Annotated in this window: 189 protein-coding genes, 6 tRNA genes and 1 pseudogene (1 of these 196 cut by a window edge); 116 read left to right on the top strand and 80 right to left on the bottom strand. The window is 67.4% G+C overall.

The window, feature by feature from the left end:
* Positions 1-32 precede the first annotated feature (32 nt).
* A tRNA-Met gene (locus U1703_RS08410) sits at positions 33-109 on the top strand.
* Between the two features lie 136 nt (positions 110-245).
* On the opposite strand, the pseudogene U1703_RS08405 reads toward U1703_RS08410, so the two are convergent.
* A pseudogene (locus U1703_RS08405) lies at positions 246-650 on the bottom strand (transposase); the annotation flags it as partial.
* Positions 651-725: 75 nt separating this feature from the next.
* Between U1703_RS08405 and U1703_RS18970 the strand changes: the two are divergent.
* Positions 726-872, top strand: a complete 147-nt coding sequence (locus U1703_RS18970; protein WP_443025778.1) for an entericidin A/B family lipoprotein — start codon at positions 726-728, stop codon at positions 870-872.
* Between the two features lie 74 nt (positions 873-946).
* Here the strand turns inward: U1703_RS18970 and U1703_RS08400 are convergent, their stop codons facing one another.
* Positions 947-1,264, bottom strand: coding sequence for a hypothetical protein (locus tag U1703_RS08400; RefSeq protein ID WP_332785326.1), 318 nt, complete (start codon positions 1,262-1,264; stop codon positions 947-949).
* A 124-nt stretch (positions 1,265-1,388) separates the two neighbouring features.
* On the opposite strand from U1703_RS08400, the gene U1703_RS08395 reads away from it, so the two are divergent.
* From U1703_RS08395 to U1703_RS08385, 3 genes are all read left to right on the top strand, one after another.
* Complete coding sequence (locus tag U1703_RS08395) at positions 1,389-2,060, top strand: glutathione S-transferase family protein (RefSeq protein WP_320451289.1); 672 nt, start codon at positions 1,389-1,391, stop codon at positions 2,058-2,060.
* On the top strand, positions 2,047-2,406 hold the full coding sequence (locus U1703_RS08390; RefSeq protein WP_320451290.1) for a tRNA-binding protein: 360 nt from the start codon (positions 2,047-2,049) through the stop codon (positions 2,404-2,406). Before U1703_RS08395 ends, U1703_RS08390 begins: the two co-directional genes overlap by 14 nt.
* Before the next feature lie 223 nt (positions 2,407-2,629).
* Positions 2,630-3,556 (top strand): alpha/beta hydrolase, encoded by a 927-nt coding sequence (locus U1703_RS08385; RefSeq protein WP_332785325.1) that lies wholly within the window; start codon positions 2,630-2,632, stop codon positions 3,554-3,556.
* 129 nt (positions 3,557-3,685) lie between these two features.
* Here U1703_RS08385 and pepN read toward each other — a convergent pair whose 3' ends face one another.
* On the bottom strand, positions 3,686-6,289 hold the full coding sequence (gene pepN / locus U1703_RS08380) for an aminopeptidase N (protein WP_332785324.1): 2,604 nt from the start codon (positions 6,287-6,289) through the stop codon (positions 3,686-3,688).
* A gap of 127 nt (positions 6,290-6,416) precedes the next feature.
* On the opposite strand from pepN, the gene U1703_RS08375 reads away from it, so the two are divergent.
* Complete coding sequence (locus tag U1703_RS08375; protein WP_443025776.1) at positions 6,417-8,129, top strand: M28 family metallopeptidase; 1,713 nt, start codon at positions 6,417-6,419, stop codon at positions 8,127-8,129.
* Positions 8,130-8,299: 170 nt separating this feature from the next.
* Positions 8,300-9,115: a Rossmann-fold NAD(P)-binding domain-containing protein gene (locus tag U1703_RS08370; RefSeq protein WP_443025782.1), complete on the top strand. Its 816-nt coding sequence runs from the start codon at positions 8,300-8,302 to the stop codon at positions 9,113-9,115.
* Here U1703_RS08370 and U1703_RS08365 read toward each other — a convergent pair.
* From U1703_RS08365 to U1703_RS08345, 5 genes are all read right to left on the bottom strand, one after another.
* Entirely contained in the window at positions 9,025-9,945 is a 921-nt protein-coding gene (locus tag U1703_RS08365; RefSeq protein WP_332785321.1) for a DMT family transporter, read from the bottom strand. The two genes, U1703_RS08370 and U1703_RS08365, sit on opposite strands and share 91 nt — an antisense overlap.
* Positions 9,942-10,943 (bottom strand): threonine aldolase family protein, encoded by a 1,002-nt coding sequence (locus tag U1703_RS08360; protein ID WP_332785320.1) that lies wholly within the window; start codon positions 10,941-10,943, stop codon positions 9,942-9,944. The genes U1703_RS08365 and U1703_RS08360 overlap by 4 nt, the downstream gene beginning before the upstream one ends.
* A 288-nt stretch (positions 10,944-11,231) precedes the next feature.
* Positions 11,232-13,325: a transglycosylase domain-containing protein gene (locus U1703_RS08355; protein ID WP_332785331.1), complete on the bottom strand. Its 2,094-nt coding sequence runs from the start codon at positions 13,323-13,325 to the stop codon at positions 11,232-11,234.
* 73 nt (positions 13,326-13,398) lie between these two features.
* On the bottom strand, positions 13,399-14,691 hold the full coding sequence (locus U1703_RS08350; RefSeq protein WP_332785319.1) for a dicarboxylate/amino acid:cation symporter: 1,293 nt from the start codon (positions 14,689-14,691) through the stop codon (positions 13,399-13,401).
* A gap of 129 nt (positions 14,692-14,820) precedes the next feature.
* Positions 14,821-14,895: transfer RNA gene (locus U1703_RS08345), tRNA-Thr, on the bottom strand.
* Positions 14,896-14,979: 84 nt separating this feature from the next.
* Here U1703_RS08345 and U1703_RS08340 point away from each other — a divergent pair.
* Positions 14,980-15,114, top strand: coding sequence for a hypothetical protein (locus U1703_RS08340; RefSeq protein WP_332785318.1), 135 nt, complete (start codon positions 14,980-14,982; stop codon positions 15,112-15,114).
* 6 nt (positions 15,115-15,120) lie between these two features.
* Here the strand turns inward: U1703_RS08340 and U1703_RS08335 are convergent, their stop codons facing one another.
* Entirely contained in the window at positions 15,121-15,576 is a 456-nt protein-coding gene (locus U1703_RS08335; RefSeq protein ID WP_332785317.1) for a DUF3429 domain-containing protein, read from the bottom strand.
* A gap of 142 nt (positions 15,577-15,718) precedes the next feature.
* Here U1703_RS08335 and U1703_RS08330 point away from each other — a divergent pair, with 142 nt between their 5' ends.
* The 3 genes from U1703_RS08330 (at position 15,719) to U1703_RS08320 (ending at position 18,784) form a co-directional block, all read left to right on the top strand.
* On the top strand, positions 15,719-17,647 hold the full coding sequence (locus U1703_RS08330) for a BCCT family transporter (RefSeq protein WP_332785316.1): 1,929 nt from the start codon (positions 15,719-15,721) through the stop codon (positions 17,645-17,647).
* 91 nt (positions 17,648-17,738) lie between these two features.
* Positions 17,739-18,206, top strand: a complete 468-nt coding sequence (locus U1703_RS08325) for a nuclear transport factor 2 family protein (protein WP_332785315.1) — start codon at positions 17,739-17,741, stop codon at positions 18,204-18,206.
* 2 nt (positions 18,207-18,208) lie between these two features.
* Positions 18,209-18,784, top strand: a complete 576-nt coding sequence (locus tag U1703_RS08320; protein WP_320451302.1) for a TetR/AcrR family transcriptional regulator — start codon at positions 18,209-18,211, stop codon at positions 18,782-18,784.
* Between the two features lie 3 nt (positions 18,785-18,787).
* Here the strand turns inward: U1703_RS08320 and U1703_RS08315 are convergent, their stop codons facing one another.
* The 5 genes from U1703_RS08315 to lgt all read right to left on the bottom strand — a co-directional run bounded on the left by U1703_RS08315 (position 18,788) and on the right by lgt (position 23,488).
* Positions 18,788-20,113 (bottom strand): cystathionine gamma-synthase family protein, encoded by a 1,326-nt coding sequence (locus U1703_RS08315; protein WP_332785314.1) that lies wholly within the window; start codon positions 20,111-20,113, stop codon positions 18,788-18,790.
* Between the two features lie 112 nt (positions 20,114-20,225).
* Positions 20,226-20,993 carry a peptidoglycan editing factor PgeF gene (gene pgeF / locus U1703_RS08310; RefSeq protein WP_332785313.1) on the bottom strand — a complete coding sequence of 256 codons (768 nt, stop codon included), beginning with the start codon at positions 20,991-20,993 and terminating at the stop codon, positions 20,226-20,228.
* Entirely contained in the window at positions 20,990-21,499 is a 510-nt protein-coding gene (locus U1703_RS08305; protein ID WP_332785312.1) for a GNAT family N-acetyltransferase, read from the bottom strand. Before U1703_RS08305 ends, pgeF begins: the two co-directional genes overlap by 4 nt.
* Positions 21,496-22,578 carry a class I SAM-dependent methyltransferase gene (locus tag U1703_RS08300; RefSeq protein ID WP_332785311.1) on the bottom strand — a complete coding sequence of 361 codons (1,083 nt, stop codon included), beginning with the start codon at positions 22,576-22,578 and terminating at the stop codon, positions 21,496-21,498. Before U1703_RS08300 ends, U1703_RS08305 begins: the two co-directional genes overlap by 4 nt.
* A gap of 40 nt (positions 22,579-22,618) precedes the next feature.
* Positions 22,619-23,488: a prolipoprotein diacylglyceryl transferase gene (gene lgt / locus U1703_RS08295; RefSeq protein WP_332785310.1), complete on the bottom strand. Its 870-nt coding sequence runs from the start codon at positions 23,486-23,488 to the stop codon at positions 22,619-22,621.
* A 156-nt stretch (positions 23,489-23,644) separates the two neighbouring features.
* On the opposite strand from lgt, the gene U1703_RS08290 reads away from it, so the two are divergent.
* The 4 genes from U1703_RS08290 (at position 23,645) to phbB (ending at position 27,931) form a co-directional block, all read left to right on the top strand.
* The gene (locus U1703_RS08290; RefSeq protein WP_332785309.1) at positions 23,645-23,842 is read left to right on the top strand and encodes a hypothetical protein; all 198 of its coding nucleotides are present in this window, start codon (positions 23,645-23,647) and stop codon (positions 23,840-23,842) included.
* Positions 23,843-23,896: 54 nt separating this feature from the next.
* Complete coding sequence (locus tag U1703_RS08285; protein ID WP_332785308.1) at positions 23,897-26,110, top strand: xanthine dehydrogenase family protein molybdopterin-binding subunit; 2,214 nt, start codon at positions 23,897-23,899, stop codon at positions 26,108-26,110.
* The gene (gene hemH / locus U1703_RS08280) at positions 26,110-27,123 is read left to right on the top strand and encodes a ferrochelatase (protein WP_332785307.1); all 1,014 of its coding nucleotides are present in this window, start codon (positions 26,110-26,112) and stop codon (positions 27,121-27,123) included. Before U1703_RS08285 ends, hemH begins: the two co-directional genes overlap by 1 nt.
* A gap of 85 nt (positions 27,124-27,208) precedes the next feature.
* Entirely contained in the window at positions 27,209-27,931 is a 723-nt protein-coding gene (gene phbB / locus U1703_RS08275; protein ID WP_056432167.1) for an acetoacetyl-CoA reductase, read from the top strand.
* 149 nt (positions 27,932-28,080) lie between these two features.
* Here phbB and U1703_RS08270 read toward each other — a convergent pair whose 3' ends face one another.
* Positions 28,081-28,419, bottom strand: a complete 339-nt coding sequence (locus U1703_RS08270) for a glycine zipper 2TM domain-containing protein (RefSeq protein ID WP_320451310.1) — start codon at positions 28,417-28,419, stop codon at positions 28,081-28,083.
* A 407-nt stretch (positions 28,420-28,826) separates the two neighbouring features.
* On the opposite strand from U1703_RS08270, the gene U1703_RS08265 reads away from it, so the two are divergent.
* On the top strand, positions 28,827-29,840 hold the full coding sequence (locus tag U1703_RS08265; RefSeq protein ID WP_332785306.1) for an esterase-like activity of phytase family protein: 1,014 nt from the start codon (positions 28,827-28,829) through the stop codon (positions 29,838-29,840).
* A gap of 142 nt (positions 29,841-29,982) precedes the next feature.
* On the opposite strand, the gene rpmB is transcribed toward U1703_RS08265, so the two are convergent.
* Positions 29,983-30,291, bottom strand: a complete 309-nt coding sequence (rpmB, locus tag U1703_RS08260) for a 50S ribosomal protein L28 (protein ID WP_320451312.1) — start codon at positions 30,289-30,291, stop codon at positions 29,983-29,985.
* 151 nt (positions 30,292-30,442) lie between these two features.
* Here rpmB and U1703_RS08255 point away from each other — a divergent pair, with 151 nt between their 5' ends.
* From U1703_RS08255 to U1703_RS08245, 3 genes are all read left to right on the top strand, one after another.
* Positions 30,443-30,655, top strand: coding sequence for a hypothetical protein (locus U1703_RS08255; RefSeq protein WP_332785305.1), 213 nt, complete (start codon positions 30,443-30,445; stop codon positions 30,653-30,655).
* A gap of 75 nt (positions 30,656-30,730) precedes the next feature.
* A complete protein-coding gene (locus U1703_RS08250; protein WP_332785330.1) occupies positions 30,731-31,159 on the top strand; it encodes a nucleoside deaminase in 429 nt (142 codons plus the stop codon).
* A complete protein-coding gene (locus tag U1703_RS08245; protein WP_332785304.1) occupies positions 31,156-31,698 on the top strand; it encodes an AAA family ATPase in 543 nt (180 codons plus the stop codon). The genes U1703_RS08250 and U1703_RS08245 overlap by 4 nt, the downstream gene beginning before the upstream one ends.
* Here U1703_RS08245 and U1703_RS08240 read toward each other — a convergent pair.
* The 3 genes from U1703_RS08240 to U1703_RS08230 all read right to left on the bottom strand — a co-directional run bounded on the left by U1703_RS08240 (position 31,656) and on the right by U1703_RS08230 (position 33,304).
* The gene (locus U1703_RS08240; protein WP_332785303.1) at positions 31,656-31,889 is read right to left on the bottom strand and encodes a helix-turn-helix domain-containing protein; all 234 of its coding nucleotides are present in this window, start codon (positions 31,887-31,889) and stop codon (positions 31,656-31,658) included. The two genes, U1703_RS08245 and U1703_RS08240, sit on opposite strands and share 43 nt — an antisense overlap.
* Entirely contained in the window at positions 31,889-32,230 is a 342-nt protein-coding gene (locus U1703_RS08235) for a hypothetical protein (RefSeq protein ID WP_332785302.1), read from the bottom strand. The genes U1703_RS08240 and U1703_RS08235 overlap by 1 nt, the downstream gene beginning before the upstream one ends.
* Positions 32,231-32,626: 396 nt before the next feature.
* Complete coding sequence (locus U1703_RS08230) at positions 32,627-33,304, bottom strand: YiaD family glycine zipper/OmpA-like lipoprotein (protein ID WP_320451317.1); 678 nt, start codon at positions 33,302-33,304, stop codon at positions 32,627-32,629.
* Positions 33,305-33,448: 144 nt separating this feature from the next.
* Between U1703_RS08230 and U1703_RS08225 the strand changes: the two genes are divergently transcribed.
* Together U1703_RS08225 and U1703_RS08220 are read left to right on the top strand one after the other, a co-directional pair.
* Positions 33,449-34,750 (top strand): hemolysin family protein, encoded by a 1,302-nt coding sequence (locus tag U1703_RS08225; protein WP_320451318.1) that lies wholly within the window; start codon positions 33,449-33,451, stop codon positions 34,748-34,750.
* Positions 34,751-34,957: 207 nt separating this feature from the next.
* Positions 34,958-35,497, top strand: a complete 540-nt coding sequence (locus U1703_RS08220) for a hypothetical protein (RefSeq protein WP_320451319.1) — start codon at positions 34,958-34,960, stop codon at positions 35,495-35,497.
* On the opposite strand, the gene U1703_RS08215 is transcribed toward U1703_RS08220, so the two are convergent.
* From U1703_RS08215 to purD, 4 genes are all read right to left on the bottom strand, one after another.
* A complete protein-coding gene (locus U1703_RS08215) occupies positions 35,443-36,069 on the bottom strand; it encodes a hypothetical protein (RefSeq protein WP_332785301.1) in 627 nt (208 codons plus the stop codon). The genes U1703_RS08220 and U1703_RS08215 overlap by 55 nt on opposite strands.
* 77 nt (positions 36,070-36,146) lie before the next feature.
* On the bottom strand, positions 36,147-36,707 hold the full coding sequence (locus U1703_RS08210) for a hydrolase (protein ID WP_332785300.1): 561 nt from the start codon (positions 36,705-36,707) through the stop codon (positions 36,147-36,149).
* A 35-nt stretch (positions 36,708-36,742) separates the two neighbouring features.
* The gene (locus U1703_RS08205) at positions 36,743-37,465 is read right to left on the bottom strand and encodes a helix-hairpin-helix domain-containing protein (protein ID WP_332785299.1); all 723 of its coding nucleotides are present in this window, start codon (positions 37,463-37,465) and stop codon (positions 36,743-36,745) included.
* 51 nt (positions 37,466-37,516) lie between these two features.
* A complete protein-coding gene (gene purD, locus U1703_RS08200; protein WP_332785298.1) occupies positions 37,517-38,794 on the bottom strand; it encodes a phosphoribosylamine--glycine ligase in 1,278 nt (425 codons plus the stop codon).
* Here purD and xseA point away from each other — a divergent pair.
* The 3 genes from xseA to U1703_RS08185 are packed head-to-tail and all read left to right on the top strand — an operon-like array spanning position 38,793 to position 41,322.
* Positions 38,793-40,229 carry an exodeoxyribonuclease VII large subunit gene (gene xseA / locus U1703_RS08195; RefSeq protein ID WP_332785297.1) on the top strand — a complete coding sequence of 479 codons (1,437 nt, stop codon included), beginning with the start codon at positions 38,793-38,795 and terminating at the stop codon, positions 40,227-40,229. The two genes, purD and xseA, sit on opposite strands and share 2 nt — an antisense overlap.
* Positions 40,230-40,243: 14 nt before the next feature.
* Positions 40,244-40,444, top strand: coding sequence for a DUF2093 domain-containing protein (locus U1703_RS08190; RefSeq protein WP_320451325.1), 201 nt, complete (start codon positions 40,244-40,246; stop codon positions 40,442-40,444).
* Complete coding sequence (locus U1703_RS08185; RefSeq protein WP_443025775.1) at positions 40,441-41,322, top strand: M23 family metallopeptidase; 882 nt, start codon at positions 40,441-40,443, stop codon at positions 41,320-41,322. Before U1703_RS08190 ends, U1703_RS08185 begins: the two co-directional genes overlap by 4 nt.
* Before the next feature lie 4 nt (positions 41,323-41,326).
* Here the strand turns inward: U1703_RS08185 and U1703_RS08180 are convergent, their stop codons facing one another.
* Positions 41,327-41,818, bottom strand: a complete 492-nt coding sequence (locus U1703_RS08180; RefSeq protein WP_332785296.1) for a hypothetical protein — start codon at positions 41,816-41,818, stop codon at positions 41,327-41,329.
* 339 nt (positions 41,819-42,157) lie between these two features.
* Here U1703_RS08180 and U1703_RS08175 point away from each other — a divergent pair, with 339 nt between their 5' ends.
* Positions 42,158-45,151 carry a TonB-dependent receptor plug domain-containing protein gene (locus U1703_RS08175; protein ID WP_332785295.1) on the top strand — a complete coding sequence of 998 codons (2,994 nt, stop codon included), beginning with the start codon at positions 42,158-42,160 and terminating at the stop codon, positions 45,149-45,151.
* A gap of 466 nt (positions 45,152-45,617) precedes the next feature.
* Positions 45,618-48,689, top strand: coding sequence for a TonB-dependent receptor domain-containing protein (locus U1703_RS08170; RefSeq protein WP_332785294.1), 3,072 nt, complete (start codon positions 45,618-45,620; stop codon positions 48,687-48,689).
* A gap of 258 nt (positions 48,690-48,947) precedes the next feature.
* On the opposite strand, the gene clpB is transcribed toward U1703_RS08170, so the two are convergent.
* Complete coding sequence (gene clpB, locus U1703_RS08165; RefSeq protein WP_332785293.1) at positions 48,948-51,527, bottom strand: ATP-dependent chaperone ClpB; 2,580 nt, start codon at positions 51,525-51,527, stop codon at positions 48,948-48,950.
* 214 nt (positions 51,528-51,741) lie between these two features.
* On the opposite strand from clpB, the gene U1703_RS08160 reads away from it, so the two are divergent.
* From U1703_RS08160 to U1703_RS08145, 4 genes are all read left to right on the top strand, one after another.
* Positions 51,742-54,594, top strand: coding sequence for a M16 family metallopeptidase (locus tag U1703_RS08160; RefSeq protein WP_332785292.1), 2,853 nt, complete (start codon positions 51,742-51,744; stop codon positions 54,592-54,594).
* A gap of 12 nt (positions 54,595-54,606) precedes the next feature.
* Complete coding sequence (locus U1703_RS08155; protein WP_320451331.1) at positions 54,607-54,906, top strand: hypothetical protein; 300 nt, start codon at positions 54,607-54,609, stop codon at positions 54,904-54,906.
* 240 nt (positions 54,907-55,146) lie between these two features.
* Complete coding sequence (locus U1703_RS08150; protein ID WP_332785291.1) at positions 55,147-56,952, top strand: DUF885 domain-containing protein; 1,806 nt, start codon at positions 55,147-55,149, stop codon at positions 56,950-56,952.
* Between the two features lie 45 nt (positions 56,953-56,997).
* On the top strand, positions 56,998-57,819 hold the full coding sequence (locus U1703_RS08145; RefSeq protein ID WP_332785290.1) for a TonB family protein: 822 nt from the start codon (positions 56,998-57,000) through the stop codon (positions 57,817-57,819).
* Between the two features lie 3 nt (positions 57,820-57,822).
* Here U1703_RS08145 and U1703_RS08140 read toward each other — a convergent pair whose 3' ends face one another.
* The 5 genes from U1703_RS08140 to glmM form a co-directional block, all read right to left on the bottom strand.
* Positions 57,823-58,878: a 5-(carboxyamino)imidazole ribonucleotide synthase gene (locus tag U1703_RS08140; RefSeq protein ID WP_332785328.1), complete on the bottom strand. Its 1,056-nt coding sequence runs from the start codon at positions 58,876-58,878 to the stop codon at positions 57,823-57,825.
* 7 nt (positions 58,879-58,885) lie between these two features.
* Positions 58,886-59,344, bottom strand: a complete 459-nt coding sequence (gene purE / locus U1703_RS08135; protein WP_332785289.1) for a 5-(carboxyamino)imidazole ribonucleotide mutase — start codon at positions 59,342-59,344, stop codon at positions 58,886-58,888.
* A 293-nt stretch (positions 59,345-59,637) separates the two neighbouring features.
* On the bottom strand, positions 59,638-60,324 hold the full coding sequence (gene gpmA / locus U1703_RS08130) for a 2,3-diphosphoglycerate-dependent phosphoglycerate mutase (RefSeq protein ID WP_332785288.1): 687 nt from the start codon (positions 60,322-60,324) through the stop codon (positions 59,638-59,640).
* A gap of 57 nt (positions 60,325-60,381) precedes the next feature.
* The gene (locus U1703_RS08125) at positions 60,382-60,606 is read right to left on the bottom strand and encodes a DUF1272 domain-containing protein (protein ID WP_332785287.1); all 225 of its coding nucleotides are present in this window, start codon (positions 60,604-60,606) and stop codon (positions 60,382-60,384) included.
* Positions 60,606-61,946, bottom strand: coding sequence for a phosphoglucosamine mutase (gene glmM / locus U1703_RS08120; RefSeq protein ID WP_332785286.1), 1,341 nt, complete (start codon positions 61,944-61,946; stop codon positions 60,606-60,608). Before glmM ends, U1703_RS08125 begins: the two co-directional genes overlap by 1 nt.
* Before the next feature lie 98 nt (positions 61,947-62,044).
* Between glmM and U1703_RS08115 the strand changes: the two genes are divergently transcribed.
* Entirely contained in the window at positions 62,045-63,289 is a 1,245-nt protein-coding gene (locus U1703_RS08115; RefSeq protein ID WP_332785285.1) for a dicarboxylate/amino acid:cation symporter, read from the top strand.
* Positions 63,286-64,278, top strand: a complete 993-nt coding sequence (locus U1703_RS08110; RefSeq protein ID WP_332785284.1) for an aldo/keto reductase — start codon at positions 63,286-63,288, stop codon at positions 64,276-64,278. The genes U1703_RS08115 and U1703_RS08110 overlap by 4 nt, the downstream gene beginning before the upstream one ends.
* Positions 64,279-64,468: 190 nt before the next feature.
* Here the strand turns inward: U1703_RS08110 and U1703_RS08105 are convergent, their stop codons facing one another.
* Complete coding sequence (locus tag U1703_RS08105) at positions 64,469-66,055, bottom strand: peptide MFS transporter (RefSeq protein ID WP_332785283.1); 1,587 nt, start codon at positions 66,053-66,055, stop codon at positions 64,469-64,471.
* A gap of 129 nt (positions 66,056-66,184) precedes the next feature.
* Here U1703_RS08105 and U1703_RS08100 point away from each other — a divergent pair, with 129 nt between their 5' ends.
* Together U1703_RS08100 and U1703_RS08095 are read left to right on the top strand one after the other, a co-directional pair.
* Positions 66,185-66,775, top strand: a complete 591-nt coding sequence (locus tag U1703_RS08100) for a nitroreductase family protein (protein ID WP_332785282.1) — start codon at positions 66,185-66,187, stop codon at positions 66,773-66,775.
* Positions 66,776-66,858: 83 nt separating this feature from the next.
* A complete protein-coding gene (locus tag U1703_RS08095; protein ID WP_320451342.1) occupies positions 66,859-67,215 on the top strand; it encodes a GntR family transcriptional regulator in 357 nt (118 codons plus the stop codon).
* Here U1703_RS08095 and U1703_RS08090 read toward each other — a convergent pair.
* The 4 genes from U1703_RS08090 to cobS form a co-directional block, all read right to left on the bottom strand.
* On the bottom strand, positions 67,196-68,209 hold the full coding sequence (locus U1703_RS08090) for a PepSY-associated TM helix domain-containing protein (RefSeq protein ID WP_332785281.1): 1,014 nt from the start codon (positions 68,207-68,209) through the stop codon (positions 67,196-67,198). The genes U1703_RS08095 and U1703_RS08090 overlap by 20 nt on opposite strands.
* A 433-nt stretch (positions 68,210-68,642) precedes the next feature.
* Complete coding sequence (locus U1703_RS08085) at positions 68,643-68,888, bottom strand: ribbon-helix-helix domain-containing protein (protein ID WP_320451344.1); 246 nt, start codon at positions 68,886-68,888, stop codon at positions 68,643-68,645.
* Positions 68,885-70,708, bottom strand: a complete 1,824-nt coding sequence (gene cobT, locus U1703_RS08080) for a cobaltochelatase subunit CobT (RefSeq protein ID WP_332785280.1) — start codon at positions 70,706-70,708, stop codon at positions 68,885-68,887. The genes U1703_RS08085 and cobT overlap by 4 nt, the downstream gene beginning before the upstream one ends.
* 5 nt (positions 70,709-70,713) lie before the next feature.
* A complete protein-coding gene (cobS, locus tag U1703_RS08075) occupies positions 70,714-71,718 on the bottom strand; it encodes a cobaltochelatase subunit CobS (protein ID WP_332785279.1) in 1,005 nt (334 codons plus the stop codon).
* 194 nt (positions 71,719-71,912) lie between these two features.
* On the opposite strand from cobS, the gene U1703_RS08070 reads away from it, so the two are divergent.
* On the top strand, positions 71,913-72,677 hold the full coding sequence (locus U1703_RS08070; RefSeq protein ID WP_332785278.1) for a VOC family protein: 765 nt from the start codon (positions 71,913-71,915) through the stop codon (positions 72,675-72,677).
* Positions 72,678-72,809: 132 nt separating this feature from the next.
* Here the strand turns inward: U1703_RS08070 and U1703_RS08065 are convergent, their stop codons facing one another.
* Positions 72,810-73,424 carry a J domain-containing protein gene (locus tag U1703_RS08065; protein WP_332785277.1) on the bottom strand — a complete coding sequence of 205 codons (615 nt, stop codon included), beginning with the start codon at positions 73,422-73,424 and terminating at the stop codon, positions 72,810-72,812.
* A 40-nt stretch (positions 73,425-73,464) separates the two neighbouring features.
* On the opposite strand from U1703_RS08065, the gene U1703_RS08060 reads away from it, so the two are divergent.
* Genes U1703_RS08060 through U1703_RS08045 form a run of 4 tightly spaced genes read left to right on the top strand, consistent with a single transcriptional unit; the run spans position 73,465 to position 75,792 of the window.
* Entirely contained in the window at positions 73,465-73,761 is a 297-nt protein-coding gene (locus tag U1703_RS08060) for a BolA family protein (RefSeq protein ID WP_332785276.1), read from the top strand.
* A gap of 3 nt (positions 73,762-73,764) precedes the next feature.
* The gene (locus tag U1703_RS08055; protein WP_332785275.1) at positions 73,765-74,457 is read left to right on the top strand and encodes a glutathione S-transferase; all 693 of its coding nucleotides are present in this window, start codon (positions 73,765-73,767) and stop codon (positions 74,455-74,457) included.
* Positions 74,454-74,900, top strand: coding sequence for an NUDIX hydrolase (locus tag U1703_RS08050; protein WP_332785274.1), 447 nt, complete (start codon positions 74,454-74,456; stop codon positions 74,898-74,900). Before U1703_RS08055 ends, U1703_RS08050 begins: the two co-directional genes overlap by 4 nt.
* Positions 74,893-75,792 (top strand): pirin family protein, encoded by a 900-nt coding sequence (locus U1703_RS08045; protein ID WP_332785273.1) that lies wholly within the window; start codon positions 74,893-74,895, stop codon positions 75,790-75,792. The genes U1703_RS08050 and U1703_RS08045 overlap by 8 nt, the downstream gene beginning before the upstream one ends.
* Positions 75,793-76,042: 250 nt before the next feature.
* On the opposite strand, the gene U1703_RS08040 is transcribed toward U1703_RS08045, so the two are convergent.
* The gene (locus tag U1703_RS08040; protein ID WP_332785272.1) at positions 76,043-76,324 is read right to left on the bottom strand and encodes a DUF427 domain-containing protein; all 282 of its coding nucleotides are present in this window, start codon (positions 76,322-76,324) and stop codon (positions 76,043-76,045) included.
* A gap of 120 nt (positions 76,325-76,444) precedes the next feature.
* Between U1703_RS08040 and U1703_RS08035 the strand changes: the two genes are divergently transcribed.
* Positions 76,445-76,627 (top strand): hypothetical protein, encoded by a 183-nt coding sequence (locus U1703_RS08035; RefSeq protein ID WP_320451354.1) that lies wholly within the window; start codon positions 76,445-76,447, stop codon positions 76,625-76,627.
* A 206-nt stretch (positions 76,628-76,833) separates the two neighbouring features.
* Complete coding sequence (locus tag U1703_RS08030; RefSeq protein ID WP_332785271.1) at positions 76,834-77,175, top strand: putative quinol monooxygenase; 342 nt, start codon at positions 76,834-76,836, stop codon at positions 77,173-77,175.
* Positions 77,176-77,455: 280 nt separating this feature from the next.
* Here U1703_RS08030 and U1703_RS08025 read toward each other — a convergent pair.
* The 11 genes from U1703_RS08025 to U1703_RS07975 all read right to left on the bottom strand — a co-directional run bounded on the left by U1703_RS08025 (position 77,456) and on the right by U1703_RS07975 (position 84,585).
* Positions 77,456-77,531, bottom strand: a tRNA-Phe gene (locus tag U1703_RS08025).
* Between the two features lie 31 nt (positions 77,532-77,562).
* Positions 77,563-77,730: a DNA gyrase inhibitor YacG gene (locus U1703_RS08020; RefSeq protein WP_219018900.1), complete on the bottom strand. Its 168-nt coding sequence runs from the start codon at positions 77,728-77,730 to the stop codon at positions 77,563-77,565.
* A complete protein-coding gene (locus tag U1703_RS08015; RefSeq protein ID WP_332785270.1) occupies positions 77,727-78,677 on the bottom strand; it encodes an Rne/Rng family ribonuclease in 951 nt (316 codons plus the stop codon). Before U1703_RS08015 ends, U1703_RS08020 begins: the two co-directional genes overlap by 4 nt.
* Complete coding sequence (locus U1703_RS08010) at positions 78,670-79,239, bottom strand: Maf family protein (RefSeq protein ID WP_332785269.1); 570 nt, start codon at positions 79,237-79,239, stop codon at positions 78,670-78,672. The genes U1703_RS08015 and U1703_RS08010 overlap by 8 nt, the downstream gene beginning before the upstream one ends.
* A gap of 14 nt (positions 79,240-79,253) precedes the next feature.
* Positions 79,254-79,472, bottom strand: coding sequence for a translation initiation factor IF-1 (gene infA / locus U1703_RS08005; RefSeq protein ID WP_007403889.1), 219 nt, complete (start codon positions 79,470-79,472; stop codon positions 79,254-79,256).
* A 288-nt stretch (positions 79,473-79,760) separates the two neighbouring features.
* Positions 79,761-80,666: a thiamine-phosphate kinase gene (gene thiL / locus U1703_RS08000; RefSeq protein WP_332785268.1), complete on the bottom strand. Its 906-nt coding sequence runs from the start codon at positions 80,664-80,666 to the stop codon at positions 79,761-79,763.
* A 16-nt stretch (positions 80,667-80,682) separates the two neighbouring features.
* Entirely contained in the window at positions 80,683-81,138 is a 456-nt protein-coding gene (gene nusB, locus U1703_RS07995) for a transcription antitermination factor NusB (RefSeq protein ID WP_307102290.1), read from the bottom strand.
* Positions 81,139-81,314: 176 nt separating this feature from the next.
* Positions 81,315-81,728, bottom strand: a complete 414-nt coding sequence (gene aac(6') / locus U1703_RS07990) for an aminoglycoside 6'-N-acetyltransferase (RefSeq protein WP_443025780.1) — start codon at positions 81,726-81,728, stop codon at positions 81,315-81,317.
* Positions 81,728-83,023 carry a histidinol dehydrogenase gene (gene hisD, locus U1703_RS07985; protein WP_332785266.1) on the bottom strand — a complete coding sequence of 432 codons (1,296 nt, stop codon included), beginning with the start codon at positions 83,021-83,023 and terminating at the stop codon, positions 81,728-81,730. The genes aac(6') and hisD overlap by 1 nt, the downstream gene beginning before the upstream one ends.
* Positions 83,020-83,682 (bottom strand): ATP phosphoribosyltransferase, encoded by a 663-nt coding sequence (gene hisG, locus U1703_RS07980; protein ID WP_320451425.1) that lies wholly within the window; start codon positions 83,680-83,682, stop codon positions 83,020-83,022. The genes hisD and hisG overlap by 4 nt, the downstream gene beginning before the upstream one ends.
* Positions 83,683-83,865: 183 nt before the next feature.
* Positions 83,866-84,585, bottom strand: a complete 720-nt coding sequence (locus U1703_RS07975) for a murein L,D-transpeptidase catalytic domain family protein (RefSeq protein ID WP_320451426.1) — start codon at positions 84,583-84,585, stop codon at positions 83,866-83,868.
* A 197-nt stretch (positions 84,586-84,782) separates the two neighbouring features.
* Between U1703_RS07975 and U1703_RS07970 the strand changes: the two genes are divergently transcribed.
* A complete protein-coding gene (locus U1703_RS07970; RefSeq protein ID WP_332785265.1) occupies positions 84,783-85,385 on the top strand; it encodes a L,D-transpeptidase family protein in 603 nt (200 codons plus the stop codon).
* Between the two features lie 80 nt (positions 85,386-85,465).
* Here U1703_RS07970 and U1703_RS07965 read toward each other — a convergent pair whose 3' ends face one another.
* The gene (locus U1703_RS07965) at positions 85,466-86,125 is read right to left on the bottom strand and encodes an HAD family hydrolase (protein WP_332785264.1); all 660 of its coding nucleotides are present in this window, start codon (positions 86,123-86,125) and stop codon (positions 85,466-85,468) included.
* A 9-nt stretch (positions 86,126-86,134) separates the two neighbouring features.
* Positions 86,135-86,260 carry a type B 50S ribosomal protein L36 gene (gene ykgO, locus U1703_RS07960; protein WP_003046794.1) on the bottom strand — a complete coding sequence of 42 codons (126 nt, stop codon included), beginning with the start codon at positions 86,258-86,260 and terminating at the stop codon, positions 86,135-86,137.
* A 187-nt stretch (positions 86,261-86,447) separates the two neighbouring features.
* Between ykgO and U1703_RS07955 the strand changes: the two genes are divergently transcribed.
* Together U1703_RS07955 and U1703_RS07950 are read left to right on the top strand one after the other, a co-directional pair.
* The gene (locus U1703_RS07955) at positions 86,448-87,068 is read left to right on the top strand and encodes a DUF4136 domain-containing protein (RefSeq protein ID WP_332785263.1); all 621 of its coding nucleotides are present in this window, start codon (positions 86,448-86,450) and stop codon (positions 87,066-87,068) included.
* A gap of 4 nt (positions 87,069-87,072) precedes the next feature.
* Positions 87,073-88,179: a M14 family metallopeptidase gene (locus U1703_RS07950; protein WP_332785262.1), complete on the top strand. Its 1,107-nt coding sequence runs from the start codon at positions 87,073-87,075 to the stop codon at positions 88,177-88,179.
* Positions 88,180-88,535: 356 nt separating this feature from the next.
* Here the strand turns inward: U1703_RS07950 and pgmG are convergent, their stop codons facing one another.
* From pgmG to U1703_RS07935, 3 genes are read right to left on the bottom strand one after another with little or no spacing between them, the layout of a single operon-like run.
* Complete coding sequence (gene pgmG, locus U1703_RS07945) at positions 88,536-89,924, bottom strand: phosphoglucomutase/phosphomannomutase PgmG (RefSeq protein ID WP_332785261.1); 1,389 nt, start codon at positions 89,922-89,924, stop codon at positions 88,536-88,538.
* Positions 89,914-90,195, bottom strand: coding sequence for a J domain-containing protein (locus tag U1703_RS07940; protein ID WP_332785260.1), 282 nt, complete (start codon positions 90,193-90,195; stop codon positions 89,914-89,916). The genes pgmG and U1703_RS07940 overlap by 11 nt, the downstream gene beginning before the upstream one ends.
* On the bottom strand, positions 90,192-91,016 hold the full coding sequence (locus U1703_RS07935; RefSeq protein ID WP_320451433.1) for a division plane positioning ATPase MipZ: 825 nt from the start codon (positions 91,014-91,016) through the stop codon (positions 90,192-90,194). The genes U1703_RS07940 and U1703_RS07935 overlap by 4 nt, the downstream gene beginning before the upstream one ends.
* A 75-nt stretch (positions 91,017-91,091) precedes the next feature.
* Between U1703_RS07935 and panC the strand changes: the two genes are divergently transcribed.
* Positions 91,092-91,937, top strand: coding sequence for a pantoate--beta-alanine ligase (gene panC / locus U1703_RS07930; protein ID WP_332785259.1), 846 nt, complete (start codon positions 91,092-91,094; stop codon positions 91,935-91,937).
* A gap of 74 nt (positions 91,938-92,011) precedes the next feature.
* Positions 92,012-92,314, top strand: a complete 303-nt coding sequence (locus tag U1703_RS07925; protein ID WP_320451435.1) for a hypothetical protein — start codon at positions 92,012-92,014, stop codon at positions 92,312-92,314.
* A 48-nt stretch (positions 92,315-92,362) separates the two neighbouring features.
* On the opposite strand, the gene topA is transcribed toward U1703_RS07925, so the two are convergent.
* The 4 genes from topA to plsY form a co-directional block, all read right to left on the bottom strand.
* Positions 92,363-94,990, bottom strand: coding sequence for a type I DNA topoisomerase (gene topA, locus U1703_RS07920; protein WP_332785258.1), 2,628 nt, complete (start codon positions 94,988-94,990; stop codon positions 92,363-92,365).
* 190 nt (positions 94,991-95,180) lie between these two features.
* On the bottom strand, positions 95,181-95,684 hold the full coding sequence (locus tag U1703_RS07915; RefSeq protein ID WP_332785257.1) for a GNAT family N-acetyltransferase: 504 nt from the start codon (positions 95,682-95,684) through the stop codon (positions 95,181-95,183).
* Positions 95,681-96,760 (bottom strand): DNA-processing protein DprA, encoded by a 1,080-nt coding sequence (dprA, locus tag U1703_RS07910; protein ID WP_332785256.1) that lies wholly within the window; start codon positions 96,758-96,760, stop codon positions 95,681-95,683. Before dprA ends, U1703_RS07915 begins: the two co-directional genes overlap by 4 nt.
* Complete coding sequence (plsY, locus tag U1703_RS07905; protein ID WP_332785255.1) at positions 96,753-97,358, bottom strand: glycerol-3-phosphate 1-O-acyltransferase PlsY; 606 nt, start codon at positions 97,356-97,358, stop codon at positions 96,753-96,755. The genes dprA and plsY overlap by 8 nt, the downstream gene beginning before the upstream one ends.
* Positions 97,359-97,461: 103 nt before the next feature.
* Between plsY and murI the strand changes: the two genes are divergently transcribed.
* Positions 97,462-98,259, top strand: a complete 798-nt coding sequence (gene murI, locus U1703_RS07900; protein ID WP_332785254.1) for a glutamate racemase — start codon at positions 97,462-97,464, stop codon at positions 98,257-98,259.
* Between the two features lie 209 nt (positions 98,260-98,468).
* Positions 98,469-99,710 (top strand): 5-aminolevulinate synthase, encoded by a 1,242-nt coding sequence (hemA, locus tag U1703_RS07895; RefSeq protein WP_332785253.1) that lies wholly within the window; start codon positions 98,469-98,471, stop codon positions 99,708-99,710.
* A 155-nt stretch (positions 99,711-99,865) separates the two neighbouring features.
* Here the strand turns inward: hemA and U1703_RS07890 are convergent, their stop codons facing one another.
* Genes U1703_RS07890 through U1703_RS07880 form a run of 3 tightly spaced genes read right to left on the bottom strand, consistent with a single transcriptional unit; the run spans position 99,866 to position 100,908 of the window.
* Positions 99,866-100,240, bottom strand: a complete 375-nt coding sequence (locus tag U1703_RS07890) for a Uma2 family endonuclease (RefSeq protein WP_332785252.1) — start codon at positions 100,238-100,240, stop codon at positions 99,866-99,868.
* A 9-nt stretch (positions 100,241-100,249) separates the two neighbouring features.
* Complete coding sequence (locus U1703_RS07885) at positions 100,250-100,414, bottom strand: hypothetical protein (RefSeq protein WP_332785251.1); 165 nt, start codon at positions 100,412-100,414, stop codon at positions 100,250-100,252.
* Between the two features lie 44 nt (positions 100,415-100,458).
* Positions 100,459-100,908, bottom strand: a complete 450-nt coding sequence (locus U1703_RS07880) for a hypothetical protein (protein ID WP_332785250.1) — start codon at positions 100,906-100,908, stop codon at positions 100,459-100,461.
* 128 nt (positions 100,909-101,036) lie between these two features.
* Here U1703_RS07880 and rpiB point away from each other — a divergent pair, with 128 nt between their 5' ends.
* The 7 genes from rpiB to U1703_RS07845 all read left to right on the top strand — a co-directional run bounded on the left by rpiB (position 101,037) and on the right by U1703_RS07845 (position 104,915).
* A complete protein-coding gene (gene rpiB / locus U1703_RS07875; RefSeq protein WP_332785249.1) occupies positions 101,037-101,480 on the top strand; it encodes a ribose 5-phosphate isomerase B in 444 nt (147 codons plus the stop codon).
* A 33-nt stretch (positions 101,481-101,513) separates the two neighbouring features.
* The gene (gene glyA / locus U1703_RS07870) at positions 101,514-102,812 is read left to right on the top strand and encodes a serine hydroxymethyltransferase (RefSeq protein ID WP_332785248.1); all 1,299 of its coding nucleotides are present in this window, start codon (positions 101,514-101,516) and stop codon (positions 102,810-102,812) included.
* Positions 102,813-102,823: 11 nt separating this feature from the next.
* Positions 102,824-103,015: a hypothetical protein gene (locus U1703_RS07865; RefSeq protein WP_320451446.1), complete on the top strand. Its 192-nt coding sequence runs from the start codon at positions 102,824-102,826 to the stop codon at positions 103,013-103,015.
* Positions 103,016-103,483: a transcriptional regulator NrdR gene (nrdR, locus tag U1703_RS07860; RefSeq protein ID WP_058716666.1), complete on the top strand. Its 468-nt coding sequence runs from the start codon at positions 103,016-103,018 to the stop codon at positions 103,481-103,483. It begins immediately after the preceding gene.
* Between the two features lie 68 nt (positions 103,484-103,551).
* The gene (locus U1703_RS07855; protein WP_332785247.1) at positions 103,552-103,872 is read left to right on the top strand and encodes a GIY-YIG nuclease family protein; all 321 of its coding nucleotides are present in this window, start codon (positions 103,552-103,554) and stop codon (positions 103,870-103,872) included.
* Positions 103,873-103,874: 2 nt separating this feature from the next.
* A complete protein-coding gene (locus tag U1703_RS07850) occupies positions 103,875-104,600 on the top strand; it encodes an RNA methyltransferase (protein WP_443025774.1) in 726 nt (241 codons plus the stop codon).
* Positions 104,601-104,660: 60 nt separating this feature from the next.
* Positions 104,661-104,915, top strand: coding sequence for a hypothetical protein (locus U1703_RS07845; RefSeq protein WP_332785245.1), 255 nt, complete (start codon positions 104,661-104,663; stop codon positions 104,913-104,915).
* Positions 104,916-104,926: 11 nt separating this feature from the next.
* Here U1703_RS07845 and U1703_RS07840 read toward each other — a convergent pair whose 3' ends face one another.
* Entirely contained in the window at positions 104,927-105,235 is a 309-nt protein-coding gene (locus U1703_RS07840) for a chorismate mutase (protein ID WP_320451449.1), read from the bottom strand.
* Positions 105,236-105,351: 116 nt separating this feature from the next.
* On the opposite strand from U1703_RS07840, the gene U1703_RS07835 reads away from it, so the two are divergent.
* The 9 genes from U1703_RS07835 to aguB all read left to right on the top strand — a co-directional run bounded on the left by U1703_RS07835 (position 105,352) and on the right by aguB (position 113,023).
* A complete protein-coding gene (locus tag U1703_RS07835) occupies positions 105,352-105,564 on the top strand; it encodes a hypothetical protein (RefSeq protein WP_332785244.1) in 213 nt (70 codons plus the stop codon).
* Positions 105,565-105,725: 161 nt separating this feature from the next.
* Positions 105,726-106,340, top strand: coding sequence for a 30S ribosomal protein S4 (gene rpsD, locus U1703_RS07830; RefSeq protein ID WP_261271057.1), 615 nt, complete (start codon positions 105,726-105,728; stop codon positions 106,338-106,340).
* Positions 106,341-106,461: 121 nt separating this feature from the next.
* On the top strand, positions 106,462-106,833 hold the full coding sequence (locus U1703_RS07825) for a hypothetical protein (protein ID WP_332785243.1): 372 nt from the start codon (positions 106,462-106,464) through the stop codon (positions 106,831-106,833).
* Between the two features lie 27 nt (positions 106,834-106,860).
* Positions 106,861-107,769: a signal peptidase I gene (lepB, locus tag U1703_RS07820; RefSeq protein WP_332785242.1), complete on the top strand. Its 909-nt coding sequence runs from the start codon at positions 106,861-106,863 to the stop codon at positions 107,767-107,769.
* Positions 107,770-107,849: 80 nt separating this feature from the next.
* The gene (locus tag U1703_RS07815) at positions 107,850-109,481 is read left to right on the top strand and encodes a M28 family metallopeptidase (RefSeq protein ID WP_332785241.1); all 1,632 of its coding nucleotides are present in this window, start codon (positions 107,850-107,852) and stop codon (positions 109,479-109,481) included.
* The gene (locus U1703_RS07810) at positions 109,478-110,482 is read left to right on the top strand and encodes an agmatine deiminase family protein (RefSeq protein ID WP_332785240.1); all 1,005 of its coding nucleotides are present in this window, start codon (positions 109,478-109,480) and stop codon (positions 110,480-110,482) included. The genes U1703_RS07815 and U1703_RS07810 overlap by 4 nt, the downstream gene beginning before the upstream one ends.
* 132 nt (positions 110,483-110,614) lie before the next feature.
* Positions 110,615-111,067: a hypothetical protein gene (locus U1703_RS07805; RefSeq protein WP_332785239.1), complete on the top strand. Its 453-nt coding sequence runs from the start codon at positions 110,615-110,617 to the stop codon at positions 111,065-111,067.
* 53 nt (positions 111,068-111,120) lie between these two features.
* Positions 111,121-112,155: a hypothetical protein gene (locus tag U1703_RS07800; RefSeq protein ID WP_332785238.1), complete on the top strand. Its 1,035-nt coding sequence runs from the start codon at positions 111,121-111,123 to the stop codon at positions 112,153-112,155.
* 19 nt (positions 112,156-112,174) lie between these two features.
* Positions 112,175-113,023: an N-carbamoylputrescine amidase gene (aguB, locus tag U1703_RS07795; RefSeq protein WP_320451457.1), complete on the top strand. Its 849-nt coding sequence runs from the start codon at positions 112,175-112,177 to the stop codon at positions 113,021-113,023.
* A 122-nt stretch (positions 113,024-113,145) separates the two neighbouring features.
* Here aguB and U1703_RS07790 read toward each other — a convergent pair whose 3' ends face one another.
* A complete protein-coding gene (locus U1703_RS07790; RefSeq protein WP_332785237.1) occupies positions 113,146-113,820 on the bottom strand; it encodes a uracil-DNA glycosylase in 675 nt (224 codons plus the stop codon).
* A gap of 22 nt (positions 113,821-113,842) precedes the next feature.
* On the opposite strand from U1703_RS07790, the gene folK reads away from it, so the two are divergent.
* Together folK and U1703_RS07780 are read left to right on the top strand one after the other, a co-directional pair.
* Complete coding sequence (gene folK, locus U1703_RS07785; protein ID WP_332785236.1) at positions 113,843-114,319, top strand: 2-amino-4-hydroxy-6-hydroxymethyldihydropteridine diphosphokinase; 477 nt, start codon at positions 113,843-113,845, stop codon at positions 114,317-114,319.
* A 20-nt stretch (positions 114,320-114,339) separates the two neighbouring features.
* Positions 114,340-114,415 (top strand) — tRNA-Lys (locus U1703_RS07780).
* Between the two features lie 966 nt (positions 114,416-115,381).
* Here the strand turns inward: U1703_RS07780 and U1703_RS07775 are convergent.
* Both U1703_RS07775 and U1703_RS07770 read right to left on the bottom strand, forming a co-directional pair.
* A complete protein-coding gene (locus U1703_RS07775; RefSeq protein WP_332785235.1) occupies positions 115,382-117,226 on the bottom strand; it encodes a methyl-accepting chemotaxis protein in 1,845 nt (614 codons plus the stop codon).
* Positions 117,227-118,437: 1,211 nt separating this feature from the next.
* Positions 118,438-118,563: a hypothetical protein gene (locus tag U1703_RS07770; protein ID WP_320451482.1), complete on the bottom strand. Its 126-nt coding sequence runs from the start codon at positions 118,561-118,563 to the stop codon at positions 118,438-118,440.
* A gap of 258 nt (positions 118,564-118,821) precedes the next feature.
* Between U1703_RS07770 and U1703_RS07765 the strand changes: the two genes are divergently transcribed.
* On the top strand, positions 118,822-119,547 hold the full coding sequence (locus U1703_RS07765; protein WP_320451483.1) for a phosphatase PAP2 family protein: 726 nt from the start codon (positions 118,822-118,824) through the stop codon (positions 119,545-119,547).
* Here U1703_RS07765 and U1703_RS07760 read toward each other — a convergent pair.
* Together U1703_RS07760 and galE are read right to left on the bottom strand one after the other, a co-directional pair.
* Positions 119,524-120,363 (bottom strand): HpcH/HpaI aldolase/citrate lyase family protein, encoded by an 840-nt coding sequence (locus tag U1703_RS07760; RefSeq protein WP_332785234.1) that lies wholly within the window; start codon positions 120,361-120,363, stop codon positions 119,524-119,526. The genes U1703_RS07765 and U1703_RS07760 overlap by 24 nt on opposite strands.
* Before the next feature lie 4 nt (positions 120,364-120,367).
* Positions 120,368-121,372 (bottom strand): UDP-glucose 4-epimerase GalE, encoded by a 1,005-nt coding sequence (gene galE / locus U1703_RS07755; RefSeq protein WP_332785233.1) that lies wholly within the window; start codon positions 121,370-121,372, stop codon positions 120,368-120,370.
* Positions 121,373-121,452: 80 nt separating this feature from the next.
* Here galE and msrA point away from each other — a divergent pair, with 80 nt between their 5' ends.
* Positions 121,453-121,992 (top strand): peptide-methionine (S)-S-oxide reductase MsrA, encoded by a 540-nt coding sequence (msrA, locus tag U1703_RS07750; RefSeq protein WP_332785232.1) that lies wholly within the window; start codon positions 121,453-121,455, stop codon positions 121,990-121,992.
* A gap of 106 nt (positions 121,993-122,098) precedes the next feature.
* Here the strand turns inward: msrA and U1703_RS07745 are convergent, their stop codons facing one another.
* Positions 122,099-123,034, bottom strand: a complete 936-nt coding sequence (locus U1703_RS07745) for an L-threonylcarbamoyladenylate synthase (protein ID WP_332785231.1) — start codon at positions 123,032-123,034, stop codon at positions 122,099-122,101.
* Positions 123,035-123,139: 105 nt separating this feature from the next.
* On the opposite strand from U1703_RS07745, the gene U1703_RS07740 reads away from it, so the two are divergent.
* The gene (locus U1703_RS07740) at positions 123,140-123,958 is read left to right on the top strand and encodes an arylamine N-acetyltransferase family protein (protein ID WP_332785230.1); all 819 of its coding nucleotides are present in this window, start codon (positions 123,140-123,142) and stop codon (positions 123,956-123,958) included.
* A gap of 200 nt (positions 123,959-124,158) precedes the next feature.
* Here the strand turns inward: U1703_RS07740 and U1703_RS07735 are convergent, their stop codons facing one another.
* A complete protein-coding gene (locus tag U1703_RS07735) occupies positions 124,159-124,416 on the bottom strand; it encodes a hypothetical protein (protein WP_332785229.1) in 258 nt (85 codons plus the stop codon).
* Between U1703_RS07735 and U1703_RS07730 the strand changes: the two genes are divergently transcribed.
* The 10 genes from U1703_RS07730 to U1703_RS07685 all read left to right on the top strand — a co-directional run bounded on the left by U1703_RS07730 (position 124,403) and on the right by U1703_RS07685 (position 135,840).
* Positions 124,403-124,717, top strand: a complete 315-nt coding sequence (locus tag U1703_RS07730) for an STAS domain-containing protein (RefSeq protein WP_320451490.1) — start codon at positions 124,403-124,405, stop codon at positions 124,715-124,717. The two genes, U1703_RS07735 and U1703_RS07730, sit on opposite strands and share 14 nt — an antisense overlap.
* Positions 124,714-125,082, top strand: coding sequence for a response regulator (locus tag U1703_RS07725; RefSeq protein ID WP_320451491.1), 369 nt, complete (start codon positions 124,714-124,716; stop codon positions 125,080-125,082). The genes U1703_RS07730 and U1703_RS07725 overlap by 4 nt, the downstream gene beginning before the upstream one ends.
* Complete coding sequence (locus U1703_RS07720) at positions 125,079-127,073, top strand: chemotaxis protein CheA (RefSeq protein ID WP_332785228.1); 1,995 nt, start codon at positions 125,079-125,081, stop codon at positions 127,071-127,073. The genes U1703_RS07725 and U1703_RS07720 overlap by 4 nt, the downstream gene beginning before the upstream one ends.
* Before the next feature lie 4 nt (positions 127,074-127,077).
* The gene (locus tag U1703_RS07715; RefSeq protein ID WP_332785227.1) at positions 127,078-127,581 is read left to right on the top strand and encodes a chemotaxis protein CheW; all 504 of its coding nucleotides are present in this window, start codon (positions 127,078-127,080) and stop codon (positions 127,579-127,581) included.
* 48 nt (positions 127,582-127,629) lie between these two features.
* A complete protein-coding gene (locus U1703_RS07710; protein ID WP_332785226.1) occupies positions 127,630-129,432 on the top strand; it encodes a methyl-accepting chemotaxis protein in 1,803 nt (600 codons plus the stop codon).
* Positions 129,429-129,932, top strand: a complete 504-nt coding sequence (locus tag U1703_RS07705; protein ID WP_332785225.1) for a chemotaxis protein CheW — start codon at positions 129,429-129,431, stop codon at positions 129,930-129,932. Before U1703_RS07710 ends, U1703_RS07705 begins: the two co-directional genes overlap by 4 nt.
* A gap of 73 nt (positions 129,933-130,005) precedes the next feature.
* Positions 130,006-130,857: a CheR family methyltransferase gene (locus U1703_RS07700; protein ID WP_332785224.1), complete on the top strand. Its 852-nt coding sequence runs from the start codon at positions 130,006-130,008 to the stop codon at positions 130,855-130,857.
* A 5-nt stretch (positions 130,858-130,862) separates the two neighbouring features.
* On the top strand, positions 130,863-131,939 hold the full coding sequence (locus U1703_RS07695; protein ID WP_332785223.1) for a protein-glutamate methylesterase/protein-glutamine glutaminase: 1,077 nt from the start codon (positions 130,863-130,865) through the stop codon (positions 131,937-131,939).
* Positions 131,940-131,959: 20 nt separating this feature from the next.
* On the top strand, positions 131,960-133,687 hold the full coding sequence (locus U1703_RS07690; RefSeq protein ID WP_332785222.1) for a hypothetical protein: 1,728 nt from the start codon (positions 131,960-131,962) through the stop codon (positions 133,685-133,687).
* Between the two features lie 173 nt (positions 133,688-133,860).
* Entirely contained in the window at positions 133,861-135,840 is a 1,980-nt protein-coding gene (locus U1703_RS07685; protein ID WP_332785221.1) for a glycoside hydrolase family 127 protein, read from the top strand.
* Between the two features lie 180 nt (positions 135,841-136,020).
* Here U1703_RS07685 and U1703_RS07680 read toward each other — a convergent pair.
* Positions 136,021-136,096 (bottom strand) — tRNA-Val (locus tag U1703_RS07680).
* Between the two features lie 186 nt (positions 136,097-136,282).
* On the opposite strand from U1703_RS07680, the gene U1703_RS07675 reads away from it, so the two are divergent.
* The 19 genes from U1703_RS07675 (at position 136,283) to U1703_RS07585 (ending at position 152,100) form a co-directional block, all read left to right on the top strand.
* Positions 136,283-136,762: a hypothetical protein gene (locus tag U1703_RS07675; protein WP_332785220.1), complete on the top strand. Its 480-nt coding sequence runs from the start codon at positions 136,283-136,285 to the stop codon at positions 136,760-136,762.
* Positions 136,762-138,072, top strand: coding sequence for a DNA-packaging protein (locus tag U1703_RS07670; RefSeq protein WP_332785219.1), 1,311 nt, complete (start codon positions 136,762-136,764; stop codon positions 138,070-138,072). The genes U1703_RS07675 and U1703_RS07670 overlap by 1 nt, the downstream gene beginning before the upstream one ends.
* A gap of 152 nt (positions 138,073-138,224) precedes the next feature.
* Positions 138,225-139,328, top strand: a complete 1,104-nt coding sequence (locus tag U1703_RS07665) for a phage portal protein (protein ID WP_332785218.1) — start codon at positions 138,225-138,227, stop codon at positions 139,326-139,328.
* Positions 139,325-139,630 carry a DUF6127 family protein gene (locus U1703_RS07660; protein ID WP_332785217.1) on the top strand — a complete coding sequence of 102 codons (306 nt, stop codon included), beginning with the start codon at positions 139,325-139,327 and terminating at the stop codon, positions 139,628-139,630. Before U1703_RS07665 ends, U1703_RS07660 begins: the two co-directional genes overlap by 4 nt.
* A complete protein-coding gene (locus U1703_RS07655; RefSeq protein WP_332785216.1) occupies positions 139,627-140,007 on the top strand; it encodes an HK97 family phage prohead protease in 381 nt (126 codons plus the stop codon). Before U1703_RS07660 ends, U1703_RS07655 begins: the two co-directional genes overlap by 4 nt.
* A gap of 1 nt (position 140,008) precedes the next feature.
* A complete protein-coding gene (locus U1703_RS07650; protein WP_332785215.1) occupies positions 140,009-141,004 on the top strand; it encodes a phage major capsid protein in 996 nt (331 codons plus the stop codon).
* Between the two features lie 197 nt (positions 141,005-141,201).
* The gene (locus tag U1703_RS07645; protein WP_332785214.1) at positions 141,202-141,696 is read left to right on the top strand and encodes a head-tail connector protein; all 495 of its coding nucleotides are present in this window, start codon (positions 141,202-141,204) and stop codon (positions 141,694-141,696) included.
* A complete protein-coding gene (gene gp17, locus U1703_RS07640) occupies positions 141,693-142,082 on the top strand; it encodes a tail completion protein gp17 (RefSeq protein WP_332785213.1) in 390 nt (129 codons plus the stop codon). Before U1703_RS07645 ends, gp17 begins: the two co-directional genes overlap by 4 nt.
* Before the next feature lie 11 nt (positions 142,083-142,093).
* Positions 142,094-142,501, top strand: a complete 408-nt coding sequence (locus U1703_RS07635) for a phage major tail protein, TP901-1 family (protein ID WP_320451507.1) — start codon at positions 142,094-142,096, stop codon at positions 142,499-142,501.
* Positions 142,498-142,806: a gene transfer agent family protein gene (locus U1703_RS07630; RefSeq protein WP_332785212.1), complete on the top strand. Its 309-nt coding sequence runs from the start codon at positions 142,498-142,500 to the stop codon at positions 142,804-142,806. Before U1703_RS07635 ends, U1703_RS07630 begins: the two co-directional genes overlap by 4 nt.
* A complete protein-coding gene (locus U1703_RS07625; RefSeq protein ID WP_332785211.1) occupies positions 142,803-142,997 on the top strand; it encodes a phage tail assembly chaperone in 195 nt (64 codons plus the stop codon). Before U1703_RS07630 ends, U1703_RS07625 begins: the two co-directional genes overlap by 4 nt.
* The gene (locus tag U1703_RS07620; protein ID WP_332785210.1) at positions 142,990-143,526 is read left to right on the top strand and encodes a tail tape measure protein; all 537 of its coding nucleotides are present in this window, start codon (positions 142,990-142,992) and stop codon (positions 143,524-143,526) included. The genes U1703_RS07625 and U1703_RS07620 overlap by 8 nt, the downstream gene beginning before the upstream one ends.
* Positions 143,527-143,560: 34 nt before the next feature.
* Positions 143,561-145,834, top strand: a complete 2,274-nt coding sequence (locus tag U1703_RS07615; protein WP_332785209.1) for a DUF2460 domain-containing protein — start codon at positions 143,561-143,563, stop codon at positions 145,832-145,834.
* Positions 145,831-146,637 (top strand): phage/gene transfer agent baseplate hub protein, encoded by an 807-nt coding sequence (locus U1703_RS07610; protein WP_332785208.1) that lies wholly within the window; start codon positions 145,831-145,833, stop codon positions 146,635-146,637. Before U1703_RS07615 ends, U1703_RS07610 begins: the two co-directional genes overlap by 4 nt.
* Entirely contained in the window at positions 146,634-147,017 is a 384-nt protein-coding gene (locus U1703_RS07605; RefSeq protein WP_332785207.1) for a peptidoglycan endopeptidase, read from the top strand. The genes U1703_RS07610 and U1703_RS07605 overlap by 4 nt, the downstream gene beginning before the upstream one ends.
* Entirely contained in the window at positions 147,017-149,140 is a 2,124-nt protein-coding gene (locus U1703_RS07600) for a phage tail protein (RefSeq protein ID WP_332785206.1), read from the top strand. The genes U1703_RS07605 and U1703_RS07600 overlap by 1 nt, the downstream gene beginning before the upstream one ends.
* Positions 149,141-149,144: 4 nt before the next feature.
* On the top strand, positions 149,145-149,645 hold the full coding sequence (locus U1703_RS07595; protein ID WP_332785205.1) for a DUF2793 domain-containing protein: 501 nt from the start codon (positions 149,145-149,147) through the stop codon (positions 149,643-149,645).
* Positions 149,646-149,761: 116 nt separating this feature from the next.
* Positions 149,762-150,889 (top strand): OmpA family protein, encoded by a 1,128-nt coding sequence (locus tag U1703_RS07590; protein ID WP_320451851.1) that lies wholly within the window; start codon positions 149,762-149,764, stop codon positions 150,887-150,889.
* 749 nt (positions 150,890-151,638) lie between these two features.
* Positions 151,639-152,100, top strand: a complete 462-nt coding sequence (locus tag U1703_RS07585) for a hypothetical protein (protein ID WP_332785204.1) — start codon at positions 151,639-151,641, stop codon at positions 152,098-152,100.
* A 12-nt stretch (positions 152,101-152,112) separates the two neighbouring features.
* On the opposite strand, the gene ygfZ is transcribed toward U1703_RS07585, so the two are convergent.
* Positions 152,113-152,886 carry a CAF17-like 4Fe-4S cluster assembly/insertion protein YgfZ gene (gene ygfZ / locus U1703_RS07580; RefSeq protein WP_332785203.1) on the bottom strand — a complete coding sequence of 258 codons (774 nt, stop codon included), beginning with the start codon at positions 152,884-152,886 and terminating at the stop codon, positions 152,113-152,115.
* Between the two features lie 47 nt (positions 152,887-152,933).
* Between ygfZ and U1703_RS07575 the strand changes: the two genes are divergently transcribed.
* Both U1703_RS07575 and U1703_RS07570 read left to right on the top strand, forming a co-directional pair.
* Positions 152,934-154,253: a dihydroorotase gene (locus tag U1703_RS07575; RefSeq protein WP_332785202.1), complete on the top strand. Its 1,320-nt coding sequence runs from the start codon at positions 152,934-152,936 to the stop codon at positions 154,251-154,253.
* Entirely contained in the window at positions 154,250-154,663 is a 414-nt protein-coding gene (locus tag U1703_RS07570) for a hypothetical protein (protein ID WP_332785201.1), read from the top strand. The genes U1703_RS07575 and U1703_RS07570 overlap by 4 nt, the downstream gene beginning before the upstream one ends.
* Before the next feature lie 366 nt (positions 154,664-155,029).
* Here the strand turns inward: U1703_RS07570 and U1703_RS07565 are convergent, their stop codons facing one another.
* Complete coding sequence (locus U1703_RS07565) at positions 155,030-155,827, bottom strand: DUF1134 domain-containing protein (RefSeq protein ID WP_414712009.1); 798 nt, start codon at positions 155,825-155,827, stop codon at positions 155,030-155,032.
* Between the two features lie 195 nt (positions 155,828-156,022).
* On the opposite strand from U1703_RS07565, the gene U1703_RS07560 reads away from it, so the two are divergent.
* Positions 156,023-156,112, top strand: a tRNA-Ser gene (locus U1703_RS07560).
* A 161-nt stretch (positions 156,113-156,273) separates the two neighbouring features.
* Positions 156,274-156,933 (top strand): nicotinamidase, encoded by a 660-nt coding sequence (locus U1703_RS07555; protein ID WP_332785200.1) that lies wholly within the window; start codon positions 156,274-156,276, stop codon positions 156,931-156,933.
* 37 nt (positions 156,934-156,970) lie between these two features.
* Here U1703_RS07555 and U1703_RS07550 read toward each other — a convergent pair whose 3' ends face one another.
* Positions 156,971-158,050, bottom strand: a complete 1,080-nt coding sequence (locus U1703_RS07550) for a patatin-like phospholipase family protein (RefSeq protein ID WP_332785199.1) — start codon at positions 158,048-158,050, stop codon at positions 156,971-156,973.
* Positions 158,051-158,260: 210 nt separating this feature from the next.
* Between U1703_RS07550 and U1703_RS07545 the strand changes: the two genes are divergently transcribed.
* The gene (locus U1703_RS07545) at positions 158,261-159,682 is read left to right on the top strand and encodes a DUF2254 family protein (protein WP_332785198.1); all 1,422 of its coding nucleotides are present in this window, start codon (positions 158,261-158,263) and stop codon (positions 159,680-159,682) included.
* A 26-nt stretch (positions 159,683-159,708) separates the two neighbouring features.
* Here U1703_RS07545 and U1703_RS07540 read toward each other — a convergent pair whose 3' ends face one another.
* On the bottom strand, positions 159,709-159,954 hold the full coding sequence (locus tag U1703_RS07540) for a hypothetical protein (protein ID WP_320451523.1): 246 nt from the start codon (positions 159,952-159,954) through the stop codon (positions 159,709-159,711).
* Positions 159,955-160,265: 311 nt separating this feature from the next.
* Between U1703_RS07540 and pncB the strand changes: the two genes are divergently transcribed.
* The 4 genes from pncB to U1703_RS07520 all read left to right on the top strand — a co-directional run bounded on the left by pncB (position 160,266) and on the right by U1703_RS07520 (position 165,378).
* Positions 160,266-161,570, top strand: a complete 1,305-nt coding sequence (gene pncB / locus U1703_RS07535) for a nicotinate phosphoribosyltransferase (RefSeq protein ID WP_320451524.1) — start codon at positions 160,266-160,268, stop codon at positions 161,568-161,570.
* Positions 161,571-161,763: 193 nt separating this feature from the next.
* The gene (locus tag U1703_RS07530) at positions 161,764-162,282 is read left to right on the top strand and encodes a hypothetical protein (RefSeq protein WP_332785197.1); all 519 of its coding nucleotides are present in this window, start codon (positions 161,764-161,766) and stop codon (positions 162,280-162,282) included.
* 111 nt (positions 162,283-162,393) lie between these two features.
* The gene (locus U1703_RS07525) at positions 162,394-163,485 is read left to right on the top strand and encodes a Gfo/Idh/MocA family protein (protein WP_332785196.1); all 1,092 of its coding nucleotides are present in this window, start codon (positions 162,394-162,396) and stop codon (positions 163,483-163,485) included.
* A gap of 117 nt (positions 163,486-163,602) precedes the next feature.
* Positions 163,603-165,378 (top strand): retroviral-like aspartic protease family protein, encoded by a 1,776-nt coding sequence (locus U1703_RS07520; RefSeq protein WP_332785195.1) that lies wholly within the window; start codon positions 163,603-163,605, stop codon positions 165,376-165,378.
* Between the two features lie 121 nt (positions 165,379-165,499).
* Here the strand turns inward: U1703_RS07520 and U1703_RS07515 are convergent, their stop codons facing one another.
* On the bottom strand, positions 165,500-167,644 hold the full coding sequence (locus U1703_RS07515; RefSeq protein ID WP_332785194.1) for a TonB-dependent receptor: 2,145 nt from the start codon (positions 167,642-167,644) through the stop codon (positions 165,500-165,502).
* Positions 167,645-167,810: 166 nt separating this feature from the next.
* Here U1703_RS07515 and U1703_RS07510 point away from each other — a divergent pair, with 166 nt between their 5' ends.
* On the top strand, positions 167,811-167,990 hold the full coding sequence (locus tag U1703_RS07510) for a hypothetical protein (protein ID WP_320451529.1): 180 nt from the start codon (positions 167,811-167,813) through the stop codon (positions 167,988-167,990).
* Between the two features lie 105 nt (positions 167,991-168,095).
* Here the strand turns inward: U1703_RS07510 and U1703_RS07505 are convergent, their stop codons facing one another.
* Together U1703_RS07505 and U1703_RS07500 are read right to left on the bottom strand one after the other, a co-directional pair.
* Entirely contained in the window at positions 168,096-168,446 is a 351-nt protein-coding gene (locus U1703_RS07505) for a VOC family protein (protein WP_332785193.1), read from the bottom strand.
* Positions 168,447-168,497: 51 nt separating this feature from the next.
* Positions 168,498-170,948 carry a PAS domain S-box protein gene (locus U1703_RS07500; protein ID WP_332785192.1) on the bottom strand — a complete coding sequence of 817 codons (2,451 nt, stop codon included), beginning with the start codon at positions 170,946-170,948 and terminating at the stop codon, positions 168,498-168,500.
* 189 nt (positions 170,949-171,137) lie between these two features.
* Between U1703_RS07500 and U1703_RS07495 the strand changes: the two genes are divergently transcribed.
* The 4 genes from U1703_RS07495 (at position 171,138) to U1703_RS07480 (ending at position 176,277) form a co-directional block, all read left to right on the top strand.
* The gene (locus U1703_RS07495; protein WP_332785191.1) at positions 171,138-172,409 is read left to right on the top strand and encodes an MFS transporter; all 1,272 of its coding nucleotides are present in this window, start codon (positions 171,138-171,140) and stop codon (positions 172,407-172,409) included.
* A gap of 222 nt (positions 172,410-172,631) precedes the next feature.
* Entirely contained in the window at positions 172,632-173,921 is a 1,290-nt protein-coding gene (locus U1703_RS07490) for an MFS transporter (protein ID WP_332785190.1), read from the top strand.
* Complete coding sequence (locus U1703_RS07485) at positions 173,918-175,030, top strand: metallophosphoesterase family protein (protein WP_332785189.1); 1,113 nt, start codon at positions 173,918-173,920, stop codon at positions 175,028-175,030. The genes U1703_RS07490 and U1703_RS07485 overlap by 4 nt, the downstream gene beginning before the upstream one ends.
* Positions 175,027-176,277: an arsenic transporter gene (locus U1703_RS07480; RefSeq protein WP_332785188.1), complete on the top strand. Its 1,251-nt coding sequence runs from the start codon at positions 175,027-175,029 to the stop codon at positions 176,275-176,277. Before U1703_RS07485 ends, U1703_RS07480 begins: the two co-directional genes overlap by 4 nt.
* A gap of 140 nt (positions 176,278-176,417) precedes the next feature.
* Here U1703_RS07480 and U1703_RS07475 read toward each other — a convergent pair whose 3' ends face one another.
* The 3 genes from U1703_RS07475 to U1703_RS07465 form a co-directional block, all read right to left on the bottom strand.
* A complete protein-coding gene (locus U1703_RS07475) occupies positions 176,418-177,641 on the bottom strand; it encodes a threonine synthase (protein ID WP_332785187.1) in 1,224 nt (407 codons plus the stop codon).
* Between the two features lie 40 nt (positions 177,642-177,681).
* Positions 177,682-178,461 (bottom strand): SDR family oxidoreductase, encoded by a 780-nt coding sequence (locus U1703_RS07470; protein WP_332785186.1) that lies wholly within the window; start codon positions 178,459-178,461, stop codon positions 177,682-177,684.
* A gap of 158 nt (positions 178,462-178,619) precedes the next feature.
* Positions 178,620-179,222: a DUF2238 domain-containing protein gene (locus U1703_RS07465; protein ID WP_332785185.1), complete on the bottom strand. Its 603-nt coding sequence runs from the start codon at positions 179,220-179,222 to the stop codon at positions 178,620-178,622.
* A gap of 130 nt (positions 179,223-179,352) precedes the next feature.
* Between U1703_RS07465 and U1703_RS07460 the strand changes: the two genes are divergently transcribed.
* The 4 genes from U1703_RS07460 (at position 179,353) to U1703_RS07445 (ending at position 182,686) form a co-directional block, all read left to right on the top strand.
* Positions 179,353-180,096, top strand: a complete 744-nt coding sequence (locus U1703_RS07460) for a dienelactone hydrolase family protein (RefSeq protein WP_332785184.1) — start codon at positions 179,353-179,355, stop codon at positions 180,094-180,096.
* Positions 180,097-180,216: 120 nt separating this feature from the next.
* Positions 180,217-180,798: a TadE/TadG family type IV pilus assembly protein gene (locus tag U1703_RS07455; protein ID WP_332785183.1), complete on the top strand. Its 582-nt coding sequence runs from the start codon at positions 180,217-180,219 to the stop codon at positions 180,796-180,798.
* Positions 180,798-181,358, top strand: a complete 561-nt coding sequence (locus tag U1703_RS07450) for a TadE/TadG family type IV pilus assembly protein (RefSeq protein ID WP_332785182.1) — start codon at positions 180,798-180,800, stop codon at positions 181,356-181,358. Before U1703_RS07455 ends, U1703_RS07450 begins: the two co-directional genes overlap by 1 nt.
* A gap of 5 nt (positions 181,359-181,363) precedes the next feature.
* Positions 181,364-182,686: a TadE/TadG family type IV pilus assembly protein gene (locus U1703_RS07445; RefSeq protein WP_332785181.1), complete on the top strand. Its 1,323-nt coding sequence runs from the start codon at positions 181,364-181,366 to the stop codon at positions 182,684-182,686.
* A 19-nt stretch (positions 182,687-182,705) separates the two neighbouring features.
* Here U1703_RS07445 and U1703_RS07440 read toward each other — a convergent pair whose 3' ends face one another.
* Positions 182,706-183,288, bottom strand: partial view of an ABC-F family ATP-binding cassette domain-containing protein gene (locus tag U1703_RS07440; RefSeq protein ID WP_332785180.1) — the final stretch only. It continues 1,202 nt past the right edge of the window; only the last 583 of its 1,785 coding nucleotides appear in the window; the start codon falls outside the window, past its right edge; it ends in the stop codon at positions 182,706-182,708.

Raw genomic sequence — 183,288 nt, 5'->3', positions numbered from 1 at the left:
ATACAAAAACCCATTCACAATTTCCCCCTTCTCGCGGGGTGGAGCAGCCCGGTAGCTCGTCAGGCTCATAACCTGAAGGCCGCAGGTTCAAATCCTGCCCCCGCAACCATTACGCCAACAACCAAACCGCCTCAGGATCTCCCGAGGCGGCTTTTTTGTGTCTTTTTTTCGTGGCTTAGAGCGGTTTCCAATCAGTCTGCAACGTAGCCGGCGGTAGCCAAGTAGTTGGTGCACTCTTGTGGCGGCTAGAGGTCGAGGATGCAACTGATGGCGTCCCACAGGCCGTGGATGGTGCGCTCGGCAGCCTTGCGCAGCTGCGCCTTGAGCTTGGAGAACGCCTGCTCGATCGGGTTGAAGTCTGAGCTGTAAGGTGAAAGGAAGAGCAGCGTGGCGCAAGCCGCTTCGATGGCGTCACGCGCTGCGGGCGCCTTGTGGCTCGACAGGTTGTCCATGATGACGATGTCGTCGGGAGAGAGGTCGGGCACCAGCACCTGGCGAACATAGCCGACGAACGCGTCACGTTTGATCGGGCCGTCGAGCACCATCGGCCCCACCATACCGGTGCGGCAGCCAAGACCTCGTTCATTCTGATGCTCGCGCTGCTGATCGGTGCCGGTGCCTCCGCCTTTGGCGCAACGTCGGCCGTGCGCCGCCGCCTGCGCTGAGTACCCGCGGCGGCCTGACGTATCGGGCCCGCTGCACCCCTTTTGGAAGAGGAGATCGCCATGACCAAGAAGATCGCTCTGGGTGCCACCCTGTTCGCCGTGCTGACGCTGACGGCCTGCAACACCGTCGACGGCGCGGGCCGCGACTTGCGCTCGGCCGGGGCGGCCGTTTCGGACGCTTCGGGCCAGGAAAAGCCGAGGAAATAAGCCAGGCGTCTCCTCTGCAAGGGGAACGGCAAAGCTGACGGAGGGGGATAACCACGAGCGGGGACACCCCTCCGTCAGGGCTTCGCCCTGACACCTCCCCTTTTAGGGGAGGAATTCCTTGGGCCTTCGGGCGGCGCATCCGTCTCGACCAGTTCGACCACCTCGAACCGGTAGCCGACCCACCCCCTTTGCCGGACCGCTTCGGCCATCGCGGCATCGTTGGCCATCGCTGCCTTGCGCGACTTGGCATGGCCCCAGAACACTTCGGTCTTGCCGCTGCCCAGATCGGCGACGATCCGCCAGTAATGGGTGAAGGGCTGCGAGGTCGGGCCGATCGTCTTCACATAGCCATCGGCCATGGTTGCCGTCAGATAGCGGTTCTTGCGTGCCATGGCCGCTCCTTAGCGCAGTTTGAGGGCCTTGCGCGGACGCCTTGCGCCGCCCCGCGCGCACCAAAGGGTGAAAAGCGTGTCCGCGGGCTTGGCGGAGCGGCCCCCCGACGCTTAGATGGGCCCTATGTGGCAACTCTATCAATTCCCGCTCTGTCCCTTTTCGCGCAAGGTCCGGCTGTTGCTGGGCGAGAAGGGCGTGGGTTACGAATTGGTCCGCGAGTCGCCCTGGCAGCGGCGCGACGAATTTCTCGACATGAACCCCGCCGGGCAAACCCCGGTGATGGTCGATGAGGAGCGCGGCGTCCTGCTGGTTGACTCCATGGCGATCTGCGAGTTTTTCGAGGAAACGGTCGAGAAGTCGGCGATGATCAACGGCACCGGGGTCGGCCGCGCCGAGATCCGGCGGCTGGTGACGTGGTTCGACACGCATTTCTATCAGGACGTGACCGGCCCGCTGCTCCACGAACGCATGGTCAAGCGCGTCGCGCGCACCGGCAGCCCCGATGCCAAGGGGCTGCGCGAAGCGATGAAGGCCGCGGTCGGGCATCTCGACTATACCGACTATCTGCTCGACCATCGCAACTGGCTGGGCGGCGCGACGATGAGCCTGGCCGATCTGGCGGCGGCCGCGCAGATTTCGGTCGCCGACTATCTGGGTGGTATCGACTGGAAGGGGCATGAGCAGACCGCGCGCTGGTATCGCGGGCTGAAGAGCCGCCCCTCCTTCCGCCCGCTGCTGTCCGAGAGGATGGAGATGGTCACGCCGCCGTCGCATTACGACAATGTCGACTTCTGACTCGCCCGCCGCCCGCATCGGGATCGACGACTTCCTGGCGGTCGACATCCGTGTCGGCACCGTCATCGCCGCCGAACCCTTTCCCGAGGCGCGCAAGCCCGCGATCAAGCTGACCATCGATTTTGGCGAGGGGCTGGGGGTGAAGCGATCCTCGGCGCAGATCACCCGGCACTATACGCCGGAAACGCTGGTCGGGCGGCAGGTGGCGGCGGTCGTCAATTTCCCGCCGCGCCAGATCGGGCCGATGATGTCCGAGGTGCTGACGCTGGGCTTTCCCGATGCGGATGGAGAGGTGGTGCTGATCGCGCCCGATCTGGCGGTGCCCAATGGGGGGCGTTTGTTCTGAGGGTTTCCCTTGGCCTTCGACTTCGCTCAGGCTGAACGGAAGTGGGGGACGGGTACTGAGTACTCAACCCCGTTCAGGCTGAGCGAAGTCGAAGCCCACGCCCCACGCTAACCCCTTGGCTTTCCAAAACTGTTAGCCTTACCATTTCCGCTTGCGCCTGCCGGGGCAAAGCGTACCATCCCCCTCCGACCGCAGGACAAACCCGCGGAGGACAGGAGGGGATATGAAGACCAATCGCTGGGCCAGCCATGCGCTGGCCGCTTTGCTAGCGCTCTCGGTGGTGGCACCTGCCGTGGCGCAGGGCGACAGGATGGCACCGATCGCCATACCCGCGCAAGCAACCGCCATTCCGCTGAACACCGGGCCATTGCCCGGTGCGACCGTGAAGGAAAGCTGGCACAGCCAGTATAACAGCGTCTTTGCCCGCAACGTCACGCAAGCGACGTTGACGCCCTTCCTGCCCGATCCCGCCAAGGCAACCGGCACCGCCGTCATCGTCGCGCCGGGTGGTGGTTTCCGCACCTTGTCGATGCAGAATGAAGGGTGGGACGTGGCCAAGGCGCTGGCCGATCGTGGTATCGCCGCCTTCGTCCTGAAATATCGGCTGAACCAGACGCCCGCCGATATGGGCGAATTCGAAAAGTCGATGACCGCGATGTTCTCCAGCGTGGCACGCCCCGCATCGCGCCCCAGTCCGGAGGACGCGCTGAAGGGCCTCGCCCCCCAGATCGCCGACGCCCGCGCCGCCTTCGCGCTGGTCCGCCAGCGGGCGGGGGAGTGGAAGGTCGACCCCGACCGGATCGGCATGGTCGGCTTTTCGGCGGGCGCGATGCTGACCGTGGCGACCGTGCTCGACGGACAGGCCAGGCCTGCCTTTATCGGCGACATCTATGGTCCGCTCCAGCCGATGACGGTGCCCGCCGACGCGCCGCCGATGTTCGCCGCGATCGCCGCCGACGATCCGCTGTTTTCGGGCAAGGGCTTCGGGCTGATCGATGCCTGGATGGCGGCGAAGAAGCCGGTCGAGTTCCACCTGTACGGCCGGGGCGGCCACGGCTTCGGCATGTATCCGAAGAAGACGACCAGCACCGGCTGGTTCGACGCCTTTTATCGCTGGATGGTGATGGAGGGGTTCCAAAAGGCCAATTGATCCTCCCCTGCAAGGGGAGGGGAACCGCCGCGTAGCGGTGGTGGAGGGGGCACGCCACAGAGGGAATCGCGGGAGGAGCCCCCCCCTCCACCGCCCTGCGTGCGGTCCCCCTCCCCGTACCGGGGAGGATTATTCGATGCTCTTCGACGCCTGCTCGAACAGGTCCTTGGACAGGCCGGGCGTGCCGACGATACGGATCAGCTCGGCACACATCAGGCGCGACCGCTTGGTGTCGAATCGGCGCCAGCGGCCGAGCGGCGGCAGCAGCTTGGCCGCCGTCTGCGGGTTCAGCCGGTCGAGCGCGATCAGCTGGTCGGCCAGGAAGCGATAGCCCGCGCCGTCTGCGGCGTTGAACGCGCGCTGGTTGACCCCGAACGCCCCCAGCAGCGCGCGCGCGCGATTGGGGTTGGCGAGGGTGAAGTCGGGATGCTCGGCCAGCCGCGTGACCTGCGCACCGGTATCGTCGCGCGACGACAAAGCCTGGGTCTGGAACCATTTGTCGAGGACCAGCGGATTGTCGGCATAGCGGGCGTGGAAGCGGGCCAGCGCCTCCTCGCGCTCGGACGCATCCGAACTGACCAGCGTGGTCAGCGCCGCCTGCCGGTCGGTCATGTTGTCCGCCGCCTCGAACTGCGCGAAGGCCAGGGCGGCGGCATCCTCTGCCCCGCTGGCGGCGATATAGCCCAGCGCCACGTTGCGCAGGCGGCGACGTCCCTTGGCGTCGGGCGAATAGACATAGGGCCCTTGCGCCATTTCGGCATAGAGCCGCCGCCAGGTCGGCTCCAGCGCCTGGCCCAGCCGGGTGCGCAGCGCCTCGCGCGCGATATGGATCGCGTCGGGATCGACGGTGACGAGCTGATCGCCGATGAAATTCTCGGACGGCAGCAGCACCGCCTCGGCCAGGAAGGCGGGCTCCAGCCCCTCGGCGTTCAGGGTGCGGGCGACCGCGTCGATCACCGCCTCGGCCTCGACCGTGCCGTGGATCGTGCCCGCGACCAGCGTGTCGAGCATCAGCTGCTGCATCGCCTCGTACCGGGCGAAGGGATCGTCGTCATGCGCCGACAGAAAGGCCAGATCCGCAGGCGTCCGGTCGCTCTCGATCACGATGGGGGCGGAAAAGCCGCGATTGATCGACAGGACGGGCCGCTCGGTGATCGCCTCGAAGGTGATCGTCTCGGCCACCTGGTCGAGCAGGATCAGCTTTTCGTCGGTCAGCGGCCGACCGGTCTCCGCACCGAACAGCCGAACCTTCAGCGGGAGCAGCATCGGCTGCTTCACGCTTTGCCCCGGCGTGGCGGGAACATGCTGCGCCAGGCGAAGTTCGGCACGGCCGCCGCCGGGTTCGTGGGTAAGCCCCGCCGCGACGCGCGGCGTGCCCGCCTGGGAATACCAAAGGCGGAATTGCGACAGGTCGACGCCGCTCGCTTCCTCCATGCAGGCGACGAAATCCTCGCAGGTGGCGGCCGTACCGTCGAAGCGGGTGAAGTACAGGTCGGTGGCGGCACGGAACCTGACCGGGCCCAGCATGGTCGCCATCATCCGGATCAGCTCGGCACCCTTGTTGTAGATGGTGGCCGTGTAGAAATTGCTGATCTCGATATAGCTTTCGGGGCGCACCGGGTGCGCCAGCGGGCCGGAATCCTCCGGGAACTGGCTGGCGCGCAGGCCGCGCACATCCTCGATCCGCTTGACCGCGGCCGAACCCTGGTCGGCGGAGAAGCATTGGTCGCGATAGACGGTGAAGCCTTCCTTCAAGGAAAGCTGGAACCAGTCGCGGCAGGTGATCCTGTTGCCCGACCAGTTGTGGAAATATTCGTGGGCGACGACGGCGGCGATCGCGTCATAGTCGTAATCGGTCGCGGTGTCGGGATCGGCCAGGATGTAGCGGCTGTTGAAGATGTTCAGCCCCTTATTCTCCATCGCGCCGAAGTTGAAATCGTCGACCGCGACGATGTTGAACACGTCCAGGTCGTATTCGCGACCATAGACCCGCTCGTCCCAGGCCATGGACAGCTTCAGCGCCTCGAGCGCGTGGTCGGTCTTGGCGAGATCGGCGGCGCGGACCCAGATGCCCAGATCGACGACGCGGCCACTCATCGTGGTGAAGGTGGACGCATTGACCGCCAGGTCGCCCGCGACCAGCGCGAACAGATAGGACGGCTTGGGGAAGGGGTCGTGCCATTCGGCCCAGTGCGTGCCGTCGTCGTTCATCCCCTTGGCCACCGGATCGCCATTGGCGAGCAGCACCGGGAAACGCCGGGCATCTGCGGTCATGCGCACGCGGTAGACGCTCAGCACGTCGGGGCGGTCGGGGAACCAGGTGATGCGGCGAAATCCTTCGGCCTCGCACTGGGTGCACAGATTGCCGCCCGAGGCATAGAGGCCCATCAGCTGCGTATTGCGGTCGGGGGCGATGACGACATGGGTCTCGACGACATGGGCGTCGCCGGGCAGGTCGATGACCAGCTGTTCGCCCTCGATCCGCCAACCCTGGCAGTCCACACCGTCGACCATGACCGACAGCGGCGTCTGGCCCGCCCCGTCCAGGCGCAGTGGTTCGCCGTGGGGGCTGTGCCGCTCGACAGTCAGCGTGGCGCGGACGTGCGTCTCGGACGGGTCAAGCGTGAAGTCGAGCGACACCTGCGGCACGGCCCAGGCGGGCGGGCTGTAATCCTCGCGCCGGATGGCGGCGGGGGTCATGCTGGGCTGGGCGGCGCTGCGCTGAATGTCCATGGCCGGACTATAGCCCGTCCGGTGTTCGCAGGCCCATGAAAATCGACGTGCCATGGCGGCGGGCGGGGGTTGATCGTGCAAGGCGGCGTGTTACGCCTGTGTCATATCCTGTCCCGAAAGGTCCTGCATGTCGCGCATGACGGCTCTGCTGCCGCTTCTTCTCCTGTCCACCGCCGCCCTCGCGCACGATCACGATCATGGCTACGACCATATTCAGGCCGCCCCCGCCCCGACGGCCAGCCCCGCGCCGCAGCGCAGCGCCGCCGAACGCAATGCCATCGTCACCGCCGCGCTGCCCGAGGATCAGGCCGCGATGAAGGCGCATGTGATGTTCCTGGCATCCGACGCCATGGCAGGGCGCGAGGCGGGGACGCGCGACTATGACATCGCCGCGCAATATGTCGCGGCGCAATTCTATGCGGCGGGCCTGCGTCCCGGCGGCGACGATGGCGGCTTCCTGCAGAAGGTGCCGCTGGTCGCGTACAACGTCGCCGACAAGGGCAGCGCGATGTGGACGCCCGCCGGTGGCCAGGGCCAGGAACTGGTCTTCGCCGAGGACTTCGTGCCGTCGCCCGTGCCCGACAAGCGCGAGACGAGCGTCAGCGCGCCGGTCGTCTTCGTCGGTTACGGCATCGACGCCGCGCAATATGGCCTGAACGATTACAAGGGCGTCGATGTGCGCGGCAAGATCGTCGCCTTCGTCCCCGGCACGCCCGAAGGGCTGGACGGCGAGGCGCGCGCCTTCTTCGGCTCGGCGGGCAACAAGGCTTCGCTGGCGGCGGCCAGGGGCGCGGTCGGCGCGATCCAGATCGACATGCCGCGCGCCGGACCGCGCCAGCGGCCCTTCGCCGCGCTGGCCCGCTTCTACAATGCGCCGCGCGTGACCTGGGCGAACCCGGACGGCACCGCGCATGCCATGACCCCTTCGACCCCGGTGCTCGGCACCCTGTCGCAGGCGGGCGCGGCCAAGCTGTTCGGCAAGGACTGGGACGCGGTGATGAAGGCCGCCGTCGCGCCGAAGCCCGCCTATAAGCCGCTGGTCGCGCGCGGCACGATGACCGTCGCATCGAAGACCAGCTTCAAGCCGATGGACAGCAGCAACGTCATCGGCCTGATCCCGGGCAGCGACCCGAAACTGAAGAACGAGGTGGTCGTCCTGTCGGCGCATCTCGACCATATCGGCACCAATGAAGGCGGCAATGGCGACCGGATCAACAACGGCGCGCTCGACAACGCGATCGGCATCGCCAGCCTGATCGAGGAGGCCAAGCGGTTCAAGACCGCCGCCACCCCGCCCAAGCGCACCGTGATGTTCTTGGCGGTGACGGCGGAGGAGAAGGGCCTGGTCGGCTCCGACTATTTCGCCAACCACCCGACCGTGCCGCTGAAGTCGATCGTCGCCGACGTCAATCTCGACATGCCGATCCTGACCTACAAGTTCGAGGACATGGTGGTGTTCGGCGCCGATCGCTCGACGCTGGGCCCGATCGTGCGCAAGGCGGTGGGAGCGATGGGCCTGCCCGTCGCACCCGATCCGATGCCCGAGGAGGGGATTTTCGTACGCTCCGACCATTTCCGCTTCGTGCAGAAGGGCACCCCCTCGGTTTTCCTGTGGCCGGGTCAGGCCGGGCCGGGCAAGGCGGCGGTCGAGGACTTTATGAGCCACCGCTATCATCGTCCGGGCGATGAGGTCGACCAGGGCATCGACTGGAGTCAGGGGCCGCGCTTCGTCAGCGTGAACTACGCGATCGCCCGCGAGATCGCCGACGCGCCCGAGCGGCCGGTGTGGAACAAGGGCGATTATTTCGGCACGCTCTACAAGGGACCGATGGCGAAGTGAGGAACGGGAGCGTTTCGGCTGTTTGAAGCCAAACCTCCCTCCCGTCCGTTCAGCCTGAGCGTAGTCGAAGGCCAAAGGGATGGCCTTTGCCAAGTGGCTCGTCGGGGACGTGCACTTCGACTTCGCTCAGTACGAACGGAGGTAGGGTGAGTAAGTTGTTCGTCTTCGGCATGGGCTATGCCGCCGGTCATCTGGCGGCCTTGCTGGAAGGGCGCGGCTGGTCCGTTGCGGGAACGACGCGTGACGGTCGCGGCGGCACGCTGCGTTTCGACGACCGCGCGCGCGTGGAGGCGGAGATCGCCGCCGCCACGCATATCCTGTCTTCGGTCCCTCCCGAAGGAGAGGCGGACCCGGTGCTGGTCGCCTATGGCGCGCATCTCGTGAAATCGGATGCCTGGCTCGGCTATCTGTCCTCGACCGGCGTCTATGGCGATGCGCGCGGCGCGTGGGTGGACGAGACGGCGGCGATCGGCTCGGGGCGGCGCGTCGCGCGGGCGGTGGCGGATGCCGACTGGCAGGCCCTGGGCGCGCGGGTGTTTCGCCTGCCCGGCATCTATGGTCCCGGCCGCTCGCCGATCGACCGGGTTCGAGCCGGTCGTGCGCACCGGGTCGGGCTGACCGGACAGGTGTTCAGCCGGGTGCATATCGCCGACATCGTGTCGGGCGTGATCGCCGGGTTCGATGGCCCGGCCGGGGCGTACAACCTGGCGGACGATCACCCTTGCGACCAGGATGCGGTCGTCGCCTATGCCGCCGAGCTGGCGGGCCTGCCGCCGCCGCCGCTGGTGCCGCTGGACAGCCTGTCGGCGGCGGCGCGCGGTTTCTATGCCGAGAACCGGCGCGTGGCGAACGGCAAGGCCAAGCGGGTGCTGGGCTGGCGCCCGCGCTATCCCGATTACCGGTTGGGCCTGCGTGCCCTGAGCGCGATGACCAGCCCGATCGCGGTCACGCCCGCACCCGCGCCCGCCAGCAGCGACCAGCGATAACCTTCGAACACCGTCGACAGGCTCATGGCGATGACGGGCACGATGACGCTGGAATAGGCCGCCTTGGCCGGGCCGATCGTGCGCAGCACGCGGTAATAGAGTGGGAAGGCCAGCGCGGAGGCGAACAGGCCGAGATAGAGGATGCCCAGGATATAGCCCGCGCGCATCTCGAACGCCGGCGGGCCGTTCAGTGTATAGGCGATGACGGCGTCCAGCGCCGATCCCACCAGCATCGCGATGCTGAGGGTCGCATGCATCGGGAAACGCTTGGCGGTGTTGGTCGCCTGCATGACGTTCGCGGTCGAGGCGGACAGGATCGCGACGATGGTCAGCGCGATACCGGTCAGCGCGCGGGCGGGTCCGGCGGGATCGACCCGCGCCTCGTGCACGAACAGGAGCGCCGCGCCCGCCATGGCGATCCCCGAGCCGACCAGCAGCTGCCGCCCCATGCGCTGGCCCAGGAAGATGCGCGCGAACGCGGCATTGGGGATCAGCAGCATCGCAAAGACGACCGCGACCAGGCCGGAGGTGATGTACCCCTCCGCATGATAGACGAAGTTGAAATTGAGCACGAACTGGAACAGCCCGATCCCGGCGGCGAACAGCCAGCCGGTGGTGCCCAGGCGAAAACTCTCGCGCCGGGCCAGCGCAAAGGCCCCCATGGCGAGCCCGCCGATCAGGAAGCGATAGCTGACCGACCAGGTGGCGGGCACGACCGAGATCTGGTCGCGGATGACGAGCCAGGTCGAACCCCAGATCAGCGTGACGATCGCAAAGGGGATCAGGACCGCGGCGCGGGTCGAGCGGGGGCCGGTGTCGAACGAACTCATAAGGCGGCGATCGCGTCGGCGAGGCGGCCGACCGCGCCCGCATCGGTGTCCCAGGCGGTGACGAGGCGGATCTCGCCCTCCGCCCAGTCATAAAAGTCGAAACCTAGCGCGCGCAGTTTCGCGGCCTCGTCGGGCGTGGCGCGCAGGAAGACCTCGTTCGCCTCGACCGGGTGGATCAGTCGGTCGCCCGCCGCCGCGCCCAGCCGTTCGGCACAGGCATTGGCGAGCGCGCCGTTGGCGATCCACAGATCGTCCTCGACCATCGCCAGCACCTGCGCGGCCAGATAGCGGCCCTTGGACATCAGCAGCCCGGCGCGCTTGCGGCGGCGGCGGGTCGCGTCGATCAGGCCGGGCTTGAAGAAGACCAGCGCTTCGGCACTCATCGCCCCGTTCTTGACGAAGCCGAAGGACAGCGCGTCGACCCCGGCCTGCCAGGTCAGCGCGGCGGGGGTGCAGCCCAGCCGGGCGACCGCATTGGCAAAGCGCGCGCCGTCCATGTGAAGCGCCAGGCCGCGTTCCTGCGCGAAGTTGCCGATCGCGGCGACCTGGTCGGGGTTGTAGACGCGGCCATATTCGGTGGCGTTGGTGATCGAGATCGCGTGCGGCTGCACCCGGTGGACGTCGTTGGCGATCGCGTCGACCACGGTCCGGATCGTGTCGGGGGTCAGCTTGGCCCCCTCGCCATCGGCCAGCATCAGCTTGGCGCCGTGGGTATAGAATTCGGGCGCGCCGCCCTCGTCATTCTGGATGTGCGAGTCGCGGTGACAGACCACGCCGCCATAGGGCGGGCAGAGCGCGGCCAGCGCCAGGCAGTTGGCGGCCGTCCCGGTGGGCACCCACAGCGCCTCCACCTCGGTCCCGAACAGATCGGACAAGCGCGCGTCCAGCGCCCTGGACCAGCGGTCGCCGTCATAGGGGCTGTCCATCTGGTCGGCACCGGCGATGGCGGCCATCACCTTGGGGTGGATACGGGCGGCATTGTCCGAGAAAAAGCGCATGGCCCCAGCGTTTGGGGGAGGCGGCGGATCAGGTCAACACCGGTGCCCCATCGAGGGGGGCAGCGAGGGGGGGGGCTGTCGAGAGGGTGACACCCCTCCGTCAGGCCTTCGGCCTGCAACCTACTCCTTGCAGGGGAGGAACATGCCGCCACAAGCGCTCCCCCTCCCGCAGGCGGGAGGGGACACCGCCAGCGATGAATCCCCAAGCTCGCCAAAACCCCGCTGATCCCCTGGCCGAACGGAAGCACCGATCGACGTTCGCCGCCGTCAGCTTGGCAAGCTTCTGCCCTACTCCTCGCCACCATCGCCTTCGTCGGGCCCACGGCGGTCGTCGGGGCGGCGATCGTCGGGGCCGGGGCCGACGGTGATCGACCCGTCCTCGCCAGTGCGCAGGTCGATGCCCAGCCCCTGGATGATCTCGCCCACCGGGTCGGCTTCTACGGGCACGGCGTCTTCGTCTAGGCCGTTGGTGATCGCGTCCGGATCGACCTCTTGCTGCACCACCGGCGCGGGCACCGGCGGGATGTCGAGCGCCGACTGCATGAAGGCACGCCAGATGCGCGCGGGCACGCCGCCGCCCGACAGGCCGGGATTGGGCGTATTGTCGTCATTGCCGACCCACACGCCCACCACCAGGTCGCGCGCGAAGCCGACGAACAGCGCGTCGCGCGAATCCTGCGTCGTGCCGGTCTTGCCATAGGCATCGACGGTCAGCAGCGCCTGCCGCCCCGTCCCCGTCTTGATCGAGGAGGACAGCAGGTCGAGCATCCCGTCATGCACCGCCGAGGAGAAGCCCGTCTTGCGATTGGTCAGCGACTGATACCAGCCCTTGTCCTTGACGTCGGACAGGCCGCGCGCGGCGACCGGATAGCTTTCATTGGCGACCGCGGCATAGGCGGCGGTCAACTCCAATAGGCTGACAGTCGAGGTGCCAAGGCCGATCGTCGCCTCGTTGGGGATCGGCGTCGTGATGCCCAGATCGCGTGCCGCCTTGATGACCGACTTCACGCCGACCGCCTGGGTCAGCCGCGCGGCGGCGACGTTGGACGAGCGGGCAAAGGCCTGGCGCAGCGTGATCTTGCCCAGATAGCGGCCATCGGCGTTGCGCGGCTTCCACCCGGCGATATCGACGGGCTCGTCCTCGATCGTCGAGTCCGGCGTCATGCCCGAGCGCAGTGCGGCAAGGTAGACGAACAGCTTGAACGCCGATCCGGGCTGGCGGCGGGCCTGGGTGGCGCGGTTGAACGGGCTCTTGGAATAATCCTTGCCGCCGACCATCGCCACGACGCGGCCATCGGGGCGCATCGCGACCAGCGCGACCTGCGCCTGGTTCAGCCCGGCGCTGCGCACCGCGCGCTCGGCAACCCGCTGCAACCGGGGATTGAGCGTCGTCTGGACGGTCGCCTCGGTCTTGATCTCGCCCGCCTGGTCGCGCGCCTCGGGCAGCACCCAGTCGGCGAAATAGGTGCCGCTGGGCAGCGTCTCGGGCCGGGAGGCGAGCACGCGTTGCGGCTGGACGGCGTCGGCCTCGCGCTTGGTCAGGAAGCCCGCATCCTCCATCGCCGCCACGACGACGGCCTGGCGTGCGCGCGCGCCCTTCAAATTGGTGGTGGGGGCCAGCCGCGACGGCGCCTTGACCAGTCCCGCCAGCATCGCCGCCTGGCCGATGTTCAGCTTGTCGGGGGTGCGGCCGAAATAATGCTTCGAGGCGGCGGTGATGCCGTACACATTGTCGCCGAAATAGACGTTCGACAGATAGCGCGAGAGGATCTCGTCCTTCGTCAGCCACGCCTCCAGCCAGAAGGCGATCATCGCCTCGCGGATCTTGCGGCCCGCCGTGCGGTCGGAATCGAGAAAGGCGTTCTTCGCCAGCTGCTGCGTGATGGTCGAGCCGCCTTCGCGCACGCCGCCCGATCCGAAATTGTGCCAGGCGGCGCGCAGGATGCCGCGCGGGTCGACGCCCCAGTGCGAATAGAAGCGCCGGTCCTCGATCGCCATGAACGCCTCGCGCACATGGGCGGGCAGCTTGGCCGCGTCGACCGGTGCACCGATGATCGAACCGCGCCGCGCGATCGGCGTACCGTCATCGGCGGTCAGCGTGATCGAGGGCGGGGTCGGCGGCTGGAGCGAGCGCGACAGCGGTGCGGTGATCGCCAGCCAGATGATCGCGATCACCAGCAGGATGATCCCCGCGCCCAGCCCCCGCATGATCCACCGGCCCCAGCGGATACGACGACGCGGGCGCCCCGTCTCCGGCGGTTCGTCGTCCGAGCCGAAGGACCAGCTCTGCGTCTCGGCGTCGTAGAGCGGATAATGGGGCCCGACCGGCTCGTACGGACGGTCCAGCGGGGTGCGGTCGGGATTGAACGGATCGGGGCGCATTACAGGGTTCCGGCGGTCGGCCACTCGCGTGTATTGCTCAACCAGAACACCGCGCGCAAGCTCATGCACGCGTTTACCCTGTTTGCGGCACCTCGGGCAAGCGGTCCGCGGGGGGCGTGTCCTGGATCAGCCCGGCGCGGTGCGCGACGATGGTCGGGACCAGCGCCTGGCCCGCCACGTTGATCGCGGTCCGCCCCATGTCGAGGATCGGATCGATCGCCAAGAGCAGCCCCGCGCCCTCCAGCGGCAGGCCCAGCGTCGACAGGGTCAGCGTCAGCATCACGACCGCGCCGGTCAGCCCGGCCGTCGCCGCCGAGCCCAGCACCGACACCAGCACGATCAGCACATAATCGCCGACATGCAGCGGCAGGCCGTAATATTGCGCGACGAACAGCGCCGAAATGGCGGGATAGATGGCGGCGCACCCGTCCATCTTGGTGGTCGCGGCAAAGGGTACGGCAAAGGCCGAATAGGCGCGCGGCACGCCTAGCCGCCGCTCGACCGCATCCTCGGTGACGGGCAGGGTGGCGATCGACGAGCGCGACACGAAGCCCAGCTGGATCGCGGGCCAGGCGGCGGCGTAGAAGCGTTTCGGCGACAGCCCGTTGGCCAGAAGAAGTAGCGGATAGACGACGAACAGCACGAGGCCGAGCCCGATATAGACGGCCAGCGCGAAGCTGCCGAGCGCGGACAGCGACTGCCACCCATAGCGCACGATCGCATTGCCCAGCAGCGCGCCCGAGCCGATCGGGGTCAGCCGGATGACCCAGGACAGGATGCGCCGGAAGATGGCGAGCGCGGAGGCGTTGAACGACAAAAAGCCCTCGCCCTTGTCGCCCACCCGAACGGCGGCGACGCCGATCGCGACCGCCATGACGATGATCTGCAGGATGTTGAACGACAGCCCGGTCTTGAGCGCGCCGTTATCGCCCGCGCTGGTCGAGGCGGACAGGCCCAGGATATTGGACGGGATCAGCCCGCGCAGGAAGTCGAGCCAGGAACCGGCCGTGTCGGGCCTGACCGCGCTGCCCGGTGCGATGCCCGCATGGAGGCCGGGTTGCAGGACGGTGCCCAGGGTCAGCCCGATGCTGACCGCGATCAGCGCGGTGATGGCGAACCAGATGAAGGTGGCGGCGACCAGCCGCGCGGCATTGTTCAGGTCGCGAAGCGCCGCGATCGAGGCCACGATGGCGGTGAACACCAGCGGCACGACCAGCACCTTGAGCAGCTGGACGAAGCTTTCGCCGATGATACGCAGCGCCTCGGCAAGGCCGGCGATACCTTGCGACCGGGCGAGCAGGCCCAGCAGCAGGCCGACGGCCATGCCGACAAACACCTGCGCCCCGAAGGAAAAACGGAATTTCATCCGACCATAGCTAACAAGCCGATGAAACGATCCCAACCAAGTTTTGTGTGGGGGGAGGAAAGCTCCCCATGTCCCGATCCCCGCTATCCCGCCCCGCATGGGGCTGGCCCGATCGGGCCTGGGGGAGAATGGTGCTGCCGGTGAGGATTGAACTCACGACCTCAGCCTTACCAAGGATGCGCTCTACCACTGAGCTACGGCAGCACTCGCGTTTGACCGCGGAAGCGCGCCTAGAGACGATCGGGCGGGCATTGTCAAGCGACCTTTGTGCGGATTATGCGAAATGCCATGGCAAAGGACGAACGCGCGGAGCGGCTGGCAGCGGCGCTCCGGGAAAATCTGAAGCGGCGAAAGGCCCAGGCCCGACAGGTGGACGAGGGTGAGGATATGCCCGCGCCCCCGCCGTCGGACGAGCGCGCCTGATCGTCGTCACATCACGCCGATCAGGCCGAGCAGGATCGTAGCAGCCCCGAGCCCGGTCGACAGGGCCAGCCGCAACCGGCCCCATCCCGGCATGTCGTGCACCCATCGCCCGATGCGGGCATCGACCAGGGGCGTCACCAGGATGACCGCGCCCAGGATCAGCAGCGCGACGCGCAACGACCCGCCGCCCAGCAACGGCGGCAACAATATGATCCACCCGATCAGGCTCGGCGCCACCGCCGCCACATAGGGGGTGACGCGGGGCTCCTGCCGAATCAGCGCTTCCATCCACCACAACCCGCCCAGGAACGACAGGATCAGCGCGGCATAGAGGCCCCCGGCGATCGTCGCGGGCAAAGTCAGGCGGGGGGCGACCAGCACAAGCGCGATGCACAGGATCGGCGGCAGGACCCCGGCGCCTCCCAGGATCAGCGGCGGTCGCGGCAGGGGGCGGGGCGTCATCCTATACCTCATGGTCGGCGGTGCGGTGCAGGGGATACGCGGACGACGGGCATTGGTTCACGGACGCCGCCGGAGGCCCTCGCGCGGCCCGCAAGGGGCGCGGCCATTCGCCATCTTTTCGAACCGATGCTAACCTGTTGATATGATAAAGAGTGAAATCAACCCGCGGGTCTTCTGGGGCGCGTCCGGGATCATCGCGCTTTTGCTGGTGACGACGCTGGCCATGCCGGGCACCGCCGACGCCGCGTTCAAGGCGGCACAGGCCTGGGCGATCGACACGTTCGGCTGGTTCTATATCGCGTCGGTCGCGGTCTTCCTGGTCGTCGTGCTGGCGCTGGGCTTTGGCCCCGCGGGCAAGTTGAAGCTGGGGCCGGACGATGCCGAGCCGGACTTTCCCTATCTGTCCTGGCTGGCCATGCTGTTCGCGGCGGGCATGGGCATCGGCCTGATGTATTTCGCGGTCGCCGAGCCGATCCAGCATTATATCTCGCCCCCCGAAGCGCCGCGCGGCACGATCCTGGCCGCGCGCGAGGCGATGGCGATCACCTTCCACCATTACGGCGTCCATGCCTGGGCGATCTATGCGCTGGTCGGCATGAGCCTAGCCTATTTCACCTATCGCAAGGACCTGCCGCTGACGATGCGGTCGGGCCTGTCGCCGATCCTGGGCAAGCGGATCAACGGGCCGCTGGGCGATGCGATCGATATCTTCGCGGTGTGCGGCACGGTCTTCGGCGTTTCGACCTCGCTGGGGTTCGGCGTATCGCAGATGACGGCGGGGCTGGCCTATGAATATGGCCTGCCCGACACGCTGACCGTCAAGATCGCGGTCATCGTGCTGGTGATGGGTGCGGCGACCCTGTCGGTGCTGAGCGGCGCGGACCGGGGCATTCGCCGCCTGTCCGAGCTGAACCTCGTCCTCGCCGTCCTGTTGATGCTGTTCGTCATGGCGGTCGGCCCCACGCTGTTCCTGCTGCGTGCGCTGGTGCAGAATTTCGGCCTGTATCTCGACCATTTCGTGAAGCGCACCTTCACTCTCTACGCCTATGAACCGCGCGCCTGGATGGCGGACTGGACGCTGTTCTACTGGGCGTGGTGGATCGCCTGGTCGCCGTTCGTCGGCATGTTCATCGCGCGTATCTCGCGCGGGCGGACCATTCGCGAATTCGTGATCGGCGTGCTGTTCGTGCCGACCGCCTTCACCTTCCTGTGGATGACGGTGTTCGGCAACACCGCGATCGCGCTCGACCTGGGCGGGGCGCATGGCGGCATCGCGGCGGCGGTGCAGGCGAACCTGTCGACCGCCTTGTTCAAGTTTCTGGAATATCTGCCCGCCGCCAGCGTTACCTCGACGCTCGCGATCGTGCTGGTCGGCTTCTTCTTCGTCACCTCGGCCGATTCGGGCGCGCTGGTCATCGACACGCTGGCCTCGGGCGGGACCGAGGAGACGCCGCGCTGGCAGCGCATGTACTGGTGCGTGCTGCTGGGGACCACCGCGACGCTGTTGCTGGTGGCGGGCGGGTTGGGCGCGTTGCAGTCGGCCACGCTGCTGGCCGCGCTCCCCTTCTGCTTCATCATGCTGTTGCTGGCGGTGGGACTGGTGCGCCAGACCAATGCCGATCTGGCGGGCGTCACGCTGCCCGGCGACAGCCCTGCCATCAGCGAGCGGATCAAGCGGTTGATCGTACCGGCCCGCCGCACCGACATCGTCGCGCAGATCCGCGCGCAGGGGGAGGCTGCGCTCCAAAGCGTGCAGGAGGCGATGGAGGCGGAGGGCTGGACCGCCAGTCGGCTGGAGAGCGAGGACGACCAGGTCGCGCTGACCATCACCGCGCGCGATGGTCGCCCCTTCGTCTATCGCCTGTCGCCCCGCTCGCGCCCGCTGGCCGCCTATACCGCGCTGGAGGCACCCGAACGCCGCCGCAGCCTGGCCTGGATGCTGGCCGCGCAGACCAATGGCGAGACGGGTTTTCGCGACCTGACCGGCTTCACCACCGGACAGATCGCCAACGACGTCCTGACCCAGCTCGAACGCTGGCGCCTGGCCGAGGCCAATCGTGGGGAAGGCTGATCGCTCCGCCGCTGAGGGCATGGGGCATTGCCCGAGGCGGCCATTCATTGTACCGATCGTTACAGTCGAGAATGAAGGATCGCAACACCGGATGACCGACCGCCCGCCGCTGCCACCGTTCACCACCGAAACCGCCGTCCAGAAGGTTCGCGCCGCGGAAGACGCCTGGAACAGCCGCGATCCGACACGTGTCGCACTGGCCTATACGCCCGACTGTCCCTGGCGGAATCGCGACCGGTTCCTGGCCGGGCATGACGCCATCGTCACATTCCTCCGCGACAAATGGGCGCGGGAGCGGGACTATCGCCTGATCAAGGAATATTGGGCGCATCAGGGCAGCCGGATCGCGGTGCGCTTCGCCTATGAATGGCATGATGCGGAGGGTCGGTGGTTCCGGTCCTATGGCAACGAGAATTGGGACTTTGCCGGGGACGGCCGGATGCGGCGGCGGATCGCGTCGATCAACGACCTGGCGATCACCGGGGAGGAGCGGCTGTTCCGCTGGCCGCTCGGACCGCGCCCGGTGGATTATCCCGGCTTAAGCGACCTGGGGCTGTAACCATGGCGCGGATGATCGCCGAGCGTGCCGATGCGCTGCCGGGCCTTGCCGAGGTGTTTCGCGAATATGGCTATGCCGGGGCCAGCCTGTCGCTGATCGGCACCGCGACCGGGCTGGGGCGCGGGAGCCTCTATCACTTTTTCCCCGGCGGAAAGCAGGAGATGGCGGCCGCCGTGCTCGCCGATGTCGCCGCCTGGTTCGACGCGGCGGTGTTCGTACCGCTGGAACAGGCGGAGGACCCGCGCGCCGGGATCGACGCGATGATGGTCGAGATCGACCGCTATTTCCGCTCCGGACAGCGCGCCTGCCTGATCGGTGCCTGGGGTCTGGGGGCGACCCGCGATCCCTTTGGCGAGCCGATCGCGGCCTATTTCCGGCGCTGGATCGCCGCGCTCCAGACGCGGTTGGTGCGGGCCGGGGTGGCGGAGGATCATGCCGCCACCTTGGCGCAGGACGTGGTCAGCGGCATCCAGGGTGCGGTCGTGCTGGCGCGCGCCCTGAACGACCCTTCGCTGTTCCGCGCGACGCTGGGGCGGCTGACGGCGCGGCTCTACACCGCGCTCGCCGCCGCCGCGTGAGGGTCAGATCGCGGCCAGCGCCTGTTCGCAATCGGCGATCAGGTCGTCGGCATCCTCCACACCGATCGAGATACGCACCAGATTGTCGGTGATGCCGAGCGCCGCCTTGCGCGCGTCGGGGACCGACAGGTGCGTCATCGCGGCGGGGTGGCTGGCCAGCGTCTCGGTCCCGCCAAGGCTGACCGCCAGCTTGGCGATGCGAAGCGCGTCGAGGAAGCGGAAGGATTCCGCCTCGCCACCCTTCAGATACAGCGAGAAGGTCGAGCCGCCGCCGGTGCAGTGACGGCGATAGATATCGGCCTGTCGCTCCAGCCCAGGCGTATCGGCCAGGAAGCCGAGATAGCCGACCCGCTCGACCTTCGGATGGTCACGCAGGAAGGCGCAGACCTTGGCCGCGTTTTCCCCGGCGCGGCTCATGCGCAGCTCCAGCGTTTCCAGCGAGCGGAGCAGCATCCAGGCGGTGTTGGGATCGCAGATCGTGCCGATGGTGTTGCGCATCGACCGGATGGTGGCGATGTGCGCCTTCGACCCCAGCACGCCGCCCGCGACCAGATCGGAATGGCCGCCCGCATATTTGGTCAGCGAATAGACGACCAGATCGGCGCCGTGCTTGAGCGGGCGCTGCCAGAGCGGGCCAAGAAAGGTATTGTCGATCGCGATCGGCGGCTTTTCGGGCATGTCGGCGAAGACCGCGTCGCGCGATGCGGCCACCGCCTCGATATCGACCAGCGCGTTGGTCGGGTTGGCGGGGCTTTCGAGATAGATCAGCGGCACCCGGCCGGTCGCGGCGGCCTTGGTCAGCACCGCGTCGATCTCCTCGCGCGTCGCGCCTGCGGGAAAGTCGAGCCACTGCACCCCGAACCGGCCCAGGATGCGCCCGATCAGCGTCTCGGTCGCAGCATAGAGCGGGCCCGAATGGACGATGACGTCGCCCGGCTGGACCATCGACAGGAACAGCGTGGCGATCGCCGCCATGCCGCTGGAGAAGGTCAGCGCATCCTCCGCCTCGTCCCAGATGGCCAGGCGATCCTCCAGGATTTCCTGGTTCGGTCCGTTGAAGCGCGAATAGACCAGCCCGTCGGCACCGCCGGGACGCTTGCCGGTGACTCCCTCGAAATGCCGCTTGCCCGCCGCCGCATTGGGAAAGACGAAGGTCGAGGTCAGGAAGATCGGCGGCTTCAGCGATCCTTCCGACAGCACGGGGTCGAAGCCATAGCCCATCATCAGCGTCGAGGGCTTCAGCTTGCGGTCGCCGATGCTCGTCACATCGCTCTTGGCGGCGGCCGGGCCCTGTTGTGGAACGCCGGTCAGATCGGATTCGGTCGGCATGTCGGTCTCCTCGGGAACGGATGCCGCTCTGTCGGCGGCCATGTCTCAAGGATAACGTGGCGGGCGGCTTTGGCGAGATGCTCAATCTTCCTGCCCTGAAAGGGGAGGAACTTCAGAGCGGGATGCCGATCAGCGAAATCTGGCGGCCATAGGATGGCTCGTCGCGGTGCGTCGAACGGCGGAAGCTGAAGAAGCGGTCCTCCTGCACATAGGTGTCCTCACCCAGCGCGGCCACGCGCGTGACCCCGGCGGCGGCGAGGCGGTGGGCGACATAGGCCTCCAGGTCGAACTGGTAGTGATCGGGCCGCGTCCCATCGGCGAAGAAGCGCTCATTCTCGGGGGCCTGTTCGGCGAAGCGGCGCAGGAAGGCGGCATCCACCTCATAGCTGGCGCGGGCGATGCACGGGCCGATCGCCGCCGCGATCCGTTCGCGCCGCGCGCCCAGCGCCTCCATGGCGAGCAGCGTCGCATCGGTGATGCCGCCCAGCGCACCCTTCCACCCGGCATGGGCCGCGCCGACGACACCCGCTTCGGCATCGGCGAACAGCACGGGTGCGCAGTCGGCGGTGAGGATGCCGAGCAGCAGCCCCGGCCGGTTGGTGACCAGTGCGTCGCCATGTGGGCGGATATCATCCTCCGGCGGGCTCAACACCGTCACCGCCTCGGCCGAGTGAATCTGATAGCAGGTGATCAGCCGCGCGCCCGGCAGCACCGCGTCGCGCGCGCGGGCCCGATTCTCGGCGACCGCCTCGGCATCATCCTGCGAGCCCAGCCCGACATTCAGCCCGCCGTGAATACCCGCCGACACGCCGCCGCGCCGCCCGAGAAAGCCGTGCGGGATCGCCTCCAGCAGGGGCGTGCGGAGTGCCTCGATGGTCATAGCGACAACCTCATGATCCGGTCCTCGTCGATCGTGTCGCCGACGGGAAAGTCGTAGCGGCCGATATCGACAAAGCCGTAGCGGGCGTAAAAGGCCTTGGCGCGGTGATTGTCGACATAGACCGACAGGATCAACTCGCGCGCGCCGCGCGTCCGGGCGGTGGCGATGGTCCAGTCCATCAGGACAGGGCCGACACCCGCCCCCAAATGGCTGGACGCGACATAGAGCTGGTAGAGTTCGACCGCATCCTCCGGCCATTCGCCGGGAAAGCCGACCGGGCCGATCTTGGCGAAACCGACGATCGCATCACCGTCCACGGCCAGGCGGATGGTGAAGTCGGGATGACCGATCTGGCTGGGCAGGCCGGTGGGGCCGAACGCTTCGGACAGAAAGGCGTTCAGGTCGGCGGGGGGATAGAGATGGCCGAACGTGTCGGTAAAGGCGGCCTGCGCCATCACGGCCAGCGCCTCGCCGTCACCGGGTATTGCGTCGCGATAGGCGATCATTCGCCATATCCCGCAGGCACCGGCCAGTCGGGGCGCGCCACCGCCAGCGCGCGGAACAGCGTGCCCATGTCCTGCATCAGGCGGTTGCGGTCGGCGAGCAGCGCATCACCGCGGTCGGGATGTGCACGGGCAAGCGCGGCGGTGCGCTGGTCGATGCCCAGCGCGCCCAGCAGGTCGCGCTGCGTCACCGGGCCGAAGGCGGCAAGCCCGGTGCCTTGCGCGGCGGCGGCCAGCGTCGTGAAATCGACATGCGCGCTCAAATCCTGTTCGCCGGGCCGGTCGAAGGGGTTGGCATAGGCATGGCCGCGCACCGCCTGCAGCGTGTCGGCGATGGCCGGACCCTCATAGCCGTAATCGACGATCAGCGCGGCCCCGCCCTGCGCCGCGATCCGGGCGGACAGACTGCGCATGATCGCGACGCTGGCGGGCGAAACCTCGATCACCGAACCGGCCTCCGCCTCGCGCAGCGGTTCGGGAATGATCTCGGGCGGGACGGGTGGTCCGGCGATCGGCAGGAACAACAGGTCCTGCGCCGCGACCAGCCGCTCATGCCAGCCATCGCCCCGCCGGACGAGCTGGCGGATGGGCATTGCATCGAAGAATTCGTTGGCGACGACGATCAGCGGGCGGTCGGTGGGGAGCGTCTCGACCGTGTCGTGCCACTGCGCATCGGCGACGCGCTCGGCTTGCGCGGTGCGCAGGCTCGCGCTGGTTTCGACGAAGTGGATGGTCGGGGTGAAGCCCGCCTTGGCCATCGCCCGCCGGGCATCGGCGGCCAGCGTGCCGCGCCCCGGACCCAGTTCGACCCAATAGGTCTCGGGCCGCCCCGCGCGGTCCCACAGGTCCGCACACCACAGGCCGACCAGCTCGCCGAACATCTGGCTGATCTCGGGACTGGTAGTGAAGTCGCCGCCCGCGCCCAGCGGATCGCGCGTGCCGTAATATTGCGCGTTGGCGGCGGCCATGAACTGCGCCACCGGGATCGGCCCGGCCAGCGCGATGGCGCGGGCGAGGCGTTCGGGCAGCGCGTCCTCCGGCGCGGGCTTGTGATCGGCGGGGGGGATCAGCGGGTTGGTCATGGCCTCGCTCTGCCGATCCCATCCCTTCGCCGCAAGAGGATCAGGAAATGCTGTCGGCCCCGGCAATCGGTTCGACCCGGACGCGACGCGCCTTGGCGGTGTTCATCAGGTACAGCCCGCCCAGGATCATCGGCACGCACAGCCACTGGCCCATATGCAGCCCGGTCACCTGCGCAAACGCGCGCAATTGCTGATCGGGCTCGCGGAAGAACTCGACGATGAAGCGCGCGATGCCATAGCCGAGCAGGAACAGGCCCGACAGCTTGCCCGGATCGTAACGCACCTTGGTCCGCCAGAAGGCAAAGCTCATGACCGCGAACAGCACCAGGCCCTCCAGCCCCGCCTCGTAAAGCTGGCTGGGATGGCGCGCCGGATCGACCAGGCCGAAGGGCACGGTACGCGGGAAGACGATCGCCCAGGGCGCGTCCGACGGCTTGCCCCACAGTTCGCCGTTCACGAAATTGGCCAGGCGGCCCAGGAACAGGCCGACCGGCGCGGTGCAGACCAGATAGTCGAGGATGCGCAGCCAGCTGAGCTTGTGCTTGCGGGCGAACAGGATGACGCCGATGCCGACGCCGATCGCGCCGCCATGGAAACTCATGCCGCCGTCCCACAGCCGGATGATCCGCAACGGGTGCAGGAACATGTCGGGCGCGTAGAAGATTACATAGCCGATGCGCCCGCCCAGGATGATGCCCAGCGTCGCATAGAAGACCAGATCGTCGGCATGGGTACGCGACATCGGCGCGCCCGGCCGGTCGAGCATCTTGCCCAGATACCACCAGCCGAACAGGATACCCGCGATATAGGCCAGGCTGTACCAGCGCAGCGTGAAGAAGCCGATCGAGAAGATGTCCGGGTGCAACCCCAGATCCTCGAACCGGATATGGCCGCCCGCGGCCGCAAGCATGGAGAGGATCAAGCGCGTTTCCCTTTCTGGTCCGCCCTCATAGAGCGGCGGGACGACAACACCAAGACCATGGCTTCGGTGCCGTTGGTGGGGCGAAGTCGAAGGTCATGCCAAAACGGTCGCTCTCATTCCGGACTCACGCAAAGCCGCGAAGACATGTGGTTCGCGCAGAGGCGCGGAGGACGCAGAGATGTCGAGCCCGGCCGCACGGCCGGTCTGCGCATCGCGAGCGGCATGGTCTTCCGGTCGCAAAGGCAGGACGCCTGCGCCGCCGATCCTTCCCTGCGTCCTCCGCGCCTCTGCGCGCAAAAAAACCTCGCGGCATTGCGCGAACAATCGACCCCGTCGTTCTGAGACAGCGAAACCCCCGGCTTGTCTGCCCATGCCCGTCGGCTAAGGCTGGCCGCGATGGAGTTCAGCAGGCGCAACATTCTCGTCGGCGGGGGCGCAGGGGTCGGGTTGCTGGTCGCCTGGGGCCTGTGGCCGCGCGCCTATCCACCGAACCTGACGGTCGCGCCGGGCGAGCAGGCGTTCGGGGCCTGGTTGAAGATCGGGCGCGACGGCATCGTCACGGTCGCGGTGCCGCAGGCCGAACATGGCCAGGGCATCGCCACCACGCTGGCGCAGGTGGTCGCCGACGAGTTGGGCGCGGACTGGCGCACGGTGGCGGTCGAGCCTGCGCCGATCAGCCCGCTCTACGCCAATCCGATCGGCGTCGACGCGCTGTTCGAAGGCGGGTTCGACCGGTTGCCCGAGGTCGTGCGCACCGAATGGCTGCGTCGCGACCGGGTGATGCTGACCGCCGGGTCGAGCAGCTTACGCATGTTCGAGGGCCCCGCGCGCGCCGCCGCCGCGACCGCCCGCGCGTTGATGGCACAGGCCGCCGCCCGGCGCTGGGGCGTGGACTGGAGCCTTTGCGAGGCCAGGGACGGCTTCATGACTCACGGCACGCAGCGGCTGCGCTTCGCCGAACTGGCCGAGGCGGCGGCGGGCGAGACGGTGCCGCAACCCCTGCCGCTGGGCAGCGGCGGGGCGGGGGCACTGGCGGGCAAGGACGTCCCCCGGCTCGATTCGCCCGCCAAGGTCGATGGCTCGGCCAATTTCACCGCCGATATCCGCCTGCCCGACATGGTCCATGTCGCGGTGCGCCACGCGCCGCTGGGCCGGACACGCGCGATCCGCATCGACCGCGCGGCGGCGATGAAGGTCCCCGGCGTCGTCGAGGTGATCGACGGCGGCGACTGGGTCGCGGTGGCGGCGGGGAGCTGGTGGATCGCGCAAAAGGGGCTGGATGCACTCGCCCCGCAGGCGGTCAGCGCAGGCACGGGGCCGACCGCCGCGGCGATCGCGCAAAGCCTCGCCGCCGCTTTGAAGGAAGACGGGCATAGCGTCGCCGCGCAGGGCGATGCCGAATCCGTGCTGGCGGGCGGGGGCCTGATCGAGGCCGACTATCAGGTCGGCACCGGCGTTCACGCCGCGATCGAGCCGCGCGCGGCGGTGGCGGCATGGCGGGACGGCGGGCTCGAACTCTGGGCGCCGACCCTCGCGCCCGAGCGCGCCAGGACGGTGGCGGCCGAGGCGGCGGGCGTGGCGGCGGACCGGGTGGTCGTCCATGCCATGCCGATCGGCGGCGGCTTCGGCATCGGGCTGGAGCATGAGGCGGTGGCGCAGGCGGCGATGATCGCGGCAAAGCTGAAGCGGCCGGTCAATGTCCAGTGGTCGCGCGCCGACGACCTGCGCCGCGACGCCTGGCGCGCGCCCGCCACCGCCCGGATGACCGCGCGGGTGGAGCAGGGGCGGCTGACCGCGTGGCGGGCGCAGATCGCGACCCCCGCCACCGGACAGGCGCTCGCCCGGCGGGTGATGCCCGGCGGAATGGTCCGGCTGGGGCTGAAGGGCGAGGGGCGGGGCGATGCCTATGCGATGGGTGGTGCGGTGCCCCCCTATGCCATCCCGGCCCTGTCGGTCCGCCATCACGTCGCCGCACTGCCGATCCCGACCGGCCATGTCCGGGGCGGGGCGCATGTCGCCAACTGCTTCATCACCGAATCCTTCATCGACGAATGTGCGCGGGCGGCCGGGGCCGATCCGCTGGCCTGGCGGCTCCGCCTGTTGGCGCAGGAGCCCCGGCTGGCGCGGTGCCTGTCGACCGCGGCGTCGCTGGGCGGCTGGGAAGGCGGCGCGGCGGGCAGCGGGCAGGGGATCGCTGGCCACGGCTTTCGCGGCAGCTATGTCGCGGTGCTGGCCGAGGCGCATCGCGACGCGAATGGGCGGCCGATCGTCGACCGGCTGGTCGCGGCGGTCGATTGCGGGCGCGTGGTGAACCCCGACATCGTGCGACAGCAGATCGAAGGCGGGCTGATCTTCGGCTTGGCGGCGTTGCGCGGCGGCGCGGTGGGCTTTGCCGATGGGATGGCCCAGCCGTCGCGGCTGGGCGCGCTGAACCTGCCGCGTCTGGCCGATACGCCCGACATCACGGTCGAACTGATCCGCTCCGACGACGATCCCGGCGGGGTGGAGGAGCTGGCGGTGCCGCCGGTCGCACCCGCCATCGCCAACGCGCTTGCCACCCTGCCCGGCTTCCCACGGATACGAAGCCTGCCGATGGAGTTGTCCGTCTGATGCTGCCTCCCGATCATCCGCCCGTCCCGCGTCCGAAGATCGGCGTGCTCCTGATAAATCTGGGCACGCCCGACGCGCCCGATCCTAAGTCGGTGAAGCGCTATCTGGGCGAGTTCCTGTCCGACCGCCGGGTGATCGAGATCCCGGCGCTGCTGTGGCAGCCGATCCTGCGTGGGATCATCCTGAATACTCGGCCGAAGAAGTCGGCCCATGCCTATTCGCTGGTGTGGCGCGACGACGGTTCGCCGCTGGCCGCGATTACCAGGGCACAGGCGGTGGCGCTGAAGGATAGCTTCGGTCCCGGTGTCATGGTCGACTGGGCGATGCGCTATGGCCGCCCCGCCATCCCCGACCAGATCCAGGCGATGAAGGATGCCGGGTGCGAGCGCATCCTGCTGGCCCCGCTCTATCCGCAATATTGCGCGGCGACGACCGCGACCGCGCATGACAAGGCGTTCGCGCATCTGGCGACGATGCGCTGGCAGCCCGCGATCCGCACCCTGCCGCCTTATTATGACGACGCGCTCTATATCGATGCGCTGAAGCAGCAGGTGGAGGCCCAGCTCGCGACGCTGGATTTCGAGCCCGAGGCGATCCTGGCCAGCTTCCACGGCATGCCGCAGCGTACGTTGGAGCTGGGCGACCCCTATCACTGCCACTGCCGCAAGACCGCGCGGCTGCTGGGCGAGGCGATGAAGGACACGCTGGCAGGGCGCGAGATGCTGGTCGCGTTCCAGTCGCGATTCGGCCGCGCCAAGTGGCTGGAACCTGCGACCGACACGGTGCTGAAATCGCTGCCGGGGCGCGGTATCCGCAAGGTGGCGATCCTGGCCCCTGGTTTCTCGGCGGATTGTATCGAGACGCTGGAGGAACTGGCGATTCGTGGTCGCGAAAGTTTCGAGGGGGCGGGCGGCACCCATTTCGCCTATCTACCGTGTCTTAACGACAGTGATGTCGGGATCGCGATGCTGCGGGGATTGATCGAACGCGAGCTTCGGGGCTGGTTGCCGTAACGTAATATTACATGGCGGCCGGTCTTCACCATTGCGGATCGCGCATGCCCCTTTTAAGCCACAATCTCAAAATGGGAGAGGTTGAATGGCTCGGGTTGCGATCGTGACGGGTGGTACGCGCGGTATTGGCGAGGCGATCAGCCTGGCCCTGAAGGAGGCGGGCGTGACCGTCGCCGCCAATTATGCGGGCAATGACGAGCGCGCGCGCGAATTCTCGGAGCGCACGGGCATCAAGGCGTATAAGTGGGACGTCGCCGATTACGACGCGGTGCAGGCCGGTGTCGCGCAGGTCGCCGAGGAACTGGGCCCGGTCGACATCGTCGTCAACAATGCGGGCATCACCCGCGACGGCACGCTGCTGAAGATGACCTACCAGATGTGGAAGGAGGTCATGGACACCAACCTGGGCGGTTGCTTCAACATGGCCAAGGCGGTGTTTCCCGGCATGCGCGAGCGCAAATGGGGTCGTATCGTCAATATCGGTTCGATCAACGGCCAGGCGGGCCAATATGGCCAGGTGAACTATGCCGCCGCCAAGTCGGGCATCCACGGCTTTACCAAGGCGCTGGCGCAGGAAGGCGCGCGCGTCGGCGTGACCGTGAATGCGATCGCACCCGGTTACATCGACACCGACATGGTCGCCGCCGTCCCCGCCGACGTGCTGGAAAAGATCGTCGCCAAAATCCCGGTCGGCCGCCTGGGCCAGGCGCACGAGATCGCGCGCGGCGTCGCCTTCCTGTGTTCGGACGAGGCGGGCTTCGTCACCGGTTCGACCCTGTCGATCAACGGCGGCCAGCATATGTACTAAGGGCTTTCCTTCCCTCGCAGGGGAAGGATGTCAGTGGCAGCAAAAACGCCGACCTCCAATTAAGGAGATCGGCGTTCCGTTCTCGATACGCTACGCGAGAAATATGGGGGCGGGTGGGGCGGATACAGGCCCCGCCCGCCCGAACTGTTTTAGCGGCAATAGCCCGGACGGCCCGACCGCTCGATCGCGCGGCCCGCCAGGGCGCCGGCACCGCCGCCGATCAGCGTGCCCAGCGTGCGATCGCCCTGGGTGTCGATGGTCCGGCCCAACAGGCCGCCCGCCACCGCGCCGACGATCGTGCCGGTGGTGCCCGAACGGCGGCACTTGCTGGCCTGATACTCCGCCCGTGCGCCGTCGCTATAGCCCCGGTTGTACCGGTCGGCATGATAGGCCCGGCGATAGCGGTGCGCATCCGCGGCGGTCGCGGGCAGCACGGCGCCGCCGATCATCGCCAGGGTGGTCGCCGCCAGGGTCAGGGTCTTCATCATGGGTTCACTCCCGAAACTCGTGTCGATCGACGGTCCCTCCGTCGTCGTTGCCCTGCTTCTGGGTGATTCGCGTTGAGCCTTTCCTGAATGTCGCGGTTATCCGCCGTTCAGGTGGCGGGTTGGCTCAGGTCCCGGTGATTGCCGCACGGGTCCTCGAAGACCGCCACGATGCCACGGGGCTTGCGCTGTGGCGGAACGACGAAGCGCAAGCGGCCGTCTAGATAGCCAGTAGTCGCGTGCCGACCACACGGGCCAGCAACCGCCTCGCGGCGGCAGGATCGGGGGCGAGGACGCCTCGGCTTTTGTCGTTGTCCGGCACGGACGTCAGGGACGGGGGACGCGACATAGGGACCATCCTGCTTCGGGATTGGGGCTGTCGTGCTGCGCTGCACCGCGTATGAGGCGCCATGCGCGTCCTCCTGTCCTGCCTGTTGATGCTGGCCCTGGTGCCCGGCTGGTCCGGGCGTGATCGCTTGCCGCTGTTCGACGGGCGGGCGCAGATGGATGTGCGGCCGGTGCAACTGGACCCGAACGATTCCAACCATCGCCGGATCGGTGCGCTGACCTATCTGGGCGGGGTGACGCTCAGCAGCCGCGCACGCGCCTTTGGCGGCTATTCCTCATTGGCGGTGCAGGGTGATCGTTTCACGCTGCTCAGCGACGGCGGCAACATCGTCCAGTTCGCAATGGGGGCCGACTGGCAACCACACGGCCTGCGTTTCGGCGATCTGCCCGCCGGGCCCGGCACCGGCTGGCTCAAGTCCGATCGCGACAGCGAGTCGCTGGCCGTCGATCCGCAGACGGGGCGTTTGTGGGTCGGGTTCGAGAATTTCAACCAGATCTGGCGCTACGCCCCCGGCTTCGCCCGGGCGGAAGGCTATATCGCGCCCCAGGCGATGAAGGGCTGGCCCAGCAATGGCGGACCCGAATCGCTCGCCCGCCTGCCCGACGGCCGATTCGTTACGATTTCGGAGGAAGCGATCGTCCCGTGGAAAGCCTGGCAGGTCCCGTTGGCGATCCGGCGCAACACGCGCCAGGGGCTGATCTTTCCGGGCGATCCGCTGAAGGGGCGGGCGCGCGCCTTTGCCTATCATGTGTCGCCCGATCACGACGTCGCCGACGTCGCCGCGCTGCCCGATGGCTCGCTGGTCGTCGTCGAACGGCGTTTCCGGCTGCCCTTCCGCTTTTCGAATCGCATCATGCTCGTGCCTGCCGATCAGGTCTCCCCCAGGCGGGTGGCGCGCGGGCGACTGATCGCCGAGCTCGACTGGCCGATGATCCACGACAATTTCGAAGGGGTGGCGGTGACCCAGGAGGCGGGCCAGACCATCCTGTGGCTGGTGTCCGACGACAACCAGCTGTTCCTGGAGCGCAGCTATCTGCTGAAATTCCGTCTGGACCGCATCGCCGTGGGGCGGTGATTCGCGGTGGTTTCCGCGTGGCCTTAGCCTGAGCGAAATCGAACCGCGCCCCGCACTCACCGCAGCCACGCTAATCCACAACGACGAAAACCCGCCGCTCCAGGGAGCGGCGGGTTTCAACCCGTCAACCGACCGTCGCGAATTACGCGGCGGCGGCTTCGGTCTTGGCGGTGGCCAGCTTCTTGACGACGTCGCGCTTCAGGCGACGCACGCGCAGCGAGAGCAGATCGTCCGAGGTCTTGACCAGCCAGTTGTCCAGGCCGCCATTGTGCTCGACCGAACGCAGGCCGTGGGTCGAGACGCGCAGGCGCACGCTCTTCTCCAGCGAATCGGAAATCAGCGTCACGTTCTGCAGGTTCGGCAGGAACGTACGCTTGGTCTTGTTGTTGGCGTGGGAAACATTGTTGCCCACCTGCCGGCCCTTGCCGGTCAGCTCGCAAATGCGCGACATGATCGTTATCCTGGTTTCAGGCAATGCCCGGAAAGGCCGCGCGATTACCGCGTCCTGGCGCCGTCGTCAACCGATTCCCCAATCGAGGGTGTGCAACCGGGCTCTTGGTTGTGGCGTTGTTACGGCAACGAACCACTTGGGAGCCAGAACCATGCGTGCCTTTCTTGTCCTTATCGGCATCGTCCTTCTTCTGGCCGCAGGGGCCATGGCCATGGGTTGGATCAGCATCGACCAGACCCGTCCCGCCGTCGTCCAGGCCCCGACCTTCCGTGCCGAGGGGCCCAAGGTTTCGGTCGGCACCACCCAGAAGACGGTCGAGGTGCCGACGGTGAAGGTCGAGAAGCCCGCCGACAACGCCCGGTAAGCGGGGCGATTCGCTCCCCTTGCTCCGCCGACCGACGCGGGGCAGGGAGGGGTGATGTTTCCGCTTCCCGCCCCGATGCGCGCCGCGCTCGATGCCGCTGCCCATGCTGGGGCGGGTGGCGAGGTGCCGGTGGGGGCGGTGATCGTGCGCGACGGCGTCATCGTCGCGACGGGGGCCAATGCCCCGCGTCGCCTGCACGATCCGACCGCCCATGCCGAGATCCAGGCGATTCGCGCCGCCGCCGCCCTGCTGGGCCGCGACCGGCTGGAAGATTGCGACCTTTGGGTCACGCTCGAGCCCTGCGCGATGTGCGCGGGCGCGATCGCTCATGCCCGCATCGCACGGCTCTATTACGGGGCGAGCGACAGAAAGGGCGGGGCGGTCGAGCATGGCCCGCGCTTCTTCTCGCAGCCCACCTGCCACCACCGGCCCGAAATCTATGCCGGGATCGGGGAGGGCGAGGCGTCGACGCTGCTGCGCGATTTCTTCGCCGCCAAACGATGACGAATCGCATGTGGACGATCAACCCGGACGATCTGCTGGAGACGCCGGAGGGGCGCATCTGGACGCCCGAGCGCAATGCGGCGGCGTGGGCGCAATGCTATGCCGCGCTGGCGCAGGCGATCACGGACATGGCGGGCGACGCCCGCGTCATCCTGGTCTGCGGCATTCAGGGGGCGGGCAAGACGAGCTGGATCGCGACTCAACCGCCGGTGCCCGGTGTCCTCTATTTCGACGCAGCCCTGCCCGGTATTCGTCACCGGGCGAAAATCATCGCCATCGCCCGCGATGGCGGCGCGGCGATCGAGGCGGTGTGGATCGACACGCCGCTCGCCACGGCCCTGGCGCGCAATGCAGGCCGATCACCGGACAAGGTCGTACCCGCCGACGCGATCCGGTCGGTCGCCGCGCAGTTCGAGGGCCCGTCGCTGGCGGAGGGGTTCGACCGCATTCGGGTCTACAGCGGCGAACCCCTGGCGCTGTGGCAGGATAGCGTGGCTCAATCCGGGTCGGGATTGAGGTCGTCGTCCGAGAGTTCATAGGACAACAGGTCGCCCGGCTCGCATTCCAGATAGCGGCAGATGGCGGCCAGCGTCGCGAAGCGAACGCCCTTCACCTTGCCCGATTTCAGCAGCGACAGGTTCGATTCGGTGATGCCGATCGCCTCGGCCAGTTCCTTCGAGCGTATCTTGCGCCTGGCCAGCATGACGTCGAGTTGAACGATCACCGGCATCAGACGAACCGCTCCAGATCGCGCTGCGCCTCGAGGCCCGCCTCCAGCGCCCAGACCGTGGCATAGGCGGCAACGGTCAGCATCAGCGCGGTGCCGATGTCGAGCATGTCGACGGTGATCGCCCATTGGCGGCCCTCCGGGGTGCCCGGCGACAAAAGGCTGACTGTCAGACTGTCCGACAGCGGCCGCCCGATCGCCCAGATCATCGCCGCCAGCGATGCGCGCCGCAGCCAGGGCAGTGCTTCGGCCAGCGGTTCGCGCCGCTTGCCGCCCAGGCGTCGCAGGGCGAGCCCGATACTGAACAGCATCAACGCGAAGGGACCTTCATCCAGTGCGGTCACGCCGATCATTCCGGTGCGGACGCTGGGGCGGTGATGCTGGCGCTGCTGCTCGCCATCGCGACGCCGGGGCAGGCGGTGCCGCCGCCGCCCGCATCGGACGACATCGTGGTCACCGGACAACGGCTGAAGGACTTGCGGATCGTGACCAGGACGGATCGCAGGACGGTATCCGTCGATGCATCTTCAAGCGGCGCAGCGGCGATGCCCAACTCGACGACTATATCTGTGCGGGAATGTTGGACTGCGCGGCGAAGGTGCAAAAGGTCGAAGATGTCCGCCCCTGCATGGAGCCGGTCTTCGCGGCGGTCCTGCCCAATATGAAATGGCGCGGGTCATGAGGAAAGGGGGCCGTGCGGCATCCCGCACGGCCCCCTTTTTGCGGTCAGGCGTCAGCGATCAGCGCAGGTCGCCCTCGCGAATCGGCACGATCTTGATCTCGACGCGGCGGTTGGCGGCGCGGCCTTCCTCGGTGTCGTTCGACGCGATCGGCTGCGACTTGCCGAAGCCGCGCGTGCCGATGCGGGCGGGCTGCACCCCGCGCGAGGCGAGATAGTCGGCGACCGACGTCGCGCGCTGTTCGGACAGGCGCTGGTTATAGGCGTCGCTGCCGGTCGAATCGGTGTGGCCGTACACGTCGATATAGGTCTGCTTATACTGCGACAGGATGTCGGCGACCTGATCCAGCGTCTGGCGGAACTGCGGCTGCACCTGCGCCGAGTTATAGGCGAAGGTGATGCCCGACGGCAGGTTCAGCAACAGGTCGTCGCCCTGGCGAACCACCTGCACGTCGGTGCCCGCGGTGCGTGCGCGCAGGTCACGCTCCTGCTTGTCCATATAGGCGCCGATGCCGGCACCCGCGAGGCCGCCGATCCCTGCACCCAGGATCTTCTCGGTCCGGTCGCGACGACCGCCGACCAGATCACCCAGCAGATAGCCACCGACCGCACCGCCCAGGCCGCCGATCGCGGCCTTGGACAGGCGGCGCTCGCCCGTCTCCGGGTCGGTGGTGCAGGCCGAGGTGACGACGAGCGCGGACAGCGCGGCGGCGGTCAGAAACTTGGGCGGCAGTCGCATAAACATGATCCTTGTTATTTCTGCACGGCGTCTCGTCCCCCGGAACGCCGTGTCGCGTGGCCTTGTTCCGCAACCGAACTGAACGGAAGATGACGACAGGAGTTGTCGAAGGCCCTCCCGCCCCGCTATGAGCACCCTATAACGATGGCACCGCTGCCCCCCTTTCCGTGGATCGACGTCCTCATCATCTTCGCGCTTGTCGCGTTGAACGGGGTATTCGCAATGAGCGAGCTGGCGATTGTGTCGTCCAGGCGCGCCCGTCTGGACGCGATGGCGCGTAGCGGACGAAAAGGCGCGCAGGCCGCGCTGACCCTGGCCGCCGACCCCGGCAAGTTCCTGTCCACCGTCCAGATCGGCATCACCCTGACCGGTATCATCGCGGGCGCCTATTCGGGCTCCAGCCTGGGCACGCCGACCGCCGCACGGCTGGAGGCGCTGGGCATCGCGCCCGCGACCGCCGCGACGCTGGGCTTTGCGCTGGTCATCGGGCTGACCACCTATGCGTCGTTGATCCTGGGCGAACTCGTCCCCAAGCAGTTCGCGCTGCGCAAGCCCGAGCCGATCGCCGCCTTCGTCGCCGTCCCCATGCGCTGGCTGGCGGTGGGCACCGCGCCGATCGTGTGGATCCTCGATTCGACCAGCGGCGTGATCTTCAAGCTGCTGGGCCTGAACCGCGACAATGAAGACCAGGTGACCGCCGAGGAACTGCACCTGATCGTTGCCGAGGCGTCCAAGTCGGGCGTGATCGAGGAGCATGAACGCTCGATCATCTCGGGCGTGGTGCGGCTGGCCGACCGGCCGGTGCGCGAGGTGATGACGCCGCGTACCGAGATCGACTGGCTCGACTGCACGCTGGGCGACGAGGCGATTCGCGCCAAGCTGCTCGAAAGTCCGCGCACCCGCCTGCCGGTGGGCGAGGGGTCGATCGACGCGGTGGTCGGCGTGGTCCAGGCGCGCGACATCGCCATGGCGCTGTTCCGGGGCGATCCGCTCGACCTGAAGCAGCTGATGCGCAAGGCGCCCGTGGTGATCGACCGGATCGACGCGATGGACGTGCTGCTGGCGCTGCGCCAGGCCGAGGTGCCGATGGCGCTGATCCATGACGAATACGGCCATTTCGAAGGGATCGTGACCCCGGCCGACCTGCTCGCGGCGATCGCGGGCGAGTTCGCGTCGGATGCCGATCCGGGCGAAGCCCCCTCGGTCGTCGAGCGCGACGACGGCTCGCTGCTGGTGGCGGGTACGATGGCGGCGGATGCGCTGGCCGACCGGCTGGGCATCGACCTGCCCGACGACCGCGACTATGCGACCGTCGCGGGTCTGGCACTGGCGGTCTTCCGCCACCTGCCGGGCGAGGGCGAGAGCTTCGTCGAGCAGGGCTGGCGGTTCGAGGTCGTCGATCTCGACGGGCGGCGTATCGACAAGCTGCTGGTCAGCCAGGCTTAGGGGCCGTCTCCGACTGGACGCCTGCTATACGTGTCGCAGCCCTTCTGTTCTCAGATTCCTATACTTACGCCAAGGGCTTACTCAGCTCCTCACCCCGGCTCCGAAGGCAAGGGGCGCCTGTCCAGGGGAGAGGGAATATATGCCGATCGACTCTGTCACGTTGAAAGCGCCCTTGTGTGGCATCGATGATGGCAGCAATCTGCGGCGATGATCACGCTGCTGCTCGCCATGTTGTCGATCGCCGAAACCGGTGCCGCCGCGCGGCCCTGTATTCCGATTGCCTCGGACAATTTGGCACCCACATCGTCGGCCGTCGCCGACCATCAGGCCCTTCGCAAGGCAATGGGCGAACCGATGCCGCACGCGCGGACGATGGTCATGCTACACGGTCGCGGTGGGCATCTTTCGACCGAGGAATACAGCATCGTCCTGGCCCGCGGGGGTGATGGCACTTGGCACGGAACCGCGGTCGGGCGCAGCCAGATCTGGGTGAAGGATGCGCCCTATAGCCCCATGAAGCGGATCGAGTGGGCGCTTGACAGGAATAAGGGGCGGGAATTGGACGCAGCACTCTCACGCCGTTGTCCGTTCGATCGCTCCGCCGCAGGGGTAGACACGTCCACGCCGCCGCCCCGCGGCCTCATCTCCGAGCGGATCGATGTGATTCAGGCAGGGCGAACCCCAGTGACTTATTATGCAACGCAGGGAGACGGGAAGATCGCCGCGCTGATCCGCCCGCCCCAATGACAGGTCAGCCGCGTCTTCACCACCCGGATCGGCGTCGTGCACGTCTCGTAAGCTTCCTTGTAGGACTTGTTCCAGCATCGCGCGAAGCCATCGAGCACGTTGAGGTTCATCGGCCAGCGGATCGGGATCGGTTTTCCGTCGGGCCCGCGCGGGTCGAAGCCGGCTGGCTTGGGCAGCGCGGCGAGCGCGGCATGCGCCCTGTCGAACGCGACCCGGTCGCGCTTGAGAAACGCGATGCTGCCGTCGACATAGAGGTTCCAGCCCATGCCGTGATCCTCCTCGGCACTTTTGCGCGATCGTTCGAACAGCGCGATCGCCGCGGCGTTCTGGCCCAGGTCGGCGCGCAACTGGCCCTCATGCCAGTATAGGATCGTGGCATTACGCTGCGGCGTGTTGGCCTCCCGCCAATCGCGGATCAGGTCGGCGGCTTCGGCTTCGCAGCCTCTCATCGACAGCGCCCGCCAGCCGCCCGTCATATCCTGATCGAACGCCTGCTGGGGCAGCTTCAGGATCGCGGCCCGGTCATAGGTGCATTCGGGCGCGGCGGCGGTGAGCACCAAGGCGATCAGCATGGCATCTTATGATCCACAAGCGGCCTCGACGGCAAGCCTTTGCGGCGGGCCGATGCACCCGCCGCCTCGACCGACGCTCACGCCGCCAGCTGGATATCCCCCGACGCGACCACCCGCGAAAACAGCGGGAAGATGTGCTCTACCGCGAAGGTATGAAGTTCGCTCGACCGCGAGGCGCAGGCGTCCTCGGCGATGACGATGTCGTAGGATAGCTCCCACGCCGAACGGGCGGTCGATTCGACGCCCATATTGGTCGAGATGCCCGCGATCACCACCGTGCGCACGCCACGTCGCCGCAGTTGCAGGTCCAGGTCGGTGCCGGTGAACGCACCCCAATGATGCTTCAAGACGACGATGTCGCCGGGCTGGCGCAGGTCGGGGACGAATTCGCTGAACGCGGGCGGCGTGCCTTCGGGCGGCAGGCTGGGGCGATCGGCGTTGAGGCTGGGCAGCGTTTCGGGCGTGAAGCCGACATGGACCAGGACGACCGGCGCGCCCGCTTCGCGAAAGCGCGCGGCGAGGGTCCTGGCGGTCGCCACCACCGCCTCACCCGATCGCGGTCCGCCCGCATGGGGGACGATGCCCTGTTGCAGGTCGATCAGAATGAGCGCGGTGGTCCGGGGATCGAGTTTCGTCATGCGGTCTCAACCGGCAGGGGCGGCGGGGCGTTCCGTCAGAGACGGCCGAACACCGCCTCGAACCCCGCACGGTCGCCCGCCGCCAGCAGCCGCGCCTGTTCCAGCCAGCGGTCGCGCGCCATGCGGCCCGAAAACGCCCCGAGCTGCGCATCCAGCGACTGGGCCTGCGCTTCGCTGAGCGCGGCCATGTCGCCGACCGTGGTGATGCCGTGTTCGGCCAGCTTCTGGGTCAGCTTGGGGCCCAGGCCCTTGAGCAGGGTGATCGGCTGATCCTCGGGACGTGCCGATTCGGCCGGGGTGGGCGCGGCCTCGGCGGCCGGGCTTGCCGCCATCGGCGCGGCGGCGGCCACCGGTTCGTCGTTCAGCGGCTCGGCCGTGACGACCGGTTCTTCCGGCACCGTGGGCGACGGCATCACCGGCGTCGGAGCCGGAGGCGGGGGAGGCGGCGGCGCACTCGGAGCCGGCGTGGGGGTCGGTGTCGGGACGGGCGTCGACGCCGGAGCCTTCTGGGGCTCGGTCAGCGAGGCTTCGCTGATCGGCTTGCTGTCGGGCTGGCGCAGCGCCATTCCGGCTTCCTGCGCATTCTCCTCCACCCGGCGCGCGGCATGGCGGCGGCGGCGCTTCAGGCGCGTGCCGATCACGATCACCGCGATCGCGGCCAGCGCGACGATGGCGAGCAGGACGAAATGGATGGTCGTGATCGCGGCCACGCCATCGGGAATCAGGCTGGTCGCCGGTGCTGCTGTCGTGTCGTTCATCGCTTCACCCTATCATGTCCCAAGGCCCCGATCGCCAGCCCAATCATCGGATCAGGCCGGAGTTCCCGCTTCGCGCGCAACCTCGCGCCAGCCGATGTCTCGGCGGCAGAAGCCATCGGGGAAGCGGATCGCATCGACCGCGCGATAGGCGGCGGCCTGCGCCTCGCCCACCGTGGGCGCGCTGGCGGTGACGGCCAGCACCCGGCCGCCGCTGGCGACCAGCTGCTCGCCGTCCATCTTCGTGCCCGCCTGGAACACCACCGCGCCGGTCGCCTCGGCGGCGTCGATCGCGTCGATGCCGCCGCCCGCCCTGGGCGTGCCGGGATAGCCCGCCGCCGCCATCACGACGGTCAGTGCGGGATCGTCCGAGAAAGCAGGCGCAGGGATTTCGGCCAGCCGCCCCTCGGCCACCGCCAGCATCACCGCCAGCAGGTCGCCCTGAAAACGCAGCATCAGCACCTGACACTCCGGATCGCCGAAGCGGGCATTATATTCGATCAGCTTGGGCCCCTGCTCGGTCAGCATCAGCCCGGCGTAAAGCACGCCCGAAAACGGCGTTCCCTCGGCACGAAGCGTATCGACGGTGGGGCGCACGATCCGGTCGATCGCCTGTCGCTCCAGCTCGGGGGTCAGCACGCGCGCGGGGCTGTACGCGCCCATGCCGCCTGTGTTCGGGCCGGTATCGCCGTCGCCGACCCGCTTGTGATCCTGTGCCGAGCCGAAGGGGAGGAGCGCCTCCCCATCGGTCAGGACGAAGAGACTGGCCTCCTCGCCCTCCAGAAATTCCTCGATCACCACTTCGGCGCCGGGGACCGAGAACAGGTCGGTGATCGCCCCCTCGGCCTCGGCCTTGGTGAAGGCGACGGTCACGCCCTTGCCCGCCGCCAGGCCATCGGCCTTGATCACCACCGGCAGGCCGAAGGTCGTCGCGAGCGCGGCTTGCGCCTCGGCCAGCGTGTTCACGCGGACATAGCCCGCGGTCGGGATGTCGGCGCGGCGGCACAGGTCCTTGGTGAAGCCCTTCGACCCCTCTACTTGCGCGGCGGCCTTGCTGGGCCCGAACACCGGCACCCCCTCCGCACGCAGCGAATCGGCCAGGCCGTCGACCAGCGGCGCCTCGGGGCCGACCACGACCAGGCCGATGGCGTGATCCTTCACGAACGCCACCACGGCATCGTGATCGGTCGCGTTCAAGCCTACGCAGGTCGCATGGGCCGCGATACCGGGGTTGCCGGGCGCGGCGTAGAGCGTATCTAACCCGTTCGACTGTGCCAGCTTCCACGCCAGCGCGTGTTCGCGGCCACCCGATCCCAGCAGCAGGACGTTCATGCCCGATCCTTATCCCTATGACGAAAGTTCGAGGCTGGTAGCCGAGGAGATCGCCGGCGACAACGCGCTCGCGCTATCGGTGGGCGAACTCAGCTTGAAGCTGAAGCGGATGGTGGAGGGCGAGTTCGGCCATGTCCGCCTGCGCGGTGAGATTTCCGGGTATAAGCGCGCGACCTCGGGCCATGTCTATATGAGCCTGAAGGACGAGAATGCGGTCATCGACGCGGTGATGTGGAAGGGGGCGGCGAACACGCTGCCCTTCCAGCCGCAGGACGGAGTGGAGGTGATCGCCACCGGCCGCCTGACCACCTTCCCCGGCCGGTCGAAATACCAGATCGTCGTCGAGCGGATGGAGCTGGCCGGTGCGGGCGCGCTGATGGCGCTGCTGGAGAAGCTGAAGGCCAAGCTGGCGGGCGAGGGGCTGTTCGACCGCGATCGCAAGAAGCCGCTGCCCTTCATGCCGCCGGTGATCGGTGTCGTCACCTCGCCCACCGGCGCGGTCATTCGCGACATCCTGCACCGGCTGGAGGATCGCTGTCCGACCCATGTCATCGTCTGGCCGGTCAAGGTGCAGGGCGAAGGCTCGGCCAGGGAGATCGCCGCGGCGGTCCGGGGCTTCGATGCGATCGAACCCGGCGGTCCGGTGCCGCGTCCAGACCTGGTGATCGTCGCGCGTGGCGGCGGCTCGATCGAGGATCTCTGGTCGTTCAACGAGGAGATCGTCGTTCGCGCGGTCGCCGACTGCTCTATCCCGATCATCTCGGCGGTGGGGCATGAGACCGACACGACGCTGTGCGACTATGCCGCAGACCTGCGTGCGCCCACGCCCACGGCGGCGGCGGAGATCGCGGTGCCGGTGCTCGCCGATATCCGCCTGACCGTCGCCGCGCAGGGCCAGCGCGCCGAACGCTGCGCGCGGCGCTATGTCGAGCGCGGGCGCGAGCGGCTGGACGCGATGGCGCGGCTGCTGCCCAAGCGCGACCAGTTGCTGGGCCCGCAGCGCCAGCGCGCGGACGAGGCGGGGGCGCGGCTGGACCGGGGACTGGAGCGGCGGGTGACGCTGGCGCGCGGCGGACTGGACCGCGCGGGAGCGGCGCTGCGCCCGGCGATCCTGGAGCGGCAGGTGGAGCGCGGCCGCGATCGGCTGGCCTCGACCTGGCGGCTGGTCCAGTCGCTCAACCCCGACCGTATCCTGGAGCGCGGCTATGCCCGGATCACCGCGCGGCCGGGCGGCGAGACCCTGTCCTCGGCGGAAGCGGCGCGGGCGGCGGATACGCTGACCCTGCGCTTCCGCGACGGGACGGTCGATGTCGCGATCGACGGCGGCGGGGTTGAGCGCCCCGCTCCCAAAACCTATGACAAGCCCAAGCGGGAGCCCAAGGCCGATCAGTCCCAACCCAAAGCGGGCAAGCCGGTCCAGCCGACGCTCCTTTGATCGAAAGTAGTATCATGCTGATGTCCAACACCGATCGCCCCGCGCGGCTTCACTATCTGGCCAACGGCTTTCGGGTCCTGTCACCGGGTGATCATGTCGTCTGCGCGGTGACCGGGCGGCGCATCCCGCTGGAAGACCTGAAATATTGGAGCGCGGAACGGCAGGAAGCCTATGCCGATGCCCATGCCACCGCGCAGGTGCTGGCACCGCAATGACGCTGTGGGGCGCGGGTACGCTGCTGGGCCTGGCCGCCTGCGTCGCGTCCGCCGGGCTCGCCATGCGCCCCGCCACAGGCTCCATGTCGCAGGCCGGTTCGATGCCGGTGGCGCCGCCGTCCCCGTCCTTTCGCTGGACCGGCCAGCTCAGCCAGGGGGGATTGATCCGGGGGCAGGCACCTGCCGGCGCGGTGTCGGTGACGCTGGATGGCGAGGTTCTGCCATTGGCCCCGGACGGCACGTTCCTGGCCGGGTTCGATCGCGATGCCGGGCCATCGGCCGAACTCGTCGCGAACCTCGCCGATGGCACCCGGTTTCGCCAGACGCTGACCGTCGCGCCGCGCGCCTGGCGGATCGAGCGGCTGGACCGACTGCCCAAATATCCGGTCCCCGATCCCGAATTCCAGCGCCTGCGCCCGCCCGAGCTGGAGCAGATCCGCGCCGCGCGTGGCCAGGCCACCGACGCGACCGGCTGGCGTCAAACGCTGATATGGCCGGTCACGGGGCGTATCTCCGGCCTGTTCGGGGCGCAGCGCATCTATCGCGGCGAGCCGGGCAGCTATCATTCGGGCACCGACGTCGCGGTCCCCACCGGCACCGTCGTGCGCGCGCCCGCCGACGGTGTCGTGATCCTGGCCGCCGAACAGCCCTTCACGCTGGAGGGGCATCTGCTGATGCTGGATCACGGGCAGGGGCTGAACAGCGCCTTCCTGCACCTGTCGCGCATCGACGTGCGTGCCGGCGAGCATGTCCGCCAGGGCCAGCCGATCGGCGCGGTCGGCGCCACGGGCCGCGCGACCGGCCCGCATCTCCACTGGAGCCTGCAATGGCGCGGACGCAAGCTCGACCCGCTGCTCGTCACCGGGCCGATGCCCTGATCGATCAGCGAATCCGTTTGACCAGGATCGAGCGCCCGCCCGCGATCGAGGCACGGTAGCCGCCGAGCGGCGCCTCCTTCAGCACGATCTTGTCACCGGGATCGGGCGGGAAGGTCAGCGCGTCGACCGTCTGCCAAACCGAGCCGTTGGCCAGTTCCAGGTTCCAGCGGCCATAGACGTTGCTGGACTTGGCCACCGTGACCTTGGTGTCGAGCTGGCGAACCGCGGTCGCATCGTCGTCCTTGCCGCCGCCGAACATCTCGCTGGTCGGCACCGCCAGCCCGAAGCGCGACTGTTTGCGCGCGATCACCGTCTTGCGATCCAGCACCATCAGGTCGCCCGCCGCACGCGAGGCCAGGATGGTGCCCGTCGCGCGGTCGTAACAGGCCAGGCGGTCACGATCTTCGCCTATTGCCTTGCAACGTTGCAGCTCGTCGAACTGGCGAACCGCAGTCCCGTCCTGCGCCAGTACGGGGGCGACAGGACACACTGCCATCGCCGCCGCTATCACCATTTTGCCACACCGATCAGCCGTCGTCATCGTTGTGCACCATACGTCATGATCCGCCCCCAACCTGTTGATCCGGCGCTTATCCGATGGGAACGCGGCGGGTGCAAGACGATCGCTTTATTGCCCGGAGCATATCGGATTTGTCATGAATTGGGCTCTCGGCAGGGTCTGTTGCAGTTATGCTACATTGCAGCAAAAAGGTAATCATTGGTGCAAATGCCGATTGTATAACGTTTTACGGCGCGGTTACGCTCTCACCCATGCGGCAAGGCCAACTTGCGCAGGATTGAGGCCCGATAACGGGCCCATGAAAAGGGGTTAGATATGAAGCAGTTCTTCCGGGGCCAGTTGCTGGCGACCAGCTTGCTGGCCGGTACGGCCATGTTTGGGGCGGCACCCGCCTTTGCGCAGACCACCGATCAGTCCGGCAATGCGCCCGTGGCGGCTCCGCCCGCCGCGCAGGAGCCGGGCGTCCAGACCAGCGAGTCGACCGCACCCGCCACGCAGAGCGGCGACGTCGTCGTTACCGGCACGCTGATCCGCAACCCGAACATCGTCGCGACCAGCCCGGTCCAGGTGGTCGGCCAGGAGGAAATCCGCCTCCGTCAGGTCAACGTCGCCGAGCAGATCCTGCGCGAACTGCCGGGCGCGGTTCCCTCGATCGGTTCGCAGGTCAACAACGGCAATGGCGGCGCGTCGTTCGTCAACCTTCGTGGCTTGGGCACGAACCGCAACCTCGTCCTGCTCGATGGCGCGCGCATTGCCCCCGCCAACCTGGGTGGCGCGACCGACCTTAACAACATCCCGCTGGCGCTGCTCGAGCGCCTGGAAGTGCTGACCGGCGGTGCATCGACCACCTACGGCGCCGACGCGGTCGCGGGCGTGGTGAACTTCATCACGCGCAGTGATTTCTCGGGCGTTGATCTGGCCGTGACCGACCAGATCACCGGCAAGGGCGATGGCCACAGCTACCGCGCCGAACTGACCGTCGGCGCCAATATGGACGACGGCCGCGGCAACGCGGTGCTGAGCATCGGCTACCAAGAGCAGAACCCCGTCTATCAGGGCGCGCGCGACTACGGCATCCAGTCGATCGATTCGTACACCGGCGGCGCCGGTGGTTCGGGCACGACCATCCCAGGCCGCTTCTCGGTCGGTACGACCGGTACGCGCCAGATCAGCCAGGATGGCAGCGCGCTGGTTCCGACCTACTCGCTGTTCAACTTCAACCCGTACAACATCTACCAGACGCCGTTTAAGCGCTTCAACATTTTCGGTTCGACCAAGTATCAGGTCTCCGACCACCTGGAATTCTACAGCCAGGCGATGTTCTCGAAGAACACCGTGTCGACGATCATCGCGCCGTCGGGCACCTTCGGCAATGCGCTGACCGTTCCGATCAGCAACCCGTATCTGTCGGGCGCCGTGCGTGACAGCTTCTGCTTGAACGCGGTTGACGCCGATCCGCTGACGGCGGGCCGCCAGGCGCCGACCCAGGCGCAGTGCAACAGCTACTACGCCGCGACCAGCCCGACCGATGCGAACTACCGCACCTTCACGACGGCCGCCGCGCGCCGCTTCGTCGAGGCAGGTCCGCGTATCTCGGAATACACCACGCAGCTGTTCAACATCCGCGCGGGCGTTCGTGGCGACCTCATCGGCAACTTCAAGTACGACGTGTTCGGCACGTACGGCGAGAGCGAGAACACGCAGCGCCAGTCGGGTAACGGCCTGCTTTCGCGCCTGCAGCAGGCGACGCTGGCGACCAACACCAGCACCTGCCTTACCGCGACCAATGGCTGCGTTCCGATCAACCTGTTCGGTCCGGCTGGCAGCATCACGGCGAACCAGCTGGGCTATCTGCTCGGCGTGACCACGAGCAGCGGCGTGATGACCTCGCTGGGCACCCTGCGCGGCGTCATCAGCGGTGACTTGGGCGTCTCCAGCCCGTTCGCCGACACGCCCGTCAGCATCGCGTTCGGTGGCGAGTATCGCAAGTACACCGCGCGCACGACGTCGGACACGGCCACCCAGACCCCGGCCGAGGTGCTGGGCAATGGCGGCGCCACGCCCAACGCCACCGGTCGCTATGACGTCAAGGAAGGTTTCGTCGAAGTCAACGTGCCCCTGGCCGAGGACAAGCCCTTCTTCCGCAACCTGTATATCGAGGCCGGTGCCCGCTATTCGGATTATTCGCTTTCGGGCGGCAACTGGACTTGGAAGGCGGGTGGCGGCTGGGAGCCGGTCGCGTCGCTCAAGTTCCGTGGTCTGTACACCCGTGCGGTGCGCGCGCCCAACATCGGCGAACTGTTCTCGCCGGCGGTGACCGGTCTCGACAACCTGGCGGTCGATCCGTGCGCGGGTGCCGCGCCCGTGAACAACGCCAACCTGCGCGCCGTCTGTATCGCACAGGGCGCTCCGGCGGCCACGATCGGCAATATCAACCAGCCTTCGTCGGGTCAGATCAACACCACCGGTGGCGGCAACCTGAACCTTGGCGTCGAAACTGCCTCGACCGTGACGATTGGTGCAGTGATCCAGCCGACCTTCCTGTCGGGCTTCTCGCTGACGGTCGATTATTACAACATCAAGGTGAACAACGCGATCAGCTCGCCGACCGTGGGTGACGTGGTCAATGGCTGCTTCGCCAACCTGACCGCTGCCAGTGCGACCAGCGCGGCCTGCACCGGCATCCGCCGTAACCCGCTGACCGGTGGTCTCGACGGCAGCGCCGCAACCACGCCGGGTCTGCCGGTGCCGCTGGCCAATATCGGCCAGCTGCTGACCGACGGTATCGACCTTTCGGCCAACTACCGTCATGATCTCGGCTTCGCCAAGCTGGGGCTGAACTTCAACGGCAACTGGACCAGCCGTTCGAAGTTCAAGGCGACCCCGACCTCGATCTATCGCGAGTGCGTGGGCTATTATTCGGTCAACTGCGCGTCGATCCAGCCGGAATTCTCGTTCAACCAGCGCACCACGCTGAGCATCGACAAGGTCGACCTGTCGGTCCTGTGGCGCTTCCTGTCGCCGACCAAGTACGAACCACTGGCGCTGGCCGACGATATCGCGGCGGGTGGCGGCCCGGTCGCTGCCTATCAGCGCATCAAGGCCTATCACTATTTCGACCTGGCGGCGCAGTTCCAGGCGACCGACCGTTTCTCGCTGCTGTTCGCGGTGCGCAACGTGTTCGACCGCAAGCCGCCGTTCGTCGGTTCGTCGATCGGTTCGACCAGCTTCAACAGCGGCAACACCTATCCGTCGACCTACGATCCGCTGGGTCGTCTGTTCTCGGTCACGGCGCGCGTCACGCTCTGATCTGATCAACCCACTCCATATGAGGGGCGGTGGCTTCGGCCATCGCCCCTTTTTTTATGCCCGCGATCCCGGCCCGTGACGAACGATCCGCCATGACGCGGTGCCGTGCCCCGAGACCCAAAGTTCGCGTTTGCAACATTGCCGATTGGTTCCACCGCTTGTCGCGCTCAACCATCGGTTCATCGTGGCAATAAGGAAACATCAGTGTCTTAAAAAGTGTCGCAATTTGTATCGGCGCTGGCCTCGCTCGGCGTTCTGCAATCGTTATCTGGAGGTAAGCCAGAGGGGGTGACGCATTGTTCGCTGCGCAGCAGCCTGTCGCGACCGCCGAAAATCCCGTCTTTACAAGGGGCGGAGTTGGTATCACTCAAGCAACATTCAGTTACGGAGCAGAAATTCCGTTTCACGGACAACATGCCCCTGGCGCACCGAAAACGGACGCCAGGATGAAAAAGGGGTAATAAAGATGACCAATTCCTGGATCGGTCAGCGTCGGCTCGGCCTGATGGCGACCGTCGCACCGCTTTCGATGCTGCTCGCGGTGCCCGTGACGGCGCAGACTGCGCCTGCGGCGAACCAGAACGCCGAGGACAATGCGCAGGTCGCGCAGGGCGCCGAGCAGGCCAATGCCGGGACCAGCGGCGACATCGTCGTGACCGGCTCGATCATCCGCGGCGCCGATGTCGGCCCGTCGCCGGTGTCGACCATCACCGCCGAGAATCTCGACGCGCGCGGCATCAACACGGTTCAGGCGGGCATTCAGGCGCTGGCGTCCAATAACGGCCCTGCGCTCACCAACTCGTTCACCGCCAATGGCGCATTCGCGACCGGCGCCTCGTCGGTGTCGCTGCGCGGCTTGTCGACCAACTCGACCCTGGTGCTGTTCGATGGCCTGCGCGCCGCCTATTATCCGCTGTCGGATGACGGCACGCGTAACTTCGTCGACCTGAACACCATCCCCGACGACATCGTCGACCGCGTCGAAGTGCTGCGGGACGGCGCATCGTCCAGCTACGGCGCGGACGCGATCGCGGGCGTGGTCAACATCATCACCAAGCGTTCGGTGAAGGGCGTGATGGGCCGCGCCGAGGCGGGTATCTCGCAGCGTGGCTATAACGCGAACCAGCGCCTGTCGCTGACCGCAGGCACCGGCGACCTCGATGAGCAGGGCTACAACGCCTATATCAGCGGCTTCTATTACCGTTCGGAGGGCGTGAAGGCCCGCCAGCTGCCCGCGCCGTTCAACTCCAGCGACGAGCGTGGCATCTGCTCCAGCCGGACCGGCACGCTGGTCTGCGGCCCCAACGGCATCGCCAACGGCCTGGACCAGAACAACCAGTACACCAACGGCTTCGCGATCGGCACGCCGACCTTCTATGTGCGTCCGGCGGATGCGACGAACACCACGGCGCTCGGCCGCTACCAGTTGCTGAACCCGGCGGCGGGCTGCCTCACCGGCACGCCGTACAATCCGACCGCGGCCGAACTGGCGCTGCCCGCCAACGCCACGGCACCGGGCACCGTCTGCCAGGTCGACAACCAGCGGCTGTATGGCAACATCACGCCGGACATCGAGCGTGTCGGCGGATCGGCGCGCTTCACCGCCAAGATCGGTGACACGTCGGAAGCCTATCTGCAGCTCAACTTCCAGCAGGCGACGACCGGCTATACCGGCACCCCGACGGTGCTGCGCGCCAATGCCCCCGCCGGTATCCTGTTCCCGCAATATTCGACGTCGCAGAACGCGACGCCCGCGATCGATCCGAACTCGGCGATCCTGGCGCTGCCGGTCTATGTCTGCGCCCGCACCACCGTCGGCGCGTGTAACGCGACCAACGGCACGCTGAACCCGAACAACCCGTTCGCCGCCGCCGGTCAGGTCGCCCGTCTGGTCGGCGCGCTGCCGAACAGCTTCGAATCGACCCGCACCCGCAGCCGCGTCTACCGCGCCGCCTTCGGCATCAACGGTACGATCTTCGACGATGTCGACTATCGTTTCGATGCGACCGCGATGCACACCGACCTGCGTCTCGAGCAGAGCGGCTATGTCTACATCCAGCACCTGCTCGATGTGATCAAGGACGGCAGCTACAACTTCGTCAATCCGGGCCTGAACAGCCAGGCGACGCTGAACTATCTGACGCCGACCAACATCACCAACGACAGCTCGGACCTGCTGCAGGCGCAGTTCACCCTGGGCAAGGCGATCATGGCGCTGCCGGGCGGCGACCTGCGCGTCGCGGTCGGCGGCTCGATCTTCTACGAAGCGATCGACGCACCCAGCGCCAACTCGGACGAGAACGGCCCGACCCAGCGCTATTTCCGCCTGAACGCCTTTGGTACCAAGGGCAACCGCACCGTCTCGTCGGCCTTTTACGAGGTCAATGCGCCGGTCCTCGACCAGCTGACGCTGAACGCCTCGGGCCGTTACGACCATTATTCGAGCGGCCAGAGCGCGTTCTCGCCCAAGTTCGGCGCGATCTTCAAGCCGATCCGCCAGGTCGCGCTGCGCGGCACCTACTCGCGTGGCTTCCGCATCCCCTCGTTCGGCGAGGCGAATGCACTGCCCACCACGGGTTACGTGACCCAGTCGCTGAACAGCATCCCCGATGCCTTCCTGCGCCAGTACAGCATCAATCCGGGCGCCAGCCAGGTCTGCTCGGCCGCGACTCCGCAATTCTGCTCGGCTTATATCACCAACTATTCGATCGGGCAGACGACGCTGGCGTCGCAGAACCTGGCGCCTGAAAAGTCGCGCAGCTTCACCGCCGGCATCAAGGTCGATCCGGTGCGTGGCCTGTCGCTGACCGTCGATTACTTCAACATCCGCAAGACCGGCGCGATCACCACGCCGAACCTGGCGCCTGCGATCGCCAACTACTATGCTGGCGGCGCGGCCCTGCCCGGGTTCGAGGTCATCCCGGATGCCGTCGACGTCAACAACCCGACCGCCATCCCGAAGATCGCCTTCGTCCGCTCGCAGCTGATCAACGCCCAGACGATCAAGTCCGAGGGTATCGATTTCGGCGTGAACGGCTTCTACGACTTTGGCGCGGTCAAGTGGTCGACCAACCTGAACGCCAGCCTGATCCTGGAGCTGAGCACGACGGTCGATGGCGTTCGCCAGACCTATGTCGACACGCTGGGCAACTTCAACCTGACCGCCGGTTCGGGCACGTTCGAGTGGAAGGGCAACTGGGTCAACACCTTCGACTTCGGCAACTTCGCTCTGTCGGGTACGGTCAACTACACCTCTGGCTATGACCTGTCGGCCATGGACCAGGGCGACGCTTACAAGGATTGCGGCCAGGCCCCGGCCTATTTTGGCTGCCGCGTGAAGAGCTACATCACCGCCGATGCGAACGCGTCGTTCAAGGTCAACGACCGCTTCACATTCTACGTGAACGTGCTGAACGTCTTCAACCGCCTGCCGCCGGTCGATCCGGTCACTTACGGCGCGTATCTGTACAACGCGGTGCAGGGCGGTGACGGCATCTTCGGCCGCTCGTTCCGCGCGGGCGCCAAGTTCAACCTCTAACCCCAGGGTTTCCTACCCCGGAAACCCTCACTCCACGGGGGCGGCCTTGACGGGCCGCCCCCTTTTTCTTGGGCTGGCGCGTATACCGGCGTCCAGTATCGCCACGAAACGATCCGTGTGTCGGATGGGGCAGCTGTGTTGGGAACGACCCGCGCCGCGCTGCCTTGCCGTGACCAGATCACCGGCTGGTTGCCACGCGGGCCGGTTCCTGCCTGAGGGGGCAAAGCCGGGGCGGTTCTCCCGGCTTTCACACCATGCTTACCCCACCGACAGCGCCAGCTTGCCGTCACCCTCGTCGACCGTGACGGTCGAGCCGTCCTTCACATTCCCACGCAGGATTTCCTCGGCCAGCGGGTCCTGGAGGTGGCGCTGGACCGCGCGGCGTAAGGGGCGCGCGCCGTATACCGGGTCGTAGCCCACCCGGCCCAGCCATTCGCGCGCCGCTTCGGTCAGGTGCAGGCCGATCTTGCGATCGCTAAGCAGCTTGGCGACGCGGCCGATCTGGATGTCGACGATCGGGCCCATATGGCTTTGACCCAGCCGGTGGAACAGGATGATCTCGTCCAGCCGGTTGAGGAATTCGGGGCGGAAATGGCCGCGCACGATCTCCATCACCTGCGGCTCGACGCTCTCGACGCTCTGCCCGTCCTCGACATTGGCCAGATACTGGCTGCCCAGGTTCGAGGTCAGGATGATGAGCGTGTTGGAAAAGTCGACCGTCCGCCCCTGGCCATCGGTCAGGCGACCATCGTCCAGCACCTGGAGCAGGATGTTGAACACGTCGCCATGCGCCTTCTCCACCTCGTCGAACAGCACGACCTGATAGGGCCGCCGCCGCACCGCTTCGGTCAGCACGCCACCTTCCTCATAGCCGACATAGCCGGGAGGAGCGCCGATCAGCCGGGCGACGCTGTGCTTCTCCATGAACTCGCTCATGTCGATGCGCACCATCGCGCTGGGGTCGTCGAACAGGAATTCGGCGAGCGCCTTGGTCAGCTCGGTCTTGCCGACGCCCGTCGGCCCCAGGAACAGGAAGCTGCCCAGCGGGCGGTTCGGGTCCTGCAAGCCCGCACGTGCACGGCGCACGGCGGTGGAGACGGCGCGGACCGCATCCTCCTGGCCGATCACGCGCTTGCCGATCACCTCCTCCATGCGGAGCAGCTTCTCGCGCTCGCCCTGGAGCATCCGGTCGACCGGCACGCCGGTCCAGCGGCTGACCACGCCCGCGATATCGTCGGCGGTCACTTCCTCGCGCAGCATCGCGCCCTCGGTCGCGGACTGCGCCTCGGCAAGCTGCTTCTCCAGTTGCGGGATGCGGCCATAGGACAGCTCACCCGCCTTGGCGAGGTCGCCCGCCCGCTGCGCCTGGTCGAGTTCGATCCGCGCCTGATCCAGTTGCTCCTTGAGCCTGGCTTCGCCCGCGATCTTGTCCTTCTCGGCCTGCCAGCGCTGGGTCAGCGTGTGCGATTGCTCCTCCAAATTGGCGAGTTCGCCTTCCAGATGGCCGAGCCGGTCGATGCTGGCGGCGTCGCTCTCCCGGCGCAGCCCCTCGCGCTCGATCTTCAGGCGCAGGATGCGCCGGTCGAGCGTTTCGATCTCCTCGGGCTTGGACTCCACCTCCATGCGGATTCGGCTGGCGGCCTCGTCCATCAGGTCGATCGCCTTGTCGGGCAGGAAGCGGTCGGTGATGTAGCGGTTGGACAAGGTCGCTGCCGCCACCAGCGCGCCATCGGTGATGCGGACGCCGTGGTGAAGCTCGTACTTCTCCTTCAGGCCGCGCAGGATCGAGATGGTGTCCTCGACCGTGGGCTCACCGACGAAGACGGGCTGGAACCGCCGCTGGAGGGCGGGGTCCTTCTCGACATATTTGCGATACTCGTCGAGCGTGGTCGCGCCGACGCAGTGCAACTCGCCACGCGCCAAGGCGGGCTTGAGGAGGTTGGAGGCGTCCATCGCCCCGTCGCCCTTGCCCGCCCCGATCAGCGTGTGCATCTCGTCGATGAACAGGATGATGTCGCCCTCGGCGGCCTTCACCTCGTCGAGCACGCCCTTCAGCCGCTCCTCGAACTCGCCGCGATACTTCGCACCCGCGATCAGCGCGCCCATGTCGAGCGCCATCAGCTTGCGGTCCTTCAGCGTGTCGGGCACGTCGCCGTTCGCGATGCGCAGCGCCAGCCCTTCGGCGATCGCGGTCTTGCCGACGCCGGGTTCGCCGATCAGCGCGGGGTTGTTCTTGGTCCGGCGCGCCAGGATCTGGATGGTGCGGCGGATTTCCTCGTCGCGGCCGATCACGGGATCGAGCTTGCCGTCGCGCGCCACTTGGGTGAGGTCGCGGGCGAACTTCTTCAGCGCGTCATAGCGGTCTTCCGCGCCCGCCGTGTCGGCGGTGCGGCCCTTGCGCAGCTGTTCGATCGCGCCGTTCAGGCTTTGCGGGTTCACGCCGCCCGCCGCCAGCGCCTTGCCCGCCGCATTGGTCGACGCCAGTGCCAGCGCGAGCAGCAGCCGCTCGACGGTGACGAAGCTGTCCCCCGCCTTTTGCGCGACCTGTTCGGCCTGGTCGAGCACGCGGACCAGATCATTGTCGAGGCCGGGCGAGGATTGCGCGCCCGAGCCGGAAACGGCCGGGATACGGGCAAGCGCCGCATCGGTCTCTCGCTCGACACGCTTGGCATCGCCGCCCGCGGCCTGGATCAGGCCGGACGCCATGCCCTGATCATCCTCGATCAGCGCCTTGAGGAGATGTTCGGGGGCGATACGCTGATGGCTGTTGCGGATCGCCACGGTTTGCGCGGCTTGGAGGAAGCCTTTTGCGCGGTCGGTGAATTTTTCGAGGTTCATCTGGGGTTCCTGTCGCTTTCCAGGTCAGATGGTGTTGCATTTGTGCAACACAAGGGGTTGGCGGAATTTCCTGTCCGCAACATGGGATGGCCGTTTCGATAACGAAAGGGTCCGCCGCCGTTCCTGACGAAATCGGTTCGTCGTGGTGGGATTGCGGTCCGCCGCACGCCCGCTATGGTCGCGCCATACACTTGAGTGGGGAGACTCAAAGAATATGCGTACCAAGTCCGTGGCGCTGACCGGCGCCGCCGCCCTTGCATTTGCCATGTCCAGCCCGGCCGTGCTGGCCCAGACCGCATCAAAGCCCGCGCCCGCATCGAAGCCCGCGCCCGTGTCGACCCTCGTGAAGGCGGTCGATATTCCCTATCAGACCTTCACCCTGAAGAACGGGTTGCGCGTCGTCGTCCACACCGACCGCAAGGCACCGGTCGTCGCGGTCAGCGTCTGGTACGATGTCGGCTCGAAGCATGAGCCCAAGGGCAAGACGGGCTTTGCGCATCTGTTCGAACATCTGATGTTCAACGGCTCGGAAAACGCCCCCGGCGACTTCTTCGCGCCGCTCAAGTCGGTGGGTGCCACCGATTATAACGGCACCACCTATTTCGACCGGACCAATTATTTCGAGACGGTGCCGACCGCCGCGCTCGACCGTGCGCTGTTCCTGGAGTCGGATCGCATGGGCTATCTGCTCGGCGCGGTGACGCAGGGCGTGCTCGACGAGCAGCGCGGCGTCGTCCAGAACGAGAAGCGCCAGGGCGACAACCAGCCTTACGGCCTGACCCAGTACAAGATCCTGTCGGGCCTGTTCCCCGAGGGCCATCCGTATGCGCACAGCACCATCGGTTCGATGGCCGATCTCGACCAGGCTTCGCTGGAGACGGTGAAGGACTGGTTCCGCAGCCATTATGGCCCGAACAACGCGGTGCTGGTGCTGGCGGGTGACATCGACGTCGCGACCGCCAAGCCGCTGGTCGAGAAGTATTTCGGCGCGATCAAAGCCGGCCCAGAAAGCGTGCTGCCGACGGTGACGATCCCGACGCTGCCCGCCCCCGTCAACGAGGTGATGAAGGACCGCGTGGCGGCGGTCATGGTCAGCCGCAACTGGGCGGTGCCCGGCCTGAACGATCCCGAAAGCGCCTCGCTGGTGGTCGCGGGTTCGATCCTGGGCGGCCTGGCCTCGTCGCGGCTCGACAATATCCTGGTGAAGCAGGAAAAGCTGGCGGTGCAGGTGTCGGCGAGCGACCGTCCCTTCGCGCAGGTGGGCATGTTCAACATGACCGCGATCGTGCGCCCCGGCGTCGACCCCGCATTGGTCGACAAGCGGATGCAGGAAATCCTGGCCGACTTCCTGGCCAAGGGGCCGACCGCCGACGAGGTGCAGCGCGCCGTGACCCGTTATGTCTCGGGCCGTGTCCAGGGGCTGGAATCGGTCGGCGGCTTTGGCGGCAAGGCGGTCGCGCTGGCCGAGGGCGCGCTCTATTCGAACGATCCGGGCAAATATAAGAAGCAGCTGGAACAGATCGCGGCGCAGACGCCCGCGACCGTGAAGGCGGCGGCGGACAAGTGGCTGTCGCGTCCGGCCTATACGCTGACCGTCGTGCCGGGCGCCCGCGACGCCTATGAAGAGGCCAAGGTGCCGCCGCGCGCCGATGTGCCCGCAGCGCCCGACCAGCCCGCCAAGGGCACGCGCGGCGCCCTGCCCGAGGTGGGTCAGGTCAAGCCGCTGAGCTTCCCGACGGTCCAGCGTAGCCGCCTGGCCAATGGCATCGAGCTGATCTACGCGCAGCGCACCGCGGTGCCGGTGACGCAGATCGCCATGTCCTTCGACGCCGGGATCGCGGCCGACGTGCCCGGCAAGCTGGGCACGCAGCGCATGGTCCAGTCGATGCTGGACGAGGGCACCACGCGCCGCAACACGATCGCCATCGCCGAGGAGCAGGAGCGTCTGGGCGCGACGATCGGGTCGAGCGCGTCGAACGACCGCACCGTCGTCGGGCTGGACGTGCCGAGCGCCAACCTGGTCCCCGCGCTCGACCTCTATGCCGATATCGTCCGCAACCCGGCCTTCCCCGATCCCGAACTGGCGCGGGTGAAGACGCAGACGCTGGCGGGCATCAAGCAGGAACTGACCAGCCCGCAGGGGCTGGCGGGCCGTGTCCTGCCGCCGCTCGTCTATGGGCCGACCAGCCCCTATGCCAAGGCGCAGGGCGCGGGCGATCCGGCGGCGGTGGCGGCGATGACCCGTGACCAGCTGGTCGCGTTCCAGCAGGCCTGGCTGCGTCCCGACAAGGCCAAGGTGTTCGTGACCTCGGACCGTCCGCTCGCCGAGGTCAAGGCCGCGCTGGACCGCGTGTTCGGCGACTGGCGTGCCACCGGCGCGGGCGGCGTGAAGAACTTCACCGCGGGCCAGCCCTCCGCGCCGAAGATCGTGCTGGTCAACCGCCCGGACAGCCCGCAGTCGATGATCATGGCGGGTGCGCCGACGTCCTTGAAGGGCATCGACAATCTGCTGCTCCAGAACACGGCGAACGACGCGCTGGGCGGCAGCTTCCTCAGCCGGATCAACACCGACATCCGCGAGAACAAGCACTGGTCGTACGGCGTGCGGGGCGGGTTCCAGACATCGGAATTCGCGGCGCCCTATATCATGTCGGCACCGGTCCAGGCGGACAAGACCGGCCCGTCGATCGACGCGCTGCGGGTGGACGTGGCCGAGTTCCTGACCACCAAGCCGATGGACCGGGTCGAGTTCGACCGCGCGATCACCGGTGCGATCCGCTCGCTGTCGGGCAATTTCGAAACCTCGGGCGCGGTCCTGTCGGCGATGCAGGCCAACGACCTGTATCGTCGCCCGGACAATTACTATGCGACGATCACCCAGCGTTATCAGGCGATGACCCTGCCGGAGCTGAACAAGTCGATCCAGGCGGCGTTGAACCCCAAGAGCTTCGTCTGGGTGGTGGTCGGCGATGCCAAGACGGTCAAGCCGCAGCTTGATACGCTGGGCCTGCCCGTCGAGGTGATCGAGCCATCGGCGGTCGTCGCGTCCGCTCCGGCGGCACAATAAGGGAGAGTGGCAATGGCCGATATCGACGGAACCTGGGACTGCATCGTGAAGTCGCCGCTGGGCGATCAGGAGATGACGCTGACGGTCACGACCGAGGGTGATCGCTTCACGGGTTCGGGCGGCGGCCAGATGGGTGCGATGGACATCGAGGGCGACGTGTCGGGCAACACGATCCACTGGAAGATGTCCATTTCCTCGCCGATGCCGATGACGCTGGACTGCGAAGCGACCGCCGATGGCGACACGCTGACCGGATCGGTCGGCGCGGGCGCGTTCGGCAGCTTCCCGCTGTCGGGCACGCGTGCGGGGTGATCTTCGCCCGGTGAGACGGGGAAGGGCGGTGCGTCGGAGGACGCGCCGCCCTTTTTCGTGGGGGTGGGGCGTGGCCTTCGACTTGGCTGAGGCTGAACGGGGGTGGGGTAAGCGCGGCTCCATACCAACCGCTGTTCAGGCTGAGCGAAGTCGAAGGCCATGGGCTGAACCCACCACATAACCGGTTCAATTCCCGCCAAATCCCGTTACGCTGCCCCCAAAGACACATAGGGGACCAGCATGATCGACCGTCGCCATTTCCTGGGCGGGACCGCCGCCATGGCCGTCGCTGCGCAAAGCGAGGCCATCGTCGCCCAGGACACCCCCTCGGCCAAACTCACGGCGCTGTTCGACACGCTGGTCCAGGAACAGCTTCGCCGTGGTCCCGAGGGCGCCACCAATCTGGGGCTCGACACCGGTCCCAACGCCGATCTGCGCAGCAAGCTCTCCGACCAGTCGCCCGCCGGGATCGCGGCGGCAAAGGTCGCGACCAGGGCCGATCTGTCGCGGCTGGAGGCGATCGACCCCGCCACCCTGTCGCCCGAGGAGCGGATCGACCTGGAATCGATCCTCTATACCCGCCGCTCGGCACAGGCGGTGCAGGCCTTCGACTTCGGCGGAAGCTCTTATGGCCCCAGCCCCTATGTCGTGTCGCAGCTGTCGGGCGCATACCAGTTGGTGCCCGACTTTCTCGACACCAAGCACAAGATCGCGAGCGCGGGCGATGCCGATGCCTATGTGATGCGACTGCGCGCCTTTGCCCGCCAGATCGACGCACAGACCGACCGGATGCGCCATGATGCAGGCCAGGGGGTGGTGCCGCCCGACTTCATCCTCGATCTGGCGCTCGAGCAGATGGGCAAGACCCGCCAGCCCGCGTCGGAAGCGCTGGTGGTCCAGTCACTGGCGCGTCGCACCGCCGAAAAGGGGCTGGGCGAGCGTTACGGGCAGCAGGCCACCCAGATCTACGACGCCGAAATCCTCCCCGCGCTCGACCGCCAGATCGCCTTTGCGAAGGCGTTGCGCACCAAGGCCACGCATGATGCGGGCGTCTGGAAACTGCCCCAGGGCGCGGCCTATTATCCGGTCGCGCTGAAGGCCAATACGACAACCAGCTTCTCGCCCGACGAAGTCCACCGCTTCGGCCGCGACCAGGCGGCGATGCTGTCGGCGCGGCTCGACGCCCTGCTTCGCAAACAGGGCTTCACGAAAGGAACGGTCGGCCAGCGCATGGCCGCGCTTTACAAGAACCCGGACCAGCTTTACCCCAACACCGACGAGGGCAAGCGCGCCGCCATCGCCTATTGCAACGCACGGCTCGACGCGATCCGCACCCGCCTGCCGCAGGCGTTCGAGCGCATCCCGCCCTATGGCTTCGAGGTGCGCCGGGTACCGCCCCAGACCGAAGCGGGCGCGGCGGCGGCCTTTGCGCAGGCCCCCGCGATCGACGGCTCGCGCCCCGGCCTCGTCTATTTCAACCTGAAGGACAGCGCCGACTGGCCCAAATTCTGCCTGGCGACGACCGTCTATCACGAAGGGCTGCCGGGCCATCAGATGGAGAGCGGGCTGGCGCTGTCGAACACGCGCCTGCCGCTGATCCGCAAGATCAACGGCTTTTCGGGTTATGGCGAGGGCTGGGCGCTCTATGCCGAGCAGCTGGCGGACGAGATCGGCATGTATGACGACGATCCGCTGGGGCAGCTGGGCTATCTGAAGTTCCTGCTGTTCCGCGCCAATCGTTGCGTCGTCGACACCGGGCTGCATCACCTGCGCTGGACCCGCGGACAGGCGATCCGCCATTTCGTCGAGGCGGAGGGCGAGGCCGAGGGCTTCGCCACGCGCGAGGTCGAGCGCTACTGCGTCAATCCGGGCCAGGCGGCGAGCTACAAGCTCGGCCATTCCGTGTTCGTCGACATCCGCGATGCCGCCAAGAAGCGACAGGGCGACCGGTTCGACTTGAAGGCGTTCCACACCGCCGTGCTGCGCCATGGCCGCGTGCCGCTCGACGTACTGCGCCGCATCGGGGAGGATTGGGCGCGGACTTGACCCGAATCGGCGTCGCGATGATCCTCCCCATGGGAGAATCAGGCGATGCATGGGAGCGTTTCGGTCCGGCAGGACAGAGGGCGGCAATCGGCGGCGGCCATCGCCACGCTGATGGTGCATCTGGCGATTCTGGCCCTGCTACTATGGCTGACGCCGTTCCGATCGGAGCCCAGGCCGGATCAGCCGAGCTTGACGCTGGTGAACGTCTTCCCTCTTCCCGAACCGCCGCCGGTTCCCGTCACGCCGCCACCCCCGGCCCCCGCGCCGGTCGAGCGCGAGAGTCGGGTGATCCGTCCGACCGCCGGGGGCGGCGCGCCCCGTGAGGCGCCGGCACCCGAGGCGCAGCAGGCGGCTCCGGCGGCGGTTGCACCGGCCCATTTCGATCGTGTCGAGCTGCCCGCCCCGGCCGCCGGAGAGGTTACGACCGACCTGCCGCTGCGCACCGGCACCACGGCCTCCGACGGGCGGGGGCAGGGTCTAACCAGCGGACGCGGCACGGGTGGTGAAGGCTCGGGGACGGGCAACGGGCGCGGGAACGGCGATGGTCCGGGCGAGGGGCGGCTCCGCTTTTCCTGGGCGGAATGGATCGAAAAGCCACCTCAGGACCTGATCGACGACGCTTTTCCGAAAATGGCCCGCATGGGCGGGGTCAGCGGGGTGGCCGTGCTGCTATGCGTGGTGCCGACCCCCGGTCGCCCGAAAAGCTGCTCGATCATCGCCGAGCGCCCCGTCAAGCGCGGCTTCGGTGCGGCGGCCATGACGCTCTATCCGCGCTTTCGCATCCGGCCCGTGATGAAGGGCAACGAGGTCATCCAGGCGCAGGTGCTGGTGCCGGTGACCTTCGACGTGCGGCGGGCGATTCGCTGACCCTTACCGCGTCACCCGGGTGATATGCCCCATCTTGCGTCCCGGCCGCGCCTCGCCCTTGCCATAGAGGTGCAGGTGCGTACCCTTTTCGCTGAGCGCGCCTTCCCAAGCGTCGTCGCCGATCAGGTTTTCCATCTGCACCCAGGCCCCGGTCAGCGACGTGTCGCCCAGCGGCAGGCCGCAGATCGCGCGGATGTGGTTTTCGAACTGCGAGGTTTCGGCCCCCTCGATCGTCCAGTGACCCGAATTGTGGACGCGCGGCGCCATCTCGTTGAAGACGGGGCCGTTGTCGGTCGCGAAGAACTCGCAGGCGAGCACGCCGACATAGCCCAGCTCCTCGGCGATGCGGATGGCGAGCGCGGTCGCCTCCTCGGCCTGGGCCAGGATCTCGGCCGGGGCGGGCAGGGTCGAGGTGCGCAGGATCGCGTCGCGGTGGATATTGTGCGGCGGGTCGTAGCGGACCGCCTGTCCGTCTTCGCCGCGAGCGATCACGATCGAGAACTCGTGGCTGAAGTGGATGAACCCCTCCAGCACCGCCGGGCCGCCGATCGCCTCGAACGCAGCGGGCGCTTCGGCGATGTCGCGGATCAGGGCCTGGCCCTTGCCGTCATAACCGAATCGGGTGGTCTTCAGGATGGCGGGGCAGCCGATCCGCTCCAATGCCTCGGTCAGGTCAGTGGCGGAGTTCACCGGTGCCCAGGGGGCGGGGCGGCCGCCGACCTTCTCGACAAAGCTCTTCTCGGCGATCCGGTCCTGCGCGACACGCAGCGCGGCGGGCGAGGGATGGACGGGCAACCGCTCGGCCAGCCATTCGACCGGCGTCACATCGACATTCTCGAACTCATAGGTCACCACGTCGCAGGCGGCGGCGAAGTCGGTGAGCACGACCGTGTTGTGATAATCCGCGCGGGTCAGCGAGGACGCGGTCTGCGCCGCCACGCTGTCCTCGTCGGGGGCCAGCACCTGGGTGCGATAGCCCAGTTGCGCCGCGGCCACCGCCAGCATCCGGCCCAGCTGGCCGCCACCCAGAATCCCGATCGTCGAACCCGGCTTCAGCATGATCGTCTTACCCTTGCGGATCGTTGGCGACATTGTCGGTCTGGCGCTGACGCCAGTCCTTGAGACGTTCGGTCAGGCCCTCGTCGGACAGCGACAGGATCGAGGCGGCGAGCAGGCCGGCATTGATCGCCCCCGCCTTGCCGATGGCCAGCGTGCCGACCGGGATGCCGCCGGGCATCTGGACGATCGACAACAGGCTATCCATGCCCTTCAATGCCTTGGACTCCACCGGCACGCCCAGCACCGGCAGGTGCGTCATCGACGCGGCCATGCCCGGCAGATGCGCCGCACCCCCGGCGCCCGCGATGATGACCTTGATCCCGCGATCGGCGGCGGTGGTGGCATAGTCGTACAGGCGCTGCGGCGTGCGATGTGCGGAGACGACGCGGGTTTCATGCGCCACGCCCAGCGCCTCCAGCGTCTCGGCAGCGTGCCGCATCGTTTCCCAGTCCGAAGTGGACCCCATGATGATCCCGACCGACGTCATATCCGCTCTTCCGCCTTAGCCCCTCTGGCCCCGGTGCCGGAGAAGCGGGCTGACTAGCGGGACGCGGCGAGGGGGGCAACCTCCCGTATACGTTCGGGGGAACCGGCGCGGATTTTTGGCGGAGCGTGGGGGCGTGGGCTTCGACTTCGCTCAGCCTGAATGGAGGTTTGGTAAGCCAAAGGCCCGTTCAGCCTGAGCAAAGTCGAAGGGACGACACCTGCCCGACAGGGCAAAACCAGGGGTGGTCGCTCATCCGACCACCCCCGCGTCGATTACCGTTCCGACAGATAATAGCGGTCGGTCGGCGTCAGGTCGTCGGCCAGTTCATAGACGATCGGCTGCGCGGTCGGGATTTCCAGGCCGGTGATCTCGTCGTCCGGGATGTTCGACAGATGCTTGACCAGCGCGCGCAGCGAGTTGCCGTGCGCCGAGATCAGTACGCGGTTGCCGTCGCGCAGCGCAGGCGCGATGCGCTCGTCCCAATAGGGCAGGACGCGCGCGATCGTGTCCTTCAGGCTCTCGGTCTGGGGAACCGCGATGTCCTTGTAGCGGATGTCGCCCGACACATCGAACTCGCCGCCCGCCTCGGCCGGGGGCGGGGGGACGTCGAAGCTGCGACGCCAGATCTTGACCTGATCCTCGCCATGCTTGGCCGCCGTCTCCGCCTTGTCCAGGCCCGTCAGCCCGCCATAATGACGCTCGTTCAGCCGCCAGTGCTTCTCGGTCGGCAGCCAGAGGCGGCCCATCGTCTCCAGTGCCAGGTTCAGCGTCTTGATCGCGCGGGTCTGGAGGCTGGTGAAGGTCAGGTCGAAGTCGAGGCCCTTCTCGGCCATCATCGCGCCCGCCGCACGCGCCTCCGCCGCGCCTTGCGCGGTCACGTCGACGTCCCACCAGCCGGTAAAGCGATTCTCGAGGTTCCAGGCGGACTGGCCGTGGCGGATCAGGACGAGCTGGGGCATGGAAACTCCTTCAATGTGATGGGGACCGCATAGAGCGGTGGGTTCGCCGGGTCGAGGTCAGCCGCGGAAACGGCCCTGCGTCGCGGCGGGATTGGCCTTCAGCACGCGGCCCATGCGCGTCGGCCGGTCGAGCAGTTCGCCGCCGCAATCGGGACAGGTCTCGTCCAGTTCGTCGGCACATTCGGCGCAATAGGTCGTCTCCAGCGAGCAGATGAACGCGCCGCCCTGCGACGGGGGCAGGTCCGTGCCGCAGCGCTCGCAATCGGGTCGCATCTCGAGCATCAGGCGGCCACCTCGCGCACCACGTCGCAGATCCGGTCGACCAGCGTCTCGACCTGGCGCTTGTCCTCGCCCTCGGCCATTACGCGGATGACCGGCTCGGTGCCCGACGGGCGGATGACCAGGCGACCACGCCCGGCCAATTCGGCTTCGGCGGCGGCGATCACGCCCTGCACCTTCTCATGGTCCAGCGGCTTTCCGCCCGCGAAGCGGACATTCTTCAGAAGCTGGGGCAGAGGGTCGAAACGGTGCAGCACCTCGCTGGCGGGCGCGCCTGCGCGCTTCAACTCGGCCAGCACCTGGAGCGCGGCGACCAGCCCGTCGCCGGTGCGGGCATAGTCGGACAGGATGATATGCCCCGACTGCTCGCCGCCGACATTATAGCCGCGCGTTCGCATCGCCTCCAGCACATGGCGGTCGCCGACCTTGGTGCGGATCAGGCCCAGGCCCTGCGCCGCCAGATGCCGCTCCAGCCCCAGGTTCGACATGACGGTGGCGACCAGGCCGCCGCCCGCCAGCCGTCCCTCGCGGGCATAGCTGGTTGCGATCATCGCCATCAGCTGGTCGCCGTCCACCACCGCGCCGGTTTCGTCGACGATGATCAGGCGGTCGGCATCGCCGTCCAGCGCTATGCCGATGTCGGCGCCGCTCGCCACCACCGTCTCGGCCAGCGTCTGCGGTGCGGTCGAGCCGACGCCGTCATTGATGTTGGTGCCGTTGGGGGTCACGCCGATCGCGACCACGTCCGCGCCCAGTTCCCAAAGGGCAGCGGGCGCGACCTTGTACGCCGCGCCGTTGGCGCAATCGATCACGACGCGCAGGCCATCAAGACGAAGCGACTGCGGGAAGGTCGACTTTGCAAAGTGGATATAGCGACCCGCCGCGTCGTCGACCCGGCGTGCGCGCCCGATCTTGCCCGACGGCACCAGCGGCACATTCTGCTCGATCAGGTCCTCGATCGATTCCTCGGCCTCGTCCGACAGCTTGTAGCCATCGGGGCCGAACAGCTTGATGCCATTGTCGGCGAACGGATTGTGACTGGCCGAGATCATCACGCCGATATCGGCGCGCATCGAATGGGTCAGCATCGCGACCGCAGGGGTGGGCAGCGGTCCGAGCATCACCACGTCCATGCCGACGCTGGTGAAGCCCGCGACGAGCGCCGATTCGAGCATATAGCCCGACAGGCGGGTGTCCTTGCCGATGACGACGCGGTGGCGATGATCGCCGCGCTGGAAATAGGCCCCGGCCGCCATGCCGACCTTCATCGCCATTTCGGCGGTCATTACCGCGCCGTTGGTCGCGCCGCGAATGCCATCGGTGCCGAAATATTTTCTTGCCATACGGCCAAGTCCCTGCCGGTCTAAAAGAGGAAACAGATTGTGGTCGCGTCCCGTTTAGCGTGACCTTTCCAAAAGCTCAAAGACGTCGAAGGGCCCTCATGTCCCGTGCCTCCCTGATCCTTCTCTGTCTTGCCGCCGGTCTGTTGGCCGGGGTGGGGACCGCGACGCTCTCGCCCTGGGTCGCGGGATGGGGGATGGACGTGGCGGGGCCGCTGGGTACCTTGTGGCTCAACGGGTTACAGATGACGGTCATTCCGCTGGTCGTCACGCTGCTGATCACCGGCGTCGCCGCCACCGCGCAGGCCGCGCAGGCGGGGCGGATCGCGGGGCGGGCGATCGTGACCTTCCTCGGCCTCGTCACGCTGACTGCGACGATGGCGGCGCTGGTCACGCCGATCCTGCTGCGTCTCGTGCCGATCCCGCGCGGGGCGGCGGCGGCGCTGAAGACTGCGCTCGGCCATGCCGCGCCCGTCGGGCCGACACCCCCGATATCCGAATTCCTGACCGGCATCGTGCCCACCAACATCTTTGCCGCCGCGACCAACAACGCGCTGCTGTCGCTGATCCTGTTCACCCTCGCCTTTGCCTTTGCGATAACCCGGATCGAGGGCGAGGGGCGGGCGCAGTTGCTCGGCTTCTTCACCGCGATCCGCGATGCGATGCTGGTCCTGATCGGCTGGGTGCTGTGGCTGGCACCGGTCGGCGTCTTCGCCCTGGCCTTCGTGGTGGGGGCCAGCGCGGGGAGCGCGGCGTTCGGCGCGCTGGTCCATTATATCGGGATCATCGCCACGATCGGCGTCATCGTCATGCTGATGGCGTACGGCGTCGCGGCGATCGGAGCGCGGGTCCCGCTGCCCCGCTTCGCCCGTGCGCTGGCCCCGGCCCAGGCGGTCGCGATCTCGACGCAGAGTTCGCTGGCCAGCCTGCCCGCCATGGTCGAGGGCACGAAGACCCTGCGCATCGCGCCTGCCACCTCCAGCCTGGTGCTGCCGATGGCGGTGGCGATGTTCCGGGCGACGCAGCCCGCGATGAACGTCGCGGTCGCCCTCTATATCGCCGACTGGTTCGGCATCGTGCCCGGCCCGGCGGCGGTCGCGGCATCGGTCGTGGCGGCGATCCTCGTCTCGCTGGGTTCGGCCAGCCTGCCGTCGCAGATCACCTTCTTCGCCTCGATCGCGCCGGTCTGCGTCGCGCTGGGGGTGCCTGCCGCACCACTGGGGCTGCTGATCGCAGTCGAGACGATTCCGGACATTTTCAGGACCCTGGGCAATGTCAGCATGGACCTTGCCGCCACCGCGACCGTTTCGCGCTGGAGCGGCACGATCGATGAGGATACCCCATGAAATATCGCACTCTCGGCCCCGAATTCGAGGTTTCCGCACTGGGCCTGGGTTGCATGCCGATGGCCGGTGTCGGCCGCAACATGTATGGCGAGGCGAGCGAGGCGGAGAGCATCGCGACCATCCACCGCGCGATCGAACTGGGCGTGACCCTGTTGGACACCGCCGAAATCTATGGCCCGCTGGCCAATGAGGAACTGGTCGGCCGGGCCATTCGCGGCAAGCGCGATGCGGTCGTCATCGCGACCAAGTTCGGCTTTCGCTATGACGAGAACGGCATGACCGGCGTCGATTCCACCCCGGCCAATGTCCAGCGCGCCTGCGAAGGCTCGCTCAAGCGGCTGGGGGTCGAGACGATCGACCTGTTCTATCAGCACCGCGTCGACCCCAATGTCCCCATCGAGGAGACGGTGGGCGCGATGGGCCGCCTGGTCGAGCAGGGCAAGGTCCGCCGCCTGGGCCTGTCCGAGGCGAGCGCCGACACCATCCGCCGCGCCGCCGCCGTCCACCCGATCGCGGCGGTCCAGTCCGAATATTCGCTATGGGAGCGTGATGTCGAGGCGGACATTCTGCCGGTGGTGCGCGAACTCGGCATCGGTTTCGTGCCGTACAGCCCGCTGGGGCGCGGCTTCCTGACCGGGCAGATCTCGTCGCGCGAGGACCTGCCCGAGGGGGATTATCGGCGGAACGATCCGCGTTATTCGGACGAGAATTTCGACCGCAACCTGAAGCTGGTCGACGTGGTAAAGACCATCGCCGCCGCGCATGACGCGAGCGCCGCGCAAGTCGCGCTGGCCTGGCTGCTGGCGCAGGGCGACGATATCGTACCGATCCCGGGCTCCAAGCGCCGCGCGACGCTGGAGGATTCGATGAAGGCGGCGGAATTGACGCTGTCGGCCGAGGATCTGGCGAAGCTGGACGAAGCCGCGCCGCGCGGTGCCACGGCGGGGCCGCGTTATGGCGAGAAGGCGTTGTCGATGACGCGGCTCTGAGCCGCGTATCGGAATGATACTTCCGAACCTCCGTTCAGGCTGAGCGAAGTCGAAGCCCACGCCCCGGCCTGTCCGCAGGCGTCATCCCGTGCACTTCGACTTCGCTCAGTGCGAACGGAGGTGGGGGGGAGCGGAAGAGCAGGGAGGGGGAAAAAGGGGCGGCCGGTCATTCCGAACCGCCCCGCTGCCATCAATGCGGCTTCTGCTCCAGCCGCGTATCGACGCCCGCCGCCGCCGGTTCGGCCAGCTCCTTGGTCCCCGCCAGCGCCGCATCGGCCTTCAACAGGTCGAGGTGCATCAGCTTGGCGATGAAGGGTGACACGACCAGCACGACGATGCCGATCCCGATCGAGAACCAGCCGATCCGTGTATAGACGTCGAGCACCTTTTCGGGCCCCGCGCCCTCGCCGCCGGTCGCCTGCGCTATCAGCCCGGCGATGAAGTTGCCCGCTGCCGTCGCCAGGAACCAGGTGCCCATCATCAGCCCCGTCATGCTGGGCAGCGACAGCCGCGTCATGGCGGCCAGACCGACCGGCGAGAAGCACAGTTCCGCCATGGTGTGGATCAGATAGACCAGGATGACGAAGATCACCGGCGTCGGCATCCCCGCATAGGCCGCCGCGCCCGCGACCAGCACCATGAAGCCCGCGCCGACCCCGACCAGGCCGATGCCGAACTTGAACGGTGCGCTGGGCTCCCACCCGCGCTTGCCCAGGATCGTCCACAACGCGGCGAACATCGGCGCCAGCAGGATGATGAAGATCGAGTTGACCGACTGGAAGGCCGAGGCCGGGATGGTCCACCCCATCAGCGTCCGGTCGACCGAGCGATCGGTATAGAGGTTCAACGACGAACCCGCCTGCTCGAACAGCGCCCAGAACAGCGGGCACAGCGCGATCAGGAACAGCGCGGCGAAGATGCGGTCGCGGTCCACCTTGGGCAGCTGGAACACCGCGCGCCACAGGATGAACAGGACGGTGGCGGCCGCGAAGACGACCAGCAGCGTGCCGACCGCATCCTGATGCTGGATCAGCTGCCACACACCCAGCGTGGCGACGATCGCGCCCAGATAGATCAGCCATTCGCGCGACAGCCCGGCGACGACCGGCGCGCGCAGCGCGGGCAGCGACGGCGCTTCGCCGGCGCCGTGCAGTTCGCGCTTGAGGGCGATGAAGGCGATGAGGCCCAGCACCATGCCGACGCCCGCCGCGCCGAAGCCATAGGCCCAGCCGACCGTCTCACCCAGCACGCCGCACACGATCGGCCCCAGCGCGCCGCCCACGTTGATGCCCATGTAGAAGATCGAGAAGGCGGGATCGCGGCGCATGTCGTCGCGCGCATAAAGCTGTCCCACCAGCACCGAGATATTGGCTTTCAGAAAGCCGGTGCCGATGACGATCGAGGCAAGCGCGAGGTAGAAGCCCTCCAGATAGGCGCCCTGTGCACCCTGCGGCCCCTCCATGACCGCGATCAGCATATGGCCGAAGGCGATGAACAGTCCCCCGGCCAACACCGCGCGCCTGGCCCCCAGGTAACGGTCGGCGAGATAGCCGCCGATCACCGGCGTCACATAGACCAGCGAGGTATAGGCGGCGTAGATGCCGAAGGCCGGTTCGTCGGTGAACAGGAAATGCTTGGTCAGGTAGAAGACCAGGATGGCGCGCATTCCGTAATAGGAAAAACGCTCCCACATCTCGGTGAAGAACAACAGGAACAGGCCTCGGGGATGGCCCAAAACCGTTTTGCCGCGCGCGGCGGCCTCATACGCAGTCGCCATGCTGGCGTTCACTCCATCGGAATCGCCCCCGGTGCGACCAGGGGCGCACGCGGGGGCGTAATGCTTTGGTAACCTAACGCCAAAGCCGCGACTGTAAATATCATGCGCGACGACGTAAGGATGTAAGCCATGACGGATATGGCTTTCAACGATCGCTCGACCCCCCTCACGCTGCTAGCGACGCGCCGGTCGGGCAAGCCCCGCGACCTGGTCGCGCCGGGCCCGGACGCGGCCGAACTGGCGGACATGCTGGCCATCGCGGCGCGCACGCCCGACCATGGCAAGCTGGCCCCCTGGCGCTTCGTGATCGTGCCGACCGAGGCGCGCGGGAAGCTGGCGGAGGTCATCACCAGCGCCTATCGCGCCGAACGGCCGCAGGCGGGCGCGACCGAGATCGCCTCGCTCGAACAGTTCGCGCACCAGGCCCCGTCGCTGGTGGTCGTGCTGTCGTCCCCGCGCCCCGACAGCCATATTCCGATGTGGGAACAGGAATTGTCGGCAGGTGCGGCGTGCATGAACCTGCTCCATGCCGCCCATGCGCTGGGCTATGCGGGCGGCTGGCTGACCGGCTGGCCCGCCTTTTCGGAGGCGGTGCGCAATGCGTTCGGGACCGCGCCCGAGCGGATCGTCGGCTTCGTCTTCCTCGGCACGCCCGGCCGCCCGCTCGAGGAACGCCCGCGCCCGGACATGGCGCGGATCGTGTCGACGTGGAACGGATAAGCCGAGCAGCGGCCGCGACGGAATTGCAAACGTTCGCAGGCTTTGCCCTCGACACCGCCCCTCGCGTGCTGTATTAACTCGGCATGACAGCTCTTAGCGGCGACGACAGCCCGGTTTACATCCGCCTGCGCGGCACGATCGCGGCAGGTATCCTCAACGGCACTTATCGCACGGGGGACCAGCTTCCTTCGGTGCGCGCGCTGGCCGCCGAGCAGGGGGCGAACCCGCTGACCGTCGCCAAGGCGTATCAGAGCTTTCAGGACGACGGCTATGTCGAGGTGCGGCGCGGGGTCGGCATGTTCGTGCTGCCGGGCGCCGCCGACCGCCTGCGCGCCGCCGAGCGTCAGACGTTCCTGTCGGTGCAGTGGCCGCGCATCCGCGACCATATCGACCTGCTCGGCCTGGACGCGACCGACCTGCTCAGCGTCGAGCGCGTCTGACCTTCGGGCGGATCGCACCCGCGATCAGTCCGGTCGCCACGACCCACAGGGCCGCCAGTCCGGTCAGAACGGCCAGCGTCCGCCACACCCAGCCCCAGGTCCCGCTCATGCCACGGCCGTCATGTAGCCGCTGGACCCAGGTCAGCATGACCGGTGCCGCACGCCCGGTCGCGGCCACCGCACCGGCGCTGTCGTCGGCGACTTTCACCACGCTCATGGTGTTTCCCGCATAATAAAGTGTCCAGTCGGGCGAGCGCTCGGTCGGCCAGGCGATCATGCCAAGCGTCCCATGGGCCAGCGGCCGGGCGCTGGCGACGACGCGTTCCACGGGCAGCGCCGGGCGGGGGAGCGGCAGGACGGGCACGCGGCTGTCCACCTCACCCGAAAAGGCCAGCGCCACGCCGCTTGCCGCCATCACCAGCACCGGGACTGTCGACCATAGCCCGACGGTGCGGTGCCAGCGCGGTGCCCTGTCGGTGCGTCGCTTCGCCTTGCGCTGGGGCCGCCACAGCATCCACAGCCCGCTCAGCGTCACGACAATCAAACCGATCCCGATCACGCCGACGATCGCGCGGCCCGCGCCCGACAGGAACAGCCCGTCATGCCCGCGTCGCAACATGCCCAGCACACCGCCACCCTGCCAGGCACTGGCCAATATCCCGGCGGTGGCCGGATCGAGGAACAACAGGCGGCGCGCCCGGTCGCTGGGGCGGTCGAGCGTCACCACCACCGGCGACGATCCCTGCTCCAGCGACAGGGCGGCGATCCGTTCGCCCGGGCGCAGGCGACGATGCGCGGCGTCGGCATAGCGATCGGCGGGCAGGCGCTGCTCACCGCTGATCCGATAGCGCGCGGGCGACGCGATCCGCTCGATCAACGGCGCGCAGGCCAGGATCGTGCCCGACAGCGCCAGTGCCATGGCGAACAGGCCGACCGCCAGCCCCAGCCAGCGATGGACCCGCAATCCCGTATCGCGAAGGGTAATCCCGGCCACACAAACCCCGAAACAGACGGCGCGCCCTGCCGTAGGCGAGCGGCGGCGTCAATGCGCGGCCTTTCTCCATCCCCACCCCCCGCCCTTGCCCCAGGGACGGCGGTCATTCCTTGGCCTTCGACTTCGCTCAGGCTGAACGGTGGTTGGGATGGCGTTCGCGCAGAGGGGCAGAGAAGGTGGAGCTGGCAAGGCGCTGGCGTGGGGGGCACCCTATAGCCGTTCAGGCCGAGCGCAGTCGAAGCCCACGTTCCGCCCTCGCCCCAAGGACAACGGTCATCCTTTGGCCTTCCACTATGCTCAAGCTGGAACGGAGGGTGGGAAGCGGGAAGGGTTTTTGGTTCGCGCGGAGGACGCAGAGAAGAAGGGCTCAGGAAATGGACGCTCTGGTCCGTCACTCCCCCTCTGCGTTCTCCGCGCCTCTGCGCGAACCCCATCAGCGTCGCAGGAACAGCCAGGACCGGATCGCACTCGCCAGGTTCGGCGGGTCGTCCGCTACGATACGCAACGCGTCGATTTCCGCCACCAGCGCGGAAAGCGGCAGGCCATGGGCGACCGCCTGTTCCTCCAGCGCGGTCCAGAACACCGGCTCCAGGCTGATCGAGGTCTGGTGCCCCGCAATGGTGATCGAGCGTTTCACCGGCCCGACAAAGCCGTGTGCCGGGGCGGCGATCCGGCTCATTCGGTGTCGAAGAGGCTGGCCAGCTGCTCGATGATCGTGCCGCCCAGCTGTTCGGCGTCCATGATCGTCACGGCCCGCGCATAATAGCGGGTCACGTCATGGCCGATGCCGATCGCGATCAGCTCGACCGGGCTCTTGCCCTCGATCCAACCGATCACCTGGCGCAGGTGCCGCTCCAGATAGCTGCCCGAATTGACCGACAGGGTGGAATCATCGACCGGCGCGCCGTCGGAGATGACCATCAGGATGCGCCGCTCCTCGGGCCGCGCGATCAGGCGGCTGTGCGCCCACATCAGCGCCTCGCCGTCGATATTCTCCTTGAGCAGCCCCTCGCGCATCATCAGGCCCAGATTGTTGCGCGCGCGCCGCCACGGCTCGTCGGCCTGTTTGTAGACGATGTGGCGGATGTCGTTCAGCCGCCCGGGCTGCGGCGGACGTCCGGCCGCCAGCCACGTCTCGCGGCTCTGCCCGCCCTTCCACGCGCGGGTGGTGAAGCCGAGGATCTCGGTCTTCACCCCGCACCGCTCCAGCGTGCGGGCAAGAATATCGGCGGAGATGGCGGCGATGCCGATCGGCCGCCCGCGCATCGACCCCGAATTGTCGATCAACAGCGTGACGACGGTATCGCGGAAATCGGTGTCGCGCTCGATCTTGTAGGATAGCGACTGGCCGGGATTGACCACCACGCGGGCGAGGCGCGCCGCGTCGAGAATCCCCTCTTCCTGGTCGAAGTCCCAGGACCGCGACTGTTGCGCCATCAACCGGCGTTGCAGGCGGTTGGCGAGCTTCGACACCGCCGATTGCAGATGCGCCAGCTGCTGGTCGAGATAGCCGCGAAGCCGTGCCAGCTCGTCGGCGTCGCACAGCTCCCCGGCCGCGACCACCTCGTCATATTGGGTGGTCCAGGGCTTGTAGTCGAACTGCGACGCCAGATCGTTCATCGGGCGATTGGGGCGGGTCGGCTGGCTGCCTTCATCGCCGTCCTCGCCGGGTTCGCCGTCGAGATCGTCGAAGGATTCCTGGCTCTGGTCCTGGGACTCGCCGTCCTCGCTGTCCGAGTCGCGCTTCTCGGCGCGCGCCTCTACCTCGCCTTCGCCCTGACCCTGCTGGTCGTCATTCTCGTCGCTCTCGTCCTCGTTCTGCTGATCCTCGCCTTCCTGGTCGTCGCCGCCTTCATCGGACTGTTCGGGTTCGGCGGGGGGCTCGGCAAGTTCGAGGTCGGCAAGCATCCGGGCGGCGAGCGTCTGGAACGCCTTCTGGTCGTCCATCGCGCCCGCCAGCGCATCGAGATTGGTCGCCCCTTCCAGCCAGTCGCGGACCAGCGCCAGCGCGGGCGCGGTTTCGGCCGGGGAGGGGCGCCCCGTCATCCGCTCGCGCAGAAGTAGCCCCAGGGCCGTCGACAGCGGTACTTCGTCGCGGTTGCGCGCCCGCGTCAGCGGGTCGGAACGCAGCCGGACGTCGAGCGCATGGGCAAGATTGTCGCCGATCCCGGCATAACCGCGCGCGCCCAGCGCCTCGACCCGCGCCGTCTCGACCGCGTCATAGACCGCGCGCGCGACCGCCTCGACCGGGGCGGCACGAGCGTGGAGCGCGGTGTCGTGCAGCTTCAGCCGGAGCGCGAAGGCGTCGGCGAAGCCGCGCGCTTCCGCCACCTGTTCGGGCGGCAGCGCACGGCCGGGCATCGGCACGCGGATATGCTTGCCCGAGGAGGTCGGCGCATCGGCGGTGAAGGCAAGCTCGACCTCCGGCTCCTGCGCGAGCGCGCGTGCCGTGCCGCCGAGGACCGCCTTGAACCGGTCGAGAGGGGTTTCGTTCGCCAAGGAGATCAGGCCCGGCCGACAACGCTTTCGGGCAGGTCCTTGCCGAAGACGCGCTGATAATATTCCGCCACCAGTGCGCGTTCGTTCTCGTCGCACTTGTTCAGGAACGACAGGCGGAAGGCGAAGCCCGGATCGCCGAAGATCAGCGTGTTCTGCGCCCAGGTGATGACCGTGCGTGGGCTCATCACGGTCGAGATGTCGCCGTTGACGAAGCCCTTGCGGGTCATGTCGGCGACGCGGACCATATTCTCGACCAGCTGCTTGCCGTCGGGCTTGTCATATTCGCCCGACTTGGCGAGCACGATCTGCGCCTCGGTTGCGGCGGGCAGATAGTTGAGCGTGACCACGATGTTCCAGCGGTCCATCTGGCCCTGGTTGATCTGCTGCGTGCCATGGTACAGCCCGCTGGTGTCGCCCAGGCCGACCGTGTTGGCGGTGGCGAACAGGCGGAACCACTTGTTCGGACGGATGACGCGGTTCTGGTCGAGCAGGGTCAACTTGCCTTCCGTCTCCAGCACGCGCTGGATCACGAACATCACGTCGGGGCGGCCCGCATCATATTCGTCGAAGACGAGCGCGGTCGGCGTCTGAAGCGCCCAGGGGAGCAGGCCCTCGCGGAATTCGGTCACCTGCTGCCCGTCCTTCAGGACGATGGCGTCGCGGCCGATCAGGTCGATACGGCTGATATGCGCGTCCAGGTTGATGCGGATGCACGGCCAGTTCAGGCGCGCGGCGACCTGTTCGATATGGCTCGACTTGCCGGTGCCGTGATAGCCCTGCACCATCACGCGGCGATTGTGCGCAAAGCCCGCAATGATCGCCAGCGTCGTGTCGGGATCGAACACATAGGCGGGATCGAGATCGGGGACGCGCTCGTCCGATACCGAAAAGGCCGGAACCTCCATGTCGGTGTCGATGCCGAACAGGTCGCGCACCGACACCATCTTGTCGGGCGCATCGAGAATCGTCGTATCGCGGCTGTCGGGAAGCGTATTCGGGATATCGGTCATCAGGCCCTCTTCTCGTCGCTAAACGCCTTAGGCCAAGCGCGGCTCCCTACTCAATGGCAAGGATCGTCACGAAAGCGATCGCGACGCGATTGCGGGGTGCGGTTTTCGGGATCATCCTCACCCTCGAGTCGGTACCAGATGCGGCGGCAGACCCGTTCGTGGGTGACGATCAGGCGCGAAAAGGGGTGGGCGTCATGGCGAATTTCATCTGGTACGAACTGCTGACCGACGATGCGATCGCGGCGCAGGATTTCTATGCGCGGCTGATCGGCTGGCAGGTCGGGGACAGCGGCATATCCGGCATCGACTATCGCATCCTGGCGACGCCGGAGGGCGAGGCGATCGGCGGGGTGATGCAGCGTCCGCCGGGATCGCCGGGCGGTCCGGTCTGGCTCGGCTATCTCCCGGTCGTCGATGTCGACGAATCGGTCGAGGCGATCGTCGAGGATGGTGGTCAGCTGCTGATGCCCGCCTGGACCATGGCGGGGGTGGGGCGCATGGCGCTGGTCACCGACCTGCTGGGCGCGCCCTTCTATCTGATGGCGGCCGAGAGCGACCAGCCGTCGCGCGCCTTTGTCGAGCATGGTACCGGCGAGGCGACCGGCCATGTCGTCTGGAACGAACGGATCTCCAGCGATCCCGACCGCGCGCTCGCCTTTTTCGGGCGGCATTTCGGCTGGGTCCATCAGGGCGGCATGCCGATGGGCGAGCTGGGCGAATATCGGTTCATCGCCGATGGGCCGGTGGTGCTCGGGGCACTGATGGGCTGCCCGCCGGGCGGGACGCCGGGGTGGCGCTTCTATTTCGCGGTCGCGGATATCGATGCGGCGGCGGCGCGGGTGACCGAGCTGGGCGGGACAATCGAATATGGGCCGGTGGAGATACCGGGCGGGGACTTTTCGATGTCGGCGCTCGATCCGCAGGGCGCGCGATTCGGGCTGGTCGGGCGGCGGAAATGACAATCCTCCCCGGCACGGGGAGGGGGACCGCCGCGCAGCGGTGGTGGAGGGGGCTCGCCAGATGGGACGTCCCTTCGTGGAAGCCCCCCTCCGCCAGCGCTGCGCGCTGCCACCTCCCCGTGCCGGGGAGGATCAGGCGAACGCCGGGGCCTGGCGGAGCTGCTGATACGCCGCGATCACCTTCTGCAACCGCCCCTCATGGCTCCGGTCGCCGCCGTTGCGGTCGGGATGATAACGCCGGACGAGCTCGCTATACCGCCGCCGCAGCGCGCTGCGATCCGCATCCGCCTCCAGCCCCAGGACCTTCAGGCTCTCGCGATCCTGCCCCGACAGCGGCTTGCCGTCCGAGCGCTCGGGTGCGGCCTCACGGCGATAGCGCGCGGCGATCGCGTCGAGCGGATCGGAGAAATCGGCCCAGCGCGGTCCCGGATCGGTGCCGTTCTGTGCAAAGGCGCGCGTCTCGCGCTCCCAGCCCGAATAGGGGCGTTGCGCGCGATGGATTTCGTCCGCGCTCATGCCGTCGAAGAAGTTGTAGCGACTGTTGAACGCCCGCACATGGTCCAGGCAGAACCAGCGGAACCGGCCCGGCCCGTCGCCGCTGCGCGTGCCCTCCGCCGGCGGCGCGCGGAACTCGCCCGCTTCCTGGCAACCGGCGTGATCGCACACCCGGTCGCTATTCTCGACCCGGCCGTGAAAACGCGCACCGGGTTTTGATTTGGAGGTATCGCTGCTCGACCGACGCGTCACTGCTATCCGCTTGTCCCGAAAAACCGTCTATATAGGGGCCATGACCGATATCACCACCGCTCCGCCCGCCCTTTCGATCGCCGACCAGATCACCGCTCGCCTGACTGCGGCGCTGTCGCCCACCCGGCTTGACGTCATCAACGAAAGCGCGATGCACAGCGGCCATCTGGGCGATGACGGCACCGGCGAGAGTCATTTCCGCGTCGTTGTGGAATCACCCGCATTCGCCGGTCAGTCGCGTGTCGCCCGCCAGCGCATGGTGAACCACGCGCTCGCCGATTTGTTGGCCGAGCGTATCCATGCGCTGGCGATCAGCGCGACGGCACCCGGAGAATAATCCATGCCCTATGACCTGTGGTACTGGCCCGGCCTGCCGGGACGCGGCGAGTTCGTCCGGCTGGCGCTGGAGGCCGCAGGTCTGCCGTACCGCGACCGGGGCGTGGAGGAGGGGGCCGAGGCGCTGCTCGTCGATATGCGAAAAGGCGTACGTCCGCCTTTCGCGCCGCCCTATCTGCGGGTCGGGGGACAGGCGATCGCGCAGGTCGCCAACATCCTCCACTGGCTGACCGAGCGGCACGATCTCGCCCCGCAGCCCGAGCGCGTCTGGCTCCACCAGTTGCAACTGACGATCAGCGACATGGTGGCCGAGGTGCACAATGTGCACCATCCGGTGGCGACCGGCGCCTATTATCACGAGCAGAAGGCCGAGGCCGCCCGCGCCGCCGCACAGTTCCGGGACGAGCGTATCCCGAAATTCCTCGGCTATTTCGACGACGCGCTGGAGGACCGCGACTGGATGGCGGGCGGGCGCTGGTCGCCGGTCGACACCTCGCTGTTCCAGCTGGTGGCGGGGCTGCGCTACATGTTTCCCCGGCGCATGGCGGCGGTGGAGGGTCGGTATCCCGCGCTGATGGCCTTGCACGACCGCGTGAAAACCCTGCCCGGCATCGCCGCCTATCTGGACAGCGACCGGCGACAGGCGTTCAACGAAGACGGAATTTTCCGCCATTACCCGGAGCTTGATGCCGCATGACCCGCTTGCCCCGACCCGCCGCGCGTATCCTGCTGGTCGATGCGGCCGGGCGGACGCTGATGTTCCGCTTCACCCCGGACGACCGCCCGCCCTTCTGGTGCACGCCGGGCGGCGCGGTCGATCCGGGCGAGAGTTACGAGGACGCCGCGCGTCGCGAACTGCTGGAGGAAACCGGGCTCGACCGCGATTGCGGGCCGCAGGTGGCCCGGCGTCAGGTCGAGTTTCGCACCATCGAGGGTGTCGAGGTCGAGGCCGACGAACGCTATTTCCGCGTCGATATCGACGCGCATGAGGTATCGGGCGCGGGCCATACCGCGCTGGAGCAGCGGGTCATGCAGAGCTGGCGCTGGTTTACCCGCGACGAACTGGCGGTCCATGCCGAGCCCTATTTCCCGACCGACCTGATCGCGCTGCTCGACGCCACGGAGGCGACACATGTTTGACGATTTCCTGCTGCGTACCCTGCAACCCTCCACCCACGACCTGGGCGGGTTCAAGGTGCACCGGACGCTGCCCAACAAGGAGCGGACGATGGTCGGCCCCTTCCTGTTCTTCGACCAGATGGGCCCGGCGCAGCTGCAGCCCGGCACGGGCATCGATGTGCGACCGCATCCACATATCAACCTTGCGACCGTCACCTATTTGTTCGACGGCGCGATCGGCCACCGCGATTCGCTGGGCAGCGACCTGGTGATCGAGCCGGGGGCGGTCAACCTGATGACGGCGGGGCACGGCATCGTCCATTCCGAACGCTCGCCCGATGCCGCACGGCCGCAGGGGCCGATGCTCTCGGGTATCCAGACCTGGCTGGCGCTTCCCGAGGCGCTGGAGGAAATGGACCCGGCCTTCGAGCATGTCCCGGCGAGCGCACTGCCCGAAATTCAGGGGCAGGGCGCGACCGCGCGGATCATCATGGGCGAATTGTGGGGACAGCGCGCGCCGACCACCACCTATGCTGGCACCATCTATGCCGACATCGCGCTGGAGCCGGGCGGAAGCATTCCGATCGACGCGAGTGCCGAGGAGCGCGCCGTCTATTGCGCGCTGGGCGAGGCGAGCCTGGAGGGCATGACGCTGGAGCCGCAGCGGCTCTACATCCTGAAGCCGGGGATCGCGGCGACGTTGCGCTCCGAATCGGGCGGGCGGGTGATGCTGTGCGGCGGCGATGCGTTCACGACGCCGCGGCACGTGTGGTGGAATTTCGTCTCGTCGCGCCGCGATCGGATCGATGAGGCCAAGCGGGCCTGGAAGGCGCGCGAGTTTCCGACCGTGCCGGGCGACGCCGCCGAGCGGATCGAGATCCCGGAAATCCCGAAGACCGTCAGCTATCCGTGATGGTCGGGATGTCGCTGCCTGGATGACGGGGTGAGCGAACTGCCAAGTTCGCGCGCGCTCGGCGCGTCCACCCTTCTATTTTCCACTGGAACCAGTCGACATTCAGGCCGCACCTTATCCATTTCTCCCCTGCAAGGGGAGGAATGGAATGAATGTCGATTGGCCTAAGGTCCGGTCTCGGTGAGACGCCTTGCCCTCCCCCGGCCCCTCCCGCTTGCGGGAGGGGAGAAGAGTGGGATGGTGGCCCCGGTCAGTTGACCTGCACGCCCTTCCAGAAGGCGATACGGCCCCGGATATTCTCCGCCTTCGGCTTGGGATCGGGATAATACCAGGCGGCATCGGGATTGTCCGCGCCGTCGACGTGCAGGCCATAGTAATGCGCGGTTCCCTTCCACGGGCAGATCGACGTCGTGTCGCTGGGCCGCAGGACCGACGGATCGACCGTCTCGACCGGGAAATAATGGTTTCCCTCCACGATCACGGTGTCGTCGCTCCGGGCGATGACCGATCCGTTCCAGCGTGCCTCGACCATGATATCTCTCCTCTAAGGGCAGCACGTCGGATCGGCGCGCGTCATCTTCAAGTCGGGTGTCGAATGAGGGATCGTTTTCGCCCGGATCGTGGTAGCACCCCGTCCATGCTCAAAACCCGAATGAAGCGCCTCGCGGCGGACCAGCAGCGTTCGCTCGATCGCCTTGCCGCGATCGAAGCGGCGGTGGCCGCGCTGGGCAACGAAGACCTGCTCGACCTGGCCGATATCTTTGCCGGGGGCGAAGCATCGCCGTTGCACGAGATGGCGCAGGCCGAAATGGGCCGCCGCAATATCCGGCTATAGCGGGGCCTGTCGCGTACCGACACGAATTTTGCGTCGAACGTCATGGTCGACCGCGAGCTGATCACGAGTCAGAATCCCGCATCGGATCGCGCCCTGGCCAATGCCCTGACCGAGGCGCTCGGCCGTACCGCATGAGGACCCGGATGACGGGTGAGGCGCTTAGGATGCGTCCCACCCTCAACACCCCATCGACAAGGACCGATGCCATGACCGTTCCTGTGAAAGCTCCAGTAAAGATCGTTGCCGTCCTGACCGCTCGGGCGGGCACCGCCGATCGGCTGCGCGCCCTGCTCGACTCCATGCTCGAGCCCAGCCGCGCCGAACCGGGCAACCTGCGCTACGACCTCTGGCAGGACCAGGGCAACGCCGACCGTTTCATCCTAGACGAACTGTACGTGGATGGGGATGCCATCGCCGCCCACCGCGCAACGCCGCATTTCCAGAACTATCTTGCCCGGATCGGCGATCTTGCGGAGCGCGAGGCCTTCGTCCTCGATCCCGTCGCCATCACCGGCATCGGTGCCGAGCCCGCGCGTCTGCTCGCATAGCGCGGCGCCAAGGTCGCTATCGCGGCACGGTGTCAGGACAAGCTCGACGCGATCGTCATCCAGCCGATCGCCCGGCAGTTCTGTTTCCAGCATAGGCCGGGGCATGTGCGGCTACGGCTTCGCATGTCCCGTTCGGCGCGGCGCGTATGCGATAGTATCGATGTCATGGAGACTGGCGGAACGGTCGTCCGCATCCTGACAAAGCCGTATAGACCGGCGTCCGCACCACTGGCGAACATCTACGCCACAAGAGGTGGCGGGGTCATCGATGTCAGGAAAATGGTGCCCAAGGGCGGGATCGAACCACCGACACTGCGATTTTCAGTCGCATGCTCTACCAACTGAGCTACTTGGGCCCAAACCGCGATTGCGATTGGAGGCGTGCCTTTACGGGTGGCTTTCGCCGGTGTCCAGCCCCTCTTCGTCATTTTCTTTGACCGGAATGCGATAACCTTCGCCCAGCCATTGCAGCAGGTCGCGATCCTTGCACCCGCGTGAGCAGAAGGGGGCGTGTTCGGCGGCGGTCGGCTTGTCGCAGATCGGGCAGGTGGTCATGAGCGTTCCAGTTGCAGGGGGCGGCCGGTGCGGCGCTCCAGCGCCTCGCGCCAGTCGGGGTGCGCCATCAGGCGATCGTAAACGGGACCGGGCACGCGGTAGGTCGGCGCGGGGCCGGGCGGCTCGCGCTCCCATTGGCGGAGCAGCGCGCGGGCGCGAGCACCGATGGGGTCGATGCCGAGCCGTTCGGGAATCGAGGCGCGCGGGCGCGGGCGCACGATCTGGAGGAAGCCGAAGCCGTTGACCGCCGTCCGCTCGAAGGGGAGGGGCAGCGCGGCGTCCAGCGCCTCCGCCACCGCCTGGCGCGGGCCCTTGCCCTCCAGCGTGGGGAAGTCGATGCCGATCGAGCCGCCAATGCCGTGGCGCAGGATGCTCTCCGCCACCGCGCGCGCCGCGGCGATGGACAGGGGTTCGTGCGGGGGTGATCCGTCGACATCGAACAGCGTCATCGCCGGGGTCGGCGTCATGCGCAGCACGCCCGCGCCGAATCCGATCTCACCGGTAACGGCCTCGTCGAGCAGTTCGGACCAGCCCGCCGCTTCCAGATCGTCGGGCCGATGTGGCAGAATTTCGCGCACGGGAAGGCCCGTAGCGGCGATTCGCGCGCGCAGATCGGGGCCGGGGGTGGGCGTGGCCTCTTCGGGTGCGACCTGCGCCTTGGGCAGCTTGGACCGGCCGCGCTCGGGGATCGCTTCGCGCGTGACGATGACGGTCAGCGCGGCTCCTTGCGTCATGCCCCTGGGCACGGGCGCGAGCAGTACGTCGCCGCCTTGCGCCAGCGTCACCCGGCCCTGCCGACCGGGGAGCAATTCGACCAGCCGCCCCTCGGCCACCGTGCCGACGGTCAGTGTGCCGGTCAGCTCGATCGCCGCCTGGACGATGCGGCCATCCGCGACCAGCGCAGCGCGCGCCTCACCGATCCCGGCCTCGTAGAGCCATTCAGACAAGCGGCAGTCCGGCGGCTTTCAACAGGGCACGGGTTTCGAACAGGGGCAGGCCGATGACGCCCGAATGCGACCCTTGCAGGAAGCGCACAAAGGCCTCGGCGCGGCCCTGGATGGCATAGCCCCCGGCCTTGCCCAGTCCTTCGCCGCACGCGATGTACGCATCGATCTCGTCTTCGGAGAGCGGCTTGAACGCGACGATGGTGTCGGCCAGTCGGGTGCGTGTCTTGCCGGTGGCGTCGATCACGCACACCGCGGACAGCGCATGGTGCCGCCGCCCGGACATCAGGCGCAGCAGCTTGCGCTGGACGTCTTGCGTGTCGGCGGGGGGCAGGATCCGGCGGCCGAGCGCGATGGTGGTGTCGCCCGCGACGACCACCTCACCTTCGGCACGATCGACCGCGTGCGCCTTTTCCACCGCCAGCCGCAGCGCGTAGACGCGGGGAAGCTCGGCGGGGCGGGGGGCTTCGTCGATATCGGGCGAGGCGACGCGGTCGGGCACGATTCCCAGCCGCGCCAGCAGATCGCGGCGGCGCGGGGAGGACGATGCAAGGACGAGCGGCATGTGGGGCCGGTCGCTCACTTGAAGCGGTAGGTGATCCGGCCCTTGGTCAGGTCGTACGGCGTCAGCTCGACGAGCACCTCGTCGCCGACCAGCACGCGGATGCGGTTCTTGCGCATCTTGCCTGCCGTATGTCCCAGGATCTCGTGATCGTTCTCGAGCTGGACGCGGAACATCGCATTGGGGAGCAGTTCCACCACGCGGCCGCGCATCTCGAGCAGTTCTTCCTTGGCCAAAAAATACCTCGGTTCGTCGTGTTATAGGGTATGTCGAAGAGGCGCCGCCATAGCCGCAATGGGCTCAAAAGGAAAGGCGCGCCGAATCAACTGCGGATATGGGCGTCTTGATAGGCCGGGACAAGGCAGGGCCTCCCGATTCCCAACCTGAAAAGGGGAAGGGGACCAGCGACGCTGGGAAGGAGTGTGGCCATCGCTCTGGCGGACCCCTTTGCGCTACCGGCGCCAGGCTTTGATCAGCGGACGGTGGGGCAGGCGGAAAAGGCGGGACCGGGAGGAAACGGGGTTTCAACCCTCCGAACGGTGTTCATATCCCCATCGCCCCGGTAGCGCGACCGGCTGCCCGGCGTCGGTCAGCGTCAGGCCGTCACCGGCTGAAAAGTGGCCGACCTGTGTCGCGGCGACCGGCGGCATGGTCCCGGAGGGGAGAGCGAAGAGCAGTTCGTAATCGTCCCCGGCGGTCGCGGCGGTCAGCCGGGCGGCACGGTCCGTTCCGCCGAACGCCCGCGCATCGTCCGATAGCGGAATGGCATCGAGCGTGATCGTCACCGCCAGCCCGCTCGCCCGCGCCATCCGTCCGGCGTCGATCAGCAATCCGTCCGACACGTCCATCATCGCGTGGACGAGCGGGCCGAGCGCGCGGCCCTCGGTCAGGCGGGGAAAGGGGCGACGATAGGCATCGCGCAGCGCGACCGGGCCATGGCCCCCCTGCGCGATCGCCAGACCCAGCCCCGCATCGCCGATCGTCCCGGTGACCCACAATGCGTCGCCCGCCCTGGCACCATCGCGCGACGGGGCGGGGGCGTCACGACCAAAGGCGGTCAGCGTCAGGGTGCGGGCACCGCGCCGCGATACGGTATCGCCGCCGATCAGCCGGGCATGGAAGCGCGTGAGCACCGTGGCCAGCCCATCCAGAAAGGCGCGGTCCCAGGCGGTATCGCCCAGCGGATAGTTGAGCATCACCCCCTCGACCAGCGCGCCCTTGGCGGCAAGATCGGACAGGTTGGTCGCGACCAGTTTCCACGCGACATCGGCGGGTGGGTCGTGCGGCAGGAAATGCACCCCCTCGACCAGCGTATCGGTGGTGACGACAAGCGGCGCGGCGGTCAGCACCGCGCTGTCGTCGACCAGCCCGCGCGCACCGGGATGCAGCGGCATCCGGCGCAACGCGGCGATAAACTCCGCCTCGGTCATCGGGGCGGCGGCGGCGTCAGGCCCGCGCGACCTTGGCGATCGCGTCGAGCAGGCCGTTCACGAAGCCCGACTCGCGCTTTTCGTAGAAGGCGTGGGCGACATCGACATATTCGCTGATGACCGCGCCGACCGGCACGTCGTGCCGCGCGAGCAGTTCATAGGTGCCGGCGCGCAGGATCGCCTTCATCGGCTTGTCGAGCCGGTTCAGCGACCAGCCCTTGGCCAGCTTGTCCTCGATCGCCCGGTCGATCTCGCCCAAGCGGGCATGCACGCCCTTCACGATGTCGTCGAAGAAATCGATGTCGGCATCGGCATATTCGACATCCTCGATCGTCGCGCCGATGCGGTGATTGTGGAATTCGTGGAGCAGCGTGGCCAGCGGCGTCTGTTCCATGTCATGCTGGTAAAGCGCCTGAACGGCGGCAAGGCGCGCGGCGGCGCGCGCCTGGGTACGGGCGGTGGGACGAGTCATTGGCGGGCCTTTACCGGGCTGTCGCCAATTCGTCACGTATTTTGGGAGAGGCTGGGTGGGACGTGGTGCGGGACGGGGCCTTCGACTTCGCTCAGGCTGAACGGGGTTTGGTGTCCAGCCCCGTTTCCCACCCTCCGTTCAGCCTGAGCGAAGTCGAAGGCCAAGGGCCGAAACCCTCACAATTCCCGGCGGAAATACACCACCCGCTCGGTCTCGACGAACCCCAGCGCGCGGTGCATCGCATGCGAGTCGGTATTGGCCAGCTCGGCGTCTGACGCAAACTCGGCACAGTCCTGCGCCCGGCCCCAATCCGCCACCGCCGCGACCAGCGCCCCGGCCACCCCTTGGCGGCGATGGCCCGGATCGACATACAGCCCTTCGAGAAACAGCACCGGCGAGCCGTCGCAGCCATTGACGTAATCGCGCCGCACCGCCGCCTCGGCAAAGCCGATCACCCGGCCGTCCAGCAGCGCGACGAAATTGCCGTCGCCCTCGGGCAAATCCGCGGGATCGCCCGCCTCCTCGCCCCAGAGCGCCGCCCGCAACGCCAGCCATCCTTCCCGATGCTCCGGCGCGGCGGGCGCGACGATCACCGGTTGAGCCGCAGCCGCAGCGCCACCGACTTGGCATGCGCCGGAAGCCCTTCGGCATGGGCGAGCGCCACCGTCGCGGGGCCGAGCTCGGCCAGCGCGGTCTCGGTCAGGCCCAGGAAGCTGGTCCGCTTCATGAAGTCGAGCACCGACAGCCCGCTGGCGAAGCGCGCGCGGCGCCCCGTGGGCAGGACATGGTTCGGCCCGGCGACATAATCGCCGATCGCTTCGGGGGTATGGCGGCCCAGGAACACCGAGCCCGCATGGCGCAGCCGGTCGAACAGGGCCTGCGGATCGTCCACTGCCAGTTCGAGATGCTCGGGCGCGAGCCGGTCGACCAGCGGCATCGCGGCCTCCAGCGAATCGACCACGATGATCGCGCCATTCGCATCCCAGGCGGTGCGCGCGACGCTGGCGGTCGCCAGTTCGGGAATCTGGCGGTCGACGGCTTCGGCCACGCGGGTCGCGAAGTCGGCATCGTCGGTGAACAGGATCGACTGGGTGACGGTGTCGTGCTCGGCCTGGCTCAGCAGGTCGGCGGCGATCCAGTCGGGATCGTTCCGGCCGTCGGCGACGACGACGATCTCGGACGGGCCCGCCACCATGTCGATGCCGACCATGCCGTAGACCTGGCGCTTGGCCTCCGCGACCCAGGCATTGCCGGGGCCGGTGACGACATCGACCCGCTGGATGCGCCCGGCGCCGTAGGCCAGCGCGCCCACGGCCTGCGCACCGCCGACCCGCCAGACCTCGTCCACGCCCGCCAGATGCGCGGCGGCGAGGACCAGATGATTGATCTCGCCCTTCGGCGTCGGGGTGACCATCACCAGCCGCTCGACCCCCGCCACCTTGGCCGGAATCGCGTTCATCAGCAGCGAGGAGGGATAGGCCGCCCGCCCGCCGGGGACATAGATCCCGGCCGCATCCACCGCCGTCCAGCGCGCGCCCAGGCGCACGCCCTGCGCATCGACATAGTCGGTGTCGGTCGGCTTCTGCTTTTCGTGATAGGCGCGGATGCGCGCGGCGGCGAGGTCGAGCGCGTGGCGCAGCTCGGGCTCCAGCGCCTCATAGGCCGCACGACAGTCGGCCGGTTCGATCCGCCAGCCCGTCTCAGCCAGGTCATGGCCGTCGAATTGCCTGGTGAAGGCCGCGACCGCCGCCTCGCCATCGTCGCGGACCGCGCGCAGGATGACCTGTACGTCGCGCGCGACATCGGCATCGCTTTCGCGCCGGGCATCGACCAGCTCGTCGAACGCGGCGGCGAAGCCGGCATCGCGGGTGTCGAGGCGGATCATGCGGCTTCCTTCTCGGCGACGGCACGGCGGAACGCCTCGACCAGCGGCACGACCTGGCCCCTCGTCTTCATCGCGGCGCGGTTGACGACCAGGCGCGACGTGACCTCCTCGATCACCTCGACCTCGACCAGTCCGTTTTCCTTCAGCGTGCGGCCCGACGACACCAGGTCGACGATGCGTGGCGCCAGGCCCAGCGTCGGGGCCAACTCCATCGCGCCGTTCAGCTTGACGCACTCGGCCTGCACGCCGCGGCGTGCGAAGTGGCGGCTGGTGATATGCGGATATTTGGTCGCGACGCGGACATGGCTCCACCCGCGCGGATCGTCGCTTTCCGCCATCGCGGCGGGCTCGGCCACCGAGATGCGGCAATGGCCGATCTTCAGGTCGACGGGTGCGTACAGCTCGGAATAGCCGAACTCCGACAGCACGTCGGAGCCGACGATGCCGAGCTGCGCCGCGCCATGCGCGACGAAGGTGGCGACGTCGAAGGCGCGGACGCGGATCAGCTCGATGCCGGGGACATCGGTGGCGAAGCGCAGCGCGCGGCTGTTCTTGTCGGTGAAGGCCGGTTCGGGCCGGATGCCGGCGGCGGCGAGCAACGGCAGCGCCTCGGCCAGGATGCGTCCCTTGGGGACGGCGATGATAAGCGGCTGGACCATGAGGATCGGGGGCTTACCGGTCCCGGTATGGGATCGCAATGTCGGCGTGGCGTAATTCCTCCCCTGCAAGGGGAGGTGGCATCGCTTTGGCGATGACGGAGGGGTGTCGCCCTATCGAGAGCGGGACACCCCTCCACCAGCTTCGCTGGTCCCCCTCCCCTTGCAGGGGAGGAATTTGCAAAATCACACCTTGGCGGCGTAGATCATCCGGCCGGGGCCCAGGTTCGCGAACACCCGGTCCAGCTCGTTCTCGCCGACTGCAAAGCAGCCCTGGCTGCGGCCCAGCATCCCGTGGGTGCGGATCATGTCGCGATTGGCGTACCAGGCCGAGTGGATCACGATCGCGCGGCCCAGCGCGTTGTCGTTGGTCGGGTCCAGCCCGATCAGACGCTGCGATCGGCCATGCTTGCCGACATAATAATCGTCGGTCATGAAGGCACCCTCGCTGCTCGCATTCGAATTGAAGGCGTTCGAGAAGCGCTGGAGATAGCCGCTGTGCGACGGGTCCGAACCGCTGCCATGCGAAACCAGTAGCGAGGTGCTGCGGCCGCTGACCAGATCGACCAGGTGAAGGCGCGGTTCGGACGAGCCGACCGCGAAATCGACGATCGCCATGCGATCGCGCCGCTGGACCCGCGATCCGTGCCGCTGGAGCGAGGCCATCGCCTGACGCAGCAGCTCCGGACGCACGACGCGCGACGAGGCCAGGATGGGCTGCGCCGGGATGGGCGAGGCCATGGTCGGGCGCGTCGGCAGCGGTGGCTGTCGCACCGGGCGCAGGTCGTTTGCTGTCAGCCGCCCCCGGGCACTCGCTGCCCCCGGCACCGCCAATGCCCCGGCGAGCACCAGCGCGTTCTTCAACAGCGCGCGCCGACCCGGCGCCGCGTCCAGATTATCGTGCATTTTGGTCCTTCAACCCCAGAATTCCCGCAAACCCTATGTAGCAAAGAACAGGCCATTTTTCTGCCCATGGGGCGATCCGTTGATCGCTTCGTTCCATCGACTCGGCGTAAGTTCCGCTCGCACGGAAAAATTTTAGATTGGCACCAATAGTCGCTTGACGGGTTTAAGATTTTATGAACTCGCCAAGGATTAGGGATATGAAGGCACTTGCTTTTGCCGCCCTGTTGGGCGCGACGACCCTCGGTTATGTTGCCCCGGCGCTGGCCGAGGAGGGCCCCGGAACCGTTGCGGTCGCGCAGGCCGCCGCCGCACTGGCCCCCAACCGATTCGTCTGGTCCGATACGCAGGCCACAGCGGTCGATCCGATCGCACAGCCGGTGACGGTGGTCGTCAGCATCCCGATGCAGCGGGCCTATGTCTATCGTGGCGATTCGCTGATCGCCGCCGCCTCGGTGTCGACCGGCAAGGATGGCAAGGACACGCCCGTCGGCGTCTTCCCCATCCTGCAGAAGCGCGAGATGCATCGCAGCAACCTGTACAATTCCGCGCCCATGCCCTTCATGCAGCGGCTGACCTGGGACGGCGTGGCGCTGCATGCCGGCAACAATCCGGGTTTTCCCGATTCGCATGGGTGCATCCGTCTGCCAACGGCCTTCGCCAAGAAGCTGTTTTCGGTGACGTCGGTCGGCACCACGGTGGTCGTCACCGACCAGATGGTCGGCGATCATTTCGACCCGGCACTGATGGAAACCGAGGCCAGCCAGGCGAATCAGGCGCAACTGGCATCGTTGTCGCGGTGAGCGATCCCCATGCGCTTCGATTTCGCTCGGCGTGAACGGGGTTAGGTAGCGAGCTTCGTTCAGCCTGAGCGGACGAAGCCCTACGCCACCAGCCCCAGTGCCCGTAGTTGCGGCCGAAGCGTCGCCTCGTCGGTGAAGTGCAAGGCATGGATACCCAGTGCCGCCGCCGAATCGATATTGGCGCGGTTGTCGTCGATGAACACCGCCTGCCCCGGCTCAAGCCCGAACCGGGCGAGCGCGAGGTGGTAGATGGCGGGGTCGGGCTTCACCAGCTTTTCGTCACCCGACACCACGATGTCGCGGAAGCGATCGAACAACGCCGATTCGCGCGCCCGAAAGGGCGGCCAGAATTCGTGGCTGAAGTTCGTGATCGCAAATAGCGGCACGCCCGCCGAATCGAGTTCGGCGACCAGTTCGTGCATTCCGGCAATCGGATCGCCGATGCTCTCCCCGAAGCGCGGGCCCCAGGCGGCGATCAGTTCGCGATGCTGTGGGTACAGCGCGACAAGCTCCGCCGAGGTGTCGGCGAAGTCGCGGCCCGCATCATGCTGGAAATGCCACTCGGTGGTGACGACATCACGCAGAAATGCATCGAGCGCCCGATCGTCAGTGATCAGGCGCCGATACAGGATCCGGGGATCCCAGTCGTACAGGACGCGACCGACGTCGAAGATGACGGCGGTCGGCCGATCGGTCGCCAAGCCGGGCAGGGTGCTCGTCCCGCTCGATTCGATCGGCATCAAGGCTGATTAGCCCTGGCGTGCCTTGAAACGACGGTTGGTCTTGTTGATGACATAGGTGCGGCCGCGACGGCGGATCACGCGGTTGTCCCGGTGACGATCCTTGAGCGACTTCAGGGAATTGCGGATCTTCATGATCGATTCGCTTCTTTGAACTGGAGGGTGATCTGGAAAGCGTCGCCGCCTAGTGGCAACGCGGCTCCAAGTCAAGGTTGGGGCATGACATCCCGGTCACGTCCGCGATGCCCCCTTCCGCCGCAGGATCAACCTTCATATGTCATGCGTTGCCCATCCGTAACGTCCTTTAAGGTGTCTTCAACGCATGAAAGCCCGCTCGCTCCTGATCCTGGCGGCCGCCGCCGGAACGCTCGCCGCCTGTTCCACCACGGGCGGGGGGCGCATGCCGCCGACCGACGTCATCCGCTATCACCTGGGCGAGCCGATCGCGCGCGGCACCATCCGTGTCGAGCCGCTGTCCGCCACCGGTCCGGCGAGCATCGAGTTCAAGACCTATGCCGCCGCGGTCGAGACCGCGCTGCTGCGCAACGGCTATTCGCTGGCGCAGGGTGATGCCCAGCCCGAGTTCATCGCGACGGTCGCCTTCACCCGTGCCAACCGGCTCGGCCCGCCGCGCCCCTCGCCCTTCTCGATCGGGTTGGGCGGCGGCAGCTTCTCGGGCGGTCGTGGCGGCGGCGTCGGCCTGGGCGGGGGCCTGAGCTTCCCCGTGGGCAAGAGCCGTCCGCAGGAGATCATCGGCACCGAATTGTCGGTCCAGATCAAGCGCCGCGTCGACCAGTCGCCGATCTGGGAAGGTAGCGCGCGCAACCTGGCGCCGGTCGAAACGCTGGCCAAGCTGGATGCGCAGGCCCAGGCGGCCAAGCTGGCCGATGCGCTGTTCACCAAGTTCCCCGGCGAGTCGGGCCGCACGATCGAGGTGAAATAAGCGCATGACCCTGACCATCAATGCGTCCTTCGACGGCGGGAACATCCGCGTCGTCGGCATCGACGGCGACCGTGTCGACCTGGAGATCGTGAAGGACAAGGATTCCGATTTCTACCAGTGGTTCTACTTCCGGGTCGGCGGGGCGAAGGGGCGGACGCTTACCTTCCGCATCCTGAACGGCGAGGGTTCGGCCTTTCCGGGCGGCTGGCCGAACTATCATGTCCGCGCCTCGACCGACCGGCAGGATTGGCGGATGACGCCGACCACCTACGCCGACGGCGTGCTGGAATGGCAGTGGACGGGCGATAGCGACGTTGCCTGGTTCGCCTATTTCGAACCCTATACGATGGAGCGGCATCACGACCTAGTCGCGCGGATCGCCGCGCGCGGTGTGCATCACGAAGAGATCGGCCAGACCCTCGATGGCCAGTCGATCGATTATTTCCGCCTTGGCGACGGTCCGAAGCAGGTGTGGCTCTATGCCCGCCAGCATCCGGGCGAATCGATGGCGGAATGGTGGATGGAGGGCGCGCTGGACTGGCTGACCAGCCCGGCCGCCGAGTCGCTGCTGGCGGCGGCCACCGTCCATGTCGTGCCCAACATGAATCCCGACGGCACGCGGCGCGGCCATCTGCGCACCAACGCGGCGGGCGTGAACCTCAACCGCGAGTGGCATCAGCCGACGCCCGAGCGCAGTCCCGAAGTGCTGTGCGTGCTGAACCGGATGGACCAGACCGGCGTCGACTTCGCGATCGACGCGCATGGCGACGAGGCGATTCCCGCGAACTTCATCGCCGGGTTCGAGGGTATTCCCAGCTGGACCGAGGAACACGGCGCCAAATTCTACGCCTTCGGTCGCCGACTGGCCGCGCACACGCCCGATTTCCAGACCCAGATGGGCTATGACAAGTCGGGGCCGGGCCGGGCGAACCTGGCGATGTCGACCAACCAGCTTGCCGAGCGGTTCGGTGCGGTATCGGTGACGCTGGAGATGCCGTTCAAGGATCACGACCCCAATCCCGACGCCGTCCATGGCTGGTCGGGCGAACGCTCGGCAAAGCTGGGCGTGTCGTGCCTGGAGGTTCTTTCCGAGATGATCGGAGAGATTTGATCGGGGAGGGGGGAGCCCTTGGGAGAGGGCTTCCCCTGGCCTTCGACTTCGACGCAAAGCGTCGAAATTTATCCCGAGCGGCTGGCTTGCCAGCCAGCCGAAGGGCTCAGGCGGAACGGGGTTTTTTAGGGGTGGGGTTCGCGCAGAGGTGCAGAGGTGTTTCGCCTGCGTTGGCCTCTGACCTTCTTCCGCGGAAGTTGAGGACTACAGAAGCTCCGGGGCCAGACACCTCCGCGTCCTCTGCGCCTCCGCGCGAACTCATCTTCTTTGCGTCTTCGCGCCTTCGCGTGGATTGGAAGCCAAACCCCCGTTCAGCCTGAGCGAAGTCGAAGGCCACGCCTCGGCACCTGCCAAACTTACCGCTGGACCCCCTCGACAGCGAGATACCGGTCCAGCTCCGCCAACACTCGCTCCAGACCGGAGGCATCTCCGGCTTCCGCCCGCACCGTCAGCGCGGCTTGCGTATTGGATGCCCGCAGCAACCACCAGCCATCCGCCGTCCGCACCCGGACGCCATCGGTATCATTGACCTCCGCGCCATCGTGGGCCAGCGCCGCTGCGACCCGCTCGACAATGGCGAACTTGTCCGCCTCGGCCACCGTGATGCGGGTTTCGGGAATGTCGACCATCGCAGGCATCGCGCCGCGTAGCTCGGTCATCGAGCGGCCCGCCAGATGGGCCGCGCGGATCAGGCGGATCGCGGCATAATGCGCATCGTCGAAGCCGTACCACTCGCCCGCAAAGAACATATGGCCCGACATCTCGCCGCCCAGCGGTGCGGCGGTCTCGACCATCTTGGTCTTCATCAGGCTGTGCCCGGTTTTCCACATGACCGGCCGTCCGCCCAGGCCCTCGATATGATCGAACAGCGCCTGGCTGGCCTTCACATCCGCCACGATCGGCGCGCCGGGATGCTCGGCCAGTACGGGGCCCGCCAGCAGCATCAATATCTGGTCGCCCCAGATCACCCTGCCCTGGCCGTCGACCGCGCCGATCCGGTCGCCATCGCCGTCGAAAGCGAATCCGAAATCGAGCCGTCTCTCGGCCACGAGTCGTTTCAGCGCGTCTAGATTGCTCTCGACCGTCGGATCGGGGTGATGATGCGGGAAATGACCGTCCACATCGGTGAACAGCGTATGGTGCTCACCCGGCAGGCGCTGGACCAGCTTTTCGATGACCGGGCCCGATGCGCCCGAACCGCAGTCCCAGCCGATACGGTACGCGCCGCCCGCATAGCCCGCGATCAGCCGGTCGACATAGGCATCGAGAATGTCGACCTCCTCGACGGTCCCGGCCCCCTCGGTCCAGTCGCGCGCCGCCGCCATGCGCGCCAGATCCTGCACGTCCTCGCCAAAAAAGGGGCGATGGTGCAGCACCATCTTGAAGCCATTGTCGTCGCGGGGGTTGTGGCTGCCCGTTACCTGTACGGCGCCGTCCACTTCTAGCGTCGCTTCGGCGAAATAGACCATGGGGGTGGGGCCGATCCCTAAGCGGACGACATCGACGCCGCTGTCGGTCAGTCCTTCAACCAATGCCGCCTCGAGCGCGGGCGAGCTGAGTCGTCCGTCGCGGCCCACGGCGACGCGGGTGCCGCCCGCGCGGCGCACGCGGGTCGCAAAGCCGCGCCCCACCGCATAGGCCGCGCCATCGTCCAGCGTCTCGGGCACGGTGCCGCGAACGTCATATTCACGGCAGGCGCTGGGGTGGATCGTCGCGGTCCGCTTGGCCCCGGACTTATCCGTCACGGCGCGCCAGTAACAGGTCGCGGGCCGCGTTCACCCGCCGCGTCAGGTCGGCCGAGCCGCCGCGATCGGGATGCACCTGCCCGATCAGGCGACGATGCGCCTGGCGGATCGACTCGGCGTCCGCGCCGGGCGGCAGGTCGAGTATGGCCAGCGCGTCCATCTCGTCGCGCGGCAGGCGCGGGTCCGGTCTGGCGGTGGACCGGACCCGACCGGGGCGGGGCATATAGCGCCACACCAGCCAGATCACCGCCAGCGCGATCAGCCATTTCATGCGGCGGCGTCAGCCGGGCTCGCACCCGCCGCGCCGGCTTCGGCACCCCCCTCGGGCAGTTGCAGCGCGGCCATCATCTCACGCAGTTCCTGCCGTGCGGCGACATGGCCCAGGCCCATCGCGCCGAACTCCTTGGCGTCGATCATGGTCAGCCCGTTGGGGAACATCTCGCGATAGATCACGCGCTCGCCCAGGCCCGGTATCACGCGGAAGCCGACGCGGCGCGACAGGTCGGTCAGCGCATCCGAGACGCGGCGCATGTTGCGCGCCTCGATATGCTGGAGCCGGTTGCGCAGCACGACCCAGTCGATGGTGGTGCCGTCCGCCCGCGCCCGCTGCTTGCGCGCGTCCCAGATCAGTTCCGAATAGAAGCTGGGGCGCGTCACCTGGAACGTCTCCGGGTCGACCTGGCCGATCAGGTCGAAGTCGACGAAGCTGTCGTTCATCGGCGTGACCAGCGTGTTCGACAGCGCCGCCGCGGTTCGCGCGAAATGGTCGTCGCGGCCCGGCGTGTCGACGATCAGGAAGTCGGCATCCTGCGACAGGCCGAACCACAGTTCCTCGAACCCCTCCTCGGTCTGGCTGGTATGAGTCGCGTGGGTGGGCATGGGCAGCTTGTGCCCGGTGCGCTTGATCGTCTCGGCGCGGTTGTCGAGATAGCGACCCACCGTCCGCTGGCGATGATCCAGATCCAGACACGCCACGCGCGCCCCCTTGGCGGCCAGCGCGATCGCCACATGGACCGCCGTCGTCGATTTGCCTGTGCCACCTTTTTCATTGGCAAAAACAATCACGTGCGTTGAAGATAGCCGTTCCGGCAACTCGTCGCTTCCTTATTGATCCCCGTTGCCACCCTACATAGAAGCCCTGGGCGTGGGGAACGAGGGGTAAAATCAGTGCAAGTCATTCGGGATCGCGATGCCCTGGCAGAGGCGCTCGCCGCTTTGCGTGCCGAGGGCGCACGCGTGGCGTTGGTGCCGACCATGGGCGCGCTCCATGCCGGGCATATCGCGCTGATCGAGGCGGCCAAGCGCCCGGGCACCAAGGTGGTGGCGTCGATCTTCGTGAACCCCCGGCAGTTCGGCGCGGGCGAGGATTTGAGCCGCTATCCCCGGCGCGAGCTGGCCGATATCCGGATGCTGACCGAGGCGGGGTGCGACCTGCTGTGGTTGCCCGGCGTCGATGCCATGTATCCGGAGGGCCATGCGACGAGCATCCGCGTCGCCGGCGTTACAGAAGGGCTGGAGGGTGCGTCGCGGCCCGGCCATTTCGACGGCGTCGCGACCGTCGTGGCCAAGCTGTTCAACCAGGTCGGGCCCGATGCCGCCTATTTCGGCGAGAAGGATTTCCAGCAGCTGGCGGTGATCCGCCGCATGGTCGCCGATCTGGATTTCCCGATCGAGGTGGTCGGCGTGCCGACCCAGCGGGACGATGACGGTCTGGCCCTGTCGTCGCGCAACATCTATCTGGACGAGGAACAGCGGGCCAAGGCGGTGGCGCTGCCTCGTGCGCTGGGCGTCGCCGCGCGGGCGATCGGGCGGGGCGAGGATGTGGGAAGCGTGCTTTCCGATGCGCGCGCCACGCTGACCGCCGCCGGATTCGAGGTCGACTATGTCGAACTGGTCGATGCCGCCTCGCTGAGCCCCGATACCATGGCCGATCGTCCCCGCCGCCTGCTGGCCGCCGCACGCATGGGATCGACCAGACTGATCGATAATATCGCTTTGAACGACGGTGCGTGAGTTAACCAGTTTGTGACCGTTTCGGTCATAGACTTGCCCCTGGACAAGAGGAGTCCGAACAGAGGGGCAGGATCATGGCCAATAGCAGCAAGAGTGCGCAGTTCCTGATGGACAGTCGGCTCACCGATCGGGCGGTGACCGACGGCGCGACGATGTACGATCTGGGTGTCGCCTATTCGACCGGCTCGGCCGGCAAGCACCTGGACCTCGTCGAGGCGCACAAATGGTTCAATCTGGCGGCGGTGGCGGGTTTCCTGCCCGCGCAGATCGCCCGGTCTGAAGTCGCCAGCGACATGACCGCGCGCGAGATCGCCGAGGCGCAGCGCCAGGCCCGCGCTTTCCTGAACCATAGCGTGCTTCAGATGCGCGCGGCCTGACCTCGTCGTCGCGACCGCGCGCTGACCCCCCGGCAGGGAAGGCCGGGATTAGTCTTCGCCCGGTTCCTTCGCCGCCGGCTTCTTGGCCGCCGTCTTCTTGGGTGCCGCCTTTTTCGCAGGCGCCTTCTTTTCCGCCGCAGGTTTCTTTTCGGCCGTGGCCTTGGCTGCAGACTTGGCTGGTGCCTTCTTCGCCGCCGCCTTCTTCGCCGGTTTCTTGCGCGCCGGAGCGGCCGCCGCCCGCGCGTCGATCAACTGCGCGGCTTCTTCCAGCGTCAACTGATCCTTGTCGACCGTCTTCGGGATGGTGGCATTGGTCTCGCCATCGGTGACGTAGGGGCCGTAGCGCCCTTCCATCAGCTTGATCTCCGCCTCGGTGCGCGGATGCTTGCCCAGCACCTTCAGCGGTTCACGCGATGCCGTCGTGCGCGCGCCACGCCCGCCGCCTGCCGCCGCTTCGGCCAGCTTGACCACCGCGGCATTCATGCCGGTTTCGAAGACATCGGCGGTCGAGGTCAGCCGCGCATATTTACCGGCATGCGCCAGATAGGGGCCATAACGTCCGATCGACGCCGTGATCGGCTCGCCGGTTTCGGGATGGTTGCCGATGCTGCGCGGCAGGCTGAGCAGCTTCAACGCCCATTCCAGGTCGAGATCGACATCCTTGGGGATCGAGGCGCGCTTGGCGTCCTTGCCCTCGCCCAGCTGGATATAGGGGCCGAAGCGCCCCGACTTGCGCTCTACGGGCAGGCCGGTCTCGGGATCCTGGCCCAAAGTTTCGGGCCCGCTATCCTCGCCCGCGCCCTCGCCGCCCTGGGCGAATCGACGGGTATATTTGCACTCGGGATAGTTGGAGCAGGCGATGAACGCGCCGAATCGACCGCCGCGGAGGGCCAGCTTGCCCTCGCCGCAATTCGGGCAGAGCCGCGGGTCCGACCCGTCCGCCTTTTCAGGAAACAGATAGGGCGCAAGGAACTGGTCCAGCTCGGCGGTGATCGCGGAGGGCTGCTGCTCCATGACTTCGGACGTACGCGGCTTGAAGTCGCGCCAGAAGGCGTCGAGCACCGCCTGCCACTGGGCGCGGCCGCCGGACACGTCGTCCAGTTCCTCTTCCAGCTCGGCGGTATAGTCGTAGCCGACATATTTCTCGAAGAAGCGTTCCAGGAATGCCGTCACCAGCCGCCCGCTCTCCTCGGCGAAGAAGCGGTTCTTCTCGACGCGGACATAGGCCCGGTCCTTCAGCGTCTTGATGATCGAGGCATAGGTGGAGGGACGCCCGATGCCGAGTTCCTCCATCCGCTTGACCAGCGACGCTTCGGAGAAGCGCGGCGGCGGCTGGGTGAAGTGCTGTTCGGCCTTCACCTCCTTCTTGGCGGGGGCATCGCCCTCGCGCAGGCGGGGGAGGCGGCGTGCCTCTTCGTCCTGGCTGTCGTCCTGGCCTTCTTCGTACAGCGCCAGATAGCCGGGGAAGAGCACGACCTGGCCGGTCGCGCGCAGCATGTTGCGGCCGGTGCCGTCGGCCATGTCGATGGTCGTACGCTCCATCCGCGCCGAGGCCATCTGCGACGCCAGCGCACGCTTCCAGATCAGGTCGTACAGGCGGCCATGATCGCCCGAGCCCGCACGGTCGCGGGAGAAGTCGGTGGGGCGGATCGCCTCATGCGCTTCCTGCGCGTTCTTCGCCTTGGACTGGTACATGCGCGGCTTGTCGGGGACGTAGGACGCGTCATAGCGCTCGGCCACGGCCTTGCGTGCCGCCGAGATGGCCGATCCGTCCATCTGGACGCCGTCGGTACGCATGTAGGTGATCGCGCCGTCCTCATAGAGCTGCTGCGCGATCCGCATCGTGTGATCGGCCGAGAAGCCCAGCTTGCGCGCGGCCTCCTGTTGCAGGGTCGAGGTGGTGAAGGGCGGCGGCGGGTTGCGCGTCGCGGGCTTGGTCTCGACCGACTGGACCTGGAAACGGCCCGCCTCGACATCGGCCTTGGCGCGGGTGGCGTCGCCTTCATTGCCGATCGACAGGCGGTCGAGCTTCCGGCCCTCCCACTGGACCAGGCGCGCGACGAAGGGGGTGCCGTCCTGCTCCATGTCGGCCGTCACCGACCAATATTCCTGGGCGCGGAACGCCTCGATCTCGCGCTCGCGGCTGACGATCAGGCGCAGCGCCACCGACTGGACGCGACCCGCCGACTTGGCGCCGGGCAGCTTGCGCCACAGCACCGGCGACAGGGTGAAGCCGACCAGATAGTCGAGCGCGCGGCGTGCCCGGTACGCGTCGATCAGGTCGGTATCCAGCTCGCGCGGGTTCTGCATCGCGTGCAGCACGGCGGGCTTGGTGATCGCGTTGAACGTCACCCGCTCGACCTTGTCGGGCAGCGCCTTGCGGTTCTTCAGAACCTCCTGCACGTGCCACGAAATCGCCTCGCCCTCGCGATCAGGGTCGGTGGCCAGGATCAGGCGGTCGGCCTTCTTGGCCTCGTCGGCGATCGCCTTCAGCTGGCGCGCCTTGTCCGCGTAATTCTCCCACTCCATCGAGAAGTTCTGGTCGGGGTCGACCGAGCCGTCCTTGGGCGGCAGGTCGCGGACGTGACCATAGCTCGCCAGGACGCGGTAGTCCGAACCCAGATATTTCTCGATGGTCTTCGCCTTGGCGGGCGATTCGACGATGACAAGCTGCATGAGTGGTAAAACTACGTCCCTTACGTGTGTACGCGAGGATGGGGAGGGGGCGGGGGGCCGTCAAGCGGAGTTGGCTCGGGCTTGGTGGGGGTGGCACATGGCCTTCGACTTCGCTCAGGCCGAACGAGTGAGGGGATAAATGCTACGTCTCCCAACCGCCGTTCAGCCTGAGCGAAGTCGAAGGCCATGCCTAAACCGCTCGGACAAAGCGCAAGGCGGCACCCCGATATTCCGCTCTGTCGTGGAGGTGATAGCCCAGCCGCTCCGCCAGCCGGATCGATCCCTGATTGGCGGGCGAGATGATGCATTGGGTCGCGGGCGGTGCGTGGGTGTCCGTCATCCAGCGATGCGCCGCCGAGGCCGCCTCATACGCATAGCCCCGCCCATGCGCCGCGCGGGTGAAGACCCAGGCGGCTTCGGGCAGCGGTTCGATCCGGGGCACCACCTCGCGCCGAAAATCCATGAAGCCGGTTTCGCCGAGATAAGCCCCGCTCGCCCGGTCCAGCACCGCGAACAACCCGTATCCGAACACCGACCAGTGACCGATATAGCGCAGCAACCGCATCCAGGCTTCTTCGCCCGTCATCGGCGACCCAGCATGGCGGACCACGACCGGGTCGGCGACCATCGCGGCATAGGCATCGAAATCCGCGGCCTCATAGGGGCGCAGCGTCAGGCGGTCGGTATGAATCATGCCAGCGCCACCCGGCCCCCGGCATGGCGCTCCAGCCGTCCGGCGAGTTCCAGTTCCAGCAGGATCGTCTGGACGATGGCGGGTGGTCGCCCGCTCTGGCGGATGAGTTCGTCGACCGTCACCGCCACCGGGCCGAGCAGGTCGGTCACGCGGGCGCGGTCGGCGTCGCTCGCCTCTTGCGGTGGCGGGGGTGCGTAGCGGCTCTCCGGCGCGCGGACCATGCGTGGGTCGATGGGGCGAATCTGTTCGAGGATATCCGCCGCCGACTGGATCAGCGTCGCGCCCTCGCGGATCAGCATATTGCAGCCTTGCGCGCGTGGATCGGCCGGGTGGCCCGGCACCGCCATCACCTCGCGACCCGCCTCGCCCGCCAGCCGCGCGGTGATCAGCGAGCCGGAGCGCGGCGCGGCCTCGACCACCACCGTCCCTTGGGCGAGCCCGGCGATGATCCGGTTGCGCGAAGGGAAGTGACGCGCGAGCGGCTGCGTCCCCGGCGGCTGTTCGGCGATCAGCAGGCCGCGCGTGGCCACTTCTTCCTGAAGGCGTGCATTTTCGGGCGGGAAGGCGATGTCGATGCCGCTGGCGATGACGCCGATCGTCCCGCCATCGAGCGCGCCGATATGCGCCGCCGTGTCGATGCCGCGCGCCAGCCCGGAGGTGACGGGGACGCGGTGCGAGGCCAGGTCCTGCGCCAGCCCCCGTGCGAACCGGCACGACGCGGCCGAGGCATTGCGCGCGCCGACCAGGGCCACCCCACCCCGCTGGGCGAGCGCCATGTCGCCGCGCACGATCAGTGCGGGCGGCGCGGTATCGAGTTCGGCGAGCAGCACGGGATAATCCGCCTCGCCCAGCATCACGTGCCGCGCGCCCAGCCGTGCGACCGCCTCGATCTCGCGCGCGATCACCGCCGGATCGGCGGCTTTCGGTGCTTCGCCACCGCCCCGCCGGGCAAGATGGGGCAGCGCATCCAGCGCGGCCTGCGCCTCGCCGAAGCGCGCCATCAACTGGCGCCAGGTGACGGGGCCGATGCCATGCGTCCGCAGCAGCCGGAGCTGCGCGAACCTGGCCTCAGTCACGTTTCTTGCCGATGCGCGGCTCGGTGCCCGCCAGCAGCCGCTCGATGTTCGCGCCATGCTTCCAGATGACGATAAGGGCGAGCGCGATCAGCAGCAGGACCAGGTCGAACCGCCCCATCACCGCCGCCGCCAGCGGGGCGCTGACCGCCGCCGCCATGCCCGCGACGGCCGAGATGCGCAGCGTCGCGAGCAGACCCAGCCACACCACCGCATAGACGACGCCCAGCGGCCAGTAGAGCGCAACCACGACGCCCATCAGCGTGGCGACACCCTTGCCGCCGCGAAACTTCAGCCAGATCGGATAGCAATGGCCGACAAAGGCGGCGGCCGCCGCCAGCGGCTCTTCGCCGGGCAGCCAGTGGCGCACGATCAGGACGGCGGCGACACCCTTCAACAGGTCGAGGATCAACGTCGCGGCGGCGAGGCCCTTGCGGCCCGTGCGCAACACGTTGGTCGCGCCGATATTGCCCGACCCGATGCTCCGAAGATCGCCCGCCCCGGCGGCGCGCGTCAGGATGATTCCGAAGGGAATCGACCCCAGCAGATAGCCGATCAGCAAGGCCCAGGTGGGCGGCCCCCAGATGATTTCGGTCGGCAATAGTCTTCCCCTGTGCTCCGGGACAGACATAGAACATCGCTCCGGCGCTGTCCAATCCGGCGGGGCTCTGGTTTCGGATGCGCGCGGGGCTTATGAGGCCGTGATGAGCGATGCGCGTCCCATCCTGTTCTTCGATTCCGGCGTGGGTGGCCTGTCGATCGCGGGGCCTGCGCGACAGGCGTTGCCGCGCGCGCCGTTCGTCTATGTCGCGGATAGCGCCGGGTTTCCTTACGGCGAGAAAAGCGAGGCCGAGATTGCCGCGCGCGTCCCCGCGCTGCTCGGGCGGCTGGCGGAGCGATACCATCCGCGCCTGATCGTCATCGCGTGCAACACCGCCTCGACCATCGCGCTGCCCGCGGTGCGCGCCGCGCTCGACCTGCCGGTGGTCGGCACGGTGCCCGCGATCAAGCCGGCCGCCGCGATGAGCCGGACGCGCGCGATCGGCGTGCTCGGCACCCGCGCGACGGTGCGCCAGGCCTATGTCGACGATCTGGCGGCGCGCTTTGCGGGTGACTGCCGGGTGATCCGGCACGGCTCGGCCGAACTGGTCGAGCTGGCCGAGGCGAAGCTGCGTGGCGAGAGTCTGTCGCCCGAGGCGTTCGTGGCCGTGCTGGACGGACTGTTCGGGCAGGCGGGTGGCGAGGCCATCGATGTCATCGTCAACGCCTGCACCCATTTCCCGCTGGTCGAGGCGGAACTGGCGGCGGCGGCCCCCCATGCGGTTCGCTTCGTCGATGGCGGGCCGGGGATCGCGCGGCGAATCGCGTTCCTGACCGATGGTCAGGACTGGCCCGACTCGGCGGGCGAGGGGGTGGCGGTGTTCACCCGGCTGGGCGAACGCGAAGCGGCGTTGCGGCCGGGACTGGCGGCGCGGGGGTTCGGGCGGATCGAGGCTCTTTGATCCGTTTGCCTGTGACGCCCGTTTGAACGAACACTGGCCTTCGCTGAGCGGAAACGGCGGCAGGCCGGTTTGGCGGCGGGAAAGGCAGCTGCGAACCATCCGCATCAGGAACCGATCGGGCCTTGGGACAATATGTCCACCATGATCGATCACAGTGAGCGCAGTTCCCGACTCGATTCATGCGCAGCTTGCGCCTACATTCCCTTTCCATGAGCATCGAGGGCACGGACGCGCGCGTGGATTATTCCCGCGTCTTCACCCAGGCGATCGACCGCCTGCACGCCGAGGGACGTTACCGCGTCTTCATCGACATTTTGCGCAACAAGGGCATGTTCCCGAATGCCCGGTGTTTTGCCGGGCATAACGGGCCCAAGCCGATCACCGTCTGGTGCTCCAACGATTACCTGGCGATGGGCCAGCATCCGAAGGTCATCGCCGCGATGGAGGAAGCGCTGCACGACGTCGGCGCTGGGTCGGGCGGCACGCGCAACATCGGCGGCAACACCCATTACCATGTCGATCTGGAAGGCGAACTGGCCGACCTGCACGGCAAGGAAGCGGCGCTGCTCTTTACCAGCGGCTATGTCTCCAACGAGGCGACGCTGGCGACCCTGGCCAAGATCCTGCCGGGCTGCGTGATCTTCTCCGACGAACTCAACCACGCCTCGATGATCGCGGGTATCCGCAATTCGGGCTGCGAGAAGCAGGTCTTCCGCCACAACGACCTTGCCCATCTCGAGGAATTGCTGGCGGCGGCGGACCCGGCGGTGCCCAAGCTGATCGCGTTCGAGAGCGTCTATTCGATGGAGGGCGATGTCGCCCCGATCGCGGCGATCTGCGACCTGGCCGACAAGTATAACGCGCTGACCTATCTGGACGAGGTGCACGCGGTCGGCATGTACGGCGCGCGCGGCGGCGGCATTTCGGAGCGTGACCATGTCGCGCACCGGCTGACCGTGATCGAGGGCACGCTGGGCAAGGCGTTCGGCGTCATGGGCGGCTATATCGCGGCCGACCGGATGATCGTCGACGTGATCCGCTCCTATGCGCCGGGGTTCATCTTCACGACCTCGCTGTCGCCGGTGCTGGTCGCGGGCGTGCTGGCCAGCGTGCGCCACCTGAAGCAGAGCTCGGTCGAGCGCGAGGGCCAGCAGGCCGCCGCCGCGAAGCTGAAGGCGATGATGCGCGAGGCGGGGCTGCCCGTGATGCTGGGCGAGACGCATATCGTGCCGGTGATGGTCGGTGACCCGGTCAAGGCCAAGAAGATCAGCGACATCCTGCTCGCCGAGTACGGCGTGTACGTCCAGCCGATCAACTATCCCACCGTCCCGCGCGGCACCGAGCGACTGCGCTTCACGCCGGGTCCGGCGCATGACGAGGCGATGATGGTTGAACTGGTGGCCGCGCTGGTCGAGATCTGGGAGCGGCTGGAATTGCGGATGGCGGCGTAAGTGGCCGCTCAAACTGTTCTTCCATCCCGGCCTGCGCTGGGGCCCAGTTGCGACCAAGCGGTTGGTACGCGAAACGATGCGACCGTATCCGCCCCGACGGTAAGGCAACTGGACCCCGGCCTTCGCCGGGGTGGTCCCAATATCGAGGTTGGATTTTAATCGAGCGTAATCGCGGTGTCGCTGCCGGGCACGGCCAGGGGTTCGCCAAACCGCACCGTGTGGACGCTGCTATATTCGCCATCCACCGGATCGACATAGACATGGACGACGTGGCGCATCCCGTCGATCACCCAATAGGTCGGGATGTTCGCCTGGACATAGAGCATCCGTTTCAGGCCCATATCGCGGCTTTGCGTCGTCTGCGCGATCTCGACCATGAGGCGAACGTCGTCCGGTGTCAGGAAGCGGTTTTCCGCAATCGGCTGGCGCAGCAGTGCGGCATCGCACGCGACGACGGTGGCATCGTTCAACGTAATCCCAACCTCGCCGCGTAGCCGGTTTCTCGGCACCACCGTCGCCAGTTCGATCAAGACGTCGGCCTACGCCTGGGCATGAGCCCCCATTGGCGGATTTGTCCGCGCCAGCTCCCCGTCGACCAGTTCGACCTTCATGCCCTCGAATGCGCCGCTTTCGACCATGCGCAGGAACTCGGCGCTGGTGAAGCGCGCGCGGGTGTCGGGGGCAAGGCCAGCCAGCTGGTTCACGGTCGCGATCCTGTCATGATGGCACGAGCGAGCCTGGCCGCGCGTCACTTCTTGCAATAGCCCTCGCCGGCCTTAACCGTCAGACATTCGGCCTTGCCAGCCAGATACCTCAACCCCGTGGCATCGCCATTGGTCGGGCGCAGAACCTCGCGCACGCCGTTGCGTTCGAAGACGATGGTGTCGCCCACCGCCTCGCCCCGGAACTCGCCCTTGTGGTCGAGGTCCCACTGCATCTCCATGCGATAGCGGCCCGGCGTCGCGGCATGCTTGATGTACAGATACATGCCCTCCACCCCGATCCAGCGACCGACATAATCGGGGGCCTTTTGCTTGGGCACCCCGATAAAGGTGGAGCCGTCACCCGCGGGCCCCGCCGTGGCGGCGGCGCTGGGGGTGTTCGCAGTGGGGGCGGCGGCGTTCCTGACCGCCTCCGGCGTCTCGCGCGAACAGGCGGTCAGGGCACAGAGGGCGGTCAGGATCAGGATAGGCTTCATGACGCGCAAAACCCCCGAGGCACAGTGCACGTTCCGCGGCGCGCGCTTGCGTCAAGGGGTAGCCATATCGTGCCTGCGCGCGTAAAGGCTCACCCATTCCATCCTCACCCTATTGGAGCGCCCGTCCCATGCGCATCGCGATCGCATCCGATCATGCCGCCGTCTCGTTGAAGACCGTGCTGGCGGACTGGCTTCGCGAACAGGGGCATGAGGTGCTCGACCTGGGCACGGACGGCACGGCGAGCGTCGATTATCCCGATTTCGGCCGCGCGGTCGGCGATGCGCTGGCCGATGGTCGCGCCGAGCGTGGCGTGGCCCTGTGTGGCTCGGGCATCGGTATTTCGATCGCCGCCAACCGTAATCCCGCGTGCCGCTGCGCGCTGGTGTCGGAGCCGCTGTCGGCCGCGCTCGCCCGCCAGCATAACGACGCCAACGCCATCGCCATGGGCGCGCGTGTCATCGGCGAGGAAATGGCCAAGGCCTGCCTCGACGCCTTCCTGTCCACCCCGTTCGAGGGTGGGCGGCATCAGCGGCGCGTCGACATGCTGTCCACCGCGCCCGCCCAGAATTGAACGCACCAGAATTGCCCGCCAAGGATACCCTGCATGAGCACGCTTAACGACGTCCAGCCCGATGGTTTCTTCACCCGCACCCTGGCCGATGCCGACCCGGCGGTCTTCGCGGGCGTCGCGCACGAGCTGGAGCGCGAGCAGACCCAGATCGAGCTGATCGCCAGCGAGAACATCGTCTCCAAGGCGGTGATGGAAGCGCAAGGCTCGGTCTTCACCAACAAATATGCCGAGGGCTATCCGGGCAAGCGCTATTATCAGGGCTGCGCCCCGTCGGACGAGGTCGAGCAGCTGGCGATCGACCGCGCCAAGCAGATCTTCGGCTGCGGCTTCGTCAACGTGCAGCCGCATTCGGGCGCGCAGGCGAACGGCGCGGTCATGCTGGCGCTGGCCAAGCCCGGCGACACGATCATGGGCCTGTCGCTCGACGCCGGCGGTCACCTGACCCACGGTGCGAAGGCGGCGCTGTCGGGCAAGTGGTTCAACGCGGTCCAGTACGGCGTCGATCCCGACACGCACCTGATCGATTATGACGAGGTCGCCCGCATCGCGCGCGAGTGCCAGCCCAAGATCATCATCGCGGGCGGCTCGGCCTATCCGCGCGTCATCGACTTCGCCAAGTTCCGCGCGATCGCGGACGAGGTCGGCGCGTATTTCATGGTCGACATGGCGCATTTCGCGGGCATCGTCGCGGGCGGCCTGCACCCGACCCCGTTCGGCCATGCCCATGTCGTGACCACCACCACGCACAAGACGCTGCGCGGCCCGCGCGGCGGCATGATCATGACCGATGACGAGGCGATCGCGAAGAAGATCAACTCGGCCGTCTTCCCGGGCCTGCAGGGTGGTCCGCTGATGCACGTCATCGCCGCCAAGGCGGTCGCGTTCGGCGAGGCGCTGCAGCCGGAGTTCAAGACCTACATCGCGGCGGTGGTCGAGAATGCCCGCACGCTGGCGGCGACGCTGAAGGCGCGCGGTGCGAACCTGGTCGCGGGCGGCACCGACACGCATCTGGCGCTGGTCGACCTGACTCCGCTGGGCATCACCGGCCGCGACGCGGACGAGGCGCTGGAGCGGGCCGGGATCACCTGCAACAAGAACGGCATCCCCAACGATCCGCTGCCCCCGATGAAGACCAGCGGCATCCGCGTCGGCTCGCCCGCCGGGACCACGCGCGGTTTCGGCACCGCCGAGTTCGAGCAGATCGGCCATATGGTCGCCGACGTGCTCGACGGTCTGAAGGCCAAGGGCGAACATGGGGACCCTGAGGTCGAGGCGAACGTTCGTGCCCGTGTGCGTGAGCTTTGCGTACGCTTTCCGATCTATCAGGGATAAGGACGTTACCGATGGCCAAGTTCGACCAGAAGATTTCCGAGGTTCAGAGCGACATCAAGTCGACCCCGGGCCTTGGCAAGAGCATGGCCAAGTGGGGCGCGCTGGGCGCGGTCGTCGCGATCCCGGTGCCCTTCGTCGGCCCGATCTTCGGCGCGGCGGCGGGTGCCGGCTACGCCTATTTCAAGGCAAAGAAGAAGATCTGAATGCGCTGCCCCTTTTGCGGCCATGAAGACAGTCAGGTAAAGGACAGCCGCCCCACCGAAGATGGGGCGGCTATCCGCCGTCGGCGCCAATGCGAAGGCTGTGGCGCGCGCTTCACGACGTTCGAGCGTATCCAGCTGCGCGAGCTGTTCGTGTTGAAGAGCGAGGACCGGCGCGAGCCGTTCGACCGTGAGAAATTGCTGCGGTCGATCGCCATCGCCACGCGCAAACGGCCGATCGACCCGGTGCGGGTGGAGAAGCTGGTATCCGGGATACAACGCCAGCTGGAGACGAGTGGCGAGGGCGAGGTGTCGTCCAAGCGGATCGGCGAGATGGTGATGGAAGGGCTCAAGGGACTCGACTCGGTCGCCTATATCCGCTTCGCCAGCGTGTATCGCGAATTTGGCGAGGCCAAGGATTTCGAGGCTTTTGCGGGCACGGTGGAAGAGGTGGCGCCGAAGGGGGAGTGAGGTTTGTGGCGAAGTCGAAGCCCAAGGGATTCCCTTGCCCCAAACCCCAAAAGCGATAGGCTGAGGGAATGGCCTTCTACGCCTACATCCTCCGCTGCTCCGACGGCAGTTTCTATACCGGCCACACCGACAACCTCGAACACCGCATTGCCCAGCACCAATCCGGCGAATTTCCCTGCTACACCCAGACTCGCCGCCCGGTAACGCTGGCCTGGTCCCAGGACGTCCCCTCCCGCTACGAAGCCCTCACCGCCGAGCTGCAGATCAAAGGCTGGTCCCGCACCAAGAAGGCCGCGCTGATCGCATCGGACTGGACGACACTCAAAGAAGCCGCGATACCGCGCGCCGAACGTGCCCTTCGACTTCGCTCAGGGCGAACGAGAGAGTGACCGTGAATAAGTCCCAACCCCCCGTCATCGTCCTGGTCCGCCCGCAGCTCGGCGAGAATATCGGCAAGGCCGCGCGCGCGATGCTCAATTTTGGGCTGGTTGAGATGCGCCTCGTCACCCCGCGCGACGGCTGGCCCAATCCGCAGGCGGGTCCGGCGGCGTCGGGGGCGGACATCGTGCTGGAACAGGCCAAGGTCTATGAAAGCGTCTCCGACGCGGTCGCCGATTGCGCCCAGGTCTATGCGACCACGGTGCGCAAGCGCGGCGTGACCAAGCCGGTCGTCACCCCGGAAGAGGCGGCGCGTGAGATCCATGCCGATCCCGTGGGGCGGGCGGCCTTCCTGTTCGGGCCGGAGCGGTCCGGGCTGGAAACCGACGATGTCGCGATCGCGCGCAAGATCGTCACCGTGCCGATCAATCCGGAATTCGGCAGCCTGAACCTGGCGCAGGCGGTGATCCTGATCGCCTATGAATGGTCCAAGGGCATCGAGCTGGCCCAGCCGCCCGAAGTCGAATTGCCCGAAGTCGCGCCGCAGGGCGAACTGGACGGCATGATCGCCCAGCTGGACGAGATGCTGGAGAATGCAGGCTTCTTCTTCCCGCCCGACCGCACCCCCGCAAGCAAGCGCACGCTGCGCACCTTGCTGACCAAGCCCGGCTGGTCGAGCCAGGAAGTCCGTACCCTGCGCGGGGTGCTGTCGACGCTGGCGCGGCCTCGGCAGCGTTGATCTTGCCTGTCGGTAGCGTCGTGATAGTCTGACCCCCGGATTTATCGGGGAGTCCGAACTATGATGCTTCTACTTATCGCCCTCCAGGCCGCGACCGCCGCCGCACCCGCGCCCGCGCCTGCACCGGTCGCGCCGCAGGACAAGGTCATCTGCAAGACGTATCACGAAACCGGATCGTTTCTGAAGACGCGCAAGACCTGCCTGACCCGCCAGCAATGGCAGCGGTCGAGCGAAACCAACCAGGGCGCGGCACGCAACGTCGTCAGCGCAGGCACCGGTGTGCCTGACGGCAATCTGGGGACCGGCGGGCTGTAACAGCCCGCCCGTTACCCCCGCGTCCGGTCGAACGTCGCCAGTTCATAGGCGATCGAGCCTTCGACGAGCGTTTCCCACATATCGGCCACCACCGCCTCGGGTAGCCCCAGGCGGCGGGCCTCGGCGCGGGCCTGGTCGATCACCTGGGTCTTGCGATCCTCGTCGCGCACGCGGTCGCGGGTCGGCTTGATGCGCGCGGCGGCGTCCATATAGGCGAAGCGGCGGGCGAGCAGGGCGACCAGTTCGCGGTCGAGCTGGTCCACCCCGGCACGAACCTGCGCCATGGTCGTGCAATCGGGTCCGGCAAGTATCTCGGTCATGGGCCAAGGCTCTGCCGGGCGGTGCGCGCGCTGTCCAGTCCGGCTTGCGGATCGCGTCAGGCGCGGGATAGCATGGCCGCTCGTTCCGATTGGGAGACAGGACGATGCTCACCCCATTGCTGCTGCTGGCGCTCGCCGGACAACAGGCCGAACCGGCGCCCGCGCCCGTGAAGGAAAAGAAGATCTGCCGGGTTCAGGAAACCACCGGATCGCGCCTTTCGTCCAGGCGCATCTGCAAGACACAGGCGGAATGGGACGAAATCGCGGCCGATGCGCGCAACGATGTGGACAACGCGGCCGGGCGGTTGAATACGGCCAGCGGCCGCTGATCGACCGCCCTGCTTGACTCCGGCGCGCCTCTCGTCTAGGCGCGCCGCTTCGCAATTGCCCCCGCATCCCGGTGAAGCGGTGGGCCTGCGCTTGTCCCCATAAAGGCTTGCATGGTGCGATACCGGGACCAACGTCGTTCGTAATTGCCAAGGAATACAAGATGTCGAAGCGTCAGAGCGCGAAGTACAAGCTCGATCGCCGTATGGGCGAGAACATCTGGGGTCGCCCCAAGAGCCCGGTCAACAAGCGTGAGTACGGCCCCGGCCAGCACGGTCAGCGTCGCAAGGGCAAGATGTCGGACTTCGGTCTGCAGCTGCGCGCCAAGCAGAAGCTGAAGGGCTATTACGGCGACGTGACCGAGAAGCAGTTCAAGGCCTGCTACCAGGAAGCCGCCCGCATGAAGGGCGATACCTCGCAGAACCTGATCGGCCTGCTCGAGCAGCGTCTGGACATGATCGTGTACCGCGCGAAGTTCGCGCCGACGATCTTCGCCGCGCGCCAGCTGGTCAGCCATGGCCACATCCGCGTCAACGGCGTGAAGTGCAACATCGCGTCGCGTCGCTGCTTCGTCGGCGACGAGATCTCGCTGGGTTCGAAGGCGACCGAAATGGCGCTGGTCCTCGAGGCGCAGCAGCTCGCCGAGCGTGAAGTGCCCGATTACGTCACCGCCGACGGCAACACCAAGGTCGCCCTGACCCGCGTTCCGACGCTGGACGAGGTGCCCTATCCGGTGAAGATGGAACCGAACCTGGTCGTCGAATTCTATTCGCGCTAAGTTTTCGGGTCTTACCGAATTACGGAAAGGGCGGTCCTTCGGGGCCGCCCTTTTTGTTTGCGCCGTGCTTGCTGGATGACGCAGGGCCGCTCATACTTCGTCCGTACAAAAGGGGAGGGACATGATGCGCCTGGGATTGATCGCCATCGCCGCGCTGTTGGGCGCATCCGCTGCCACGGCGCAGACGGCCGAGCAGGGGCAATATGCCGACCAGCTTCGGGCGATGTTCACGTCGGTCGCGGGGGGCACCTGCCCGGCCGAGCTGATGGCCGACGGCCTGTTGAAGGCGTGTCGGGAACAACTGCCCCAGATGGCACCTGGCCTGAAGGCGGCCGGGCCGATCAAGACGATCACCTTCCTGAAGACCGAGCAGGCGAACGGCGAGCGGTTCGAGCAATATCAGGTGGCGTTCACCAACGGCGCACCGTCCAAGTGGACGATCGGCGGCCTGCAGGACGGCAAGTTCAAGTCGGTCTATTCGCTGGGCGATTAAGGGGCGGCGAGAGATGGAAAAGGGCTGATGCTGGAAGGTGAACGGCAAAGGACGGTGGCCGCACGTATCGGCGTGACCGCGCTCAACCTGCTGTTCCCTGGGCTCGGACTGTTTCGGATCGGTCGTTGGAAAAGCGGTATATGTTTTGCTGCCGCGCCCTTCATACTGGTCGGACTCATCACATTCGGCTTGGGCTTTTGTCTGGTCAGCTATGCGGCGGTGTTGATTGCAGCGACTCTGGCCATCTCAGCCATTGCCGCGATCTTCATCGTGGCGATGGTGCTGACATGGCGACGGGGCAAGATGCGGCGCCCGGTGTGCTGGTGGTCGCAATGGTATGTGATCGTCGCGCTGTGGCTAATCGCGGGCCTGCTGTTTAATCAGGCGGCCGATGTATCGCGCCGGATGTACAGGCTTTTCTATGCCCCATCCGGCAGCATGGCGCCGACCCTTTTGGAAGGCGACAAATTCGTCGTTGATACGGGCTGGCGCGGCCCCCTCGAACGCGGGATGCCGGTCCTGTTTCAGGGCGCGGGGTCAGCCCGCATCTATCGTATCGCGGCGGTTGCGGGTGATCGTATAGCGATTCGCAACGGGGTGCCGATCATCAACGGAGTGGCGGCGCAGTGGCAGCCTCGCGGCATCCAGGCCAAGGATGGAGCTGACGGGCGTCTCTGGGCGGAGCGTCTGCCAGGCGAGGCCAAGTCCCACTTCATTTTGAAGAGCGAGCCGACGCCCTTTGACGATCTTTCGGAAATGGTCGTTCCCAAGGGCCATTTTTTCGTTCTGGGCGACAATCGGGATCGCTCCGCCGACAGTCGCGTCCCCGTCGAAGCTCTTGGCGTCGGTATGGTCCCCGAAAGCTCCGTCATCGGAAGACCGCGTTCCATCTACTGGAGCCAGACACATGACCGGATCGGTCGCCGTCTCGACTGACGGTTTGGTCGATGTCCGGCAAGCTTGCCCCGTGCCGTAGCACCGGGCACAAGGCCCCAAAACACAAGGGGAAAATCATCATGCGCCGTCTGGTCCTATTGTCCCTTCTGCTCTCGGGCGCCGCCATCGCGCAGGAGCGGCCCGCCATCTCGGTCGACACGCTGAAGACCGTCACCCAGACCCTGTCCTCCGACGAATATGAGGGCCGCGCGCCGACTACCCCGGCGGAGGACAAGACGGTCACCTATATCGTTGATCGCTTCCAAAAGGCGGGGCTGAAGCCCGGCAACAAGGGCAGCTGGACCCAGGACGTGCCGATGGTCGAGATCACCGCCAACGACGTCCAGCCCTTCACGATCCGAGGGAAGGGTGCGCCCATTTCGCTGGCCTATCGTACCGACATGGTCGTCGGCACCTATCGCGTAAGCCCACGCATCGACGTGAAGGACAGCGAGATGGTCTTCGTCGGCTATGGCATCACCGCGCCTGAAAAGGGCTGGGACGATTATGCGGGGGTCGATGTACGCGGCAAGACGGTGGTCATCCTGATCAACGATGCCGACTGGCAGACCATGGGCCGGGAGGGACCGTTCGAGGGGCGGGCGATGACCTGGTATGGCCGCTGGCCGTACAAGTTCGAGAATGCCGCCAAGCACGGTGCCGCCGCCGCGCTGATCGTCCACCAGACCGAGCCCGCCGCCTACCCCTGGGCGGTGGTGCAGTCCTCCTGGACCGGGCCGCAGCTCGAACTGGACGAGGCGGGCGACCATATGGACCAGTCCCAGGTCATCGGCTGGCTGCAACAGCCCGTTGCCGAGCGTATCCTGAAGGCCGCCGGACGCGACCTCGCCACCCTCACCAAGGCGGCGCAGACCAAGGGGTTCCGGGCGGTGCCACTGGGCCTGACCCTGTCGGGCGGCTTTGCCAATACGATCCGGCGCCAGGCCTCGAAGAACGTGGTCGGCGTGCTGCCCGGCACGACCACGCCGGGCGACTATGTCCTTTATTCCGCGCATTGGGACCATCTGGGCCGCTGTGACGCGGTGAATGGCGACGACATCTGCAACGGTGCGCTCGACAATGCGAGCGGCGTGGCCGGGCTGGTCGCGCTGGCTGAGGCGCAGGCCAAGGCGGGGCCAGCCAAGCGTTCGATCGCGTTCCTGGCGGTGACGGCGGAGGAAAGCGGGCTGCTCGGTTCGTCCTATTATGCGCAGCATCCGGTCTTTCCGCTGGCGCGCACGGTGGGCGGGGTCAACATGGACGGGCTGAACGTCACGGGCCGTGCGAAGGATTTCGTGCTGGTCGGCCAGGGCAAGTCCGAGATCGAGGACCTGGCCAGACGGATCGTCGCCAGCCAGGGCCGCACGATCAGCGCCGAGCCCAATCCGGAACGCGGCAGCTATTATCGCTCCGACCATTTCTCGTTCGCCAAGCTGGGCGTGCCGATGCTCGATGGCGGATCGGGGCAGGACAAGGTCGTCGGCGGCATCGCGGCGGGCAAGGCGGCGGCGGAGGATTATGTCGCCAACCGCTATCACAAGCCCGCCGACCAATATGATCCCAACTGGGATTGGTCGGGTGCTGTCGAGGATTTGACGGTCTATTATCAATTGGGCAGGACGCTGGCCGACCGACCGGGCCTGTGGCCCAACTGGTACCCCACCGCCGAATTCCGCGGTATCCGCGATCAAAGCAGGAAGAATGCCCAGTGACGACGCCAGCCGTGACGACGCCTAACGCGACGACGCCTCCGCCCGCCGAATGGGCTCCCCATGACGCGGTGTGGATCGGCTTTCCCAGCCATCCCGAGCTGTGGGAGGAGGATCTGGAGCCCGCGCGCGAGGAGGTGCTGGCCTTTGCCCGCGCCGTCCACGCCGATGGCCGGGGCGAGCGGGTGATCCTGGTCGCCGCCGATGGCGAGGCGGCCGAGGCTGCGCGCCGCATGGCGGGTGAGGTCGCGGACGTGATCGTCCAGCCGTTCGGCGACATCTGGCTGCGCGATACCGGCCCGATCGTCACCGGCGACGGCAGTGCGCGCCTGTTCGAATTCAACGGCTGGGGCGGCAAATACGACCTGCCCGGCGACGACACGGTCGGCGCGCGATTGGCCGAGGAGCGCGGCATCGCGGCCAAGGCCTGTGGGTGGGTGCTGGAAGGCGGCGCGATCGACGGCGACGGCACGGGCCTGGTCGTCACCACCCGCCAGTGCCTGCTCAACCCCAATCGCAACCCCGACCTGGACGAACAGGTAATCGCCGAGCGGCTGGCGCAGGATCTGGGCCTGACGCGGATCGTATGGCTGGGCGACGGCCTGCTCAACGATCATACCGACGGCCATGTCGACAATCTGGCCCGCTTCGTCGGCCCCAACCGCATCGCCCTGCCCGAAGCGGCCGAGAACGACCCCAACTGGCAGGTCTATATGGCGGCCAGGCGTGACGCGACGGCGGCGGGGCTGGAGGTCGTGACCATCCCGTCGCCCGGCCGCGTGCTGCGCGACGAAGAGATCGTGCCCGCCAGCTATATGAACTTCTACATCGGCAATGCGGCGGTCGTCGTGCCGCTCTATGGCAGCGAGAACGACGCCGCAGGCGTCGCGGCGATCCAGGCGATCTTCCCCGACCGCGACGTCGTGGGCCTGCGCGCCGATGCGATCCTGACCGGCGGCGGCAGCTTCCACTGCATCTCGCAGCAGATTCCGGCGATCGCCTGATCACGCATGTCGGACCCGCGCTTCCGACGAGGAGGCGCGGGCTTCGCCCGTCGGCCGGGCTTGCTCTTTACGGTCCGTAAACCGCCAGCCGGTTACGCGCCGCGATCCCTCGTCCGGGATCGGAATTACGCATTGCAAGCCACGATCAATCTGCTTCGCAGCCAACATGAGGAAATCGCGGCGGCCGTCGGCGATCTCGTGGCGCTGTTCGACATGCGTTACGCCGACGCCGCGCCCATACTGGGACCGGCGCGCATGCGGATCGCCCAGATCATCACCAAGCATTTGAAGACCGAGGACGAACTGCTGCTGACGCCGCTGCGCGAACAGCGGCTGATGGCGAGCATCCCCGGATGCGAGGCGATCGTGATCGAAACGCGGGAACTTCGCCTGACCTATTCCCGGCATATCGGCACCTGGACCGCGCGCGCCATCGAGGAACGGTGGAACGAATATGTCGTGGTGACACGCCAGCTCAACGAGCGGCTGATGGCGCTGTGCGACCTGAAGATGAAGGACTTTTACCCGGTGGTCCTGCGCCGCATCCTGTACGATCCCGCCCCGGCGCCCCGTATGACGGCGTGACCGGCGGGACGCTACGGTCTAGCATGCGGCAGCCACCGATCAGGGGAGTCGCCATGACCGCCGTCCGATCCACCGCCGGGTTTGCCACCGGATTCCATCGTACGATCCTGCCCATTGTCGCGCCTGTCCTAGTCATAACCGCGGCCGCTGCGCTCCTTCGCCTGCCGATTGCGCAGAGCCACGCCCGCGCCGCGGCGCTCCTGTTCCTGTGGATCGCCTCCGACGCGATGATGTTGGGGCTGTTAGCGCGCGCGCGACGGCCGGGGTGGCGTGCGGGGATTGCGGCGATGGCCTCGGCAGGAATGGCGGTGCTTAGCCTGTCGCCGCCGCCGATCCGGGCGGCGCTGCTCGCCATGCCATGGGCGCTGGCGGTGCCGGTGATCGCGATCGCCCTGCATGGTGGCTGGGGGCTGTGGCGCGTCGTCGAGCGGGTGCGGCAATGGGACCGGCACGATCCCGAACGCTGGACCTCGCTGCTGGGCGAGGTCTTTCCCAGGCCGTTTGCCCGGCTGGCGGTAGCGGAGGCGGGACTGCTCCACCTGGCGTTGTTCCGCTGGCGGGCGAAGCCCGATGTGCCGCCGGGGACGATCGGCTTTGCCTATCACCGGCATCTCCAGCCGATGATGATCACCCTGCTGGCCCTGTCCTGTATCGAGATCGGGGTGACGCACCTGCTGATCGCGCATTGGAGCCGGACGCTGGCGCTGGTCCTGTTCGTCGTCAGTGACGTGTCGCTTCTCTACCTGATCGGCCTGATCAAATCCTTGCGCCTCGCGCCCGTGCTTCTGACCCAGGCGGGCGTACGCGTGCGGGCGGGTATCCTGGTCGACCGGACGATCCCCTACGCCGCGATCCGCCATGTTCAGCTCCATCCGGACGGCGATACGGTGCGCGCACCGGGCATTTGGAACGTCGCGCTGCTCGCCTGGCCCAATCTGCTTCTCCGCCTCGACCCGCCCCTGCCGCCACGGTCCCGGTGGCGGCGGGACCCGGTTGACGCCATCGCGCTCCGTCTCGACGAGCCCGGCCCCTTCCTCGACGAATTGCGCGTGCGACTGGTCACTCGGCACGTGACGGAGGAATGTTGAGCCATTAAAGGGCGTGGCCATGACCCAGATCACCGTCGCCGCGCTGCAACTGGCCTTCACCGCCGATATCGACCGCAACATCGCCGAGGTGTCGCGCCTCGTCCGCGAGGCGGCACGCCAAGGTGCGCAGGTGATCCTGCCGCCCGAGCTTTTCGAGGGCGAGTATTTCTGCCGGGTGGAGGACGAAGGCCTGTTCTCGAACGCCAAGCCGACCGCCGAGCACAAGGCGGTGCTGGCGATGCAGGAACTCGCCGCCGAGCTGAAGGTCCATATCCCGACCAGCTTCTTCGAGGCGGACGGGCCGCATCACTATAACTCGCTGGCGATGATCAACCCCGACGGCAAGGTCGCGGGCGTCTATCGCAAGAGCCATATCCCGGACGGTCCGGGCTATGAGGAGAAATTCTATTTCCGCCCCGGCAATACCGGGTTCAAGGTGTGGGACGGTCCGGCGACCAAGCTCGGCGTCGGCATCTGCTGGGACCAATGGTACCCCGAAACCGCGCGCGCGATGATGCTGATGGGTGCCGAAATCCTGTTCTACCCCACCGCGATCGGCAGCGAGCCGCATGACGACAGCCTGGATACCGCACGGCTATGGCGGCGCGCGATGGTCGGCCATGCGGTGTCGAACGTCGTGCCGATCGTCGCGGCGAACCGCGTCGGCAACGAGCATGGCCAGACCTTCTACGGCACCAGCTTCATCTGCGACGAGCGGGGCGACATCCTGGCCGAACTGGGTCGCGAGGAAGAAGGCGTGATCGTCGCCACGCTCGACATCGACCGGGTGAAGCGCCACCGCGCGGCGTTCGGCTTCTTCCGCGACCGGCGGCCCGAGCTGTACGGTCGGCTGGTCCAGGATATCTGACATACTATTCCTCCCCTGTAAGGGGAGGTGGCATCGCGTCAGCGATGACGGAGGGGTGTCGCGCTTTTGATAAAACCGACCCCTCCACACCGCCTCCCCAAGCAGACTTGGGGAGGAAGAGCTTACCCTCGCAACGCCACCGCGCGCGCGAACACGGCCTCGAACATTTCGGGCGTCAGGCGGCCGGTATTCTGGTTGTAGCGCGAGCAGTGATAGCTATCGAGCACCACCGGGCCGCCGCCGGGAAGCCGGTGCTCCGCCAGATGGGCGAAGCGCGCCTTGGGCAGTCGTCCGCCCAACGCCTTGATGACCGAGCGGTGCGCGATCTCGCCCAGTGCGATGATGACCGACAGCCGGGGCAGCGCGGCCAGTTCCTGTTCCAGGAAGGAGCGGCAGGTGCGGATTTCGTCGGGCGTCGGCTTATTCTCGGGCGGCAGGCATTTGACCGCGTTCAGGATCACCGCGCCCTTCAGGGTCAGGCCGTCATCGACCTTGGCGGCGAATTCCCCCTCGGCCAGGCCGAACCTGGCGAGCGTGCCATAGAGCAGCGGCCCCGCGCCATCGCCGGTGAAAGGGCGGCCGGTTCGGTGCGCGCCATGCTTGCCCGGCGCAAGGCCGACCACCGCCAGCCACGCCTCGCCATCACCGAAGGGCGGCACGGGGGCGTTCCACCAGCCGGGATACTCGGCGGCGACCGCCTGGCGGACCTCGACCAGGCGGGGACAGAGCGGACAGTCGCGCGGCGGCTGGATCGCGGCCAGGGGCGAGGGGATGACGGGAAAGGATGCGTCGGACATCGCGCTCGGGTAGTCGGGTGACATGACGACGACAAGCTATGCGATTGCGCTGGGTTCCAACCGTCCGGGGCGGCACGGGGGGCCGCACGACGAAATCCGCGCGGCACTGGCCGAGCTGCCGGGCGTCTATGCCGTGTCGCCGATCCTCGTCACCGCGCCGGTGGGGCCGTCGATCCGCGCCTTTGCCAATGCCGCCGCGCTGGTCGAAAGCCCGCTCGATCCGCCCGCCATGCTCACCCTGTTGAAGGCCATAGAGCGTGATTTCGGGCGGCGGCGCGGGCAACGCTGGGGTGCGCGGGTGATCGACCTGGACATCATTCTCTGGTCGGGAGGGGCGTGGCGCTCGCGCGGGCTGATCGTGCCGCATGTCGCCTATGCGACGCGCGACTTCGTGCTGCATCCGCTGGCCGCGATCGCACCCGACTGGCGCGACCCGCGTGACCGCCGATCGGTACGCCAGATGCGACATGGTGTTGACCGAAGGCGTCCGCGCCCCTAGGTCGCATCCACCGCGATGGAGGGTCCGTAGCTCAGTTGGTAGAGCAAGCGACTTTTAATCGAGAGGTCCCGGGTTCGAGCCCCGGCGGACCCACCATCGGGGTGTTTCAGAGCGTCGCAGCGTGTCTCACGCCCTTGCTAAACTACAGAAATTCAGGTGCGAAAGCGTCGCGGGGTGTCTCACCTCGTGCCCCTGCATGTCATGTCCCCCGGGGGCACGGTTGGGGGCACTGATTTTCAAAGTGGGGGCACCGTGCCGCTGACCGATATCCAGTGCCGTAAAGCGCAGCTGCCGGAGAAGGATTACAGCCTTGCGGATTTCACCGCGCGCTACCCTGAGATCGGCCCCGAGGTCTTGGCCCCATAGTGGGGAGGGCGCGGCGCGGATTTTCACGCCGCGCCCTCGGTCGTTCACCGGCAGACGCGGATCCGTTCCCGGCCGTGGTGGCGATACTCGGTCCAGCAGCGCTGCCGGTAGCCGTAGCCACCCCGGTATCCGTACCCGTCGCCCCGGTAGCCGTAGCCGCTGTCACGATATCCCCCGCCATAGCCGTACCCGCCGTAGCGCGGTCCGTCATACCCGCCCCAATGCGCCGGGGGCGGTCCAGGCGGAGGGGGCGGTGGTGGCCCGCCCCAATCGGGGCCAGGTCCGGGGCCGGGGGGCGGTGGCGGCGGTGGGCCCCATTCCTGGGCGCTCGCGCTCACACTCAGGCCGAGCGTCGCAATGGCAAGCCCGGCAGCAACGACACGTGTCAGCTTCATGGTCGCATCCTCATGCCCGACGATTGGGCATGAGGATGGGTTACACGGCCATTGCATGCACATGGCTGAACGCGGTTGTTCTCTGCCGTTCAGGATCGGCCAGCGGATCGAAGGGGAACACGCGGGCAATATGCGGCGGCGCGCCGCCCTGTTCCCCGATCCTTCGGCGCCATCGTCGAGGCGGCTGGCCAGTGGTCGCACTGCGGGCTTAAGGAACCGGCAGAGATGCTTGGGACGGATTGGCCCATCAGGACACCATCAAGGCGATTGCCTCAGGATACTGACAGGCCATCCTTGCTCGTCAGAAAGACGACCAGTCGTCCTCCGCAAGCGCGGCATTGCCCTGCTGCATGGGGACAGGCTTTCCACGAAGGCGGGGAGCCGCGGTCGCGACGCGGGCTTGCAGGGCGTGCACATTGGCGGCTGAGGCGGTGGTCGGTTGCCCAATTTGGAATCGAGCGATTTGACGTGCGAGGCCATCAGCTTCCGTAGCCAAGCCACGCGCCGCCGCAGTCGCTTCTTCGACCATGGCTGCGTTTTGCTGGGTGACGCCGTCCATCTCCGCGACGGCCGTGTTGACCTGCTGGAGCCCCGTGGACTGTTGCTCGGCGGCATCGGCAATCTCGCCCACCAGGGTACTGACCTCGGCAATGCGCGCGATGATGCCGGTCAGGGCCTGACCCGTTTCCCCGACCAGCCGCACGCCTTCCGAGACCTGTTCGGTCGACGCGCTGATCCGCTCCTTGACGTCCTTGGCGGCGTCAGCCGAACGCTGAGCCAGCGCGCGAACTTCCGAAGCGACGACAGCGAAGCCCTTCCCGGCATCACCGGCTCGCGCCGCTTCGACGCCGGCGTTCAACGCCAGCAAATTGGTCTGAAACGCGATACCGTCGATGACGGCGATGATGTCGGAAATCTCGTTGGATCGACGCTCGATGCCGTCCATCGCCTCGATGGCGTTCCGGACGATGCCGCCAGATTGCTCCGCCAGATCGCGTGCGGTCCGCACCGCCGCGTTGGCGCTCGACGTACGTTGCGCGGTCGCGCGCATCGTCGCGGTGATCTCCTCCATTGCGGAGGCCGTCTCCTCCAGGCTGGCCGCTTGCTGTTCGGTCCGCATCGACAGATCGTCCGAGGCCGTACGAATTTCTCCGGCACCGCCGTTGATGCCAGTGACTGCCGTCGAGACCTGGGCCAAGGCATCCTGCAACGCTTCGGCCGCAGCGTTGAAATCGCTCTTCAATTTGGCAAAGGGGCCGGTCAGTTCGGCATCGACCCGTGTCAGCAGATCGCCCTTCGCCAGATCCGATAGCCCCCGCCCAATGCTGTCGACGATGAGGGTGGTCTGCTCGGCCTTTGCCCGTTCAGCTGCCGCGAGCTGGTCGCGGAACTTGGCCATGGCGTTGGCCAGATCGCCGACTTCGTCATGGCGATCGGCATCGGGCACGCGGACATTCATGTCGCCCGCGGCCAATTTGCCCATTGCCTCGGTCATGGCGCTAAGCGGCTTTGCGATCTGACGGATCAACAGGGTCAGAAGCGCGATGGCCAACCCGATGGCGGCGACGACCATGACGATCGTGATCAGGCGTCCGGTATCCGCCGTCGATTCCGCCTCTACGCGAGCTTTGTCCATGGCGGCGGTATATGCCTCCTCCGCCCGGCCCAAGGCCGCGTTCTGTGCGTCATAATCCTTGACCTCCTGCAACGCGCTCGCCTGGGCCGCATCGGTTTCGTTGCGGTTCGACAGGGCAATGGTCTGCTGCAAATGGTCGGTAAAGCGCTGCCAGATTGGCGCAAATTCATCCATCGCCGCTTTGGCGACTGGATCCTGCTCCATCCCTTTGACCTTACCAACCGACTGGTCGATCAAATCAAGCGATGCACGCATCGCCCTGTAATGCGCCTCCATCGTCTCGGGCGATGTGCTGACGATATGGGTCATCTCCTCGGCGCGGACGTTCGACGTCTGCGTATCGATGCTATGGGTCAGTTTTTGCAGCCGGGCCAGGCGGGAGGCGATATCGGAGGTGCCGGCGCTCAAGGCGTTCTGGTTGTGAATGGAAAGCCCACCCACGATCAACAGGGCAATGAGCAGGATGGCAAAGCAAGCTATCAGTTTGGAACTGATCCGCAGGTTTTTCACGATATTCTCCCGGCGCTGGGTAATCGGTTCCGCATGTGTGAGGGACGGATCACATATGAGCGCTGGGATTACGCGACACTCATTAATAAAAACCTTTGCATCCCGGTGTTTTTCGGGGACGATGGCGTTTTCATACGGCTTGACCGAGAAGGGTCAGGAGGGCTCTTCGCTCCCATTCTGGTGATCGTGGACGTCCAGGCGCATCCGGAAGCGCGGAACGAGATGGCAACGATCGTAGGTCTGCACAGCCGCCGCATAAATGGGATATGATCTCGACGATCCCCTGGCGGCGGAAGCCAAGCCAGCATGATTGAAAATGCGGGGAAGGGTGTGGCGCCTTTGGCAGCGCCACACCGTCAGATCAGCGGCAGACGCGGATCCGCTTGTGCGCCCGGTGGCTGTATTCGACCCGGCAACGCTGCTGGCGATAGTGGTTGCGGCCTTGCCAGCGCGGGCCATCGTGCCGGTCATACCGAGCGGGGCCGCGGTGCGGAGGGCCATGTCGGTCAGGGCGTGCATGCGGGCCTCTCGGATCGTCGTGGCCCCAGCGCTGCGCATCGGCGCTGGCGCTCAAGCCGAGGGTGGCAACGGCAAGGCCGGCAGCAAGCAAACTTGCAAATTTCATGGTCATGTCCTTCTGGGAAACAGGTGTCGGGGGAATGGCCTACGCGCCCGCCATGTTCCGTTGCCTGAACGGAATTGCCTGTAATCATTCAGATTTCTACCCTTCGGGGCGGCCGATCCGTATCAAATCGATTGGTGTTTCGGGAATGTTCTCAATTCGGCGGTAAGGCTGAACTGATGGGGCCGGTAAAGGAAAAACGGCGTGTACGAAGGTCCGGCGAGCCGTGCGGACCGGGCGGGATCAGGTCGCTGATCTGGGGCTGGCGAAAGTCGTCGACCTTTATTGAGGGGGGGCATTCGGCTCACGTCAATTTGTAGAGGCCACAAGGAACCGCCAAAAAGCCCGTTCATCGCGGTAAGGCGACCGACTCACCATCGGATGGCGGCGGCAGAGTGAAGCGATGGCTCTGACGCCATCGGGGTGGCCATAGGCGAACCCCACAATCTTGGATTTTCGAAAAGGCGACAGCGCAGCGGCGCATCTGCCCAATTGCGATCGGGCACTAGCGGCCGACACCAATTCGCCAAGCGCGGCCCACATTCAAAACGGCCGACCCGCTCTCACGGGCCGACCATCGGTCGTTTGTTCAGAACAGGTGCGCGACCAGTTTCGAGGCACCGAACGCGACACCACCCACCGCAAGCCAGCTGGCGGCGGCGCCGAGCGTCAGGATCATCAGGCGATCGAGGGGCGAAATAGCGTGGTCGTCCATGGTGGTGCATTCCTCTCCGACCGGTCGAAGAGCCGGTCTGTCTCAACTATGAGACGAAAACCGTTAACAGGCAAACCCGTTTTTCGAATGAATGTGATCGGCTGGGTGAAGAATAAGTACCCGGTCTTTGATCTATGGAAAGCGTTGGCGCGGCGCCACCGCGCAGCGAAGGGTGGTTGAACAGACCGGCTATCGCGCCGTCGGCTTGTCCTTTCGATTCCATGGTCGCAAAAGCCCGATGATGAAGGCGATACCGGCATGACCCGTCCTGATGAACGGGAATCCAACCCCGAATCGGCGGCGGCGTCGACACCCAATCTGGCCGCAATGCCGATGGCGTTGCGGGGCGTGGCGGCCGGGGCCATCGCGCTGACGTTGTTGCTATTGGCAGGGCTGGCGGTCGATCATTGGCCGTTCGCCTGGGACCGGGCGATCCTGACCGGGTTGCGGGCTTGCTGCGATTCGCAGCAGCTTCGGGCGGTGGCGGTGGATTTTACCGCCCTGGGCAGTGTGCCGGTCCTTATCCTGATGGTCGCGGGCGCGGCCGTGCTGCTGCTGGCGCGTGGATTGTGGCTGACGGCAATCGCCACGGCGGCGGCGGGAATCAGTGGCGGCATGGTCGTGACGCTGGTCAAGCATGCGGTCGACCGGACCCGGCCCGAATTGGTGCCGCACTGGGTCGACGTTCACAATGCCAGCTTTCCCAGCGGCCATGCGGCGGGCAGCGCGATGGTCTACATGACGTTGGCGGCACTCGCCACCCAGGCGACCTGGCACCGAAGACTGCGGCACGCGATCGTGCTGCTGGCGGTATTCCTGGTCGGCGCGATCGGCGTCAGCCGCGTCTATCTGGGCGTGCACTGGCCGTCGGACGTGGCGGCGGGGTGGTGCTTCGGCACGCTCTGGGCGCTGGGATGGTGGTGGGCGACCGCCGCGGCGCGTGTGTCCTGGACCGGAGCGTCAGGACGCGGCGCGCGCGAGTAAGGCGCGGGCCGCCTTCAGGTGCGGCGCGTCGACCATCTTGCCCTCCATCTGCAGCGCCCCCGCGCCGGGATTGGCGGCGAACAGGTCGACGATCGCCTGCGCCCGCGCGATATCCTGCGCCGTTGGCGTAAAGGCCGCGTTGATGACCTGCACCTGGGCGGGATGGATCGCCATCATGCCGGTAAAGCCGTCGCGTTGCGCCCGCGCGGCATAGGCGGCCAGGCCATCCAGATCGCGGAAATCGGGATAGACGGTCTCGATCGCCGCCACCCCCGCAGCATGCGCACCGAACAGGGTCAGCGAGCGCGCCAGCTGATAGGGCGCGGTGTAGCTGCCATCGGCTTCGCGTGCGGTGGTCGCGCCGATCGCGGCGGGGAGATCCTCGGCCCCCCAGGTCATGCCCGCCAGCGACAAGGGCGATCCGGCATACTCGCCCAGCCGGAACAGCGCGGCGGGTGTCTCGGTCGCGATCGGCAGGACCGGCACGTCTCCGGCACCCTGGGCCGCCAGCGCGTCCAGGCTGGCCAAGCCCTCCGCCTTGGGCAGGACGATGCCGTCGGGCCGCGCGGGAAGTATCGCTGCCAGATCGTCCGACGCCAGTGGTCCGTCGATGGGGTTGATGCGCACGAACAGCCGTACGCCGTGATCGCGTGAGCCGCTCAGGAATTGCGCGACCTCCGCACGGGCGCGGGGCTTGGCATCGGGGGCGACCGCGTCCTCCAGGTCGAGGATCAGCGCGTCGGCACCCAGCCCCAGCGCCTTGGCCATCCGATCCGGCCGGTCGCCCGGCACGAACAGCAGCGAACGCAGCCGCATGGGATCAGCGCCCCATTTCGGCAAGCTTGCGCTCCCAGGCCAGCGCGTCGCGGACGATGCCGTCCAGATCGTCGCGTTCGGGCCGCCAGGGCAGGGCGGCCAGGATCGCGCTGTTGTCGGCGACCAGCTCGGCCGGGTCGCCCGCGCGGCGGCCCTCCATCCGGCGCTCGATCCTGTGGTTGGTCACCCGGTCGACCGCGTCGAGCACTTCCAGCACCGAAAAGCCCCGGCCATAGCCGCAGTTCAGCGTGTGGCTCTCACCCGGCTGCGCGACCAGCAGTTCGAGCGCGGCGACATGCGCGGCGGCAAGGTCCGAGACGTGGATATAGTCGCGCACGCCCGTCCCGTCGCGGGTGGCGAAGTCGGTGCCATAGACGCCGACCGCTTCACGCTTGCCTATCGCCGCCTCGACCGCGATCTTGATCAGATGGGTCGCGCCCACCGTCGACTGGCCCGAGCGCCCCTGCGGGTCCGCGCCCGCGACGTTGAAGTAGCGCAGCGCGCAATAGTTGATCGGATGCGCCGCGGCGACGTCCTTCAGCATGATCTCGGTCATCAGCTTGGACATGCCATAGGGGTTGATCGGCGCCTTGGGATCATTCTCGGCGACCGGGACCTTTTCGGGGGTGCCATAGGTGGCGGCGGTCGACGAGAAGATGAAGTGCGCGACGCCCTCGGCCACGGCGCTTTCGATCAGTGCGCGGCTGGCGGCGGTGTTGTTGCGATAATATTTGAGCGGATCGCTGACCGACTCCGGCACCACGACCGACCCGGCGAAATGCATGATCGCGCGGACGCGGTGTTCGCGGATCGCGGCGCGCACCGCGTCGTCGTCGGCGACGTTGGCGACGACCAGCGCGGCGCGGGGATCGACCGCCCAGTCGAAACCGGTGACCAGATTGTCGAGGACGACGACGTCAAACCCTGAGTCCAGCAACGCCAGCACGGCATGGCTGCCGATATAGCCCGCCCCGCCGGTCACCATCACCTTGCCGTCGATCGTCGCCATCGTCTTTTGCCCCCAGTCTCCGGATTGCCGTCGCCTAGCCGCTTCCTATCTAGGTGTACAAGACGACAAGGAGATTCCGAGTGACCGAATATGTAACGCTGGCAGGGGGCTGTTTCTGGTGCACCGAGGCGGTGTTCAAGGACGTGATCGGGGTCGAATCGGTCGAAAGCGGCTATATCGGCGGCACCGTCCCCAACCCGACCTACAAGCAGGTGTGCGGCGGCGACACCGGCCATGCCGAGGCGATTCGCATCGGGTTCGATCCCGAGCAGCTGGCGCTGGACGATCTGCTCGACATCTATTTCGCGACGCATGACCCGACGCAGCTGAACCGTCAGGGCAACGATGTCGGCACCCAGTATCGCTCGGCCATGTTCCCGGCCGACGAGCGCCAGAACACCGCGATGAAGGCCGCCGTCGAACGCGCCCAGGCGGGCAGCGACAAGCCGATCGTCACGACGATCGAACCGATGGCGGAGTGGTATCCGGCCGAGGATTATCACCAGGATTATTGGGAAACCTCGGGCCGGTCGAACCCCTATTGCATGGCCGTGATCCCGCCCAAGCTCCAGAAGCTGCGCAAGAGCTTTGCCGCGCGGTCGAAAGCGGTGACGGCGTAAGGGTGATTGGGGGTGGGGCGTAAGCCCGGCCCCCTTTTGTTTGCGGGCGTGAGGCCGTTGGCCTTCGACCTTCCCCGAAGAATACCGGCCACACGCCCGGCCGTGATCAGCGCGTCGCCGCGCGGCGTAGCCGGTCGTTGATCGCCTCGCCGATGCCGTCCGTCGGGATCGGCGCTACGGCCAATCCTGGGCGGTCACTCGCATCGGCGCGGTGGAGCGCGTCGAACAGGCGCGCCGCCGCCTCGATCGGGTCGCCCGTCTCGGACAGGCTGTCCTGCCCGCGCACTGCGCCGAAACCGATCAGCCATTCGTCGGCACCTGTGTCGGTGACGTTCAGGCGCAGGGGCTTGCGCGGGGCGTAGTGGCTGGCAAGCTGTCCGGGGGCGGTGACGATCGCGGGAGCCTCGGGCCCCTGCCGCACATCGCCCAGCACCCGCGCCAGCATCCCCGCCGTTATCGGACCTGGACGCAGGATGGTGCGACCCGCGACGATGGTCGACTCCAGCCCCGCCTCGGTCGCACCATCGTCGAGGATCGGCACCTGCGGCCCCAGGCTGGCACGGACATGGCGGCTGCGCGTCGGGCTGATCCCGCCGCTGGCATTGGCGGACGGCGCGGCGAGGGGGCGGCCGGTTTCGGCGAGCAGCGCCTGCATCGCGCGGTGGCGCGGCACGCGGATGGCGACCGTGTCCAGTCCTGCGGTGACCAGCGAGGCGATACCCGCCCCGGCTTTCAGCGGCCGGACCAGGGTCAGCGGACCCGGCCAGAAGGCATCGGCCAGCGCCAGCGCGTCCGCGTCGAATTCCGCCAGCGCCCGTGCCGCCGCCAGATCGGGAACATGGACGATCAGCGGATTGAAGGACGGCCGCCCCTTGGCCGCATAGATGCGCGCCACGGCCGACGCATCGCTGGCGTCGGCGGCCAGGCCGTACACCGTTTCGGTCGGCACCGCGACGATCCCGCCCGCCCGCAGGACATCGGCCGCGGCACGAATCGCGGACGTCGAATAGGGCAGGGTGGGATCGGTATCGGGAAAGGCCATCGCGCCAGCCTATACGCGTGAGGGGGCCGCCCGTTAAGGAGGGGCATGAAGGGGGCGGGGTGCCCCCCTTCGACAATCGCGGTTCGGCACCTTATCTGGCGGGGCATGTTCGACCTCGATTCCTATCTCGCCCGTATCGCCCTGCCCTCGCGGGTCACTGTCGATGCCGAAGGGCTGGCCCGGCTGCAACGGGCGCACCGCCTGGCCATTCCGTTCGAGAATCTCGACGTCCGGCTGGGCCGCCGCATTGCGATCGACAGCGCCGGCGTCTTTGCCAAGCTGGTGACCGCCAAGCGTGGCGGCTATTGTTTCGAGCATAACCGCCTGCTCCTCGACGCGCTGGCCGCGCACGGCTTTGCCGCCCGGCCGCTGCTGGGGCGTGTGTGGCTGCGCGCGACCGACGTGCCGCCGACCACGCATACGTTCAGCCTGGTCGAGATCGACGGACAGGCGTGGATCGCCGATGCCGGGTTCGGGGGCAGCTATTCCCCGCCGATGCCGCTGGTCGACGGTGCCGAGGCGACCGCGCCCGATGGTGCGCGCTTCCGCCTGATGCGCGACGCCCAGCATGGCTGGATGCTGCTGCGCGACGGGCATCCCGGCCATACCGACGGCCGCTCGGCGGGCGAGGGGTGGGAGCCGCAGTACAGCTTCACCACGGACCAGGTCTGGGATGCCGATCTGGCGATGGCCAATCACTGGACGTCGACTTTCCCCGAAAGCCGGTTCGTCCAGGCCGCGATCGTCAGCATCATCCTGCCGCACGGTTTCGCCTCGCTGACCGATCGCCATTATCGCCGTCGCGTCGGTCAGGACGAAACCGCCGCGACGATCGCCGACCCGCGCGTCTATCGGATGCGCATGAGCCTGATGTTCGGAATCGACCTGACCGCCGACGACGTCGCGACCCTGTTCGGTGACTGACCATTTTGGTGGGTGTGCGGTGCCGTTAGCGGTCCGCCGCCCACTACCCACCGGCGGCAGCGTCCGATTCGTTGTCTAAAAATTCTGGCGAATCATCGGCCGGTTTCCCGAGTCGCCCGCGCCTGATCGAACACGGTCAGAGCCCATATCCTGCAGGTTTGAGCCTAGTTTCTGGCTGAAAACCCCGATTCCCCCATAGGTCAGGCGGCGGCACTCAACGCTCGAACGACTGGGTCGTTCAGACAAATCGCCATTTTCGTCATGAACGCGTTTTCATTTAAGAGCGATTTTACCATTGGCGCGTAGACGTACCCATGAACGGGGGGAATTGGATATGCCATTGGATCGCCGACCGGGGCGTTGTCACCTGCGCCTTGCATAGGCCGTAATTTCGACGCGGGCGTGGCCCGCGCCGCCAGAATTTTTACGACGAAGGATACAACCATGTCGATCACCACGGTGATGGCAAACGAGAATTCGTGTCTCCCGAACATCGGCATCCTGGCCGAGCAACTGTCCACCGCGATCATGCCGGGCGCGACCGTCCGGCTGGACTTGTCCCAGGTCGCCGCGCCCGACCTGAGTGTCATCCAGCTCGTCCAGGCCGCGCGGGTCAGCGCGGCGAAGGCGGCGTGTGATTTCGCCCTGACGGCCCCTGCGAACCCGCCGTTGCGCGCGCTGCTCGATCGCGCGGCCTTCACCCCCACCACCAACCCCGAACACACCCAATTCTGGTTCCACGGAGACTCCCCGCAATGAGCGCTTCCATCCTTACCGTCGACGACAGTGCCAGCCTGCGCATGGCGATCCGCATCGCGCTCACTGGCGCGGGCTATACGGTAACCGAGGCCGCTGACGGCGTCGAAGGATTGGCGAAGGCGACCGCGACGCGGTTCGACCTGATCGTCACCGACCTGAACATGCCCAACATGGACGGCCTGCAGATGATCCGCGCGCTGCGCGAGCAGCCGGCGCAGGCAGGCGTGCCGATCATCTTCCTGACCACCGAGTCGGACGATGCGATGAAGGCGCAGGCCAAGGCGGCGGGCGCGACCGGCTGGCTGGTGAAGCCGTTCCAGCCCGAGCAGCTGATCCGCGTGGCGCAGAAGGTTCTCGCCCGGTGAGCGGCGAGGATCCGACAGCCGCCTTTCGGATCGAGGCGGGCGAGCTTCTGGAGCAGGTGGAACAGGGTCTGCTGGACCTGGGGCACCGCCTGGATGACATGAACCTGGTCAATGCGGTGTTCCGGGGGCTCCATACGCTCAAGGGTTCGGGCGCGATGTTCGGCTTCGACAAGCTGGCCGCCTTCACCCATCACTGCGAAACCGCGTTCGACCGGGTCCGCAAGGGCGATGTCCGTGCGACGCCCGAGCTGGTGTCGGTGATCCTGTCGGCGGGCGACCATATGCGCGCGCTGGTCGAGGGCGATGCGCCCGAGGCCGAGGGGCAGGCGATCCTGGCCCGGCTGGCGGCGGCGGTGGATGCGGCGGCGGGCGGCGGCGTCGCTGCCCCGGTCGCGGCTCCGGCCCGGCAGGGATGGAACCTGTCGTTCCGCCTGCCACCCGACGCGATGGCCAACGGCACCAACCCGCTGGCGTTGCTCGACGAGCTGCGCGATTTGGGCGAGGCGACCATTGTCGCCCGTGTCGACGAGATCCCGGCGCTCGCGGACCTGAACCCGGCGGACTGCGTCGTCGGCTGGGACTGCACGCTGATCGGCGACATCTCGCGAGAGGCGATCGAGGACGTGTTCCTGTTCGTCATGGACGATATGGAGATCACGATCACCCCGCTGGCGGTCGAGGAAGCCGTCGCGGTGGCCGTCGATGACGGTGCGGCACCGGTGGTTTCCGCAGGCGCGACCGCCGATATTCCGGTGACCGATGCACCGGTCGTGGCGAACGATGCCGGGCCACGGACGACGGCAGCGGCCCGGTCGCAGGGCGAGCATGTCCGCGTACCCGCCGAACGGCTCGACGAACTGATGGACCGCGTCGGCGAACTCGTCATCGCGCAGAGCCGGTTGTCGCAGCTGGCGGGCCATGGCCATGACCTGAGCCTGCGTTCGGTCTCCGAAGAGATCGAACGCCTGGCGGGCGAGATGCGCGACACGATGATGATCCTGCGCATGGTGCCGGTCTCGACGCTGTTCGGTCGCTTCCGCCGCCTGATCCACGACCTTGCCATCGAAACCGGCAAGACGATCGAACTGGTCACCGAGGGCGAGAGCACCGAAGTCGACAAGACGGTCATCGAGCGGCTGTTCGACCCGCTGGTCCACATCATCCGCAACTCCTGCGACCATGGCCTGGAACGGCCCGAGGATCGTCTGGCGGCGGGCAAGTCGACCAGCGGCCTCATCCGCCTGAGCGCGCATCAGGCGGGGGGCGAGGTCCTGATCACGATCACCGACGACGGGCGCGGCATCGATGTCGAGCGGGTCCGTGCCAAGGCGGAGGCCAATGGCCTGATCCAGCCGGGCCAGGTGGTGAGCGAGGACGAGCTGCTGGGCCTGATCTTCCATCCCGGTTTCTCGACGGCGGCGCAGGTCACGAACCTGTCGGGTCGTGGCGTGGGCATGGACGTGGTCAAGCGCACGATCGAAAGCCTGCGCGGCACGATCGACGTGAAGAGCGTGTCCGGCCAGGGATCGACCATCACGCTGCGCATTCCGCTGACGCTGGCGATCATCGACGGGCTGCTCGTCCGGGTGGGCGAGGGGCGTTACGTCATTCCGCTGGCAGCGGTCGAGGAATGCCTGGAGCTGTCGCTGGAGGAGGATCTGCGCTCGCGCGGGCGCAGCATCATCACGCTGCGCGAAAGGCTGGTGCCGTTCCTCCGCCTGCGCGACCTGTTCGACACCGGCACCCGGCCCGACACCTATCAGAAGATCGTGGTCGTCGGCACCGGCACCGAGCGGGTGGGCCTGGTCGTCGACCAGATCATCGGCAACCACCAGACGGTCATCAAGGCCATGTCGCCGCTCCACCGCAACGTCGCGGCCTTTGCGGGCGCGACCATCCTGGGCGACGGTTCGGTCGCCCTGATCCTCGACATCGCCCAGCTGATCGCGCTGAGCCAGCCCAGGGAGGAGCGGCGCCTCGCCGCTGGATAACGCCATGCCGTATCATAAAATTCCCAACTGGACGCCCGGGCAGGGGCTCGAAGTCCTGACCTTCGGGCTGGGCCACGAGACGTTCGCGCTGGAGGCGGGCATCGTCCGCGAAATCCTGGACATGATGCCGATCACCACCGTGCCCGGCGCCGATCCGATGGCCGGGGCCGTCATCAACTTTCGCGGTCGCATCGTGCCGCTGGCCGATCTGCGGGGGGCGTTCGGCATGGAGGCGCAGGGGCTGACCGCCGAAAGCCGGATCATCGTCATCGAACTGCCCGTGGACGGCAATCCGGTCCTGATCGGGCTGACCGCCGACCGCGTCAACGAGGTGGCGGTGCTGCAGGCGGACGATGCCGAGGAGGCGCCGGTCATCGGCATACGCTGGCCACGCGAGCATGTCCGCTGCCTGGTGCGGCGCGGGGGCGACGTGGTCGTCCTGCCCGACCTGCCCGCACTGTTCGGCCGACTGACCGCATCTGCGGGCGAGCCCGTCGTCCTGCACTGATCCATCACACCCAAATCCACACCAATCCAGCCCAGGGGGGCCTGAAACATGCGTGCTACGATCAAGATGAAGCTGGGCGCGACGTTCGCGCTCATCATTACACTTCTCCTCGTCATCGTCGGAGTCAGCGTCGCCCGCATGGGTTCGCTGAACGAGACGACCGACGCCATGATTTCGGGCCCGGTCACCCGGCTCGACCGCTCGGAGCGGTTGAACGAGCGGATCAGCTATGCGCTGCGCATGGAAAAGAACATGGCGCTGACCAGCGACGCGGACCTGACCGAGAAGTTCGACGTCGAACTGATGAAGGCGCGCGGTGAGATCGATACGCTGATCACGCAGGGGCTGGCGGGCTCGACCGAGGTGTCGCGGCCGGTCTGGCACGACATCCAGCGCAGTTATCAGGCCTATGTCCCGGTAAACGAATCGATCCGTTCGCTCACCAAGACCAACAGGAGAGCCGAGGCGGGCGCGCTGTCGATGGAGAAGTCGCGCGAAATCGCCGGCAAGATGTCGGCGGCGATCGGCCAGCTGATCGAGATGAATCAGGCCAGCATGAAGACCGCCAGCGACGAAGCTCAGACCAATTACGAGAATGCGCGCAACCTGCTGATCGTGGTGGCGGTGATCGCCGTCCTGATCGCGGCGGCGGGCGCTTTCTGGATCTCGCGCCTGGTGGCCGGGGGCCTGAACAAGGTGTCGCAGGCACTCGACGCGGTGGCGGTCGGTGACCTGAACCACGAGATCTCCGTCACGTCGAACGACGAGATCAAGGATCTGGTCGGGACGGTCAACCGCATGACCGTCAGCCTGCGCGAAAGCGCCCAGCTGGCCGATACGATCGCGGCGGGCGACCTGACCGTCGATCACCAGCCGCTGTCCGACAAGGACATGCTGGGCCATGCGCTGGTCGCGATGGTCGAGCGTCTTCGCGGCGTCGTCGGTGACGCGACCCAGGCGGCGCAGAATGTCGCGGCGGGCAGCCAGCAGCTGTCGTCTTCGTCCGAGCAGGTAAGCCAGGGCGCTACCGAACAGGCCGCCGCCGCCGAAGAGGCCTCGGCCTCGATGGAGCAGATGGCCGCCAACATCAAACAGAATGCCGACAACGCGACCCAGACCGAAAAGATCGCGCGCCAGTCGTCGCAGGACGCCGAGATCAGCGGCCAGGCCGTTACCAAGGCGGTCGTCGCGATGCGCACCATCGCCGACAAGATCGGCATCGTGCAGGAAATCGCCCGCCAGACCGACCTGCTGGCGCTGAACGCGGCGGTCGAGGCGGCCCGTGCGGGTGAGCATGGTCGCGGCTTTGCGGTCGTGGCGGCCGAGGTGCGCAAGCTGGCCGAGCGCAGCCAGTCGGCGGCGGCGGAGATCAGCGGCATGTCGTCGGATACCGTGTCCGCCGCGACCCAGGCGGGCGAGATGCTGACCAAGCTGGTCCCCGACATCCGCCGCACCGCCGAGCTGGTCGCCGAGATCAGCGCCGCGTGCCGCGAGCAGGATATCGGCGCGGTGCAGATCAACGAGGCGATCCAGCAGCTCGACAAGGTCACGCAGCAGAATGCCAGCGCGTCCGAGCAGATCTCGTCCACCTCGGAGGAACTGGCCAGCCAGGCCGAGGAGCTTCAGGAGAGCATCGCCTATTTCCGTGTCGACAAGGGCGGTCAGGGCGGCGCCGGCAAGACGGCGGTCCGCAAGCCTGCCCCGGCGCGTGCGACGGCATCGCGCCCGGGCAAGCCGGCCCCGCGCGCAGGCTCGGTCGCCGATCAGCAGGCACGGGTGCGCGGCTTCGCTCTCGACCTGACGAACGGTGGCGCCGATGACGAAGACGCCGCTTTCGGACGTGCCGCATGACCCAGGGCGCGAGCCTGGCGGGCGGCGACGTCCAGGTCGTGGTGTTCGGGTTGGGCGACGAGGAATTCGCCCTTCCCGTGACCGCGGTCCGCGAAATCCTGGATCATCGCCAGGCCTATCGGGTGCCCCACGCACCCGACTGGTTCCTGGGCCTGACCGACGTACGCGGCGCGTCGGTGCCCATGGTCGACCTGCGCGTCCGGCTGGGCATGACGCCGGTCGCGGTGACGCTCAAGACGCGGATCCTGGTCGTCGATATCGCCGGGGCGGACGGTGCGCCGTTCGCACTCGGGCTGGTGGTCGACCGGGTGCTCGACGTCGCCACCTTCGGCGCGGATGCGGTGGAGGGCTCGCCCGAACTCGGCGGGCGCTGGCGGTCGCAGCAGATCGAGGCGATCCTGCGGCGCGGGGCCGGTTTCGTCGCGCTGCTCGACCCGGTGCGCCTGTTCGGTGCCGAGGACGTCGACGCCGCGCTCGGCGATCTCGGCCTCGCGGCCTGATCGTCCTATTTCGGGGTCGGCGGCGCGAATGCCGCCGACCGCTCCTTCCCTCGTTATTACCGGAGCCGTCCCTTTGAGCAGCCAGGCCCGCGTGGCGGTATCCGCCGATGCGCTTCAACCCCGCGATTTCGACCGAATTTCGGCCTATGTCTATCAGGAGTGCGGCATCCGCCTGCCCCCGGCCAAGATCACCATGATCGAGGGGCGCCTGCGCCGCCGGGTGCGCGCGACCGGCCTGTCCACCCTCAGCGCCTATTGCAGCTGGCTGTTCGAGGGCAGCCATCTGGACGAAGAGCGCGAGCATCTGTTGAACGCGGTCACGACGAACAAGACCGACTTCTTCCGCGAGCCCAAGCATTTCGAATATCTGATGGGCACCGTGATGCCGCGCCTGCGCGACGAGGGGATGCGTCGTCTGCGGGTGTGGAGCGCCGCGTGCTCGACGGGGGCGGAGCCCTATACGCTGGCCATGCTGCTCGACTCGTTCGCCCAGGATCATGGCGGGCCCGATTTCGGCATCCTGGCGACGGACCTGGACAGCGAGGTGCTGTATACCGCCAGGCGCGGCATCTATCCTTCGTCGATGCTGGATCCGGTGCCGGTCGCCTTGCGCAACCGCTATGCGATGAAGGCCAGCGATCCGAAACGCGGCGAGATGCGCATCGTGCCCAAGCTGCGCTCTGCCATCGGCTTTGCGCAGATGAACCTGATGGATGCGCGCTATCCGGTCGGCGATCCGATGGACATCATCTTCTGTCGCAACGTCCTGATCTATTTCGACAAGCCGACCCAGGAAAAGGTGGTTCGCCGTTTGGCCGAATGTCTGCGCCCCGGCGGCCTGATATTCCTGGGCCATTCGGAATCGATCACCGGCTTCGACCTTCCCCTAAAGGCGGTGGCCAACACCGTCTTCCAGCGGATCTGAGCGTCATGCCGAAAATCCGAGTCCTCGTGATCGACGACAGCGCCAGCGTCCGCCAGGCGATGACCGCGATCCTGTCCGCCGATCCGCAGATCGAGGTGATGGCCGCGGCCGCCGATCCCTTCGCCGCGGCGCGTTACATCCAGGAGCAGGTGCCCGACGTCATCACGCTCGACGTCGAGATGCCGCGCATGGACGGCATCACCTTCCTGCGCAAATTGATGTCGCAGCATCCGATCCCCGTCGTCATGTGCTCCTCGCTGGTCGAGGAAGGGTCCGAGACGCTGCTCCAGGCGCTGGAGGCGGGGGCGGTCGACGTCATCCTGAAGCCGCGGGTCGGCGTCGCCGACCATCTGGTCGAGGCGCATGCGATGATCCGCGAGACGGTGAAGGGCGCGGCAAAGGCGCGGATCGGCGCGCGCCGTCCCGCAGGTCTAACCACCGAGCCGGCCAAGAAGCTGACCGCCGACGCCGTCCTGCCGCCGCCGACCGGCCGCGCGATGAGCCGCACGACCGAGATGGTGGTGTGCATCGGCGCGTCGACCGGCGGGACCGAGGCGCTGCGCGAGGTGCTGGAGGCGCTGCCCGCCAATTCGCCGGGTATCGTCATCGTCCAGCACATGCCCGAAAGCTTCACCCGCGCCTTTGCCAAGCGGCTCGACGGGCTGTGCCAGGTCGACGTCAAGGAGGCCGAGGACGGCGACACCGTGATGCGCGGCCGGGTGCTGATCGCGCCGGGCGGCCTGCGCCACACCATGCTGGAGCGACAGGGCGCGCGCTATGTCGTGTCGGTGCGCGAGGGGCCGCTGGTGTCGCGACATCGCCCGTCGGTCGACGTGCTGTTCCGTTCGGCGGCGCGCAACGCCGGGTCCAACGCGGTCGGCATCATCCTGACCGGCATGGGCGACGACGGCGCGCGCGGCCTGCTCGAGATGAAGCAGGCGGGTGCACGCACCTTTGCGCAGGACGAGGCGACCTCGGTCGTGTTCGGCATGCCCAAGGAAGCGATCGCGCGCGGCGCACACGACAAGATCATTCCGCTGGGCAGCGTCGCGCGCGAACTGCTCCACGCCACGGCCCGCTAAGGAAAGACGACATCATGTACATGGCCCGGATCGACACCGATACCGCCATCGCCGAAGACGGCGGCGCCACCACATTCGCGATGCTGGCCGAGCGGCTGGACAGCCGGATGGGAGGGCTGGAGGACGCCTTTCGCGACACCGGCGAAACGCTGGCCACCGCGATCGGCACGATCGACGGCATGGCCGAGGGGCTGACCGCGATCCGCGAGGCGCTGTCGCCCGACACCGCAGGCGTCGCCGTCGGCAAGTTGCGTGATGTCGCCTATCGCCTCATCAGCCTGCCCATGATCCAGCGCCGCCGCGCGATCGAGGTCGAGACGCTGACCGGACGTACCCGCGAGTTGCGCGGCCTGCTGAACGAGGTCAGCACGATCCTGAAGCTGCTCGGCATCTATGGCATGAACATCAAGATCGCCTCGTCGGGCGAGGCGGCGTTCTTCAACTTCGTCGTCGGCATGGACGAAAAACTGTCCAGCGGACGCCAGGAACTGCGCCAGATCGAACGCCAGCTCGACCAGTTCGGGCGGGTGGTCGGTGACGTGCAGCAGGCCGACCGCCTGCTCGCCGCCGAATGCGCGCGCACCGGCACGACGATCCCGACCGAGCTGACCGCCAACGCCAACGCGTTGCAGGACCATGTCCAGTCGGTGATGCGCATGACCGACGAGGTCGGCGGCATCGTGCGTACCGTGCAGGGTGAGGTCGCCCGCATCCTGGGCGCGATCCAGATCGGCGACAGCGTGCGCCAGCGCGCCGAACATGCGATCGCGATGCTGGCCCGTATCGTCGCCGACGAGGGCGGGGGCGCGGCCCTGCCGCCGGGTGCGCGGGCCCATATGGCACGGCTGATCGCGGCGCAGCTGAACGCGATGGCCGACGAGTTCGGCCGCGAACTGACGGCGATCGTCGCGGCGATCGACCGGCTGGGGCCGCTGGCGGACCATCTGCGCGAGTTGCTGGGCTCGCAGGGCGGCGACGACGGCCAGCTGCTGTTCAAGCTGGAGCACGGCATCGCGACGCTGGGCAACGTCACCGACCAGCTTTGCGATGCGGACGGGCATCTGGCGCAGCTGACCGGCTTTGTCGGGCGTACGCTGGCCGACCTGACCGAGGGGCTGGGGCGCATCCGCAACATCGCGGTCAACGTCCAAGACATCTCGACCAACACCCAGTTGCTGTGCCGTCGTCACGGGACGCTGGGGCGCGCGGTGGCGGTGATCGCCAAGGAGGTCGCCCCCTGCGCCAGCCGCCTAGACCAGTTGAGCCTGGCGGTCGGACGGCTGATCACCGTGCTGAGCGCGATCGACCTGGTCCAGGACGGCCATGACGGCGAGTCGGACACAGGCGGTGCCCTGGCCGAGGCGCTGTCGGTGGTGCGGCGCGCCTGCGAAAGCTCGTCACTGGCGATGACGCGGGGCGGCGGCGATGCCCGGCGCGTCCTGTCCTCGCTGGAGGCCAGCGCGATGGAACTGGGCGGCCAGCGCGCCTTTGCCGATACCCTGAGCGAGGTGGCCGAGACGCTGTTGAACTATGCCGACCGGGTCGCGCCCGAATGCACCAGTGAGACGGAGCTCAGCGCGGCAGACATCCGGGTGCTGCACGAACTGCTGCCTTGGGCGGCAAGCCTCTACACCATGGCGGCAGAGCGCCACATCCACGCCGCCTTCCTGCTGCCCGACATGATCGCCGCCGCCCCCGCGCCGATCGCGGTGTCGTTCGACGATGACGACGATGACGGATTGTTCTGATCCGGGGTGAAGTGATGTCGGACAGGTGTGATTTTCCTGTCTGACAAATAGAGGTCTCCGCGGAATCGCTCGGGAAGGGCGACGGGACTCCGGTCGTTGCGTTTCCGCGTTTATCGGCCGGAATGACAAAGATATTGCGTCGCCCGCCCGATCCTGTCACCCAAAAGGAAAATATGAATAGTCGGAGAAGATCGGTGTCCTCATGCTGTTCCGCCCCGTCGCGTCGCGACGTCCTGACCCAGGCCGCTTTGGGGGCCAGCATCGGTGCGCTGGCGACGGGATGGGGGGCGGTCATGCCCGCATCCGCCTGGGCGCAGGGCGCGGCCAGGCCGGTCGCGACGGCACCCGCCACGGCGGTCCAGCCCTTCGACATGGCCGATGTCGCGCTGGCGGACAGCCCCTTCCTCCATGCGCAGAAGATGACCGAGGCGTATCTGATGCGCCTCCAGCCCGACCGGATGCTCGCCAATTTCCGCACCAATGCCGGGCTGAAACCCAAGGCACCGGTCTATGGCGGCTGGGAATCGGAGCAGCAATGGGCCGAGATCAACTGCCATGGCCATACGCTGGGCCATTATCTCTCGGCCTGTGCGCTCGCCTATCGTGCGACCAAGGATAAGCGGTATCGCCAGCGCATCGACTATATTGCCGGGGAACTGGCCGCGTGCCAGCAGGCGGCGGGCAGCGGGCTGGTCTGCGCTTTCCCCAAGGGGGCCGCGGTGGTCGCGGCGCACCTGCGGGGCGAGCCGATCACCGGCGTGCCCTGGTACACGCTGCACAAGGTCTATGCGGGCCTGCGCGACGCGACGCTGCTGACCGGCAGCGAGGCTGCGCGTGCGGTGCTGATCCGGCTGGCCGACTGGGGCGTCGTCGCGACGAAGCCGCTGTCGGACGCGCAGTTCGAGACGATGCTGCAGACCGAATATGGCGGCATGAACGAGGTCTATGCGGACCTGTATTTCATGACCGGCAACCGCGATTATGCCCGCCTGGCCGAGCGTTTCTCGCAAAAGGCGATTCTGAACCCGCTCGCCAAGGGGCAGGATCACCTCGACGGGCTGCACGCCAATACGCAGGTGCCCAAGATCATCGGGTTCCAGCGGGTGTTCGAGGCGACGGGCCATGACCAGTATCGCAACGCCGCCGCCTTTTTCTGGCGGACGGTCGCCGATACCCGCTCGTACGCGACCGGCGGGCACGGCGATGGCGAATATTTCTTCGCCATGGCGGATTTCGACAAGCACGTCTTCTCGGCCAAGGGGTCGGAAACCTGCGGCCAGCATAACATGCTGAAGCTGACCCGCGCGCTGTTCCTGCATGATCCGCAGGCCGAATATGCCGATTATTACGAGCGCACGCTCTACAACGGCATCCTCGCCTCGCAGGACCCGGACTCAGGCATGGCGACCTATTTCCAGGGCGCGCGGCCGGGCTACATGAAGCTCTATCACACGCCGGAGGACAGCTTCTGGTGCTGCACCGGCACGGGGATGGAAAATCATGTGAAGTATCGCGACTCGATCTACTTCCATGACGACCGCACGCTTTATGTGAACCTGTTCATCCCCTCGACCCTGACCTGGGCGGATCAGGGGGCGGAACTGACCCAGATGACGAATTTCCCGGAGGCGGCGAACACGCAATTCCGCTGGAAACTCCGCCAGCCGACCGAACTCACCCTGAAGCTGCGCCACCCGAAATGGAGCCGCACCGCAACCCTGCTGGTCAACGGCGCGGAGGTGCCGCGCTCGGACAAGCCCGGCAGCTATGCCGAACTGACCCGGACGTGGAAGACCGGCGACACGGTCGAATGGCGCCTGGTCATGGAATCCGGATTCGAGAGCACGCCCGCCGCACCGGACATCGTCGCCTTCACCTATGGTCCGCTCGTTCTGGCAGGCGCGCTCGGGCGGCAGGATCTGGCCCCGGGGGCGGACATCATCGTCAGCGAGCGCAAATATGGCGAGTATAACGACACGCCCTTCCAGGCACCGGTCCTGTCGGGCGAACCGGAGGAACTGACGAAGAAGATCGCCGCGACGGGCAAGCCGCTGGAATTCACCGTCCCGGCCGCAGATGGCCGACCGGTACGGCTGGTCCCGTACCACCGCATCGCGCATGAGCGGTACGCGACCTACTGGAAGCTGGCCTGAGCGTCATTCCTCCCCGGCAAGGAGGTGGCAGGCCCAAGGCCTGACGGAGGGGTGTCACGGTCGGAGAGGTTGGACCATCCTCGCAGGTGGGACGTCCCTCCACCATGCCGCGCATGGTCCCCCCTCCTCCGCAGGGGAGGAATATGAGGGCGTTGCTGCCGAAGCGATAAATCGGGAAAATGGTGGGCGATGACGGGCTCGAACCGCCGACATTCTCGGTGTAAACGAGACGCTCTACCAACTGAGCTAATCGCCCCCTTTCGGGAAGACCGCCTAATGCCGATGCGCCTTGCATCTGGCAAGCCGCTTTTGCGCGACCAACCAGGCTGGTTCGTTTGTTGGATACAAATCCGGCGGCCTTCGGTACATAAAGGGAACATCGGAGGCGGGCGGGGTCGGGGGAGTGGCCCGGTCGGCCTCCGGTGCTTCGGGGGGAGCGGGAATGGCCGGAATGGGGGAGGGCGCGCGGTGGACGCTGGCGCGACGACGGCAATTCCTGGCGGCGCTGGCGATCAGCGCCGATGCGGGGGCAGCGGCACGGGCGGTGGGAGAAACGCTGCGTGGTGCGCAGGCCTTGCGGCGGCGCGACCGGGCTTTTGACGAGGCCTGGGACGCGGCGATCGGCACGGCGCACGCGCTGGTCGAGGAAGGGCTGCTGCGCCGGATGCTCGCCCTGTTGGCGGCCGGGGACGGGGAGGAGGGCGGAGAGGCCGGTGCGGGGACCACCGGCCTCTCCATCACCCCGCCGCTCAGCGCCACCGAGGTGCAATTCTATCTGAAGCTGCTCGCGCGCCGTGATGCGCTGGCCCGTGCGGGTGACGCCGGGAGCGACGCGGTGCGGGCGAGTGCGGCGGAAACCGATGCGGCGCTGGAACGTGCGCTCGACGGGCTGGCGCGGCGGCGGTTGAAGGGGATGGCGTGATGGCGGGGCACGATGCGGCGGCGCGGCTCGCCACGCTGGCGATGCTGGAGCCCCATGCGCGGGAACAGGCGCTGGCGGCCCTGACCCCGGCGCAGAAGCGCGAGCTGGTCGAGCGGTGGGAATTATGGGCGCATGACGGACAGGTGGCGCCGCCGGGCGACTGGCGGGTCTGGCTGATCCGCGCGGGCCGCGGTTTCGGCAAGACGCGCGCGGGGGCCGAGTGGGTGAGTGCGCTCGCCCGCGACAATCCGGGTGCACGGATCGCGCTGATGGGAGCGACGCTGCGCGATGTCGAACGGGTGATGGTGCGCGGCGAAAGCGGGCTGCTGGCGGTGGCGCGCAAGGGCGAGACGCCGAAATGGATCGGCAGCCTGGGGCAGGTGCATTTCGCATCCGGCGCGATCGGCTTCGCCTATTCGGCCGCCGCGCCCGAGGCGTTGCGCGGGCCGCAGCATCACGCGGCGTGGTGTGACGAGCTGGGCAAGTGGAAGGGGGAGGCCGGATGGGACAATCTGATGATGACGCTCCGGCTGGGCGAGCGCCCGCGCGTGCTGGTTACGACCACGCCGCGCGCGACGCCCTTGATGCGCAAGGTCATGGCGCTGCCCGATTGCGTGGAGACGATCGGGCGGACCAGCGACAATGCGCATCTGCCCGACAGTTTCCAGAACGCGATGCTGGCGCAATATGGCGACACGCGGCTGGGGCGGCAGGAACTGGACGGCGAGATGGTCGACGACCGCGAGGGGGCCTTGTGGACCCGCGCGCTGCTCGACCGGCAGCGGGCCAAAACGGTGCCATCGCTCGACCGGGTGGTGGTCGGCGTCGATCCGCCCGCGACGAGCAGCGGCGATGCCTGCGGGATCGTTGCGGTCGGGCTGGGCCGCGACGGGCACGGCTATGTGCTGGAGGATGCCAGCGAAGCGGGGCTGTCGCCCGAGGGCTGGGCGGCGCGGGTCGCAGGGTGCGCCAGGCGGAACCGGGCGGACCGGGTGGTGGCCGAGCGCAACCAGGGCGGCGACATGGTGGAAAGCGTACTGCGGCTCGCCGATCCGACCCTGCCGGTGCATCTGGTCTATGCCTCCATCGGAAAGACCGCGCGGGCGGAGCCGGTGTCGTTCCTCTATGCGCAGGGCCGCGTGTGGCATTCGCGAGGCTTCCCGGCGCTGGAGGACGAGCTTTGCGGGCTGGGCGTGGCGGGGGCCTATGACGGGCCCGGCCGCTCGCCGGATCGCGCCGACGCGCTGGTGTGGGCGCTGACCGAGCTGATGCTGTCGGGGCGGGGCGCGCCGGGGATACGGAATTTGTAGCGCGTAATCCTCCCCGGAACGGGGAGGGGGAACGCCGCGAAGCGGTGGTGGAGGGGGCGTGCCGCAAAGGGCGACCTGTGTGGAAGCCCCCCTCCGTCAGCGCTTGGCGCTGCCACCTCCCCGTACCGGGGAGGAGCTAAAGGAGATTCGAGATGAGGATGTTCGGTCGCAAGACCGGGCGGGGGGCCGCGCGTCCGCTGCTCGGGTTGGGTTTGGCCCGGTCGGGGGTGCCGCTGACGGGCTCGGCACCGTCCTATGAAACGCAGGTGCGCGAGGGCTATCTGCGCAATCCGGTGGCGCAGCGCGCGGTACGGATGGTCGCGGGCGGAATGGCCGATGCGCCGCTCACCGCCTCGCATCCCGAACTGGTCGCGCTGGTCGCGGCGCGCAGCGAGGGGCAGGCGCTCCTGGAGACGGTCGCGACGCATATGCTGCTGCACGGCAATGCCTATGTGCAGATCCTGCGTGATGCCGAGGGCGAGGTGGCCGAGCTGTTCGCGCTGCGCCCCGAGCGGGTGACGATGGCGCTGGACGCCAGCGGCTGGCCCGCCGCGTTCCTCTATCGCGCCGGTGGGCGGGTGACGACGTTGCCGGTCGATCCGGTGCGCGGCCATGTCGTGCATCTGAAAAGCTGCCACCCGCTCGACGATCATTACGGGCTGGGCTGCCTGGGCGCGGCGGCGGGGGCGATCGCGATCCATAATGCGGCTGCCACCTGGAACCGGGCGCTGCTCGACAATGCGGCGCGGCCATCGGGCGCGCTGGTCTATGATCCGGGTGACGGCTCGACCCTGACCCCGGACCAGTTCGAGCGGTTGCGCGCCGAGATGGAGGGGTTTGCGGGAAGCGGCAATGCCGGGCGTCCGCTGCTGCTGGAAGGTGGCCTCAAATGGCAGGCGATGAGCCTGACGCCGGCGGAACTCGACTTCAACGCCACCAAATCCTCGGCAGCGCGTGAGATCGCACTCGCCTTCGGGGTGCCGCCGATGCTGCTCGGCCTGCCCGGCGACAATACTTATGCCAATTACCGCGAGGCCAATCGCGCGCTGTGGCGGCAGGCGATCCTGCCGTTGGCGGGCGGTATACTGGGCGGCCTGGCGCAAGGGCTGGCGGGCTGGTTCGAGGGCGCGAGCCTGTCGGTCGACGTCAACCGCGTCACCGCGCTGGCCGAGGAACGCCAGATGCTTTGGGCCATGGCGGCATCGGCCGACTTTCTCGATTCGGCGGAAAAGCGCCAGATGGTCGGCCTGTCATGAGCGGTGATGTTCTGGCGCGGCTGTTGGCGCAGGCGGCGGATAGCGGCGCGGACCTCGTCACGTTGCGCGCGGTCGCGGAGGAAGCGGGCGAACTCGGCGCGACGCGGGCTCTCACCCGGCTGGGCCTCGCCGATGCCGACGCCGCGGAGGATGTCGCCGAACTGCGCGAACTGCTGTCGGCGTGGCGCGAGGCCAAGTCGTCGGTGTGGAAAAGCGCGGTCGGCTGGCTGACCCGGTTGCTCGGCGCATTGGTGCTGGCGGGAATCGCGATGCGGTTGGGGATGGAGGACTGGCTGAAATGAGCCTTTCCTTCACCGGCTATGCCGCGGTCTGGGACCGGATGGACCGGGCGGGCGACGTCATGCGGCGCGGCGCATTCGCCGATGCCGGCATGGTGCCGCTGCTCTGGCAGCATCGGGGCAGCGCGATGGGGCGGATCACCGCGCTGGCCGAGGACGATACGGGCCTGTCGGTCGCGGGGACGGTCGACGACCCGGCGCTGGCTGCGCTGGTCCGGGCAGGTGCGGTGGCGGGGCTGTCGGTCGGATACCGGCCGCGCGTCGTCCATCAGGGCGGTGCCCGCGCGATCCTGTCGGCCGAACTCATCGAGATCAGCCTGGTGACGGTGCCGATGCAACCGCTCGCCCGCGTGATTCACATTTTGACCAAGGGGGACTGATATGGACGTGATCGAACGGCCCGTGCTGGACGGCGCGCGCAAGGGCGGCGGCGCTTTCGACGGCTATGTGCGCAGCGGCACCACCGTCGAGCTGAAGGCCTTTACCGGCACCACCGGCGACAGCGGCGGGTTCGCCGTGCCGCGTGAGATCGACGCGGCGATCGCCTCGGTCCTGCGCAACGTCTCGCCGATTCGCGGTATCGCGAACGTCGTGACCGTCGGCTCGGCGGGCTATCGCAAGCTGGTGACGACCGGCGGCACGCCGTCCGGCTGGGCAAGCGAGACGGCGGCGCGGCCCGAGACGGCGACGCCCAGCTTCATCGAACTCGCCCCGCCGATGGGCGAGCTGTACGCCAACCCGTCGGCCAGCCAGGCGATGCTGGACGATGCGGCCTTCGACGTGGAGGGCTGGCTCGCGGGGGAGATCGCGACCGAATTCGCGCGTGCCGAGGGGCAGGCCTTCGTCAACGGATCGGGCGTCAACCGGCCCAAGGGCTTCCTGACCAATGCCATCTCGGCCGTCAGGGACGGGGTGCGTCCGTACGGCACGCTGCAATATCTGCCCAGCGGCGCGCCGGGTGCGTTCGGGGCCGGGGCGGAAGACCGATTGGTCGATCTGGTCCAGTTGCTGCGCGCGCCGTACCGCCAGGGGGCGTGCTTCGTGATGAATGCCGCCACCTCGGCGCGCATCCGCAAGGCGAAGACGACCGACGGCCAGTTCCTCTGGGCGCCGGGGCTTGCGGCGGGGCAGCCCGCCACGCTGCTCGGCTATCCGGTGATCGAGGCGGAGGACATGCCCGATATCGCGGAGAATGCTTGCGCCATCGCCTTCGGCAATTTCCAGGCGGGGTATCTGATCACCGAGCGTGCCGAGACCGCGATCCTGCGCGATCCGTACAGCAACAAGCCGTTCGTCACCTTCTACGCCACGCGGCGAATCGGCGGCTGCGTCAGCGACTCGGAGGCGATCAAGCTGATGAAGTTCGCGACCACCTGAACCGGTGAAAAATCGGGGCAGCCGCAAGGGGCTGCCCCGTAGTTCAGGGAGGATGCCGAACCGGCCGGGGGGCGCGGGGTCGGCATGGCCGGTGCCCAAGGGGGAGGCGGGCAGCGGCTGAACAACCCTCTGCGCCCCAACTGTGACGCCCGTGTGTCGCGCCTGTCGCAACTTGTATCGGTGAAGGAGAATTCATGATGAGCGGGACGAAGGAGGCCATGCCCCTTGCGACCGTGACGGCGGCGGCGGGCGCAATCCGTGCGCTGCTCCGCCTGGAGGAAGGGAACGAAGCCGCATTGGTCGAGCGGGTCGCGGGTGTCGCGCTGGCGCTCGCCGAATCCTTTTGCGGGCAGATGCTGGTCGAGCGGATGGTTGAGGAGCGCTTGGCGGGCGGGGTGGACTGGCAGGCATTGTCGGCGGTGCCCGTGCGGGCGATCCTGTCGGACGGGTTGGGCGAGATCGACGGTGACGGCCGGGGCTGGGCCCGGCCGAGCGAGGCGGCGCTGGTCCGCTACCGCGCCGGACTTGCCGATGGCTGGGCCGCGCTGCCGCCCGAGATCGCGCATGGCGTGGCGATCATGGGCGCGCATCTGTTCGACAATCGCGATGCCGCCGCCGTCCCGCCCGCCGCCGTCGCCGCGCTGTGGCGGCCCTGGCGGCGGATGCGACTCGACGTGCCGAGGCGGCCATGACCGCGCGCGAGGCGTTGCGCGGCGGCCTGTTGGCCAAGCTGCGGACGGTATTGCAGCCGTTTGCGGTGACGCTGTTCGATGCCGTGCCGGTGCGGGCCAGCGTGCCGCAGGCGGTGCTGGGCGAGCCGAGCGAGAGCGATTGGGGCGCGGCGGGAATCGAGGGGCGTGAACTGCGCGTGACCGTCACGCTGACCGATGAGGGCGAGCGGCCGCTCCGCCTGCGCACCGCGATGCAGGCGGTGGAGGCGATCGCGCTGCCGGACATGCTGGCGGACGGATGGCTGGTCGCGGGGTGGACCGCGATGGCGACCCGCATGGCCAAGACGGGGGCACGCTGGACCGCGAGCGTCGAATGGCGCGCCCGGCTGTGGCGTATGGGACAATAGGGGGGATCATCATGGCAATCGAAAAGGGAAGCGCCTTTCTGCTCAAGATCGGCGACGGGGCCGAGCCGCCCGCCTTCGCGACGATGGCGGGGCTGCGCACCACGCAGCTGTCGATCAATGGCGAGACGGTGGTGGTAACGAACAAGGATTCGGGCGGCTGGCGCGAATTGCTGTCGGGCGCGGGCGTGCGCCATGTCAGCGTGGGCGGCGCGGGCGTCTTCACCGGATCGGCGGCGGAAGCGCGGATGCGCGGCCATGCGCTGGCGGGCACGATCGAAACCTATCGGTTGAGCTTCGAGAGCGGCGGGTCGATGACCGGGCGCTTCCTGGTCACGCGGCTCGACTATAGCGGCGATTTCGGCGGTGAGCGGACCTACACGCTGGCGCTGGAAAGCTCTGGCCCCGTGGTGTCGGCATGAGTGCGAATCCGGTGCGCGGCGAGGCGAGCGTTCGCGTCGGCGGCGCGGAGCTGGTCGTGCGGCCGAGCTTCCAGGCTTTGGTCGCGGCGGAGGGCGAGCTGGGCCCGCTGTTCGAGTTGGTCGAGCGCGCGGGCGGGGGAAAGCTGTCGCTCGGCGAGGCGGCGGCGCTGATCTGGCACTGCCTGCGTGAGGTGCCCGAGGGGCTGAGTCGCGAGCAACTGGGCGAGGCGCTGGTCGATCTTGGGCTGGCGGCACTGGCGCCGGTGCTGCGCCAATTGCTGCGCCAGATATTGGGCGGGCGGTGACGTTCGCGGAGGCGGCGGCGCGGCTGGCGGGAATGGCGGGGGCGGTGCTGGGCTGGTCGCCCGACCGCTTCTGGCGCGTCACCCCCGCCGAGCTTCAGGGGATCGTGACGGCGATGACGGGCGGGGACGGGCGTGAGCCATCCTCGTCCGCCACGCTCGCCCGGTTGCGGGAGATGTATCCGGATGGATGAACAGGATTTTGTACCCCGCATCGACATGCGGGGCTTCGCCGCCGACATGGCGACGATGCGCACCGAGCTGTCGCGCGGGCTGGGCGACGCGGCCGAACTGGGCGCCCGCACGGTGGAGGGGGCGCTGCTGCGCGCCGCCCGGACCGGCAAGTTCGGGTTCGAGGAACTGAAGGCGACCGCGCTGTCGGTGCTCGACCAGATTGCGCGGGCGGCGCTGAAACAGGGGCTGGGCGCGGTCGGCGATGGCGACCTGTTCGGCCTGCTGGGCGGGCTGGTTTCGGGCTTGCCGGGGCGGGCGACCGGCGGACCGGTATCGCCCGACCGTCCCTATCTGGTCGGCGAGCGCGGGCCCGAGGTCTTCGTGCCGACCAGCAGCGGGCGGGTCGAGACGCTGCGCCCCGGCGGGGCCGCGCGTGACGTGCGGGTGGCGATCACGATCAACGCCGGGGCGGGGGAAGCGGGCGGCGTGCTGCAACGCTCCAGCCGCCAAGTGGCGCGTGCGGTGCGCGCGGCGCTGTCCGAGGACTGAGGGGCGGGAGCCTCGCAATCTGGGAGAAGAACCCATGCCATGGTGTCTGCATAGCGAACGCCGCGACCAGCGGAGCGACGTGTTGTCGCGCTTCGACCCGCGATACTGGACGGTGGATTTTCCACGCCCGATGATGGCGGCGGTGGTCGCGACCGCGCCCGATGCCGTGCGTGTCGATACGGTCTTCTACCGCGCCGACGATCTGGCGGGGCTGATCTGGGAATCGGCCGACCGGCACGACCATCCGCTGCTGCGCTACGACACGGTGCGCGACTATCGCGATTGCCGGTTGCGGTTCCGCTGGCGGTCGGGCGGGATCAAGCCGCTCGATGCACGGCACGGGCCGACGCTGACCATCGAGGGTCGCGACGAGAGCGGTCGGCCCCGCGCCTGGTATGTGCGGCTGTGGAATTACGCGACCGGCACGCCCGAGGATGCCGAGGTCGTCATCGACTTCGCCTCGCTGGCAGGCGGGTTCCGGTTTCCCGAGGATCGCGATCCCGTCTGGGCCGGGGATGTCGACCGCATGTTCGTCTCGCTGGTGGCACCCGATTACGACGCGGGCGCACGCTTCCTGGCCCGGCCGCAGGAGGGCTGGGCCGAGCTGACCGGCATCGCCTGTGACGGGCCGGGCGCGGTGATCGGGGTCGGGGCGGCGGTGCTGCCCGAACAGGGTTTCCACATCGCCAGCGGCTATGACGACAGCTATCACCTGACGCCGCAGCGTTTGCTGCGCAACATGCTGCACCTCGGCTATCGCGGCAGCATCGTCCATTATGTTGGCATGAGCCATTATTTCCGGCTCGAACGCAGCGGGGAGGGGCTGTACGCCAGCCTGAGCGGCGGTGCGCTGAATGTGGCGAGTGCGGCATGGCATCGCGGGTTGGCGCATGAGGTGAAGGCGCTGGGTTACGACCTGATCTGGTCGCTGTCCTATGAGCTGTTCGACGCGCATTGCTGGGGTGACTGGAAACAGCGATCCGCCGACGGCGCGCCCGCGCTGACCGGCTGGGAGCCGCCGTCGACGCTGCTCAGCCCGGCGCATTCGGGGGCGATGGCCTATCTTCAAGCTGTCGCGCAGGCGTTCCTGGCGATCGGGCAGGTCGCGGGATTGCGGCCGCAGTTCCAGGTCGGCGAGCCCTGGTGGTGGGTGCGCCCCTCGGACGGCGCACCGTGCCTGTACGATGCCGCGGCGGTGGCGGCCTTCGCGCCGGTGCCGATGGCGAGCATGGCGGGGAGCAAGACCCAGGCGCAGCGCGACACGCTCGACCGGGCGGGGGCGTGCCTGGCCGCCTCGACCGCCGCTTTGTGCGCGGCGGTGAAGGCGGCGGCACCGGGCTGCGTCACGCATCTGCTCACCTATCTGCCGACCGTGCTCGATCCGCTCGCGCCCGAGGCCAAGCGAGCCAACATGCCGGTCGGCTGGGCGAGTCCGGCCTTCGATGTGCTGCAACTTGAGGATTATGACTGGGTGACGGGGGGCGACACCGCCGCGACCCGCAAGGGCGTGGCGCTGGCCGAGGCCCGGCTCGGCTATCCCCCGGAGCGCCAGCATTATCTGTCGGGCTTCGTCCTGCGCGCGGACCAGCGCGGGCAATGGGGCTGGATCGCCGGGGCGGCGGAGGCGGCGCGTGCGCGAGGTGTGGCGGCGACCTTCCTGTGGGCGATGCCGCAGGTGATGCGCGACGGATTCGCATGCTGGGAAGGGGAGGAGGACGAGATGCAGGCTTTCGACGATGTGCTGTTCCCGCTGGCGCTGGGCCGCGAGGCGGAGGTGACGCCGGGCTTCTCGACCGCGATCCTGACCGGGGCGGGCGGGCGAGAGGCGCGCAATGCCGCCTGGGCGGAGGCGCGCACGACCTATGATGTCGGCCCCGGCCTCCGCTCGGCCGAGGATATCGCGGCGCTGCTCGGTTTTTTCCGGGCGCGGATGGGGCCGGCGCGGGGCTTTCGCCTGCGCGATCCGTTCGACAGCATCGGCACCGAGGAGGTGCTGGGCCGGGGCGACGGCAGCACGCGCCGTTTCGCGCTGGTCCGCTATTATGGCGACCAGCCGCGCCGCATCACCCGGCCGGTCGCTGGCAGCATGTCGGTCAAGGTCGCGGGCCGCGGCGTCACCGGCTTCGCCCTGGAGCCGGGCGGGTGGCTTCTGCTCGACACCGCGCCCGCCAGCGGCGCGGCGATCACGGCCAGCTTCACCTTCGACGTGCCCGTTCGCTTTGCAGAGGACCGGCTGAGCGTGACCCTGGTGGGCTTTCGGGCCGGCGCGGCGGCCTCTGTCCCGCTGGTCGAGGTGCGCGAGGCATGAGCGCGGACACGCTGACCACATGGGTGTTGTGCTGGCGGATCGAGCGTCGCGACGGGGTGACGATCGGGTTGACCGGGCATGACCACGACCTGTGGATCGATGGCCTGCGTTACCGCGCCGCACCCGGACTCACGCCCAGTGCGATCCTGCGCGGCGATGCGCTCGATCCCGATCTGATGGAGGCATCGGGCGCGCTGACCAGTGCGGCGATCGGCGAGCGCGATCTGCTCGGCGGGCGCTGGGACGGGGCGAGCGTGGCGGCGATCGCGGTCGACTGGAGCGGCGAGGGCGCGCCCGTGCCGCTGGGCCAGGGGACGATCGGTGCGGTGCAACTGGGCGAGGGTGGTTTCTCGGCCGAACTGCGCGGGGTCGGGGCGTTGCTCGACCGGCCGGTGGCGGAGGAGACCTCGCCCGATTGCCGCGCGATGCTGGGCGACCGGCGGTGTCGCGTCGCGATGGCGGGGCGGCGGCGGTTCGCGCGGGTGACGGCGTGGGACGGCGAGGTCGGCCTGACGCTCGATACCATCGAGCCGGTGGCGAACGCCTATGGCCAGGGGCGGCTGATCTGGTTCGGTGGCGACAATGCCGGGCTGGAGGGCGCGGTGGCGCGATCGGAGGGCACGCAGCTATGGCTGTCCGCCGCGCCTGCCTTCCCCGTTGCGCCGGGTGCGCTGATCGAACTGGTCGAGGGGTGCGACAAGCGCCTCGAAACCTGCCTGTCGCGCTTTGCCAATGTCATGAACTTCCGGGGCGAGCCGTTCCTGCCGGGCATCGACCTGCTGACCCGATACCCCGGCGCATGACCCCCGAGCCTGTCGACGATGTGGAGGAGGCGGCGCGGGCGCTGGTCGGCGTGCGGTTCCGGTTGCACGGTCGCGATGCGGTGCATGGGGTCGATTGCGTCGGGCTGGTCGCGCTGGCGACGGGGCGGTCGGCGCCGACCGGTTACGGCTGGCGCAGCGGGGACGCGGGGCGGGTGGCGGCGTTGCTCGATGCCGCCTTCGCGCGCGGCGGGGACGCGCCCGGTGCGGTCCTGCTGCTGCGTGCCGGGCCGGGGCAACTGCATCTGGCGATCCGGGTAAGCGACGGGATCGTCCATGCCGATGCGGGGCTTCGCCGCGTCGCCTGGCGCCCGGGTGTGCCGCCCTGGCCGGTGCTCGGATATTGGAAGGGAGAGGGGTAATGGCGACCTTGGTCTTGGGCACGGTGGGGCGTGCGCTGTTGGGGCCGGTGGGCGGTGCGATCGGGGCGTTGATCGGCAACCGGGTCGATCATGCGGTGCTGGGATCGCCCCGGCGACAGGGGCCGCGTCTGGCCGAGCTGTCGGTCCAGACCTCGACCTATGGGACGCAGATGCCCGCCATCTTCGGCGCGATGCGTGTCGCCGGGCCGCTGATCTGGGCGACCGACCTGGTCGAGGCGCGCGGGCTGACCGGCGGGGGCAAGGGGCGGGCCGCCACCGAAAGCTATAGCTATTCCGCCAACTTCGCGGTCGCCCTGTCGGGGCGGGGAATACGGCGGGTGGGGCGGATCTGGGCCGATGGCCGGTTGCTGCGCGGGAGCGCGGGCGACTTCAAGGTGGCGACCGGCTTTCGCCTCTATCCCGGCACCGAGGACCAGCCGGTCGACCCGCTGATCGCCTCGATCGAGGGTGCGCGGGCGTCCGCCTTTCGGGGGCTCGCCTATGCGGTGTTCGAGGGGCTGGCGCTGGCCGAGTTCGGCAACCGGATCCCGCAACTGACCTTCGAGGTGGAGGCGGATGCCGGTCCCGTTGCGTGCGGAACGATCGCGCAAACGCTGTCGCCGCTGGTCCATGGCGGTGATCCCGGATTGCCCGTGGCGGGCTTTGCGGCGGGGGGTGGCAGCATCGGTGCCGTGCTGGCGACGCTGGCCGAGATCGGCGGCGGCCAGTGGGTGGCGGACGGCGCAGGTCTGCGACTGGCGATGCCGGGCACGGCGCCGGCGCAAGCGGTCCGGGACGAGGGTATGGGGGCGGAGCGGCCGGGAAAGCGCGGCATGCGGACCATCGCAGCAGAGGCGGTGGTGCCCGCCAGCGTGACCGTGGCCCATTACGACCCGGCGCGAGACTATCAGATCGGCACGCAGCGCGCGCGTCGTCCCGGCGGCGTGCGGGACGAACGACTGGACCTGGCCGCCGCGCTCGACTCGTCGACCGCGCGGACGCTGGCGGAAAGCCGGTTGGCGCGACGCGCGGCCGAGCGGGTCCGGCGCACCCTGACGATCGGGCCAGACGCGCTGGCCATCACGCCGGGCACGACGATCGCCATCATGGGCGAGAATGGGCGCTGGCGGGTGGTGGAGGCGGCGTGGGAGGCGATGGCGGTCCGGCTGACCTGCGTTCCGCTCGGTCAGGCCGCCGCGCGCCTGCCCGCGTCGCCGGGCCGGATCGCACGGCCTGTCGAACGGGTGATTGGCACGACCCGGCTGGTCGCGTTCGAGGTGCCGTCGCTGGCCGACGATCCGTTGTCGAGCCCAAGACTGTCGGTCGTGGCGGCGGGCGGGCCGGGCTGGCGACAGGCGAACCTGGCCTATAGCCTGGACGACGGGGCCAGCTGGATCGCGATCGGGGGCACCGCACTGCCCGGCGTGATGGGCAAGGTGGCGGCGATCGGCCCCGGCGGCACCGCGCGGCTGGTCGATCGGCGCGGCAGCATCGACGTGCGCGTGGAGCAGGACCTTGCCGATGCCGACCCGGCGGCGCTGGCGGCGGGGGCCAATATCGCCTGGATCGGTGGCGAGCTGATCCAGTTCGCCAGCGCCCGGCCGCTGGGGGATGGGCATTGGCGGCTGAGCGGGCTGTACCGCGGCCTGCGCGGGACCGAGGCACAGATCGGGCGAGCCGGGCCGGGCACCGATTTCGTCATGCTGGAGCCGGGATGCGTCCGCACGATCGACCTGCCGATGACGATGCTGGGCAAGCGCGTCCGGTTGCTGGCGCATGGCGTCGGCGACGGTGGCGACGGCGTGGAGGCCTTTGCCGACGTCACCGGTGCCTCGATCCTGCCGCCCGCGCCGGTCGGGTGGCGATGCACGCGGGCGGCGGACGGACGCGTGACGATCGGGTGGACACGGCGCAGCCGGATCGGCTGGCGCTGGCTCGACGGGGTCGACGTGCCGCTCGGCGAGGAGGTGGAGCGCTACCGCATCGCCATTGGCGACCGGGTCGAGGAACTGTCCACCCCCGGCTGGACCGGCGAGGCGGCGGACGGTGCGCGGGTGACGATCCGGCAACTGGGAATATGGGGCGCATCGGCCCCGCTGGTCGGTTTCGTGGGGGAGGGGTGAGATGATGGACGAGACGCCGCGCTGGACATTGCCGCTGCTGGCGGCGGGACAGGCGCACAAGGAAACCACGCACAACGAGGCGCTGAGCCTGCTCGACCTGGTCGTGCAGCCCTGTGTCGAGGCGGTCGGGCTGGATACCCCGCCCGGTGACGCGCAGCCGGGGCAGGCCTGGATCGTCGGTGCCCGGCCGACCGGTGCCTGGGCGGGACATGCGCAGGCGCTTGCGGGATGGACCGATGGCGGCTGGCGGTTCCTGGTTCCGCGCGCCGGTCTTTCGGTGTGGAACCGGGCGGCGCAGTGCCGGTCCGAATGGGACGGGACGGCGTGGCACACGGGGCGTGTCCTGGCGCGCGAGCTGATTGTGGACGGAAAAAAAGTTGTCGGCACGCAACGACCCGGGATCCTTTTACCGAATGGTGGACAAGTCATTGATTCAGAAGCACGATCTGCGCTTGGGTTGATCGTTGCCGCGCTTCGCGACCATGGTTTGATCGCCTCCGGCTGACCAAAATCCTGTGCCTTTAATGCCACAGTCCGGGGCTTTTGTTTGCTTGCGTGGAAACCAACGCTCCGATAGTGGGTTTGCGCTGTCCGTAGTGACAACCAAGAAAGGGGACTATGATGCGGAAGCTTGCCATTGTTCTGGCACTCGCCTCCACCGCCCTGGCTTCGCCTGCCCTCGCCCGCGACAAGTCGTGGTACGTCGGCATCGAAGGCGGCGGTATGATCGTCGAAGACATCGATTATGATGTCACCGGCACGCGCACTGGCGTCGCCAGCGTCGACCATGACTATGGTTATGACGTTGACGCCGTGATGGGTTACGACTTCGGTGGTTTCCGACTGGAAACCGAAGCCGGTTACCGTCGTGCAACCGTCGACGGCTTCAGCTCGACCACGCTGACCAACACCGGCATCGGTGCTGGCACCGTTGCGGCTGGCAACTATCCTCTGGCCGGTGGCTCCACCTCGGCGCTCAGCTTCATGCTGAACGGCTTGCTGGACTTCGGTTCGGATGATGGCATCCAGGGCTTCGTCGGCGGCGGCGTCGGCGTCGCACGCGTCAAGGCGAACTACGCCCTGAACCGTCGTGCCGACTTCCTGAACGACTCGGACACCGTGTTCGCGTGGCAGGCTCTGGCGGGCATCCGTGCTCCGCTGACCGACCACATCGACGCGACGCTGAAGTATCGCTTCTTCAACGCCGAGAACGTCAAGCTGGTCGACGTCGCGAACAACACGTTCGACGGCCGTTTCCGTTCGCACTCGATCCTGGGTGGCGTGGCGTACAACTTCGGCGAACCGGCAGCTCCGCCGCCGCCGCCCCCGCCCCCGCCGCCCCCGCCTCCTCCTCCCCCGCCGCCCCCGCCGCCTGCTCCCGAGGCAGTGGCGTGCTCGCCGGGTCCGTTCATCGTGTTCTTCGAGTGGGACAAGTCGGACGTCACTCCGGAAGCCGCGTCGATCCTCGACAACGCGATCACGCAGTACCAGAGCTGCGGCAATGCGCGCGTGATGGTTGCGGGTTACACCGACACCTCGGGTACGCCGCGTTACAACATGGGCCTTTCGCAGCGTCGTGCCGACGCGGTGAAGGCGTACATGACCTCGCGTTCGATCCCGGACGGCACGATCACGACCGAAGCGTTCGGCGAGCAGCGCGACAAGCTGCGCGTGCAGACCGCCGACGGCGTGCGCGAAGTGCAGAACCGTCGCGTCGAGATCACCTACGGTCCGGGCGCTGGCCAGTAAGCCACGCTCAGCCTAGGCTGATTGCGATAAAGAGGGAGGTCGGCGAAAGCCGGCCTCCTTTTTTGCGTCCGGCGTCGGTGGCGGGGCGTGGTGGACGACCGGCACCGAGTTTTGTGCGGGGCCAAGTGCCTTCCCTCGCCCCATCGGCTAATGCTCGCGATGGGCTGCTGCATGTCCAGCTTAGAGTTTGATCCGGCCAAGCTGAAGCACCACCCCGGCGGAGGCCGGGGTCCAGTCGGGGGTGCGGTTGTGATGATCCAGTGCGCTTCATCGCCGAAGCCTTCGCAACTGGACCCCGGCCTTCGCCGGGGTGGTAGGGCAATAGGTCAGGGCAGGTGGATCAAACTATAGTGGCCTACGAGCATTCCGCTCCTGCGAGGGGAGGGGGGCCATGCACAGCATGGTGGAGGGGTGTCGCCGGACGGCGACGTTTGACCGACCTCTCAAGACCCGGACACCCCTCCGTCAGGCCTGCCACCTCCCCTTCCAGGAGAGGAATGAAATGAATGTCGATTCTCCCTAGGATTCGCACCGCCACGTCCTTTTGCCGGGATAGAATTTATCGCGCCGCCTGAGATGCTTGCGACGTGTCCCTGCGCCCGCCGAAGCATCGCCATGCCCGATTCATACTTTCTTCGGTGCTGTCCATTATGGACACATTCTTCGATCCAGAAGGAATGGCTATGAGATATGGCGGGGCCGGTTACAAAAATCGTGAGGCACGCCGACAAGTTCTGATCGCCTGCCGCATGAAGTCTGTGCGCGGATGGGGCGATGCCTGTATCCACAATATCTCGTCGCGCGGCATGATGATCGCCTGCGACGATCCGCTGCAGCCGGGCGAATATGTCGATATCCGACGCGGGCGGCAGGTCGTGATCGGCCGCGTGATCTGGACGCGCGACCGGTTCTCGGGAATTCGAACGCAGGATACGATCAGCCCCGACGCTCTGGTCAACGAACCGCGTCTGGAGTCGCGCCCGGGGCCCTGCGACGTCGGCGGCGATCGCCGCCACGTCCGGCAGCGTCTGGTCAGCGAGATCGATACGGCGCGACGGATCGAGCGTAGCCGCGCCATTTCCGGAACGTTGCAATTCGCGGCACTCGGGCTGTTCGGCATCGCCGCCGCAGTGACGATCGCGGTACAGGTCGGCCATGTGCTGGCACGGCCGACTCAGCATATCGCGAGCGCCCTGTCCTCCGCGAAATAGCGGCGCGCCGGTTCAGCCCGCTTGTTCCTCGGACAGCGCCGTCACCAGCCAGTCGGGGCGCAATGCATCGCCCAGTGCCTCCACGCGGCGATGCTCGACCATCAACCCCAGTTCGGGATAGGTCGCCCGCGTCCGGTCGCCTGCCTCGCCCAGCGGCGCCACCACCAGCCGTCGATTGACCTTGGAGCGGTGATGCATCCGCGCGGTATTCTCCTGGCCGACATAACAGCCCTTTGTGAAGCTGACGCCGTTCAATTCGCGCGCATTGCACTCCAGCCACAGCGTCTCGCCTGCGCCTAGTTCGCCGACGCCTTCGACCACGCCCAGCGCCAGCCGGTGCGCGGCCCACCCGCTCGCCGCCTCACCCGCCGGGGCCAGCCAGCGTCGGCCGAGCGCGGGCAGGCGCGGGTCATGGGGGCGATCATCGGCGTCCCGGCTCCAATGCACCGCCAGTTCGGCAACCGGCTCGATCGTGATCGCGCGCCGCAACCGGTACATGGCCAGCCGCCGCGCGAGCGCCTCGGCCTGCACGGCCTCCGCATCGATCAGAACGGCATCGCCGTCCGCCCACAGGATGAAGTCGAACAGCGCCTTGCCCTGCGGCGTCAGCAGCGCGCCCCAGCGCGGCGCATCCGGCGTCAGCCCCGCCACGTCCTGCGTCACCAGTCCCTGCAGGAAACCGCGCACGTCCTCGCCCGCGACTTGGATCAGGCGGCGGTCGGCCAGGGTGGTGGCACCGGTGATGGAGCGCGCCATAGGCTGCGTCGTCGGGGTGGAATCGCTCATGCGGTCAAGGTAGGAGGGCGCCATCCCATGCGAAAGGCCCGATTGCCATGACCTTCGATCTCCTCCTCTCCGGCGGCACCGTCCACACGCCCGGCGGCCCGGTCCGCGCCGATGTCGGCGTGCGCGATGGTCGGATCGTGGCGATCGGCGCGAAGGGCGATGCGGGCCGCATGATCGACTGCACCGGCCTCGACATCCTGCCCGGCGTCATCGACACCCAGGTGCATTTCCGCGAGCCCGGCCTGATGCACAAGGAAGACCTGGCGAGCGGTAGCCGTGCGGCGGTGATGGGCGGCGTCACCGCCGTCTTCGAAATGCCCAACACCAAGCCGAACACCGATTCGGCCGACGCGATCACCGACAAGCTGACGCGCGCGAAGACCATGTTCTGCGACCACGCCTTCTATGTCGGCGCGACCAACCACAATGCCCGCGACCTGGCCGAACTGGAGCGGATGCCGGGCACGGCGGGTGTGAAGATCTTCATGGGCGCCTCGACCGGCGACCTCTTGGTGTCGGAAGATGCGCGGCTGGCGGAAGTGCTCGCCTCGGGCCATCGCCGCGTGGCCATCCATGCCGAGGACGAGGACCGGATGAACGCGCGCGTGGACGAGCGGATCGAGGGCGACCCCGCCTCGCACCCGGTCTGGCGCGACGACGAGAGCGCGCTGCTCGCCACCCGCCGTATCCTGCGGCTGGCGCGGGCGGCCAATCGCCGCATCCACATCCTTCACGTCACCACGCCTGCCGAGCTGGAATATATCGCGCAGCACAAGGATATCGCGACCTGCGAGGTCACGCCGCAGCATCTGACGCTGGCGGGCGAGGAAGCCTATCCACGGCTCGGAACGCTGGCGCAGATGAACCCGCCGATCCGTTCGGGCGCGCACCGCGACGGTCTGTGGTACTGGCTGAACCAGGGCGTGCCTGACGTCATCGGCTCGGACCACGCGCCGCACACGCTGGAGGAAAAGGCCAAGCCTTATCCGGGCAGCCCCAGCGGGATGCCGGGCGTGCAGACGCTGTTGCCGCTGCTGCTCGATCATGCCGCCAATGGCCGCCTGTCGCTCCAGCGCGTCATCGAACTGACCAGCGCGGGCGCGCAGCGCATCTTCGGCATCGTCGGCAAGGGGCGGATCGCGGCGGGCTATGACGCCGACTTCACCATCGTCGACCTCAAGAAGCGCTGGACGATCGAGGATCAGTGGCTCCAGTCCAAGTGCGGCTGGTCGCCCTTCACCGGCATGGAACTGACCGGCAAGCCGATCGGCACCATCATTCGCGGCGAGATCGCGATGTGGGAGGATCAGCTGGCCGCCGCGCCGACCGGCCAGCCGCTACGCTTCGAAGCGGTCGATTTCGGTTGAGTGACGCGGTGAGCGCGGTGCGCTGGGTTCGCGATATCCGGGTCTATTGCCCGGTCGCGGCACCCACGCTCGCCGCGCTGATCGCGGGCGATCCGGACGCGGTCGAGCGGGACGCCACCGCCGCCGCGCTCCTCGCCATCCTGCGCACCCCGCCGCTGGGCGATTTCGGACGCTATCGCGAGGTGGTCGAACTGGCCATCGGCTATGAAGGCTTTCGCCCCGGCGCAGGCGCGGTGCCGACCCTGGGTGCGGTGGGGCAGGCGAGCTGGTCGCCGACCGTCATCCTGACCGCGATGTACGATGCGGATGCCGATATCGGAGCGCTGGCCGATCGTTTGCTGGCGGCGCATCCCTGGGACGTGCCGGTGATCGCGATCAGCGAGCCGTATCGACTGCTGGTGCGCGGGTAAGGGGCAATTTGTCGGGCAGGCGGCCTCCTGCGACAGCGATCCGGAGTGACGGGTGGCAGGGCTCCAACCCTGAACCCCAATTCCTAAAATTTGATCCACCAGACCAGACCTGTTGCGTTACCACCCCGGCGGAGGCCGGGGTCCAGTTGCGAAGGCTTCATATGATGGAGCGAGCCGGACCATCACAACGGCCCCCCGACTGGACTCCGGCCTCCGCCGGGGTGGCGCTTCGGATTGGATGGATCAAACTCTAACCACCGTTCAGCCTGAACGGTGGTTGGTCCTTGACCCTGCGTCAGACGATGCTTCGTCCGTTCAAGGGGGAGGGTGGAACCCGGCGTTCCGGCACTCCCCGCCGCCTTGAAATCAGAACGGCAACCACCGCGCCTTATGCGTGAAGTTCATATACCCCACATTGACGCCCGCGCGCCAACCGACGCCCAGGCGCACCGGGATCAGTACAACATTGCCGCGCCGCAAATAGGTCGCGGCGAATCCACCGACGAAATACAGCCGCCCTTCGGCCGCAGGGAAGCGGTGGAACAGTTCCTCGGTGTCGTACAGGTTGTAGACCAGCACGAAGACCTTGTTCGCGTCGCCGCCGATGTCGAAGCCCAGCGAGGGCCCGGTCCAATAGACCGGCATCTGCCCCTCGACCTTGTGGGTCATCACGCCCGAGCCGTAACGAACCCCGAGGACGAAGGCGCCCGACGCCTCGCGCCCCGCGATATAGGCGTTCGGCCGACCCTGTTCGCGCAAGATCCGTTCGATGATGCCCGCCAGCCCCTCGGCACCCTGGCCGAAGACGCCTTCGCCCGCCGCCAGCAAGTCGTCGCGCTCGAAGGTGTCGGCGGCCTGCGTGGTTTGCGTCGCGCGGGTTTCCGGCGTGGTCGCAGGCGGCGTGCCCGGCGTCTGCTGCACCGGCGGCGGCGGGGGCATGGTGTCGTCTTGCGCCGGTGTGCTGCGCTGATCCGGGACACTGCGATCCTGCACGCGCGGTGCGGGGCGCGACGGCTGGGTGGCCAGGTCGCTGTCGATACCCTGATTCGGGTCGATCGTGCGCACCTGCGCGGCGAGCGGCGCGGCGGCGATCATCGCCAACCCGCCGATCAGCGATGCCGACAGCGATAGAGGCAGTGACAGGCCCAGGCAGACAACACGCATGACATTCAACTCCCCCGGCGAACCGATAGGTCACGTTAACCAGCCCGCGCCTTGCAGTGCAATGAATGACGGGGTGGTGCCCGATCGATTTACCGGGCCACTTTTGTCGCCCTAGTCGATTTTCCGTGCAAAATCCCCCCGATCCCCGGTTGATTGCCTCCACCGGCCCCGCTATAGCCGCACCTCGCCGCAGCCGGAGACGTGGGTGAGTGGCTGAAACCAACGCTTTGCTAAAGCGTCGTACGGGAAACCGTACCGAGGGTTCGAATCCCTCCGTCTCCGCCATTTTGCCGGCATCCCCTGTAAATTCTGATGCCCGCGCTCAATCCTGGCGATCGCGGCTTGGGCGTATCCTGTCGCGGTCTGGTCTCCTTGGCCACGGCTACGTTATGACCAAGTGATAGCCGTCGACCTTGGTGATCGGCGCGATTGGAAGGGATGAAGGCATGGCGGATGCCGCGGGGAACGACATCGTTATCGGGCCCATTACCGAGGCGGATGTGCTGATCGTCATCGATCCTCAGATCGACTTCTGTCCCGGCGGGCGGCTGGCCGTGGCGGACGGCGATGCGATCATGGCGGGGATCGCCGCGCTCGCACCGCGCTTTGCCCATGTCGTCGTGACGCAGGACTGGCACCCGGCCGGGCATTCGTCCTTCGCCAGCAGCCATGCGGGGCGGCGGCCCTTCGATAGCGTGGCGATGCCCTATGGCGAACAGCTATTGTGGCCCGACCACTGCGTCCAGGCCAGTGCGGGTGCGGCATTCCATCCCGATATCGCGGCGGTCGTCGACCAGGCCGACCTGATCCTGCGCAAGGGGACCCATCCGGCAATCGACTCCTATTCCGCCTTTTTCGAGAACGACAAGACGACGCGGACCGGGCTGGCCGGATATTTGCGCGACAAGGGCGTGCGGCGGTGCGTGTTCGTCGGGCTGGCCTATGACTTCTGTGTCGGCTGGTCCGCCCTGGATGCGCGGCGCGAGGGGTTCGAGGCGGTCGTCTTGAAGGACCATAGCCGCGCGATCGCGATGCCGATCGCGGGCGGCGGCACGACGCGCGACGCGGCCGAGGCGCAGTTTCGGGCGGCGGGCGTGCGTTTCTGAGGCGGGGAGGGGGCTACCGGCCCCCTCCCCGCAATGGTCAGGCGGCAACGGCCTCGGGCAGGTCGTCCTCGGTGAGGGTCGAGCTGCGGCGGAACTGCGCGGCATTCTCGTCCAGCCAGGCCGAGGCGGTGGCGCGGCCGAGCTCGCGCAATTCCTGGATCTTCGACCAGCGCGTGTCGAGCTTGCTGGCCGAACCGCGCTCGCCCAGCGCCAGGGGGGCGGGCATCATGTGCATGTTGGTCGCGGCCAGCGCCTGCATCGCCGGGTCGATCGACCGCGCGCTGCGGGCGATCGTCTGGACATCGGTCAGCGCCTTCAGGTCGCGCAGCAGGCAGGCGTTGAAGCCGATATCGCTCATCCGCCCGACAATGCCACCCAGCGAGGTCGGCGTATCGTCGACCGCGAACGGCGTGATCTGCACGATCAGCAGGTCGGTCGCGCCGTGGTCCGCGAAGATCAGCGGCTCCAGCGCCGGATTGGCCGAAAAGCCGCCGTCCCAATAATCCTCGCCGTTGATCGTCACCGCCGCGAACAGGTCGGGCAGGCAGGCCGAGGCCATGATCGCATCGACGGTGATCTCGTCATTGCCGAACAGCCGCGCCGCGCCGTTCGATACGGCGGTCGCGGCGATATACAGCGGCAGTGCCTCGTCACGGGTCAGCGCGCCAAGGTCGATGCTGGACGATACGACCTGGCGCAGCGCACGCATGCCGCGCAGCTGCGGCGACACCTGGGCCACATAGCGGCTCATCATCTTCGACACCTCCAGCGTGCGGCGAAACCAGGGTTCGAACAGCGGCCCGCCCCATTGATGGTCGAAGGCGCGCAGCGGCGAGGTGTCGGACACCGTCTTCCACAGCCGCTCCAGCCCGGCCAGCGCCCCCGCCCGGCCACCGGCGGCGAGGCCCGCGACCAGCGCGGTGCCGTTCAGCGCACCTGCGCTCGCCCCGCTGACCGCGACGATGTCGATATCCTCGTCGAGCAGCCGTTCGAGCACACCCCAGCCATAGGCGCCGTGTGCGCCCCCGCCCTGAAGCGCCAGGGCGAGCCGCGGGCGACCCGCCTTCGAGGTTACGGGCCGGTTACGGGGCGGATGGCTCGAAAGCAGGTCGGACATGGGTGGCTCCGGTGTTGCGTGGCCGGGCCGGGCGGCACGGCGATAGGGAATGTGGTGCCTCAACGACCATCGCCGACTTTGGGTGCGGTGCAGCATAACAAGAAATACGCCTGCGCTCTGTCGGGAAAAGAAACGATATCGGATACGATCGGTTGAGCCTCCGCACCGGCCGCCACTGGATCGGCGCGTCACGATCGAGGGGGATCAGCGATGACCGGCACCGGATGGGACGGCCGCGCGCGACCCGCGCCGAAGCCGGTGCGATCGCCCCGCCGGGCGGTGCGCGCGACGATCGAGCGGCTGCACCGGTCGATGTTCGAGTTCATCGCCGCGCCTGCGCTGATCGTCTGTGGCTTCGTCGTGCTGGCGGAGGTGATCGACTGGCTGGACAATCATGCCGGGCCGCAGCGGTCGTGGAGCCCGCTTCGCACATGGCTGGCGCAATATGTCGGCGATACCCAGTCGGCGATCGGCGTCCTGACCGCTATCGCGGGCAGCCTGTTCACCGTCACCTCGATCACCTTTTCCATCCTGATCCTGGCGGTGCAGCAGGGCGCGACCGTGCTCAATTCGCAGATCGTCGACCATTATCTGCGCCGGGCGTCGAACCGGGCATGGTTCGGCTTTTTCGTCGGCATCTCGCTCTTCGCGCTCATCACGCTGGTCCAGACCACGCATACGCGCGCGCCCATCTTCGGCGTGATGATGTCGACCATCCTGGGCGCGGTCGCGCTGTTTGCGCTGATCGTCCTGATCTATGGCACGATCGACCAGATGCGCCCCGCGACGCTGATCGCGGCGATCGTCGACACCGCCGTCGCGGCGCGCAACCGGCAGTTGCCACTCCTCGCCGCCAGCGGGCCGTGCGTCGTCGAGGGCGGTCATATCGTGCACGCCGATCACAGCGGGCATGTCGCGCGGGTCGATGTACGGGCGCTGGAGGAGTTACTTGCGAAGCACGGCGATCTGCGGATCGCGATCCGACCCGCGATAGGCGACTTCGTCACGATCGGTGATCCGCTGGCCGTGATGTCGGCGGGGCACGATGCGCTGGCCGATATGGTGGCCGCTGCGGTCGTGCTGACCCAGAAGCGCGATATCGCCGACGATGCGGGTTACAGCCTTCACCATCTGCATACGATCGGCTGGACCGCGATCTCGACCGCGCGGTCCGATCCGGCGGTGGGCGCGATCGCGATCCAGGCGCTGCACGATCTGATCGTCACCTGGCGCGACGATCCGGTCAGAGCGGATGGCGGCGGCGAAGGACGCGCCCGACTGGGCTATGACGACCGCCTGCCGCGCCAGCTGATCGATACGATCGAAAGCCTGATGGTCGCCGCCAGCGAGTCGCGCCAGCACCAGACCATGGCGCTGCTGCTCGACACGGTGACGGCGGTGCTGCCGATCGTCTCGCCAAGCCAGCGCCGCGACCTGCCCGGTGCGCTGCGGACGGCGGCGCTACTGGCGGCATCGCATACCCCGACCCGCGTCATGGTCCATGCGCTGGCCCGATACTCGGCGGCCTGCCAGCGCCATGGGTTGGAGGATGTGGCGGCCGAACTTGCGGGCGCGTTGACGCCTGACCAAAGGAAAACGAATGAGGACAGCCACGGCACTATTTTGCCGTAGCGGTCGAACGAACCAAAACTCGAAGTTTAGCAGGCCGGCGCGACGCGGATCGGCAAGCGGTGGGCAAGACGTTTGATGACGTCCTGCGACAAGGTTCTCACCGCGGGCGCATGATCTATGCTGATACAGCCGGGTATGACAATGCGTACGGCCGCTCTCTGTGTATCGCTCATCTGATGAAATGCGGTAACGCAGGACAGGAGATTACCTGATACGGTGCGAATATTACGACCTGTCAGCATAGCGGTCGCTTTCCACTGTTCCTTGTCCATCGCAAATCTCCCGAAAATGCGACGATACAACCATGGGAAAGCCGGGGTGGTTCCTGCACTGGTCGGTGTCTTTAGCCGATGACTGGCGTGCGCGATGGAAACGGCCCCGCCATCGGCGTGATGGCGGGGCGCTTGTCGGATTATCCGGTCTTGGTGACCGTGCAGGGGGCGACCAGTTGGCCGTTCCAGGTGAACGAGCCCGTGCCGGTCCCGCTTGTCCGGGGGCGGGGGATCGTGCATCGATTCCGTGGGTTGCCCCGATGTGACCGGTTCTGCCCGGTCGACCCTGCCCATCCTTTCCAGGAGCGTTCATGCCCGTCACCGACATCGCCACCCGCGTCTACAACCATGGATGGCGGCTGGACCCGGTGGTGCGCAGCCTGCTCGACACCGATTTCTACAAGCTGCTGATGCTGCAGATGATCCGCCAGCTTCACCCGGATGTGAACGCGACCTTCTCGTTGATCAACCGCAGCAAGAGCATCCGTCTGGCCGAGGTGATCGACGAGGCCGAATTGCGCGAACAGCTCGACCATGCCCGCAGCTTGCGCTTCGGCAAGAAGGAGCTGATCTGGCTGGCGGGCAACAGCTTTTACGGAAAGCGGCGGATGTTCACCCCCGACTTCCTCGAATGGCTCGGCCGGTTCCAGCTGCCCGAATACGAGCTGCGCACGGTCGACGGACAGTTCGAGCTGCATTTCGACGGACCCTGGGCGCAGACCAGCATGTGGGAAATCCCCGCGCTCGCCATCGTCAACGAATTGCGTTCGCGCGCCGCGCTGAAGGGCAAGGGGCGGTTCGAGCTCGATATCCTCTATGCCCGTGCCAAGGCCAAGCTGTGGGACAAGGTGGAGCGTTTGCGCGAGCTGCCCGACCTGGTCCTTTCCGACTTCGGTACGCGGCGGCGGCACGGCTTTCTGTGGCAGCGTTGGTGCGTCGAGGCATTGAAGGAAGGGCTGGGCAGCCGCTTCATCGGGTCGTCCAATGTGTTGCTGGCGATGGACAATGATCTGGAGGCGATCGGCACCAACGCGCATGAACTGCCGATGGTGGTCGCCGCGCTCGCCTCCGACGATGCGGGCGTGGCCGCGGCACCCTACCGCGTGCTGGAGGAGTGGCAGGCACTGTATGACGGCAATCTGCTGATCGCGCTGCCCGATGCGTTCGGGACGAGCGCGTTCCTGCGCAAGGCACCCGACTGGCTGGCCGACTGGACCGGCTTTCGCCCCGACTCGATGCCGCCGATCGAGGGGGGCGAGCAGATCATTGCCTGGTGGCAGGCGCATGGCCGCGATCCGCGCACCAAGCTGCTGATCTTTTCCGACGGCATGGACGTCGACAGTATCGAGGCGACCTATCGCCATTTCCATGGCCGGGTGCGGATGAGCTTCGGCTGGGGCACCAACCTGACCAACGACTTTCGCGGCTGCGACCCGGCGGGGGAGGCCGGGCTGGAGCCGATCTCGCTCGTCGCCAAGGTCATCAGCGCCGATGGCCGCCCGGCCGTCAAGCTGTCCGACAACCCCGCAAAGGCGACCGGTGAGCCGTCGGAAATCGCGCGCTATTTGCGTATCTTCGGCGAGGACGGGCGTCGGGCCAAGGCGGTCAGCGTGTGAACTGCGTATCTCCTCCGCTATAAGCACAGGACGAGGGCCGAACGACATTCACGTCATTCCTCTCGGATGGTCCCCCTCACCTTGCAGGTGAGGAATTTGTGGCATTTTGCTGAATGTCGATCGGCTCTGGAGAAAGGCATGACGGCATCCGTGTCTTGCGATAGCTTGGCACGATAAAGCCTTGGGAGAGGTCATGCCGAAGATCGTGTTAGCGCTGGCCCTTTTGGGCGTGTCGGCCGCGGCCTATGCCGGGCGCGCGGACCATGTCAGCTGGGGCAGGCCGGGCGTGTCGCGAGCGGTGTTCGAAGGCGGCAGCCGCGACTGCATGCTGAAGGCCGCACGGCGCGACGTGGCGCAGGACGGGGCGACCCAGCGATATGTGCGTGGCGCCCGCGTGCTGGACCGCGAAGCCAATGTGTCCCCGATCGTCCCGACCGACGACATCTTCACGCAGAGCCAAAGGCAGGTCCTGCTGCGCCGGATGTATAATCCCGACAAGCAGGTCGATGCGCTGCAATCCACGCTTCAGGCCGAGGTCGACCGGTGCCTTGTCACGGCGGGCTATGTCCGCTTCGCCCTGACGCGTGAGCAGACCCGGCAACTCGCGCGGCTGGCGCCGGGGTCGGAAGGGCGGAAGGCCTATCTCTACACGCTTGGGTCCGACCCCCGGATCGTCGAGGCGCAGCGGGTCGCCACACCGCCGACCCCTTGATCCATGGCGGTGGTGATGACGATCCTGTCATGGTAACCTCCTGATCCGGCGGGCGAACTATGCCCTGCCGCATCACGGGCCGCATCACGGGCCGGATCATGGGAGAGTGACATGCGCGACGCCGACCGTCGGACGATCATCGCAGGGCTGGGTGCGGGGCTGGCCGTGGCGGCCAGCGGGGCCTGCGCCGCGCCGCGCGACCGAAAGGTCGGCTATGCCATTGTCGGGCTGGGCCGCTATGCCGAGCTGATCATGTCCAAGTTCGCCGAGTGCGACCAGTCGCGGCTGGTCGCGCTGGTCAGCGGCACCCCGGCCAAGCTCCAGCGCTTCGGCGAGAAATATGATGTTCCCGCCAGCCACCGCTATTCCTATGCCGATTTCGACCGCATCCGCGACAATCCGGATGTCGACGTCGTTTATGTGATCCTGCCCAACGCGCTGCACGCCGAATATACGGTGCGCGCGGCCAGGGCGGGCAAGCATGTGATGTGCGAGAAGCCGATGGCGATCTCGGTCGCGGAGTGCCGCACGATGATCGCGGCGTGCCGGGCGGCGGGGCGCAAGCTGATGATCGGATACCGATCGCGGTTTCAGCCGCACAACCGGCTGGCGATCGATTTGGCGAAGAAGGGTTTTGTCGGGCCGACCCGGATCATCACCGCCGACCACGGCTTCAACGCGCAACCGAACCAGTGGCGGCTCGAGCGCAAATGGTCGGGCGGCGGCTCGCTGATGGATATCGGCATCTACAGCCTGAACGCGGCCCGCTACCTGACCGGCGAGGAACCGGTCGAGGTCAGCGCGATCGAATCGACCGACCGCAGCGACCCGCGTTTCCGCACGGTCGAGGACCGGATCAACTTCCTCCTGCGCTTCCCCTCCGGCATCCAGGCGACCTGCGTGTCGAGCTACAGCTCGAACCACAATATGTACCGGGTGACGGGGACGGAGGGCCATATCGAGCTGGAGCCCGCGACATCCTATGAGGGCCAGAAGATGTGGGTCCGCCGCGACGGCCGGACCGAGGAGCAGCAGGTTCCGGCGGGCAAGGGGCAACATGCGGGGCAACTCGACCATTTCGCGGGCTGCATCCTGAACGGCACTGACCCGCTGGTGCCGGGCGAGGAGGGACTGGCCGACATGCGCGTGATCGAGGCGATCTATCGCTCGGCGCGCGAAGGGCGGCGGATCACACTGGAATAAGGGGCCGCCATTCCTCCCCTGTAATGCGAGGAACAGACGGGGCAGATTTCGGGAATGTCAGGCCGCCGTCATCTTCGCCGATTCCCGCCGCTGATATGCTGACATGCTCAGGCTGGCATGGGGATGGTGGCGCGGATGATCGGGTATCGGGGCAGGGCGGCGGGACTGGCGGCCATCGTGATCGGGATGGCATCGCCCGCCTGGGCGGAAGGGCCGTGCAAGCTCGGCCAGATGGCCGCGATCCCGGTAACGATGCAGGGTATGCGTGCGGTCGTCGATACCCGGATCAACGGACGCCCTTCGCCCTTCATCCTGGATAGCGGCGCCTTTTTCAGCAATATCTGGCCCGCCGTCGCGCGCGAGATGGACCTGCCGCGAAAGCCGTTGCCGGAGGGGATGCGGTTGGGCGGGATCGGGGGCGAGACCGATGGCACCCTCGCCACGGTCCGGCACTTCACGCTGGCCGGGCTGGATGTGCCCAATGTCGAGTTCACCGTATCGGGCAGCGACCTGGGCCAGAGCGGGCTGATCGGCCAGAACGTCCTGGGGCTGGGCGATGTCGAATATGACCTGCCCGGCGGCATGGTCCGGTTGTTCAAGCCGATGGGCTGCGGCCATGCGGCCCTGGCCTATTGGACGAACGGACAGCCCTTTTTCGAAATGCCGATCGAGACGAAGGAGGCGGCGCATCTCCACACCGTCGGCACGGTCGAGCTGGACGGGGCCAAGCTGAACGCGACGTTCGACACCGGCGCGCCGCAGACCGTGCTGAGCCTGCGCGCCGCCGCCCGCGCGGGGGTTCATCCGGGCGATCCGGGGGTCGTGGCGGCGGGATGGGAAAGCGGTATGGGCCGCCATGTCGTCCAGGGGTGGAGCGCCCGGTTCAAGCTGTTGAAGATCGGCAACGAGGAACTGCACAATGTGCGGCTGCATTTCGCCGATCTGGCGCTGAGCGATACCGACATGCTGCTGGGCGCGGACTTCTTCGTCTCGCACCGCCTGTACGTCTCCAACCTGCAGCATCGCATCTATTTCACCTATACCGGCGGGCGGCTGTTCGACGCGGCGGCGCATGCCGATGCGACCGCCGCTATGGCGGTGCAGGACAGTGCGGGCGCGGGCGTGCCGACCGATGCCGAAGGATATAGCCGTCGCGGGGCGATGTACGTCACCCAGCATGATCTGCCCCATGCCATCGACGACTTCACCAGGGCGATCGTCATGGCGCCCAAGGACCCGCGCTTTCCCAGGCAGCGTGCACTCGCCTATCTTGACCAGCGGCGGCCGGTGCTGGCGATCGACGACCTGAACACCACCCTGACGCTCGATCCCGGCGATACGCAGGCGCGGCTGATCCGCGCGGGGCTGCGGCTGCGTGCGGGCAATCCGGCGGGGACGATCACCGATCTCGACCTTCTGGACGGCCAGTTGCCGCACGAGGATGCCGCGCGGCTGCAGATGGCGCAGCTCTATTCGGGGGCGGACGCCTTCGACCAGGCGATCGGGCAGTTTGACCTGTGGATGGCGGCGCACCGCGACGATGCGCGGCGGGGAACGGCGCAGAACGGCCGGTGCTGGGCGCGGATGCTGGCGAACAAGGATCTGGACCGCGCGCTGGGCGACTGCAACGCGGCGGTGCGGGTGATGACCGGCAATCCCAGCTTCCTCGACAGCCGCGCCTTCGTCCATCTGCGGCAGAAGGACGACCAGGCGGCGCTGGCCGATTTCGACGCGGCGCTGGCGATCGACGCCAGGCGCCCCTGGGCGCTGTACGGCCGGTCGATCGCCGAGGAGCATCTGGGCCGCACCACCGAAGCGGCCCGCGACCGCGCGCTGGCGACCGCGCTCGACAAGCGGATGCCGGAGCGGATCCGGAAATACGGGATCGGTTGAATCGTCATTCCTCCCCTGCAAGGGGAGGGGGACCATGCGAAGCATGGTGGAGGGGTGTCCCCGCTGGCCGTGACACCCCTCCGGACTGCCACCTCCCCTTTCAGGGGAGGAAAAACTCTCCTCAAAACGCCTTCGATACGCCGACGAAGAATCCCCGGCGCGGCCCGAACTGCGGCGCACCCACACCCACGCCGGTGCCGTCGCGGATTTCATATTTATGGTCGAGCACGTTGATGACGTCGAACCGGATATCCAGGTTCGGCCCCGCCAGGTGGTGGCTCGCGGTCAGGTTGAACTGCGCATAGGGCGACAGCTTGGCACCGTTGGGGATGCTGTTCGCATCGTCGTCGCGGCGAAGCCCCGAGCCATAGATCATGCTGCCGCCCAGCTTGGTGCCCGGCATGACCGCATAGGAGAGGCCCGCCGACCCGGTGAACGTCTGGTCGTGATCCAGATAGATGTAGCGCCGCGCGATATAATCGAGATCGTCCTGCGCGAAGCTGAACTGGCTCGACACGATGCTGCGCCCCTTGGCCTTGGCCGCGGCGAAGTTGGCATAGGCGAGCAGCGGCCCGCGCTGATAGCTCATATTCGCCTCGATCCCGCCGATTCGTCCCTGTCGATAGTTGAACGGCGTCAGGATGATCGGCGCGCCGAACTGGCCCTCGTCGATCAGATTCTTCGAGATGCGGTAATAGGCGTCGATGCCATAGGTGAAGTAACGGCTGAGCCTGGCCTGGAACCCGACGTCGAAATAATCCTGGCGTTCGGCATAGGGCACGTCGTTGACGGTGACCGCCGGATAGGCGCTGGTGCCGATGAATTTGCCGATGCTGGTATTGCCGACCAGCTCGAACGGCGGCGGCACGAAGTAGCGCGAATAGCCCGCGTGCAGCGTATAGACGTCACCCGGCTGCCAGACCAGGTTGACGCGCGGCGACAACTGCCCCTCGCGCCGATAGCCGTTATAGATGTCGTAGCGTGCGCCATAGTTCAGGGTCAGCTTGGGGGCGAGCTTCCACTCGTCCTGCAGATATGCGCTGAAGCTGGTCGCGGTCTTGCCGCTATTGTCGGCGATCACGATCGGCTCGCCCGCCTGGGCACCGGTGGCGTCGACCGGAAAGACGCTGGTATTGGTCGCGCTGGTCGAGCGGTCGCGCGTGACGAGCAGGCCGCCGCGCAGCGTGTGCGCGGTGCCGACATGATAGACCGCATCGACCTGACCGCCGATCGCAAAGTCCTGCTTGTACGCCTGCTGCGCCTGGCCGTTGTAGAGCAGCTCGCCCAGTATGTCGGGGCGGTAGCGCAGCGACGAATAGCGCGCGAACAGCGAGGCCTGGACCGTCAGCGGCTCGGCATCGTGGAGTAGCGCGATCTGGCCGAAGCCGGTCTTTTCGAGCTGCGTCTCGTTCAGCTTCTCGCTGGGGAAGGTGTTCTGTCCGCCGACGCTCCAGGTGCCGCCCGGCTGCTGGCCGACGGGATTGGGAATCTGGAACCACTGGTTGGAATAGCCGCCGACGAAGGACAGCCGGTTCTGGTCGTCCAGGATATGGTCGACATAGGCAAAGCCCTGATACTGGTCGGTATCGTCATGCACCGGGTTGGACCGGCCATCGACGCTCTCGATCCCCAGGCCGCTGTGCCGGTAATCGCCCGAGACGAAGTAGTTGGTGCTCCCCGACGAGCCGCCATAGGTCAGGCTAGGCTGGATGGTGTTGTGGCTGCCGCCATAGATCGACGCGGTGCCGCCATTGTCGAACAGCCCGCTCTTGGTCGTGATGTCGATCACGCCCGCGGTGCGCAGGCCATATTGCGCGGGCAGCGCGCCGGTCAGGATGTTGACCTTGTCCACCAGGCGCGGCGACAGCGTCTGGCCGAACACCGCCAGCCCTTCGGGCAGGATGGTGCCGTTGATGCGATATTGCAGGCCGTTATGGTCGTCGCGGACGTGGAACTGGCCGAAACCGTCCTGCACGACACCGGGCGCCTGGAGCAGGATCTGGTTGAACTGCTGGTTCTCGCCACCGGGCAGCGCCTTGATCGTCGCGCTGGTGATCTCATAGTTCGACGCGCCCAGGCTCGGCTGGATATGCTCGCGCGCCTCGTCCAGCCGCTTGGCGGTCACGACGATGTCGCTGACCTGACCGGCGGGCGCGGCGTCGGTTTCGCCAGCGCTTTGGGGGGCGGGAACGCCCCGCGTCTGGGCCAGGGCGGGGAGGGCGATCGCGGACGACGCGACGCAGCAAAGGAGGGCAGAAAAACGCATCGACAACCCCAAATGTTATAACGTCTCCCGGTGGGGCTATCTTGCTGCACCGCGATGCGATGGCAAGACGCGGCAGTCTTCATGACGCATTTGTAAGCCAGCCATCATGCAATCCGCCGGGGGCCGCCACGATGGTCAGGGCCGCGCGACCCCGCTATAAGGGGGCATGGCCGAACGCTTTGAGAGACACCGCCAGCCCTGGCGCCAGGACGAAATCCAGAAGCTGCACACGCTCGCCAAGAAGGGCATGGCGCTGAAGGCCATCGCCAAGGCGCTGACCCGCAGCGAGGAGTCGGTCAAGCAGCGCGCCAAGGAAGACGGACTGGCGATCGCCAAGCTGCACTGAGGGCGGAACATCATCGATCGCCGCACACGCATGATCGCTGGCGTCAGGCCGGGATATTCGCAATCCGGCCAAGGTCGCCCTCATGCATAGGCGGCGATCGCCCCATCACCCCATCACTCGCCCGATCCGCACCAGCACGCCGGTCGGATCGCTGATCGCGAATTCATAAGTGCCCCAGGGTTTGGCGTGGGGGGCGCCGGGTTCGATGATGCGGTCGCGCACGCGCTCGGCGACGGCATCGACATCGTCGACATAGAGGTAGAGGCCGAAGGGATTGTCCTCCACCCTGGGCGGCCAGCCGGGCATGTGGTTCAGGTGCAGGTGCCAGCCGCGCTTATCCTCCAGGATGCGATACCCGCCGAAATCCGCCGCCACGTCGAACCCGAGCAACCGGTAGAAGTCGGTGCTGGCCTCCATGTCGGAGGCGGGCACGATGGCGACGACATGGTGGGGCATCGGGGCATATCCTTCGTACCGAAAGGGAGCGGGGAACGGTGCCCCGCAGGGTCAGGCGGCGACCTCCGCCGTGTCCGCGAACCGCGCCAGGCAGGCGGCCAGGTCGGCCTTGCGGAACGGTTTGGTCAGGCGGGCCATGGTCGGCTCGACCCCGTCCATCTCCGCATAGCCCGACACGAGCAGGACCGAGACGCCCGGCCGTCGCGCCGTGACCAGCCGGGCGAGTTCAGTCCCTGACAGGCCGGGCATCATATGGTCGGTCACCAGCAGGTCGAAGGCCGCGCCATCGTCGACGATCCGCATCGCTTCCTCGGCCGAGGCCGCCTCGATCACCGCATAGCCCAGGTCGCCCAGCATGTCGGCGGTGCTGTGACGGACCAGTTCCTCGTCATCCACCAGCAGCGCGCGGCCGCTGCGTCGTGTCGGACCGGCGCACGTCGGGCCCATCACGACCGGGTCGACCGCCGACCCGCTGACCGGCAGGAGCAGGTCGATGCGCGTGCCCTGTCCGGGATGGCTGTCGATATCGAGCGCACCGCCGAGTTGCGAAGCAAGGCCATGGACCATCGACAGGCCCAGCCCGGTGCCCTTGCCCACGCCCTTGGTCGAGAAGAACGGCTCGACCGCGCGGGCCAGCGTGGCGGCGTCCATGCCGCTGCCCGTGTCGGCGACCGACAGGCGGATATAGTCGCCCGGCGAGAGCGTCGGGGTGTGCGCGTCGGTGGCATGCTCGTGCGACACCGCGATGCGCAAGGTGCCGCCACCCGGCATTGCATCGCGCGCATTCACCGCCAGATTGAGCAGCGCCATTTCCAGCTGGTTGGGATCGGCATCGGCGGGGGGCAGGCCGGGGGCGATGTCGACCTCGATCCGGATCTGCGGCCCCGTGGTGCTGGCGATCAAACTGCCCATGCCGGTGACGAGTGTGGCGATGTCGACCGGGATCAGCTGCAACGGCTGGCGCCGGGCGAAAGCGAGCAGCCGCTGGACAAGGGTGCGGGCGCGCTCCGCCGATTGCGCCGCGCCCGCGATCAGGCGCTGTTCGCGCGTGCCGCCCAGCTGCTTGTGCTGCAACAGGTCGAGCGTGCCGACGATCGGGGTCAGCAGGTTGTTGAAATCATGCGCGACCCCGCCGGTCAGCTGGCCCATCGCCTCCATCTTCTGGGCCTGGCGCAGGGCCTCCTGCGCCTCGGCCAGCTGCGTTTCGCGGCGCACGCGCTCGGTCACGTCGCTGACGAACTGGTACACGCCGATCTGCGCGCCCGCCTCGTCGGTCAGCGGGCGGAAGAGGACTTCATAATAGCAGCGGGTATGATCGGGGTCGCCGAATTCGTCGACGAAGGTCACCTGGTGGCCCTGCATGCCGCGTTCCCAGCCACGGCGGACCTCATCGCGGAGCGCGGGGCGATCGTCGAGCAGGCGGAGCATGTTGTCGCCGGTGCACGGGCGATTGCCGAAGATCCGCTCGAACTCGTCGGCATTCGCGCGGTTCAGGCCCAGTATGTTGAAATCCATGTCGATCGCCATCACCATGACGTCGGTATGCTCGACCAGCGTGGCCAGGAAATTGCGCTCGGCGGTCCGCTCGACCACCCGCTGTTCCAGCGTGGCATTCAGGGCGTGGAGCCGGTCCTCGGCCATCTTGCGGTCGTGAATGTCCACCGACGATCCGAACCAGCGGACGATCTGCCCCGTTTCCGGATCGCGGTAAGGATGCGCCAGGTCGAGGAACCAGCGATATTCCCCGGTGGCGGAGCGGATGCGGTGCTGGCACCGGTGGACGCCGCCGCTGTCGCGCGCCGCCTGGAACGTGGCGACGACATGCGGCGCGTCTTCGGGGTGGATGAACGCACCGGCAATTTCGGCCGGGGCCATCGATCGGAACGGCGCGCCGGTGTAATCCGAGAATTGCCGATTCAGGAATTTCATCCGGCCCTCGCCATCGGCGATCCAGATGATCTGCGGCACCGTGTCGACCATCAGCCGGAACTGCGCCTCGCTGTCGCTCAGCGCCGCCTCGGCCCGGATGCGGTCGGTGGTGTCGGCCAGCACGCACATCACGCCGCCGGGCTGTCCGTCGTCGTCGAAGACCGGCGAGTAATCCAGGTTCATCCACACCTGTTCGGGTGCGCCATGGCGATGAAGCGTCAGTTCCTGGTCGCGATAGCGCAGCGTGCCGCCCGCCAGCACGACCCGCATGACATGGTCGTTGAACCCGGCGACCTCGTCCCAGCCGTCGCGCACCGGCGCACCGAGCAGCGCGGGATGCCGCTGCCCCGCAAAGACCGAATAGGCGTCGTTGTACAGCATGATGCCGTCCCGGCCCCACAACATCACCATGGGCACCGGAGAGCGCAGCAGGATCAGCGTGGCGGTGCGTAGCGACGCGCTCCAGTCCTCGATCCTGCCCAGGCCGCTGGCCGTCCAGTCGGCCTGCGCGATCAGCATTCCGCAGGCTCCACTCCCGCACAGATTGTCGCGGAAATGAGACGTCGCTGGCATGACGGGGGTCGGATCCTCGGGCTTCGCGCGCCGTCGATCGGGTCACGAACCAACCCATGGTAAACGAATTTGTCCGGCTTAGCGATGGCTTTCGCCGCAAAGCCTGTGGACAATCGCCGTCCCCGCAGCGCTCTATCGCACGGTGAGCCGCGCCAGGAACGACGCAAGGACGGCGACCGAGGAGAGAGCATGAACGAGCTGGAACAGGCGACCGTCCGCCGGATCACGTGGCGGCTGATGCCGCTGCTCGGCCTGCTCTATCTGGTCGCCTATATCGACCGGCAGAACATCTCCTATGCCAAGTTGCAGATGGTGGACGCACTGGGCCTGAGCGAGGCGGCGTTCGGGCTGGGCGCGTCGCTGTTCTTCATCGGCTATTTCCTGTTCGAGGTGCCGAGCAACGTCCTGCTCCACCGGGTCGGCGCGCATCGCTGGTTCGCGAGGATCATTGCCAGTTGGGGTGCGGTCACGGTGGCGCTGGCGTTCACGCCCAACGCGACCGTGTTCTATATCCTGCGCTTCCTGCTGGGCGCGGCGGAGGCGGGGTTCTTTCCGGGCGTTCTCTATGTCCTGACCCTGTGGTTTCCGGTCCGCTACCGCGCACGGGCGGTGGGATTGTTCATGCTGGCCAGCGCGGTCGCCAATGCGGTGGGCGGTGCGGTCGGCGGGCTGCTGCTCGACCAGGACGGAACGCTGGGGCTGGCGGGGTGGCAATGGGTGTTCCTGGCGACGGGCGTGCCCGCCATCGCGCTGGCGCCGGTCGTGCTGTTCGCCCTGCCGCGCGCGCCCGCCGGTGCCGCGTGGCTGAGCGCGGAGCAGAAGGACTGGCTGGCGCGCGAGCTGGCGGCGGGCGACGCGGAGGGCGAGGGCGCACATGGCGGCATCCTATCGGTACTGCGCGATCCCCGCGTCCTGCTGCTCTGCCTTGTCTATATCGGCTTTCCGCTGGCGGCGTACGGGCTCAGCTATTGGTTGCCGACGATCATTCGTGGGTTCGGCGTCTCCAACACGGTCAACGGGCTGCTGGGGATCATTCCCTGGACGCTGGTCGCCATTGCCCTGTGGGCAGTGCCGCGCCATGCCGCACGGTATCGCAACCCGGTATGGCATGCGGCGGGCCCCGCGCTGGCGGGGGCGGTGTTGTTGATCCTGAGCGTCGTGGTCGAGCCGGTGCCGCTGCGCTTCGCCTGCCTCAGCCTAGGCGCGGCGGCGATCTTTTCGGGGCAGCCCGCCTTCTGGACCTTGCCGCCGCGCTTCCTGTCGGGGGCGCGGGCGGCGGCGGGGTTCGCCGCGATCAACTCGGTCGGCAATCTGGGCGGCTTCATCGCCCAGGCGATCGTGCCCGCGATCCGCGACGGCACGGGCAGCGACACCGCGCCGATGCTGTTCCTGGCCGCCTGCCTGGCCCTGGCCGCGATCGGTGTGCTGCTGGTCGAACGGCGATTGCCGCGACCGGCGTGAGGGAAGCCGCCTCCTCGCCCTGGTGACGGAAAAAGGTTCCATCGTCGCCGGATGAAGTTCCTGACAGGATCACTGGGTGTCGAATGGGCGCAATTCAAGCATTCTGGCAATAATAACAATGTCTTGGCCAAGGCTTGGCCAATAACTGCAACATAAATTATATAAAAACCGGATATTTCAAAGTGTTTCCGGGTTGGGCCCCCGCACAGTGCGGAGACTATCATGGCCACGGCAGCCCTGCCCGATACACGGACGTCCCAGCCGTCGGATGGCGATCGCCGCCGCGCGACGCGCTGGTTACAATCGCTCAACTTCTTCATGGCGGACATGCAGGCGGGCATCGGCCCGTTCCTAGGCGTGTTCCTGCAACAACGCGGGTGGCAGACGGGGCCGATCGGCACCGTCATGACGCTGGGCGGCGTGGCGGGCATGGTGATGACCGTGCCGGCGGGCGCGTTCATCGACCATACCGACAAGAAGCGCTGGGTCGTCGTCGTCACCGGTATCTGCACGGTGCTGGCATCCTTCCTGATCCTCTGGTCGCAAACGGGCATCGTCGTCGGGGTCAGCCAGGTGGCGACCGCCATTGCGGGCGCGGCGATCGGTCCCGCCGTGACCGGCATGACGCTGGGCGTCGTCCGGCAGAAGGGCTTCAACGCGCAGAACGGGCGCAACCAGGCGTGGAACCATGCGGGCAACATGGTCGGCGCGGGACTTTCGGGATTCATGGGCTGGAAGTTCGGCATGCCCGCCATCTTCTTTCTTGCCGCCGCGTTCGGCGTGCTGGCGATCATCTCGGTCCTGTCGATCCCCGAGCGGGCGATCGACCACCGCGCCGCACGCGGCCTGGAGGGCAAGGAAGGCGAGGATGACCAGGACGGCGGCCAGGCGGAAGGCTTCAAGGCACTGCTGTCCAACAAGCCGATGCTGATCCTGGCGGCGGCGCTGGCGTGTTTCCATCTGGGCAACGGCGCGATGCTGCCGCTGTACGGCATGGCCGTCGTCGGCGCGGGCAAGGGCGATGCGGCGATGTTCACCGCGACGACCGTGATGGTGGCGCAGGCGGTGATGATCGTCGCCAGCCTGGTCGCGATGAAGGTCGCCGCCGGGCGGGGCTATTGGCTGGTCCTGCTGATCTCGTTCGCCGCCTTGCCACTGCGCGGGTTCCTGGCGGGCAGCTTCATCGAGCATTGGGGCGTCTGGCCGGTCCAGGCGCTCGACGGCATCGGCGCGGGGTTGCAGAGCGTCGCGGTGCCCGGCCTCGTCGCCTGCCTGCTCAGCGGCACCGGCCGGGTCAATGTCGGCCAGGGTGCGGTCATGACCATCCAGGGTGTCGGCGCATCGCTGTCGCCCGCGATCGGCGGCTGGCTGGCGCAGGAACTGGGCTATCAGACGGCCTTCTACATCCTCGGTGGCTTTGCCGTGGCGAGCCTGGGCCTGTGGATCGGCTTTGCGGGCATTCTGCGCCCCGCCTGTTCCGGTGGAGCCAAGCCCGAGGAGGCACAGGCATGAGCGGTATCGCCTGGGTCCATATCGGCGACCTGCATCTGGACGAAGCGGACGACTGGCAGGGGCTCGACCGGCTGAACACTATCGTCGCGCAGGTGAATGCGCGGATGGGCGACGCGGACTTCGTCTTCGTACCCGGCGACAACGCCAATCACGGCACGCCCGCGCAATATGCCCGGATGGTCGAGGCGCTGGCACCGCTGTCGCTGCCATGGCGGATCATCCCCGGCGACCATGATTTCGAGCCGGGCGACCTGTCCGCCTATGACGCGGCGATCCCCGAGGCGAACCGGCCCGAGACCGAGGTCATCGCGGGCCATCGCTGCCTGTTCTTCGACATCGTCTCGGCCGGGGCGGGCGGGCCCGACTTCCGGCTGACCATGCACCACCGCAACCGGTTGGCCGAGGAACTGGCGCGGGCGAAGGCGTCGGGCGAAGTGCCCTTGATCTTCATGCACGCCTATCCCGGCGATCTGGCGGCCGATGGCGACCGGATCGCGCGCCAGTTCATCGACGGCGAGGTCGCCTTCGTCGATACCGGCCACACCCATTATAACGAACTGCTGAACGATGGCCGCGTCCTTTACGGCGCGACCCGTTCCACCGCGCAGATCGAGGAGGATGGCGGGGCGCCGGGCTTCACCATCGTCTGTGTTCAGGACCGGGTGGTCAGTTGGCGCTTCCGGCGGCTGGATGCGCCCTGGCCGCATGTCCAGATCGTATCGCCGGGCGACATCCGCCTGATCACGCGCCCGACCGATCCGCATCAGGTGCCCAGGCCCGGCGCGGTCGAGCTGGTGGCGCGGGTGTTCGGCGCGACCGACGATGCGCAGCCCGTCGCACGGGTCGGCGGGATCGACCTGCCGATGGTGCGCGGCGAGGACAGCCTGTGGCGCGCGAGCGTGACCCTGGCGGAAGGGCTGAACACCGTCGAGGTCCACTGCGGCACGGGCCATGACCGGATCGACTGTCTGGTCCGCGATGCCCATTCCATCCCGAAGCGCCGCCTGCCTGTGGCACCGGGCGAGGATTGCCATGCCATCGGCGCCTGGCCTATCGCCGGGATCGACGGGGCCCAGCTCGGCCCGAACAAGAATGGATGCGGATGGTGACCTTTGCCTATGGAGCCACCTGGGCGATTGCGGGGCTGTCCACCGCGGGGGTGATTGCGCGGCCGATGCGCTGGCCCGAATGGATCTGGGCGGTGGCGGGCGCGGTCCTGCTGATCGTGCTGGGGCTGATGCCTTGGCACGAGGCCGGGCAGGCAGTGGCCAAGGGCACTGACGTCTATCTCTTCCTGATCGGCATGATGCTGCTCAGCGAAACGGCGCGCGAGCATGGCGCATTCGACTGGATCGCGGCCACCGCCGTCAACATGGCGGGTCGGTCGCGCGCTAGGCTGTTCGCGCTCGTCTATGCGACCGGCGTGGTGGTCACGACCTTCATGTCCAACGACGCGACCGCCGTGGTGCTGACCCCGGCCGTGTTCGTCGCAGCCAAGAAGGCCAAGGCCGATCCGCTGCCCCTGCTCTTTGCCTGTGCGCTGATCGCCAATGCCGCCAGCTTCGTGCTGCCCATCTCCAACCCGGCCAATCTCGTTCTGTACGGCGGGCACATGCCGCCGCTGGGCGCGTGGATGAAGGCCTTTGCGCTGCCCTCGATCGCGTCGATCGCGGTAACCTTCGCGGTACTGCGTTTCACCCAGCGGGCACGGATTGCGGGGACGTGCGAGTGCGACGTGGCGCGCGATCCGCTGTCTACGGGCGGCAAGCTGGCGATTGCGGGCATCGTGCTGACCGCGCTGCTGCTGCTCGTCGTGTCGGCGCTGGATGCCGAACTTGGCCTGCCCACCGCGATCGCCGGGATCGCGACGGCGGTGATCGTGTCGCTGCTGGCCGGGCGCTCGCCGGTGACGCTGGCGAAGTCGGTATCCTGGGGCGTGCTGCCGCTGGTCGCCGGGCTGTTCGTGCTGGTCGAGGCGCTCGACCGGACCGGCGTGATCGCATGGGTGGCGCAGGGGCTTCGCGACATGCTGACCGATCCGACACGTGCGGCGGCGGTGTCGGGCACGACGCTGGCGTTCGTCAGCAATGCGATGAACAACCTGCCCGCCGGTCTCGTCGCCAGCAGCGCGATCGCTCAGGCGCATCCGCCGCAGATCGTCACCGACGCGCTGCTGATCGGTGTCGACCTGGGGCCGAACCTGTCGGTGACGGGATCGCTGGCGACGATCCTGTGGCTTCAGGCGATCCGCCGCGAAGGCGAGGATGTGAGCTTCCTCGCCTTCCTGAAGGTCGGTGCGGTGGCGATGCCGCTGGCGTTGCTGGCGGCGCTGGGGATGCGGTTGTTGATCGGGTAGGGGCCTATGGAAGAGGTTGGCGCGTTGCCTTCGACTTCGCTCAGGCTGAACGGAGTAAGGGTTTTGCTTCCGGCTTCAATTCGGCGGGGGGAATTGATCCCAAAGTCCGTTCAGCCTGAGCGAAGTCGAAGGCCAAGGGCTTACAGCGCCCCCAGGTCGATCGGCCCGTCCTTGTCCAGCCACTGCCCCGCCTCCGGCATTGGGTATTTCAGCCCGGTGGCGCAGTTGAACAGCACGACGCGCTCGTCCTCGTCGACCAGATTGTCGCGCACCGCCTGATTGTACGCCGCCAGCGTCGCGCCACCCTCGGGGCAGAGCAACAGGCCGTCCTTCTTCGCGCAGTCCTCCACCGCCTTCAGGATCGCAGGGTCACCCACCGCCAGCGCCGCGCCGCCGGACTCCCGCACCGCACGCAGGATCAGGAAGTCGCCGATGGCCTTGGGCACGCGAATCCCCGCCGCCACGGTCGCTGCGTCCTCCCAGCGTTCGGCATGCTCCTCGCCCGCCTCATACGCGCGGACGATGGGCGCGCAGCCGCTGGCCTGTACCGCATACATGCGCGGTCGCTTCGATCCGATCCAGCCCAGCCGCTCCATCTCGTCGAACGCCTTCCACATGCCGATCAGGCCGGTGCCGCCGCCGGTCGGATAGAAGATCGCATCGGGCAGTTCCCAGCCAAGTTGCGCGGCCAGTTCCAGCCCCATCGTCTTCTTGCCCTCGATCCGGTACGGCTCCTTCAGCGTGGAGAAGTCGAACCAGCGCCCCTCCGTCGCGCCGCGCCCGACGATCGCGCCGCATTCGTCGATCTGGCCGTTGACCCGCCAGACGCGCGCGCCCTGCGCGGCGATCTCGCGGACATTCACTTCCGGCGTTTCCTCCGGGCAGAGGATCACCGTCTCGATCCCGCAGCGCGCGGCATAGGCGGCCAGCGCCGCGCCCGCATTGCCGTTGGTCGGCATCGCGATCCGCGTCACGCCAAGTTCGCGCGCCATCGCCACCGCCATCACCAGCCCGCGCGCCTTGAACGATCCGGTGGGCAGCCGCCCCTCGTCCTTGACCAGCACCGTGTCCCCGCCCGAACGCGGGATGGGGATCAGCGGCGTCTCGATCTCGCCCAGCGACACGATGCTGCCAGTCCGCCGCACGGGCAGCAGTTCGCGCCAGCGCCACAGATCGGTGTCGCGCGCGGCGATCGCGTCGCGCGACACCGCCCGGCCCAGCGCCTCCAGGTCGTAGCGCACCAGCAGCGGCCGCCCGGCGCGCGACAGGCCGTGGAGCTGGTCCGCCTCGTAACGCTCGCCGGTCAGCGAGCATTCCAGATGGGTGACGAAGGTCGGGCGGTCTTCGGTGAGGTTGCGATTCATGGGGTCAGCCTATCGGCCGAAACCGCCCAGCGCCATAGGCTTAGCCCGGTGTCGCCGCCGATCCGGCGAGCAGGCCGCCGTCGATGGTGAATTCCGAACCGGTGATGTAGGTCGCCTCGTCCGAGGCCAGCATGACGGCGATCGCCGCCACTTCGTCCGGCTCGCCGAAACGCTTGAGCGGGGTGTCGGCGACCAGCGCGGCCATCTTAGCCGCGCGGTCGGGCCCGTCGCCCAGCATCGGTTCCCAGATCGGGGTCAGGATCGCGGCGGGGTGGATGGAGTTGCAGCGGATCCTCCACCCGGCCTGTGCGCAATAGAGCGCGACCGTCTTGCTATGGTTGCGGATCGCCGCCTTGGACGAGGCATAGGCCGCGGCACTCGGAATGCCGACCAACCCCGAGCGCGACGAGATGTTGATGATCGACCCCGCACCCGCCGCCTTCATCGCGCCGATGGCATAGCGACAGCCGAGGAACGTGCCGTCCAGATTGACCCGGTGCACCGCGCGCCAGTCCGCCAGGCTGGCATGTTCCGGGTCGTGGGATACGAAACCGTCCTCGAACCCGGTGATCCCGGCATTGTTGACGACGACATCGGCGGTGGGAACGGCCTGGGCCAACCGGGTCCAGTCGGCCTCTTCGGCAACGTCCAACCGTTCGAAGCGACAACCGAGCGCGTCGGCGGCGGCCCGGCCGGAGTCGGTATCGCGATCGGTCAGGATGACGGTCGCGCCTTCGTCGTGAAAGCGGCGGGCGATGGCGTAGCCGATCCCACGCGCGGCGCCGGTGACGACGCACGTCTTGTTGTGCAAGCGTTGCATAAATCTCTCGAAATGATGGGGCAGGTGGCGGCGTTTGCCGCTTCGTAAAGCCTGTGCCGCGTCAGCGGTGCCGCTGGATCATGTCGAGAACTCCCGGTGTCAGCTCCGTCCTACCACCGATCGGTATCGGCTTCATCCTGTTTGTCCGCGTGAACGGACTATCGCTTCGCCAGCTCCGCAATCTGCCGGTCGTGCACCCGCGACAGCGTCACCACCGCCGTCATCGCACCGATCAGGCACATCAGCATGTCCCATTGCGTGTCCCAGGGATCGCCTTGCGTCCCCAGAAACTCGTCCGCGCCCTGGCCCAATGCCATCGCCGCGCCGAACTCGACCAGTTCATAGGCGGCGCTCACCGCCAGGCAGCAGGCGATCACCAGGACGGTCAGCAGCGCGCCGCGTGCCAGACCGCCCAGCCGGATCAGCGCTTCGCGAAAGACGATGGCGGGCACGAAGCCCTGCGCGAAATGGCCCAGCCGGTCATAGGGATTGCGCGCCAGATGCAGCCAGTCCCGCACCCAGTCCCCGGCGGGCACCCGCGCATAGCTGTACGCGCCGCCGAGCATCAGGATCAGGCCATGAATTCCGATCAACGCCAGCGCCAGCCCGGTCAGCGGAAAGCGGTGTCGCAAGCCCCAGAGCAGCGGCAGCGCCACCAGCACCGGTGCGACCTCCATCCACCAGGTCGCCCGGTCGAACGGCTGCGTCCCGGAGGCGATCAGCCCCACCGCCCAGACCGCGCTCAGTAGCGTCAGTCGCATCCCGCTCCCTGTCATCGGCCCACCGTCATGCCGCGACGATAGCGGCGGAAGAGGGCAGGGCAAGCGCATCCCGGTTGCCCCGGCCGGCTCGGGATGCGAAGGGCGGGCATCCCATCAGGACAGGCCCGCCATGATCATACGCAGCGACGAATTTCAGGATGTCGAGGTGCCCGGCAGCGGCGCGATGCGGATGCACCTGTTCCGCCCGGCGGTCGACGGGCGCTTCCCCGGCATCCTCCTGTTCTCCGAAATCTATCAGGTGACGGCCCCCATCCGGCGGCTGGCGGCGATGCTGGCGGGGCAGGGTTATGTCGTCGCGGTGCCCGAGGTCTATCATGAATATGAGCCCGCCGGCACGGTGCTCGCCTATGACAAGCCCGGCACGGACCGGGGCAACGACCTGAAATTCACCAAGCCCGTGTCCGCCTATGATGCCGATGCGACGGCGGCCCTGACCGCGCTGGCCGCGCACCCGGCGTGCAACGGACGGCTGGGGACCTTCGGCGTGTGCCTGGGCGGGCATCTGGCGTACCGTGCGGCCCTCGACCCGCGCGTGGGGGCGGCGGCGTGCTTCTATGCGACCGACATCCATTCGGGCACGCTGGGCGAGGGACGCCATGACGACAGCCTGGCGCGGATGGACGCGCTGAAGGCCGAGACGATGTTCGTCTGGGGACGGCAGGATCCGCACGTCCCCTATGCCGGGCGCGAGGTGATCCGGGCGCGGCTGGAAGAGGTGGGCGCGTCCTATGAATGGCATGAGGTCGCGGGACAGCATGCCTTTCTGCGCGATGAAGGGCCGCGCTATGACCCGGCGTTGTTCCTGCAGGCGATGGGCTGGACGCTGGCGCTGTACGCACGCGCGCTGCGCTGACGGACGGCGACTGACGGGGGGCGGCCGGATCGGTCGCTTTCCGTTGCGGCGGCGTATTTCTTTGCCGAAGTTTAACGACTTGTGACCATTATGGGCGGAAACAGAGATGCTTCCCGCCTTATGCTGACTCGCTTATCATCGCGCCGCCGTCCGGGCACGACGCGTTCGATCCTGTCGGATCGGCGAGGGGCGACGATCGTCGAGTTCGCGCTGGTCGCGACACCCTTTATCGCGCTGATCCTGGCGATCCTCCAGACGAGCCTCGCCTATTTCGCGCAGGAAGCGCTGGAAAGCGCGGTCGAGATATCGGCGCGCAGCGTGGTGACGGGCCAGGCGCAGTTCGCCGATATCCAGTCGAGCGGCCAGGGCATGACCCCCGCCCAGTTGGCCGAGCGGTTCCGTCAGGCGGCGTGCAAGGGGCTGCCCGGCTTCATGTCGTGCGCGCGGCTCTATGTCGATGTGCGGCGCGCGGGGGCGGGCACGGTGCCCGGCGGCGAGGGCCTGGCGCTGACCTTTGACCAAAATGGGAAGCCGGCCAATGCCTTTTCCTATGACCTGGGGGCGCAGGGGTCGCTGGTGATGATCCGCTTCATCTATCTCTGGCCGATGCGGATCGCGCCGTCCGCCGACCTGTCGGGGGCGAGCAGCGGCCAGTCGGTGCTGATGGCGACATCGGTCTCCAAGTCGGAAGCCTATAGCTGATGCGCGCGATCGCGAAGATGCGCGCCCGGGCCGGGCTTGCGATATTGCGTGACCGACGCGGCGTGGCGATGGTGGAATTCGCGCTGGTGCTGCCGGTCATGCTGCTCCTGTATCTGGGCGGGGTGCAGTTGCAGGATGCCATGTCCTGCAAGCGCAAGGTGACGATCACCACCCGCGCCGCCGCCGACCTGGTCGCGCAGAACACGACCGGCACGACCACGGCCGCCGAAATCCAGGCCAATCTGCTCGCCGCTGCGCAGGTGATGCAGCCTTATGCGCCCGCCACGGCGCAGATCAGATTGACCGAGATCACGACCGACAGCCAGGGCCGGACCTTCATCATCTGGAGCCGTGGGCAGAACACCTATCCGTATCCGCGCGGTATACGGGTGCGGGTCAACCCCGCGATGAGCGCCCCGGGCAGCAGCTTTCTGGTCGCGCAGGTCAGCTATGACTATCGCCCGGCCGCGACCTTCGGCACGTTCGGCTCCATCAGACTCGACGACATCATATGGATGGTCCCGCGCAATACGGACCAGATCGCCTGTTCGGATTGCTGACCCTCATGAACCTGTCCTTCCTTCGCGCCGCGTTCGGCGTGCTTCGGCATCGCCGGGGCGCGGTGATGATGATGTTCGCCCTGGCCCTGCCGGTGCTGGTCTTCTCGATCGGCATGGGGATCGATTACGCCCGCGCGATGAAGGCGCGGACGAAGCTGAACGCGATCGCCGATTCTGCGGCGTTGTCCGCCGTCAGCAAGACCGCATTGGGAATGAGCGACGACGCGGCGGTGGCCTATGCCCTGCGTGTCTTCAACGCCCAGGCCACCAGCCTCGTCAATGCGGGCGAGATCGCCATCACGAACGTCGCAATCACCGCGCCGACCGACAATATGGGGCGGCGCAATGCCGTGGTCACTTACACGGGCACGTCGAACAACGTCTTCGCCGCCGTCCTGGGGGTGAACACGCTCGCCATCTCGGGCCAGTCCCAGACGACTAACGCGACCGCGCCCGACATCGATTTCTACATGCTGCTCGACGTGTCGAGTTCGATGGCCTTGCCCACGACCAGCGCCGGGCTGGCCAAGGTGGCGGCGAGCAATTCGCAGAAATGCCAGTTCGCCTGTCATTCGACCAATGACCTGACCGGCCGGGATGCGAACGGCAACGTCACCGATCTTTACGGCGTCGCCAAGTCCTATGGCCTGAACCTGCGCATCGACGAGGAGGGGGCCGCGCTTTCGAAGCTGGCGGACACGGCGACCAGCACGTCCAGCAAGAACGGCGCGCAGTATCAGATCGCGATCGCGACATTCCGGGGGAAAGGCGGCTTTGCCATTCTGCAGGGCAAGACGCCCCACATGGCGGACGCGGCGAGCAAGTCGAAGGATTTGAAGCCTTCGCTATTCTACAAAAACGGATGCCCGACATCGGCATGCCAATCGACCGAAGTCGGTTTCCGGGATACCGATACCGGCACCAGCGACGCGATGGACCAGATCAACAGCCAGTTGATCACCGCGCCCGGCACCGGCATCGGCACCGCCGCGGCGCAGGGGGTCATGTTCATCGTCACCGACGGGATGCGCGACGAATATCGCGCCAGCGGGGTGCCCGAGATTCCGCTCGAAACCGCCAAATGCGACATGATCAAGGCGCGCGGCATTCGGATCGCGGTGCTCTATACCGAATATCTGTCCGACGCGCTGACCGGTGATCCCTGGTCCGAGAAGAACGTCGCGCCCTATCTCTACAAGATCGAGCCCGCGCTCCAGGCCTGTGCGTCGCCCGGCCTTTATACCAAGGTATCGACCGATCAGGATATCGCGGCGGCGATGGGTGCCCTGTTCCAGACCGCCGTGGCGACCGCGCGCATCACCCGGTGACGCGCGCGGGGCGGGCGGCTTATCCCGCCAGCGCCTCGACCTGTTCGGCCAGTTCCAGCCAGCGCATCTCGGCCTCGTCCTTGTCCGCCCGCGCCTTTTCGATCGCCTTCATCAGCCGGTCGAACTGGGCGGGGTCCTTGGCATAGAGATCGGGGTCGGCCAGCTTGGCCTCGTCGCGCGCGATACCGGCTTCCAGCTCCTCGATCCGCTTGGGCAGCAGTTCGTAATCGCGCTGGTCCTTGTAGCTGAGCTTGGTCTTCGCCTGGGCAGGCGCGGCGGGGGAGGGTGCGGCCTTGGCGGCGGCCTTCTTCGCCTCGGGCGCGGCCTTGCGCTTGGCGACCCAGTCGGCATAGCCGCCCGCCACCACATCGACATTGCCCGACCCGTCGAGCCCCAGCGTCACCGTCACCGTGCGGTCGAGAAAGTCGCGATCGTGGCTGACGATCAGGACGGTCCCCTCGTAATCGCCGATCACCTCCTGCAACAGGTCGAGCGTCTCCAGGTCCAAGTCGTTGGTCGGCTCGTCGAGCACCAGCAGGTTCGATTCCCGCGCGAATTCACGGGCGAGCAGCAGGCGCGAGCGCTCACCGCCCGACAGCGTC

Origin of the sequence: Sphingomonas flavida, assembly GCF_036663655.1 — a bacterium.
In the GTDB taxonomy this organism is placed as follows: Bacteria; Pseudomonadota; Alphaproteobacteria; order Sphingomonadales; family Sphingomonadaceae; genus Sphingomonas.
This window is presented reverse-complemented; position numbering and strand designations above follow the sequence as displayed.

What these genes read in the sequence shown, in the direction of transcription:
- U1703_RS07955 (WP_332785263.1), top strand. Translation starts at nt 86,448, where the DNA reads ATGAAAGCCCGCTCGCTCCTGATCCTGGCGGCCGCCGCCGGAACGCTC.
- U1703_RS07745 (WP_332785231.1), bottom strand. Translation starts at nt 123,034, where the DNA reads ATGGCCTTTCCCGATACCGATCCCACCCTGCCCTATTCGACGTCCGCG.
- rpsD (WP_261271057.1), top strand. Translation starts at nt 105,726, where the DNA reads ATGTCGAAGCGTCAGAGCGCGAAGTACAAGCTCGATCGCCGTATGGGC.
- U1703_RS08370 (WP_443025782.1), top strand. Translation starts at nt 8,300, where the DNA reads ATGGGCTATGCCGCCGGTCATCTGGCGGCCTTGCTGGAAGGGCGCGGC.
- U1703_RS08040 (WP_332785272.1), bottom strand. Translation starts at nt 76,324, where the DNA reads ATGGTCGAGGCACGCTGGAACGGATCGGTCATCGCCCGGAGCGACGAC.
- U1703_RS07705 (WP_332785225.1), top strand. Translation starts at nt 129,429, where the DNA reads ATGACCCAGGGCGCGAGCCTGGCGGGCGGCGACGTCCAGGTCGTGGTG.
- U1703_RS08100 (WP_332785282.1), top strand. Translation starts at nt 66,185, where the DNA reads ATGACGGATATGGCTTTCAACGATCGCTCGACCCCCCTCACGCTGCTA.
- U1703_RS08400 (WP_332785326.1), bottom strand. Translation starts at nt 1,264, where the DNA reads ATGGCACGCAAGAACCGCTATCTGACGGCAACCATGGCCGATGGCTAT.
- U1703_RS07630 (WP_332785212.1), top strand. Translation starts at nt 142,498, where the DNA reads ATGAGTGCGAATCCGGTGCGCGGCGAGGCGAGCGTTCGCGTCGGCGGC.
- U1703_RS07840 (WP_320451449.1), bottom strand. Translation starts at nt 105,235, where the DNA reads ATGACCGAGATACTTGCCGGACCCGATTGCACGACCATGGCGCAGGTT.
- U1703_RS07450 (WP_332785182.1), top strand. Translation starts at nt 180,798, where the DNA reads ATGCGCGCGATCGCGAAGATGCGCGCCCGGGCCGGGCTTGCGATATTG.
- U1703_RS07855 (WP_332785247.1), top strand. Translation starts at nt 103,552, where the DNA reads ATGGCCTTCTACGCCTACATCCTCCGCTGCTCCGACGGCAGTTTCTAT.
- folK (WP_332785236.1), top strand. Translation starts at nt 113,843, where the DNA reads ATGACGACGACAAGCTATGCGATTGCGCTGGGTTCCAACCGTCCGGGG.
- U1703_RS08375 (WP_443025776.1), top strand. Translation starts at nt 6,417, where the DNA reads ATGTCGCGCATGACGGCTCTGCTGCCGCTTCTTCTCCTGTCCACCGCC.
- gp17 (WP_332785213.1), top strand. Translation starts at nt 141,693, where the DNA reads ATGACCGCGCGCGAGGCGTTGCGCGGCGGCCTGTTGGCCAAGCTGCGG.
- U1703_RS08360 (WP_332785320.1), bottom strand. Translation starts at nt 10,943, where the DNA reads ATGCGCTTTTTCTCGGACAATGCCGCCCGTATCCACCCCAAGGTGATG.
- U1703_RS08010 (WP_332785269.1), bottom strand. Translation starts at nt 79,239, where the DNA reads ATGCCGCTCGTCCTTGCATCGTCCTCCCCGCGCCGCCGCGATCTGCTG.
- U1703_RS07485 (WP_332785189.1), top strand. Translation starts at nt 173,918, where the DNA reads ATGAGCGGTATCGCCTGGGTCCATATCGGCGACCTGCATCTGGACGAA.
- U1703_RS07695 (WP_332785223.1), top strand. Translation starts at nt 130,863, where the DNA reads ATGCCGAAAATCCGAGTCCTCGTGATCGACGACAGCGCCAGCGTCCGC.
- xseA (WP_332785297.1), top strand. Translation starts at nt 38,793, where the DNA reads ATGCCCGATCCTTATCCCTATGACGAAAGTTCGAGGCTGGTAGCCGAG.
- U1703_RS07635 (WP_320451507.1), top strand. Translation starts at nt 142,094, where the DNA reads ATGGCAATCGAAAAGGGAAGCGCCTTTCTGCTCAAGATCGGCGACGGG.
- U1703_RS08270 (WP_320451310.1), bottom strand. Translation starts at nt 28,419, where the DNA reads ATGATGAAGACCCTGACCCTGGCGGCGACCACCCTGGCGATGATCGGC.
- U1703_RS08325 (WP_332785315.1), top strand. Translation starts at nt 17,739, where the DNA reads ATGACCGACCGCCCGCCGCTGCCACCGTTCACCACCGAAACCGCCGTC.
- U1703_RS07550 (WP_332785199.1), bottom strand. Translation starts at nt 158,050, where the DNA reads ATGTCCGACCTGCTTTCGAGCCATCCGCCCCGTAACCGGCCCGTAACC.
- U1703_RS08150 (WP_332785291.1), top strand. Translation starts at nt 55,147, where the DNA reads ATGATCGACCGTCGCCATTTCCTGGGCGGGACCGCCGCCATGGCCGTC.
- lepB (WP_332785242.1), top strand. Translation starts at nt 106,861, where the DNA reads ATGCTGGAAGGTGAACGGCAAAGGACGGTGGCCGCACGTATCGGCGTG.
- U1703_RS07595 (WP_332785205.1), top strand. Translation starts at nt 149,145, where the DNA reads ATGGACGAGACGCCGCGCTGGACATTGCCGCTGCTGGCGGCGGGACAG.
- U1703_RS08155 (WP_320451331.1), top strand. Translation starts at nt 54,607, where the DNA reads ATGGCCGATATCGACGGAACCTGGGACTGCATCGTGAAGTCGCCGCTG.
- U1703_RS07545 (WP_332785198.1), top strand. Translation starts at nt 158,261, where the DNA reads ATGACCGGCACCGGATGGGACGGCCGCGCGCGACCCGCGCCGAAGCCG.
- U1703_RS07800 (WP_332785238.1), top strand. Translation starts at nt 111,121, where the DNA reads ATGACCGCCGTCCGATCCACCGCCGGGTTTGCCACCGGATTCCATCGT.
- U1703_RS07760 (WP_332785234.1), bottom strand. Translation starts at nt 120,363, where the DNA reads ATGCGGCTGCGTTCGCTGCTGTTCGTGCCGGGCGACCGGCCGGATCGG.
- U1703_RS08245 (WP_332785304.1), top strand. Translation starts at nt 31,156, where the DNA reads ATGACGAATCGCATGTGGACGATCAACCCGGACGATCTGCTGGAGACG.
- U1703_RS08190 (WP_320451325.1), top strand. Translation starts at nt 40,244, where the DNA reads ATGCTGATGTCCAACACCGATCGCCCCGCGCGGCTTCACTATCTGGCC.
- U1703_RS08265 (WP_332785306.1), top strand. Translation starts at nt 28,827, where the DNA reads ATGCGCGTCCTCCTGTCCTGCCTGTTGATGCTGGCCCTGGTGCCCGGC.
- purE (WP_332785289.1), bottom strand. Translation starts at nt 59,344, where the DNA reads ATGGGGTCCACTTCGGACTGGGAAACGATGCGGCACGCTGCCGAGACG.
- pgeF (WP_332785313.1), bottom strand. Translation starts at nt 20,993, where the DNA reads ATGACCATCGAGGCACTCCGCACGCCCCTGCTGGAGGCGATCCCGCAC.
- U1703_RS07585 (WP_332785204.1), top strand. Translation starts at nt 151,639, where the DNA reads ATGAAGTCTGTGCGCGGATGGGGCGATGCCTGTATCCACAATATCTCG.
- glmM (WP_332785286.1), bottom strand. Translation starts at nt 61,946, where the DNA reads ATGGCAAGAAAATATTTCGGCACCGATGGCATTCGCGGCGCGACCAAC.
- U1703_RS08220 (WP_320451319.1), top strand. Translation starts at nt 34,958, where the DNA reads ATGATCACGCTGCTGCTCGCCATGTTGTCGATCGCCGAAACCGGTGCC.
- U1703_RS08035 (WP_320451354.1), top strand. Translation starts at nt 76,445, where the DNA reads ATGAAGCGCCTCGCGGCGGACCAGCAGCGTTCGCTCGATCGCCTTGCC.
- U1703_RS07975 (WP_320451426.1), bottom strand. Translation starts at nt 84,585, where the DNA reads ATGCACGATAATCTGGACGCGGCGCCGGGTCGGCGCGCGCTGTTGAAG.
- U1703_RS07790 (WP_332785237.1), bottom strand. Translation starts at nt 113,820, where the DNA reads ATGTCCGACGCATCCTTTCCCGTCATCCCCTCGCCCCTGGCCGCGATC.
- U1703_RS07620 (WP_332785210.1), top strand. Translation starts at nt 142,990, where the DNA reads ATGGATGAACAGGATTTTGTACCCCGCATCGACATGCGGGGCTTCGCC.
- U1703_RS08285 (WP_332785308.1), top strand. Translation starts at nt 23,897, where the DNA reads ATGGAGTTCAGCAGGCGCAACATTCTCGTCGGCGGGGGCGCAGGGGTC.
- U1703_RS07590 (WP_320451851.1), top strand. Translation starts at nt 149,762, where the DNA reads ATGCGGAAGCTTGCCATTGTTCTGGCACTCGCCTCCACCGCCCTGGCT.
- nusB (WP_307102290.1), bottom strand. Translation starts at nt 81,138, where the DNA reads ATGACTCGTCCCACCGCCCGTACCCAGGCGCGCGCCGCCGCGCGCCTT.
- U1703_RS07495 (WP_332785191.1), top strand. Translation starts at nt 171,138, where the DNA reads ATGAACGAGCTGGAACAGGCGACCGTCCGCCGGATCACGTGGCGGCTG.
- U1703_RS07645 (WP_332785214.1), top strand. Translation starts at nt 141,202, where the DNA reads ATGAGCGGGACGAAGGAGGCCATGCCCCTTGCGACCGTGACGGCGGCG.
- U1703_RS07445 (WP_332785181.1), top strand. Translation starts at nt 181,364, where the DNA reads ATGAACCTGTCCTTCCTTCGCGCCGCGTTCGGCGTGCTTCGGCATCGC.
- aguB (WP_320451457.1), top strand. Translation starts at nt 112,175, where the DNA reads ATGACCCAGATCACCGTCGCCGCGCTGCAACTGGCCTTCACCGCCGAT.
- U1703_RS07655 (WP_332785216.1), top strand. Translation starts at nt 139,627, where the DNA reads ATGAGCCTTTCCTTCACCGGCTATGCCGCGGTCTGGGACCGGATGGAC.
- U1703_RS08180 (WP_332785296.1), bottom strand. Translation starts at nt 41,818, where the DNA reads ATGGCAGTGTGTCCTGTCGCCCCCGTACTGGCGCAGGACGGGACTGCG.
- U1703_RS07475 (WP_332785187.1), bottom strand. Translation starts at nt 177,641, where the DNA reads ATGAATCGCAACCTCACCGAAGACCGCCCGACCTTCGTCACCCATCTG.
- rpmB (WP_320451312.1), bottom strand. Translation starts at nt 30,291, where the DNA reads ATGTCGCGCATTTGCGAGCTGACCGGCAAGGGCCGGCAGGTGGGCAAC.
- U1703_RS07555 (WP_332785200.1), top strand. Translation starts at nt 156,274, where the DNA reads ATGGCGGATGCCGCGGGGAACGACATCGTTATCGGGCCCATTACCGAG.
- U1703_RS08095 (WP_320451342.1), top strand. Translation starts at nt 66,859, where the DNA reads ATGACAGCTCTTAGCGGCGACGACAGCCCGGTTTACATCCGCCTGCGC.
- U1703_RS07940 (WP_332785260.1), bottom strand. Translation starts at nt 90,195, where the DNA reads ATGAAATGGCTGATCGCGCTGGCGGTGATCTGGCTGGTGTGGCGCTAT.
- U1703_RS08170 (WP_332785294.1), top strand. Translation starts at nt 45,618, where the DNA reads ATGACCAATTCCTGGATCGGTCAGCGTCGGCTCGGCCTGATGGCGACC.
- U1703_RS07455 (WP_332785183.1), top strand. Translation starts at nt 180,217, where the DNA reads ATGCTGACTCGCTTATCATCGCGCCGCCGTCCGGGCACGACGCGTTCG.
- hisG (WP_320451425.1), bottom strand. Translation starts at nt 83,682, where the DNA reads ATGGTCCAGCCGCTTATCATCGCCGTCCCCAAGGGACGCATCCTGGCC.
- U1703_RS07665 (WP_332785218.1), top strand. Translation starts at nt 138,225, where the DNA reads ATGAGGATGTTCGGTCGCAAGACCGGGCGGGGGGCCGCGCGTCCGCTG.
- U1703_RS07865 (WP_320451446.1), top strand. Translation starts at nt 102,824, where the DNA reads ATGGCCAAGTTCGACCAGAAGATTTCCGAGGTTCAGAGCGACATCAAG.
- U1703_RS08175 (WP_332785295.1), top strand. Translation starts at nt 42,158, where the DNA reads ATGAAGCAGTTCTTCCGGGGCCAGTTGCTGGCGACCAGCTTGCTGGCC.
- U1703_RS07670 (WP_332785219.1), top strand. Translation starts at nt 136,762, where the DNA reads ATGGCGGGGCACGATGCGGCGGCGCGGCTCGCCACGCTGGCGATGCTG.
- U1703_RS08305 (WP_332785312.1), bottom strand. Translation starts at nt 21,499, where the DNA reads ATGATCGCCTATCGCGACGCAATACCCGGTGACGGCGAGGCGCTGGCC.
- hisD (WP_332785266.1), bottom strand. Translation starts at nt 83,023, where the DNA reads ATGATCCGCCTCGACACCCGCGATGCCGGCTTCGCCGCCGCGTTCGAC.
- U1703_RS08250 (WP_332785330.1), top strand. Translation starts at nt 30,731, where the DNA reads ATGCGCGCCGCGCTCGATGCCGCTGCCCATGCTGGGGCGGGTGGCGAG.
- U1703_RS07575 (WP_332785202.1), top strand. Translation starts at nt 152,934, where the DNA reads ATGACCTTCGATCTCCTCCTCTCCGGCGGCACCGTCCACACGCCCGGC.
- U1703_RS07615 (WP_332785209.1), top strand. Translation starts at nt 143,561, where the DNA reads ATGCCATGGTGTCTGCATAGCGAACGCCGCGACCAGCGGAGCGACGTG.
- U1703_RS07610 (WP_332785208.1), top strand. Translation starts at nt 145,831, where the DNA reads ATGAGCGCGGACACGCTGACCACATGGGTGTTGTGCTGGCGGATCGAG.
- U1703_RS08365 (WP_332785321.1), bottom strand. Translation starts at nt 9,945, where the DNA reads ATGAGTTCGTTCGACACCGGCCCCCGCTCGACCCGCGCCGCGGTCCTG.
- U1703_RS08020 (WP_219018900.1), bottom strand. Translation starts at nt 77,730, where the DNA reads ATGACCACCTGCCCGATCTGCGACAAGCCGACCGCCGCCGAACACGCC.
- U1703_RS08315 (WP_332785314.1), bottom strand. Translation starts at nt 20,113, where the DNA reads ATGCCGACCGAATCCGATCTGACCGGCGTTCCACAACAGGGCCCGGCC.
- murI (WP_332785254.1), top strand. Translation starts at nt 97,462, where the DNA reads ATGAGCGATGCGCGTCCCATCCTGTTCTTCGATTCCGGCGTGGGTGGC.
- U1703_RS08160 (WP_332785292.1), top strand. Translation starts at nt 51,742, where the DNA reads ATGCGTACCAAGTCCGTGGCGCTGACCGGCGCCGCCGCCCTTGCATTT.
- hemA (WP_332785253.1), top strand. Translation starts at nt 98,469, where the DNA reads ATGAGCATCGAGGGCACGGACGCGCGCGTGGATTATTCCCGCGTCTTC.
- ygfZ (WP_332785203.1), bottom strand. Translation starts at nt 152,886, where the DNA reads ATGAGCGATTCCACCCCGACGACGCAGCCTATGGCGCGCTCCATCACC.
- U1703_RS08045 (WP_332785273.1), top strand. Translation starts at nt 74,893, where the DNA reads ATGTTTGACGATTTCCTGCTGCGTACCCTGCAACCCTCCACCCACGAC.
- U1703_RS07505 (WP_332785193.1), bottom strand. Translation starts at nt 168,446, where the DNA reads ATGCCCCACCATGTCGTCGCCATCGTGCCCGCCTCCGACATGGAGGCC.
- U1703_RS08385 (WP_332785325.1), top strand. Translation starts at nt 2,630, where the DNA reads ATGAAGACCAATCGCTGGGCCAGCCATGCGCTGGCCGCTTTGCTAGCG.
- U1703_RS07605 (WP_332785207.1), top strand. Translation starts at nt 146,634, where the DNA reads ATGACCCCCGAGCCTGTCGACGATGTGGAGGAGGCGGCGCGGGCGCTG.
- U1703_RS08185 (WP_443025775.1), top strand. Translation starts at nt 40,441, where the DNA reads ATGACGCTGTGGGGCGCGGGTACGCTGCTGGGCCTGGCCGCCTGCGTC.
- U1703_RS08255 (WP_332785305.1), top strand. Translation starts at nt 30,443, where the DNA reads ATGCGTGCCTTTCTTGTCCTTATCGGCATCGTCCTTCTTCTGGCCGCA.
- U1703_RS07460 (WP_332785184.1), top strand. Translation starts at nt 179,353, where the DNA reads ATGATCATACGCAGCGACGAATTTCAGGATGTCGAGGTGCCCGGCAGC.
- U1703_RS08350 (WP_332785319.1), bottom strand. Translation starts at nt 14,691, where the DNA reads ATGAAATTCCGTTTTTCCTTCGGGGCGCAGGTGTTTGTCGGCATGGCC.
- U1703_RS07525 (WP_332785196.1), top strand. Translation starts at nt 162,394, where the DNA reads ATGCGCGACGCCGACCGTCGGACGATCATCGCAGGGCTGGGTGCGGGG.
- U1703_RS08335 (WP_332785317.1), bottom strand. Translation starts at nt 15,576, where the DNA reads ATGACGCCCCGCCCCCTGCCGCGACCGCCGCTGATCCTGGGAGGCGCC.
- U1703_RS07915 (WP_332785257.1), bottom strand. Translation starts at nt 95,684, where the DNA reads ATGATTCATACCGACCGCCTGACGCTGCGCCCCTATGAGGCCGCGGAT.
- U1703_RS07845 (WP_332785245.1), top strand. Translation starts at nt 104,661, where the DNA reads ATGATGCTTCTACTTATCGCCCTCCAGGCCGCGACCGCCGCCGCACCC.
- clpB (WP_332785293.1), bottom strand. Translation starts at nt 51,527, where the DNA reads ATGAACCTCGAAAAATTCACCGACCGCGCAAAAGGCTTCCTCCAAGCC.
- nrdR (WP_058716666.1), top strand. Translation starts at nt 103,016, where the DNA reads ATGCGCTGCCCCTTTTGCGGCCATGAAGACAGTCAGGTAAAGGACAGC.
- U1703_RS07925 (WP_320451435.1), top strand. Translation starts at nt 92,012, where the DNA reads ATGGCCAATAGCAGCAAGAGTGCGCAGTTCCTGATGGACAGTCGGCTC.
- U1703_RS08145 (WP_332785290.1), top strand. Translation starts at nt 56,998, where the DNA reads ATGCATGGGAGCGTTTCGGTCCGGCAGGACAGAGGGCGGCAATCGGCG.
- pncB (WP_320451524.1), top strand. Translation starts at nt 160,266, where the DNA reads ATGCCCGTCACCGACATCGCCACCCGCGTCTACAACCATGGATGGCGG.
- gpmA (WP_332785288.1), bottom strand. Translation starts at nt 60,324, where the DNA reads ATGCCCCAGCTCGTCCTGATCCGCCACGGCCAGTCCGCCTGGAACCTC.
- U1703_RS08215 (WP_332785301.1), bottom strand. Translation starts at nt 36,069, where the DNA reads ATGCTGATCGCCTTGGTGCTCACCGCCGCCGCGCCCGAATGCACCTAT.
- U1703_RS08055 (WP_332785275.1), top strand. Translation starts at nt 73,765, where the DNA reads ATGCCCTATGACCTGTGGTACTGGCCCGGCCTGCCGGGACGCGGCGAG.
- U1703_RS07880 (WP_332785250.1), bottom strand. Translation starts at nt 100,908, where the DNA reads ATGAAGCCTATCCTGATCCTGACCGCCCTCTGTGCCCTGACCGCCTGT.
- U1703_RS07490 (WP_332785190.1), top strand. Translation starts at nt 172,632, where the DNA reads ATGGCCACGGCAGCCCTGCCCGATACACGGACGTCCCAGCCGTCGGAT.
- ykgO (WP_003046794.1), bottom strand. Translation starts at nt 86,260, where the DNA reads ATGAAGATCCGCAATTCCCTGAAGTCGCTCAAGGATCGTCACCGGGAC.
- U1703_RS08240 (WP_332785303.1), bottom strand. Translation starts at nt 31,889, where the DNA reads ATGCCGGTGATCGTTCAACTCGACGTCATGCTGGCCAGGCGCAAGATA.
- U1703_RS07650 (WP_332785215.1), top strand. Translation starts at nt 140,009, where the DNA reads ATGGACGTGATCGAACGGCCCGTGCTGGACGGCGCGCGCAAGGGCGGC.
- U1703_RS07675 (WP_332785220.1), top strand. Translation starts at nt 136,283, where the DNA reads ATGGCCGGAATGGGGGAGGGCGCGCGGTGGACGCTGGCGCGACGACGG.
- U1703_RS08060 (WP_332785276.1), top strand. Translation starts at nt 73,465, where the DNA reads ATGACCGATATCACCACCGCTCCGCCCGCCCTTTCGATCGCCGACCAG.
- U1703_RS07950 (WP_332785262.1), top strand. Translation starts at nt 87,073, where the DNA reads ATGACCCTGACCATCAATGCGTCCTTCGACGGCGGGAACATCCGCGTC.
- phbB (WP_056432167.1), top strand. Translation starts at nt 27,209, where the DNA reads ATGGCTCGGGTTGCGATCGTGACGGGTGGTACGCGCGGTATTGGCGAG.
- U1703_RS07660 (WP_332785217.1), top strand. Translation starts at nt 139,325, where the DNA reads ATGAGCGGTGATGTTCTGGCGCGGCTGTTGGCGCAGGCGGCGGATAGC.
- U1703_RS07565 (WP_414712009.1), bottom strand. Translation starts at nt 155,827, where the DNA reads ATGCGTGTTGTCTGCCTGGGCCTGTCACTGCCTCTATCGCTGTCGGCA.
- U1703_RS07765 (WP_320451483.1), top strand. Translation starts at nt 118,822, where the DNA reads ATGACCCGTCCTGATGAACGGGAATCCAACCCCGAATCGGCGGCGGCG.
- U1703_RS07725 (WP_320451491.1), top strand. Translation starts at nt 124,714, where the DNA reads ATGAGCGCTTCCATCCTTACCGTCGACGACAGTGCCAGCCTGCGCATG.
- glyA (WP_332785248.1), top strand. Translation starts at nt 101,514, where the DNA reads ATGAGCACGCTTAACGACGTCCAGCCCGATGGTTTCTTCACCCGCACC.
- U1703_RS07825 (WP_332785243.1), top strand. Translation starts at nt 106,462, where the DNA reads ATGATGCGCCTGGGATTGATCGCCATCGCCGCGCTGTTGGGCGCATCC.
- U1703_RS07710 (WP_332785226.1), top strand. Translation starts at nt 127,630, where the DNA reads ATGCGTGCTACGATCAAGATGAAGCTGGGCGCGACGTTCGCGCTCATC.
- U1703_RS07690 (WP_332785222.1), top strand. Translation starts at nt 131,960, where the DNA reads ATGGCCCGGATCGACACCGATACCGCCATCGCCGAAGACGGCGGCGCC.
- U1703_RS08115 (WP_332785285.1), top strand. Translation starts at nt 62,045, where the DNA reads ATGTCCCGTGCCTCCCTGATCCTTCTCTGTCTTGCCGCCGGTCTGTTG.
- thiL (WP_332785268.1), bottom strand. Translation starts at nt 80,666, where the DNA reads ATGACCGAGGCGGAGTTTATCGCCGCGTTGCGCCGGATGCCGCTGCAT.
- hemH (WP_332785307.1), top strand. Translation starts at nt 26,110, where the DNA reads ATGCTGCCTCCCGATCATCCGCCCGTCCCGCGTCCGAAGATCGGCGTG.
- rpiB (WP_332785249.1), top strand. Translation starts at nt 101,037, where the DNA reads ATGCGCATCGCGATCGCATCCGATCATGCCGCCGTCTCGTTGAAGACC.
- U1703_RS07770 (WP_320451482.1), bottom strand. Translation starts at nt 118,563, where the DNA reads ATGGACGACCACGCTATTTCGCCCCTCGATCGCCTGATGATCCTGACG.
- cobS (WP_332785279.1), bottom strand. Translation starts at nt 71,718, where the DNA reads ATGACCGATATCCCGAATACGCTTCCCGACAGCCGCGATACGACGATT.
- U1703_RS07510 (WP_320451529.1), top strand. Translation starts at nt 167,811, where the DNA reads ATGGCCGAACGCTTTGAGAGACACCGCCAGCCCTGGCGCCAGGACGAA.
- purD (WP_332785298.1), bottom strand. Translation starts at nt 38,794, where the DNA reads ATGAACGTCCTGCTGCTGGGATCGGGTGGCCGCGAACACGCGCTGGCG.
- U1703_RS08125 (WP_332785287.1), bottom strand. Translation starts at nt 60,606, where the DNA reads ATGCTCGAGATGCGACCCGATTGCGAGCGCTGCGGCACGGACCTGCCC.
- U1703_RS07465 (WP_332785185.1), bottom strand. Translation starts at nt 179,222, where the DNA reads ATGCGACTGACGCTACTGAGCGCGGTCTGGGCGGTGGGGCTGATCGCC.
- U1703_RS08140 (WP_332785328.1), bottom strand. Translation starts at nt 58,878, where the DNA reads ATGCTGAAGCCGGGTTCGACGATCGGGATTCTGGGTGGCGGCCAGCTG.
- U1703_RS08210 (WP_332785300.1), bottom strand. Translation starts at nt 36,707, where the DNA reads ATGACGAAACTCGATCCCCGGACCACCGCGCTCATTCTGATCGACCTG.
- U1703_RS08355 (WP_332785331.1), bottom strand. Translation starts at nt 13,325, where the DNA reads ATGCGCCCCGATCCGTTCAATCCCGACCGCACCCCGCTGGACCGTCCG.
- U1703_RS07740 (WP_332785230.1), top strand. Translation starts at nt 123,140, where the DNA reads ATGTTCGACCTCGATTCCTATCTCGCCCGTATCGCCCTGCCCTCGCGG.
- U1703_RS08225 (WP_320451318.1), top strand. Translation starts at nt 33,449, where the DNA reads ATGGCACCGCTGCCCCCCTTTCCGTGGATCGACGTCCTCATCATCTTC.
- U1703_RS08320 (WP_320451302.1), top strand. Translation starts at nt 18,209, where the DNA reads ATGGCGCGGATGATCGCCGAGCGTGCCGATGCGCTGCCGGGCCTTGCC.
- U1703_RS07685 (WP_332785221.1), top strand. Translation starts at nt 133,861, where the DNA reads ATGAATAGTCGGAGAAGATCGGTGTCCTCATGCTGTTCCGCCCCGTCG.
- U1703_RS08050 (WP_332785274.1), top strand. Translation starts at nt 74,454, where the DNA reads ATGACCCGCTTGCCCCGACCCGCCGCGCGTATCCTGCTGGTCGATGCG.
- U1703_RS08290 (WP_332785309.1), top strand. Translation starts at nt 23,645, where the DNA reads ATGTGGTTCGCGCAGAGGCGCGGAGGACGCAGAGATGTCGAGCCCGGC.
- U1703_RS07470 (WP_332785186.1), bottom strand. Translation starts at nt 178,461, where the DNA reads ATGCAACGCTTGCACAACAAGACGTGCGTCGTCACCGGCGCCGCGCGT.
- U1703_RS07500 (WP_332785192.1), bottom strand. Translation starts at nt 170,948, where the DNA reads ATGCCAGCGACGTCTCATTTCCGCGACAATCTGTGCGGGAGTGGAGCC.
- U1703_RS08390 (WP_320451290.1), top strand. Translation starts at nt 2,047, where the DNA reads ATGTCGACTTCTGACTCGCCCGCCGCCCGCATCGGGATCGACGACTTC.
- U1703_RS07815 (WP_332785241.1), top strand. Translation starts at nt 107,850, where the DNA reads ATGCGCCGTCTGGTCCTATTGTCCCTTCTGCTCTCGGGCGCCGCCATC.
- U1703_RS08340 (WP_332785318.1), top strand. Translation starts at nt 14,980, where the DNA reads ATGGCAAAGGACGAACGCGCGGAGCGGCTGGCAGCGGCGCTCCGGGAA.
- U1703_RS07965 (WP_332785264.1), bottom strand. Translation starts at nt 86,125, where the DNA reads ATGCCGATCGAATCGAGCGGGACGAGCACCCTGCCCGGCTTGGCGACC.
- U1703_RS08330 (WP_332785316.1), top strand. Translation starts at nt 15,719, where the DNA reads ATGATAAAGAGTGAAATCAACCCGCGGGTCTTCTGGGGCGCGTCCGGG.
- U1703_RS08300 (WP_332785311.1), bottom strand. Translation starts at nt 22,578, where the DNA reads ATGACCAACCCGCTGATCCCCCCCGCCGATCACAAGCCCGCGCCGGAG.
- pepN (WP_332785324.1), bottom strand. Translation starts at nt 6,289, where the DNA reads ATGGACATTCAGCGCAGCGCCGCCCAGCCCAGCATGACCCCCGCCGCC.
- U1703_RS07530 (WP_332785197.1), top strand. Translation starts at nt 161,764, where the DNA reads ATGCCGAAGATCGTGTTAGCGCTGGCCCTTTTGGGCGTGTCGGCCGCG.
- topA (WP_332785258.1), bottom strand. Translation starts at nt 94,990, where the DNA reads ATGCAGCTTGTCATCGTCGAATCGCCCGCCAAGGCGAAGACCATCGAG.
- U1703_RS08395 (WP_320451289.1), top strand. Translation starts at nt 1,389, where the DNA reads ATGTGGCAACTCTATCAATTCCCGCTCTGTCCCTTTTCGCGCAAGGTC.
- U1703_RS08205 (WP_332785299.1), bottom strand. Translation starts at nt 37,465, where the DNA reads ATGAACGACACGACAGCAGCACCGGCGACCAGCCTGATTCCCGATGGC.
- U1703_RS07970 (WP_332785265.1), top strand. Translation starts at nt 84,783, where the DNA reads ATGAAGGCACTTGCTTTTGCCGCCCTGTTGGGCGCGACGACCCTCGGT.
- U1703_RS07730 (WP_320451490.1), top strand. Translation starts at nt 124,403, where the DNA reads ATGTCGATCACCACGGTGATGGCAAACGAGAATTCGTGTCTCCCGAAC.
- U1703_RS07715 (WP_332785227.1), top strand. Translation starts at nt 127,078, where the DNA reads ATGCCGTATCATAAAATTCCCAACTGGACGCCCGGGCAGGGGCTCGAA.
- U1703_RS08230 (WP_320451317.1), bottom strand. Translation starts at nt 33,304, where the DNA reads ATGCGACTGCCGCCCAAGTTTCTGACCGCCGCCGCGCTGTCCGCGCTC.
- U1703_RS07515 (WP_332785194.1), bottom strand. Translation starts at nt 167,644, where the DNA reads ATGCGTTTTTCTGCCCTCCTTTGCTGCGTCGCGTCGTCCGCGATCGCC.
- lgt (WP_332785310.1), bottom strand. Translation starts at nt 23,488, where the DNA reads ATGCTTGCGGCCGCGGGCGGCCATATCCGGTTCGAGGATCTGGGGTTG.
- galE (WP_332785233.1), bottom strand. Translation starts at nt 121,372, where the DNA reads ATGGCGACGATCGACGGCAAGGTGATGGTGACCGGCGGGGCGGGCTAT.
- U1703_RS07600 (WP_332785206.1), top strand. Translation starts at nt 147,017, where the DNA reads ATGGCGACCTTGGTCTTGGGCACGGTGGGGCGTGCGCTGTTGGGGCCG.
- U1703_RS07540 (WP_320451523.1), bottom strand. Translation starts at nt 159,954, where the DNA reads ATGGACAAGGAACAGTGGAAAGCGACCGCTATGCTGACAGGTCGTAAT.
- U1703_RS08030 (WP_332785271.1), top strand. Translation starts at nt 76,834, where the DNA reads ATGACCGTTCCTGTGAAAGCTCCAGTAAAGATCGTTGCCGTCCTGACC.
- U1703_RS18970 (WP_443025778.1), top strand. Translation starts at nt 726, where the DNA reads ATGACCAAGAAGATCGCTCTGGGTGCCACCCTGTTCGCCGTGCTGACG.
- U1703_RS07520 (WP_332785195.1), top strand. Translation starts at nt 163,603, where the DNA reads ATGGGGATGGTGGCGCGGATGATCGGGTATCGGGGCAGGGCGGCGGGA.
- U1703_RS08105 (WP_332785283.1), bottom strand. Translation starts at nt 66,055, where the DNA reads ATGGCGACTGCGTATGAGGCCGCCGCGCGCGGCAAAACGGTTTTGGGC.
- U1703_RS08070 (WP_332785278.1), top strand. Translation starts at nt 71,913, where the DNA reads ATGGCGAATTTCATCTGGTACGAACTGCTGACCGACGATGCGATCGCG.
- U1703_RS08110 (WP_332785284.1), top strand. Translation starts at nt 63,286, where the DNA reads ATGAAATATCGCACTCTCGGCCCCGAATTCGAGGTTTCCGCACTGGGC.
- U1703_RS08085 (WP_320451344.1), bottom strand. Translation starts at nt 68,888, where the DNA reads ATGAGCCGGATCGCCGCCCCGGCACACGGCTTTGTCGGGCCGGTGAAA.